The sequence below is a fragment of the Pedobacter hartonius genome (genome assembly GCF_900107535.1).
Taxonomy (GTDB): domain Bacteria; phylum Bacteroidota; class Bacteroidia; order Sphingobacteriales; family Sphingobacteriaceae; genus Pedobacter; species Pedobacter hartonius.
In genome coordinates this window covers 57,308-287,993 of the sequence record NZ_FNRA01000002.1, presented here as the reverse complement: position 1 = coordinate 287,993, position 230,686 = coordinate 57,308, and the positions used below count along the sequence as shown (strand labels likewise).

Genomic DNA, 230,686 nt, shown 5'->3' with positions numbered 1-230,686 from the left:
TTTGGAAGGATCTACTTTGGCATTGTCATATAACGGAACTTCAAGCCCGCCGGCTATCTCCTTAAGATAATCTGTTGTCCACTTCTCCCTGGCAGGCCAGTTTTTTGTTAAACCTTTAATTATAAGTGGTTTCCTTGGGTCTAAATATTTTTTTTTAAAATCAGCGGGACTGATGCTCTCAACGGTATCTACTGGCTTAAGAATGAAGCTCATAATAGGAAAAGGTCTTGTTTGAGAACAAAAGTGTAAATTAAATTCTATTTATTTAAATAAAAAGCCGTGACAACGGCGATTATTGAGGAAGATGACCTTCCAGTGCTTTATTTGCTCTTTTGACGGCCAGACGCTCTTTCCATGCCATATATTTGTCTCTGAAATTACCTTTCATAAAGTTGTCGAACTTGCGCTGTATGGTCAGGTTATACAGGCTTTGTGCTTTTACTGCCCATGATTTGTCCCAGGCCCTGAGGCTGATAGAGAAGGAGCCATCCAGGTATTTCATCCAGTGCCAGTAACCTGTCGGCATAAAAAGGGTGTCGCCATGATCAAGGTAAGCTTCGATGCCCCTGACGCCTTTTAAAGCAGGGAATTTATTGAAATCCGGGTTCTCCACATCATAATCTTCCAGGGCGTAGGTAGCATACGGAATTCTATACAGGCGTTCCTTCCATTTATTTTCGAACAGAATTACGTGTTTCCTGCCATTGAAATGGGTATGGAAGATATGGGCCATGTCAATATCATAATGCAGAAAGGTTACGGAACCTTTTCCTCCGAAGAACATATTTGGGTAGCTGTCCAGGAAGCCGCCCATCAGATTTTTTGGGGCGATATAGTCCTTCAGTAATTTCGGCGCTTCTTTAATCGGGTCAAAAAGAAAAATGCGCAGATCTGTAGGTTTACTTTTAATCAGGTCTATATAGTCACCAAACTTCATTTTTGCGGCGGAGGCATTGAGTGGTTTGGAGGGGTCTGCCTTGGAACTGTCATAGAGTGGAACAAGCTTATCGCCAACAACGGTCTTCATGTAATCCATTGACCATTTTTCGTACGCAGGCCAGGTTTTCGCCATGCTCTTAATGACAAGCGGCCTGCGTGCATTCAGATAATTCTTCTCAAAATCCTCTTTAGAAATATCATCAACGCAATCAATCTGGGATAAGTCAAACTTCATGTTAATATAATGTTAATTCATGTAAAATTATATAAAAATAGCTATTGCAATCAACCGGTATGTTTATAAATTAAAAATTCTGACAATAAAAAAACACAGCATAATGGCTGTGTTTTTTTATTAAATAAAGGGATTTTAGCGCGTTAGTTTGGCATTAAAACGGTGTCTATTACATGGATAACACCATTTTTTTGCATTACGTTTGCGATTGTTACGGTAGACATTCCACCTTTTTCATCTGTCAGCACCAGTTTGTCTCCCTGCATAGCTGCCCATAACTTTCCGCCGGCTACTGTGGTCAGTTCTGCTTTTCCGTTACCTGCCTTGATTGCTTTAGCAATTGTTTTGGCATCCATTCTTCCGGCAACAACGTGATACGTAAGAATTTTAGTCAGCATTGCTTTGTTTTCTGGTTTTACCAGTGTTTCCACTGTTCCTGCAGGCAATTTGTCAAATGCTTCGTTGGTTGGGGCGAAAACCGTAAAAGGTCCTTTGCTTTTCAAAGTATTTACCAGTCCGGCCGCCTTAACTGCAGCAACCAGTGTAGTATGATCTTTAGAATTTACAGCGTTGTCCACAATATCTTTTGTAGGGTACATTTCTGCACCTCCTACCATTGGGTTTTTCTGGGCATGAACTGCGGAAGAGAATGTCATAGCTACTACGACAAATAAAGGCAAGATTAATCTTTTCATATTTTTGGTTTTATGCGAACAGATACGTTGAATAATTACTCTTGGTTTTTGGATGGTTCAGCAGCGTTATCGCTCAGGATGTTCGTCGATCAGGAATAACTCTGAAGCGATATAATCGGCAAACAATTTCCCGTCCTGTGTGAGGACCAGCGTATCCTCTTTATGCTGCAGCCAGTCTCTTTGTATAAAAGATTTGCTGTTCTTCAGCGTATCGGCGAGGAAGGCCCTGCCAAAGTCGTTCTCAATCTTATGCAGGTCGGTTCCCCACATGGTACGCAGGGAAGTCATCACATATTCATTGAACCTGTCATAAATATCCAGTTCCTCGATTGTTTCTGCCAGCTGACCAGAGGCGATCTGTGTCATATATTTTGCGTTATTCGCAATGTTGAGGTACCTGATGTTACCATTAAAGCCATGCGCTGAAGGGCCTATGCCCAGGTAGGGAACACCGCGCCAGTAATTGGTATTATGCACTGCATGGCGGCCCGGGAAACTGAAATTGGAGATCTCATAATGGTCAAAACCGGCAATGCCGGTCTTTTCTATCAGCGAAATGAACTGAGCGGCACTTTGCTCATCATTAACAGGCAGCTGCCTGCCTTTTTTTATGGCGGCTGCCAGTGCCGTCTTCGGTTCAACAGTTAGTGAGTAGGCAGACAGGTGCGGGACCTGTAAATCGATTGCTTTGCTGATATTACTATGCCATTTTTCATCCGTTAGTAAGGGATAGCCGTAAATGAGGTCAATACTAAGGTTCTCGAACCCTGCATCCTGGCTGCGCCTGATACAGGTATCAGCCTCGGTAGCGTTGTGCGCCCTGTTCATCCAGAGGAGGTCTTCGTTAAAGAATGATTGTACGCCGATGCTGAAACGGTTAACGGGCAGCTGGCGTAATTGTGCAATTTTCTTTGCATCCAGATCGTCGGGATTAGTTTCAATTGTGATCTCTGCGTCTGAGGCAATGGAGAAGTGAGTGGTGAGCGTGTTGAATATTTTTTCAAAGGACTGCTGAGGCAGAAGGGATGGGGTGCCGCCTCCAAAATAAATGCTGCCCACCTGATCTGTGATCCTGTCTTTTTTCATGATAATCTCCCTGCAGATCGCATCGGTCATTTCATCAATAAACTGAAGTGAAGTGCTGAAGTGGAAATCACAATAATTGCAGGCCTGTTTACAGAAGGGGATGTGGATATAAATTCCTGCCATTTTTATATAATGAACATATTTTGCCAAAGGTAGCTACAAAAAAACAGAGATGCCCGATACCATATCTTTTATTGTAATTTCGTAAGATGAAGAAAAGCGTTATAATCCTATGTTTTCTATTTGCCGGCCTGACTTCCATGATGCCGGCAAGTGCCCAGTCTAAACTTAAGATTGTGATCATCCGGCATGGCGAAAAGCAGGAAAAATATGAAAACCTGAATTGTATGGGGCTTAACAGGTCTCTGAAACTGGTGAACGTGCTCCATAAAAAAATTGGTGTTCCGGATTATATCTATGTGCCTTCTGTAGGTAATGGCGCTACGACTACCCACTCCAGAATGTTTCAGACCATCACGCCTTTTGCAGTAACTTACAATCTGAGTATCAACAGCCGTTTTGGCAGTGCTGACCTGGAAAAAATTGCAGCAGATCTTAAGGATAAAAAAGGTGTGGTGCTATTTGTGTGGAACCATGAGAATATTGTTGCCCTGGCAAAGGCGCTTGGTGTTAAAGTAAAGGGGCTGAAGTGGAGTAACAGTGACTTTGATTCCATGTGGACCATTACCGGGAAAGGCAAAAACAGAACGCTGGAGGCTGATAGGGAGGGGATAGTTCCCGGGCAGAACTGCGGGTCTTATTAACCAGTTTTTATCTGTAAGATGGGAATGTAAATAATAATAGCTTAAATTTGCGCCAAGCAATTCATGTTACTTCTATCGGCTCCATGTATAAATACCTTCTTGTAACTTTTTTCCTGGTATGCGGGCTGGGTTCTGGACAGGCACAGCATGTGGTCTCTGCCGGAGATTCTGCAATAATACAAAAAATTTACAGACCGCGTGTGATCAGAGATTCTGCATTCCTGGCCAGACAAAAATTTGTCACAGATTCTATCATGACGCATACCTGGATCTTACCGGATTCCCTGATTAATCGTCATATATTGATAGATAGTATCATCAAAGCCAATGTTTTTGAGAAACTGGACCTGGAGGCCTGGTTTAAAAAATATGGGAAATTCAAAAAAGAGAACAAATTCAGAACGGGTAATCCGCTCTCCAAAGGGAAAACCTGGGTACTTGGTTTTATATTTTTACTGCTGGTCGTTTTTGCGGTATTAAGGATCTCTTTTTCCAAACAGCTGCAAAATATTATGCAGTCATTTTACAGTAATAGGGGGTTAAACAACCTGAATAAGGAGGATAATGCGTTTAGTTCCTGGCCATTTTTATTTCTGTTTATACAATTTGGCTTTACTATAGGAATGTTTTTTTACCTGGTTGCACAGTACTATCAGCTGGCTTATGTCCATCAGGGATTCCGTTTCTTTGTGAGTGTTTCTGTGCTGATCGTTTTTTTATACGCCCTGAAAATTGTGTTGCTCCGCTTACTCGGACACGTGTTTAATATCCAGAAAGCAGTAAATGAATATGTTTCCATATTATATTTAAGTTATTTTAATATCTCATTAATTTTCATCCCTCTGGTGGTTGCTTTTGCCTTGTCGCCATTGAAATACGGTATCTATTACATAGTTATCTCGTTCATTTTACTGGCCATTATATTCACCTTTCAATTTATTAGAGCGGGTGTAAATATTTTATCTCATTATCGGTTTTCAAAATTCTATTTATTTATGTACTTTTGTGCCCTCGAAATATGCCCTATTTTGATATTAATCAAGGCAATAGGATTACAGCTGTAACTAGTTAAAATGCAAGAAATGACAGAAGATAGGTTGCGTAAAGTTAAAAGTATACTGATAACTTTGCCAAAACCCGAAACAGAAAAATCGCCTTATTTTGATTTGGCAAAGAAATACAACTTAAAAGTTGATTTCAGATCCTTTATTCACGTGGAAGGAATTCCTGCACGCGATTTCAGAAAAGATAAGATTACACTGAGTGAATATACTGCGGTAGTTTTTACGAGCAGGAATGCGGTAGATCATTTTTTCAGGATTTGCGAGGAAATGCGGTACGAAGTGCCTGCAGACCTGAAATATTTTTGTATTTCGGAATCTACTGCATTGTATCTGCAGAAGTACATTCAGTACCGTAAGCGGAAGATATTTTTCGGTAAGCAGACTGCTGCGGATCTGGCGGAAGTACTCAAGAAACATTCAGGAGAGAAATTCCTTTATCCATGTTCTGATGTTGCTACTGAAGATACCATGAACTTCCTGTTAAAGAACGGATATGATCTGACCCCGGCAGTTTTGTTTAAAACCGTGGTAAGTGACCTTTCGGATCTTGCTGACGTGACCTATGATGTGATTGCATTTTTCAGTCCTTCCAGTATCCAGTCTCTTTATATCAACTTTCCTGATTTCCAACAGAATAACACGCGGCTTGCTGCTTTTGGAGTGAATACGCACAAGGCTGTCAGGGACAAAGATTTAATTGTAGATATTGCTGCGCCCTCTCCGGAATCTCCTTCGATGATTATGGCTATTGAAAACTATATTAAAAAATCTAACAAGTAGAACGAGTGTAGCTTCATTTCCCCACTGTGGGGAATGAAAAATATTTGCGTTTCCTATAATAATTCTGATAAGCATGTTGTTAACATTCCCTTAACGACTTGCTTATTTTGCCTTTAAGATAGATTTTTATGTTTAAATAGTTGTTTATATCAATCATATTCGATAAAATTGTGTAAAATTGCTCAACGGCTTATGAGGAAAATTTACACGCTAGGTTTTATAATGATTGCAATACTCGTTTCCAGCTGCGGAAAAGGTGGGCAAGGAGAACTTGTTGGCGTATATAACAGAAAATTCAACAATAAAAAGATGCCACGCGGGATGGTCTATATTCCCCAGGGTAAAACGCTGATAGGGATGTCTGATGAAGATATCAACAATTCTCAGAGTGCTCCGAGTAAAATGACGTCGTTTAGTGCGTTTTACATGGATGAAACAGAGATTACCAATGCAGAATACCGGCAATTTGTAAACTGGGTGAGAGATTCGGTAGCACTGACCACACTGGGCCCCGGTGCAGCAGCGGCATATTTTATCAATGCCAAAACTACACCAGGCGGTGCAAGCCTTTCTTCGCAAAAAAATATAAACTGGCAAAAAGTAGGTAACGGTTCCGGTTTATGGAGCAGTAAGAGCGGAGGTTTGAGTACCAAACTGCGGGATATGTACTACAGCGGCGACGATGCCTTGCCCGGGCGTAACGAACTTGATGTAAGAAAGTTCAGATACGCTTACAGTTTCGTTAATCTTGATCTTGCGGAGGCGGGAAGAAAAGACCCCACAAAAAAAAGGAAGGACTTCATAGAAAGTTATGTTGATTCTCCTGATCCCAATAACCCGAACCAGTTTCCATCGGTAAGTGTTTATCCTGACACTATGGTTTGGAAAGTCGATTATTCATATTCCCAGAATGATCCGATGGTAAAATCCTATTTCAATCATCCATCTTATGATAATTATCCTGTAGTTGGTGTATCATGGGAACAGGCCAGTGCTTTCTGCGTTTGGCGTACGCGCCTTTATGAGCCGGTTGCTGCGGCAAGAAAACTTCCGATCAGTTCCCGCCCTGAATACAGGCTGCCTACGGATGCTGAATTTGAGTATGCCGCAAGAGGAGGTAATTCAAAAACTAAATACCCCTGGGGTGGCCCGTATGTGAGAAATACAAAAGGGTGTATGCAGGCCAATTTTAAAGTGGGAAGAGGAAATTATTCTGATGACGGTGGCTTGTATACGGTGAATGTCAGGTCTTATTTCCCCAATGATTATGGGCTGTACAATATGGCCGGTAACGTTTCTGAATGGACTGTGACAGCCTATAATAATTCGGCCTCTCCGCTGCTGCTGGATTTCAACCCTAACTTTACCTATGTAGCTAAAGGAACAGACAGCAAATACCTGAAGCGTAAGGTAGTCAGAGGAGGTTCATGGAAAGATATAGGTTTCTTTCTTCAGAATTCTGTTGGTACCTATGAGTACCAGGACCAGGCAAGATCATACATAGGTTTCAGATGTGTTTCATCATTTGCCGGGACGGATATCAATTTTAAAAACTAATTGATTAACATCATCATAAAAAAAACATCAACATTTATCTTATCTAACACATGGCAGCAAAAAAGAAGTTTGACTGGTTACACGTAGCCATATCATGGGGTGCAAGTATTGTAATTATAGGAGCATTATTTAAAATCCTTCACCTTGGAGGAATATGGGGTAATTATATGATCGGTATAGGATTAGGTGTAGAGGCTTTTCTATTCTTCTTGACAGGATTTTTTCCGCCTGCACCAGATCCGGCATGGGACAGAGTTTACCCTGAGCTAAGTGATGATTTTACAGGTGAATTGCCTAAGGTATCTGCAAGACCTGTAGCAGCACCTTCAACCGGATTTTCATCAACTGCAGCATTGGATAAAATGCTTGGAGACGCTAAGATCGGCCCTGAATTAATTGAAAGTCTGGGTAATGGCCTACGTACTTTCGGAGATAAAGTAGCGGCAATAGCTAACGTTGCTGATGCTTCTGCTGCCACAAGTGAATTTGCCGGAAAGGTTAAAACGGCTTCAGCCAGTTTCGACAGCCTGAACGGTGCTTTCAGTAAAGCTACTGCCCAGTTAGTTGAAATGGGTGAAACCAGTGCAGATTCAAAAGCTTATCATGAACAGGTAACAAACCTGGCAAAGAACCTGTCTTCTTTAAATGCAGTATATGAGCTTGAACTACAGGATTCCAGTGCGCATTTGAAATCGATGAACAAGTTCTATCAGAACCTGTCCCTTACTATGAACAATTTTAACGAGTCTATGGAAGATTCAAAACAGTTCAAGGAAGAGGTTGGTAAACTGGCAAAAAATCTATCTTCACTAAATGCTGTTTATGGTAATATGTTAACGGCGATGAACCAGCCGCGTACGTAGTCAGATAACTAAATTATTTACTTAACCAGAGAGACCTAATATAATGGCCGGAGGAAAAGAAACAGCGAGGCAGAAGATGATCAATATCATGTATTTGGTATTGTTAGCTATGCTTGCGCTAAACGTATCTGATACAATATTGAATGCATTTAAGAACATTAATGATAGTCTTGAATCATCAAGGACGAATGTAAATACCAGCATTGACCAACTCTTTACAGCTTTCCAGAATACAAAACTGAAAGAAGAGCCGGCAAGGGCTCAGCCTATCTGGGAAAAAGCCAATCAGGCGAAGAAATATTCTGATGAACTGAATGCCTACATACAGCAGTTAAAACAACAGTTCAACACCGCTGGTGGCGGACTGAGCGAAGAAACAGGGGATTTGGTTGAAAGAGGTAACCTTGACATCGCACAAGGCATCATGATCAATCAGAAAGAAGGCGAGAAGTTAAAGGCAAAGATCAATGAGACCAGGGAAAAGCTGATCGCCCTGCTCAACCCTGAAGACCACAGAAGTGTTTCCTTTTCACTGGAAGCAAAGGATGCAGATAAAAGCATTTCCGGTAAAAAACTGTGGGAAGACATCAACTTTGGTGAAGGCACACCTTTAACGGCAGCGAATACCGTGCTGACCAAAATCCAGGCCGATACAAAAAATGCTGAAGCTGAGGTTGTAAAAAAATTATTCGGTAATATGGATAAATCGCTGGTTAACCTGGACCAGTTTGCTGCTGTTGCCGTGGCACCAAGTTCCTATGTGATCCAGGGCCAGCCTTATGCTGCCCAGGTATTTCTGACAGCGAGCGATTCTAAATCAAGTCCTGAAATTACTGTTGGTGGCAGCAAACTTGCCATTAAAGATGGCAAAGGTACCTATACCGGTGGCACAGGGTCCGTAGGGGTTTTCAAGTGGTTCGGAGTGATCCGCGTGAAACAAACTGATGGCCAGGTAAAAGAGTACAAAACACCGGAACAGACTTACCAGGTAGCTAAACCATCCGCTACTGTTTCACCGGATAAGATGAATGTGATCTATGCGGGAATACCGAATCCTTTTTCAGTATCTGCTGCCGGTTTCCCTTTGGAAAGTGTAAAAGCGAGTATGCCGGGGGGATCAATCAGTGGTGCAAACGGTAAGTTTATGGTAAAAGTAGGAAGTGACCAGGTTGGAAAAACATTGAACATTACTGTGTCTGCAAATAATGCCGGCAAAACACTTAATCTGGGCTCGCAGGCATTCAGGGTAAAAGCTTTGCCTACGCCTAAGGCCTTTATTAAAGGTAAATCCGGTGGTAGTGTAGATATGGAATGGCTGGCAAGATCAAACATGATAGAAACCCAGCTGGATGATTTTGTATTTGATATTACTTACAAAGTGATCAGGTTCAATACTACATTTATTAACCCGAGATCTGATGCGGTTACGATGCCAAATAGCGGAGGCTCGTTTGGCGGACAAATAAAAGGGGCCTTGAATTCCATTAAACCAGGTGCAACGGTTATCTTTAAGGATATCGTTGTGGAAGGTCCTGATGGAAGACAAAAGAGCCTGGATGCAATAACATTTATAGCTAAATAGATTGAAGATGAAGAAAATTCTGTATACTATTATCCTGCTGTTATTTGGAACAGCGTCTTTTGCTCAGACGCCTGTCGCTCCTGTGAGTGGTACACCTGTTCTGAAGAAAACGAAGATAAAGACACCTCCCAAAGATGGTTTTTATGCCAGAAAAGATGTGGATAGTAGTGTAATGGTACCTTATCCTGATGTGAGAGAAGAAGATGTTTTCTATTCAAAACGGGTATGGCGCGAAATTGACCTTCGGGACACGATTAACTCGGTGTTGAAATCAGAAACTTCCAAGCTGATCGATATCCTGATGGATGCGGTTGCGAATGAAGAACTAACGGTTTATTCAACCAAAGATACGGCTTCGGGCAAATTACTCGAAGACAATGATTCCTTCAAAATCGCTTTAACTACTGAAGAAGCGTTAAGGAGTGCAAGAGGCACCTCCGAAGGCGATCCGGATTCAAGTGGTAAAGTAGGGGCGCCGGTATTGAAAAGACTCAGGTCCGATGAATTCCTGAAATACAGGATAAAGGAAGACTGGATCCTGGATGTTAAAAGGTCTGTTTTTGAACCGCGTATCGTTGGTATTGCGCCGATGAAACTGGTTGAGGACCACTGGCAACCGGTATTCTGGGTCTATTATGATGAAGCAAGGCCTATTTTGAGCAAATCAAAACTGGTAAATCCAAGTAATGATGCATCGGTTCTTACTTACGATGATTTTTTTGTAAGGCGTTTATTCTCCAGCAACATCGTGAAGGAGACCAACCCGGCAAACAAAACGATCATTGAAAGCCTGAACCTGACAGATCCGAAAGATCCGAGGAAATTATACGAATCCGAGCGTATTAAAAAAGGTATGGCAGATTACGAACAGAGTTTGTGGGAGTACTAATATAAATTATACGAAGCCCCGGCACCATTGGTACCGGGGCTTTTGCTTTTTACTGGTCTTTGGCGCTGAAAAAGGCCAGCAGTGTTTTTACCTGAGTTTTATTTAATACCAGTTCCAGTTCGGCAGTGGTGGCTTCTTTAATCTTCTTTACCGACTTAAACTGGCGGAGCAGTTTATCCGCAGTAGTTTTTCCAATTCCGGGAATAGCTTCCAGCTCTGTTTTCAGCGTACCCTGGTCCCTTTTCTTTCTGTGGAACGTGATCCCAAAGCGGTGCGCCTCGTCACGGAGCTGCTGAATGACTTTTAAGGTTTCAGACTTTTTATCCAGGTGCAGCGGGTAGCTGTCTCCCGGGTAGTACAACTCTTCCAGACGTTTGGCAATTCCGATCACAGTGACCTTTGTATCGATTCCAAGCTTTTTCAGACTGCTCACCGCCGATGACAGCTGCCCTTTACCGCCGTCAATGATAATTAGCTGAGGCAAACTCTCTTCTTCCTCCAGCATGCGTTTATATCGCCTGTAAACGGCTTCTTCCATCGTTGCAAAGTCATTGGGACCTTCCACTGTTTTAACGTTGAAGTGCCTGTAGTCTTTTTTTGAGGGTTTGGCATCTTTGAAGACAACAATCGCCGAGACGGGATATGCCCCTTGAAAGTTGGAGTTATCGAAACATTCTATATGTACGGGCAGCTGCGTAAGCATCAGGTCTTTCTGCATTTGTGTCAGGATGCGTTCAGAACGGAGATCCGGATTCAGCTTTTCATACTGATTGAGTTTCTCGCGTCTGAAGAACAGCACGTTCTTATGTGAAAGTTCCAGCAGGTTCTTCTTTTCCCCGAGTTTAGGAACAGTAAATTTTAAATTTTCATCAGACAGGGTAATATCAAAAGGAACGATGACTTCTTTTGAAGTACTGTTGAATTTTGTTCTGAATTCCGTGATGGCGATGGTCAGCAGTTCCTCATCAGATTCATCCAGACGTTTTTTGATCTCTATTGTCTGGGTCTGAATGATACTTCCATTCATGATTTTCAGGTAATTGACAAAGGCGTATCTTTCATCAGAGGCTATGCTCACCACATCAACATTGGTGATAGAGCTGTTCACCACAGTAGATTTACTCTGATACTTTTCAAGTACCAGCAATTTCTTCTGGTATTGATGGGCATATTCAAAATTCAGCTCGGTCACTGCATTTTTGATGATCTGTTTCACGTCCCTGATCACATTACCGATCTTTCCGTTTAGGATATCCTTAATTTCTTCTATATTCTGATCATAGTCAGGGTGCGACTGATAAGCCTGACAAGGACCTTTACAGTTGCCAATCTGGTATTCCAGGCACACCTTAAATTTTCCGCTGTTGATGTTATCTTCTGTTAGCGGCAGATTACAGGTGCGCAGGGGATAAGTCTCCTTGATCAGGTCAAGAATGGTATGCATCATTCCTACTGAGGCATAGGGACCAAAATAGGTTGATCCGTCTTTGACCATCTTCCTGGTCCAGTAAATACGCGGAAAAGGTTCCTTCTTGATGATGATCCAGGGATAGGTCTTATCATCCTTCAGCATGATATTATACCTTGGCTGATGTTTTTTGATCAGGCTGTTTTCCAGCAGCCAGGCATCAATTTCCGTATCTACAATCGTGAATGTAATCTTCCGGATCTTGGAAACCAGCACTCTGGTTTTACCATTCATCTGGTTGTCCTGGTTGAAATAGGAGCCTACCCTGTTCCTCAGATCTTTGGCCTTACCGATGTAGATCAGTGTATCCTCCTGGTCCCAGTACTGGTACACACCAGGTTTATGAGGAATATCGGCCAATGCCTTTTTATAATCAAAACTGCTCATCTAAAACCCTAACTTCTGGTCCAGTGCGGTGGTGTCTGTTTGCTGCTGCTGATACTGATTACAATCATAAGTAATAGATACCCCGTTTTTCGGCATCTCAAAATCCCCTTTGCTTATTTTTAACTTGGAGTTTGCATATACGCGTTTAAAAAAGCCGCCAAATACAGGCATTGCAGTTTTTGCACCTTCACCCTGGTTGGTATTGATAAAATGGAATGCACGGTCTTCGCAACCGGTCCAGACCCCTGCAACAAGATCGGGAGTGATACCAACAAACCACCCGTCGGAGTTGTTTTGCGTAGTACCCGTTTTACCGCCTACAGGGGTAGTGATACCGAATTTGCTGATCAGCGGATAGCCGAAACCTGTTTTAACTACTCCGATGAGCATACGTGTCATGACGTAAGCTACTTCTTCATTCATTGCCGGGTGTTTTTGTGGCGTTTGTGAGAATAAAACCACCCCGTTTTTGTCTTCAATCCTCAGGATATAAGTTGGCTGCGTCCATACGCCTTTGTTAGCGAAAACGCTATAGGCACCTACCATGTCAAAAACCGACGCATCAAAAGTACCGAGTGCAATGGAAGGATAGGCCGGCACATTTGAAGTGATGCCCATCTTTTTTGCCAGGGTGGCAACCGCGGTTGGGCCTACCTGTTTCATTAAATAAGCGGCTACAAAATTTTGGGAGTATGCCAGTGCTTTTTGCAAAGTCAGATAGCCTGGTAAAGTACCTCCCGATTTCGGAGTCCAGGGCGCACTGCCCGGAACCTCGATCGTCACGGGCTCATTCAGGACCTGGTAACACGGTGAGTACCCGTTCTCGATAGCTACCGAATAGGTGAATGGTTTAGCTGTTGAGCCTACTTGCCTGGTCCCCATTTTTACCTGGTCATATTTAAAATGCTCATAATTGATACCGCCAACCCATGCTTTTACATAACCGGTTTTTGGGTCCATCGCCATCATGGCGTTCCTGAGCAGTAGTTTATAGTATTTGACCGAATCAATAGGTTTCATCAGCGTGTCAATATCACCTTTCCAGGTGAAGATGCTCATTTCGGTTGGGGTATTGAAATCAGTCTTAATATCTTCGTCAGACTTTCCTTCCAGCTGAAGGGACTTGTAACGGTCAGACCGTTTTACGCCCTGTTCAATCTGCAGTTCCTTATCTTTAAAAGGGTCTTTACCCTTCCAGCTTTTAAGAAACTGTGCCTGCAGTAGTTTCATGGCCTCTTTCTGGGCAGCTTCGGCATATACCTGCATCTCATAATTGATCGTAGTGATGATCCTCAGGCCATCCCTGTCCAGATCATATGGTGTACCATCTGCCTTTGAAATGGAGCGTTCCTGGAAAATCCTTTTGATATCGTTTTTCAGCACAGCCCTGAAATACGGTGCAATACCGTCATTGACCGTAGCAGCGCTGAAATGAAGCCCCAGAGGTTTCTCTTTTTCCTCATCGAACTCCTGCTGGGTAAGCATCTCTTCTTTCACCATGTTGGCCATTACGGTGTTCCGGCGGGCGAGTGATCTTTCCGGATTCCGGGTAGGGGAATAACGGGTAATACCTTTTTGCAGTCCTACCAGCGTAGCCGCCTGGCTGACGGTAAGCTGATCCGGGGTAGTATTGAAGTATACCCTAGAGGCTGATTTGATCCCATAGGCCTGGTTGCCAAAATCTACCGTGTTCAGGTACATGGTGATGATCTCCTCCTTGGTATAATTGCGTTCAAGTTTTACGGCCACGATCCATTCCTGGAATTTTTGCATCAGGCGCTTGAAGAAATTACGCTGGCGCCCCTCTTCAGAGAAGAGGTTTAAGGCCAGTTGCTGTGTAATGGTACTTGCCCCTTGTTTTTTACCGATGATATTGTAGAATATAATGGTGAAAGTACGTTTGAAATCTATTCCTGAATGTTCTTTAAAACGGGTGTCTTCAGTAGAGATCAGGGCATTGATCACGTTTGGTGAGATCTGGGAATAATTTACATTGGAACGGTTTTGTACAAAATAGGTACCCAATACCCTTTTGTCCTCCGTCAGTATTTCAGTTGCCTGGTTACTTTTGGGGTGCTCAATATCCCTGAAAGATGGCAGCGTTCCAAATAAACCGAATCCAATTGCAACAATAAATAAAGAAAATATGACAAGTGCACCGATCAATAACTTCCAGAGGGTAAGGTTATATGTCTTTATCTCTGCAGCTGAAATATTCTTATTCATTTTTAATAGTTGTTTTGGTAGAAATCTAAGTATTTAGTTACAAGATCTTTACTCTGAAGCTTTTCGAAGTTTTCCTTACTGATAATGAAGCTGGAATATATTCCGGCCGGCACTTTCATGATCTGCTTCAATTGCGGAGTTATTCCATCAGCGTAACTTTTTGCTTCTGCAAAACTACTAAAGTTCCCAACATATATCAGTTGGTCATTGTCAAATTCTGTTAATTGATGTTTGAGGCCCACGCCGGCATAATTTCCGCGGTTAAACTGGCCGATGCCGAAACGTGAAGAACTTAAGGTCAGACTGGCATCTGCCACGTCAATTACAAAATAATATATTTTTGATACCTCAGTGCTGAAGATCTGAGTTGCAGCGACAGGAACTGCGGGTTTTTGAACGTTAGTTTCCGGGGTTTTGTTTGCGATGACCGGCTCTGGAGCTTTAACCTCAGCTGGTGCCGGAACACCGGGGTTCTGAACAGCTTTTTCCGGGAGCGGTTCTGACGGTAATGGCTGTGAAGCAAAGAAATGAGGCTCATTGGCATCAAAATCCGGCAATGCAATCCTTCGTTTACTGAATTCATCTTTGTGTGAAGCAATATAAGCCAGGTGATCTTTTACCAATGGCACGATGAGTTTATCATCAGGATATGCTGTAGTAATTGCTGTAAAGGCAGCAACCAGGCTATCAATAGGTTGTGTTCTGCCAATTGAAATGGCCCTCAGGTAATTGAGCTGAGGATTGACCATGTTGCCGGGATACTGTACAATAGTGCTGTTAACGGCGGTAATTACCTGAGGAAAGGCTTTTCTTTCATACTGATCAAATATTTGATTGTATACAGCGAGTACCCTGGCTTCCAATTCTGATTGTTTCACCGAATACTGGGGGTCAAGAATTGTTTTGGCATAAGCGCTGGATGGAAAAAGATCCAGTACCAGCTTCTTGTATTTCTCTGCGCTGGCGGCATTGGTATCTTTATAGCCCAGGTATAAGCTATAATAAATTGATGCCAGGCGGTTGTTCTCAGGAAAACGGCTTAGTATGATCTGGTAAATTCTAAGCGCTTCCGCCTGATCCTGCAGTTCCTGCTGATAGAAATTAGCCATCTCATAATAGGCATCAATGATCTGCTGATTGGATGCGGTCAGTTGTACAGTATTCAATGGAATGGCGGATAAATATCTGTTCACGAGAATATCACTGTCATTCGCTGAAGGATCTTGTGGTTGTGGAGAAGGATGGCCGGCATTCTCTACTTTGGCTATACTTTCGGTAGTTGCCTGCGATGAGGATTTGAGGCTCTGGCGCCAGTCGTCCTCCAGCTTTCTGTTGCCCCATCTGGTCGTAAAATCTGCACTTCCTCTGCTCATTGCAGCGGTATTGCTAAAATAGAAGGTACCTGGTCCGTTCCCGGCGGGGCTGGCCTGGTTGGCGCCGGCAAAAGGATCTTCTTTAAAGCTGCCGTTATCAGCAACCGTTGTTTTTGCCGGAAGTGTGATCTGTATGATCCTTGCGAGCCGTTCGCCTTCGGGTAATTTAGCAAGAAGTTGTAAAGTATCCTGGTAGGCGATCAATTCGTACCGTTTGCTGATATATTCCAGGTTTTCGCTTTTTTTCAGGATCAGGTCATAACCGGGATAGTTCTTTGGCAGCGTAGTTACCGTACTGTCGTAACATGATTTTGCTTTCAGGAAGTTTCTGAACTCCTTGAAATTCAAATCGGCCAGTCTGAGATAGGACAGGCCTTTCTGGTAACTGTTTTTGCTGCTGTTGCGGATAGAGAGGTTATAGTATTTTTCTGCGCCGGTAAAATCACTGTCTCCGGCATAAGTTTCGGCAATCTGGTAATATACCTGGTCTATATATTCAAGGTTTTTATCATCCCTGAGCAATGCCAGCAGTTGTTTCTTTCTGTTCAGGTGTTCCCCGTTCAGCAGGCCTGTCAGTTTAATCCGGTTCAGGTTCGCATTGAAGTATAATTCAAAACCTGCGTTGCTTTTCTGAACCTTAAGATAATGGGATAAAGCTTTCCGGTAATCTTTTTGCTGTTCATAGAGCTGGGCAAGGATGTACGTCCAGCGGATGCGGTTACGTTTGAGGCGGGTGGTTTTTACAGCATTACTTAACAGCAGAATCGCATCTGTATAGCGCTGCTGGTAAATATACATCTGCGCGATGGTTGCCAGGGGGCCGTCCTTATGCTCTTTAATTTCGGGAAGGCTCAAGTAGACCGTATCAAGGATCAGGGCTGCGTCATTCAGATTATCCAGCTGTATCAGGCTCCTGGCTTTCCAGTTCAGGGCATTCAGCCGCACATTAGGATTGGCTGCGTACGTTTTTGCGGTATAATCGAAATATTCTTCAGCAACAAAGTAATTGGTCTTGTAATACTGTGCCCGGCCCATCAGGATATAGGATTCATCAATATAATTGCTGAAGGCTTTGTCGGCAATGACGGCCTGTGCCTTGGTGATGATCTTATCCAGGTCTTTTTCATTTACCGGGGTACTGGCTGTGGTACTGAAATTAAATTTCTCCGGAACTGTATATAAGGGCAGGATTTCGTTATAATTGTCCTTGTAAGTTTCATAGAGCTGCTCCTCGTAATTGTCAAGGATGAGATTGGAATTGTAGATATAATTATATCGTGCGGTTAAATTTTGCATTCCCCTGCTCATTGCAGTATCTTTAGGCGTACCGCAGGCAGCTAAGAGACAGGCCCCTAAAAAAGAAGATATTAATCTGATGCGGAGATAGCCCTGGGTCTTCAATAGATAAGTGATTTCAATACAGTTTTTGGTCAATACAAATGTAACAGAATATGAATATGGCAAAAGTATTTCAATCGCCAGTATTTTCTAAGTAAATTAATTTAAATTTTATGTTTGGTTAATGTATGAGTGATAACCGGAAAGGAAAAAACACAACAAATTTTATAAAATATACGGGGATGGGCTTCCAGATGCTGGCTATCATAGGTTTATTTGCGTTCGCCGGGTATAAAATAGATGGCTACCGGCATAGTGAGAAATTTATATTCATGGCGATTTTCGGACTGATTGGCGTACTTGTTTCACTTTACCAGGTTGTAAGACAATTGAATAGTAAAGACTAAGAGCTGGATTCCTCTGTTAATTTTTATACTTTTGTAAAAAAAGAAGCTTTGAGTTTAGCCAAATTTACCCTTTACTACCTGATTTATACGCTTATTCTTGCCGGAATTGCATATGCCCTGCCATTTTTATTTCCTGGTACACTACTGCTTGTTAAAAAATTCTGGCTGGTGTTCGGCTTCCTCGGAGGGCTTACCTACATTGCTTATATCACCGCTTTTCTGGGGATTAAAATGGATCCTCAGGCCGGAGTTATGGCTATAATGGGCTCGATTGTTTTGAAAATGATATTTTCTTTGGCTTTCGTGCTGATTTACAGCCTCAATAGTACGGAAAAGGGGATCGTATTTGCCCTCAACTTTTTTTCTTTATATTTATTGTTCAGCTTCTTTGAAATATACTCCCTGTTATGTAACTTGCGCCACCAAAATAAATAGTAAAAATCTGCCAGTAAATGGATTGTAGCCACGTTTTTGATTTTAAAGTTAGTAGGTTAATTGTTGTTTTCACGCTTTTTTTAGCGTTTTTCTTTGTAACACCCGTGTTATATGCGCAGGAGGACACATTGAAGACAACAACGGCCGCTCATGCCGAGCCAGAGGCAGAGAAAAAGTTTAATCTGGGTAAGTTCGCTTTGCACCACGTAGCTGATTCGCATAGCTGGCATGTATTCGGCGACTACACGATCGGCCTGCCTGTCATCTTGTATACCCCAACAGGATTGGCCACGTTTAATGCCAGTGATTTTCACGGGGATGATGAGGCGAAAGTTGTAGTTGAAAGAGCTGGTCAGCGTTTTGTATCGGTGCATGATAAAATCTACTATGCATCAGAAACAGCAAATGAACATGGCGCTTACGCAGAACATGATGCTGCAGGCAAAGTGAAGAATGCACGTCCTCTGGATTTCTCTATCACCAAAAATGTTTGTACACTATTACTTTCTGTAGTGCTTCTTCTTGCAGTATTCCTGAAAGTAGCCAATGGATATAAAATCAGAAGCGGTAAATCTCCGAAAGGACTGCAGTCATGGTTCGAGCCGATCATTATGTTCGTTCGTGACGATATCGCCAAACCTAACCTGGGTCATAAATATGAACGTTTTATGCCCTACCTGCTTACGGTATTCTTCTTTATCTGGTTTAACAATATGCTCGGTCTGATCCCTTTCCTTCCGGGAGGCGCCAATCTAACAGGGAATATCTCTATTACAGTAGTACTGGCAACCATTACTTTTCTGCTGGTAAACTTCAATGGCAATAAATATTACTGGAAGCACATCTTTACTCCTGATGTACCATGGTGGTTATATATTGTGCTTGTACCGGTGGAGATCATCGGTATATTTACCAAGCCTATCGCACTTGCCATACGTTTATTTGCAAACATCACGGCAGGCCACATTCTGGTACTGGCGCTGATCGGGCTGATCTTCGTATTCAACTCCGTTTTTGTTTCGTTTGTATCCGTTCCGTTTGCGCTGTTCATTTACGGAATTGAGTTGCTGGTTGCATTTATACAGGCTTTTATATTTACAATACTATCAGCACTGTTCATTGGAATGGCGATAGAAGAACACCATTAATTAGAATTTTTAACAACAATTAATATATAGAATCATGATTACAGGAAGTATTGCTGCAATTGGTGCTGGATTAGCCGCTATCGGCGCTGGTATGGGTATCGGAAAAATCGGTAGTTCAGCTATGGAAGGTATTGCCCGTCAACCGGAAGCAGCCTCTAAAATTCAAACTGCGATGTTGATCGCTGCTGCATTCGTTGAAGCAGTTGCGCTTTTCGCGGTAGTAGTTGCATTAGTGTAACTAAAAACGGTATTGTACTTTGTAGGATTGCTACAAAGTACAATCTATTGTTTAAGAAATAAAGATTTACATATATATACTTAGATGGAATTATTATTACCGGAAATTGGTTTAGTTGTTTTTCAGACAATAGCATTTCTATTGTTGATGTTTGTTTTAGCCAAATTTGCTTGGAAGCCAATTTTAGCAGCGATCAATGAACGCGAGCATACAATTGATGATGCTTTAAACCAGGCTGAACTTGCAAAACAAGAAATGGTACGCTTAGCGGCGCAGAATGAGGAGACGATGAAAGAAGCGCGTGCTGAAAGAGACCTGATCCTGAAGGAAGCAAAAACGTTAAAAGATTCTATTATTAACGAGGCGAAACATCAGGCTCATACTGAAGGTGCTAAATTAATTGAAAAGGCGAGGATCGAAATCGAAAATCAAAAGAAAGCTGCTTTGGCTGAATTGAAAAATCAAGTTTCAACATTGTCAATTGAGATCGCTGAGCGTGTATTGCGTGGTCAGTTATCTGATAAAGCTAAGCAACAGGATTTAGTTGCTGATCTGTTGAAAGATGTTGAATTGAATTAATTCTTGCCACTCTAATAAAATATAACATGTCAGAAAACAAAGCAGCATCAAGATACGCCAAATCATTAATTGACCTTTCCACAGAGCAAAAAGCTTTTGAAGAGATCAGGAATGATATGGTTCTGATTGAGCAGGTTATTGACCAAAACAGTGAGCTTGAGGCTATTCTTCATAATCCGGTTATTCCTTTGGATAAAAAGTATTCAATTTTAGCGGGGATCTTCGGCAAAAATGTTCATGCATTAACAAACGCATATCTGAAACTGCTTGTCAGTAAAGGCCGTTCTGCTATTTTATTTGATACCACAAAGGCATTCATCAGACAATACAATGTGATTAAAGGAATTGTAACCGCTGAGGTTACTTCTGCAATTGCGCTGACTGCAGCCAATAAAGAGGAGATCGTTGCCGTAGTGAAGAGGGAGATTGGTGCAAATGAGGTCATCATTAAAGAAAAGGTAAACGAAAAGCTGATTGGTGGTTTTATTCTGAAAGTTGGCGACAGACAATTTGATGCCAGTATTTCTGGTAGCTTAAATAAACTAAAAAAGGAATTATCCCACGGTGTGGTTTAGATCCGATAATCATTTACAGAATTACAAAAGAAATAATATAAAATTATGGTAGAGGTAAGACCAGACGAAGTATCGGCAATTATCAGACAACAATTGTCGGGCTTTAAATCAGAAGCCGAACTTGAAGAAGTTGGTACCGTATTACAAGTGGGTGATGGTATTGCCCGTGTTTATGGTTTAACTAAAGTTCAATCAGGTGAGCTCGTTGAATTTGAAAATGGCCTGCAAGGTATTGTTTTGAACCTTGAAGAAGATAATGTTGGTGTGGTTCTATTAGGCCCCTCAGCAGAGATCAAAGAAGGTGACACCATCAAACGTACTAAGAAAATTGCCTCTATTCAGGTTGGTGAAGGTATGTTGGGACGTGTAGTGAACACACTTGGTGAGCCTATCGATGGTAAAGGCCCGATCATTGGTCAGACCTATGAGATGCCGATCGAGCGTAAAGCTCCTGGGGTAATCTACCGTCAGCCGGTTGCTGAACCTCTTCAGACAGGTATCAAGGCTATCGATGCAATGATTCCGATTGGCCGTGGCCAGCGTGAGCTGGTTATTGGTGACCGTCAGACAGGTAAAAGTGCTGTTTGTATCGATACCATTATCAATCAAAAAGAATTTTACGAAGCAGGCAAACCTGTTTTATGTATATATGTAGCTTGCGGCCAGAAAGCAAGTACTGTGGCAAACGTTGTGCGTACTTTAGAAGAGAACGGTGCAATGGCTTACACGGTAGTGGTTTCAGCATCGGCTGCAGATCCTGCTCCATTGCAGTTTTATGCTCCTTTCTCTGGGGCTGCAATCGGTGAATACTTCCGTGATACAGGTCGCCCTGCACTGATCGTTTATGATGATCTTTCTAAACAGGCTGTGGCTTACCGTGAGGTTTCATTGTTACTACGTCGCCCACCGGGCCGTGAAGCTTATCCTGGCGATGTTTTTTATCTGCATAGCCGTTTACTGGAACGTGCTGCCAAGATCAATGCGAATGACGAGATTGCAAGACAAATGAATGATTTGCCTGAGTCTCTGAAAGGTATCGTAAAAGGTGGTGGTTCATTAACAGCCCTGCCGATCATTGAAACACAAGCGGGTGACGTTTCTGCTTATATCCCTACTAACGTAATCTCTATTACTGACGGACAGATATTCTTAGAGTCTAACTTATTCAACGCTGGTGTGCGTCCGGCTATTAACGTGGGTATCTCTGTATCCCGTGTAGGTGGTAATGCACAGATCAAGTCGATGAAAAAGGTTGCTGGTACGTTAAAACTTGATCAGGCACAATACCGTGAGTTAGAGGCTTTCTCTAAATTCGGATCTGACCTGGATGCGGCTACTAAATCTGTACTGGACAAAGGTTCAAGAAATGTGGAGATCCTGAAACAGGGACAATTCTCTCCAATGGCTGTAGAAAAACAAGTGGCGATCATTTATATTGGTACAAAAAACCTGATGCGTTCAGTTCCTGTAAATAAAGTAAGGGCATTCGAAGCTGAATATTTACAACAGCTTGAATTACGTCATCCTCAGACACTGGCTGCATTGAAAGCTGGTAAACTGGACGATGAGATTACATCAGTATTGGAAACTGTAGCTAAAGAACTGGCAGGAAAATACTAACTAACAGGAAGAAGATTAAAAAAGAATGGCAAATTTAAAAGAAGTAAGAATTCGTATATCATCGGTGCAATCCACGCAGCAGATTACCAAAGCCATGAAAATGGTTTCGGCAGCTAAGCTGAAGCGGGCAACGAATGCTATTATACAGTTACGTCCGTATGCTACGAAGCTAAAAGAGATCTTAGGGAATCTTTCTGCCAACCTCGAAGGATCTTCATCCCCTTTTACTGAGGAACGCGAACCCAATAAAGTTTTAATTGTAGTCGTATCTTCCAACCGTGGTCTTGCCGGTGCATTTAACATGAATGTGATTAAAGCAACGAATAACCTGATTGCGGAAAAGTACAGTACCCAATATAAAAACGGTAATGTCAGTATTGTCTCTATCGGTAAAAAGTCTCAGGATTTTTACGAAAAGAGGGATTACAAAGTAATTGGGAACAATAACGATGTCTATACCGCATTGACTTTTGAAAACGTTACCAAGATCACAGATGCGATCATGACCGGGTTTAAAAATGGCGACTTTGATAAAGTTGAACTGGTTTATAACCAGTTTAAGAATGCTGCTGTACAAATTGTAACTACCGAACAGTTATTGCCTTTACCTAAGACTGAAGTCAAGACAGAAAAGACAAGCAAACAACAGATAGACTATATCCTGGAGCCTTCAAAAAAGGAGATCGTAAAAGAATTAATTCCCAAATCGATCAAGATACAGTTGTATAAAGCTGTGTTGGACTCTCATGCTTCAGAACATGGTGCAAGGATGACTTCAATGGATAAAGCTACTGAGAACGCCGGAGATCTGCTGAAAGCACTTAAACTTTCATACAACCAGGCCCGTCAGGCTGCAATTACTACTGAGCTGACAGAGATCGTTAGTGGTGCGGCGGCACTGAACGGTTAATCCCCATACTTTAAAAGAATATTCTATGTGTAATATGCTTTTTTTGTTGAAATAATATTAATTTTGCACAGGAATTTAAAAATAATAAAATGGAGCAACAGCCAAAACGCAGTACTAAAAGCATCGTAAATGCAAATGAAACAGCAATATACAAATTGTTGGTTGTAGGTATCTTGGTAAGCATCGTTGGAGTTTATTTGCGTTTCGCAGGTGATTCTATGACCTTATCTATTGTATCCTGGGCAATATTGTTCATTGGTGCATTTATCTGCTGTAAAGCAGTATTTAAGATACTGGGCTCTTAAACTAAAGATATCATAAGGAACAGCCTTCATAGCATCAAGCTATTGAAGGCTTTTTTTATTTGAGCCTTTTCTGGTTATCCTTTACAAAGGAGTCCCATCCGGAATAGGATTTTCCCGTCCCGCTTGTGGATACCCGTTGAAAAGAGTGGCAGACTGCCACTGCCAGCCCGTCTGTGGCATCCAGGAATTCCGGCGTTTCCTTGAAATTCAACAGGCGCTGTAACATGGCGGCCACCTGCTCTTTTCCCGCACTTCCGTTACCGGTAATGGATTGTTTGATCTTTCTCGGTGCATACTCTGTGATGGGGATATCCCTTGATAAGGCAGCGGCCATTGCAATTCCCTGGGCACGTCCCAATTTGAGCATAACCTGTATGTTTTTTCCGTAGAATGGTGCCTCAAGGGCTACTACATCCGGCTTATATTCATCTATCAGCGCTACGGTTTTGGCGAAAATCCTCTGTAGTTTTAAGAAGTGATCATCCAGATGGTCCATTTTCACAATTCCCATGCTAATCAGCTCTATTTTACTGCCCCGCTCCAATATTACTCCATAACCCATAATAGCTGTGCCCGGGTCTATACCCATGATCACCCTTTCCTTTTTTCCAACCAACATAGAACAATATTAAGCATATTTGCATGAAATAAAAGAAACGATAAATTGATACCCAAATATAAAGGTATATTTTCCAATGTTCTAAAAGTGGCGATAGTTGTCTTTGCATTCTGGTTTATATACAATAAGCTTTCTACCAATAATAATCTAAAGGATTTCAAAAATATTCTGGCCCGTATCCCGGCACCGGAGATCACTGCAGTTCTTTCATTTGTGGTATCGCTGATGTTTTTAAACTGGGGACTGGAAGCGTTAAAGTGGAGGCGGTTGTTAAGACATATTGAGCAGATCAGTCTGTGGAGATCGGTCGAATCTGTCTTTTGCGGATTAACCTGGGCAGTGTTTACGCCGAACAGGATCGGAGAATATGGCGGAAGGGTGTTTTTTCTATCTCCAAAGCGAAGGATCATCGGTGTTGTGGCTATGGCAGTAGGCAACATCGGGCAGATGGTACTCACCAATATCTTCGGGGCAATATCCCTGTGTATATTTATCTATCGTTTCATTGACCTGGATTACAGGCTGGATTATGCATTAATGGCGCTTTCGGTCATGTTCTGTATTTTCTTCCTCGTATTCTTTTTCAATATCCGCTGGCTGAACGGACTACTGCTGTCTATGCGTTTTACCAGGAAATACAAAAAATTCTATAGTATACTCGGTAGATACCAGAAAAAGGAACTGCTCAATATCTTATTGTTTTGCCTGGCGAGGTATGTTGTATTCAGTACGCAGTATTTTATCATGTTTTACTGGCTGATACCCGATATACATTATCTTGATATATTGATGATGGTCTGTATCCTCTTTTTTGTGCAGTCTACATTGCCTTCCCTTGATTTGTTTGATATTGGGGTAAGAAGTGTAACTGCCTCCTATTTTTTTGGCTTTGTCACCACACAAGATGTAGCTGTTATTGCATGTACTGCAAGTATATGGCTGATAAATATTATTATTCCTGCTATATTAGGCTCATATTTCGTTTTTAAATTAAATTTTTTTGGAAGTCTTAACCGTCGTTAGTTACCTGTCATCATTTTTAACGTTAATTTACCTGCTCGTTGTTTTCGGGTTTATAAGAGGCTGGCATCGGTTAGTGCCATTTAAGTATAAACAAACAATGGGTAAAACCAGCGTATCCATCATTATTGCGGCACGCAATGAGGCCGGTAATATCCACCGTACAATTGAGGCATTGCTGGCGCAGGATTACAATAAAGAACTTACCGAGATCATTTTCATCGATGACCACTCTACCGATAATACAGCGGAGATCATTCTTTCCTATGCGCAGGCAGGTGTAAAGCTGATCTCCCTGAAGGAAGACCAGGCGCTGAACTCTTATAAGAAAAAGGCGATCCAGACGGCCATAGGACAGGCCAAAGGCCGTCTGATCATCACCACTGATGCGGATTGCAGAATGGGCGTTCATTGGCTGAAAACCATTGTGGCGTTTTATGAAGAGAAGGGTTACAAGATGATCTCCTCTCCGGTTGCCTATGACGAGGAAAAAAGCTTCTTTGAACGGTCGCAATCGCTGGAGTTTCTTTATCTCATCGGATTGGGCGCTTCCACTATAGGAAATAACATGCCTTCCACGTGTAATGGCGCTAACCTCGCATATGAGCGGGAAGCCTTTTATGAGGTCGGCGGGTTCCAGGGCATAGATGACCTCGCTTCGGGGGATGACGAGCTGCTGCTCCATAAGATCGCCGCACGATACGATAAACAGATCGGCTTTTTAAGAAACCGGGATGCTATAGTGTATACCCATGCGAAACCTAATCTGGGCGAATTTTTGCAGCAACGCAAGCGATGGGCCTCAAAAAGTACCCGTTATAAGAACAAATCGATCATTGTTCTGGGCGTATTTATCTGGTTTTTCAACCTCAGTATTTTGCTGAACCTGCTTGCGGGAGTTTTCTTTATAGGCTTTCTCAAAATCGCCCTACTGCAGCTGGTACTGAAAATTGCCATAGAGCTGTTGTTTCTGATAGACGTGACCAAATTTGCCAGAAGAAGAAGTTTGCTGGTGTTATTACCCGTTTTGAACGTACTTCATGTACTATATATTATTTATATTGGTGTGGCCGGAAATTCGGGCAAATACAATTGGAAAGGCAGAATGGTTAAATAATGGAAAGAAGCGATAGTCCTGCAAAGAGAATATGGATAAGATTTAAAAGGAACAAGCCGGCTCTTGGGGGACTGGTTTTTATTGCCCTGATGCTGCTGATGGGTATCCTTGGATACCTGGTCACACCTGATCAGAGCCCGATGGCCAATACCATGCATTTACAGCTCAGTAATAAAAAACCCGGCCGTAAATTTCAGTTCCTTGTGATCAGCAATAAGGAACACATAGCAGAGGTTAATTTCTTTACAAAGATGCTTTACGGACAGGAATTGGGCATTAAAAGCATCCCGATCACGGATTACAGGATATCAGGAAACAGGTTGCTGGTAAAGGAATATATCGGGGACGATGAAAAAGCTGCAGAAAGCAGTTATATGATCAGTGGTAACCACGATAAGTTTCTTCGCGATCATCTGTATCAGCAAACATTCTGGCTGGGAACAGACGGTTACGGACGGGATTTGCTCAGCCGCCTGATGTTGGGCGTGCGCGTGTCACTTTCTGTAGGTTTACTTGCTGTGATCATTTCCATGAGTATAGGGCTTAGTTTAGGTGCGCTGGCAGGTTATTTTGGCGGGATGACCGATTCGGCCATCAGCTGGTTAATGAATGTGATCTGGTCGTTGCCGTCTTTACTCCTCGTTATTGCAATCTCCTTTGCCCTGGGCAAAGGTTTCTGGCAGATATTTATTGCGGTGGGCTTATCTACCTGGGTTGATGTATCACGTTTGGTGCGCGGGCAGGTGATGGCGATCAAGGAGGCTGAATTTGTAGAGGCGGCCAGGGCACTTGGTTTCCCTACGCACCGGATCCTGCTTAAACATATTCTCCCGAATATTGCCGGGCCTGTCCTGGTGATCGCTTCGGCAAATTTTGCTTCAGCTATTCTGCTGGAAACCGGGCTGAGCTTTCTTGGTTTTGGTGCGCAGCCCCCGATGCCAAGCTGGGGAAGCATGATCCAGGAAAATTATGGGTACATTGTGATGGATGCAGCCTATCTCGCTATTTTACCGGGAATGGCAATTATGCTTACCGTTTACGCCTTCAACCTGATGGCTATCGGGCTGCGGGATGCTTTCGATATCAAATCTCAAAACATAACGGTATAAACGAATTCCTGATTTTTTTTTAAATTAGCCGGATGTTATTGAACTGTTTTCAACTGGAATTTTTAGAAGCCGGCTGTGATGAAGCGGGCAGGGGCTGCCTTGCCGGACCTGTGTATGCTGCAGCGGTGATCCTGCCTCCTGATTTTATTGCCGGGGAGCTGAATGACTCGAAAAAGCTGACACATAACCAGCGTGCAGCATTAAGGCTGATCATAGAAAAAGAAGCTGTTGCATGGTCGGTTGCTTCAGTTGACAACCATGAGATCGATGAAATTAATATCCTGAATGCTTCCTTTCTGGCAATGCACAGGGCAATAGAAAAACTGAGCATCCAGCCCCGCTATTTGAGTATTGACGGAAACCGCTTCAATGCCTATCCGGATATTCCGCATAGCTGTATTGTCAAAGGGGATGGTAAATACCTGAATATAGCTGCTGCTTCTATCCTGGCGAAAACCCACCGCGACGAATTTATGGATAATCTTTCTGATGAATTTCCTCTTTACGAATGGAAGCAGAACAAAGGGTATCCCACAAAAGTCCATCGTTCAGCAGCTTTATTACACGGGCTATCACCATATCACCGTAAAACTTTTAACATTAGTGATCCCGATGTTTTTTTGCTTGCAGATAATGAGGTATAATTTGTATTTTCACCTTATTGAAAACGTTAATACTCAGCAACCGGGTTCCTTTTCCACCCAATAGTGGCTATCCTATTGTAGTTTATAATACTATAAAAGGTTTGCTCAATGTGGGGGTGGATATTACTTTGTTCAGTATCAATACCAATAAACACAGGGTTGATGTAGATGATATCTATGATCCGGTGTTTGATCAAATTAAATTTCATTCCTTTGACCTGGATACTGAGGTAAACCTCTGGGGTGCGTTTTTCAATATCTTCTCCAATGAATCCTACAATGTATCACGTTTTTATGATGAAGATGCAGCAAAACTCCTGGAAAACATCCTTCGTGAAAACGAGTTTGATGTGATTCAGTTTGAGGGGCTGTTCGTAGTCCCCTATATCGATGTAGTGAAACATAACAGCAAGGCCAAGCTCATCTACCGGGCACACAATATCGTTTTTGATGTATGGGAACGGCTGGCCAGTTCGGAACGGTTCAGGCCGAGGCGAAAATATCTCCAGTTCCTGGCACGAAGGCTGCGGGAATATGAAACAGAACAGATCAACCGCTTTCACCAGATCTTTGCCATCAGTGAACCTGACCGGCAGAGTATCCTTCATTTTGGCTGTGAAACCTGCCTTGATGTTTTCCCTGTGGCACTGGATTTTGATAAGTATGTGGTAGATCCAAAAAAGACAAGCTTCCCTACACTGTTCCATTTAGGGGCAATGGATTACAGGCCCAATAAAGAAGGACTGGAATGGTTTATCGAAGAGATCTGGCCTGACATAGAAAAACTCAACAGTGAGCTTCGTTTTTATATCGCAGGGAAGAGCATGCAGCAGCATTTCTATGATTACGATTCAGACAACCTGGTGGTGGAAGGAGAAATTTTTGACGCCATCGAATTCATGAACTCCAAAGCGATCATGATCGTGCCCCTGCTTTCCGGCAGTGGGATGCGGGTAAAGATCATTGAGGGAATGGCAATGAAAAAGTGTGTGATCGCCACCAGCTATGCAGCGGAGGGGCTGAACTATGAAGATGGTAAAGATATCCTGATCGCCAATACCGCAGATGAGTTTTACCGCTGTATCCTTCAGTGTGTTACCCATCCCAACCGCTGGCGTGAAATAGGGGAGAATGCGCGTAAAACTGCGGAGCGTGACCACAATCTTTTAACCATTTCCCAAAGGATGCTGAATGTATACGAGCGGTTAGTAAATGGATAAAATTTATGTACTTTTGCCCAAAATCTAACCAATAACGCATGAACAATACCGCATTAACAGACAAACACATTTCTTTGGGCGCTAAAATGGTACCATTTGCTGGGTACAATATGCCGGTTCAATATGAAGGCATCAATGCAGAACATGCTACAGTGAGAAAGGCAGTAGGGGTTTTTGATGTAAGCCATATGGGCGAATTTATTCTTAAAGGCGAAAGCGCACTGGACCTGATTCAGCGTGTGATCAGTAATGATGCTTCGAAATTATACAATGGTAAAGTTCAGTATGCATATCTTCCGAATGAAGATGGCGGGATCGTAGATGACCTGCTGATCTACAGGATTGATGAAAAGACATATATGCTGGTAGTGAACGCTTCCAATATTGAGAAGGACTGGAACTGGATCACAAAATTCAATTCCAAAGGTGTTGAAATGCACAATATTTCAGATCAAACTTCTTTACTAGCTATTCAGGGCCCAAAAGCTGCTGAAGCATTGCAAAGTTTAACAGAGATAGACCTGGCTTCGATGGAATACTATACTTTTACCAAAGGCGTATTTGCAGGCGTAGAAAATGTAGTCGTATCTGCAACCGGTTACACCGGCGCAGGAGGGTTTGAGATCTATTGTGACAATGCGCATGCAGAGCAAATCTGGGATGCCGTTTTTGAAGCTGGCGCCGCTTTTAATATGAAGCCTATCGGCCTGGGGGCACGCGATACGTTACGTTTAGAAATGGGTTTCTGCCTGTATGGAAATGATATCGATGATACCACTTCTCCAATTGAAGCTGGTTTAGGATGGGTGACGAAATTTAGCAAAGCCTTTACAAATTCTGATGCATTGCTGGCAGAGAAAGAGGCCGGCGTTAAGCGCAGGCTGATCGGCTTTGAGATGATAGACCGTGGTATTCCGCGTCATGATTATGAGATCGTTGATGAAGCCGGAAATATCATCGGAAAAGTGACCTCAGGTACGCAGTCGCCTTCCTTACAGAAAGCAATAGGAATGGGTTATATAACCAAAGAAAATGCAAAAGAAGGATCTGAGATCTATATCAGCATCCGTAACAATAAAATTAAAGCCAAAGTAGTAAAATTTCCTTTTTATAAATAGTCCGATACTTTAATAGCACCGATTCCCGCCCTGATATGCAGAGAAAAATAGAAGTTTGTCTTACCCCAGCCCTGATTGATTTATACGCAATAGAGAACAGCATCGTAGTTGTCATCGATATCCTGAGGGCCACATCTTCCATCGTCTATGGAATAGACAACGGGGCTGCGGCCATTATTCCGGTTGCTCAGGTAGAAGACTGTCTGAACTATGCAGATAAGGGCTATTTACTGGCGGCAGAACGGAACGGGGAGGTAGTGGAGGGATATAACTTCGGTAATTCCCCTTTTTCTTATACTACTGATAAAGTGGCAGGCAAAACCGTTGTGCTGACTACCACTAACGGTACCAGGGCACTCCATCTGGCAAGGAGCCGGGCGAGCCAGGTTGTGATTGGCGCCTTTCTGAACCTGCAGGCGCTGTGCGACTGGCTAAAAATGCAGGACAAAGACGTATTGCTGCTTTGCGCCGGCTGGAAGGACCAGTTTAACCTTGAAGATACCATCTTTGCAGGCGCAGTTGTGCAGGAACTGCGGTCGTCATTTACACATTATGACGATGCCAGTGTTGCTGCTGAAGATCTGTATGTCATGGCTAAAGATAACCTGAGGGCTTATGTAGGCAAGTCTGCACATAGCAACCGAATGCTGGCGCTGAATATTGAAGATGATATCAACTTTTGTCTTCAGTTAAACATTTGCCAGGCTATACCGGTGTTGGTAGGAGACGACCTGGTCGCTTTAGAACAGGAATTTAAGCTGTAATTTCTTTGAGCAGTGCCTGAAACTGCTCATTGTTTTTCATTGTCCTGAGGGTTTCCTCATAGGCCAGCCAGTAGATGGTCTCGGCTTTTTTCATATCAAAAGTACTGATCTCTCCCATGCCTTTTGGTTCAATCAGAAGGTTACAGAAAGCTGCCTTTTGTTCCATATCCTTATTGATGGTCATTAAGCCTGCCCGGCCCATTAATCCGGTGATATTGGTAATGCTGCTAACCGGTTTTAAATGGTTACAGGACGAGCCTATAATGAAATCGCAGTTGTTCAGTAATGGTTCTACAGGGAAATTGTTCAGGATACCACCGTCCACATACATCTGCCCGTCAATCATAATGGGCCTGAATATTCCCGGGAGACAGCAGGAGGCCTGTATTGCCCTGATCAGCGGTCCTTTGGTAAAATACACCAGTTTCCCCTCACTGAAGTTTGTTGCGGCTATCGTCAGCGGGATGTTGAGGTTCTCTATTTTATCGTCAGGAAAGAAGGTTTTCAGCAGGTTGGAAGTATGTTCGATCCCGATCAGTCCCAGAGAGCCTACCGCCGGACGTATAAAGCGTAGTAACTTTGTCTTCATAAAGATCTGCAGGCCCTCCTCAGGATCTATTCCAGCAGCATAAAAAGCACCCACGATAGAACCGGCACTGGTGCCGCTGATATGGCTGAACGTTATTCCGGCATTAATCAGTGCCTTTAATACACCTAAGTGCGCAATACCCCTTATTCCTCCGCCGGAGAGTACAATTCCTACTTTCTTCATTTGAGCATTACATTTTTGGTTTATACTTTGCCGCAGTTAATATTTTTTGTGCATCCTGGTCTGCCATCAGCTCCTGTAAAGTAACCTTTGGGTTTTCCCCCATGTACTTCCTCACCATCTGCCATCCTATCCATACCCCAAGTTTGGGTGCTGATTCATTCTTTTCGCCCAGGCCAGGCGTGAAAGGTGCTTCGCTCAGGTACATCTGTATCTTCTGGAAATCTGTCTCAAAGAGCAGGTTGTTCTCCATCAGATAAGCCCAGATACTGCCTTCATAGGTTTTGCACCAGGTTAGTTGTTTTTCGGTATACCCTATTTTAACGGCATCGGGTGTCTGCCCGTCAAGCACCTGGTCCATGAAATAAAGTATCTTCCCGTTTTCAACCATTTTAGCCAGCAGGGAATGGTTCTCGTCGCGCTGCGGGAACAGTTCTTCCCTGGCATAGGTTTCTGCGATGCGGGGTACAATATACTCCGGCCTAAACCTTGCAGAAAGGTATAGGGGCACGCTTTTTACGATGGCCCTGTAAAACTTGCTGTTCTTACCCAGAAACATATCCAGGCCTATTCCCATATAGTCATCCCCGATAGGCGTTTGTACCGCGAAACCGGAGATGAATGCAATAAACCTGGGGACCCTGATTTTGGGATAGTAGTACTTGATATATTTAAAGGTCTCGGTAAGGGCTTTTTCCTGTGGCTCCATCTGCTTAAATACGCTGTCTGCCTCATGGTTCAGATCCGCATAGGCCTGGTCTTTATACAGTGTTGACAAAATAGCTGCGTTGCTATAGGTCTGATCGCCTACCATCCGGTGCGTATAGTCATCATAAAATGCAGTGTACTTTTTCTGCAGAAAGGCGTCCGTCTGCGGTATACCCTTTTGCTTTCCCGCAAAGAGGTCTTTATCAAATCTTTCTATCTTAATATCCAGCCTGATATTACTGACATCAGGTTTGTTCCCCTGTTTGCAGGAAAAAAATGTGAGTACACACAAAAAAATTAGATAAATTTGGGGATGTTTTACGTTATCAGTCATTGGTAACAAATATAAACAGATCGGGGATGAAACTACCAGGGCTGATGGCATAAAAATGAGGGGCATTTGGCTGGCCGCTTCATCGTCAAACTTCATCAATTAAAAACGAAAATTATAATGAAAAAAATACTTACTGCATTTCTACTGTTATTTGTTACTGGTGCTGCATTCGCACAAAATGGACCTGAACCATATTATGGGTTCAGACTGGGTTTAGCTGCTTATCCTACTATCGGATGGGCAAAACCGGAAACAGGCAAAAGTAATGGCGTCAACCTGGGCTTTTCCTATGGGTTGCTGGCCGACTTTAATTTCGCTGAAAACTACAGTTTTTCTACTGGCCTGACGATTACTTCTATTAACGGAAAAACAACGGAGATCAATCCAAGCCCCTATTATGACCCTATTGCCCACCCTAACCCTACGGCATACGACCTGAAATATATGCTGCAGTATGTAGAGATCCCCTTAACCCTGAAGCTAAAAACAGAAAAGATAGGGCTGGTGCGCTGGTACGGACAGTTCGGCCTGTCCAATGATTTTAACATCGGTGCAAAGCAGAATGTATCTGTTGACGGCAGGACTATAGTGGATGGCGAGCATATCAAAAAGGATATCAATTTCTACCGTGCCGGACTGATCATTGGCGGAGGGCTGGAGTACGATGTGGCCAGAAGCACAAGTGTGACTACCGGATTAACTTATAATAACGGATTTACCGATATTTCAGACGATAAAAGCAGAAGCGTGAAAAACCACTTCGTAAGTATAAATTTTGGAGTCTTTTTTTAACAAACCATGAAGATAGCATTAGCGCAACTCAACTACCACATCGGTAATTTTGAATACAATACCAATAAGATAATTGAGCATATTGCATTGGCGAAAGCTGATGGTGCCGACCTCGTTGTGTTTGCAGAACTTGCAGTCTGCGGGTACCCCCCGCGTGACTTTCTGGAATTTGAGGAGTTCATCTCCCTTTGTGAAGATGCAGCAAATCAGATTGCAGCGCATTGTAAGGGCATTGCCTGTATTATTGGCCTGCCGGTAAAAAACGAAGCTGAGGCAGGTAAGGATCTTTACAACGCAGCCTATTTTATTGAAGAAGGTGTGGTAAAAGCAGTAGTTAAAAAGGCACTGCTGCCTAATTACGATGTTTTTGATGAATACCGCTATTTTGAGCCCGCTGTTGAGTTTGAATGTATAGAATTTAAAGGCACAAAGATCGCGTTGACAATCTGCGAGGATCTTTGGAATATCAACAATAACCCCTTATATATATCCAATCCGATGGATGTGCTGATCACGCAGGAACCCGATGTGATGATCAATATTGCAGCTTCGCCCTTCTCTTATCAGCATGATGACGAGCGCAGGGCAGTGTTGTGTGATAATGCAAGAAAATATCACCTGCCCCTGCTGTATGTAAACCAGGTAGGTGCCCAAACGGAGATCATTTTTGACGGGGGTTCCATGGTGTTGGACAATCAGGGAAACCTGCTGGATGAGATGCCTTATTTTAAAGAACATTTAAGGTCATATATGCTTACTGATGGCGTAATTGAAGGATATACCATCGCTGAACACCAACTGGTGTCTGACATCGCCCAGATTCATGATGCGCTGGTACTTGGAATCAGGGACTACTTCAGTAAGTCTGGATTTTCAAAAGCGGTACTGGGCTTATCGGGCGGAATAGATTCTGCCATTGTATGTGCACTTGCCTGCCGTGCCCTGGGGGCAGAAAATGTAATGGCAGTGCTCATGCCTTCAAAGTATTCATCAGATCATTCCATTCAGGACGCCCTGGATCTGGTAGAGAACTTTGGATGTAAACACGAGATCATTGCCATTAAAGAAGCTGCAGACGCATTTGACAGTATGCTTGCTCATGCTTTTGAAGGACTGTCCTTTAATCTTACGGAAGAGAACATCCAGGCGCGCAGCAGGGGAATTGTGGTGATGGCGATGTCCAATAAATTCGGGTACATTCTCCTGAATACTTCCAATAAAAGCGAGTGTGCGGTAGGATATGGCACTTTATACGGAGATATGTGTGGTGCAATAGGTGTAATAGGTGATGTGTACAAAACACAGATCTATGAACTTGCCCATTATATCAATAAGGACGGGGAGCTGATCCCGGAGAATACGATCGTTAAACCGCCTTCTGCTGAACTCAGGCCTGGTCAGAAGGATTCCGATTCTCTTCCTGATTATGATACGCTGGATGCGATTCTCTACCAGTTCATTGAGATGAAGAAAAGCTCTGAGGCGATCATTGCCCTGGGATATGAAGAAGCATTGGTCAGGCGAATTATAAAAATGGTGAATTCTGCAGAATTTAAAAGATACCAGACACCGCCGATTCTCCGTGTTTCCCCGAAAGCCTTCGGAATGGGACGCAGAATGCCTATTGTAGGGAAGTACCTGGCATAGAACTTTTAAGCCTGCTTCTTCTTTTTAAAGAACGTATGATACGGAATAAACAGCGCTAAGATAATTCCCACTATACTTAAGATCTGTGCGATGATATCTCCGCTCTTCACATAGGGTGTGAGCTGGTCGTTGAGGTTGATATCCATTTTAAGGGCATCACGTGTCCACCATTTGGACTGTTTAACTACATCACCACGCTGGTTGATGAATCCTGAAATCCCCGTATTTGCAGAACGTACTACCCAGCGGCGGGTTTCAATCGCCCGTAATTTGGCATATAGAAAATGCTGGTCTTTGCCATAGGTATCCCCCCACCATCCGTCATTGGTAATGATTGCGATGAACTGTGCTCCGTTTTTAACTGCCCCGCTGATCCAGCCGCCCCAAAGGGATTCATAACAGATCACCGGAGCAACACCTACACCGCTTTGTGAATAAAATACTCCCGGCGTATCCTGCCATCCCCAGCCTGAAACGGTTCCTCCCAGACCTGAAAATACGGGTGCAAGGAAAGATAAGGTCTCCGGAAAAGGCATTTTTTCTACACCGGGCACCAATTTGGATTTATGATAGAATTGTACGTTTGTGGAATTCTCCACCTGCATGGCAGTATTAAAGTTGTCAAAATACTGACGGCTATTGGCGTCATATTTAGCTGACACCGTTTTTTTGTCATTATAGATCTTTATGCTTTCAATACCGGTGAGCAGCGTCCCGTTTTTGTACCTGTTCAAAAAGCGCTGCATATTGATAAAGTCTGTATTACTGCGGATCCTGTCTTCGTCGGCAAAATTTGGAATAGCAGTTTCCGGCCAGATGAAATACTCAGTATTCACCTGTGCAACGGAATCTGACAGCTTACAGAGTGTTTTTAGCTGGTCGGCCGGGGAGATACCCCCTGATTTTTCATAGGGATCGATATTCGGTTGTACAGTTACTACATTGATGGGCAGGGATTTCTCTGTATAGCCATAATACCTGGTTAATGAGATGGCTGCCGGAATGATCATGAAGATCATCCATGCCATCGCAGGCCTCCACCTGAGGTAACCCGTTTGATTGCGGTAACTTTTATATGCTTCAAAAGCAAGGATATTGCTGATGATGATCCATATTGATCCTCCGTATACGCCGGTGGACTCATACCATTGTGCCAGCTGATGCATTCCCGCCAGCCCATTTCCCAGAGTCATCCATGGAAAGGCGAGGTCCCAGGTGGCATGCAGATACTCCATGCCAATCCAGAAACACAGTAAGGCCAGATAGGCAATGCTTTTTTTGCTGACCGTTTTCCTGAACCTGTACCAGAGCCAGAAGGCAAAGGTCATCAGCAAAGCCCCAAGTCCGTAGGGGATCAGGGAGATCAGTAAAGCCACTACAGGGCTATTGTAGGCGCTGATGGCGTTATACACCCAGTAGATACAGGCCGTATTCCATAGGAGGAAAGTCAGCCCCGCAGTAAGAAACACCTTTTTTCCTGTTTTCTTTTCATTTTTTGAAATGATCTGATCCAAAGCGATCAGCAGGGGAACCAGGCCAATGAACAGCAGGGGGGCGGCAAAGGTATGCGGCGGCCAGGCCAGCCATAATAAAAATGCACTTAATAAGGCAAGCAGCAGTGGATGTTTTGGTTTCATTTATTAGGTTCTGGGAACTAAAAGCTATCTAAAATATCGGCTTTTTTTGCCTCATATTCTTCCTGCGTGATGAGTTGTTTATCGTATAAGGTTTTCAGTTTCCTCAGCTTCAGCGTAGTTTCGTCCTCCTGTTCTTCAACAACAGCTGCAGGTGGAACAAATGCTGCTGCAGGTAACTCCTCAGGGATGATTTCCTGAACCGGAATTTCTATGGCAGCAACAGGCTGCTGTGCCCTTCGTTCTTCCTGCTCTGCCAACAGCTGCTGCTCTTTATATCCTTCAAGCTGTTCATAGGCCGCCTGGTACAATTTGCGGGCCTGCACCTTGGGGATATATTCTGTAATGATATTCTCTCCATGCTGCGGCACACAGATAAATTTGGAGCCAAACAGTTCTTCTTTAAAAGAGACCTCTTTAATGCTTTTCCAGGATATATCCTTAAAATTCATGGTGATACCGAAATTTGCCGGTTCGCAGTAAAAGATGCGTTTGTTACTCAGGGCAATGCAATCCGGAAGAAGGTTCACCGCCGGTTTTTTCTGAACGGCCAGGTAGATCAGCTCCTCATTGGTGGTCAGCATATCATTTAGCTTTCCTAAAACTTTTTCTACTGCTTTAGGGTCTTGTTCATCGCTTAAAAATCTGTCTATTAAAATCATGTTCTTTTATTTAAGGTTCCCCCGACGGGTGTTTAATCTTTTTCGTAGGAGCGTTTCTCCTTTTTTGTTTCCTCTTTACCGGCAACACAAATTACGAATTCACCTTTTAATATATTGTTTTCAAAATGTGATTTTATCGATGTCAGGGTGCCTCTCACCGTTTCCTCATAGAGTTTGGTCAGTTCCCTGCTTACTGAGGCTTGTCTTTCTTCGCCAAAGAACTGTGCGAATTCTTCCAGGGTCTTCAGCAGGCGGTGCGGACTTTCATAAAGGATGATTGTCCTTTCTTCGTCGGCCAGTTTTTTCAGACGGGTTTGCCTTCCTTTTTTTACCGGCAGAAAACCTTCGAACACAAACGCATCTGTGGGCAGGCCCGAATTGACCAGGGCAGGAACAAAAGCCGTGGCACCCGGCAAACATTCCACAGGTAAATCATTCTTTAACACTTCCCTTACCAGGAAGAAACCCGGGTCAGAGATCGCAGGTGTTCCTGCATCTGATATCAGTGCTACGTTTTTTCCTTCCTTTAAAAACCGGATGATCTCTGAGGTGGCTTTGTGTTCATTGTGCTGATGGTGTGAATATGCCTTTTTGTCAATGCCGAAATGCTTTAATAAAGGCGCACTTGTACGGGTATCTTCTGCCAGGATGATATCTGCTTCCTTCAATATCCGGACAGCCCTGAAGGTCATATCTTCCAGGTTTCCGATAGGTGTAGGCACCAGAAATAGTTTACCGCCCATATTATTCTCCAAACTCTTGTTATATTTGTTAAAAAAAATTAATAATGCTGCAAGTTAACTATATCCGTGAAAATAGAGAGAAAGTTTTAGAACGCTTAAGTATCCGTAATTTCAAACAGCCAGAACTGGTAGACGAAGTTATCAAATTTGATGAAGAACGCAGACAGACTCAAACTTCGCTGGATAATTTATCTGCTATCGCCAATGCCAGTGCTAAACAGGTTGGTGAACTGATGCGGAATGGAAAGAAAGAAGAAGCGGAGGTGATTAAAGCCCAGACTACATCAAACAAAGAGCAGATGAAGCAACTGGCAGACCAGTTGGCTGTGGCAGAACTGCATTTGTACAATGCTTTGGTACAGCTGCCCAATTTACCGGGAGAACTGGTACCTGTGGGCGCTACACCTGAGGAAAATGAAGTTACTTATTTATATGGTGAACCTGTGCAGCTACATGCAAAGGCGTTGCCTCACTGGGAGCTGACGGCTAAATACGATATTATAGATTTTGAGCTTGGGACTAAAATTACAGGTGCGGGATTTCCTGTCTATAAAGGAAAGGGAGCCCGTTTACAGCGTGCACTGATTAACTTCTTCCTGGACCGTGCTACAGCAGCCGGATACAGGGAAATGCAGGTGCCGCTGATGGTCAATGAAGCTTCGGGCTTCGGAACCGGGCAACTGCCGGATAAAGAAGGACAGATGTACCATTCTACCGTTGATAACCTGTACCTGATTCCTACAGCTGAAGTGCCGGTAACTAATCTTTACCGTGATGTTATCCTGAAGGAAGAAGAGCTACCTATTAAAAATACTGCTTATACACCTTGTTTTCGCCGCGAGGCCGGTTCATATGGTGCACACGTACGCGGACTGAACAGGCTGCACCAGTTTGACAAGGTGGAACTGGTACAGGTGGTACATCCGGATACCTCATATGCTGTACTGGAAGAAATGAGTACCTATGTTCAGTCGCTGTTACAGGATTTGGGTTTACATTACCGCGTGCTTCGTCTTTGTGGCGGAGATATGGGTTTTGTTTCTGCAATGACATACGACATGGAAGTATGGAGTGCAGCACAGCAGCGCTGGCTGGAAGTTTCATCTGTATCTAATTTTGAAGCTTATCAGACCAACCGTTTGAAATTGAGATATAAAGGTGCAACGGGCAAAACACAACTGGCACACACCCTGAACGGAAGTGCGCTGGCACTGCCGCGTATCGTGGCAGCTATCCTGGAAAACTACCAGACAGAGGACGGGGTGATGATCCCTGAAGTGCTGATCCCTTATACCGGTTTCGACCGGATAGATTAGAGTTTGTTTTCAGGCCTGAAATAAAAAAAGCTTCCTCTGCATAAGAGGAAGCTTTTTTTATTTAGATGATCTTTAAATTACAAGATCAGGATTAGTAATAAGATGATGATAATGATAGCACCAACAGAAAGATAGATACCTCCACCCATTGCGCGGGCTTCTTTTTTCATTTCTTTCAATTCTTTGCGCAATTCTTTTCTCTCAGCTCTTGACAAATTAGATTTGTCCATTGCTTTAATTTCTTCAACACGGTTAGTAATTTTTTCTAACTGAGCTTTTTGCTCAACAGTCATTTCAACTTTGTCTTTAGTTGTTGCCGCAGATACAGTGTTCATGCTGATACCCAACATGAAGATTAAGGCGAAAGAGTAAATTAGTTTTTTCATAACTTTTTGATTTTGATTTTTAAAAGGTCTTGTGATACTTATCCAAATAACAAAAAACCTACCAAAAGGATTGGCAGGCTTTTTTTGACCGATTAATGTACCGTTTGGAGACAAAAACGGGCTATATTATCTTTTTGTAATAATAAATGTCTCCTGAAGATGTCTACTCTAGTGGTCGCTATTTGATTTCAAACACTGTATTCATGACGTAACTCAGTTTTATTTGTTTGAAATCAATCTCCGCTGAAGGCGCAGCTGTATCAGCAGCGGCACTTCTTACCATCATCATGTTGGTACGGTAAACAGGCTGCGGGAAAGTCTCATTATTGATTTCCTGGATGTCTATTACACTGCCCAGCTGGTTACCGAGTGCTTCAACCAGGTAAGTTGCCTTTGCTTTGGCAGCCTGCAGGGCTTTGATCTTGAGTTCCTTTTTTAAGGTCTCGATCTTTGAATAGTCATAACTGTCGATATTGGTATAGGCTACACCTTTAGCATCAACGGCACCTATGATAGCGTTCCATTTATTCAGGTCAGTAACTTTCAGGCGGTACTGTTTACTCACCAGGAAATCCGGGTTCTTCTTTTTTTCAGTTGCGGTGTTATAGCCTGACAGGTTGCTGATCGTTAAGTTTTCCTTAGAAATTCCTGCGCTTTGTATAGCATTGTACAATTGTGTTTCCAGTTCATTGATCTCAACTTTCTTCTTACTGTTGCCATCTTTCAGGTATTCCTTTAATGAAATGCTGATATAGATAATATCAGGTGTCACTTCTGTTTCTGCGGTTCCGCTAACGCTGATCTTTTTACGCAGGTCTGCTTGTTGGGCCATGGCACTTATACTAAATAAGGCAACGAAGGCGAGGGCTAATAAATTTTTCATAAATAAATTTTTATTTGTGTGTATTACAGAATAGATGTAAAAACCATACCGTTTCCATATTAAGGCGAAAATAAATACATAAATAAAAAAAAACGCCTGCAAAAAATGCAGGCGCTTAATTTCTTTGGAGTGCTGTTAATCTTCTACCATTTCATTATTTGGGCCAATCTCCTCTTTAACGTCTTCTTTAAAGTAGCTTTTCTGGAAGATCAGGATGGCGATCACGCCTACAGATATGGCAGCATCTGCAACATTAAACACAGGCCTGAAGAAGACGTAATCCTCTCCGCCCCATATCGGCACCCAGTTTGGGAAAATACCTTCTAACAGCGGGAAATAAAACATATCCACCACTCTTCCATGAAACAGGGGAGCATAGTCATATATTTTTCCATAGATCACTGAATCGATGATATTACCTAAGGCACCTGAAAAGATCAGTGCCACATTAAGTATGAGCCCCCGGTGGTATTTGTGCCTGATCAGGTAATACAGGCCGTAACCGATCCCGGCTACTGCTCCGATCCTGAATAGTGACAGGGCAAGTTTTCCAAACTCCCCTCCAAACTCCATCCCGAAAGCCATTCCATTATTTTCAGTGAAATGTATAATGAACCAGTTGCCAATGATCTTAAATTCCTGGCCAACGTACATGTTGGTTTTGATCCATGTTTTCAGCGCCTGATCTGCAAGCAGTACAAGGAATATCACCAGCAATGGTTTAGTATAACCTTTCATTATGCCTGCTTCAGTTTTGCTTCCATACTTAAAGTAGCGTGGGGAACTGCACGAAGACGTTCTTTCTGGATCAGTTTACCTGTTTCACGGCAAATACCATAAGTTTTATTTTCGATGCGTACCAATGCAGCTTCTAAGTTGTCAATAAATTTCTTCTGGCGGGCAGCAAGTTGATTCAATTGCTCCTTTTCCATTGTCGCAGAACCGTCTTCCAGTGTTTTATATGTTCCTGAAGTATCTTCGGTTCCATTTGAATTTGGACTGCTTAATGAATTTGTTAAATCAAGAAATTCCTCTCTGGCCATACGAAGCTTGTCCTGGATCAGCACTTTAAATTCTTGAAGCTCGTTATCTGAATAACGTGTTTTTGTGGGGTTTTCCATAATTTATTGTTGTTTTGCAATCAAAATTTGTAGTTCAACATCATCAATCACTATTTTGTTTCCTAATTCCAAACCGTCTACAAGGGTAAGATCATCAGCCAAAATTTCTGCGCAAATGTAGGCTTTATTATTTTCTACTGCAGCCCTGATCAGGTTATCGTTTTGTAAATTAACCGCTATACGGTCAGTTACCTCAAAGTTTAATTCCTTCCTCAGGTTCTGGATCCTGTTGATCAGTTCCCTTGAGAGGCCTTCCTCTTTCAGTTCGGCGGTGATAGTGACGTCAAGGGCAACGGTGAGGTTGCCGAGGCTTGTTACCTGCCATCCGGGAATATCTTCAGCCATGATGTCAACATCTTCGAGCAGGATCGTGTATGCAGTACCGGGTACCGGGTAATTGCCCTCGGTTTCGAATCTGCTCAGGTCTTCCTGGCTCATTCCACTGATCAGTTCTGCAACGGCCTTCATGTCTTTACCAACCTTTGGCCCGAGTGCTTTAAAGTTAGGTTTTATCTTTTTTGTGATAAACCCTGCAGTGTCTGTAATATACTCAATATTCCTGATGTTGGTTTCAGAGAGAATAATTTCTTTAACTAATTCCACTCTTCCTTTAAAAGATTTATCCAGTACCGGGATCAGTATCTTCGCCAGCGGCTGGCGGACATTAATGCCCGATTTTTTTCTCAGTGACAGCACCATGGAGGAGATATCCTGGGCAAGGTGCATACGTTCATTCAGCTCAGTATCTATCAGCGAGGTATCGCCCTCGTTCCATAGCGTTAAATGTATCGATTGTTCAGCCTTTGCGGGTTTGTTTACCGTCAGGTTCTGGTACAGCCAGTCTGCAAAAAATGGTGCTATCGGAGACATCAGCTGTGATACGCTGATCAGACAGGTATACAAAGTTTCATAGGCTGATCTTTTATCAGCTGTCATTTCACCTTTCCAGAAACGACGGCGGGATAAGCGGATATACCAGTTGCTTAGATGCTCGTCTACAAAAGACTGAATCGCTCTCGCCGCTTTGGTCGGTTCATAGGTATTGTAACTTTCATCCACCTCATTGATCAGGGTTTGCAGCAGGGACAGTATCCATCGGTCAAGCTCGGTACGCTCAGTAACCGGCGTTTCGTTATTCTCGTCGATCTCAAACTTATCGATATTTGCATACAGGGCAAAAAAAGCATACGTATTGTACAGCGTCCCAAAAAACTTTCGTCTTACCTCGTCCAGGCCGTCCATGTTAAATTTAAGGTTATCCCATGGTGAAGCATTGCTGATCATATACCATCTTGTGGCATCAGCACTGTAAGTATCTATGGTATGGAAAGGGTCAACACCATTGCCTAAACGCTTAGACATCTTGTTGCCGTTTTTGTCCAGCACCAGTCCGTTGGACACCACATTTTTATAAGCGATTCCTTTATTGCCTACGCGTTCATTGATAGCTTTGATCTCGTCGCTGGTTTCGCTCAGCATTACAGCTATTGCGTGTAAAGTGAAGAACCATCCGCGGGTCTGATCCACACCTTCTGCAATAAAATCTGCGGGATACGCATTTTCAAATTCTTCTTTATTTTCAAAAGGGAAGTGCCATTGTGCATAAGGCATCGCGCCGCTGTCAAACCAAACGTCAATCATATCTGCCTCACGGATCATTCTTTCCCCGTTTGAAGAAGTTAAGATCACATCATCCACATAGGGGCGGTGCATATCTTTCAGTTCAAAAGAAGCTTCCATAAAACCGGCCTCAACAGATTTTTTGATCTCTGCATTCAGTTCAGCGATGGAGCCGATACATTTTTCTTCAGTACCATCTGCGGTTCTCCAGATCGGTAATGGTGTGCCCCAGTAGCGGGAACGGGATAAGTTCCAGTCCACCAGGTTTTCCAGCCAGTTTCCAAAACGGCCGGTTCCTGTAGCTTCAGGTTTCCAGTTGATGGTCTTGTTCAGCTCCACCATTTTTTCTTTAACGGCTGTTGTTTTGATGAACCAGCTGTCCAGAGGGTAGTACAATACGGGTTTGTCAGTTCTCCAGCAGTGCGGATAACTGTGTTCATATTTCTTTACATCGAATGCCTTGTTGTCTTCTTTCAGCTTTATGGCTATCAGTACGTCAGTAGGTCTGAAGTCGGCAGCTTTGCGTTCCTCATCACTGTAATATTCTTCTTTCACGTAGCGGCCGGCGAAATCTGTCACTTCATCCACAAATTTCCCCTGTTTATTGACAAGAGGAAGATCGTTGCCCTGGTCATCTTTCACCATTACGGCCGGTACCCCGCTTTCTTTTGATACCCGGAAATCGTCTGCTCCGAAAACTGCAGCGATGTGTACGATTCCTGTTCCGTCTTCAGTGGTGACATAGTCGGCCGGAATTACACGAAAAGCCTTTTCTGCCAGTTCTTCATTCGTTACGTATGGCATTAACTGCTGGTAACGCAGGCCTACCAGGTCTTTACCTGTAAACTCAGCGGCAACGGCCCATGGAATCAGTTTGTCGGTATCTTTAAAATCTTCAAAAGAAAGGTTTTCAGCTTCCTTTTTAAAATGTTTAGCGATCAGGTCCTTTGCCAGTACCACACTTACGGGTAAAAAGGTGTAAGGGTTAAAGGTCTTCACCTTTACATAACTAATTTTTTCGCCTACTGCCAGTGCACCGTTTGAAGGCAAAGTCCATGGAGTGGTAGTCCAGGCAATGATCGCTGTTTCTTCCGTGTCATTTTCAAAAAGCACTGGCATCAGGGGGTGCTGCTGATCTTTTTTCAGGAAGAACTGTGCAGTAATAGAGGTATCCTTCAGCATCTTATAAGTACCGGGCTGGTTCAGCTCATGGGAGCTCAGACCGGTTCCTGCGGCAGGAGAGTAGGGCTGTACGGTATATCCTTTGTATAAAAGGCCCTTATCGTAGAAAGTTTTTAAGATCCACCAAAGAGATTCAATATATTCGTTTTCGTAAGTAATGTAGGGTTTTTCAAGGTCAACCCAATAGCCCATTTTTTCTGTAAGGTCATTCCAGATATCGGTATAACGCATCACTTCCTCGCGGCATGCGGCATTATAGTCTTCCACAGAGATCTTAACCCCGATGTCTATTTTAGTGATACCCAGTTTTTTTTCAACAGCGAGCTCAATAGGCAGGCCGTGTGTATCCCATCCTCCCTTGCGTTTTACCTGAAAACCTTTAAGCGTTTTGTACCTGCAAAAAATATCTTTTATTGCCCGGGCCATTACGTGGTGAATACCAGGCATTCCATTAGCAGAAGGCGGGCCTTCGTAAAAAGTAAATGGGTTAGATTTTGGCCTGGTAGAAATACTTTTTTCAAATATATTCTCTGCCTTCCAAAACTCCAGTATCTCTTTACCTATTTTAGGTAGCTCTAATTGTTTAAATTCCCTATACATCAATCCAGTATCTTAAAAAAATAAGGACGCAAAGTTACGGAATTAGAATGAAAAATAGTAGAAGTGTAAGGAAATACATTGATCTTCAAAAACTTAAATTGGTTTGGTTTTTGTTGATTATATTTACAGAAGAAAAAATAACTGTTGTAATCTTAAGATCATGATAAAAGCAATGAAACTCCAAAAAGCAGTGATCGCCATAATTCTTGGTATTCTTGCCCTGATTGCCTATTTGATCATGGATGCAAATGATATTAGCTGGAGTAAGTACATTCTTGAAGCATCCGGATTATTCCTGATGCTGGGTGCGTTCTTATTTCTATACCCGATTTTATTTGCAAGAAAGGACAAAGAAGGCTGTGTAGAGCTGGATCCCGAGGCTCCCCTTGCCAAGGCTCCGGAAACTGCTGAAGAATAAAAAATATATGATTTGAGCGGGGGATGTACTGAACAGTGCATCCCCCTTTTTTTTGTCTGCAAATCTGATCAGTGTACAGGCTATCTGTTGTGAATGTATCTTTCGGGATATTTATACATCAGGATAATAAACGTCATATTGATAATTAACTTGATCTTTGTTATACTTTTTTGTATGTTTAGTAGATGAAGGTATTGCCGTTTACCATACCAGTCTCTCATGACAGAACGATCATCGTTCAAACTGAGGAGATGCCATATTTCTATACCTACCTGCACCGCCATAAGGAAATACAGCTGACCTGGATTCAGGAAGGTGAAGGCACATTGGTTGCCGGAATGAATATGCATCTTTTCCGTGCCGGTGACATCTACCTTTTTGGTGCCAACATGCCTCATGTTTTTAAAAGCGATGCCGACTATTTCAATGCTGACAGTCAAAAGAGGATCCGTACGATTACGGTATTTTTTAATCCCTACGACAAACTATCGGCATTATTCGATCTGCCTGAAATGAAAATTATCCGGGCTTTCCTGCAGGATTATGAGGGTGGCTTTAAAGTTCCGAAGCAGCTTATCCCCGACATTTCGGACAGGCTGCAGGGTTTGCTGAATGCAGAGGGCATAGACCAGCTGATGCAGTTCCTTCACCTGCTCAAAACACTAAGCAGTGTTAAAGATCTGGAATCGTTAACACTCAATTCCTTTCCCCGCGCCATCAATGATAATGAAGGGATGCGTGTGGCGTCGATCTACAATTATATTATCCAGAACTACAATAAGCCCATTACGCTTGAAGAAGTGGCAGGGCAGGCCTATATGACCCCGCATGCCTTCTGCAGGTATTTCAAAAAACATACCCGTTATACGCTGGTTAGCTTTTTAAACAAAGTACGGATCAATGAAGCCTGTAAATTACTGATGAGCGGATCTCACAATGGTATTGCTGCAGTGGCCTATAGTTGTGGTTTTAACAGTATCACGAACTTTAACAGGGTTTTTAAGTCTATCACCGGCAAATGCCCAAGAAGTTACAAAGAGCAATATTGATCCGTTTTAAAATAATTATTATCTTATTGATAATATTTTCGCGATGTGTTTTCTTTCGAAAGAAATTATATTAACTTGTGCCTGTGTCAATTATTTAACATTACCTTTTCTAACCAAATTAAAAAGTTCATAAGCCTGTAGGCAAAGGCCGCCTTTTATCGACTGGCCTTTGCCTCTCTGTTGCAGGTTATGTTGGTTAAAAATTTAAAAATTTATTATCTGCTGACTATTAACTACCAGAACTTCACATACAGCGCAGTGATGATCAGCAGTGTTAGAATGATCAGTGCCATTGTTGAAGGCTTCACATTAAACATGCTTTTATCCAGTTCAAAAGCTTTAGGGTTGACTTTAGGACCAGCTAAACTCATCGCAATCATAATGACCATGGTAAAGCCAAACGAAAGGCCCATACAGATGTGGAACGGAATTTCATAACCTCCGCTGCCATTTGGAAAGGCGGTATAAAGAAGGGTATCATGTCCCATGACAGCAGGGGCAAATTCATTAAAGAAAACAGAGAACAGGAATCCGGCCAGTACGCCTGCAATAGCGGCTGCGCCGGTAGTCCTTTTCCAGAACATCCCTAAGAAAAACATAGCGAATACGCCCGGGCTGATAAAACCGGTATATTTCTGGATGTAGGTGAAACCTCCCACTCCGCCGATGCCCAGCAGGTCATTCCAGGTAAACAGCACGGCAAGGATCAATCCGATCACCACCGTTACCCTGCCTACAAACACAAGGCTTTGCTGATCTGAATCTTTTTTGAAGTATTTGGAATATACATCCAGCGTGAAGATTGTGGAGATACTGTTTACCTTACCCGCCAGTGAGGCTACGATTGCAGCGGTAAGCGCCGCCACAGATAAACCTTTTAACCCGGTTGGGAGGAAGGTAAGTACGGCAGAATATGCCCCGTCTTTTCCTCCGATCAGCTGCGGCAGGTATCCTCCGGTGTATAGCACATATGCAGCGATACCCGGCAGCATCACAATCAGTGGCATCATTAATTTTAACAGTCCGGCAAACAGGATACCTGTTCTTGCTGTATGCAGATCGGCACCCAAAGCCCTTTGTGTGATATACTGGTTACAGCCCCAGTAATTGAGGTTGATGATCCAGATCCCGGCAACATACGATGCCAGACCGGGAAAGGTGAGGTATTTGCTGATCTCATTCTGTGTAGAGGCAGCCGTAGGTTTAGGGATGATCATCTTGAAATGTTCGGGAGCCTGGTCCATCAGCACTTTAAAACCAGCAATTGCATTGCTGCCCACACCAAACTTCTCGCCCACAACGGTCAGTGCGATATAAGTGGTTACCAGTCCTCCAAAGATCAGTACCGCCACCTGTATCACGTCGGTATAAGCCACTACCTTCATCCCGCCCAGGGAAATGAAGAGGGCGAAAACAGCAAGGCCGATCATGATCGCATGCAGGTATTCTCCGCCTGTCAAACCGTTAATTGCCACCGCACCCAGATAAAGGATGGAAGTAAGGTTCACAAAAACATAGAGAAATAACCAGAAGATTGCCATAATCAGGGCTACCGACTCATTGTACCTGGTTTTCAGGAACTGGGGCATGGTGTAGATCTTATTCTTCAGGTATACCGGAATAAACCACACGGCCACAATGATCAGTGCGATGGCTGCGATCCATTCATATGCAGCTACGGCAACTCCGAGAAAGAAGCCTTCCCCGCTCATACCGATAAACTGTTCTGCAGAGATATTGGATGCAATGAGGGATGCGCCGATGGCCCACCATGTTAAGGTGCCTTCCGCAAGGAAGAATGCTTTTGCATCGTGTTCATTTCTCTGTCGCTTATGGTATATGGAGTATCCATACAGGGAAACAACCAGAAAGTAAATGATGAATACTACATAATCGATAGTCGATAAGCTATTGGTCATAATTTTATTTGGTTAGAAATTTTTATGAGGTTAATGTTTATTTAACTGATAATATACCTCATTCCACTTTAGCTCATTACGCAATTGGTTTAGTGTAGTATTATTATCGATGCCAACATACTCAATCCCCGCGATATCTGCAAAATCTATCAGATGTTCTGCTGTTAAATTTTGGCTATAGCAGGTATGATGGGCTCCGCCTGCATAAATCCATGCTGCACAACCTGTTTTCATATCCGGCTGTGGTTTCCACAATATGCGTGCAACAGGTAGTTTAGGCAGTTCATGCTTTTCTTCAACACCATCCACCAAATTCACCAGCATACGGAACCTGTTGCCCATATCTATGATCGAAGCGTTTAAGGCCGGTCCGTTCGCTGCATCAAAGATCAGCCTGACAGGATCTGCTTTACCGCCGATTCCAAGAGGGTGTATTTCGCATTTGACAGGCCCTTTAGCCAGTGCTGCATCAACTTCCAGCATATGTGAACCCAGAACAAATGAGTTTTTAGGTTCAAAATGGTAGGTATAATCTTCCATAAAGGCATTGGCACCTTCAAGGCCGCTGCCCATCACTTTCATTGTCCTCACCAGGACAGCCGTTTTCCAGTCGCCCTCACCTGCAAAACCATAACCATCACTCATTAACCGCTGTATTGCAATACCAGGAAGCTGGCTTATGCCATGCAGGTCTTCAAAAGTATCTGAAAAACCTTTGAAATTACCGTCTTCCAGGAAGTTGCGAAGACCAATCTCAATCCTGGCTGCTTCTCTTAACGAGGCGTGCTGCGTGCCGCCTTTAAGTAAAGTTTCTGCCATCACATAACTGTCTGCATATTCTTTTACCAGCTGATCGATATCGGCATCTGCCGTTTGGTTGATCACCGCTACGAGGTCTCCCACACCGTAGGTGTTTACAGAAAAGCCGAATTTTATTTCTGCTTCAACCTTATCTCCCTCAGTTACGGCAACGTAGCGCATATTGTCTCCAAAACGGGCATATTTGGCGCCCTGCATGTCGAACCAGCCGGCTGCGGCCCTCAGCCATGTGTTGACGCTTTCACGTACTTCTGGATCTTCCCAGTGCCCGGCAACAACTTTACGGTTGATGCGCATTCTTGAAACGATGAAGCCAAACTCACGGTCGCCATGTGCACTTTGGTTCAGGTTCATGAAATCCATATCCATGGTAGTCCATGGAATATCACGGTTGAATTGCGTATGTAAATGGAGTAATGGTTTTTGCAGGATCTTTAATCCGCCGATCCACATTTTTGCCGGAGAAAAAGTGTGCATCCAGGCAATAATACCTATGCAGTTTTCCGCATTGTTTGCTTCCTGGCAGACCGCGTAGATCTCTTCGGGTGTTTTCACCGTAGGTTTAAAAACGATTTTTACGGGAATCTGAGGGGAGTCATTCAGTGATCTTGCAATCTGCTGCGAATGTTCTGCTACCTGTCTTAATGTTTCCTCGCCGTATAAATGCTGGCTTCCGGTAATGAACCAGGTTTCTAATTGTTTTAGGTTGGTTATCATAGTTCTTATTTATTGACCGTAATAGGAATCCACACCGTGTTTCCTCTCGTAATGTTTCTGAATTAAGGCATCTTTCATCGGGCGTACGTCAGCCCTGATCTGTTCTGTCAGGAATGCCATTTTTGCCAGCTCTTCTACCACAGCACTATTGTAAACGGCTTTTTCCGCAGTTTTACCCCAGGTAAAGGGGGCATGGTTACCTACAAGGATCATCTCTACATCGGTATAACTTAATCCCTGTTCTTTCAGGTGGTCAATGATCTGAAATCCGGTTTCATACTCATAGTTACCTTTGATCTTGTCGTCGCTCATGGGAGGGGCGCAGGGGATGGCTGCCGTGGTGTGATCTGCGTGTGTGGTTCCGTAAACAGGAACCGGCCGGAGTGATTGTGCCCATGCTGTTCCGTAGGTTGAATGTGTATGTACTATACCGCCTATGTTTTCCCAGTGTTTGTAAAGCACGGCATGTGTTTTAGTGTCTGATGAAGGCCTGAGGTCACCTTCCACAGTATTGCCATCGAAATCTACGATGACCATGTTTTCGGCTGAGAGGGCTTCATAAGGGACCCCGCTTGGTTTAATCGCAAAAACCTTCTTTTCCCGGTCGGCCGCACTTGCATTTCCAAATGTAAAAAGCACAAGGCCCAGTTTAGGGAGCTGCATGTTTGCGGCGTATGCTTTTTCCCGGATCTCCTGATAGTTTGTCATCTTTGATTATGGTTATTCGTGATTTGGACTTTGTTCAATATAGTTCCCCAGGGATTTGTAGTGCGGATAACGGCTGGCATAATAAGCCACGTTTTTTTCATCGGGGAAATACTCCGAATCGAATCCGCTGCCCATTCTTTTCATGGCCTCTTCCACTGTCGGGTAAATCCCTCCAACTACAGCGGCGAACATGGCTGCACCTAAAGCGCAGGTATGTTCAAACTGGTGTATGCGGATGGGCATATTCAGTACATCGGCCATCATTTGCATGATATAGGGAGATTTTTTTGCCACACCACCTATACCGATGATCCCTTTTACAGGAATGCCTTCTGAGATAAAGCGGTCTACTATATTCTTGGCGCCAAAACAGGTCGCTTCGGCCAGTGCCCTGAACAGGCGGGGTGCATCTGTACCCAGGTCAAGGTTGCTGAGGGCGCCCTTTAGTTCCTGGTTGGCATCAGGTGTTCTCCGGCCGTTAAACCAGTCGATCCCAAGTTCATCGTCGTCATTTTTTGGTAACAGGGCTGCCTGTCTGCTCAGTTCAGGGATGATCTTGTCCAGCATCTCTTCCAGCAGGGCATCTGCTGTGGCTTCATCAATTACGGCAGATTGATGAAGCAGGTTTTTGAGCGGCCAGCCGAGGATGTTTTTAAACCAGGCATAGGTATCGCCGAAGGCGGACTGTCCTGCTTCGAGGCCCATCATTCCGGGAATCACAGATCCGTTTACCTGTCCGCATATCCCTTTAATGAGCTTACCTTCCATGTCTGCACTTGGAGCAACCAGGATATCACAGGTAGATGTTCCCATCACTTTACTCAGGTGATAAGGTTCAATTTGTCCGCCAACCGCTCCCATATGCGCATCAAATGCGCCCACACCAACCACCACTGAAGTCCTTAGTCCCAGTTTGTCTGCCCACTCCTTGTTTAAGAAACCTGCAGGTTCATCAGAAGTATAAGTTTCTTTGAATAAGCGGGAAGTATAACCATCCAGGAGCGGGTCTAATTCAGTAAAGAATTCATTAGGAGGAAGGCCGTTAAATTCTTCTGCCCACAATGCCTTATGTCCGGCAGCGCAGCGGCTCCTTTTCATTTCTTTAATATCACTACCACCGGTGAGCAGGAAGGGGATCCAATCGCAATGCTCTACCCAGGAGTAACATGCGTTTCTTACCTTTTCATCTGTTCTTAACGTGCGCAGCAGTTTTGCCCAAAACCATTCTGAGGAATAGATACCGCCTTCATAATCGAGGTAGTTGATCTCATATTTCAGTGCATGTTCATTGATCTGTGCCGCTTCTTTTACTGCGGTATGATCCTTCCAGAGCACAAACATCGCATGCGGGTTCTCTTCAAATCCAGGGGTTAAAGCCAATGGTACTCCGGCTTCATTCACCGCAACAGGGGTTGAACCTGTGGTGTCTACTGCAATTGCCTTCACTGCATCGGCAGCTATTTTTCCGCCTGCTTTTATTAAACAGTCCTTAATCGTATGTTCCAGCCCTTCAGTATAATCGAGCGGATGCTGCCTGAACTGATTAATCGCAGGATCACAAAATAACCCCTTCTGCCATCTTGGGTAATTAAAGACCGAAGAGGAGATCTCTTCACCATTTTCGGCGTTCACAAGTACGGAACGAACTGAGTCTGAACCGTAATCTACTCCAATAACGTATATATTTGGTTTCATAAAATAAATAAATGTCTAATTAACGTTTATTTATTTACTAAATGAAATTTTTTAGAAAATTTAATACGGACAGCGTTAATTCATGCTGTTAAATTAACAGGTATTTGATCTGGTTTAATGAAATTTTCCGGGCGGAGACTGTTATTTCATTATAGGATATATACACTATAATGAAATCGGGATACTTTAAAACTGTGCCTTTTAAAGATATATCTTATGTTTTATTACTTCTGATATAGATAATATTTTGTGAGATAAGGTTCCTGAAAAGTTATATAAAAGATAAATTTAAAAAGATTACATAAGGTTTTCATTGTATATAAAATGAGTTTAATACAAAATTATCCCGGGTTTCAAACGGGTATGGAACGGCAAATTGTCGTTCCATACCCGTTTGAAACTCGAATCAAAGTCGTTCCAAACCCGAGGAAAATATCATTTAAACATGTGGTAAATACACTTCAAACCAGGCCAGAGGTAAGATGCAGCCTGTTCATTGTCTGGCTGTAAAACTGAGCTCTTCTGAAAAAGTCAAAAAGTTTTCCGGCTCCGGGGCCGTTTAGAAAAAAATGCTTAACGGCGGCAAGCCTGCATCAGCTGATCAGATTTTCCGGGTTAGGAATAAAATTCAGGAAAGCCTGGAATTTGGCCTTATATTTTTTCTTGTCCAGCTTAAAATAAAATGCTCCTTTTTTAGAGTTCGATTTATCTTTTTCTTCAAGTTTGATCAGCAGCCCTGTTGAGGTGAGCTTCCTGATAAAATTCCGGTTATCAATTTTAGTGTTGTAAACGCCTTCATAGAGGCTTTGCAGCTGCGGAATAGTAAATTTTCTTGGCAGGAGCTCAAATAAGAGCGGATGTAATGCAGCTTTATATCTTATCTTTTGTTTTGCAATTTCCACCATTTGCCCGTGGTCAAATACAAGGCCGGGCATTTCGTTCACCAGAAACCATTCCGCGTGGTACCTGTCGCTCAGCTGGGTTTCATATTTATGAATATCTATCAGCGCGAAATAAGCAACAGAAACGATACGTTCATCAGGATCTCTTGCCGGATCACCAAAAGCATACAGCTGCTCAAGATATACGCCATTCAGACCAGTCAGCTGAAGAAGGATCTTGTTCGCAGCTTCATCAAGACTTTCATTGGCTTTAATAAAACCACCCATCAGGCTCCACTTGTCTTTTTCGGGCTCAAAGCCCCTTTTGATCAGTAGAATCTTTAAGTTTTCTCCATCAAATCCAAAAATAATACAATCCACCGCAAGCAGCATTTTTGTTTCTGTTGTATTGTTCGTCATTAAACGTATTTTAGATAAGATATTGGCTAATATTGAATAAAAGATTTATAACTACAAACTTAAAAAAAATTATATTAATTGTTGTTTTGACAGTTAATATAATTTACCTATTTTGCCATAAACTATATATAAACCATAAAAAAAGAGATGAAAACGAATCAAAATTTACTTTTTGCATTACTCCTGATTTCGGGAGGATTGGCAAGCTGCAATTCTTCTTCAACAAAAAACACTGCTGCTGCAGATTCAGTAGGAACGAGTACCGCCGGTCTCAAAATCCCCGATTCTGCAGCCTTTGAAGGTCAGGTGGACAATAAGAAGGTGCATTTATACACATTGAAAAATCAAAGTGGAGATCAGGCCTCCATCACCAATTTTGGCGCGAGGTTAGTTTCATTGCTGGTTAAAGACAATAAAGATCAGCCCGTAGATGTGATCCTGGGACATGACAGTTTGAAACCATACCAGGGAAAAAGTGAAAATTACTTTGGTGCAGTAGTTGGCCGTTACGGGAACAGAATTGCAAAGGGCAAATTTTCAGTGGATGGTAAATCGTATCAGCTGGAAATAAATAATGGTCAGAACACATTGCATGGCGGGTTCAATGGCTTCTACAAGAAAGTATGGGACGCTAAGCAGATTGACGACCATACCCTGGAACTCAGCTATCTTGCCAAAGATGCTGAAGCAGGTTATCCGGGAAACTTAAATGTAAAGGTGACATATTCTTTGGAAGACGATCATTCCCTGAAAATCAGCTATAGTGCAACAACAGATAAAACTACAGTGGTTAACTTAACCAACCATGCTTATTTCAACCTGAATGGTGCCGGCGACAAAACCATTACAGACCATATGCTTACACTGGAAGCTGATGGATATACACCGGTAGATACCACGCTGATCCCAACCGGGAAAATTGAAAAAGTAGCGGGCACACCATTTGATTTCACAAAGGCCAAACTGATTGGTGCCAATATCAATGATGAAAATGCGCAGTTGAAAAACGGAAAAGGATATGACCATAACTGGGTATTGAGAAAGGGCACAGGCCTGCGTAAAGCTGCTACTGTGAGCAGCAGTAAAACAGGTATTGTGATGGAAGTACTTACCGAGGAGCCGGGAATACAGTTTTATAGCGGTAACTTCTTAACCAACGACATCAACAATGGTAAAGCCGGCGCAACATATGGTTACCGTTCCGCTTTCTGTCTGGAGACACAACACTTCCCTGATTCTCCTAATCAACCCTCCTTTCCATCCACAGTATTGAAACCCGGAGCTACGTATCACACGATTACTGTTTATAAATTTTCTGTCAAAAAATAGAATTTATCAAACAAATCCTGCCCGGTAGTATTATTTAAGTACAATAAATATTTTAAAATGGATTCAACTCATAACATTGAAGAATTAGCAATAAATACGGTAAGGACCTTATCAATTGACGCTGTACAAAAGGCAAATTCCGGGCACCCCGGAATGCCGATGGGCGCGGCCCCTATGGGACATGTGCTGTATTCTCATTATATGAAATTTAACCCTAAAAACCCTCAATGGGCAAACAGGGACAGGTTTATCTTATCTGCCGGACATGGCTGTATGTTACAGTACAGCTTATTGCATTTAACGGGATTTAATGTAACCATAGATGATCTGAAAAATTTCCGTCAGCTAAACAGTAAAACTGCAGGCCACCCTGAGTATGGACTGATTGATGGGGTAGACGTAACTACGGGCCCTCTTGGACAGGGTTTTGCCAATGGGGTAGGTTTTGCTATTGCGCAAAAACACCTGGCAGCAAGATATAACAAACCTGGATTCGACCTCTTTGACTATAAGATCTATGCCATCTGCAGTGACGGTGATATGATGGAAGGCGTAACTTCTGAGGCGGCTTCTTTAGCCGGTCACCTTGAACTGGGTAACCTCATCTATCTGTATGACGATAACCATATCTCGATTGAAGGCAGCACAGATATCGCCTTTAATGAAGATGTAGCCAAACGCTTTGAAGCTTACAACTGGCATGTTCAGGTGGTAAACGATGGGAATGACCTGAATGCGATCATTAACGCGGTACGTAACGCAAAAGCAGAAACCCAGAAGCCTTCACTGATCAAAGTGCGTACGCAGATTGCTTATGGCAGTCCGAACAAGGTAAACACAGCAGGGTCACACGGTTCGCCATTGGGTGCTGATGAGATTAAACTGGTGAAGGAATTTTTTGGCTTCGATCCTGAAAAATCTTTCTATGTGCCTGCTGAAGTTGATGAGTATTACCAGGCTGCGGGTAAAAAAGGAACAGAAGCAAACCAGAAATGGGATGAGCTTTATGCGCAGTATAAAGAGAAGTTCCCTGAACTTGCGGCCGAATATGATAGGGCACAAAGCGGCGAATTGCCGGAAAACTGGAAAGATTCACTGCCTGTTTTTGCAGCTTCAAAAGATAAAATGGCTACCCGTCAGGCATCAGGAAAAGTTTTAAATGCAATTGCTGCAGGTATACCGGCACTGATCGGCGGTGCTGCGGATCTTGCACCATCTACAGAAACAAACTTAAAGGAGTATGATTCATTTACATCTGAAAACAGGGCTGGACGTAATTTCCACTTTGGTATCCGTGAACATGCGATGGGTGCTGCACTGGTAGGAATGGCTTTAACTAAGGGTGTTATTCCGTTTGGCGCAACATTCCTGATGTTCTCTGAATATATGCGCCCACCAATCAGACTTGCTGCCATTATGAAGATCCGGCCTATTTTTGTGTACACACATGATAGTATAGGCCTGGGCGAAGATGGAACAACTCACCAGCCGGTAGAACAGCTGATATCGCTTCGTTCGATACCTAATATCACAGTGATCCGCCCTGCAGATGCCAATGAAACTGCACAGGCATGGCGCGTTGCACTGGAACACCAGGACGGGCCGGTAGTGCTTGTATTTACCAGACAAGGTTTGCCGGTGCTCGACCAGGATAAATATGGTAAAGCAGAAGGACTGGAGAAAGGTGCCTATATCCTGTCTGACGCTGAAGGACAGCCCGACCTGATCCTGATCGCCACTGGTTCTGAAGTAGCCCTGATCATGGATGCACAGGCTAAACTGAAAGAAGAAGGAATAGCTGCACGTGTGGTGAGTATGCCTTCATGGGAGCTTTTTGAAAAACAGGATGCTGCGTATAAAGAGCAGGTATTTCCGAAAGCCATTAAAAAACGTCTGGCAGTGGAAACAGGCTCTCCGCTCGGATGGCATAAATATGTTACTGATGAGGGCGACATTATTGCCATGACTACTTTTGGCGAATCTGCTCCTGCAGAAGAACTGTATAAAGTTTTCGGGTTTACCATCGAAAACGTAGTTGGGAAAGCCAAAGCCCTGCTGGGCAACTAATAAACAAAGGGACCTCTCTTTCGATACCTTCTGGCGCGCTTTAGCGGTAGGCAGCATCGAAAGAAAGGTTCCTTTTATTGAGCTTATCTGATAAAGGGTGCTTTACACTCCTAATTTACATCAAACCATAGTTTAGTTGTCAGGGCATCTGCTCCCTGGTGTGTTACGGCCGCTTTATAACCATCAGGGTTCAGGGATTGCTCCGTTCCCGGGTAGATGAACCTTACCGGAATCTGTCTGTTCAGTGCACCGGCAACAGCAGGTGCAAGTACCGGATAATCGAGCCTTCTCCATTCGGTAAAGGCTTCGAGTCCCTGACCAAAAAGGGCGATCCATTTTTGGTTACCTATGGATTTCTTAAAGTTTGCGGCATCGTACTGAACTGCTGGTGTAGCCTTATAAGCTGCAATATCGGAAGTCGATATGCCATACTGTAACAGAGAGGCTTCTACTGCCTGATTGTAAAGTGCAGCGGGATCTTCTCCTGTAAAGCCTCTTGCTGCGGCCTCCGCCCGGTCAAATAATACTTCCGCATAGCTGATGATCACTGCAGGGGCAGTTGGTGCAATAAAGTAACTTCCTATTTTAGACACCTGGTCTTTGCCGGGAAGGTTTGCACTTAATCCGTTTGGTGCACCTACATAAAGCTGCGTGGCAACTGATTTCTGCGCGTATACAGCTAAACGCGGATCATTTAATGCAGTAAGCTGGTCGATAATGGTTTTGCTCACACGGTATTCGTCAGGCCGGGTATCAAACAGGTTGCTGATCGGGTTTTGATTGGGCGAAGCTTTATAGTTCAGCTGTGCCGTTTCGCTATTGGCACTGATATAGGAGCCGCCTTCGGTTTGTATGGCTGCAATGGTCTGCCTGGCCAGTTCCGGTTCACGGTCAGCAATGCGCAGGGCAATCCTCAAACGCAGGGAATTGGCAAACTTTTTCCATAAGGCGATCGAATTGCCGTAAAGAATATCGCCGGCAATTGCTTTTCCGTTCGGGTCCAGTGCATCCTGTGCAGTTTTCAGATCTGTGAGTATGCCGAGGTATACATCGCGTTGGTTATCATATTTTGGCAGCAGGTACTGATCAATGTTCCCCGCCTGTGAGTAGGGGATATCTCCATAAACGTCTGTTAGTTGCGTGAAGAGCCAGGACCGTAAAACCAATGCTACACCTTTATAATTTGGGGTAGAGGCGGCATCTGCCTGTTTGATGATCTGGTTCAGGTTAATTATGCCTTTGGCATAATCAATGGACCAGAGCTCCTGGAAACTCGCATTGGTAAAGATATACCGGTCGGGATCTGTGTATTGTATTTTTGCCCAGTGCTGTACAAACAGGAGGCTTGAGCCCAGGTTGTTTGTAGTGCCCCAGTAGGTGTCTGATGTTGCTTTTATGGCTGCAGTCAGAAGGTAGTCTGTCTGCGCGGTTTCGGACGCATTCGGGTTGACGTTGCTCTCATCCAGTGCTTTCTTGCAGGAAACAGCGGTCAGTAATAGTGCTCCTGCTATCAATATGTTTATATATCTGATCTTCATGATGATTAAAATTTAAGATTAAGGTTGAACCCGATGTTGCGTACTCCCGGAAGGGTAAGATCTTCCAGTCCCTGGCCGTTACCAGCATTAAAGGCCGTTTCAGGGTCTATATTGGGAACCTCTTTATGGATGATCAGCAGGTTACGCCCTACAACGGAGATTGTTGCACTTTGCAGCCCGATAGATTTTATCCACTGCTGCGGTAAAGTGTAGCCCAGTTTTACTTCTCTTAATTTCACATATGTAGCACTGTATACGGCTGTCTCGTCGGCATTTGTTGTCGCTTTATAATATTGCATAGCAGGGATAATGGTTGAGTTTGCTGTGCCGTCCGCCAGTACTCCTTTAAATACCAGCCCATCATCATAAACCGTTGCACCGCCTGGTGCCGCACTGCCCGCTGTGATCTGTACAGCTTTTCCGGTGTTGTCATTTCCGGGGTAATAATAGCTCAGTCCCCCGTTCTCCGTACCGCGGCCGAGAAGTGTTGAGGCCAGTACACCGGTATAGGTTCCTGTGGCATTGGTGCCCGAATAGATCTTGCCGCCTACATGTGCATCTACCAGTACACTTAAGTTGATCCTTTTATAGATAAAGCTGTTGGTAATGCCGCCCAACCAATCTGGTGTGTACTTGCCCAGGATTTTCTTTGAAGCGCTGATGGCAGGCGTTCCGTCGGCATTCACAATAATATCGCCGGCGGCGTTCCTTTCGTATGCCGTTCCGAAGATTGAACCGTAGGGCTGCCCGATGGCGGCCAGGATCTGTACTGTGCCATCTGTGCCAAGCACATAACTCTGTATGTCTCCGTACAGGGATTTCACCCTGCTCTTGTTTGAGGAGAAGTTCGTGTTGATATCCCAACTGAAGTTTTTGGTCTTAATTGGTGTTAAGCCAAGTTGCAGTTCCACTCCTTTGTTGTTGATGGTACCCCCATTTACCAGTTTCTGGCTGAATCCTGTGGAGGTACTTACGTCCAGGCTTAAGATCTGGTTGATACTATTGGTATTGTAAACACTGGCGTCAAACCTGATCCTGTTCTGAAGAAAGCCCAGTTCAAAACCTGCCTCTGTAGATTTGGTGGTCTCTGGTTTCAGGTCCGGGTTCAGGTCTATCGCATTGGCGTACTGCTGCGGGTTGCCGTCAAAAGGCGCAAGAAAACCGTTGGTATTGATCAGCTGGTATGGAGAAGCGTCTTTACCTACCTTAGACCAGCCTCCGCGAAGTTTTGCATAGGTCAGCACATCGCTTTTAATATCAAATGCTTCGGTAAGGATAAAACTTCCGTTCAGGGAAGGATAGAAATAAGAGCGGTTTTCTACCGGCAGGGTAGAGGACCAGTCATTTCTGGCCGTAAGGTTTAAGTACGCATAATTTCTGAAGCCCAGTTGTGCCGAACTGAAAGCACTGTATACTTTTTGTTTGGTATAGTAATTATAAGAGATCAGCGGGTCTCTGGAATTGCTGAGCGTGTACAGACCGGCTACCGCAAGTTTGGAAGCCAGCTGGTCATTGTTTTCCAGGGTTGAAGTACGTATGTTTCCGCCGAGCAATACATCGAGACTAAAATCCTTGCTTAGTTTCTTTGTGTAATCCAGTCTTGCTTCAGTATTATTTTCATTGAAAGTATAGGCGTCTTCCTCATAAGAGCCAAAAGGAGTTCCGTTGGTTCCATAGGCGATCTTTGTCTTTCTGCGGTCGGTATAGTTATCGTTGCCCGTCCTGAAGTTGGCCGAAAGGCCGTCAATGATCTTATAGTTTAATTCCACATTCCCGATCAGGCGGTTGCGGACCTGGCCTACGGTGTTTTCATAAGCTATAAAATAGGGGTTACTGTAATAGCTGTTGTTCCAGTTGATGTTGTTTCCATTGGCATCTTTGTAGTTTTTCAGCTGTTCTACGTCTACCTGGCGGCCGAACCACGTAAATTGCAGCATGGTACTGGTAGCCCTTTTACCTCCTGAGCCCGGCAAATTATCAGCACTGCTGTTCACATAATTTGCATAGGTGTTTAAAGTTAATTTAGGAGTGATCTTATAACTGGAGTTGAAAAGGAAGGAGTTTTTTGATTGTGAGGAATTAGGAATGACACCGGTCTGATCGAAATTATTGTAAGAAAGGCGGTAGTCAAACTTCTCTCCTGTGCCTGAGAAGGAGATCCCGTTGTTCAGTGTGCGGCCGGTGTTAAAAAAACTGCGCACATTGTCAGGATGTGCAATAAAAGGAACCGCTACGCCATTTGAGTTAAACTGCGGGATGAGCCTTCCATCGAGGCGTGGTCCCCAGCTTTCATCAACCCCGTCATTTAAACCGCCGCCTGCACCATCTTTATAGCTGAACTGTCCGTTGGCTCCCTGTCCGTATGAATTCTGATAATCCGGCAGGACCAGCAGGCTGGAAAAAGAGGTGTTTGAATTGATGCTGATGCCCAGGCCTTTTGAGCCCTTACCTTTTTTGGTGGTGACCAGTACCACACCCGCTGCGGCGCGTGAACCATACAATGCTGCGGCATTTGGCCCTTTCAATACACTAATGGATTCAATGTCTTCGGAGTTGATATCAGAAATAGGGTTGGCATAATCCCTTGAACCGGCAGTAGCCGATATTGCCGTGTTGCCCAAAGTCTGTGTATTATCTACAGGAACACCGTCAATGACAAACAGTGGCTGGTTGTTTCCGGAGATGGAAGTCTCACCGCGGATGATGATCCTTGAAGATCCCATATCTCCCTGGCTGTTGGTTACCTGTACACCGGCGATCTTACCGGCGAAGGCATTCACCAGATTTGCCTCCTTAGCCTCAGAAATATCTTTTGATTTCAGCTCCTGGACGGCATATCCGAGAGATTTCTTTTCCTTGGGGATATTGAGTGCCGTCACAACTACCTCGCTGAGTGCATTCTGGGATTCTTCCAGTACAATATTGAGGACCGGGTTTTCACTGCTGACCGGAAACTCACGGCTGGTATATCCGATAGAGGCCACACTGAGTATGTCGCCGGGTTTTGCGTTGAGGCTGAACTTACCGTCGGAATTACTTTGCGTACCGTTGCCGCTGCCTTTAACGGAAACGCTTACCCCCGGAACGGGTTGCCCGGAGGCTTTGTCGGTAATTACACCGGATATTTTCACAGACTGCGCAGTTGCGGACTGTAGCGTAAATAAGGATATAATTATCCCTATTACAAGCTTGTAAAGTTTGAACATATGATCAAATGGTATAATCCTGTCGCCTGATTTCGGGGTGATATTGCAGAGATAAACCTTGCCGTATAGCACTGAGACCGGAGCTGACCGGATGAGGATGAAAAATTTGTTAATTTATCGTTTCAGAGGTCGCGCTAGTCACAACACATATACATGGAATAGCGCTGGTAATGACAGGGGGCTGCTGGAAATGAAGAATTGCCCGTTCTCAATTTAGTAATTTTTGTTTTCATTTTGATTTTGTTGTCTTTTGTCTTCAGGCTGCTTTCGGCAGTTTCATTTAAATTTAATTCTATTTGCTGTACAAATAATCAATCATTTTGTTCATGATACTTTTTTTAAAAAGCTTATGCAGAAGTTTAAGGGAAGGGATAAAATGAAATTGCTGTTATTAAGCAATGAACAACTTATCTTCTCCATCATATGGAAAGGAATTAGCACCTTTTACCTTCAGGTTGTATAGGTTGCCAAGACTTCACAGGGCCTTTCCCTCAGTCTTTCTGGATAAGTCAAAAAATCAATGAACGGATTAAGTATGGCGCAAATATATAAATAATCTACTAGATCTATAGTATTTATAATTTCATTACTTTTTGATGATTATTGCCATACTATTGAATCCATACCATGGGGAAGGGAGCTCTTCAATAAAAATAGCTTAAGATAAACCGGCTCCGGATTCCCGGGCAATAAGCGTATGTAAATGCAAATCTTTAAAAATTATCGTTGAAATTGACTAGAGATTTCAGTTATAACTTTAATTTTTTAGGGTATTTGGGTATAAAAATTGAAATTTTGTAATTAATCAATGATAAAAATCTGTTTTTTTATTTTTTTTACAAAAAATCATTTTTTAGAGGTGTAAGGCCGTTTTTTTTATTGACGATCGCTTTATTCATTTGGTTATTTGTGCAAATGATATAAAATATTAAAAAGTATTAGCGCAATGTTTGAAAATCATTTATATTGCGGGACTATTAATGATTATTAAACCTAAATTCATGACAAAACAACTACTAATTTGTTTTGTCTTCCTGCTTTTTGCCATAGGAGCAAATGCACAAGACAAAACCGTTACTGGTACAGTGACTTCAAAGGCCGATGGGCTTCCGCTACCAGGTGTTACAATACGCGTTAGAGGCGTAAAACAAGGGACTATTACCAATGCAAGCGGAAAGTTTTCCCTGAGTGTTCCACAAGGAAGCGCTACTGTTGAAATATCTTTTATCGGATATCTGATGCAGGCAGTAACTATTCCAGCTTCAAATGTGATCAACGCAACACTTTCTGAAGATTCACAACAGCTAGAGCAGGTTGTGGTAACTGCATTGGGAATTACAAGAAAAAAGAATGAGCTGCCATTTGCTGCCCAGGAGTTAAAAGCTGAAGAGATTACCAGAACAAGAGATATCAACCTGGTTAACTCTTTAGGAGGTAAAGTTGCCGGTTTGGATATCAAACGCAGCAATGCGATGGGGGGATCTACAAACGTAGTGATCCGTGGTTCAAAATCTATTACCCAGGGTAACCAGGCGCTGTTTGTGATTGACGGGGTTCCTGTCAGCAATGCATCTGCCAATACAGAAAACCAGGGTACAGGACGTGCAGGTTATGATTACGGTAATGCCGCGTCAGACATCAACCCTGATGACGTAGCTTCAATGACAGTCCTTAAAGGTGCTGCCGCTACTGCATTATACGGTTCAAGAGCTGCCAACGGTGTGATCATCATCACCACAAAAAAAGGAAGTAAAAATTCTACAAACATCACGGTAAACAGCGGTGTAACCTTTGGCAAAATCGATAAATCTACATTTCCTACTTATCAGAAAGAATACGGACAGGGATATAACTCTCCTGCTACTGATGGTGTAGGCAATACTGTTCCAACTGCCGGATTCTGGTACAGGGACGTTTTCGGAACCGGAAAGGTAATGACTCCGCAGTTCAGTTCGGATGCTTCATACGGACCAAAATTTGATCCGAACCTGTTGGTTTACCAATGGTCAGCTTTAGACCCTTTCTCTCCGAATTATCAGAAAGCTACCCCATGGGTTGCCGCGGCAAACGGACCTGAAACGTTTTATGAAACTGCTGTAACTTCTAACCAAAGTATCAGCATTGATGGCGGTGGTGAAAAAAGTACTTTCAAAATCGGTTACACACGTAACGATGAAAAAGGTGTACTGCCAAACAGTAAGATCACTAAAAACCTGTTCAACTTTGGCGGTTCATATGAAATGGCTAAAAACCTGACGGTTTCTGCTTCTGCAAACTACTCCAAAATTGACGGTTTAGGCCGTTACGGTACAGGATACAGCGGATTGAACCCTAACCAGGGCTTCCGCCAGTGGTGGAACGTTGGTGCTGATATCAAAGAACTTGAAGAAGCTTACAACAGAAACGGCAAAAACGTAAGCTGGAACTGGGGTGATGCAACAGGTACTAAACCTATCTATGCTGATAACCCTTATTTTAACCGCTACCAGAATGTGGCAAATGATACCAGGGACCACTTCTTCGGTAACACAGCCTTAAATTATAAAGTTAACGACTGGTTTAATGTCATCGGACGTGTATCTTATGACGGTACTTCAGATCTTCAGGAAGAACATATTGCAATAGGCTCTACTGCACTTCCTTTATATGCCCGTACCAACGGAACATTCTCAGAAACCAACTTTGACCTTTTGCTGAACTTCAATAAGAACATTACTGAAGACATCTCTTTCAAAGGATTGTTAGGCTCCAACTTACGCCGCAGCAGGTTAACCAATATCAGTGCTAAAACTAACGGCGGACTTACCGTTCCGGGATTATATTCATTATCTAACTCTGTAAGCCCGATCGAGGCTCCGGTAGAGAGATATGAAAGAAAAGCAGTTGATGGTTATTTTGCCAGTACTACATTTGGTTACAAAGACCTCGTATTTATTGATGCAACAGTGAGAAGGGATCAGTCAACTACCCTTCCTACAAATAACAATGTGTTCTGGTACCCTTCAGTTGCGGGAAGTTTTGTATTCTCGAATGTGCTGAAAGACCTGACATGGTTATCTTATGGTAAAGTAAGATTGAACTACGCTGAAGTTGGTAATGATGCACCAAACTTAAGTGTATATGATACTTATACCAAACCAACAGCTTTTGGTTCTATCCCGATGTTCTCTGTTTCTGATACAAAAAACAACGGTGCATTGAAGCCTGAGCGTACTAAAAGTATAGAGGCAGGTGTAGAAACTGCGTTCCTGAACAGCCGTTTCGGTTTTGATGTAACGCTTTACAAAACAAACACTGTTGATCAGATTACCCCGGTTTCTGTAACTACAGCTACAGGTTTCCTGAAGTTATATGTTAACGCCGGTGAAGTTCAGAACAAAGGTATAGAGGTTTCGGCCTTCCTGGTTCCAGTGAAAAACAAAAACTTCTCATGGACACTGAACGTAAACTGGTCTAAAAACAAAAGTGAAGTGCTTTCACTTTATGAAAACGTACAAAACATTGAGCTGAATACATTGTCTTTATCAGGTGCGGTTACATACAACGCAGCTATTGGTCAGCCATACGGTGTGATCAAAGGAACAAATTATGTATACAACAACGGCCAGAAGGTGGTGAATGCTAACGGTTACTATGCAGCAACTGCTAGTTCTGCAGAAGTGATCGGTGATCCGAATGCCGACTGGATGGGTGGTATCGGAAACACATTCAAGTATAAAAACCTTTCCCTGAATTTCCTTGTTGACATCCGTAAAGGCGGTGATCTTTGGTCACTTGATCAATGGTATGGTCAGGGAACCGGTTTATATCCAAACACTGCCGGTACGAACGACCTGGGCAATCCTGTAAGAAGTTCACTGGCTACAGGTGGTGGTATCATCTTACCGGGCGTACTGGCTGATGGTACTCCAAATACCAAACGTATCGATGTTTCTAACTCCGGAGCTTCTGCTTACGGATATCCAAACAACCCTCCGCGTGCTTCAACTATCTATGATGCCGGTTATGTAAAACTGAGAGAGGTGGCCCTGGGTTATTCATTGCCACAAAAATTTGTCAGCAAACTGCGTGCATTTAAAGGAATTGATGTTTCACTGGTTGGACGTAACCTTTGGATCATTCACAAAAATGTTCCGTTTGCAGATCCTGAAGACGGACTGGGTTCTGGTAACGTGCAGGGATACCAAAGTGGATCTTATCCTGCTGTAAGAACTGTAGGGTTCAATGTTAAATTTAGATTATAAGCAACAACCATGAGAAAAATATATACCGTTTTAATCGCAGCCGTGCTTTTCAGCTCTTGTGCGAAAAACCTGGAAGAATATAACATAGACCAGAAGAAGGCAACTGTTGTACCTGCTGCTACGCTGTTCACAGCTGCACAAAAAAGTTTTGCAGACGTGCTGACCAGCCCTAGTGTAAATACTAACGTATTCCGTTTTTATGTACAGCAATGGACAACTACAGAATATCTTGATGAACCAAGATATAACTTAACAGCAAGACCATTGCCACAGGCATTCTGGTCTGCTATTTACAAAGACGTACTGAGCGATCTGAACGAATCTAAAAGGATCATCAATGCTGATGCTTTACTGAACGCAGATATAAAAGCAAATGAGCTTGCACAGATTGGCGTGATGGAAGTACTGGCCTGGTCTACTTTAGTGAACACATTCGGAAATATTCCGTATTCAGAATCTCTGCAGATTTCTAATGTTCAGCCAAAATATGATGATGCCGCTACCATCTACAGCGACCTTCTTGTACGTTTGGATGCTGCCCTGGCAGGATTTAAACCTGCAGCTACAGGTTTTGGAACAGCAGATCTGTTGTACAGCTCAAAAGCTGCTCCTATTGCAAGCTGGATTAAATTTGGAAATGCCCTGAAATTAAGATTAGGATTGATCATTGCAGATAAAGATGCTGCAAAGGCTAAAACTGTGATCGAAGCTGCGGCAGCAAATGTATTTACTGATGCTACAGATAATGCACGTTTCCCTTACACGCTTTCTACACCAAACAATAACCCTATTTCAACAAATGCAAATAAGGCCTTAACCACCAGAACGGATTATATCGCTTCTCAGTTTATTGTGGATAAGATGAATGCATTGGCTGATCCGCGCCGTGCAGGTTTCTTTACTCAGGTTGGCGGAGCTTATGTAGGCGGATACTATGGATTCTCCAATTCATACGCTAACTTCTCTACAATGGCGCCAAGGATTGCTGCTTTTGATTTTGAAGCACTGCTGATGGATTACCCGGAAACTGAATTCGGACTGGCTGAAGCCGGCAGAAGAGGTTTTACTGTTCCCGGCACTCCGGAGCAGCATTACAACAATGCGGTTACTGCGTCTATCGTATACTGGGGCGGTACTGCTGCCCAGGCTGCGGTTTATCTTGCCCGTCCTGATGTAGCTTTCACTACTGCATCTGCAAACTACAAAGAGACAATTGGTGTGCAGAAATGGCTTGCTTTATATAACCGCGGTTATGAAAGCTGGACTGAATGGAGACGCTTAGACTTCCCTGTACTTTCGCCTCCAAGTGCTGCAAATGCACCGGCAGGACAGAGTGTGCCGGCTGGTCTGTCGATCCCTGTACGTTTGATCTATCCGATCAATGAGCAAACATTAAACGGTACCCAAAGAGCTGCAGCTGCGTCTGCTATCGGAGGTGACCTTGTGACAACCAAACTTTTCTGGGATGTCAACTAATATCAGGTAATCATTGCCGGCAAAGGTCTTTAGAGATCTGAACCTGCATGTAGAAAGTCCCGGGAACTCGTTCTCCGGGACTTTTTTTGCGTTAAGGAGTTTCATAAATATCCGGATTTTTCTTCCGGTACAGGCAACCATTTACCGTATTTGCCCGTGATGACAGCATGAACCCGGCATGAGCAAATAATGAAATAAACAGATGAAATTAAACATAGCAATATTAGGTACCCGGGGAATTCCGAATTACTATGGAGGATTTGAACATATCTCGGAATATGTTTCTGCCGGGTTGGTCAGGCGAGGACATGAAGTCACCGTATATAATTCGCATAATCACCCCTATACGATGAGCAGCTGGAATGATGTGGAGATCAGGCACTGTTACGATCCGGAGTACCTGATCGGGACGGCAGGCCAGTTCGTGTATGACCTGAATTGCCTGCTGGATGCCCGGAAAAGAAAATATGATGTGATCATGCTGATGGGGTATATGAGCAGCTCGGTTTGGAGCAGCCTGTATCCGCGAAAAAGTGCCATCGTTACCAATATGGACGACCTGGAATGGAAAAAATCTACATATTCAAAACCTGTACAGGCCTTTATGAAGTACGCCGAAAAACTTGCCGTAAAACACAGTCAGTATTACGTGGCCGATTCGATGGTCATCCAGACCTATTTAAAGGATAAATATAAAATTGAAAGTAAATATATCCCTTATGGTGCCGATCTGTTTTATGAGCGGGAGCGGGAGCAGTTCAACCGCTCCGAAATGTTAAAGGAAGATTATTTCCTGCTGATGGCCAGAATGGAACCTGAAAATAATATTGAGAACATTCTGGAAGGCTTTAGCCATGCCAAAGTGCGTTCCCTTCAGCATAACTCCTATCTTTATTTTCATGGGCACAGCGTTGGTGGTGCCCATCTATCGCTCTTGGAGGCAATGGATAGCGAAGCATTAATTGCGGCACATCACAACCCTTTTAACAAGCCGGTTTTGCATACAGACACATTTTTTTCCAATGCAGATGAAGTGAGGAATATCGTTGAAACGCTGCGGCGCATGGAAATTGAAAAAACGATGGTCAGCAATAATCTTCATAAGATCAAGAATCAGTTCAACTGGGAAACAATAATTGACCAGTATGAAGAATTTCTACTGGATTGTTATTATAACTACAACTATGGCAGGGCTATTTATTATTAAGGATACATTGCCAGCAAAATCAATGTCCGCTACACAGCATTTCGCATTGATCCGTCAGCAGGAATGTAATGCGCTGATCAAAAAAAATCCGTTTTTCAATAAGAAAAACGGATTTTTATCTGTGGGAGATACTGGGTTCGAACCAGTGACCCCCTGCTTGTAAGGCAGGTGCTCTGAACCAGCTGAGCTAATCTCCCCTTGGTTCATTTACATCGATTAGACTGCTTTAAGGCAGGTTTCGTCGATGTTGGGAGTGCAAATCTACAGCTTTATTTCAATTATGCAAATGTTTTTTGATGTTTGCTCAAACTATACTCAAACAAGTAGCCTTGTTTGTTATTTTGATGGTTTATATAGGACGGTGATACAATCTATTACTTTGCCTTTAGTTTCATTTTTCACAAACGCTGTGAGTGTAATAATTGTAGCGCCTTTATTTACATCAGCCATTAAAGAATAAGAAAGACCATTTGTATCTACGATATCAGATACATAAACTGCATTCTTGCGATTCCAAGTTAGCTTGTTTACATAGTTTTTGAAAATGTTATCTGTTAGCTTAGTGACGTTTATAATATTGCCATTATCCGCAATTTTTAGAATAGAGTTTTTAAAAATAGGAATGCTTGTAGCAAAACCTTCTTTTTGGCTTTTTACATCTGACTTGTAAGCGATATATGAGACTTTGTATTCTTGCCCTTTCCCAGTTATACTAAAGGCGAAGATTAGACTTAACCATAAAATTGTTGTTTTCATTTACTGATTGTACTTTTAAGTTGTTGTGTTTAGTACCTCTCCTTATAGAGAGAAAGAATTAATAATGCTTTTGTTTATGTTAGCCTGCTACAGCTTTTAATATCATAATAGCTACTATGCCGATAATAACGTTTCCTGTAATTGAACTAAGGCCGATTTTATAATTGTCTTTTACTAGAAGCCCTCTAACGATTGCTCCAATTATAAACGCCACAAATAATAGGAAAGGAATAATAAGGACTACTGTAATTCCATCTAGTTTCTCCATCATATTTTATTAGGTGCTTCTTCGATGGTGTTAAAATTGATTGATTCTTTTGTGCTGTTTTTAGGACTTGTCTTTATCATTCCTAGAATGATTGAAAAGACGATTGCGGTAATTTTCATGTGGTTAATTGATTAGTTAGGAAATGTAAATATAGATAAAATACCCAATGTATTGGGTAGACAGGAAATGCTATTAGGCTCACCTTAGCTGTGTGATAAACAACAGGGATGAAGACCTACTAAAGAGATTTGGGGAGCACTTAAGAGGGCTTAGGGAAAAAGCAGGTTTATCTCAACAAGAATTGGCCTTAAAAGCAGGTATTTCCAAAAATCAAATCGGCAATATAGAAAGGGCAGAAGTTAATATTACACTTGTAACAGCCAACAGTATTTGCCAAGTCCTAGAAATTTCGCTATCCGAATTATTTGATATTTAGAGTTTTCCTTATGGGGGGTGTGTTACAATCTCAATATTAGAGGGATGGTGTTTAGTATGTAGTACCCATGTGCGTATCTTTGTGGATTTTTCTGAAAAATTTATTTCAAAATATATGGTTTCATGGTCTGTCAGAAGGGTAAATGGCTATATTCAAGGTTGTGATATAAGTAGTCATTTTGCTATTCCAATTTCTATAATATCGGTGTTTCATCCTGATACCTGCTCATAGATTTAGGATTTAGAGTCTAACATAAAAGGATGTGTATGTTATTTAGAATAGATGATACCCTATTAGTGTCTCTTTACTAAATCCTAAATCTGCATTGTCTGGTTTGTTAAGATATTAATAGTTTTCCCTTTTTGAATGTGAATGAAATGCCTTTACAGCTTAGGTAGGCTTTTATGTTATCTGATAGCAAGCGTTGACTGTAATTGTCATCTACGGTTCCATCTGTTCTTAAATCTTCAAGTAGTTCTTTCATAACATATTCCTGCCCATCTTCAATTTCTAAGCCTTCAAAATAGCCAAAGAGTTGTTTTCCGATTTTCTGAACTAACCAATTCTTTTTCATGTTTAATTCCTGCTGTTTGATTAGTCCATTTCGTAAATAGTATTGTATGGTTTTTAGTATAAACGTATAAAAGCCATTCCATTCTGTACTAGTCCATTCTTCACTAAAGAATCTTTTTCCATGCTCTGCGATAATTGGTTGGTTTACTCCATGCTGTTGATTATTAGAATAATAGTTGGAAAGTTCAACAATATACTGTCGTCGTGTTCTTGTAGTGCCGTCAAAGGGCAGTATTATATTTGAAGTAATTAGGAACCTTGGCATATTAGTTTTATTAATGTGAATAGGTTTTCTGAATTTTTCCTCAATAGATATACCTTCTGTTAGCATGGAGTTCAGCATATCGACATCAAATCTTTTACTTACATCATCTATAAAAATGATTCGTGTATCTTCTTTGATTCTTTGAAAAAGAAAGGGAGAATCAAGGTTTAGTTTTTTACCGTCCAATTGTACAAATCCCCTTCGTACTTTTGATAATGCTTGTCCAATTATCCCTTTTCCTGTTCCTCCTTTTGGGGTATTAATATCAGTTAATTCCTCATCATAAAGAATCACAGCCTGTGAAATTGCAGGGTCATTATATCCATGTAATAAATACCCTATTGCAGAACTTAGTACATTCTTTCTGTTTGTGTCATTGTTACAAATATTTTGTATGAAGATTGGGAACGGGGTATTTCTCCAATCTTCTTCAAAGTCAAAATCTACGTCGATTATTTGTGATTCAAAAATAAGTACATCCTCTAACTCATCGTATCTGGTTTTTGTAAAGCCGTCTCTTGTGATTGTAATGACTATATTCTTAAATAGAAGATGACTTTCAGTAGGGGTGTCTTTTAACACCTGCCTATTGTCTAATTCCAGAAGTACTAAAAAGCTATCATTAATTAGCAAATGGTATTGCTTTAGAAAAAGGTTTATGAACTGTGCAATCTCTATTAATTTAAAGCTATCTTCCTTATTTTTAGAGTGGTAAACTCTATATGCTCCATTTTCATTCTCTATGTAATCTCTGAGATGATTAATGATGTCATCTTTATTTACATATCTAATAACTCCATTTTTAATATGTACTGTTTCAAATGAACCATTAGGAGTTTTTCGTCGGTAGAAGCCATGCTGTTTCAGCAATTCTAAAAATCCTTTTCTGTTGATACCTGTTAGATTTAGGTCTTTAGAAAATTCCCAAATTCTGAATGCCTTTGCTTTTGAACTAACCTTGATTAAGGTGTCATAGTAGATGACCTTGCCATCTGCACTATTTGAATTGTTTGTCATAGTGCAAATGGAAATAAACTTAAAGGGAGACAACGAAATGTCGTTAAATGTCGTTATTAATGCCGAAGTAAATTATCAAGTATGGTCTTGACATCTGCTTTTGTGCGAAGGTAATTTTTACTTTCTCTATGCGCTTTTGGTGCTTCTCCTTGACCTTTTACATAAATCCAGAATATTGAGATACATTGTTCTTGCGTCAAAATATTAATCCAGTTTCTCTCTTTTAATACATCTATAAGCCCCCATAATACGGCGGCCTTACGTGGTGACAAAATACATTCTCTATATTCATTCGTAATATTTAGGACTATAAATGATTGTCTTACCATTTCAGTATTTCTTAAGATGGTATCCATGTCTCCAATGAATAAGGCATTAAATGCTTTCTCATTGTCAGAGAAGGTATTTAAATATGCAATACTCTTATATGCACTTGATATGAAGCCGTTATAGTAATATTCATTGATATCAATACCTGCCATGCTATCTGCTTTTTTAAGAACGAAGTTATTATGAGTTGTTCTGCTATTAGTGACTGTGAATTTTTTTTCAAGGTCTTTTAGAGTTTGTTTTATATTTATATAATCCCCCTCAAAATACATGCACTCACTTATAGGGCTTTTGATATAATATTCTATTATAATTGACAATGACCTTAGTTTCACTTGGAACAACTCTACTTGTAATATTCCGTAGCCATTATATGAAGAGTTCTCCAAAAATTCTTTTTGTCCATCCACCTGTACCTCCTGAGTTTCAAAGTAGGCATCAGCTTGCTCTATGAGAGATTTGTATTCCTTAAATACGCTTGTAAACATAATTGGATAGCCCTGTTGGTTACAACAAAACTATCCAATTTTATAACACCTTAACTAATACAGGTAACTTTTTTGTGCATTTCGTCTATTGCCTCCTGGTCGAACTTGTCTAAGTAAATGTTAGTAGTAGAATTGCCATACTCATGCCCCATTGCTTCAGCTATCATTTCATTTGAGTAGCCTAGTTTCTTTGCTGCGGTTCCCCAAGTATGTCTGCTTACGTAGCTTGTAATTTTGCAGTCTAATCCATTATCATTAGAAATCTTGTTTAGATATTTGTTCGTTGTCTTAATCCACTGCTTTATAATCCTCTTTGATTGTAGACTATCCTCTAATACTGTGCTTGATAGTACTGGTACGATGTAGCGGGATGTACTCTCATACTTTTTTATTAGTTCCAGAGCACTATCTGTTAAAAGAATATCATAGACTTTGCCCGTCTTCCGTCTTTTATAAACCAATCTGCCAGAGTGCAGATTTTCCTTTTTGAGATAGGCTAAATCAGTGAATGACATTCCAATAAAGTAGAAGGAGAGCAAGAACATATCTCTTGCTTTGTCTACAGAATGACCGATAGGAGCAGTTACAGATTTAATAACCGACATTATATCATTACTAATTGCTCTTTTAGCAGTTTTTTCCTGCTTAATCTTGAAATCGCCAAAAGGGTAATGTTGTCTGTCAATTACTTTGGCCTTAATAGCTCTATTGTAAATTGCTCTTAACGTTCTCAGGTAATTTGATATACCGTTAGTGCTTACACCCTGTTCTATCAAAAATGTATTGTAATTCTCTATAAACGTTAAATCAATATCAATGAATTTTAAAGACTGATTTGATTTGAAGGAGAACAGCCTGTTAATTGCTGTCTGATATATTAGCGCATTCCCAATCTTCTTTTGCGATTTCAATTGCTCTATCAGTTCTTTTGAAAACTCTTTTACTGATGTGGCCGTTCTCTTTGGTGCTAATAGCCTGTTCTTTACTCCTTCAATTGAGTATTTTCCTTCGTCTTCTAATTGAATGATGATTTTCTGTATCTCGGAATACCTCTTGCTAATAGAGTTATTAATAAACTGAGCATTAGGATGTTTTTTGATAACGGTTCTTTCTTTTTCATTCCAGTGTTCTTCCTGTACTGAGAATCCGGTAGAGATGTAAGAAGCTTTTCTCTGTTCTGTTATCCGATAGTAAATAGGGCATGTTCCATCTGCCTTCTCTTTGCGATTGTCTAAAATCACTTTTATTTGTACCATAAATGTGGGATTTATGGCTACCTGTTGAATATTGTTTACTCAAACATTGGTCAAACAAACACGCTGCACGCTCTTGATTCAATCTATCTTCCTATAAGGATAAAATCCCTATAAATGAAAAAGCCTCTCAGTAATACTGAAAGGCTTCTTTTGGTGGGAGATACTGGGTTCGAACCAGTGACCCCCTGCTTGTAAGGCAGGTGCTCTGAACCAGCTGAGCTAATCTCCCCTTGGTTCTACTCTTTATGCCTTTCAGCTGGCTGAGTAAGCCGTTCCCTGTTGTTGGGAGTGCAAATATACACCTCTAAATTAAAACTCCAAAACTTTTTGCATATTTTTATGATAACACCTCTTCCAGCACCTGGTGGGATTTTATTTCTCCGAAAGATGCGGTGTGTAAGGTGTAGTAAATCAGTATTTTATCAAGTATTACCCGCCGGGTAACGTTATCTATTTTTATTTCTGCCAATCTCTCAAATGGGGTGCTAAACAGTGCAATAAACAATGCCGCAGATGTTTTCTCAATAAAATAGGGATGGACGGGGGGCAGGGATTTGAATTCACCTTCCTGCAGATCGAAGTAACTCTGGTCGCTCTTTGTTTGTGTACTCGGGGCGAAGCCCAGAAATCGGGACAGCTTTAACAGGAACGCCAGATGGAAGTTGGCACTTGCAGTTTCAGTTTCGTCAAACCAGGAGACGGCATTGAAGATATAATCGAAGATATTTTCATCTGCATTTTGCTGGCGGATACTTTTATAGAGTACCTCATTTAAAAAGATAACTATTGTACTTTTTATAATATCATATGGAATCGTGCGGAACACAGGTGAAGGCCGGAGTTCAGAAATCCGCTGGATGCTGGAATTAGTTTTATGGTAAACCACCATATCTACCAGGTGCAGCGGCTGCAGCATATTCATCCTGATCTTCGCTTTAGGCCTTTTCACGCCGTTCACCAGGTAAGATTGTATGCCGAATTTTGCGGTAAAGATCTGGACCACCACACTGCTCTCACTATACAGGGTGGTTTTTAAAACGATACCGCGGGTTTTGTGAAGCATATCAGATGAATTTTGGAACAAAAATGATCAGCCCCGTAACCACAGAAATACCTGCTGCCACCAGGACGGCCCCTGCTGCAATATCTTTGACCCTGCCTGCCTGAACATCAAAGCCCGGAGACACCAGGTCTACCAGGAGCTCAATAGCTGTATTTAACAGCTCAGCTACCAGCACCAGGCCGATCGTTAACACGATCCATACCCATTCAGCTGCTGACAGCCTGAAATACCATCCTGCTATTCCTACCAGAAGAATAATTGCAAGGTGAATCCTGAAGTTCATTTGTGTTTTTACAGTATAAGTAATCCCGGATAATGCATATCCAAAACTTTTTACTAATCTTCGCATATCATTTTATGAGTACTTCCAAACGTATAAATTAAAACTAATATTTGATGTAATGCCCCGTATTCTCAATTTTTTACCTAACCAACACAATTATTCCTTTACTAAACAGTTTATTTGTGTATTGTGTACACTTACTTGCTCATCACCGATAATCATATATAAACCAGATACATTAATTAAACATGGAAATCAGTACTCCCGTTAAAAAAAACAGTTCTATTATTCCCCTTATTACAATGACACTTCTTTTCTTCATGTGGGGCTTTATTACCTGCATGAACGATATCTTAATTCCGCATTTAAAAGTGCTGTTCAGCTTAACCTTTCTGCAATCCATGCTCGTGCAATTTGCATTTTTCGGAGCTTACTTTATCGGGTCTTTAATTTATTTCCTGGTCTCCTATTATAAAGGTGACCCGATCAACAAAGTTGGGTATAAAAAAGGAATTATTTCAGGAGTTATACTTTCTGCCGTCGGCTGCTGCCTGTTTTATCCTGCGGCAAGTCTTTCTGTTTATGGTGTTTTCCTTGCCGCATTATTCGTTTTAGGCTTAGGTTTCACCATTCTGCAAATCACGGCCAATGCTTACGTTACTTTACTGGGCCCCGAAGAAAGTGCTTCCAGCCGGTTAAATTTAACACAGGCATTTAACTCCTTTGGAACAACCATTGCCCCGGTTCTTGGCGGTCACCTGATCTATACTCTGTTTCTGGTAGACGGAAAGGTTACTGCAGATTCTACCCGTATCCCTTACCTGATCTTTGCAGGGATACTGATTGCCCTGGCAATCATCATCAGCCGGGTGAAGCTTCCTTCTTTCAGTTCTGAAGAGTCTGAAGAAAGAGGATTGGGCGCACTGAAATTCCCGCAGTTAAAAATGGGGATCTTTGGAATTTTCTGTTATGTGGGTGCTGAGGTAGGTATCGGAAGTTTGCTGATCAGCTTTATGGCCCAGGAAGATATCATGAACCTGCCGGAAGTGCTGAGCAAGAATTACCTGGCGCTTTACTGGGGCGGTGCAATGATCGGAAGGTTCCTCGGGGCTATTTCCCTGAGCGGCCTGGCACAAGGCAGGAAACTGATCTATATGATCCTTGCTGCTGCTGCGGTTTATCTGCTGGTGTTTAGTATTGTTGATCTTACTTTTGCTCAAACCAGCTTTTTTATCATATTCATTGTGCTGAACATTGTGGCCTTTGTGATCGGAAAATCTGCTCCGGCACGTACGCTGGTGCTGTTCGCAGGCGTAAATATCGTACTGCTGCTGCTCTCTGTATTTAGTAAAGGAAGTATGGCATTGTATCCGATCCTGGGAATAGGACTATTCAATTCCATTATGTTCTCCAATATCTATACCCTTGCCATCTCAGGTTTAGGAAAATATGTGAGCCAGGGATCTTCGTTATTGGTAATGGCTATTCTGGGTGGTGCACTGGTGCCGCTGATCCAGGGTGGCCTGGCCGATTCAGTAGGTATCCAGAACTCTTTCTTTTTACCGGCTGCCTGTTATGCCTATATTTTAATCTTTGGTCTGTATTGTATGAAAAGGATACAGGTATCACTTGATAAACCGGTGAGGGTTAACCACTAAATCTGTCAGGCGTATTTTACGGACTGCAGTCTATTTATGCAGCTGACGGAGGGCTTCTTGCGCAGTAATCAGTTATACAAATGCGGCTTTACCGCTGAAATATATCAATTAACGCTTACCTTTGAGGTAAGCGTTAAATTATGTCCGTTGAAAAACAAGAGCTCCATCCCAGAAATCTGCACCGTTCCAGGTACGATTTTCCAGAATTAATCTGCAGTTATCCGCAACTGGAGAAGTTCGTATTCGTTAATCCCTACGGAGATCAATCTGTTGATTTTTCCAACCCCGATGCAGTGAAGACGCTTAACGCGGCGCTGTTAAGCCACTTTTACGGGATAACACACTGGGACATTCCTGAAAATTATCTTTGTCCGCCAATACCGGGAAGGGCTGATTATATACACTACCTGGCCGATTTGCTGGCCGCTGTAAATGGCAATGTGATCCCTAAGGGGAATAGGGTTAAAGTCCTTGATATTGGTGTCGGCGCCAATTGTATCTATCCTATCATCGGGCACCAGGCGTATGGCTGGGAGTTTGTGGGTTCAGATGTTGACAAAAGGGCCATTGATTCAGCTACAAATATCGCTGCGATTAACCCTTCGCTAAAGGGACATCTGGCTTTCAGGCTGCAGCATTCAGCCGCCCATATCTTCACAGGAATCGTAAAACCCGGAGAACTGTTTGATCTCACGATGTGTAACCCTCCCTTTCATGCCTCGGCTGAGGAAGCACGCAGCGGGTCACAGCGCAAAGTAAGAAATCTGGGTAAGCAGAAGGGCCGGGAAACCGTATTAAATTTCGGAGGGCAGCATTCCGAACTCTGGTGTAAGGGCGGAGAGGTTGAGTTTATCCGGAATATGATAGGGGAGAGTTCCGCAATAGGTTCACAGTGCTGCTGGTTTACCACCCTGGTCTCTAAAAGCGCCCATCTTTCCCTGGTTTATGATGCGCTTGAAAGGGCAGGTGTAAGTGCATGGGAGACCATCGAAATGTCGCAGGGGCAGAAACAAAGCCGTTTTGTTGCCTGGACTTTTTTGTCGGCCGCAGAGATGGAAGATTGGCCTGAAAAGCTTAACTTTAAACCATGATCTATAATCCTACTTACCGGGCGGCGCACACTGTTGCTGCAGAAGTTGAAGCTATTTTTGCCGGTTATCTTAATTCTGCCCGGGAAAGTGGAGAAGAAGATCTTGCTCCTTTGCCATCATCGATCATCATCGAAACGATTATTGATGCGGCTTTTTGGGCGAGCATCCGTAAGGAAGAGGGGCATTCCCCAAAAATATCACTGGCTTTTTTGCCTCCGGTACAAGCCGGTAACCCCTTGTTATTCAGGCAGCGTCTTCCGCTGAGCCCGAATGCCCTGGTTAAGATTGCACCGGGAATAGAACGTGCGGGAATTCACCTTGGCATCTGGCAGGAAGAGGATGAGCTTTATATTTGGGGCACAACAACCAGCATTCCGAATTTTTGTTTTGTTGTAGATGTTTCGGAGCCTGCATTGCTGGTCATTAAACACCGGCGTATCTATGGATTTGGGAAATTCACGAATATAGCGGTGCTGAAAGGCGATCAGATCAAGATTGTTGAAGGGAACATCACCAAACTGCCCGACTGTCCGCCGATACTGCTTTCCTTACTGGACCTTACCGCTCCTTCTTACTGGAACGACACGGTCAATGTAATGATCCAGCTGGCGGTCTCTATGCGTTCCCACCAGCGTGGCGGAACCCTGCTTGTGGTGCCAAACGGCTCCGGGAACTGGTTACAGTCGATCATTAAGCCCGTCCAGTATGGTATTCAGCCTTCATTTTGCGGGCTGTCAAACTTATTAAGGCAGGAACGTAAAGAAGCCAGTCAGATCTTCTGGCAGACGGCACTGAGGAGGGAAGTGGAGCACCTTGCCGGGTTAACTGCGGTAGATGGTGCTACAGTTATTACTGATGAGTTTGAGTTGCTTGCATTTGGTGCTAAAATAGGCCGGGCTAAAGGCAAGGACCTGATTGAAGATATCTCCTTTGTTGAACCTATTGCAGGCGGGGGGGCAGTATCTATGCATGCCGCAAAGGTAGGCGGAACACGGCACCTTTCTGCCGCGCAGTTTGTGCACGACCAGAATGATGCAATGGCGATGGTGGCCTCGCAGGATGGTCACTTTACGATTTACTCCTGGGCAGCATCGCAGCAGCGTGTACAGGCACACCGCATTGACACGTTGTTACTTTAATTCGGGCGTTTCATGCCAAAAAAGGTAAAAAAAAGCGGCCTGCAAATTCAAATCATGGACTCATTTTGCTGATAGCTTTTTTTAAGATTGAATTATCTTTATATATTTTCAATACCTGATATAGCTTTGCTAAAACTATATGCTCACGTTAATATTATTTATTAACTTTAAGATATATTGTTTGCAGATAATACTATGATCTCAATCGGAAGTTATAAAGTCAAAATTGTATTGGCCGTATTGTCAATCCTCGTCCTGTCCATCGCTTTTTTATGTTTATACCCCCGAACAAGTAAGTTACGCTTATCAGGACCATTCATTGGAAATTGGATAAATAAGGAGAATAACAACTGGCAATTCGGCTTTTTTGAGGAGTTTGCCATTTACCATAATAATTTCTGGACGTATAAAGAAGTAAAAACGCAGGCAAAGGGAGCTGTAGATCTCGTATTGATCAGGGAAGAAAAGATTATAAAGTTGCATCTGGAAAAGGAAGTTGAAAACGAGCTTGCTATAACACAAGAGGACGGGGCCAAATTCCATTATGTTTTGATGCCAGATCGTTATCCGGACTATACGACTGCAGATCATACGCCTTTTAATGAACCCAGATTTAGTCTTGATTCCGTAACTGTCATTGGTTACTACAGAAACTTAGATCAGGGTATCAAAGGGTTTGTGGAACGGTTTTTCCGTTCTCCATTTGAAGTTTCCATAGCAGACTTTATAACCGGAGAGGAAGTAAAATACTATGCTGATATGAATGACCGGGGTACCTTTAAGTTGACGTTTCCAGTAATGAATACTCAGGAACTGTATGTAGATTGGAAGAGAACCAGGATTCGTGCTGTAGTAGCGCCGGGGGATACACTTTTTGTATTTGTGGACATTGCAGATTATATGCCAAACGCCAGAGACAAGAAAAATTACCGCAGCTATGTTGACCGCCCGAAAGAAGTACTTTTTATGGGGAATAATGCGCGTCTGAATAATGAACTCAGGCAATATACAGATCCACCTATTGCCATAGATAAAGCGGGAATGACTGGTCTGGATGATATGCAATATCTCCGTCAATGTGAAGAAGTTTATCAACGCCGGCTTGCCAACCTCAGTCAGCATATTAGTCAGTATCCCCGGATTTCAGACAAGTTTGTAAAATATAAACAAACAGAAGAAAAATATGACTTCGCATTCAATCTGATGCAGCATCGTTTCGATTTATCCGGACGCACGGTGCAAAGATTTCAGGAAGCATATTTTAACTACGTAAAAGTTAAGTTCCCTCTGGATGATCCATCAGACTATACGATGACGAGATATTTTGGAAGATTTATAAGTGATTATCTGGGTTATCTCAGTGAAAATAATGCTGCCGAAAATGTATTGTTTAGCGAAATTGGAGAGCGGCTGCAGGATGATGGGAAATTGACCGGCAGTTTGGCAACACAAATCGCAGTGATCGATACGCTTGCGAAGAAGCTCAAGTTCGCTGGTGATCAATCGAAAGTAAAAGCCGAAATCAGTAATCGGGCAGACCGATTGAATAATGATCCGTTGGTAAGGCATACGGCTGAAATCTTACAGGCTGAAAAAAACTTTATTGACATGCGCCTTGCAGATTCGGTGTTACATAATCAAAACTTAAGGGAGTTATGGTGGGGCAACAGATATAACTACTGGTTTGAGGTGCTTCGCAAGCCACTGGCCAGTCAAAAACTAACTTCGTTTCGGAGAAGTGTAAATAACCCGTATATAATCAACCATATTGAGCAAATGCAGGCACATTATAAGGTTATTGCAAATGAGGGTAAAAGCTATCAGGCAGGACTGAAGAATAGTGATCAGTTAAAAGACAGTAAAGACGCCAGGAGACTTGTAGAAGCTTTACTAAAACCGTATAAAGGGAAGGTCATTTATATTGATTTTTGGGGAACCTGGTGCAGTCCCTGCAGACGGGACCTCAAAATGGTTCACGCTTTAAAACAAAAACTAGCCTCAAATGATGTGATCTTTATGTACTTTGCTAATCGTTCTCCTGAAGATACCTGGAGAAACATGATATATGATCTACAGCTCAGCGGTACTCATGTTATTCACTACCGGCTTCCTGATGAGCAGCAGGGCATGCTTGAACGTCAACTGGGTGTAACTACTTTTCCCACCTATATGTTGGTGGATAAGGAGGGAAATATTGTAGACAAAAATGCAGGCTCGCCAACCAATACGGATTATACGGCCTCAGCTATAAAGAAATTGTTATAACTGATTGAATCTTTCCAGTATTACATGCGCCTGTAAATTATCTTTTTATAAGCGATTAATAAAAACAAAAAAAGGCTGTATCATGATTTATGATACAGCCCTAAAAAATTAATCTATTATTTAAGATCTTATGTTGATCAGGAGAAAATTATCGCTCCTGCAATTACTCCGGCAAATAACAATACCATTACAATCCTATCTACATTAATCCATTGTTTATGGCTTAATGCTTTTGGTTGTCTCACGCGCTCCTGCCTTGCAAAAGCTGGGAAAAGAAGATTCATTTTAGCTAGCATAGATAGATGATTTTAATAGATATCAGACGTACAAATGCTATTACAAACCTTACGCCAAAAAAAATCCCATTGTTAAAATGTTAAGAATTCTTTCTTTGTGTTGACAAAGCTTTTCTTGTTTTGTTAATATGCTTGATATTTAAGATGTTGTCACGCATTTGTTGCCTCAGGACTGTACTATTTATGCAACGATTTTCTCAGTACACTGTTCTTTTTTCCATAACAAAAGTAGATCACCAGGCCTAGTGCCAGCCATACCACCAGCCTTAGCCAGGTTTCCCATGGCATGAAGACCATCATGCCCAAACAGGTCAGTATGCCAAGGATAGGAATGAGGGGTACTAGGGGAACTTTAAAAGGGCGCTCTGCTGCGGGATCGGTCTTCCTCAGGATCAATATTCCGATACAAACCATCAGAAATGCCAGTAAGGTTCCTATGCTGGTCATTTCGCCCACAACGGTAATGGGTACAAAGGCTGCAAATAATGCAATGAATGCACAGAGCAGGATATTTGATTTGTAGGGGGTCTTGTACTTCGGGTGTACTTCTGAAAACACTTTCGGCAGCAGCCCGTCACGGCTGATCGAGTAGAACATCCTTGATTGTGCCATCAGGTCGATCAGGATCACTGAGGTATAACCAATCAGAATGGCCAGAATAATGGCCTGGCTTAACCAGGCAAATGGTGTTTTCTCTATAGCGATTGCAACGGGGGCGCCGCTGTTGGCAAATTCCTTATAGTTTGCCAGGCCGGTCATGACATGGCCGAATAATCCAAAAAGTACTGTACATACCAGCAGCGAGCCGAGGATGCCTATGGGCAGGTCTCTGGATGGTTTCTTTGTTTCCTGTGCAGAGGCGGCCACTGCATCAAAACCGATAAATACAAAGAACACCAGTGCAGCACCGCGCAGCACACCACTCCAGCCAAAATGACCGAATTCCCCGGTATTCTGCGGAATGTAAGGCTTATAGTTCGCCGGGTCAATATATTGCCAGCCCAGAGCAATAAATACCAGCACTACGCCTACCTTCAGGAATACAATTACCCCGTTTACAATGGCAGAACCTTTTGTTCCGCGGATCACAACAAGCGTCATGAGGATGACAATCAGCGCCCCGGGTATATTGATCCAGCCGTGGACAATAGTTCCGTCACTCAATTTTGCGGTTTCAAACGGGGAAAGGGTAAGCTGGGCAGGCAGGTAGATATGGAATGACGAGAGGAAGCGGGTGAGGTATTGCGACCAGCTGATCGCCACCGTGGCGCATCCCACAGAATATTCAAGCACAAGGTCCCAGCCAATGATCCAGGCAAAAAATTCGCCCATTGTAGCGTAGGAGTAGGTATAGGCACTGCCTGCCACGGGGATCATAGAGGCGAACTCTGCATAACACAAGGCCGCAAAACCGCAGCCCAGTGCTGCAATGATGAAAGAAAGGGTAACTGCCGGCCCGGCATAATTTGCGGCAGCCAGACCGGTAATAGAGAAAAGGCCGGCGCCGAGGGTTAAACCCACGCCGATTAAGACCAGGTTTAAAGGACCTAATGTTCTTTTCAGTGAGTTATCTGATTGTTCAGCAGCTTCAAGTTTAATGAGATCAATAGATTTCTTTAACATAAAATCTTATTCTTTATTGAGCTGCAAAAGTAGAATATTGTTTTCAAGATACACCATTATTACTGTGCTCATAAAATAATATTTTGGCAGGTATATCTACAAAATTGTAGGAAACGCGGATGAATATCATCTTTATTGTTGTTGGCTGTAAAAATAAATGCATTGGTAATCAGATTGTTATATGTATTTTGTATTCCATACAGTACTATGTATTGCATATTACTATATGAAACACATAACTTTGTTTTATGATAGCAGAAAATACACAGACACAAATGCGAAAGGGCATACTCGAATATTGTGTGCTCCTGATTATATCCCGGGGGGAAATTTATGCCTCTGATATTATCGCAGAACTGAAGTCGGCAAAATTATTGGTTGTAGAGGGCACGCTTTATCCCTTGCTGACCAGGTTAAAGAACAACGGGCTACTGAGTTATAACTGGGTGGAGTCTACTTCCGGGCCCCCGCGCAAATATTATACGTTAACGCCTGACGGGGTTTCGATCCTGTCGCAGCTCGATGGAACCTGGCAGGAATTATCCTTTGCTATTACACAGTCAAAAGCATCAAAAAATAATTAAGCTCATGAAACCATCATCAGCATTCAGCTTACAAACTGCAACCATACTGATGACCGCTCCATAACCGATAAACCATATAAACTTATGAAAAAGACCCTGAATATAAATATTGGCAATTCTATCATTCACATTGAAGAAGATGCCTGCGAACTGCTCAATAGCTATCTGATAGAAGTTAAACAGCATTTTGGTAAAAGTGCCGATGATTTTGAAATTGTAAGCGATATAGAAAACAGAATCGCTGAGATGTTCACCGAGATGTTGCACACGCAACAGAAACAGGTAATTGAACTGGCCGATGTTCAGGTGGTGATTGAATTGATGGGTTCTGTGAAGGACTTTGAAGAGGAATCTGATGATGAACCTTCCGCAGGTTACACCAATGCCGGTTATGCCGGATTTGGGGAGAGAAAGATTTACAGGGACACTGAAGAAGCTATGGTTGCCGGTGTTTGTTCAGGTCTTAGCCATTACCTGAGAATGGATGTGAGCATATTGAGGGTGCTGGCGGTGCTGAGTGTTTTGCTTGGCGGCTCCGGACTGATCGCCTATTTAATTTTATGGGTATCCATTCCTAAAGCCTATACGAGATCTGAAAGAATGGCCATGAAGGGCGAGGCTGTCAACCTGCAGGGGTTTAAGAGGAACTTTGAAGAGGAGCTGTCCAACCTGAAAGAGAATTTCAGGAGTGCGGGCGACCAGATGCGCCCTTTTGTGAAACACTCGGGAAGTTTTATTGCAGAATTTATAGAGGTACTGGGAGCTTTTATGCAGGGCGCCGGAAAGACTATCTTTAAGTTCATTGCCATTATCATTATGATCAGCGGATCGTTAATGATGGTTTCCGCTCTGATTGTCCTCGCTGCATTACTGGGGCTTTGGGATTCGGGGACAAGCGGGATCTTTCCCCTGAACATCGTTGATGAAGCTTACTTTACCACATTTGTGATCGCTGTGTTTATTGTTGTGGCTATTCCGTTGCTTTCACTTATTCTGCTGTCTGTCCGTGTTGCATTTAACAGCCGGAGTGTCAACCGGATGTTTTCTTATGCTCTGCTATTGATCTGGCTTTGCGGGCTTGCTGTTGGTATTTTTTATGTAGCAAAGATCACGACGGAATTTAAAGAAGATGCTGAGTTTACACAGAATATACCTATCAAGTCGTTCCCGGTGTATACGTTATCCCTTGACAGGTCCCGTTTTTTCAGCAAAGATGATAGTTTGCGTTACCAGTTAAACTCTGCAGAATATACCGGAAAGATCATCCAGACTGATGACCGCGGCCCCTTTAATCAGCCAAGGAATGTGACGGTCAGGATTGAAAAGAGCGATGACAGTTCCCCTTCGCTCACTGAAAGTTATAGTGCCAAAGGAATAAACTTCGAAACGGCTTTATACCATGCAAAGAATATCCATTATGATTTCATGCAACAAGATTCCCTGCTGAAATTCGGCCCTGAGTTACACCTGATGAAAAATGTAAACTGGCGTGACCAGCAAATAGAACTGGTACTGAAAGTTCCGGTAGGAGCGGTATTAAAGATAGACAGGGATCTTGACCGCTATCTCCAGGGTTATTCTTTGTGGGATTGCGGAGATGATCATTCAGGGGATGCGCCATATGAAGGAGTAATGACTGAGGAAGGGCTCAAATGTAAGTTTGATCAGTAGTTTGCCTTGTGATCGTGAAGACCTGTAGTTTCTGTACCCGGATTCGTATGCTCAGGATTATCTTCTGAATAAAATTATACGCGCTTAATTGGATTTATAATCTCAGGATTGCCTTCTGCTGAATAAAAGTTATACGATATTCCGGCTGCATTAATTTGCTGCGCAAAAGAACGCTGAGGCCGTCATATCGTATATACTTTTATTTTTAGGATCATCAAAGGGATCTTCTAACTGGTGCGCTAACCTATCGCCGGATTAAACAATTCCGTCAGACAGTCTGATCCCTGCCATATGAACCACGCAGGGCCATCATGCAGGGCCACCATGCAGGGCCACCATGCAGGGCCACCATGCAGGGCACACCATGCAGGGCCACCATGCAGGGCCACCATGCAGGGCCACCATGCAGGGCCATCATGCAGGGCCATCATGCAGGGCCACCATGCAGGGCCACCATGCTACAGGATAAACTTAAAAAAAGTGATGACCTCTTTCGATGCCTTCGGCTGCGCTTCAGCAGCAGTCAGCATCGAAAGAGGTCATCACTTTTTTCAGCGAAGCCGGAAGATCTCCGCTAATCTAAGGAGAGCACTAATCCCGGTTTAGAAAACCCAAAGCAGAATCTACTTCACGGTATAGCGGTAGACAAACCGCCCAACGTTACCATTTGCATCTACTCCTTCAATAACTGCCCGGTAAGTTCCTTTACCATCGGCATTGTAAAACTCAACCGCAGTATCTCCGGCTGCATTGGTAATGACTTTAGGGTTCCAGTAGATTGTTGTCCGCAGGTCATTGCCTGTATATGAACTTGTTTGCGTTACGTATTTAGGAGAATAAAAATCCCTTGCTTTTGTATATCCTTTAGGAGTGAATTTGAGCATGTTGCTTTGCGGCATCATCTTTTTCAGGTCAGCAAGGCTGATGTTTGACTTCTCTACCTTTTTGGTGTTAATGACGATCACACCATTACACTGGTATTGTTTAAAGACGATTCCCAGCTGATCCTGTGTGAAGATCTCTACCGATTCAACATCATTAGGCATTACACTGCTTACGGATACTGCATCCACGGCATTTCCATTGATAAAGATCTGTACCGGTGTCCTGTCTCCCTGGTTGTAGCTGCGGCTTACATAGAATTTATCGATATCAAAGGTCATCCCTACGGCCAGCGTTTTAAGGCAGGTAATCAGGTCATTGCAGTCCTTAAAGCGTTCGCCGTCAATTGTATGATCGGCCATCATGCTCAGTCCGGTTAATGCAATATAATCCTGGTGACTTGGTTTTTTAACCGTTGCACCGGTAATCTTTACTTCCTTCAGCGTACGCAGGTTACTGTATTGTTTTTTGCTATTATCGAGATATGAAGACAATGTGCTGTCAATATTTACGATTTCAGTTGCTGACGATGGATTTTTTGTCACCTCCGGAAAGGGGGGATTGTCCAGCATGATCATCATATTGCTTCCTGCGGCATTGTACTTGGCATTGATCAGTAATTCCATACCGTCTTCAAAAACGAGGTTTGGAAAAGTGAAGAGGCCCATATTTGAAGTGAGTGCTTCCGAAGAAAGTGTTCTGCCGGGGCTTGTTAAGCGCAGGGCACCTCTTTTTACAGGCATCCCTGTCCGGTCTCTCAGCGTACCTGTCACTGTAATACCCTGTTCAGGCATGTAGGTGGTCACAGGGAATCTGTTTGCCAGGATCTCTTTATAGGAGAAACGGCGGTATCCCTGTGTGAGCATGAGGATGTCCAGTTCCTGACGCTTTTTCTCATCCGTTTTAATAAAATAATAATTGGGGCGTTCCACAAATCCTTTCAGATCTGAGCTGAGCAGGACTGAGCTCAGAATGGTGGTTTCTGTATTTTCGTCAACCGGAACTTTTTGCAGATCGGTAACGCTGATAGAGAAATCACCTACCAGTCGTTGTGTAGAATCTTTGGCTGAAACCGTCATTCTTACCTTCTGACGTGGTTTGTACGCAGGGAGATCAGTTTTTAAGGTCAGGTTCATCGCATTTTTATGCAGTACAAAAACAAGCCTTTCACTTATGGGCTGGCCATCGGCAGCAAAAAGCGACATTTGTATAATTCCTGAAGGAAACTTATCCGCAGGGATCTTTGCGGCGGTAACCTGTGTCTGCAATTTTGATTGTGCCGCATAATATATCCGGCCTCCGTTTTGCGCAACGATATAGATACTCTTTCCCTGGTTTTGCTGGAAATAGGTATCATTTGCAACGATCTTAAAATTAATCAATTCCGGATTACTTGCCGTAGCCTGTATCGAGATTCCGGATTCTATGGCCTTTGGAAGGTCAAAGCTCTTTTTTGAGCCATCCTTAAAGGTAATGTTTGCCTTGTAAGTTTTGGCACCTTCGGCATTCAGATAAAAAGAGCCCATTCCCAGATGTGAAGAAGTAAATGTGGTGATCTGGTTGCCGTCGTTATCTGTAAGGGTACCGGTCAGGTCAACACCCAGTCCTTTCTGGTTAATCGCTTTAAAGGCTACTTGTGTGGGAACTCCTTTAATGAGCTCGCCACCTTCGGGGAAGAATTGAATGTCATTTTTACCCACTACAGGTTTCAGTACAAATGAGGCCGTTACCGGAGGCTCCTGGTTGCCCATGTTGACCTCCGTTACCAGATTCCCGGTAGTAATGAATTCGTTTTTACGGGGAACAATACTGATTTTTAATATTCCGTTCTGATCGGTTAGGCCCCTGCCCTTGCTGACGACCTCATAATTCGAGGTCACGTTCCAGTTGACGGACTTGCCTGCCACCGGTATTTTATCTAAATTCTTAAACTGGATCTGTGCATCGATGACCTGGCTTTTGTCGGTCTGCGTATTGTTATAACTGATGTGGGTAATCAGCTTTTTATCGATCGCCTCACCAATGGGAATGGTTTTCGTGAAAAAATAATCAGGATCTGAGTTGAACATCCAAACGGTATAGGCCCTTACATGATAATTGCCCTGTTTAAAATTGATCATGTCCAGCTCCAGGCTTCCATAGGCCACACTATTGGTTACCGGCAGCTTGAGTGACTTCACGATGGAATCCTGGCTGTTGATCAGGTCTACGTATACCACCTTGCTCAGGGCTGAAGGGACGTTCTGCTCATAAGTAAGATAGGCCTTGAAAAACATCGTATCCGCTACACTGTAATAAGGCTTATCAAAATGGAGATAAACTTTTTCGGCAGGATAGCGTTCGGCAATGATCTTTGATTTATTGAGAATGTTGCTTAAAATGGCAGTGTCCTGTTGAGCTGATGCACTGAGATTTATAGAAAAACAAAGTATAAAAAATGCAAATGATAATTTTAAGTAATTCATGAATATCTGATAATGCGAGATTAATGTGCTAATATATTGATTTAACCAGGAGCTTCCATATGTTGGCAGGAGCTTTAACACTTTTTGACATTTATAATGAACATTAAATCTTCCGGTAACAACAAAGGGACCCAGATTGCGCTGCGTCCCTTTATGTATCCGGTACAGAATTCTTAATTGAAATGTATCAGGAACTGATCAGCGGGGGTACGTACCTTTTTAAGGTTGACCAGCCAGTCACCGCTTTCAGCCCTCTGGCCCAATGCCAGGATGGTTACACTGCGTAAACCTCTTTCTTTAAGCCCCAGCAGCTCATCGAGCTGTGCGTTATTAAAACCTTCCATCGGAGTAGCATCAACATTTAGCAAGGCCGCCTGGGCGATGGCCATACCGAAGCCGATATAGGCCTGTCTGGTAGCATGGGCAAAGTTTTCTTCCGCAGTTTTTGAAAGCAAACCGCCCGTTAGCTGAACTTCGTAATCAGAAGGGGCAACGTCCGGCATTCCGCGTTCCGTATTGGCATGCGAGAATACAGATCTGATCCTCTCCTCTGTGTACTTATCCCATGCGGCAAAAATTAAGAGCTGAGATGCATCTGTGATTTGTGTCTGACCATAGGCAATGGGTTTGATTTTCTCTTTCAGTTCGGGATTGCTTACCACAATGACCCTGAAAGGCTGAAGACCAGATGAAGTAGGTGCCAGGCGCGCTGCTTCAGTAATTTGATCAATTTTTTCCTGTGGAACCGCTGCCCCACTCATTTTTTTTGTTGCGTATCGCCAGTTCAGCGCTTCTAATAAATTCATAAATTCAATTTTTAAGATGGGTAAAAACCTTTTAAACCATTATTTGTTTAAACATCGTTTGCAAATATATTGATGTTATGAGATGAATATGGATTGTTAAACCGTTTTTACCTTTAGATGATAAGATTTTATTTAGTGCATAAATATTTTTTGATTTTTTTCTTGAAATAGATCTTTTTATTCACTAAACTCGTATATTGTTATGCGTGCATAGGAATATTACAGCAATGCGATTTTGAGGAAATTGTTGTTGTTGACCAGCAAAGCATACTAATAGCATCAAATACAACTAACCGAATATTATGAAAAAGAGTTTATTAATTTTCTTACTGGGCTTGCCTTTTCTTGGCTATTCCCAATCCTTTCAGGTCAATCTTCAGGGGCAAAAGCAAATAGCGATGGGTGGCGCAGGAACGGGAGCCGCATTGGACGAGGCCTCAGTATTTTTTAACCCCGGCGCAGTCTCGTTCCTGAAACAAAACGGCGTACAGGCGGGGGTAAGCCCAATATTCCTAAAAACCTCTTTCAGGGAAACTGGCTCTAACATTACCGAGCATAATAAAGATAAGATTGCTACTCCCGTAATGGGTTATGCGGTTTTTGGTTCCCCGGCCAGCCGTTTGCGGTTTGGGCTCGGTATTTATACGCCATTTGGAGGTGCGTTGCACTGGGAGGAGAACTGGACCGGGAAATATACAGTGACATCGCTGGACCTCAGGGCTATATTCATCCAGCCTACATTGAGTTACAAGATTACCGACCATATTGGTGTGGGTGCCGGGCTGGTTTATTCTTTGGGTCATGTTGATTTAAGGAGGGCTGTTCCCTTAACCCTGAATAATGGTGAAACAGGTACGGCAAAACTGGAGGGTACCTCGAAAGATTTTGGCTGGAATGCGGGTATCTACGTAGAGACCATCTCTGGTGTCTCGATCGGCGTTACGCACCGTTCGCAGGTAAATGCGGCTATAAAAAACGGGGATGCAACCTTCAATGTGCCCGATGCGCTGATCAGCTCATTCCCCACCAAATTCAATGCTACACTTCCTTTGCCTGCCACATCAACCATAGGTTTTGGAATTTATCCGTCTGAAAAAACAACGTTGCTTTTTGATGTAAACTGGGTACACTGGAGTAAATACAAAAACCTTTCGTTCGACTACGATAATAATTCCAGAATTGCTGATACGCGGTCGCCCCGGAATTACCATGATGCCGCTGCGCTGCGCCTGGGCGTACAGAACCAGGCTACAACAAAACTGGTTTTACGTGCGGGAATAGGATATGCCTTTACTCCGGTGGGAAAAGGATATGTAACGCCGGAGGTGCCCGATGCTGACCGGTTGCTGCTGAGTGCCGGAGTTGGGTATAAAGCCTCTGAGAATTTTAGTGTTGATCTTTCCTTCCTGTATGAAAATGTTAAAACCAGGAGCGAGACTAATATTGAAACCAACTTAAGCGGGGCGTTTAAAACGCTTGCCTACATCCCCGGTATTGCGCTGACATACAAATGGTAGTTAACCTTAAAGACAAACATAATGAAACCTAAATTTATATATAACAGTATTTTTGTAGTTGCGCTTGCTGCAATGGCCTCCTGCAAGCCAGAATTTAAGGATGTTACCCCTTCAAAAGGAACGGCAGACTTTACACGATATATTGCCGTTGGGAATTCCCTGACCTCGGGTTTTGCAGATGGTGGTTTATACCTGGAAGGGCAGCAGAACTCCTTTCCGGAAATGATTGCTACACAAATGAAAACTGTAGGCGGCGGCGCTTTTTATTCTTCCTTTTTCAACACCAGTCAGGCTAATGGCTCCGGGTACCTGAGGATCAAAAGTTTCAGCGCCAGCGGACTCCCCGTTACGGAAAATGTAACGGATAACCTCGCTGTCCGTGGTCAGATCGCTGTTCCCGGATTTGGAAATGTAACCCTTTATACAAAATTCAGCGGCGATTTAAACAACTATGGTGTACCCGGTATTAAACTTGCAAATATTACCTACGCTCCCTATGGAAATTTAAATGGATACTTTGAGCGCCTGCTGCCGGGAGCATCACCCACAAATACGACCACTTACCTTTCATTTATTACCGCAAAACCGTGGACGTTTTTCAGTATGTGGCTTGGAAACAATGATATTCTGGGGTATGCAACCTCAGGCGGCGCCGGTGATGTGCCGACAGATAAGGCGGTTTTTACAAGTTTATACAATACCGCGGCCACAGAGCTGACCAAGACTGGCGCCAGGGGTGTGGTAGCTACCATACCGGATGTACTGGGCACTCCATATTTTAACACGGTTACTTTAGCTACATTGCTAGCTGCTGTTAAGGTATCTGCCCCTACGGTAACGGCGTTGTATATCCAGACCGGTACAGGTACCGTAAGGGCGGCTACGGCACAGGATTATTTTGTGCTTACCCTGGGTTCTGCCAATGTGATCGGCGTGCCCAACAGCGGCGGATTTCCTTATGGCCTGCATCCCGGAAACCCTATTGAGAGTAAGTATGTACTGGACCAGGCTGAAGCCCTGGTGGTAAACGATTATGTGAATGCCTATAACACGACGATTAAGTCTGTTGCGGCCGCTAAGGGGCTGGCAGTTATGGATGCTTACGCCTTATTAAGAGAATACGGCGCTGGAAAAGTGGTAAATGGTGCGAACGTAAGTGCTGCGTACATCACCGGTAATCTCTTCTCGCTTGATGGCATCCATCTAACCCCTATGGGATACGCCATTGTAGCCAATGCATTTATCAAAGCGATCAATACGCAATACGGATCAAGTATTCCTATAGTAGATATTACAAAATACAGGGGAGTTAAGTTTCCGTAAACTAAACAGAAATGAAAAAGGCCGACCTGTTTATGCAGGTCGGCCTTCTGTATGGATATAAAAATTTAACGGATAGTGCTGGTAGATCCGGAAGAGCTGAGCTCCCTTCTTGCGATCATCTCTTCATTCTGTACCTTTTTGGTAACCAACGCAATAAAATGTTTGGAATTTAACGTTGAGCCGTCTTGAGTTTGCAAGATATGCTCTTTAGCAGTGCCTGATAACGCTAATTTTGAATGACCATCCGTCACGGTGTATAAACTCTGAGTGTCCGTTTTTATCCATGCCATTGCAGTGTCCCTCAAAAGTATTTGCAGGTTATTTGCTTTTAACTTTCCGTTTGATAAAACAGTTGATGTATTGTAGGCATCAACACGATAGATGTTTTTAAAATAAACGGTGACGATGACCGGATCTTTTTCGTCCGAACTGATGACCAGGGTATTTCCAAATTGCTTAACGGAGACATTTTTTGGATCTCCTTCATCTATCGTTACCTGTTCTTTTTGGCTTTGAACAAGATAAACAACTGTGTTTCCTTTTACTGTAATCTTTTTAATGTCGGGAACGGTGTCGGCTGATTCAGCTTTAAAGCGTTCTTTTGCAGTACCTGCTACTGATAGCATGGTCGATAAAATTATTGCTGTTACTAATGCTTTCATTTGATTAAGTTTTTGTCTGCATGTTACCTGTTGAATAACTATTCAATCAGTATGTAATTTTTATGAGACAAAGGACGGACTTCTATATTAAGTCAAGCTTTACTGTATGTTAATTCTTTTAATATTATTTTAGCTGTTTATGAAAATTATTATCACTACAATGTAAAAAAGCGTTTTATGATGGTGCTTAAACGGCTTTATGATGAGTTGAATAAAATTTATGTCTATAAAAGAAAACAGGTTGTATTGTATTTACGACACACCTGTTTTCTAATTGATGCAGTTTAAGGTTTAAAAGCTTCATCTGCTGTTCTGGCAATTATCCCATCCTGCTGATTCTGACGGATGATTTGGGCTGTGAAGTTTTTAACATCCAGCGTTGCCCTTTCTTCAATTTTTGAGATATGCTGTACTGTTGTGCCCAGCAATTCCAGTTTCGCCCCGTCATCCACAACTGTATATAAACTTTGTGTATTGGTTTTGATCCGGGCCTTTGCGTCGTTCCTGAGCAGTACTTGCAGATTTTCAAGGTTTATTTTTCCGGCGGAACGTACAGTTACCTTGTCAGAGGCATCAATACGGTAGATGTTTTTAAAGTAAACCGTTACAATGGCCGGTGTTTTCTGATCGGAAAAGATAGTTAGTTTATGTCCTTCTTGTTTAATAGATACTGTTGCAGGATCGCCTTCGTCTATGGTTACCTGGTCCTTTCGGGCCTGAACAAAATAAACGATAGTATTTCCGCATACCATAATTTTCTTAAAATCGGTGTTTGTAGTGTCGGACAAACTGTTGAAGGGGATGCTTCTTTCTGTTGCACTGGCGATGATGACTGATGACCATAAAATAATGGCTGTTACTAATTTTTTCATGTCTGTAAATTATTGGCAGTTTTTAAAATGACGTAAAAGGCCGGTGGTATTTTTGTTTTCCCCATTCCATTCCGTCGTGTTTTCATTTAATTGAAAGCGTTAACTGCTTAATTATTAAGACAAAGTAAATTACTTTTAAGATATTATAAAATCCCCTAATAGGGGGTTTTATAACTGTAGGTGTTCCCAGGTCTGGGGATACAGATGAAATAAATTTCTGAATCAGAGCGAAATGTCTGAATTTTTTTCAGGAAAGGTAGAAATATCTTCTATTGTACACAAGATTTAAACCTGCGCTATCTGCTGTAAGCCGGTATAGCTTAGTGTTTGAGCCTGCTTTTAAAAACCTTCTCCAGTTTTTCCACTTCAGGAAGGATCACCAGTCTGCAGTAGGGCTGGTTAGAGTTTTTAGCAAAGTAATCCTGATGATAGCTTTCGGCTACGTAAAATGGCTCAGCTTTGGCAATTTCTGTCACTACCGGTTTTCCCAGAGCATTTGTTTTATTCAGTTCAGCTTTATAGTGTTCTGCCTCCGTTTTTTGCTCGGGTGTATGATAAAACACTACTGAACGGTATTGAGTACCAAAATCTGCACCCTGACGGTTTAATGTAGTAGGGTCATGGCTCTTCCAGAATACTTCCAGTAATTCATCGTACGATATTTTGGCCGGGTTATAAGTTACTTCGATCACTTCAGCATGTCCTGTAGTGCCGGTGCTTACATCTTCATACGATGGGTTGGGGATCTGGCCGCCTTCATAGCCGGACCTTACGGCTGTAACTCCTTCCAGACGGTTAAATATTGCCTCTGAACACCAAAAACATCCCATTCCGAAAGTTGCCTTTTGTTTCTTCTGCTGTGCATCGGCACTACCTGCAGATAAAAGGACTAAAATCATCATTGCCAGATATTTCATTTGATTAATTTTAATATATAATGATATATTTTTTATCAAGTATTTCAAATGTATTATAACAAATTTAATGTTTTAATAATAAGTATACGCAGCGGGAGAAGCTGTGGATTTTTATACAGGGATGTTCCGTCCTAAATTGACAGTGGGGTGATAAACGCCATTCCGGACTTTAAGATGTTAATAACTTAAAATATTGTAAATTAGTAAAATGGCAAATGTTAATTTTCAATTGATGACTTTATTAACAATTGTTTTATAATTTCGGTTATATAAACTTTAAGCAAAACACGATGTCTACACCTTATATTCCAACCCTGGATCTTGGTTCTTATATTGATGGAACCGAGCAGCAGCGCAAAAAGTTCTCCGATGAATTGGGAAGGGCTTTCAATGATTCAGGATTTGTGACGATTACAAATCACGGACTGAGCCAGGAGCTGATTGATAAACTATATCAAAATATCCGGGCGGTATTCAGTTTGCCGGCTGACCAGAAAGCAAAGTATGAAAAACCTGAACTTGCCGGACAGCGGGGTTATACCAGTCCGGGAAAAGAGACGGCAAAGGGGGCTAAAACTGCTGACCTGAAAGAATTCTGGCAGATCGGACAGACAGTGACTGACGGAGATCCTGTTAAATTTCTGTATCCTGACAATGAATTTCTGGAAGAGATTCCTGAGTTCAATGAAATCACCAACGAGGTATACCAAAAACTGGAAAGTAACGGCAAACACCTGCTAAGGGCTATCGCGACTTACCTGGAACTGCCAATTGATTATTTTGATGCACATGTGCACAACGGGAATTCCATTTTGAGGGGCATCCACTATTTTCCCATCGAAGACCCTGATGCCCTGCCTGATGATGCTGTTCGTGCCGGAGCGCATGAGGATATCAACCTGATCACCCTGCTGATCGGAGCCAGTGCCGATGGACTGGAAGTGCTGACAAGGAGTGACGACTGGCTGCCCATTAAAGCACACCACTCTGATATTGTTGTGAATGTTGGTGATATGTTGCAACGGTTAACCAACAATAAACTGCGCTCTACCACGCATAGGGTAGTTAACCCAGCAAGGGAACTAATGAAAACTTCGCGTTTTTCTGTTCCGTTCTTTCTTCATCCGCGCGCCGGTATGGACCTGACAAGCCTGGATTCCTGTATCGATGAAGAACATCCGAAATTATATGCTGATATGACCGCCGGCGAGTACCTGGATGAACGCCTCAGGGAAATAGGATTAAAAAAGTAAGACAGACCTGATCAGAAAGGTATTAATATAGTATTACACGTTATACAGCACGCTGTATAGAGTCTTTTGGTGTACCTGATGTGCTCTTATCAGGCATACCTCAACGATAGTCCGCTCTTTGCCGATGTATGTTACAGGTATGGTCGGGCTAAGGCCGGACGGAACAGATTACCTGCAGAATAAGTGTTCAAACAGCCTGCTGTACGAGCACTTATACCGTGGCGATACTATTGTTATGGGAGTGTTGTGAAATTAAAAAGCCGTCAGTGTAGAGTTACACTGAACGGCCTTTTGCTTATTTACCTGAGCCTTCTATCGGGATCGAACCAATGACCTACTGATTACAAGTCAGTTGCTCTACCAGCTGAGCTAAGAAGGCTTTAAAGCCGGTTAATTGCTTAACCGGCTGCAATTATAAAAGAATTGATCCTGAATACAAAATGTTTTTTTGAAATATTTATCTCCCGGTTGATATCCTGCTGTATGAGAGGGATAAAGCTTATAATCCTTTGTCGATGGCTTTATTGATCACCTCCTGGATCCGCGAGCGGATCCCCAGTTTTACCAGTTTGTCGGTTACTCCCGGATTGACGCGGTTGGATAAAAACACGTAAACCAATCCTCTCGACGGATCTACCCATACCGCTGTGCCGGTATAGCCGGTGTGCCCAAAGGTTTGCGGAGAAGCTGTTTCTGATGGATATTTCTTAGCCAGGTCAGGATCCCAGCGGTCGAAGCCCAGTCCTCTTCTGCTGACGTTTGACTGTTTTGAAGTAAAGGCAGACACGGTTTCAGGTTTGAAATATTGCTGTCCGCCGTAAGTTCCTTTGTTCAGTAACATCTGGTACATGATCGCCATATCATTTGAGCTGGCAAATAAACCGGCATGTCCTGAAACCCCTCCTGCCAGGGCAGCACCCTGGTCATGCACAAAACCTACCAGTAATGTTTTTCTGAAATAGGTATCCATTTCCGTAGGAATGATCTGGTCTTTGTTAAACCTGTTTCTTGGCAGAAAACCTGCGGTCTGCATTCCCAGTGGTGCGTAGAAATTCTCTTCGGTATAGTCGTTCAGTTTTTCCCCGCTGACATGCTCCACAATCTCGCGCATTACATACATGCTGATATCGCTGTACACATATTTGCCCCTGGTTCTGATAGGTGCGTTGAGCATCCGAGGCCACATCACATCTTTGAAATAATCCTTCCTGATAAAATAGCCGTCAGCTACTTTAGTAGGATAGGCAGCAGATGAATCGGTGCTGTGGTCGGTGACCTTCAGGCCTTCATGAAAGGGGATATAGGGAATAAATCCTGCCTGGTGCAGCATTACCTCCCTCACCTGGATATTGTTCATTGGCGTATTCCTCGCCATGGCAATATACGCACCGATGCTGGTGTCCAGCCTGAGCTTGTCCTCTTCTGCCAGCCGCATCACCATTGGGGTGGTGGCGGTAATTTTTGTTACCGAAGCAAGATCGAATATATCGGTGATCTTATCGGCCGGACCGCCATAGGTATGGTTGCCGTAGGCTTTATTGAAAATCACTTTACCGTCTTTTGCTACCAGAACCACCATTCCCGGCGCAGCGTGCGCATTGATGGCTTCAGCAGTGATGTTGTCAATTTCACCCAGGTTGTCAGAATTTACGCCCGCATCTTCGGGCAGGGTATATTTTAAACGGCTCGCCACTGTGGTAAATCCCGATCCTGAAGGATACTTTCCTGAAACGGCAGCGGTTAACTTATTACTTATCCCGATGCCGCCAAAAATAACCTGCGGAATCAGCGCGGCAGCTTCGGCGCTCTTCTGCTGGCACCAGATCAGTGGTGAATTGATGGCATCAAATGCGATCAGGCTTCTCTGTTCGCCATAGAGGGCAATAATGACACTTTTACTTTTCGAAACCGAACTGATGAAATTGATATATTTGGCATTGGTAGTTTCCTGGTCTGAAATAGAAATGATAATGGTATTGAAATACTTGAGGTCGTCTTCCAGTTTGTACAGATCGGCAGACGGCTCATAACCGGCAGAACTAAAGGGAGTGACTTTGGTGTATTTGCTGAGCAGACTGTCCGAGATATTCTGGAAGCCGAAACCCAGGCTGACAGAGGCAACGTTTTTCTTGTCGAGCGCCGTCAGGGGAACTGCAGCGGATTGGTTATTCAGTAAAATTGTACGCTGAAGGATAGTAGCATTGGTCTTTAGCAGGTCTTCATTTTTCTGATGGTCCTGGGCGCAGGCGTTCAGACTGAAAACTGCAATGATGCAAATTGTAAGGCTTTGCACGAGGTTATTTTTTATCATAAATTAGTTTAGTTCATTCAAAACGTTAAAGATATAAAAAGCTTATGCCGGCTTCGTCACGAAATGGTATTTATAATCAAAAGATTTATGTATAAGGCTTATTTTCGTTAAATTAGCGACCTTTACGAAGGAGATAAATGTCAGATATAATACAACTTTTACCCGAGAGTGTTGCCAATCAAATAGCTGCCGGAGAGGTAGTTCAGCGGCCAGCATCGGCAGTAAAAGAGTTAATGGAGAATGCGATAGATGCGGGGGCAAATAAGATACAACTGATCCTTAAGGATGCAGGTAAAGCATTAATTCAGGTGATTGATAACGGATGTGGAATGAGTGTGACGGATGCACGCATGTGTTTCGAGCGCCATGCCACGTCAAAGGTGCGCAAAGCGGAAGACCTTTTTGCTATCCGTACCATGGGTTTTCGCGGTGAGGCAATGGCTTCAATCGCGGCAATAGCCCAGGTTGAAATGAAAACCCGCAGGCATGAAGATGAACTGGGGACATTAATTGAAATTGAGGGGGCTACGGTGACCAAGCAGGAGCCTGTGGCTACGCCTGAAGGAACGAGCATCTGTATAAAAAACCTTTTTTTTAACACACCCGCCAGACGGAACTTCCTGAAAAGCAATCCTGCGGAAATGAGGCATGTGATCGATGAATTTCAACGGATATCGCTGGCTAATCCCGCGATTGCCTTTAGCCTTCATCATGATGGCCTGGAAATTTTCAGGTTGCCTTCTTCGGCATTGAAACAGCGGATCGTTCATTTGTTTGGTAACAACTATAATGAAAGACTGATCCCCGTGGAAGAAGAAACAACGATCATCAACCTGAAAGGCTTTATTGGTAAACCGCAGTTTGCTAAAAAAACAAGGGGAGAGCAGTTCTTTTTTGTGAACAACCGTTTTATTAAGGACGCTTACCTGAACCATGCCGTGAATAAGGCTTACGAGGAGCTGCTGGCAGAGGATAACTTTCCTTTGTACGTGCTTTTCATAGATATTGACCCGGCTAAGATTGACGTGAATGTGCATCCGACTAAAACGGAGATCAAATACCTGGATGAAAAGTCTATTTATGCCATTATCCACTCAGCGGTAAAGCGCTCTCTGGGACGGTTTAACATCAGTCCGACTATAGATTTTGACCAGGAAACGGCTTTCAGCGGTATGATCAGTCCTAAATCCCTTGATGAGATTGTGCCTCCGAGTATCAGTTTTAATCCTGACTTTAATCCGTTCAGTGAAGAGAAGTCGCCCGAGCGGGCTGAGCGCGGTTTTACCGCTTTCAGGAGTGGCGAAAACAGGGAGCAGAGCACCAAAAACTGGGGATCACTTTATGAGATCGCCAATCACAACCCTGTTGAGCAGGTAGCGATGGAATTGCCCGGAAACGGGCCAGATGATAAATATGCACCGGTACAGAAACAGCTGATGCAGCTGCATAACAAGTATATCATCTCGCAGATCAAATCGGGCCTGATGCTGATTGATCAGCAGGCGGCACACGAGAGAATTCTTTATGAGCGTTTTAGTCTGCATTTGGAAGACAGGAAGGGAGCTTCCCAACAGAGTCTTTTCCCGCAAACCGTTACGCTGAGCCCAAATGATTATGAGCTGGCCAAAAGCCTGCTTGATGATATCAAGAGCCTTGGTTTCGAAGTCCGCGAGTTTGGAAAAAATACGCTGGTGATTGAAGGGATACCTGTTGACCTGGGCAGTAACCAGATCAATGAGACCCAGCTTTTTGAACACCTGATAGAGGGGTTTAAAAACTCCCAGCAGGAACTGAGACTTGACAAAAGGGATGCACTGGCCAGAAGCATGGCCAGGAACAGCGCTATAAAAAGTGGGGTGGTGCTGGGGCAGGAAGAAATGAATATGCTCATTGAGCAATTGTTTGCCTGTAAAGCACCAAATTTTAGTATTAGTGGTAAACCGGTCATCCAGACGATGTCGCTGACAGAACTGGATAAGAAATTTGATAAATAAAAAAATGAATACTATTCACATACCTCCGGTTGTTAAAAACCTGCTCATCATTAACGGGCTGTTCTTTGCCGCTACTTTAATCATGGAAAGTAAGGGAATTGAACTTGCAGAGTATCTTGGTGCCTTTTATGTAGACTCTCCCTATTTCAGGGTTTGGCAACCTGTTACTTATATGTTTATGCACGGGGGCTGGTCGCACATCATCTTTAATATGTTTGCGCTTTATACATTTGGCTCTGTACTGGAAGCGCATTGGGGCGCCAAACGTTTTATAAACTTTTATCTGATTACAGGTCTGGGAGCGCTGGCATTACAATGGGCCGTACAGGCATTTGAGATCTATCAGATTGCAGGGACACCTCTTGCCCATAGTGTCCTTTCTTTAGAATCTCTGGAACAAAGGCTTTATAATACCGCACAGTTTTCGCCTGCCCAGGCTTCAACTTTATATGGTATTTATTTCGGGCCTATGATCGGTGCATCCGGTGCGATATTCGGATTGCTCGTTGCCTTTGGAATGCTTTATCCAAATGCGGAACTGTTTATCATGTTCATCCCCGTGCCGGTAAAAGCTAAGTACATTATCCCCGTATATATTTTGATAGAACTGAGTTTGGGCGTAGCCAGTGTGGCGGGAGACTCCGTAGCGCATTATGCACACCTCGGAGGAGCACTGCTGGGCTTCATTTTAGTGAAAATTTGGAAAGATAAAAATACATTTTACGACTATTATGACTAAGAATAATCTTTTAGCAGATCTAAAATATAAAGTTTTCCGTTCAGGGAACCCGGTGTTTTTCTATATAGGGATCAATACCATTGTTTTTGTAGCTGTTGCACTTTTTGGTGTCACCTATTTTCTTGCCGGTAATACAAATATCAGGTTTCTTGACTATGCCAAGGAGTATTTCGCCTTTCCCGCGGCTTTACCAAAACTTCCTTTTCGTTTTTATACGGTACTGACCTACCAGTTCCTCCATGAGGATATTTTCCATATCCTGTTTAATATGTTGTGGCTATTCTGGATGGGAAATATATTCATAGATTTCCTTAAACCAAGGCAGTTCCACTTTGTATATCTTGCGGGTGGTGTAATGGGGGCTGTATTTTTTGCCCTGGCTTACAATATATTTCCTCCTTTTTCAGCAACTATTTATGCGGCTAAGATCATCGGCTCTTCAGCTTCAGTGATGGCAATTGCCGTTGCTGTGACCACACTTCTGCCGGATTATACGATAGGACTGATGTTTATCGGTACCGTAAAGCTGCGTTATGTGGTGCTCGTGTATTTGCTGATTGACCTGATTGGAATAGGGTATGCTAATCCCGGCGGAAGTTTTGCACACCTGGGAGGCGCATTTATGGGCTTTCTTTATATTAAGCTGTTACAAAACGGGAACGACTGGAGTAATATCTTTAAGAAAAAGCCGAAACTGAAAGTGGTAAAAAATGAGAAACCGGGAACAGGGGCGAAGAACAATATCAACAATAAGGTCAACCAGAAAGAAGTGGATTTGATCCTCGATAAGATTTCTAAATCAGGGTACGATAAATTGAGTAAAGAGGAAAAGGAAACCTTATTTAAGGCGAGTAAAAGTTAATGAAGAAACGCAGAACCACATTTTTTACCAGGATATACGTGCTCATCGCAGTGGTGTTGGCCTTTGCACTGGTACTGGGAATGGTAGCAGGTAAATTTGATCCTCGTGAACATGCTGTGATCGCATTTTTTGGCCTGGCTTACCCCTTTATCCTGTTGCTGAATGTCCTGATGATCATCTTCTGGCTTTTACAGAGAAGACTGATCTTCGCACTGCTTACTGCAGGGATCATTGCATCCGGCTGGCATGCACTCATTGCTACCATAGGTTTCCTGGGCGAAGACGGTGTTGGCCCTAAAGCCAGTCCTGATCTGCTGAGAATGATGACTTATAATGTGCATAGCTTTAAACCTTATGGAGAGGATAACAATGAGTCTGTTAAACAGCAGATGCTGGCCGTAGTAAAAAATGAAGATCCGGACATTATCTGCTTTCAGGAATATTACTCGCGGCGCAAAGGCCCTTTTGATATTACCGACAGCCTGAAGCATATGCTGAAGAGCCCTAATTATTATTTCATTCCCAGCTCAGAGAATAATTATGAAGCCATGGGGCTGGCCATCTTTTCCAGGTATCCTATAGTAGACAAGGGAACGATCATATTCAGCGCCAACCACGGTGGCAATGCCAGTATCTATGTTGACATTATGGTGAAGGATAAAAAGATACGTGTCTATAATGTTCACCTGCAATCGATATCATTTGACAAACAGGATTATACCTACCTTGATAAAGTGAAAACGGAAATGGATGCGAAGATTACACCGTCCAAAAGGATCCTGAGAATGCTGAAAGCAGCTTTCGTGAAGAGAAGCGGGCAGGTGGATATCATGAAGGCACATATGAAAACATGTACTACGCCTTTCCTGATTGCGGGGGATTTCAACGATACTCCGGCCTCTTACGCAGTGACTCAGCTGACCAAATCACTGAATAATTCTTTTGTTGAAGAAGGCATCGGGCTGGGCCGCACCTATAACGGAAAATTTCCTAATTTCCAGATAGATTATATCTCGGCAACCAAGCCTATAAAAATAGTTAACCACAGGATCATTCAGGCCAGATTATCAGACCATTTTCCTGTAAGAAGTGACATAAGGATCAATTAATATATCGGCAAATTTTTACCTTTGCCAGCTGGGATATGTACAATTTCCCATAATAAAATGAACGACAAATCATATATACGAATGGAACACGGCTTACAGCTATATAATACCCTTACCCGCAAGAAGGAAAATTTTGAACCCCTGAATGGTACTCATGTAGGGATGTATGTTTGCGGGCCGACTGTTTACAGTGATGTGCATTTGGGTAACTGCCGTACGTTCATTTCTTTTGATTTGATTTTCAGGTACCTGAAATATCTGGGATTTAAGGTGCGCTATGTGCGTAATATTACCGATGCCGGGCACCTTGAGGGCGACCGCGACGAGGGCGACGATAAATTTGCCAAACGCGCAAAGCTGGAACAGCTGGAGCCTATGGAGATTGTTCAGAAGTATACCCTGGGCTTCCATGATGTACTCAGGATGTTCAATACGCTTCCGCCAAGCATCGAACCAACTGCTACAGGACATATTATTGAGCAGATCGAAATGATCACCCAGATCATTGATAATGGTTATGCTTATGAAACAAATGGCACAGTGTATTTTGACGTTGAAAAATATAGCCAGAATTATAATTATACGGTGCTGACGAACCGCAACCTGGATGATATGATGGCCAATACCAGGGAGCTTGACGGGCAGGATGAGAAACGCGGAAGGCTTGATTTCGCACTGTGGATAAAAGCCAAACCTGAAACCCTGATGCGCTGGCCTTCCCCCTGGGGAGTAGGGTTCCCGGGCTGGCATATTGAATGCTCTGCCATGAGCGAAAAATATCTTGGTGCTGAGTTCGATATCCACGGCGGCGGAATGGACCTTGCTGCTACCCACCATACCAATGAAATTGCACAGTCTGAGGCTTGTTACCATAAACATCCCGCAAAGTACTGGATGCACACGAATATGCTGACGGTTAACGGATCGCGGATGTCCAAGACTGCCGGCAACGGTTTTATGCCACTGCAGCTTTTTAGCGGTGAACATGCCTTACTGAAAAAGGGATACAGCCCGATGACGGTTAAGTTTTTTATGCTTCAGGCACATTACCGCAGTACGCTTGATTTTTCAAATGATGCACTGGATGCTTCAGAAAAAGGGTTCAGAAGACTGATGAACTCACTCAGCCTGCTGGATAAACTCGTTCCTGCCGATACCAGCGATTTTGATATAGAAACGATCAGGCTGAATTGCGTAAAAGCAATGAACGATGATTTTAACAGTCCGGTAGTGATTGCCGAATTGTTTGAAGCAGCCCGGATCATTAACACGGTGTATGACAGCAAAGGACGTATCTCGTCCGCAGAACTGGAGGTCCTTAAACAGCTGATGCAGGATTTTGTATATGATATTTTTGGTCTTAAGGATGAGGATACCTCAAATACTGAATTGAATGATGTGCTGAATATGGTGATCGACATCCGCAAAAGCGCGAAAGAGAATAAGGACTATGTGACTTCAGATAAGATCCGTATAGGACTTCAGGACATTGGTATTCAGCTAAAAGACAGTAAAGAAGGCACTACCTGGAATAAAATCTAACGAAACCCTAAATAAATACGATAACATCACATGATCAATAAATTTATCTGCACCCTGTTGGCTGCAACGATTACCCTCGGCGCTTACGCGCAGCGTACGGATGGCACTACAAAATCATTGTTAAAGGCAGAGCAGGAATTTGCCGAATCTGCAACCAAAAATGGTATAAGATCCGCCTTTAACTCTTTTAGTGCCGGTAATGCACTTGTTTTCAGACCGAACCCGGTAAACGCAAGAAATTATTATGCTGCTCAGCCGAACGACAAAAATTTAAGCTGGACTCCTGATTATGCACAGGTTTCACGTAGTGCAGACTGGGGTTTCACCAGTGGCAGCTATGTAGTAGATGGTACCCAAAAGGTTTATGGACAATATCTTTCTGTCTGGAAAGCCATCAATGGCAAATGGGAGCTGGTACTTGACCTTGGAACTACGCACAATAAGCCGCTGCACCCGGTAGTGAATAAGTTTGTAGATCCTAAGGATTATTTCAAACCACAATTTAACGGGCCTAAACAAATTGCTGCCGGAAAGGAAATTATCCTGACTACAGAGAAAACACTGAGTGCGATGTTGAAATCACACGGTATTGGTGCTTTTGGCGGCTTCTTAAACTCTGATGCACGTGTTCTTTTTCCGGGATACGAGCCGATCATTGGTAAAGATAAAATTGTAGCATTTTACAATAGCGTGGTGGATAAGATCAGTTTTAAAACTACACAGGCAGATAAAGCGAATGGCGGTGACCTGGCTTATACCTATGGCATGGCGACGGTAGATTACAGAACTGATCTTAGAGAGATCTTTAACTATGTTTTTATTTATGAACGTCAGCCTGATCACAACTGGAACTTAATTGAGCAGATTTATACGCCGACTGAACGTTAATACTATACCAGTTTAATTTTTAGTCAGAAGAGTGTTTTCTGGCTTCGCGAAAAAAATCGCCATGTGTTTCAAGGCTGTCTACCGCTGAAGTGCGCTGGAAGGCCTTGAAACACATGGCGATTTTTTTTAAGGTTATCCTGTAGCAGGGTGGCTGTTTAAATTTACTAACCTATTTGAATGATGATGAAGACCAAAATACTATTGCTGCTGGTTACCCTAACAGGTTCTGTTGTCCATGCACAGACTTTTGACAAACAGGGCGACAGGGGTGCCCGTGGATTAATGCCCGAAAATACCATTGCCGGAATGCTCAGGGCACTGGATCTGGGTGCAACTACACTGGGAATGAATGTGGTGATCTCTAAAGACAACCAGGTAGTGCTTTCTCATGAGCCATATTTTAACAATGAAATCAGTCTGACTCCTGCCGGGAAACCTATTCCGTTAAAGCAGGAACAGAGTTATAATATGTATAAGATGGATTATACGGAGATCAAGAAATTTGATGTGGGGAGTAAGGTGCACAAAAGGTTTCCGGGGCAGCAAAAGTTTAAAGCGTATAAGCCCTTGCTTTCTGAGGTGATCGATTCTGTAGAGGCTTATGTTAAGCTGCATAAATTAACGAAGCCTGATTATGGGATTGAGATCAAAACAGTGCGTAAGGGAGACCTGGTGTTTCATCCCGAACCGGCAGAATTCTCACAGTTGGTGATGGATGTTGTAGAGGCAAAAAAAATGAGCAGGAGAACCATTATTCAGGCATTTGATATCAGGAGCCTTCAGTATGTGCATGAAAAATACCCGAAGATAAGAACAGCGCTGATGATTGATGAAAAGGAAGATTTTGAAAATAACATCAGAGATCTTGGGTTTAATCCTACAGTGTACAGCCCGTATTCGGTACTGGTGGGTAAGGGGTTGGTGGACCGCTGTCATGCGGCAGGGATTAAGATCATTCCATGGACGGTAAACAGCCTGAAGGATATGGAATATATGGTTGGCCTGGGTGTGGACGGGATCATTACCGATTATCCTAATTTATTTATGCGCCTGGAGTTGCCAAAGAAAAAGTAGATATTATAGATACATTCCTGTTCATGTCATAAGGGTTAAATTGAGAGAGTTACAGTTAAAGCAGGTTCTTAACGATCTTCTCGATCGTAATACCTTCGGCTTCGGCACGGTAGTTCCTGACGATCCTGTGGCGTAATATAGCTTCTGCCACGGCCTGTACATCTTCGATGTCAGGTGAGTATTTTCCGGATATCGCCGCGTGGCATTTAGCACCCAGGATCAGGAATTGCGATGCCCTCGGGCCTGCACCCCAGTTTACATACTGCTTTACTTCAGGTGTTGCCAGCGGGCTTCCGGGGCGTGTTTTCCCGGTAAGTTTCACTGCATATTCCAATACGTTATCGGTTACAGGGATCGTTCTGATCAGCTGCTGAAAGAACTGGATCTGATCGGCATTGATCAGTTTTCTCAGCGTCATACTATCGCCGCCGGTAGAGTTTCTGACAATGGTGAGCTCATCGGCAAAGCTGGGATAGGTAAGCTGGATATTGAACATGAAACGGTCAAGCTGTGCCTCCGGAAGGGGATAGGTGCCTTCCTGTTCAATTGGGTTCTGAGTAGCAAGAACAAAGAATGGTTTTGGCAGGATATGCCTATATCCGGCTGCGGTAACAGCCTTTTCCTGCATGGCTTCCAGTAAAGCTGCCTGTGTTTTGGGAGGGGTTCTGTTGATTTCATCCGCCAGTACTATATTAGAGAAGACAGGGCCTTTAATAAATTTAAAGTTCCTGTCTTCTCCTAAGATCTCTGCCCCGATGATATCTCCCGGCATGAGGTCTGGCGTAAACTGTATACGGTTAAAGTTCAGGTCAAGCACATCTGCAACGGTTTGAACCAGGAGCGTTTTAGCCAATCCCGGAACGCCAACCAATAAACAGTGGCCATTGCTGAAAATAGAGATGAGTACAGCTTTTACAGCTTCATCCTGACCAATAACGACTTTACTTATCTCATTTTTTATATCAATATAAGACTGGTGTAGGGCATCAACTGCCGCTATGTCGTTATGGTATGTTGTCATCTATTTTGCTTCTGTCGTTTCAGGCTTGGTCCAGATCTTCAGTTCACTGCATTCCTGATAGTCTTTATCAATCCTAATGTAAGTGTTCTTTCTTCTTTTTTCAAACCATTCACTCATGATACGGTCACTTTTCTGTTGTTGTGCTTTATCCTTGAATTTCGTATAATCCTGGTCGAGATTTCCTTTATGAGCAGGGACATTGGATTTCAGCAATACAATTTTGTAACCTTCTTTGCCATCCTGTCCTGTAAAAGGCACCGGTTTTGAGATCTCGCCCACTTTCATGGTATCAATCACCTGGTAAACCTTAGGGTCTAACTTATCGGCAGGGATGAATGTTGTTCTTGCAGTCACATTATCAGAAAACAGGATCATTCCACCATTGTATTTCGATTCCTTATCAGCAGAATACAGCGAAGCAGCGGTAGAGAAACTGAGTTTATTGGCCTGAATGTTCGTGTAAATACTATCAGCATGCAATTTCGCGCGCTCTAAACTCTGAGGGGTAGTTTGAGGACGGATCAGAATATGGCGGGCATGAACCTGTTCTCCCCTTCTTTCAATCACCTGCAGGATGTGGAAACCGAAATCAGTTTCAAACACCGGGGAAAGTTCACCTGGTTTAAGTTTGAAGGCCCAGGCTGTAAATTCTTTGGCCATCATGGTACGGTCAAAGAAACCAAGGTCGCCACCCTCAGCGGCAGATCCCGGATCTTCGGAATAGGTTTTTGCTAAGAAGCCAAAGTCTTCACCGCTTTTTACACGCAGCCTGATCGCATCCAGTTTATCCAGGAACCTCTGTTTCTCCAGTTTAGTCAGCTCGGGATTCAGTGTAATCTCTCCCACTTCGTATTCTGCAGGGATATCCGGTAAGCTGTCTTTTTTATAGGACTCAAAATATTTTGTAACTTCCGAAGGAGTTATACTTACTTTCTCGGTAATTGTTCCCTGCATTTTATTGGCCTGCAGCTGATCTTTAACATCTGGTCTCAGTTCATCTTTATACTGCAGCACAGATTTATTGAGGAATTCTTCCAGTTTGTCCTGGCCACCGGCACGCTGGATCTGGTAACGCATTCTCCGGTCAAGCTCATCATCCACCTGTTTGTCGTCCACCATCACAGAGTCAATGTCTGCCTGTTGTTTTAACAGGTGCTGAACAAGCATTTGCTGTAAGATATAACATTTCACTTTCTCGTCAACAGGGTTACCTGAATTCAGGTACATTACATATTGCTGGTTGAGTTCAGACAGTAAGATTACGTCACTTCCAAGTACGGCTATAACTTTATCCACGCTCTTTGTTTGCGCCTGTACATTCATCATAAACAAGAAGAGCAACCCGCTTGCCATCAATAAAACTTTTTTCATTATACTTTCTTCAATTATATTTTATTTGCAAATTTACTATTATTCAACCATTTGTATACAGTATTATCTGCTCAGCTTGCGCAGCAGTTCCTGATCCATGGTTATTTTGTATTTATTCCTCAGTGAGATCACCCAGTCGCACTCTATTTTCTTCTGATAATCTGCGGCTACCTCAGTTTGTATATCGTCAAAAGGTTTTGACGAATACTGTTCTTTATGGGTATTGTAATATTCGCGTATGGTATCCTCATCTTCACCTATCCTGTCCCATATCTTTATTTGTGAGATGTTGAAAAGCAGAAGTGCTTCCTTATACTCGTTGATGACCAGGGAATAATCCGCATTTCTGGCTTCAGGCGGCATAGCGGCCATTAAAGCAGCTACATAGTTACCGGTCTCTGTCAGATAGGTGCTGTCTTTGTCCAGCCCTGCTGCCCTTGCATCCTCTACCTTAAGTTTAAAATCAATGTATATATTCAAAAATGAGATGAGGTCAGTAATTGTCGGTTTGGCATTTCCGGGACGGTGTTTTTTATAGACCCATACAAATTCCTTCTGGCTGATCGGATTGCCGTTTACAACAGCAACGCTTTGTGCAACAGTACCGAAATAGAAAAAACAGAGAACAATGATACAGCAGGTTTTTCTCACAAAAGATTTACTATGGTATTTTTAAGCTATAAAAGTAATAAATTAAGGCGCTATAATAGGATATTTAACTAATTTTAACACAAAAATATTCCCAAAAAATATGCACCATTCATGGCTGAACAATTGACTACAAGCGCTGAAGCACTCCGTTTATTTTTTACTGATGATATTTACCTTGTAAAAAACGAAGAGGCTACAGCTTTTAGTACTGCTGCTAAACAGGAATCAGAGCGCATGACTGTACCGGAGTCAGCACAAAAATCTGTTCTTCCTGCTCCGGAACCGTTAGCCGCTCCGGCAGCTGTATTTAAATATCTGGGTAAAAACCAGAAGAATATTTTGATCCTGGTAAATGATGGTGAACATGACGTAAGCTCGGAAAGTGGAAGAGAGCTGTTAAGAAATCTCGTGAAAGCCATGCAGCTTACGGCAAACGATTTTGCACTGTTAAATTATTTTGATTATCAACAGTCAAAATTTGAGGATCTGATCAAATTCTTTAGTAGCAGACTTGTGCTTGGATTTGGGGTGAGCCCTGTACAGCTTGGATTAAACGAACAGCCCCAGCACGCTATCGGCAGGCATGGAGATATACAGCTTGTTTTTTCGGGCAGGCTGGATCTGCTCACGGCAGACCAGGAAGGGAAAAAGAAATTATGGGGCAGCCTTAAACAACTTACATTTTAATGAGACAATTAGTATTTGCTACAAATAACCAGCATAAAACAAACGAAGTAAGGAACCTGCTTTCCGGTCAATATGAAATACTCAACCTGGGCGATATTGGCTGTACTACTGATATCCCTGAAACGGCAGATAGCTTTGCTGGAAATGCCGAGCTAAAAAGCAGTTTCGTGGCGGAGAACTTTAAGCTCAACTGTTTCGCTGATGACAGCGGGCTGGAGGTGAAAGCATTAAACAACGAACCCGGAATATATTCTGCGCGTTATGCAGGACAGCGGGGTGATGAAGCGAACCTCAATCTGGTGCTGCAAAAAATGCAAGGTATCACAAACAGGAAGGCGAGGTTCAGAACCGTGGTTTCACTGATCCAAAATGGACAACGGTTCCTGTTTGAAGGCGCTATTGAGGGAACGATACGGGAAAGCGCAACCGGTGGCAACGGATTTGGCTATGACCCTATTTTCCAGCCGGACGGTTATGACCGTACCTTTGCCGAAATGGATATGGTAGAAAAAAACCTGATCAGTCACCGCGGAATTGCGATGGGCAAGCTTATTGCTTTTTTAAAAGCACAGGCTGTTTAGATAAGGAATCTGCTTTTTTCATTAAACCAGGTAAGGCTTTTTTCAGGGTATCGGTCAGTGGGGCAGGGATCTTACTTTTTAAAGAATCTGCGGCGCTTTTGAGCTGACTGATGTTCCCCGGCTGCAGGATGTTTCCCAACTGTTTGGTACTTCCGGATTGCCCGATATTCCCGAGTTGCTTGATCGTGCCGGATGGAATGAGGCCTCCCGCCTGTTGCAATGCCTCCATTGCAGAAGAGGGGCCTTTCGGCGCGGCTTTTAAATTTTCTGCTGCTTTCTTTGCTTTTTCTGAACCTTTAGCAGGGGTTTTTGCAAGGACTGTCTTTTTGGGTTTAGCGATGGCTTTCGGGTTGGTCACATCTCTCTTGGAGCGTGGCCTCAACTCTGGTTTCCATACAAACCCGGTTAAGATCACCTCCTGTTTAATGTCGGCCACAGGTGTCGTTGCACCTTCTACATTTTTTATGGGTACCACATCGCCGATCTCAGCATTTCTGAACAGGATCTTAATCCTGCTGCTAACGGTCTGGTTCATCTTTTCGTATTTCTTTCCATCATCGGTTTTGGTAAAATAAACGCTTTCCGAGTTGCCGTCTACATACATGCTGTTCAGCTTTCCGTCCTTGAAAAATCCTGTGATCAGCTTGCCCTTGATCTGGTTGAATTTTGTGGTATCTATAGGGTCTACGTTTACCGCAAAGGCATTTTGTATCACCTGGATAGAATTTATTTTTTTGTTTCTGAGCTGCAAATAAATGGTATCGCCGGTCTGCTGTGAACCCTGTGCCCATATGATCGGATTTCTATACCATCGTAAGGTAGAATCTGCACTGGTGTAAAAAAGTGAGTCTGCTTTTGCCTGCATATTGGATTTATACACATTCACATGCCTGTACGCCTTTATGCTCCGCGTACGCAGGGTATCGAGCGGACTGACCGGCAGGCTGTCTTTTTTGACGACGGCTTTTTTCATTCCGGGTGGCAATTTATCCTTTACATCCGGAATGGCTTTCTTCATTCCAGGCGGCAGTTTCAGGCTATCGGTTTTCAGTGAATCTTTTTTATTAACTGGTACGGAAAGCGCCGCAACCGCATCTTTTTTTATACCGGGGACGGGCGTTTTTAGAGCAGAATCTGCCTTTGCAACAATCGGAGCCGTTCCTTTAAGCAGGGAATCTGCCTTTTTTGCCGGCACCTTCTCCTTTAATAAACTGTCATTCTTCAAACTGTCCTTGGCTCCTGGCAGGAGAGGTTTTGCTCCCGCAGGTGGTTTTTTCTTGTCATCAGGCTTTTGTCCGGGTTTATTTCCGCCAGGGCCGGCAACGCCCGGTTTCCTAGCAGGTTCGGCAGATTTTTTACTGACGCCGTTCATCTTGCTTTCACGATCTTCTTCACCCAGTTCATTGTCTTTTTTAATTGCGGGGCCTTTGATCAGTTTCAGCGATTTCTGAAGCACCATTTGTGTTTCAAGGGTGTCAGCACCAAGCCACAGACTGTCAGGCTGTTTTATATCTTTCACCATGATGGAATCATTCGTTCCCATACCTGCATAGGCATTTTTGGTAACCACCGTGCGCTGATCGCTCTTATAATAATAACCAAGCTGACCCCTCATCAGCATTTTATCTACCGTATCCCTGAAGGTAATGTTCCTTACAGCCCTGCCGTAACCAGCAATACCATCATAATAGAGGCTGTCCCCTTTCATCGATCTGCTGCCGGAGGTGTATAGATTGTTTTTTCCGAAATAGGCATACCTGGTTTTGGTATTGTAAGCGCCGTTTTCTGTGTAGAGGTTACCGCCGTCTTTTTCTTTGATGTTGGTAGGCCCGTAGAAATAAGCCCAGTTGGTTAGCGTATTGTATCTCAGCGTATCAGACTTAATGGTACTTTGTTCCGTCACGACAAGCACATTATAACGGAAATAGGCATCCCTGCTGTTTGCGAAATAATAGCCGTTCTTACTGGTGATGGTTGCATCTTTATTGACGATTTTACCGCCTTCTACGTAAGTACCTACCTTTGGCACCATACTGTAGTCCAGTATATTTGTTGTCAATACTGAGCTTTTGTCCACCAGGCGCACGTTGCTTGTTAAATGCGCAAGTTTGGCATTTCCATCGTATGTAAGAAAATCTGAATAAATATTAATCGTATCTGCCTGGTTAATATGTACATTTTTATAGGCCTCAAAGTAATTTTTTGCGGTGTAAAAAACAGCGCTGTCACAGGTAAGGATGGCATTGTCCTGTTTGAATACAGGTTTCCTTAAATAGGTGATGTCTGTTTTGGTGATGATACGGCTTCTTTCTGAACTTTGCAGAATGATCCTGGTTTTCTGTTGGGCAGAAAGACAGAACGGAAATAAAAAAAGCAGGACGAAACCTGCAAGCGTTTTTCCTGTGATGGCATATAGTGGATTCATGAAAGCGCCATGAATGTTAAAAACGTGAATTTTCTGCACTTTACAAAGTTAGTTTTTTGCTTCCCAATATTCATATAGTTAATAATTGTTTTTTAGTAGCTTTGAAGATGTTACCCCTTCAAAGCTTCACTGAGTACGTACGTCAACATGCGCTGTTTGGTCCTGACCATAAAATTTTACTTGCTGTAAGCGGGGGGAAAGATTCTGTGCTGATGGTTCATTTTTTTAAGCAGGCCGGTTTTAATTTTGCAATCGCACACTGTAACTTCGGGTTGAGAGGTGTGGAATCGCAAAGGGATGAAGACTTTGTACGCTTAGTTGCCGCTACGATGGAGGCTCCGTTGTATATAACGCATTTTGATACCAAAGCTTATGCTGCTGAACATAAAATATCAACACAGATGGCTGCGAGGGACTTGCGCTATAACTGGTTTGAAGAACTAAGGAGGACACAACAGTTCGACTGTATTGCCGTAGCACATCATCAGGATGACGCCATAGAAACCATTTTATTAAACCTGGTGCGTGGAACCGGTATTGCAGGGCTGCATGGTATCTTACCAAAGCGCAATTACCTGGTGAGGCCCCTGCTTTTCCTTTCAAGGAAGGAAATTGACAAACTGATCAGTGCAAATGAAATCCGGTTTGTGGAGGACAGTTCCAATCTGAGTGCCGGTTATGCGAGAAATAAACTCCGGCTGGATGTAGTTCCCAGGCTTAAGGAAATTAATCCCAACCTCGAACAGACCTTTGCGCGGAATATTGAGCGGTTCGCTGATACCGAAATCATCCTGCAGCAACGGATAGCAGCGGTCAGACTGGAAATTTGTGAAGAAAGGGCAGATGGCATTTACCTCTCCCTGGAAAAGATTTCAGCATTATACCCCAGGCGGCTGTTGCTGGTCGAGATCTTAAAGGACTACGGTTTTACGGAAATAGTTACAGAACAACTCCTCGCTTCTTTAAATAAACTAAGTGGTACCTCATTTTACAGTAGTACCCACCGGATCACGGTTGACAGAACGGCACTGATCATCAGCCGTATCACTGAAGAGGTATATGCCCATCAGATGATCCACCCGGCAGACAGTGTGGTTAAACTGGGCAGACAACTGATCGGGATCACTTTTACGGAAGATGTGACTTTCGAAAGCAACTCCGATAAGGCATTTGTAGATCATGATAAACTGATCTTTCCGCTGGTGCTTAGAAACTGGCAGAGGGGCGACCGCTTTATGCCGCTGGGCATGAAGAATTTAAAAAAAGTAAGCGATTTTTTTATCCATCAAAAAGTACCTCAGCCCCAAAAGGAGAATATTCCGATTTTAATAAACGGAAATGGCGATATTGTATGGGTGGCGGGTCTGCGGCAGGATGACCGATATAAAGTGACGTCAACCACAAAAAAAGTCGCTATATTCGAACAGAAATTTAATTAAATGAGCAATAAGTACGCTTTTCTTGAGAAACAATACATTGGCCGCGATTATATCAGGATTTGTATCCGTTTATTAATGGCAGCTTTCTGTTTTGGTGCCTATGTCTATGAAAGGGACCGCGATAATACACAGGACCTTTTTCTTGTGGTAGGTTTCGGGATCATCGGTATCTCGATCATCCTGCTGTTTATGATCCAGTACAAGATCATCATCCATAACAAAAGTATCATCATAGACGGGCTGTGGACGGCAAAGAAGGTAAAGATAGATTTGAACAGTATCGTGAGTGTAAGAAAGGATACCTATAGCAATTACTTATTTAACAATCCTGTTTACAATTTACACCGTAAAGGAAGTATCCGTTTTTATTCTTCAGGGAAGGATGCTATTGTATTAACAGACCGGGATGGGCTGATGTATTATATTGGAACACAGCGGCCTAACGAAATGTTGTTGGTGATTCAGGACGAAATGAGCAGATAATTCTGCTGCGAACGAAATAATTGCAATTATTTAACATAAAGCTCAGGTTTAGTGCTGTAATTTGCATTCGCAAAACAGTTAAATTGTGACTGTATAAGAATATTATTAATGAAGATAGGTATTGTTTGTTACCCCACATTTGGTGGTAGCGGTGTTGTTGCTACGGAATTAGGAAAGGCACTGGCCGATGAAGGGCACCAGGTTCATTTTATTACCTACAGCCAGCCTGCCAGGCTGGACTTTTTCTCAGCTAATCTCTATTACCACGAGGTTTCCGTAAGAGATTATCCCCTGTTTGACTATGCTCCCTATGAATCTGCCCTGGCCAGTAAACTGGTAGATGTGGTAAGGTTCGAAAAGCTGGATATCCTGCATGTTCATTATGCTATTCCACATGCTTCAGCTGCATTTATGGCGAAGCAGATCCTGGAAACCTACGGTATCCATATCCCATTTGTAACCACGCTTCATGGTACTGATATTACACTTGTTGGGAAAGATCCGACATACAAGCCTGTAGTGACCTTCTCCATCAACAAGTCTGACGGGGTAACCACAGTTTCTGCCGATTTAAAAGAGGATACGAAGAAACATTTCGATATTACCAACGAGATTGAGGTAATCCCAAATTTTATAGATTTCAGCAGGTTTAGCTTAAAGGCGAAGGACCATTTTAAAAAGGCAATTGCACCTAATAATGAAAGGATACTTATCCATACCTCTAACTTCCGTAAGGTGAAAAGAACCTCGGATGTAATTAAGATGTTTAAGCTGATCCATGATAAGATCCCTTCCCGTTTACTGATGGTAGGGGATGGCCCAGACCGTGCCAATAACGAACAGTTATGCAGGGATCTCGGTATTTGCGACCAGGTTCGCTTCCTGGGGAAACAGGATGCTATTGAAGAGATACTTTCTGTATCAGACTTATTCCTGATGCCTTCTGAAACGGAAAGTTTTGGATTGGCAGCACTGGAGGCTATGGCCTGCAAAGTGCCTATCATCACATCTAATGCCGGTGGTTTGCCGGAACTGAATGTTGATGGGTTCTGCGGTTATATGAGTAATGTAGGTGATGTGGAGGATATGGCTGCTAAAGCAATTTCTATTCTTGAAGATGACGAGGTGCTGAACAGGTTCAAGGAAAATGCATTTACAAGAGCTCAGGACTTTGACCTGAAAAAGATATTGCCGTTTTATATTGAACTTTATAATAAGATCATTGCGAAGAGCCCGGCACATGTGATGGCACCGCAGATTGATATGTAAATCATTATATCATCTCTTTTAGAGTAATTTTTAGATGGAGCGGTGTCAATAGGTTGATGCCGCTCTTTTTGCATAAGAGGGAATTATCTGGCTTCGCTGAAAAAAGAGGAGTCCTGTTTCGGTGCTGCCGGCTACTGAAGGGCAGCCGAGAAGGCATCGAAACAGGACTTCCCTTTTTTTTGAGGTCATCTGATGCAGGCTGGCCGTTGAAATGGCTTAACTATTCCTGACTCCTGCGTAGATTCTTATTTTGTTGGTACGAACAGGAAACATACAGGAGCACCGATATCGATCTTCTTGCCGCTGTCTTTAAGTTCACCTGTCACTTTATTGCGCTTAAAGATGGTAATGTCGTTGGTTTTCTGGTGGCCCACAAGCAGCCAGTTGCCGCTGGGATCAATTGCAAAGGCCCTGGGGCCATTTCCGGTGGTACTTACCTGGCCTTTTTTAGTCAGTTTACCATCTTTGCCGACTGCAAAAGTGGTAATGGTGTTGGCTGTTCCCCTGTTGCTCACATACAGGAATTTTCCATCTGCGGAAAGCTGGATATCTGATCCACCGCTTTCGCCCTTGAAATCGCTGTTAATGACACTGGTTTCCTGAATCTTTTTCAGGGTACCATCATGATAACTGAAGGCGGTTACATCACCGTGCAGCTCCTGGATGAGATAGGCATATTTACCGTTATTGCTGAAGATGATATGTCTTGGCCCGCTGCCAGGTTTTACGCTGATGGTATCCTTCAGGACCAGTACATCATCGTCAGCATCCTTATGGTAAGTATAAAGGTATACCTTGTCCTCACCGAGGTCGTTGGAAACTACATATTTGTGGTCGGGCGTAAAGCGCACCATATGTACGTGTGCGCTTTCCTGCCTGTTTTTGTCTATACCTGATCCGGTGTGCTGAATGACCTGTTTTGCAGGGGTTAATGCCCCGCTTTGATCTCTTCCGAATACAGCAATGCTGCCGCCGCTATAATTGGCGATCAGTACATTTCTGTCATCGGCGATGAGATAACAGGGATCGGCACCTTCGGACTTTTGTTTATTTAGAAAATCTAATTTACCTGTTGCTGCATCGTAGCTGAAAGCGCTTACCATACTTTTATCGCCGTCTTCATTCACCGCATAGATAAATTTCCTGTCTGGTGTTACCGCCAGGAAACTTGGGTTGATGACATTCTTCTTTACGCTTACACGTGTAAACGCAGCAGTAGAAGGATTGAAATCGTAGACGTAGATCCCTTCACTTTTTCCGGGAGCCGTATAGGTTCCTATGACAAGGTGATCATCTACTTTTTGCGCTTTTACGGATAAAGTACACATTGCTGCAGCCAACAGATAAAATAATTTCTTCATTTTCTAATATTACGTTACCGGATATTAATTATTGGATCAGATGTTTGATCTGAATCAGTTCATGTTCTTCCAGGTGACGCCATCTTCCGCGGGGAAGATCTTTTTTAGTCAGGTTACCATATACTACACGGTCCAGTTTAACTACTTCGTAGCCCAAATGCTCAAATATTCTGCGGACAATCCTGTTTTTACCACTGTGGATCTGGATGCCTACTTCACGTTTTGAACCGCCGGCAACGTAAGATACCGAGTCTGGTTTGATAATACCATCCTCAAGTTCCAGACCGAACTGAATTTTATTCAGGTCACCCTGACTCAGACTTTTACTCAGTTCAACATGGTAGATCTTGGTAATGCCATTCTTGGGATGTGACAATTTATCTGCCAGATCACCATCATTGGTCATCAATAATAAACCTGTGGTGTTACGGTCTAAACGCCCAACAGGATAGATACGCTCCCTGCTTGCTTTTTCTACCAGTGACATTACCGTACGGCGTTCCTGAGGATCGTCAGTAGTGGTGATATAATCTTTGGGTTTATTTAATACAACGTAAACTTTCTTTTCACGTTTCAGCAGTTCACCATTGTAACGTACTTCGTCTTTTGCAGGATCTACCTTATGTCCCAGCTCGGACACCGGAACGCCATTCACTGAAACAACACCGGCGGCAATCAGCTCATCGGCCTTCCGGCGTGAACAAATGCCTGAATTGGCGATGTAGCGGTTTAAACGGATCTTGCCATCATCAACACTGTTGCTTTCTTTCCTGCTGCGCATTACCGGCGCTGCCGCAGGACGGTCTTTGGAGAAAGGTTTTCCACCTGATAACAGGGGGCCTCCTTCTTCTCTTTTTCTGAACGGCCTGCTGTCAGTACTTCTTGAAGTGCTGCTTTTTTTATCGAATGTTCTGAATGGTCTTTCACCATCTGAACTGAAATTATCTTTCTTTACATAACTGCGGCTTTCATTTCTCGGCATTTCTTTGGAACTGCCTTCTTTGAATGCCCGTGGTTTGAAACTTGACGGACCTCCTGAGCTTCTTGGACTCTTAGGCCTGAAGGTACTGCTCTCTCCATCCCTGCCTTCTCGCGGTCTGAAATTACCGCTGTCACCTTCTCTTGGTTTGTAGCTGCTTCTTTCACCGTCTCTTGACGGCCTGCCTTTGAAATCTTTGGCATCTCCGCCTCTTCCTGCTCCTGGTCTGAAATTACTGCTGTCACCTTCTCTTGGTTTAAAGCTGCTTCTTTCGCCATCTCTTGGTGGCCGGCCTTTGAAATCTTTGGCATCCCCCTCTCTTCCTGCTCTTGGCCTGAAGCTGCTTCTTTCACCATCTCTTGGCGGCCTGCTGTTGAAATCCTTAGCATCCCCGTCTTTTGCCGCTCTTGGCCTGTAATTGTCCTTTGCTGCTCCAGATTTACTCTTATCGTTCCCGTCTTTCCCCTCAAACTTGCTTTTACCTTTGTAAGAACTATCTGTTCCACTCTGGCTTCTACCTGTTGTGCTTCGGTTTCCCGGTTTGGACTTGTCATCCCGACTGTTCCTGTTGTTATTTTTTATCATGATACGCTGTTAACCACATACTTAATGCGGGGTGCAAATTTAATAAAAATAGCTCAATTCACCTCCTATATTTTTCATCCTGATGTTAAATTTAAAATCGTGCTCTACAGGCATTTAAACCGGCCTTTTGACCCTAAATCGCGTAATAGCTTGATAATTAGCTTTATATATTGTATGTTTGCAGGCGTTTTATAATTGTTAACCAAAAAAAGGAGGAAAATGATAAAGAAACACATAATAACATGTTCAGTAATTTTAGGATTACTGGTTATGGCAAAAGTGTTTGCTTACTACATGCCCCAAGCAGCAAAAAGTCAAAAAAAAGAAGTCAATACCACTGTTAAAAACACTATAATACCCACAATACCCACCATAAAAAAAGAGCCGGCATCTTTAATGGCTCAGTTGAATTTCGCGGAAGAATCCCTGCCTCTCGGAGACAGGAAAGTAGAGCGGAAAATGAAGAAAGTTCTCGCTGCACATAATTACAGCAGTCTTCAAACCAATCGTTTACATCATTTAGCTGCTGAATGGTTCCCGGTTATTGAACCGATCCTGGCAGCTTATGGTATTCCTGACGATTTTAAATATGTTCCCCTGGTTGAATCGGGTATTCAGGGAGGGACATCACCTAAAGGAGCGAACGGGTTCTGGCAGTTCATGCCTGGCACGGCCAGGAGTTACGGACTAAAGGTAAATTCGAAAATTGACGAACGCAAGAACCTGCGGAAATCTACCATCGCCGCCTGCAAATACATCAAGGAACTTTATGGGATTTTCGATAGCTGGACATTAGTAGCCGCTGCATATAATGTAGGGGATAACCACATGAAAAAGCAGATCCACAGGCAAAGTCAGGATAACTATTTCAAAATGAAGCTGAACCGTGAAACAGGCGGTTATGTGTATAAACTCATTTCGATGAAACAGATCCTGAGAGATCCTGCACGTTATGGTTTCCATGCACCTAAAAGAGTGCTGGCAATGAATACGAACAGGGAATAATAATATTGACATGCAATTGGGGAAGCCGGCACATGATGCCGGCTTTTTGCGTTGAAAACTTTTCTTTTAATGTCCTGATGTCAAAAGCCTCAAAAGGCTTTTTTGATGATAAAATTTTTAGCATTTTTGTGGCTGCAAATTTGCTGTCTTAATTTCAAAGATTTCAATAGCGTTTATAAATATATATGAGCAAAAATACCATTGACCTGGGCGAGCAAAAGGATGTTGAAGTATATGGTGCCAGGGTCCACAACCTTAAAAATATAGATATATCTTTTCCGCGTAACCAGTTGGTGGTGATCACCGGATTAAGCGGCAGCGGAAAGTCTTCCCTGGCTTTTGATACGATATACGCCGAAGGACAACGCCGTTATATGGAAACCTTCAGTGCCTATTCCCGTCAGTTTATGGGCGGAATGGAAAGGCCTGATGTAGATAAAGTATCCGGACTGAGCCCGGTAATTGCCATTGAGCAGAAAACTACCAGCAAAAATCCAAGGTCTACCGTAGGAACTATCACTGAGATTTATGATTTCATGCGTTTGCTGTATGCCCGTACGGCCGATGCTTTCTCCTATAACACAGGAGAGAAGATGGAACGTATGAGCGAAGACCAGATCCTCAATAATATTTATACAAAATATGACGGACTGGCAGTGAACATCCTTGCACCGGTTGTAAAAGGACGCAAGGGACATTACCGCGAATTATTTGAACAGATCCGTAAACAAGGATATGTAAAAGTAAGGATTGACGGAGAGATCCAGGATATGACTGCCAAAATGCAGGTGGACAGGTACAAGATCCATGATATAGAAATTGTGGTAGACCGGCTGCTGGTGGACCGTAAGGACCATAAACGACTGATCGATTCTGTACAAACCGCAATGCGCCTGGGTAAAGGGATTATCAAGATCAGTGATAAAGAAAATAATGTTTCTCACTTCAGCCGGTTTCTGATGTGCCCCACAACAGGGATCTCCTATGATGAGCCTCAGCCAAACAGTTTTTCTTTCAACTCACCCTATGGTGCATGTGAGCGCTGTGACGGGCTGGGCTATATTTTTGTGGTAGACAGGGAGTCTGTGATGCCCAACCCAAAATTGAGTATCATCAACGGAGGCCTGGCCCCGCTGGGTGAATACCGCGATATCTGGTTGTTCCAGGTGATCAAGGCAGTGGCTAAAAAATACAATTTTTCCCTTTCTACCCCGATAGAGAAATTAACAGAGGAACATATAGATATCATTCTCAATGGTACTCCTGAACTACTTTCGGTAGCTGTGGAATACAATAAATGGAATGTACAGAATTATCAGATCACCTTTGACGGAATCATCAAATTACTGGAAGAGCAAAATGAGAAGAAGGGTGAAGGTGCGGTTGATGATATGGAAAATTTCCGCAAGCTTAAAACATGCCCGGTATGTGAAGGCGCAAGACTGAAAAAGGAAAGCCTGCATTTTAAGGTGGACGGAAAGAATATATTTGAACTGGCAGAAATGGATATCAACAGCCTGAAGAGCTGGTTCGTTGATGTGGAGAGCCGTTTAACTGAACGTCAGAATACCATTGCAAAGGAGATCCTGAAAGAGATCCGCATCCGGTTGGGTTTCCTGTCTGATGTAGGGCTGAATTATCTTTCCCTTGACCGTACTGCAAGAACGCTTTCGGGTGGTGAGGCACAGCGGATACGTCTGGCCACACAAATAGGTTCACAACTGATGAACGTCATGTATATCCTGGATGAGCCCAGTATCGGACTTCACCAGCGCGACAACGAAAGGCTGATCGGCGCTTTGAAGAACCTCCGTGATCTTGGAAATACAGTCCTTGTAGTAGAGCATGATAAGGAGATGATCCTGGAAGCCGATTATGTGATTGACGTTGGTCCTGCTGCAGGTTTACACGGAGGGCAGATCGTTGCACAGGGAACTCCTGCGCAGATCCTGAAATCGAGTACGCTCACTGCCGCCTATCTCAACGGAGAAAAGGAGATAGCGGTGCCTAAGAAAAGAAGAAAAGGAAACGGACATAAGCTGTCCATCCTTAAAGCCAGCGGACATAACCTGAAGAATGTTTCGGTAGACTTTCCCCTTGGTAAATTCATTGCGGTAACCGGTGTTTCGGGCAGTGGAAAGTCGAGCCTGATCACAGAGACATTATACCCCATTCTGAACCATCATTTTTTCAGGGCCAAGAAACATCCCCTGGCATATGAAAAGATCAACGGACTGAAGGAAATAGATAAGGTAATTGAAATTGACCAGGCCCCGATAGGGAGGACGCCAAGGTCAAACCCTTCCACCTATACTGGTGTTTTCTCGGATATCAGGAATTTATATGTACAGCTTCCTGAAGCCAAGATCAGAGGGTACAAACCCGGACGTTTTTCTTTTAACGTTAAAGGAGGAAGGTGCGAAACCTGTCAGGGCGCAGGAATGAAGGTGATAGAGATGAATTTTCTGCCGGATGTACACGTACCTTGTGAAGAATGCGGAGGCAGAAGATATAACAGGGAGACACTTGAAGTTCGCTATCGTAGTAAATCCATCAGTGATGTACTGGACATGAGTATCGAAGATGCCTGCGACTTCTTTGAGAATATGCCTGTTATTTACAGGAAAATTAAGACACTTAAAGATGTGGGTCTGGGATATATCACCCTTGGCCAGTCGTCAACTACCCTGTCCGGCGGAGAAGCCCAAAGGGTTAAACTGGCTACGGAACTTTCTAAAAAAGATACGGGAAGAACATTTTATATCCTGGATGAACCCACTACAGGGCTTCACTTCGAAGATATCAGTGTCTTGTTGGGCGTACTCAATGAGCTGGTTGATAAAGGAAATACGGTGCTTGTAATTGAGCACAACCTGGATGTCGTTAAGGTGGCCGACTGGGTAATTGACCTCGGTGAAGAAGGTGGTGCCGGTGGTGGAAGGATCATTTTCGAAGGAACACCTGAAGGACTGATCCAGAACCCGATCAGCCTTACCGGAAAATTTTTGAAGAAAGAAATGAATATCAGATCTTAACTGATTTACCATCAGGATTGCTGAGTGAATCAGTTAAGATATTGTATCTTTAAATGAAAATATAACCTTTAACTGCCAAAGGCATCCTGGTGCTGACACCAATATGATAGCTTCATAACCGATAAAAACAAATATTTACTGATGAAAAACCTGCTGAATCAGAAACAGATGCGTTCCGCAGACGCATTTACGATCAAGAACAAGGAGATATTATCCGTAGACCTGATGGAATCCGCATCCCGGGCTTTTGTAAAAGCATTCCTGCAGGAAGTACCTGAAAAAGCTACCTCAATAGCTATTTTATGCGGGAAGGGCAATAACGGGGGTGATGGACTGGCTATTGCGAGGATATTGAAAGACAGCGGGTATTCCGGAGTTTCTGTTTACCTCGTTAACTTCTCTGCAAAAGAAACTGAAGAATATACAATTAATCTGAAACGGCTGGAAGACCTGTGGTTCCCTTTAACCGCGGTAAATACAGCTGCAGATTTACCTGATCTGAAAGAAAAGGTAATCATAGATGCTATTCTGGGGTCAGGTTTAAATGCTGTGCTGGAAGGTCCCTATCTCCAGCTGGTAGAATCTGTTAATGCCCTGAACAGGCAGGTGATTGCAGTAGATGTACCTACAGGATTTCCTGCTGAAGGCCCCTTGAAAAAAGAAGGTGTTTACCTGAAGGCTGATCTTGTGATCTGTTTTCAGCGGCCCAAGATTAACTTTTTCTTTCCGGAGTCTGTGCAGGCCCTGAAACGTTTTACGGTTGTTCCGATAGGGCTGGATGAAGAATTTATACAAAACTGTGATTCTCCTTACCGGCTGATAGAGGGGCCGGATCTTACAGGCCTGGTAAAACCGAGAGCGCCATTTAGTCACAAAGGCACCTATGGGCATGCACTGATCGTTGCCGGGCAGCAGCAAACTATGGGAGCTGCATTGCTCTCTGCCCATGCCTGTCTGCATGCAGGCGCTGGCCTAACTACTTTATCCATTCCTGAAAGTGGACTCACTGCCCTGAATACAAGATTACCGGAGGTGATGTACCTTGACAGGGCAGATTTGATCCCTGAGAAGACGAACAAGTTTAGCGCAATTGCCGCAGGACCGGGATTGGGGACAGCCGAAGGAAGTATTGCGATTTTACAGGGCCTTCTTAAGCTGAAGGTTCCCCTGATTCTTGATGCAGATGCCTTAAATATGATGGGCGACAAGCCGGAGCTGCTTAAACAGTTGTCTTCAGGATCTGTACTGACGCCCCATATGAAAGAATTTGACCACCTGTTTGGCGATCATGATTCCTGGTGGGAACGTTTAGAGACCGCAAGGGAAAAAGCTTTGGAACTGGGCTGTGTGATCGTCCTCAAGAACCAGTATACCTTTATCATTGATCTGACCGGAAAGGTTACGGTTAATACGACAGGAAATGCTGGTATGGCACAAGGAGGAATGGGTGATGTACTTACGGGTTTGATAGCTTCATTTGCAGCCCAGGGGTATACTGCTAATGAGGCAGCATGTATTGCTTGTTACCTGCACGGGAAAGCTGGTGATGAACTGGCTGAAACACAGGTAAGCATTTCCGCTTCTGATTTAACGGGCCGCGTTTCCAAAACGCTAAAAGGATTAATTAAATAGACACGGCGCCAAGAGCTACCATCTTTTCCATAGTAGGGTTTACACTTCCGCCGCGTTTTTCAAGCGTAACGGCAAAAGCTTGTGCATTACCCACTTCCTTCATGGCAAGCAGCAATTTCTTAGGTTGTGTCTGGGCGTCAAATACGCCGAGATCTACTGGTTTGCCATCCACCATAGCCCATAACTGGTACTGATGTGAGGCATCATTTTCGGGGAGTGCCATTTTGGTATTATCTACCATGACGTGCTGCCCTTTTTTATGCCAGTACACCATCATGTTGGCCTGTGGAGAAATTTTAGTTCCGGCAAGCTTAACAGGTATCCATGTAGGATCGGATGAAATTGCAGCGATTTCCTGCAGATCTTTGTTCTCGTCTTTTATATAACTTACTGTAGCAGCAAATTTTTCTTTGTCAGTACTTAAAGAAGCAATTTGCTGGTTGGCGAGGTTTAGTTTATTATGCGCAGAATAAAGCGCTGCAACACTGATCAGCAGCAGGGCAACGCAGGCTACGAGTGCAAATCTTAATGTTCTGATTGCGGAGGAGGAATTGTCTGGATGCAGGGGAACTATTTTGCCTGCAGTTGCAGCTGGAAGCTGTTCAGCAGGCGTAGCACCAATCTCGTCAAAGATTTGTTTCTCTAAACTGGCCGTGGGCTTTATTGAATGGCTTACGGCATATTTCTCCATAGCAATCTCTATGGCATTAATCTCCTTACTGATTTCAGGGTATTTAACCGACATATCCTCAACCTCCAGTTGTTCCTGGGCGTTTAACTGCCCTAACACGTAAAGTTCGAGTATGCCTGTTTCGATGTATGCCTTTGATTCTTCCACTTAATTAAAATGCTTTCTTAATTCCATAATAGCCATTCTGATTCTGGTTTTCACCGTACCTAATGGTAAATTCAGTTCTTCTGCTGCCTCAACATGTGTATATCCCTTAAAATATACCATATTTAATACATCATTGAATTCTGGTTTAAGTGCAGTAACCATATCTCTTAAACCAAGTGTATCAGCATTGAAAGTGATCTTTTTTTGCGAGTCAATAAAATCTACGTTATTTTCTATGTCTTGGTTTTTGTTGGCATTTCGAAAATCTTTCGAGCGAAGTTTATCTATGGCCATGTTACGGGCAACGTTGATCATCCAGGTGAACAAACGGCCTTTGGAGCTATCGTAGCTGTCGGCTGAGTTCCATATTTTTATAAATGTTTCCTGTAATAAATCTTCAGCGACTTCTGGTTGCTGTACGATTCTTGAAATTACGCCTAATAATGCACCAGAATACATATCGTACAGTGCTTGTATCGCAATAGTTTCGTGACCTCTGAGTGCTCGCACCAGGTCTACTTCTGTGAGGGATATTTTTTTAGTCGCTGCCAATGTTGCTAATATACAGAAAGTCTAACAAGTTCAGACATGTTTTGTTTGAACTTGGAGCCCTTTTAAAAATCAAAAAGATGTTTTTCAGCATGATACGATGACCTTACCAAAGGGCCGCTTTCCACATATCTTAACCCTTTGGCCAGGCCAATTTCTTTGTATTTTGCGAACTGATCCGGATGGATCCAGTCCAGTACCGGATGATGGTTACGGGTAGGTTGTAAATACTGTCCGAGTGTAAGGATGTGTACGCCGTTTGCTACCAGATCATCCATTGCTTCCAGTACATCATCTTCGGTTTCGCCTAAGCCCAGCATAATACCAGTTTTGGTTCTGAGTCCGAAGTCAGAAATTCTTTTCAGACATTCCAGGCTTCTGTCATATTTTGCCTGTACGCGAACCTGTTTGGTTAACCTGCGTACAGTTTCGATATTGTGTGACATTACTTCAGGGCGTTCTTCCAATACACGGTACAGGTTATCCCAAATACCTCTGAAATCAGGAATCAATGTCTCCAGCGTAGTTTCAGGACTTTCCCTTCTGATAGCCTGTAAAGTCTCTGCCCAGATGATTGAACCACCATCTTTAAGGTCATCCCGGTCTACAGAAGTAATTACACAGTGTTTTACCTGCATGAGTTTTACCGAGTTTGCCACGCGGTTAGGTTCATCAGTATCCACAGCCTTCGGCCTGCCTGTCGCCACTGCGCAGAAAGAGCAGGAACGGGTACAGATATTACCAAGGATCATAAAGGTTGCTGTACCAGCTCCCCAGCACTCACCCATATTAGGGCAATTGCCGCTTTCACAAATGGTATGTAACTTATGGGTATCTACAAGGCTGCGTACTTGTGCATACTCTTTCCCTACAGGTAGCTTAACTCTAAGCCAGTCTGGTTTACGTTGTACTGTGTTTGCTGAAACAACCGGAAGTTCGATCATACAGCAAAGTTAAGCAATAGGTTTGAATTGTTATAAAGATGAAATGTCATGTTACCATTAAAAAAAGATATTTCTAATTCTTGATCACTTCAGCCACTTCGTCGGCCGAAATGTCGCTGTGTGAGGCATCCAGTATGCAGTCACCATCCTTAATCAGCAGGATCTGCGGAGATTCATGGAGAACCTGGAATGTTTCAGCTATCTTCGCTGAGATTGCACGATGGCTGATTAAATCAAGAAAATACAGCTTTGTTTCTTCGGGAATAATTTCCCAATCCAATTCAAAACGCCTTTTGGCCATTGAACTCACTGAACAGCGGGTGCTGTGTTTAAAGATCAAACTATATCCCGTACTCGATTTAATATCGCTGATCTGGTTCAGATCAGTAATGTTCTTCCACTCCATCTTCTTCGTTAATTTTTAAAAGCTTACTTTCTCCGGCTGCCTTTTGGATAGGACTGATACGCAGGGCAGATCCGCGATCCGCATGACTCTAAGACTGTTATTGCAAAAAATGCGCCAAGTAATACGATCGCTACCTTTTTCATATGATTCTGTTTGTTGTTCAGCGGCCATGAAGCTATCATGATCATGATGGTTTCATCTAACTGGCTTAAATTTGTTTTTCTTTTTGCTAAGCTACGCTATTTAAGAAAAAAAACAAAGCTGATATTATACAGTTGCCAGTAAATGAGCCATTTTAATAGCGGTGATTGCTGCTTCGTCTCCTTTATTTCCGTGTTTGCCTCCGGATCTGTCCAATGCCTGCTGCAGATCGTTTGTGGTCAGCACCCCAAAAATAACGGGTTTACTGTATTTGATTCCAACCTGTGTTACACCATTTGCTACGGCATCACAGATAAAATCAAAATGTTTGGTATCTCCCTGGATTACACAGCCTAAACAGATTACGGCATCAAGTTCAGCATGTTTATTCAGCAGAATTTCAGCTGCACCGGTTAGTTCGAAACTTCCGGGAACAGGTACAGAAAGGATGTTTTCTTCTTTCACACCATGTTTCAGAAGGGTTTCAAATGCTCCTTTGTACAGACTCCCTGTTACATCTGCATTCCATTCAGCCACAGCTATAGCTATTTTGTAAGCACTTCCGTCAGGAACAGTTGTATGCGAGAAATCAGAGAGGTTCTTTAAATTTGTTGCCATAGCACAAATGTAAGTATTAGTATAAAAAAAGGCCCGCATAAAATGCAGGCCTTTGTCAAAATATTTTATTTTATTTTCCCTTAGCTGCAGCAGCACGGGCAATATATTCATCGATCATTGTAGCTTCCTGGCTGGCCGGGAATTCTGTTTTGATCTTGGTATACGATTTTTCAGCATTATCAAAATCTTTCTGAGCTTCATAAACCAAACCTAATTTTTTAAGGAACATAGGAGAAGTAAACTTGTTGCTCGATTTGTCAGCCGCTTTTTTATAATAGGTAATCGCCTGGCTGTAATCTTTCAGCTCGCTGTAAGCATCGCCCAGCATTCCCAATGCTAATGGATCTGCAACGGGGCTTCCTGTTTCAGCATATTTGCCCAATACATCAGCTGCCTTTTTGTATTCACCTTTACGTAAATAGATTCCGCCAAGGTAAAGGTTCGCTAAATTTGCCGATTTTGTATTGTTATATTCTTCAGCGATCTTTTCAAATCCCGGATAACCTGAATCTCCGTTAACCGCTTTATTAGCCAGTGAGTCTACGCCAACATATTGTTCTGCTTTGTACATTTTTGCAGAAGCTTCCTGAGCCCTGTCCTTTAAATATACATTCTGATACCAAAAGTATATGATCACTAATAAGATTACCGCAGCGGCAATGAATAAAAGGCTTTTAGAGTTTTCTTCTAAAAATGAACCTTTTCTAACATTATGATTTACTTCTTTTTCTGTTGTGGACATTTTATTTAAAAAAATTAAGGATTGCAAAAATACATTTTTCGATTAAAGTATCAACCCCTTTTTTAGTATTTCAGTAAAATTTTAGCGGAAGCCCGAAGTTTAGAACTTCCTGAATCTGATAGGGATAGCATCCGGAGGGAAACAAATCTGCAGATCAGGTTATTTTAACAAAGCTAAACGGTAACTTTGACTGCTCATACTATGTGGTTAAAAAATATTACTCTGCTCAATTTCAAAAATTATTCTGATGCTGATCTGCGGTTTTCCAAAACCGTAAATGCGTTTGTTGGGAATAATGGCGCCGGTAAAACCAATCTTCTGGATGCGATCCACTACCTGTGCCTTTGTAAGAGTTATTTCAATCCTATTGATAGTCAGCAGATCAAAACAGCAGAAGAGCTTTTCCTGATTCAGGGAGATTTTGACCGCCAGGAGAAGAACGAAAAGATCACCTGCGGCGTAAAGAAAAACCAGAAGAAACAATTCAAAAGGAATAAAAAGGAATACGATAAACTGGCAAGACATATCGGGCTTTTTCCGCTGGTAATGATCTCTCCCTATGACGTGACGATCATTATGGACGGCAGTGAAGAACGGCGCCGGTTTATGGACAATGTGATTTCCCAGACAGATGCGCAGTACCTGGATGAGCTGATCACCTATAACCGCCACTTGCTGAACAGGAATGCTTTACTGAAGCAAATTGCTGTTACAAGACGTTATGATCCGACGCTGCTGGAGATATTTGACGAGCAGCTGGTGAGCTCCGGGCAGAAAATTTTTGAAAAACGCAAGCAGTTTATGCAGGACTATATCCTGTTATTCAATAAATATTATCAGTACCTTACTACAGCTGCTGAAAAGGTAAGCCTTGTTTATCAGTCGCAGTTAAATGATACCGCCTTTGAAACTTTACTCCGGCAGTCGGTAGAAAAAGATAAAATCCTGGAACGGACGACCACGGGGATACACAAAGACGACCTGATCTTTAGTATTGCGGATATGCCGCTGAAAAAATTTGGTTCACAGGGGCAACAGAAGTCTTTTCTTATTGCGCTGAAACTGGCACAGTATGCCTATGTGGAAAAATATAAAGGTTTTAAACCCTTATTGCTGCTGGATGATATTTTCGATAAGCTTGACGACCACAGGATGCACAAGCTGATGGAAATGGTTTCACATCACGATTTCGGGCAGATCTTTATTACAGATACAGGGAAAGAAAGAGTATTAAATATTTTCAATCAGATCAAAGTTCCCGTAACTTTGTTTGAGGTCGTTAACGGATCTATACAGCATGCGTAAACCAAATGATATGACCCTGAAAGATGCCATTACAAAGATGTTGTCTGTATACAGGTTAAGAGGGAAATTTGATGAAACAGGGGTTGTGGCCATGTGGCCTGAGATCATGGGCACTGCTATTGGCAACAGGACCACGCAGATCTATATTGCACACAGGAAGCTGTTTGTACGGATTGAATCATCAGTAATTAAAAATGAACTGCTGATGGTGAGAACCGGCATCATCCAGAAATTGAATGAGCGCGCCGGTTCTGAAGTCATCAATGAAATTATATTTTTGTAGGACTAGCTTTTGCCGCCGCCAAAGATCTTGCTGATCACCCAGATAATCAGGGCAAGCACTACCACGACTACGATTATACCAGACCATACGCCTGCTTTAAATATGCCTTCTACCAACGAACAGCTGGAAAGGGTTGTAACCAATAAAGCAATTAATGCCAGGGGGGTGTGTTTTTTGATGTTCATGATAGTTTGATTTAATTTATGTGATCACAACAAACTAATCATGGAATGGTTTGGGACAAATGTTACTTACCCTTTACCTTAAGCAGTTCAATTTCGAAGATCAGTGTGCTGTAGGGAGGAATATCCGGACCTGCGCCACGTTCGCCGTAAGCCAGCTGATATGGAATAAAGAACCTGAACTTCGAACCTGCAGACATCAGCTGCATTCCTTCTGTCCATCCCGGTATCACCCTGTCCAGTGTCAATGTGATGGGCTCGCCGCGGTCATATGAACTGTCAAACTGCTTTCCGTTCAGTAAGGTGCCTTTGTAATGTACCAGTACAGAATCAGTTTCCTTTGGTTTAGTGCCAGTACCCGGTGTGAGTACCATATACTGTAATCCGCTTGCCGTAGTTTGTACACCGGAGTTCTTTTTGTTGTTCTCCAGGAATGTTTTTCCTTCGGCAATATTGGCTGAGAATTTAGCCTGGCTTACGGTTTTGAAGGTGTTTTCAATTGCTTTTTGTGCAGATTGTTGGGTTAAAAGGGTCTTCTGGCCGGCAAATTCATCCTTCAGCCCCTTCATCAGAAACTCATAGTTCAGCGTTTTGAGTCCGCCGTTCTTCAGGCTTGAAGCCATTGACATCCCGAATGCATAACTTGCTGAATCCAGCGTGCCCGCAAATTTTACCGGTGCCACTGCTGTCCTGGTGGTTTTCTTTGCTGCAGGTTTTTTGGTTTGTGCATTCACTGCAAGGCTGCAGCAGGGAACCAATAGCGTAATCAATAATTTCTTCATGGATTTAATTTCGGTTGGTAAGGTTTAAAAAAAATAAGCACCTTTTAAGGGGTGCTTAAGTAATCTTATTTTGAGATCATGAACAGGGATTAGAAACGTTCAGCAGCTGTAAAGAAGAAATCTCCTTCAATTGCAGCATTCTCATCTGAGTCAGATCCGTGTACAGCATTTGCTTCAATAGATTCTGCATATTTTTTGCGGATAGTTCCGTCTTCAGCCTGTGCCGGGTTTGTTGCACCGATCAGTTTTCTAAAATCTTCGATTGCATTGTCTTTTTCAAGAATAGCAGCTACGATAGGTCCTGAAGACATAAAAGTAACCAGGTTTCCGTAAAACGGACGGTCTTTATGCACTTCATAAAATTTACCAGCAGTTTCTGCCGTCAGTTTTGTGTATTTTAAAGCAATGATCCTGAAACCAGCAGCCGTAATGTCATTAATAATCGCACCGATATGTCCGTTTGCTACTGCATCCGGCTTAATCATTGTAAATGTTCTGTTTGTACTCATCTTAGTTTTATTTGTTCTGCAAAACTACATTTTCTGCTGTTAATATTAAACATCAAATATAAAGGAATCATTTAATCATTAAATTATTAGCTTTGCAGCGAATATGCTATCCCTTTCTGAACTAAAATCATTGCTGGCAACGCCGCAGAAAATTGTAATTACGACACATCATAAGCCTGATGGTGATGCGATGGGCTCGTCTTTGGGCTTATACGCTTACCTGATCCAAAGAGGACATCATGTAAAAGTAATTACCCCTACTGATTATCCTTATTTTTTGCACTGGCTGCCAAATAATGCTGATGTGATCATCTATACTGAAGAAAAAGAGAAATCTGAACAATATGTTGCTGAGGCGGCACTTGTTTTTTGTCTCGATTTCAACACGCTCAGCCGTATCAATGAGCTGGGTGAAGTGATCCGTAATTCATCAGCGTATAAGGTCATGATAGACCATCACCTGGATCCTGAAGATTTTGATGATTACAGACACTGGAGTATCAATGCCTGCGCTGCAGCACAGCTGGTGTATGATTTTATCGTCAATGAACTGGAAGAAGGAGAAATGATGAATAAAGATATCGCTACCTGTTTATATACGGGTATCATGACCGATTCAGGTTCTTTCAGGTTTGCTTCGGCCACTTCTGAGGTATACCGTATTGGTGCTGACCTCATCGATGCAGGTGCTGAACACTGGCGTATTCATCAGCTGGTATACGATAATGCCACTGAAAACCGTTTACGTTTTCTGGGGAACTGCCTGACCAATAAACTGGAGATCATCAGGGAACTGAACACGGCCATTATCTCTGTCACTGCAGAAGAACTGAAACGTTTTGAGATCGTAACAGGTGATACTGAGGGAATCGTGAATTATGCGCTTTCCATTAACGGGATTAAACTGGCGGCCTTTATTATTGAAAGAACTGATAAAGTTAAATTATCTTTGCGCTCCACGGGAGATTTTCCTGCGAATGAGATTTGTAAGAAATATTTTAACGGCGGAGGGCACAGGAATGCTGCCGGCGGATATTCGGAAAAGAACCTGGAAGATACGATCAGTTATTTTAAATCTATATTGCCGGAGTATAAAACGCAATTATTACAATAAAATATAAATAAGCCTGCACCAGGTTATAAACAACAAACAATTAAACAAAAGATGAAAAAAACATTAGTAATTCTTTTTGCAGCTACGCTTGGTTTAGCAGCTTGTAACAACTACAAAAAAGGGCCGGGAGGCTTAATGTACCAGATTCACAAAACTGACGGAAAAGATAAAATCGTTGAAGGCGATATCATCAAGATCAATGCGATCCAAAAAACTGAGAAAGATTCAGTAACCAGCAGTACGTATGATATTCAGCAGCCTGCTGTATTCCCTGTTTCTAAAAAACAATGGGCAGGTGATATCTCTGATGCCCTGATGTTATTGGCTGAAGGTGACAGTGCTACTTTCAAAATTGATCTGGATTCAATGGCAAAATATTCTAACCAGCCAAAACCAGCTACACAAAAAGATAAATACATGGTTTTTACTGTGAAGATTGAAAAAGTAATGCACAAAGCTGCTGGTGAAGCTGACTCAACTTTCCAGAAGAAAGCTACTGAATTCTTCCAGGCTGATTTCAAAGCTACTGTTGCAAAACATAAAGCTGCTGAAGCAGGAAAGATCAAAAACTTTATTGATGACAACAAACTGAAAGTACAGACTACTGCTTCCGGACTGCAGTATGTGATCACTGCTCCTGGAGATGCACAAAGAGCAACACCATCTGATACTTTGATGGTAAATTACACGGGTAAATTGCTGACAAAAAAATCTGACGGTAAAGAAAACATATTTGATACAAGTGTAGAGAAAGTAGCTAAAGACAATGGTAAATTCAGTCCGATGGCACAATACGGCCCACGTCCTTTTACCTTGGGAAGAGCAATTCCGGGATTTGATGAAGGTCTTAAATTAATCGGTAAAGGTGGAAAGATTACCTTGATCATTCCTTCCAGCCTGGGTTATGGTGAAGGTGGAATGCCACAAGGTGGTATCACTCCATTCTCTCCGTTGTGTTTTGAAGTAGAGATCACAGACATTAAAAAAGCTACAGGAGCACCTGTTGCTGCAGCGCCTGTAATGGCTCCGGCTGCTCAACGATAATCTGATTTAATCATCATGATCAACCCTGTCCGATTTCGGACGGGGTTTTTTTATTAACTTTGTTTTATGCTTTTAACAGATACACACACGCATTTGTACTATGAAACAGATGAGGAAAAACAGGCATTACTTTTTCAGCGCTGCTTTGAAAGCCAGGTAAACCGTTTGTTTTTGCCAAACGTTGATATTTCTTCAATTGCTAAAATTGACGATCTGGTAAAAAAATATCCGGACAATTGTTTCGGTATGCTGGGATTACACCCCTGCGATGTAAAAGAGGGTTATGAAGAGGTTCTGGCGGAAATCCTTCAAAGTATGGAGGGCAGGAAGATCTATGCCGTAGGTGAGACCGGTATAGATCTTTACTGGGATAAAAGCACTTTAGGTATGCAGCAGGCTGCTTTCAGGGAACAGATCAAATGGGCAAAGGAAAGGAAGCTCCCTATTGTTATCCACTGCCGCGAAGCGTTTGATGAGGTCTTTGAAATCCTTGAAGAGGAAAAAGGAGATGACCTGAGAGGCATCATGCATTGTTTTACGGGTAACCTGGAGCAGGCAGAGCGGACAATAGCACTGGGCTTTTACCTGGGCATTGGGGGTGTGGTGACATACAAAAAGGCCGGTCTGGACGCAGTGCTGATGCAGGTTCCCCTGGCACATATTGTACTGGAAACGGATTCTCCATACCTGGCACCTGTGCCATACAGGGGCAAACCCAATGAGAGTAGTTATCTTGTACATATTGCCCAAAGAGTGGCAGATATTTATAACATCTCTATCGGAGAAGTGGCTGAAGTGACGACAGCCAACTCTGTCAAAATATTTAACGTCTAAAACTGCATGACTAAAATTCTTATCATCTACACAGGGGGTACCATTGGTATGGTGAACGACCCGCTGACCGGTGCACTGATCCCTTTTGATTTCAAACAAATTCAGCAGAATGTACCCGAACTTGCCCGCCTGAACTATCAGCTGGATGTTCATTCTTTTGATCCCATACTTGATTCTTCCAATATGGATCCGGTCATCTGGGCGGAACTGGCGGATATTATTGAGCGCAGGTATCATGATTATGATGGTTTTGTAGTGTTGCACGGTTCTGATACCATGGCCTACACTGCCTCAGCACTGAGCTTTATGCTGAAAAACCTGAGCAAACCTGTGGTGCTGACGGGATCACAGCTGCCAATCGGGGAGATCAGAACGGATGCAAAGGAGAATCTGATCACGGCACTGGAGATTGTAGCCACGAAGAACAGGGGGCTGGCGATGGTGCCGGAGGTATGCATCTATTTTGACTATCAGCTTTTCCGGGGTAACCGGGCGATCAAGTATAATTCTGAGAAATTCGAGGCGTTTCAGTCGCCCAATTACCATATCCTGGCAGAGGCAGGTGTGAACTTGTCATTTTACTCCAACTATATCAATGACCATCCGCAGGAAGAACTTCGGGTACGGTCTAATTTCAATGCCAATATCGGTGTCCTGAAATTATACCCGGGCATCACTGTTCAGGCTGTACAGGCCATCACCAGATCTTCGGTTGACGCCATTGTGCTGGAAACTTTTGGCTCCGGCAATACCAGCACTGCCCGGTGGTTTATTGACAGTCTGCAGGAGGCGCTGGACCGGCAGAAACTCATTGTGGATATTTCACAATGCCAGGGAGGTTCTGTAGAACTGGGTAAATATGAGACCAGCAAAAAATTGCAGCAGATGGGGATCATCAGTGGATTCGATATGACTTTCGAGGCCACGGTAACTAAACTCATGTACCTGATGGGACAGGATCTCACACATACCCAGATCGCATTTCTGATGGAACAGTCGTTACGGGGAGAGCTGAGCGCTTAAGTAAAATTTCTGTAAGAAGGAAAGTTAAAACATGAGTTAAGAAATAATTAACTTATTTTTGTTGTAATGCCTACTGCCGGAAAAACCTGCAGGCAGGTTCCTGTAAAAACGAATATTAATCATGAAGATAGAGCAAATTTATACAGGTTGTCTTGCTGAAGCAGCTTATTATATCGAGAGTAATGGTGAGGCAGCGATCATAGATCCGCTGCGTGAAGTTCAGCCCTATTTAAGAAAAGCAAAACTGGCTGGTGCCAGCATCAAATATATCTTCGAGACGCATTTCCATGCTGACTTTGTATCGGGCCATGTAGACCTTGCAAAGCAATCCGGTGCAAAGATCATTTACGGGCCAACTGCCGTAACCCATTTCGATTCACATATTGCCACAGATGGCGAAGTTTTCAAGGTGGGGGAGCTGAGCATTACGGCGCTGCATACACCTGGCCACACACCAGAATCCACTACTTACCTGCTGAGTGACGGTGATGGCAGGCCCTATTGTATCTTTACCGGTGATACCCTGTTCATTGGAGATGTAGGCAGGCCTGACCTGGTACAACAAGGCGCGATGACGGAGGAAGAGATGGCGGGTACACTGTATGATTCCCTTCATCACAAGATCCTGACATTGGCGGATGATATTCTGGTTTATCCTGCACATGGAGCAGGATCTTCCTGCGGTAAGAACATGAGCAAAGAAACTTTTGATACCCTGGGTAATCAGAAGGCGGTTAATTATGCGCTGAAGGCAGCCAGCAGGGAAGAATTCATTGAGCAGGTGACAGATGGGATACTGCCTCCGCCACAATATTTTGCTAAAAACGCAGCAATCAATAAATATGGTTATTCCAGCTTTGCTGAAGTACAGAAGAAAGGATTGGTCCCGCTTCTTCCTGAAGATTTTGAGGCCACGGCGAATCATAGCGGGGCATTGCTGTTAGACACCAGGGATCCGCAGCAATTTGCTGCAGGATTTATCCCCCATTCTATTAACATAGGGCTTGGCGGGCAGTTTGCTCCCTGGGTAGGCGCATTGATCACAGATCTGAAACAACCTATATTACTCATTGTGGAAGAAGGCATGGCCGAAGAGGCGATTACACGACTGGCAAGAGTAGGCTACGACTATACCATTGGTTACCTGGAAGGCGGAATTGCCGCATGGAAGGATGCCGGCAAAGAATTGGATACGATTTCCTCGGTCTCTGTGGCCGAATTTGAGGCAGAGGTACATCAACGTCCGGATATGCACGTACTGGATGTCCGCAAGCCTGGCGAATATGAAACCGGCCACCTGGAGTGCGCCTCCAGCCGTCCGCTGGATTATATCAATGAATGGACAAATGAGATCAATACTGCTGAAACTTATTACCTGCATTGTGCGGGAGGTTACAGATCGATGATCGCTGCCTCCATTCTAAAAGCCAGGGGTGCAGCGCATGTGATTGATATTGCCGGCGGTTATGCCGCCCTCAGGGCGACGCAATTAAAAAGAACAGATAATGTATTACCACAAGAATTGAGGAGCTAATTGCCTGATGGAAGAATATGATGTACTGATCGTAGGTGCTGGTCCGATTGGACTGGGGTGTGGTATAGAGGCAGCAAAGGCCGGGCTGACATATGTAATTGTAGACAAAGGTGCTTTAGTAAACAGCCTGTATAATTATCCGGTTTTCATGACCTTCTTTTCCACTTCACAGAAACTGGAGATAGGCGGCGTTCCTTTTGTCAGCATTAATCCCAAGCCCAATAGAAATGAGGCAATAGAATATTATCGCCGGGTGGCAGAAAAATTTGATTTAAAACTGCGTCTTTTTGAAGAAGTGAGAACGATCGGGAAAACCCCTGCAGGGGTTTTCGAAGTGCTGACTACAAAGAATGCCTATAAGGCTAAAAATATAGTGATTTCCACGGGTTTTTATGATGTGCCCGTATTGATGAACATTCCCGGCGAGGAACTGCCGAAAGTTACCCACTATTATAAAGACCCTCACTTGTATGCCTTCCAGAATGTAGTTGTAGTTGGTGCAAATAATTCCGGCGTTGATGCCGCACTGGAAACTTACCGCAAAGGCGCGAACGTTACGCTGGTAATCCGCGGTCCGGAACTGGGTCCTCACGTAAAATATTGGGTACGCCCGGATATTGAAAACAGAATCAAAGAAGGATCGGTTAAAGCCTGGTTCAATTCTGAGGTCACTGCTATCGAAGAAGGGAGCGTAACGATAAAAACGCCGGAAGGCGAGCTGAAAGTTGAGAATGATTTTGTAATCGCAATGACAGGGTATAAACCCGATTTTGAGATGCTGAAAAAACTGGGCGTGCAGGTGGCAGACGAGCAATCCAATGTACCTGTTTATGATCCTGAATCGATGGAAACAAACCTGACTGGCCTGTACCTTGCCGGAGTAGTTTGCGGTGGGATGGACACGCATAAATGGTTCATTGAAAACTCCAGAATACATGCAGAACAGATCTTCAAACATATTGGAGCAAAAATACAGCGCCCTGCTGTAACGGCATCACCTATCATTTAAATTTTTCATTAAGGCAGGCTTTTACCTGAATTTAATTAAGTTTGCACACAAATTTTAATACCTGAATGCCAGGAATAGATCAGATTAAGAAACCCATAGCCGCAGATATAGAAGTTTTTGAAGAAAAATTCAAAGCCTCAATGCACAGTGATGCACCTTTACTGGACCGTATCACGCACTATATTGTAAAAAGAAAAGGCAAGCAAATAAGACCTATGTTCGTTTTTTTTGCCGCGAAACTTTGCGGGGGAATCATTGAATCTACCCACCGTGGCGCCGCGCTCGTAGAATTGCTGCATACCGCTACCCTCGTTCATGATGATGTGGTAGACAACGCTTATGAGCGCCGGGGTTTCTTCTCTATCAATGCCTTGTGGAAGAATAAGATTGCGGTACTGGTGGGTGATTACCTGCTGGCCAAAGGTTTGCTCCTCTCTGTAAATAACAATGAATTCCGGCTGTTGCAGATCGTTTCTGAAGCGGTGAAGCAGATGAGCGAGGGTGAATTGCTGCAGATAGAGAAAGTAAGAAGAATGGATATCGGCGAAGATCTGTATTTCGATGTCATTCGTCAGAAAACGGCTTCCCTGATCGCTTCCTGCTGTGCATGTGGTGCAGCTTCGGCAGGTGCTGATGAAGAAACTATCGAAAAAATGCGTTTGTTTGGTGAAAAGGTGGGCATAGCCTTCCAGATTAAGGATGATACTTTTGATTTCGGTACCGATGATGTGGGTAAACCACTCGGCATAGATATTAAGGAGAAAAAAGTAACCCTTCCCCTGATTTACGCATTGAACCGTACCGATAAAGCAGAAAAGAAAAGAATCATTAACCTGGTCAAAAATCATAATGATGAACCTGCCAAAATTCAGGAGATCATCGATTTCGTGAATAAGAACGATGGTGTGCATTATGCCCGGGAGAAGATGGCACAGTATCAGCAGGAAGCCTTTGATATCTTATATACTTTTGAGGAAAGTGAAGCAAGGACAGGGCTGGAGCAGCTGGTCCGTTATACTACCGAACGAAAAAAATAGCTTTTTATTAGTAAAAGTGTTTTTTATTGTAAAATAATTTCTTTGGTTTTATTATTAAGCTTAATTTGATCAAAAAAAATATAAATGAAGCTTTCTTTATCTTTGTTGTTTACCGGGCTGGCTTTTTCAGCTTATGCCCAGGATGATTTTAATTCCGATTTTAAAAAAATAAACACTGAAGTTCAGGTAAATTCTAAAGCGTATGAAACGCTGAAGTTTGCTACTGAAACTATTGGACACCGTTTAACAGGATCATCCAATGGTGCTAAAGCAGAAGAATATGTTTTCCAGCTGTTAAAATCATATGGATACGCAGTGCATTATCAGCCCTTCGAAGTAGAAAGCTGGAGCCGGCTGACAAATGAAACGAAAATTGGCGATTCTCCATCCGGTCTGAACACCTTGAAGTCAGTTACGCTGGCGCATTCTCCCGTAAAGGCGTCGGTTACTGCGGAACTTGCAGATATGGGAAACGGTCTGGAAGAAGATTATCTGAAAGAGAAGGACAAGGTGAAAGGTAAGATCGCCCTGGTTTACCTGGGTGTATTGCCGGGATCTCCTGCTGGCACACCAACGCTGCACCGTTCTGAAAAAACGGCTGTCGCTACTAAATACGGAGCTGTAGGAGTGATCATCATCAATGGTGTGAAAGGTGGGGTTTTACTCACCGGTACCGCTTCTGTTACCGGTAAATTAATTCCTGTTCCTGCAGTATGTATCGGACTGGAAGACGGCATGAAGCTCAGGGAGCAGCTGCAGTTGAAACCACAGTTTGCCAGTTTAAACATGACCAATTTCTCGGGTATGATTAAAGCGAGGAATGTAGTTGCTACCCTGAAAGGAAGTATCTTTCCTAAAGAAAAAATTGTTGTAGGCGGTCATTTGGACAGCTGGGACCTTGCAACGGGGGCTATAGACAATGGTATCGGCTCTTTTGCCGTTGTAGATATGGCAAGGACATTCAAATCTTTAAATTTGAAGCCAAAGCGAACTGTAGAATTTGTATTGTTCATGGGTGAAGAGCAGGGGTTGCTTGGATCGAAGGCCTATATCAAATCTGCAAGGGAAAAGAATGAACTTGATCAGTTGCAATTTATGCTGAACTATGATATGACAAACGATCCTAAAGGTTTTGCCACAAGCCGTAAGGAGATGAAAAACCTTTTTACAGGCTGGGGAAGCCAGATCGCGCAGATCGATACAGGGTTTAAGAATGTTTTTCGCGCAGGTGCAGGACTGCATAGCGATCATCAGCCATTTATGCTGGAGGGAATTCCTACCGGCGGTGGTGCAGGAGGTGAATTGCCTAAGCAGTCGGGACAGTTCTATCATTCTGACGGAGATCAGTTTAGCCTGGTAGACGAACAGCAGCTAAAGAACACGGTCCGTTACAGCAGTATGCTGATCGATGCACTGGCCAATACGGGCAGCATTCCTGTGGGCAGGCAATCTGAAGAAATCCTCAAAGCCTTCCTGATAGAGAATAAACTGGAAACGCCCCTGAAGATAGCGGGAGAATGGCGCTGGAAGGATTAACAAATTAGTTAGGGCTGCATTAACAATAATTAAGGCTGTGTATGAGTAATATCAATATCAAGGAACTGGCTAAAGTGCTGAACTTATCAACTTCGACTGTCTCGAGAGCGTTCCGGGACAATAGTGATATTAGCAAAGAAACCAAGGATAAGATACTGGCTGCCGCAAAGGAGCATAATTATCAGCCCAACCACTATGCCAGTAACCTGAGGGAACAACGCAGTAAAACTATCGCTGTGATCGTGCCTGAACTGGGAAATAACTTCTTTTCACAGGCCATCCACGGGATTGAACGTATAGCCAGGGGAAAAGGGTACCATATCCTCATCTATGCGACTGATGATGATTATGAAAAAGAGGTGTCTTTTATCAGGCATTTGCACAATGGACGGGCAGATGGTATCATTATGTCCGTATCGGGGGAGGCGAATGATCATACCTACCTGAACGAACTCAATCAGCAGCGGTTGCCACTGGTATTTTTCGACAGGGTATACGAAGATATTATTACCCCCCGTGTGATCACTAATGATTACGACAGCAGTTTCGCCGCTGCACGGCACCTGATTAAACAAGGGTGCAAGCGGATTGCCTACCTGGTGATCAATAAAAACCTTTCTATCGGAAAGACCAGAATGCAGGGGTACCTGGATGCACTGGAAAAATATAATATTCCGTTCGACGATCATCTGATCGTGGATTGTACCAACAGCTACAAGAGAAATAATGCGATCCTGAAGGAGATGTTCAGAAAACTAAAACCTGACGGTGTATTCACCTCTGTAGAGCGTTTGGCATTTGCTACCTATTACGCCTGTTATGATATGAACATATCCATACCTCGGGATGTGAAAGTGGTGGGGTTCTCCAGTTTGGTGATCGCGCCACTGCTAAACCCTTCCCTGACTACCGTTACGCAGCCGGCCACACAGATAGGGATTGAGGCAGCCTCACTTTTATTTAAAATGCTGGAGTTTCCTGAGCAGGTAAATATCAATGAAAAGATCATCCTGGATTCGAAACTGATCAAGCGAAATTCCACTGCGAAAGGTCAATAAAAATGAGCCTCTTCCAGGCTTGAAAACCATACTGGAAAACACTCCTGCTTGCAACGGAAATCCACCGGTATTTGCAAGGGAAAATCAATCTTTTTTTGAAAATAAAATCACGGTCTGAACGAAAATACGCAGAATCTGGGGGTTTATTTCTGACAGATTCTATAAAATAGTCAGTAATACCGGGAACGTTCCCGGTATCGTTCCCGTAGAATGTGGTATATTTTGCTTAGTGTACATTTAACACTTTAATTGAGGTGAAAATAGATGTATATATCTGTATATGAATATTTTAATATTGATTTAATTTCGACAACAAAAATGTGACACACAAATTTATTGATAGATTTGCGTCGATTTCACATATAAAATATTGTGTTAAATTTTATTTTGATATAAAATTTTGAAATATCAACCTTGAATGTAAATTTACCAGGAGTGTAATACACACTAAGATATTATCCAAATATATAACCCAAAAAGAGCAATAAATATGAGAGTATTTTACGTGATGAGGCAAGTTTTGATGCTGGTTTTTACCTTCACCGCACTTGCCGTACAGGCACAAACCGGTTCCATAACCGGCAAAATTGTTGACGAAACCGGGCAGGGCCTTCCGGGCGTTTCCGTCCAGGTGAAAGGTCTGTCTAAAACTTCAAGTACAGATGTAAAAGGTAACTTCAGGATAACAGGCGTAGCAAACGGATCTGCTACCTTAACAGCAAGTTATATCGGTTACCGCTCTGTTGATATGGATATAGTGGTAAACGGTAATACCGTAGCCAACTTCTCCCTGAAACCCGATTCACAGAATTTAAATGAAGTAGTGGTGATCGGTTATGGTACTGCACAGAAAAAAGACCTTACCGGTTCTATCACTACGGTTGGTGCAAAAGAATTTCAGACGGGTAATATCACGTCTCCGGAACAGCTGATCGCTGGTAAAGTTGCCGGTGTGTCCATTACTTCGAACGGTGGTGCGCCAGGTTCAGGAAGCACGATCCGTGTAAGGGGAGGCGCTTCACTGAATGCCAGTAACGATCCTCTGATCGTGGTGGATGGTGTCCCTTTCAGCAGTAACCTGTTACCCGGTGCAATCAGCAGTAATGTGATTGCAGGCGTAGGTAACCCCCTGAGTCTGATCAATCCTAACGATATTGAAACTTTTACCATATTGAAAGATGCAAATGCCACTGCAATCTATGGTTCCAGAGCATCAAACGGCGTCATCCTGATCACCACCAAAAAAGGTAAGTCAGGCGCTCCTGTTATTAACTTCAGCACCGTTAACTCTTATGCAACAGTGGCAAAGAAGGTAAATGTTTTATCGGCCGGTCAGATACGCTCCTACGTAAACGCAAATGGTAATGCCGATCAGAAAGCTTTGCTGGGAACGGCAAATACGGACTGGCAGGACGTGATCTATAACAGTGCATTCAGTACAGATAATAACCTGAGCATTGCCGGAACTTTCAAGAAAGTACCCTACCGTTTCTCTGCAGGTTACCTCGATCAGAATGGCCTGTTGCGTACAGATAACCTGACACGTTCTTCTGCCGCGCTGACCTTAAACCCAACATTTTTTGATAACCATTTAAAGGTAGACCTGAACTTAAAAGGTACACTGAGCGAATCGCGTTTTGCAAACCAGGATGCGGTAAAAGCAGCGATACAGTTTGACCCAACACAACCTGTCTATGCCAATAACCAGTATGGAGGGTATTTCGAATGGATCGGCTCTACCGGTCAGCTGAATCCGAATGCCCCGAGAAACCCGCTCGGACTGATCGAACAGAAAACTGATCTTGGAAAAGCGGATAGAAGTTTTGGTAACTTAAGACTGGATTACTCCTTCCATTTCCTTCCTGAACTGCACCTGAATGCGAATGCAGGTTATGATGTATCTAAGGGATACGGCAGTGTCAATATCCCTGCCTATGCAGCACAAAGTTTTTCTACAAATGGTTCGGCAACTCATTATGATGCTGTTCAGCACAACAAATTGGCGGAGGTCTATTTCAATTATGCCAAAGACCTGAAAGGTATCAACAGTAATATCAACGCTACCGCAGGTTATGGTTATTACGACAATGCCACTACCACCTATAATTTCACCAGCTATAATGCTTTAGGCTCGGTGATCAGTAACCCTGTATTTCCTTTTGACAAGCAGCAGAACAGGTTGCTTTCTTATTACGGACGTGTAGTGTATACACTGGCCGATAAATATATCCTGTCAGGTACCATGCGCGCCGATGGTTCTTCAAAATTCAGTGAAGATAACAGATGGGGTTATTTCCCTTCAGCAGGTTTTACCTGGAAAGCCATCAATGAGTCTTTCTTAAAAGAGAGCAAAGTGTTCTCAGATCTGAAACTGCGTTTGAGCTACGGTATCACCGGTCAGCAGGACGGGATTGCCAACTACAGTTATCTATCTAACTATTACAACAGTACAAACGAGCAGCAATATTATATTGGTGGTCAATACTATCATTTTTATACTCCCCTTGCGTATGACAGAAACCTGAAATGGGAAACCTCTACCACCTATAATGCCGGTATTGATTATGGTTTGTTCAAAGGCAGGGTTTTCGGTAGCGTAGATGTCTACTATAAAAAAACCAAAGACCTGCTGAGCACAGTGCCGATTCCGGTGGGAACGAACTTCAGTAACTTGTTGCTGACCAACGTTGGTAACATGGAGAACAAAGGTATTGAGGCAAGCGTCAACATAGGGCTCATTAAAAGTGATGATGTAAACTGGGATATGGGTTTCAACGTCACCTATAATAAAAATAAAGTGACCAACTTATCCCTGAACCCTGATCCCAACTATAAGATCGGAGCCGGCGATATCACCGGTGCTACCGGTACCACACTGAAATGGAATGCTGCGGGTTATAACCCTGGCTCTTTCTATGTATACAAACAGACGTATAATGCAAATGGTGCGCCACTGGAAGGTGTATATGAAGACCTGAACAATGACGGGGTAGTAAATGATCAGGACAGATATTTCTATAAATCGCCGCAGCCTAAAGTTATTTTGGGTTTCACTACGTCATTTAACTATAAAAAATGGACCTTAAGTACCGTACTTCGCGGAAACCTTGGCAATTATATCTACGATAATGTCTCTTCAAACTTAGGGGTCAGCAGAAATGTACTGAGTCCAGCCGGACTGATCAATAATGCCGCTACCTCATTGCTGACTACCAATTTTGTTGCCAACCAGTTCCTGAGTGATTATTACGTCCGCAAAGCCTCCTTCCTGAAAATGGATAATGCCGGCCTCGCTTATGATTTCGGAAGGATCTCTCCAAACCGGGCAACAACACTGCGTTTTAGCGCAAACGTTCAGAATGTATTTGTGATCTCCAGCTATAAAGGGATAGACCCGGAGAATGCTTTAGGTATAGATTATAACCTGTACCCAAGGCCAAGAACATATAGCCTTGGTGTCAATGTTGGATTTTAATATTTATAATTTAAGAAGATGAACATATCTAAAATATTTACGGCAACAGCCATTTTACTGGCTACCCTCTCGTCTTGTAAAAAAGACCTGAACTTAACGCCTACAAATGACCTTACCTCTGACGTGGTTTATGCTACTCCGGCGGGATATAAACAAGTGTTGGCAAAGGTATATGCCAGTTTTGCAACAACCAGCGGACTGGGGTCCGACAAGAGCGACCTGGGTGGTATAGACGCAGGGACGTCCGATTTTATCCGCCTCTACTGGAATGCCCAGGAGCTGCCAACAGATGAAGGCCTTTGCGTTTGGAACGACCCGGGTGTATATGACCTGAATTATCTTACTTTTAGCGCTGATAACATTATTCTGAGAGGATTATACACCAGAAGCCTGTACCAGATCACCGTAGCGAATGAATTTCTTCGTGAAAGTACACCAGAAAAACTGGCCTCACGTAATATTACAGGATCTGATGCCACTAACATCGCTGCCTACAGAGCAGAAGCAAGATTTCTGCGCGCCTACCAGTACTGGGTGCTGATGGACTTGTTCGGTAACCCGCCAATCCTGACTGAAGAAAATACCATCGGGATCGTTTCTCCTCAACAGATCAAACGTGCAGACCTTTTCAAATACGTGGAGTCTGAATTACTGGCAATTGAGCCTGAGTTACTGACTTTGCCCGAATACGGAAGAGCGTCTAAAGGTGCTGCCGATATGCTGTTATCCCGTTTGTATCTCAATGCAGCAGTATATACAGGTACTGCTAAATACACGGAGGCCATTACTTATGCAAGTAAAGTGATTGCCGGAAGTTATTTCCTCCATACAGCATACAAAAACTTGTTCCTTGCTGATAATGACCTGAATAATCATGAAACTATCTTTGCCATCAACTACGATGGAAATAATACGCAGAACTATGGCGGAACAACGTTCATCATCAATGCTTCGATCAATGGCGATATGAACCCTTCATCTTTTGGTGTTCCAAATGGAGGATGGGGTGGTATCCACGCCAGTTCTACCCTGCCTGCCATGTTTGGTACGCTACCTACCAAAGACCAGCGTTATATGTTTACGGGTAATAAAGCAGCGAACGACGATATAGGTGTATTTACCGATGGCCTTCGCATCACGAAATTTAAAAATATCAACCAGGCCGGTGTGACGGCGTCTTCAACAAACGGCACGTTTACTTCAGTGGATTTCCCCCTGTTCCGTTTGCCTGAAGCATATCTGAATTATGCAGAAGCTGTGCTTCGTGGCGGTACCGGTGGTACAATCAATGATGCGGTTACTTATGTGAACCGTTTGCGCCACCGCGCCTATGGTGATGATTCGGGAAATGTAACTGCGCTGAGCTTAGATGATGTATTAGCGGAAAAAGCAAAAGAATTCTACTGGGAAGGGTACAGGCGTACTGACCTGATCCGCTTTGGTAAGTTTACTGATGCTTCTTATTTATGGCCCTTCAAAGGGGGTATAAAAGCCGGCCGTGCCGTAGATGCCACACGCAGCATTTTCCCTTTGCCAACGGCTGATATCATCGCCAATACAAATCTGACCCAAAACCCGGGATATTAAAACAATACTATAACTCAAACACACCCGGGCATCCTGATCCCCTGATCAGGGTGCCTTTTTTTAGCCGATACCTTTTTAAAATATTTAAGATGAAAAAGATATACATTATATTATTTGTTCTGCTCTCTGCAAATGCCTGGGCACAATCAAAGTTTGATCATGTAGAACCAATGTTCTGGTGGACAGGAATGAAAAACCCTAAACTGCAGCTGCTGGTCCATGGAAAAAATATTGCAGGCTATACGGCAAAACTGGACTATCCGGGGGTAAAACTGCTGGAACTGCATAAAGTTGAAAACCCCAATTACCTGTTCCTCGACCTGGAAATATCTGCCGACGCAAAAGCAGGTAAATTCCCGATCATCTTTCTGGAAAACGGCAAAAAGAAATTCGATTACAGCTATGAGCTGAAAACCAGGGATACATCCCCATCCCGTATCCAGGGAGTAACCAGCAAAGACCTGATCTACCTGCTGATGCCGGACCGCTTTGCCAATGGCGACAGTAAGAACGATAAAGTAAAGGGACTTGCTGAACAGACCTTAAACCGTGACTCCATGTATTACCGCCATGGCGGGGATATTCAGGGGGTGATGAACCATCTCGATTATTTCAAAGACCTGGGCGTAACTACGCTCTGGATGACTCCCGAGATTGAAAATGATATGCCTAAGGCTTCCTATCATGGTTATGCAGTAACTGACCACTACAAGATAGATCCCCGCTTCGGTACCAATGAACTGTATAAATCTTATGTTGAAAAAGCACATGCAAACGGCTTAAAGATTATTAAGGATATCGTACATAACCATATGGGAACAGGACACTGGATCTTTAAGGATATGCCAATGAAAGACTGGGTAAACGAATGGCCAGTATATACGCAGAGCAGCTACCGCGATGAACCAGTGATGGACCCCCATGCCGCAGAAGCCGACAAAAAGAAAATGCTGGACGGATGGTTTGTGCCGAGCATGCCGGATATGAATGAGCGGAACCCTTATGTACAGAACTACCTTACGCAAAACCACATCTGGTGGATCGAATATGCAGGAATAGATGGCCTGAGATTAGATACCTATCCTTACAATGATCCTGCGTATATGGCCGACTGGGCGGCGAAGCTGAAGGCCGAATTCCCAACGCTCTCTATCTTTGGAGAAACCCTGGTGAACTCTGTGGCCTCGCAGGCCTATTTTACACAGGGCAATACCGTAAACAGGGGCTTTGATACACAATTGCCGGGAGTAACCGATAATATGATGAAAAATACCATCTATGAGGCCCTGAACGGTAAAGCCGGATGGACAGATGGTGTATTCAGGTTATACAATATCGTGTCCCAGGATTTTCTTTACCAGGACGCTACACGGAACGTAATCTTCTGGGATAACCATGACATGAGCCGTTTTTATTCGATGATCAATGAGGATATAGACAAATACAAATCAGGAATAGCCCTGCTGATGACCATGCGTGGTGTTCCTCAGTTGTATTATGGTACCGAGATACTGATGAAAAACTATTCTAATCCTGACGGGCTGGTACGTTCAGACTTCCCCGGTGGATGGACTGGAGATAAAATGAGTAAGTTTACTTCTGCAGGCCGTACGTCACAGGAGAATGAAGCTTTTAACTTTGTCAGCAGGCTGGCACATTACAGAAAGAAAAGTGCCGCCCTGCAAGAGGGAAAGCTGATCCAGTATGTCCCTGAAGACGGTATGTATGTTTACTTCAGGTTGGCCGCGGGGACAAACGGAAATAAGGATGTGATGGTGATCCTGAATCCTGAGGATAAGGCTAAAATGCTGAACACGGCAAGGTTTGCCGCCCAGATGAAAAATACGAACAGCCTGATCAATGTGATCAGCGGAGAAAAGCTGAATACAATTAAAGATATCACTGTGCCGGCCAAAACTACACTGGTACTAGAACTGAATTAATATGAAGGATACAACGATAGCATGCATTTTTGACCTTGATGGGGTATTGGTAGACACCGCAGTATATCATTATCAGGCATGGAAAAAACTCGCAAACTCTCTGGGATTTGATTTTAGCCATGCCCAAAACGAACAGCTGAAGGGTGTGAACCGCATGCGTTCTTTAGATAAGATCCTGGACTGGGGCGGCATTGTAAAGAGCCAGGAGGAAAAAGAAGAACTGGCAGCATTGAAAAACACCTGGTATGTGGATATGATCAGCAGGATGTCGGCCTCTGAAGTACTGCCGGGCTCACTGGAGTTGTTACAGGACCTGCATGATCGGGATATTAAGATCGCCCTTGGTTCTGCCAGCAAGAACTCAGGACTAATCCTGGAAAGAACCAACCTTACACATTTCTTCGATGCAATTGTGGACGGTAATGCGGTGACTACCTCAAAACCGGATCCCGAAGTTTTTGTTAAGGGAGCAGAGCTGTTAAACGCTGCGGCTGAAGATTGCATTGTCTTTGAAGATGCCTCGGCAGGTATAGAAGCGGCGATAGCTGCACATATGGCTGTTGTTGGTGTTGGAGAAGCGGCAAACCTGCCGGGAGCGGATCTGTTTATTAAAGATTTGACCGGTGTAACCGTGCAGCAACTGATTGATCTGGTCGCAAAAAAGAAAGGTTAAGAATTTTGAAATAACGCGGACATGAAGAACTATATACAAGCAGAAGAGTGGAACATCATAGAGGAAGGTTTTGATCCTCATCTAAATAAAATATCGGAAAGTTTGTTCAGCCTCGGTAACGGACGCATGGGGCAGCGCGCAAATTTTGAAGAAAGCTATTCAGGAGATACCCTGCAGGGAAATTATGTTGCAGGCGTATATTATCCTGACAAGACACGTGTAGGCTGGTGGAAAAATGGCTACCCGGAATATTTTGCCAAAGTACTGAATGCAGCAAACTGGATGGGCCTCAGCATAAAACTTGATAACGAAGAGCTGGACCTGAACCTGTGTAAGGTTACAGATTTCAGGCGGCAACTGAATATGAAGGAGGGTTATCTGGAACGCAGTTTTACAGCAGAGCTGAAATCCGGCAAACAAGTAATGGTAACCGCAAAACGTTTCTTCAGCATTGCCAATGATGAGGTTGCGGCTTTACATTACCAGTTTAAAACACTCAATTGCTCCGGGAAGCTTTCCGTCTCATCATTCATTGACGGGGATGTGAAAAACCAGGATTCCAACTACGATGAGAAGTTCTGGGATGAGGTCAGCAGAACACAAAATGAAAGTGGTTCTTACCTGACCATGCGCACCAAAAAAACAGAATTTGAGGTAATTACAGGAGTAAAGACCTTAGTTTTTAAAAACAATGACCAGCTTCAGGTTACAGCAGATCCTGCTGTGAAGGATAAATACCTGGCCGAACTGGTTTCAGTGGATATCGCTGAAGGGGAACTGATTGATATTTACAAGATCGCCACTAACCTGTCTTCACAGAACCTTGCCCCGGCAGAGCTGACGGAAAAGGCTGCTGAGATATTGAATGCCGCGATACTAAAAGGTTTTTCCGCGTTGCTGGAAGAACAGACTGCTGCATGGGCTACAAAATGGGAGGAGGGAGATATTATCATTGAAGGAGACATTGCCGCACAGCAGGCTATCCGCTTTAATATTTTCCAGTTGAACCAGACCTATACCGGTAAAGATGCCCGCTTAAATATAGGGCCAAAAGGTTTTACAGGTGAGAAATACGGCGGTTCCACCTATTGGGATACAGAAGCTTACTGCATCCCCTTTTATTTGTCTACCGCCCCGCAGGAAGTTTCAAGAAATCTGTTGATCTACCGGTACAAACACCTGGAAAAGGCGATTGAAAATGCGCAAAAGTTAGGTTTTGACAAAGGCGCCGCCTTATACCCGATGGTGACGATGAATGGCGAAGAATGCCATAATGAATGGGAGATCACCTTCGAAGAAATCCACAGGAACGGAGCTATCGCCTTTGCGATATTCAACTACGTCCGTTACACCGGCGACCAGGTTTATCTGCAGGAATATGGGCTGGAAGTACTGATCGGAATTGCCCGCTTCTGGAAACAGCGCGTAAACTGGAGTGACGCCCGGCAGCAGTATGTGATGCTCGGAGTGACCGGGCCGAATGAATATGAAAATAACGTAAACAACAATTGGTATACCAATACCCTTGCGGCTTGGTGTTTAAGGTATGCTGCGGAGGCTGCAGCCATCGTGAAGAAAGAAGATCCTGCAAGATATGCTGAGATTGTCAAAAAAACTTCTTTACAGGAAGAGGAAGAGTTTGGCGCATGGAAATCCGTTGCAGAAAATATTTACCTTCCCTATGATGAGGAAAAAGGAATTTTCCTTCAGCAGGACGGATTCCTGGATAAGGAGCAGACCCTGGTGAGCGAATTGCCGGTTTCACAGCGGCCAATCAATCAAAAATGGAGCTGGGACAGGATACTGAGATCTTGCTTTATTAAACAGGCAGATGTGCTGCAGGGCATGTACTTCTTTGAAGATAATTATGACCTGGAATCCCTGCGCAGGAATTTTGATTTCTATGAATCCCGCACCGTGCATGAAAGCTCATTGTCGCCCTGTGTGCACAGCATCCTTGCCGCAAAACTGAACGACGGTGAGAAAGCCTATGAATTTTATCTGCGTACCGCACGTTTAGACCTGGACGACTATAACAATGATACTGAAGACGGACTGCATATCACATCGATGGCAGGTACCTGGATGAGCATCGTGGAAGGGTTTGCAGGAATGAGGGTACGTAACGGCAAGTTGTCATTCACACCTTTTCTGCCCGAAGAATGGAATTCTTTTTCTTTTAATATAGGCTTCCGTGGAGTGCAGTTAAAGGTAAAGGTGAAAAAGGAGGAGATCACTATCGTTAATCCTGCAAAAGAGTTGATGGACATTAATATCTTTAGCCAATTGTACAATATTCCGGAAGGGGAAACGGTAATTGCCTATAAGGGATTAACCGTATGAAAAACCAATGCCGCACTATTGTCTTAATTATTTCACTGGTTTCAGGAATTATGGATACAGGTATGGCTCAGAATACTAACGAACACACGAATAAAAAGATAATGATCTACCAGCTTTTGCCAAGGTTATTTGGCAATAAGCAGCAAAACAATGTTCCCTATGGAACAATTGAACAGAATGGAAGCGGCAAGTTCGCCGATATAAACGATAAGGCGCTGGACGGGATAAAGGAACTGGGGACTACACATGTGTGGTTCACAGGGGTAATCTCCCATGGTACGCTGACTGACTATAGTGCTGAAGGGCTCCCGGCAAATAATGCGAATGTGATAAAAGGAAGGGCTGGATCGCCCTATGCGGTGAGGGACTATTACGACGTAGATCCTGATCTGGCCAGGGATGTAAAAAGCAGGATGGCCGAATTTGAGGCGCTGGTAAAAAGGACACACAACAAGGGCATGAAGGTGATTATCGACTTTGTACCTAACCATGTGGCCCGGGAATATCATTCCACCATGAAACCTGCCGGCGTTAAGGATTTTGGCGAAGACGATGATGTGCACGTAGGCTTCAGCCCGGGAAACGACTATTATTATGTTCCCGGAAAGGACTTTGTGGTGCCCGCACCGAAATCGGACAGACAAACCCCTTTAACTGCATTGCAGCAAAAACAATATACAGAATCTCCCGCGAAGGCAACCGGTAACAATGTTTTCTCTGAGCAACCCTCTGCAGACGACTGGTACGAGACCGTGAAGCTGAATTACGGGGTGGATTACCTGGACCATGATAAGCAGTACTTTGATCCCGTCCCGGCAGTGTGGACAAAAATGAGGGACATCCTGACCTTCTGGACAAATAAAGGAGTTGACGGTTTCCGCTGTGATATGGCTGAAATGGTTCCCCTGGCTTTCTGGAGCTGGATGATCCCCGAGCTGAAAAAGGTAAATCCCGACCTGATATTTATTGGTGAAGCCTATGACCCCTCTAAATATAAGTCATTCCTTACCACCGGTAAGTTTGATTATTTGTATGATAAAGTAGGGCTGTATGACGGGTTGAAAAGACTGATCAGGAGCGAAGACCATGCTGATGTGAATGATATCCGCAAAGTATGGCAGGTGGAAAGCGCCGGTTTTGGCGATCATATGCTGCGCTTCCTGGAAAACCATGATGAAGAACGTATTGCCTCTGCCGGATTCGCCGGAAGGGCAGAACTTGCACTGCCGGCAATGGTCGTGTCGGCCACTTTATCAGGAGGCCCGGTGATGACCTATTTTGGTCAGGAAGTAGGTGAGCCCGCCAGGGGATCGGAAGGATTTGGGGGTGAGGATAACCGCACGTCGATCTTTGATTACTGGGGAACACCCGAACATCAGAAATGGATGAACGAGGGTGCTTTTGACGGAGGCCGTTTAAGTACGGAACAGAAAGCACTGCGGGATTACTATGTAAAGTTACTCCGGCTGGCAGGCACATCAGAAGCTGTTGCCAGAGGGGAGTTCTGGGAAATACCCGTAGCGGGCAACATGAATGTTAAAATGTACGGTTATGTACGTTATACTGCAAATCAGCGCTTGCTGATTCTCGTGAATTTCGACCGCCATTACAGGATGGAAAGCCAGGTACAGGTTCCTGAGGTTGTCCTGCAGGGCAATCCCGTAAAGGATGTCAGGGACCAGCTATCGGATTTAAAAATAAATGATATTAATGAAAATACGATACCTGTATGGGTATTGCCAATGACTGCCCAGATCCTGGTCTTTTAACATCTATCAAACCAATATATCCCGTTATGGAACCAAACAAAGTTGTTGCTGTTAAACCGAAACTATCAAACCTCCAGATCTTTAACATGAGTGCCGGCTTTTTCGGGATACAGTTTGGTTTTGCCTTACAGAACGGTAATGCTTCAAGGATCCTGCAAACCTTCGGGGCCGATGTAGAACACCTGTCCCTGTTCTGGCTCGCAGCTCCGTTAACCGGGATGATCGTACAGCCGATCATCGGCTATTACAGCGACCGTACCTGGAACCGTTTTGGCAGAAGACGGCCATATTTCCTGGTTGGTGCAATCTTAACGGCGATCGCGCTTATACTGATGCCCAATGCAGGAGCCATGGCCAGCTTCCTGCCGCCCATCATTATCGGGGCAGGAATGCTGATGATCATGGATGCTTCAATCAATGTGGCAATGGAGCCTTTCAGGGCTTTGGTGGGCGATAAACTGCCTGAAAGCCAGAGAAGTTTCGGCTTCTCCATGCAAACTTTCCTGATTGGCGCAGGGGCGATATCGGGATCATGGCTGCCCTATATATTTTCAGCATACCTGGGTGCTTCCAAAGTGGCTGCGGCAGGACAGGTGCCCAATAACGTGATCTACTCTTTTTATGCCGGGGCAGCTATTTTGCTGGGCACTATTTTGTGGACAGTACTGAATACGAAGGAATATCCGCCGGAAGAAATGGCTTTATACCATGCTGCTGAAGCGGAAACAGAAGAACAGAAAGGCGTACTTTCTATCCTTACGGATTTCTCCAATATGCCTTTAACCATGAAACAACTGGGACTGGTACAGTTTTTCTCCTGGTTTTCGCTGTTCTCGATGTGGGTGTTTACCACTCCCGCCATCGCACAGCATATCTATAAAGTGCTTCCCGGAGATACTTCCTCTGTGAAATTTGCCGATGCAGGCAACTGGGTAGGCATCTTATTTGGGGTATATAATGGCGTCTCTGCGCTATATGCACTGGTACTGCCGTCAATTGCAAGGGCTACAAGCCGGAAAATTGCACATGCTTTTTCACTGCTGGCCGGTGGTGCAGGTCTGCTGTCCATCTATTTTATCAGCAACCCGGATCACCTGATCTATTCCATGATCGGTATCGGCCTTGCCTGGGGAAGTATCCTCTCTATGCCCTATGCGATCCTGTCCAGCGCTATCCCTGCGCGTAAAATGGGTGTTTATATGGGGATATTTAACTTCTTTATTACCATGCCCCAGATCGTAAATGGCCTGTTTGGTGGACTGATTGTAAAGAAATTTTATCATGGTGAAGCGATCTATGCGATTGTACTTGCCGGTATATTTATGATCCTCGGTGCAATATCTGTTCTTTATATCCGGAATGCTAAAGAGAAATAGGGAAATTTTAAATAATTTAGCTACTTTTACCGCCCACTTATGGAACAGATAAAAACGTCATTTGATTTTGAAAAACCTATTGCTGAATTGATGCAGCAAATTGAAAAGGTTAAACAGGTTGCTGATAAAACAAAAGTAGATATGTCTGCTACACTAATAGAGCTGGAAGATAAATTATCCAAAACTCAGAACGCCCTGTATACCAACCTCACAGGATGGCAGGAAGTTCAATTGTCACGCCACCCTGAAAGACCGCAGACCCTGGATTATATCAGTATGATCTGCGATGACTTCATCGAACTGCACGGTGACCGTACCGTAAAAGACGATAAAGCAATTATCGGTGGTTTTGCTACTATTGACGGGCAAACAGTAATGATCATAGGGCACCAGAAAGGTAAAAATACAAAGGAACGCCAGTACCGCAACTTCGGAATGGCAAACCCTGAAGGTTACCGCAAAGCTTTGAGATTAATGCGCCTTGCTGAAAAGTTCAATAAACCTGTGATCTCTTTTATCGATACGATGGGTGCTTATCCCGGAATAGAAGCTGAAGAACGCGGACAGGGTGAAGCCATTGCAAGAAACCTGCTCGAAATGTCAATACTGAAAGTGCCGATCGTTTGCTTCATCGTTGGTGAAGGTGCATCCGGCGGCGCATTGGGTATCGGTATCGGTGATAAAGTATATATGCTTGAACATACCTGGTATTCGGTGATCTCACCTGAATCCTGCTCATCTATCCTATGGCGCAGCTGGGATTACAAGGAAAGAGCAGCGGAATGTTTAAAGCTGACGTCAAATGATATGTACCGGAACCAGCTGATTGACGGTATCATCAAAGAACCGCTTGGCGGAGCACACCAGAATCCGGTAGTAATGGGGGAGACCTTAAAAGCCCAGATCCTGAAAGACCTGAAAGAACTTGGTAAAGAGAAAACAGATAAAATGATCGCTACGCGGATTGACAAGTTTTGTTCAATGGGGGTGGTGAATGAATAAGGATAAATAAAGGCAATGTGGTTTTGATGCTGCCTGCTGCTGAAGCGCAGCAGGGAAGGCAGCAAAACCACATTGCCTTTATTTATCTCTAAGGGGGGAGATCCGGGGGATAATCTAACTGGGAGTATAAATAGCAAGATCCCAAATAACCAAAATCCCGATCAAATCTAAAGCTCAAGAAAAATCCCGATCACAGTCTAAAGCTCAAGCAAAATCCCGATTAAATATCAAGTAAAATCCCGATCACAGTCTAAAGCAAAATCCCGAAAATATATCTATAAAAAAGCGGCCTGCAAATTCAAATTTGCAGGCCGCTTTTTTATGCCGTATGTTCTACTACTGCTGCGGTGCCTGGGAGAAGTAAACCGAGAACCGGGCTTCAAGGCCCTGGAACCGCTGGGTTAACTGCTGTGCCAGCTTAGTCTGTTTTTGCTCGGTGGCAGTTTTGACCATCTGGTTGAGGAATTGCAGGCCGAGTTGTACGTTCTGCCCGCCGATAAAGCGGTTTCTGCTTTTGGATACATCTGCAAGGTAAGTGAGTTCTTTCTGGATGTAGTCTGCAGATTTTTCCATCAGCGCATTTGCACGCTGTGTATCACCGAGGGTGTACAGGTTTTCGGCAAGGAAGTAGGTACCCATCATTGAACGCATGCCGTAGAATTTATCAGGCATTACTTCGAAATAGCGGGCAACTACTTTCTTGGCATCGGCGATCTTTCCTTCTTTGATCAGGCCGGAGATCGTGGTGTTGAATACGTTGTTGAAGATAGAGATGTCATCTGAGGACTGAGGGTCCAGATATTTGGATTCCTTTACGTTACCCCATTTGAATTTGTTATACATGTTACGGTACAGGATGTCAATATTGACGAGCTCATTCCTTCCTGCGGCTGTATCAATTTTAAGAGGCAGCAGGCGCATAGCCAGGCCTTCGGTATACAAATAGTTGTCCAGACCGTTAAACTGGTCTGAGGGTACTGTACTTGCAAAATAGATAGGTCTCTTCCAGTTGTTGTTAGCCAGAATGTCCAGCATTGCCAGCGTACCTTTGGTTACATATCCTTTATTGAAAGTCCACTGCATTACAGGGGTGATCTTGGCAGAGTCTGCTGCACTTACCGTTCCTGTTTTCACTACCTCTTCAGGGTTGATGGTCATTTTGAAGTTTTTAGTAGGAATGAAGTTTTCCTTTGTTCCGTTCTGCAAAGGAATTTTGTCATCATCATCATCGGACAGCAATACGGCCAGGATGTTTTTCAATTCAACAGCACCTGCAATTTTATAATCCTGGTAATACATGACGTCTCTTACACCCTGTACATATTGTGAGGGTTTCATGCTGATCGGAAGCGGTTCAGATTCATTCTGCCTGCGTTTCATCCCATCAATGTACCAATCGGTGTCAAATAAGCTCAGGTTCACTAAACGAACATCCGGTCTTACGTTTTCCACTTCCTGTATATACCAGAGCGGATAGGTGTCATTATCACCATAGGTGAACAGGATTGCATTCGGTGCGCAGGATTCAAGGTAATCAACGGCAATATCGTGTGCAACCAGTTTGGATGAACGGTCATGGTCATCCCATCCCTGGGCACCCATAATTACTGGTGCCCCCAGTAAACAAACTACAGTTGCAATGACAGCCGCATTTTGTGCGCTTACTTTTTTAAATACCCAGTCTTTGATAGCAAATACGCCAAAGCCTATCCAGATGGCAAAAGCATAGAAAGATCCTGCATAGGCATAATCCCTTTCTCTTGGTTCCAGTGGTTTCTGGTTCAGGTAAAGCACGATGGCCAGACCGGTAAAGAAGAACAGGAGGCCTACAATACCCGCATCCTTCTGGTTGCGTTTGAAGTGCCATACTGCACCAAGCAATCCAATGATCAGCGGAAGGAAGAAAAAGCGGTTATAGGCGCTGCTTTCTACAATAGAGGGAGGAAGGTGTGACTGATCTCCCAGCATGATCGCATCGATAGGTTTTACTCCGCTGAGGAACTGCCCCTGGTAAATGCCTGCACCCTGATCGTCATTCTGGCGGCCTACAAAGTTCCACATGAAATAACGCATGTACATATTTCCGATCTGGTACTTGAACAGGTAATTGATGTTATCAAACAGACCAGGAAAATGACTGTCGTCAAAACCCATCAGGCTTTTATATTCTTCTACGTGTCTTGGCTCATCGCTATACATCCTTGGAAATACAGTAGTCCTGTCATATTCGTAATCGGTTTTTTTGCCGGCCACTTCATATTTGGTATCGCCTTTCCTATAGATGTTTTTGCCTTCCTTAAGGCTTACTTTCTCGGAATTGTAATTCGGGCCGAATAATAAAGGCCTGTCTCCGTATTGTTCCCTGTTCAGGTAACTCAGGAATGAAAAAGCATTATCCGGGTTACTGTTGTTCAGGTTTGGATTTGCTTTAGCCCTGATAATGATCATTGCAAAGGAACAATAGCCAAAAATGATCAGTACAGTGGACAGCAGTGCCAGGTTTAAAACCTTTTTCTGCGTTTTGATAGAGTAACGGATACCCCAGGTAAAACCAACGATCAGCAGGATAGCGAAAAAGATCACTCCCGTTCCGAAGCCCATACCTAAAGTATTGACGAAGAACAGATCGAAATATGCCCCGAAGGAAACTACATACTGGATAATGCCGTACTGAACAAATGCAAGGATCAGGATACCTACGGCGAAAGTTTTGAATATTCCCAAATTTGTGGGGTTGCGTTCTTTCTTGAAATAGTAAACAAAGGCAATGGCAGGAATAGTCAGTAAGTTCAGCAGGTGAATACCGATGGATAGCCCCATGATATAGGCAATGAACAGCAACCATCTGTCGGCACGCGGCTCATCAGCATGCGACTCCCATTTTAAAATACCCCAGAATACGATTGCCGTGAACAGTGAGGAAAGGGCGTATACCTCGGATTCTACAGCAGAGAACCAGAAACTGTCAGAATAAGTATAAGCAAGAGCTCCTACTACACCGGCACCCATGATCGTAATCAGGTCTCCTGTGGTCAGGTCTTCATTGCGTTTCAGGATCATTTTCTTGGCGAGGGCCGTAATGGTCCAGAACAGGAATAATATGGTTGCCGCACTTGCCAGGGCAGAGCCTACATTCATAAAGTAAGCGATTTTATGGATGTCGCCCATAGCAAATATGGAGAAAAAGCGTTGTATCATTAAGAACAATGGGGCTCCGGGCTGATGCACTACCTGCATCTTAAAGGCCGAAGCTATAAACTCTCCGCAATCCCAGAAACTAACTGAGGGCTCTAAAGTGAGTATATAGGTAACTGTGGCAACGAAAAAACACAGCCATCCTGTAATGTTATTAATTTTTGAATAATTCATTTTGATCTTGATATATAAATTGGCTATAAAAATGCAGCCGAAAATAATCAATAAGATTGACATAAGTACATACATCATTATAGTTTAACAAAAATTAACCCGCCAAATGGCCTTCAAACGCGTTTTTAGAATTATTTTCAAATTTTTTACCGGAGGATTTGCAATTATCAAAAATCTGCGTAGATTTGCATTCCATTTCAAAGCAACCCTTTGTTGATTTGTAGGAAGATTGCCCGATAGTATAAAGGTAGTACAACGGTTTTTGGTACCGTTTGTCTAGGTTCGAATCCTGGTCGGGCAACTAAATATATTCGGATTGTGAGTTGAAATACGCAATCCGATTTTTTTTAACCCAGCATTGATACCCGTCTAATCATGCCATTGCAATTCAACCCCGTTAAACTTTTTGCCGGTACCGGTACAAAAGCATTAGCCCTCAAGATTGCCGAAAGTTACGGCAGGCCCCTTGGTAGTGTTTCCTTAAGCAGGTTTAGCGATGGTGAATTTCAGCCAGCATATGATGAATCTGTAAGAGGATGTGACGTATTTCTCATCCAGTCCACCTACCAGCCTTCAGACAATTTAATGGAATTACTCCTGATGATTGATGCGGCAAAAAGAGCTTCAGCACATTACATTACTGCTATTGTTCCTTATTATGGTCTGGCCAGACAGGACAGGAAAGACAGGCCCCGGCAGGCGATAGGTGCAAAACTTGTAGCCAATCTGCTGAAGTCTGCAGGTATCCACCGGATCATGACCATGGATCTCCATGCGGCACAGATACAGGGATTCTTTGATATTCCCGTAGATCACCTTGATGGTTCAATCATCTTTGTTCCTTATATCAAGAGCCTGAAGCTGGACAACCTGACCATTGCATCTCCGGATATGGGCGGTTCTTACAGGGCACGTACCTTCGCAAAGTTCTTTAATGCAGAGGTTGTAATCTGTGATAAACGACGTAAACGCGCCAATGAGATCGAATCGATGTCGATCATCGGGGACGTGACAGATATGGATATCGTGCTGATCGATGATATTTGTGATACTGCAGGCACATTGGCCAAAGCAGCAGCACTGATCATGGAAAAAGGGGCAAAAAGTGTCAGAGCGGTTTGTACGCATCCTGTTTTATCAGGTAAAGCATATGAAACGATTGAAAACTCGGTGCTGACGGAACTGATCGTAACTGATTCTATTCCACTGAAACAGGAAAGTTCGAAGATCAGGGTACTGAGTACTGCAGAGCTGTTTGCAAAGGCTATAGCCAATGTAAATGAGCACGGGTCAATTAGCGATCTTTTTAAAATAGAATAGGGAACGAGAGCCGGCGCAGGCCTTGTATCGTTCTGATAAAGATAATAATAACAATTAAAAAACAAATAGAAAACAAATGAAAACAATCGCAATTAGCGGTTCTCCAAGAGAGAACGTAGGGAAACGCGATGCTAAAGAGCTTCGCTATGAAGGTAAAGTTCCTGCAGTATTGTATGGTGGTAAAGAACAAGCACATTTTGCTGTAGTAATAACTGAATTAAAGGATGCTATCTATACTCCTGAAGCCAACTTTTTAGAAATTGATATTAATGGTACAAAAACCAAAGCAATCATAAAAGAGTTACAATTTCACCCCTTAACAGACGTATTATTACACGTAGATTTTCTTCAGTTATTTGACGACAAAGAAATCGTTATGGAGATCCCTATCAAATTAACCGGTACTTCTCCAGGTGTTAAAATGGGTGGTAAACTTGTTCAGAAACTACGTAAACTGCGTGTTAGATCTTTCCCGAAAGATATGCCACAGGTAGTTGAGGTAAGCATTGCTAAACTTGAAGTAGGTAACCTGTTCCGTGTACGTGATCTTGGAGAAGGTGTTTACACAGTTACAAACACTCCTGAAGATACAATCGTTTCTGTAGGTATGTCAAGAGCATTGAAACAAGCCGAACAACAAGGCGGTAAAAAATAAGCTGATCTTTGTCAGCAATTCAGGAACAGCACTGGTCATTCAGTGCTGTTTTTTTATGCGTGTTCTTTTCGGCAGAGAGAGTTTTGGCAGAAACCATTATCTTTGGAGCGGCAGTATACTACGCTTCAATGTTCTGCTGTAATCATAAGTAATAGGAGATGAAATATTTAATAGTTGGCCTGGGAAATATAGGACCGGAATACGCCAATACAAGACATAATATTGGTTTTAATATCACAGACGAACTGGTGAGACAACTGGACGGATCATTCTCCAATCTGCGGCTGGCCTATTATTCAGAAGTTTCCTTTAAAGGGAGAAAGCTCCATGTGATCAAACCTACAACCTTCATGAACCTGAGCGGCAAGGCCGTAAATTACTGGATGCATGACCTGAATATCCCATTAGAAAACGTACTAGTCATTGTAGATGACCTGGCCCTCCCGCTGGGTAAACTGCGCCTCAAATTGCAGGGCAGCAGTGCAGGGCATAACGGGCTCAAAAGCATTGAGGCCATCTGCGGCGGGCAAGCCTACCCGCGTCTGCGCTTCGGTATCAGTGACAACTTTGCCAAAGGCCGTCAGGCTGATTATGTGCTTGACAGGTTCGGTAAAGAAGAACAACCGGAATTACCGGCATTGATTGACCGGAGCGTGGAGCTGATTAAAAGTTTTGTTACGATAGGGCCGGCACAAACCATGACGGCCTTTAATAAATGATCCTGACTTAGCCTCCTATCGGTTTTTTTCCTGTATACTGCTGGATCTTCTCATGTAAGACCCCCAGTTCAAATGGCTTGCTCAGTACGTCATCCGCTCCTGCCTCCTTAGCTGCTTTTTTATCATTGTCCATAACGGCAGCAGAGAAGGTGATTACGGGGATATCTTTTTTACCTTCGATATGACCTTCTCTGATCAGTTTCGTGGCCTCCAGGCCATTCATTACGGGCATAAACGTGTCCATGAGCACAATGTCATAGTCGTTTTCCGCGAGTTTATCGAGTGCTTCTTTCCCGTTCTCTACCACGTCGGCCTCAATGTTCCAGCCTTTTAAAACTTTGACAATTAAAAATTTATTGATAGGATTGTCTTCGGCCACCAGGATTTTTACATTCTCGAATGCAGCCAGCTTTTCGGGCGCCCTTTTCTGATTTTCGGGAAGATTCTCCAGTACTTCATACCAGTTGCTAAAGCAGAATTCGCTTCCTTTATTTTCCTCGCTGCTTACAGTCAGTTCGCCGCCTTTTAACTGCGCCAGGTTCTTCACGATCGACAGACCAAGACCGGTGCCCCCGAAATTTAGTGTGGTATTGTCATCAGCCTGCTCAAAGGTTTCAAATATTCTGTTGATCTTAGACTTGGGAATACCAATGCCTGTATCAGTCACAGAAAATTTCAGCTGTACCTGTTTGTCCCTTCTGCCGGCTATTTCTACTTTCAGCGTTACGCTGCCGGTGCTGGTAAATTTGATGGCATTGCCAATCAGGTTCATCAGGATCTGATTCAGCCGCAGGGAATCTGCAAGGATCGTTTTAGGCAGATCTTCATCATATGCAGTGATGAGTTCAAGGTTTTTTTCTTTTGCCCTTATCCGGAGCAGGTTGATCACCGCATGGCAGGTCATTACTAAATCTGTGGCAGCCCTGTTGATCCTGAACTTCCCTGCTTCGATTTTCGACAGGTCCAGGATATCGTTGATCACCCCGAGCAGCGAGTTTGAGGAGATCTCCAATAATTCTATCATCTCCCGCTGGTCAGCAGTTAAGTCTGTTTTCTCCAGTAAATTGGTAATCCCGATAATACCGTTAATGGGTGTGCGGATCTCATGGCTCATATTTGCCAGGAAGTTCTCTTTTATTTTCCGTCCCTGTTCGGCCTGGTCCTTTGCTTTGATCAGTTCTTTCTGATACGATTCAAGTTCCTTGTTCTTCTTTACGATGTCGCGCTGCGTGCGAACGAACTGTATAAAGGAATCTACCTTGGCAGAGGTCACATATGGGTTCAGCGGTTTATACAGGTAATCCACTGCACCGGCATTCAGGCCCTTTACGGCATATTTTGCATCGGTGGAAATCGCGGTAACAAATATCACCAGGATATTTTTTGTCCTGGGGTTGCTTTTTAAGATCTCTACCAGTTCAAAGCCGTCCATTTCGGGCATTTGAACGTCAACCAGGGCGATGGCAATATCCATTTCCCATGCCAGGCGAAGGGCCTCGTTGGGCAGGGTAGTGGAGATTAGGTTTACATCGGCCCGTTCCAATAAAGCCTCCAGTGCGATAATATTTTCGGGTCTGTCATCTACAATGAGAATATTGATCTTTTCCATAGTTCTTTGTGGGCTTCCTAATCGGGTAAGTCTTATGCTATTTTTTGATATATGTTATTTTTTTGATCGATGATCCTGAAGCGCCCGATCTCGGAGCTTCTAAGCGTTTCTTTAGAACCCAGGCAAAGGAAGCCGAAGTTTGCCAGGCTGTTATAAAAAAGGTCTATGACCCTCTCCTGTAAGGCAGTGTTAAAATAGATCAACACATTACGGCAGGAAATCAGCTGAAACTCATTGAACACGCCATCCGACGCCAGGTTATGGGCTGAAAACAGGATGTTCTTTTTTAAAGAATGATTCATTGATGCAGCACCATAACGTGCCGAGTAATAATCAGATAAGGTATGAAGTGCACCAGTTTGCTGGTAATTCTCAGAATATTGCTTCATTTTCTGCAAATCGTAAATACCATTTTTGGAAAATTCCAAAACATCGGCATTGATGTCCGTACCGTAAAAAAAGCTCCTGTTATATAATCCTTCTTCGGCAAAAAGTATTGCAAATGAATAGAGTTCCTCGCCGGTTGAGCATCCCGCATTCCAAACCTTTATCCGCTGGTAAGATTGCAGATAGGGAATAATATTGGTGATCAAAGACTTGTAAAACAGCGGGTCCCTGAACATCTCAGTCACATTTACTGTCACTTCCATCAAAAATGATTCAAAGTACTCCAGGTCATTTGTGAGCAGGGTGCGTAAATCAAACAGGCTCAGTTTTTGCAATTGCATAATCCTGGTGACCCTTCTTTTGAGGGAAGCTGCAGAATAATCGCTGAAATCGAAGCCATGCACATTTCTGATGAAAGCTGTTAAGCTTTTCAGTTGTTCATAGCTAAGCAGCTCCTGTGTATTTTGATCTGATATTTTGTTGCCCATACTAACTTAGCCAAACCCTTAACATGGAGAGCAGCTGGTCGATGTCTACCGGTTTAGCGATATAATCGTTTGCACCCGCCTCGATGCACTTTTCACGGTCATTCTTCATCGCCTTGGCTGTTAAGGCGATAATTGGTAATTTTTTATATTCCTTTTGCTGGCGGATCAGCTTCATCGCTTCATAACCATCCATCTCCGGCATCATGATATCCATCAGCACAAGGTCTATATCTTTCCTTTCTTCCAGTTTGTCCAGCGCCTGCCTGCCATTATTGGCAATCACGATATTGATGTCATAAACCTGCAGTGCACTTGATAATGCGAAAATATTTCTCATGTCATCATCAGTAATCATGATGGTTTTATCTTTTAAAACTTTCTCAATCGTAGAGACTGTTTTGGGCTTTGAATTTCCTGCAGCGACGTTCTTAAAGGGGTCCTGTTTTTTCAGTTTATTCATAAACAGGCTCACTTCATCGATCAGCCTGTCGTTCGACTTGTTCGATTTCAGTACCATAGCTTCAGAATACTTCATGATATGGGCAATCTTATCCTGATCAAGTTCCATAGCAGTATTGATGATTACAGGTACATGTACGAATTTTTCCTGTGTCTTGATCTTGTCCAGCAGGTCAAAGCCCGAAATATCAGGCAGATTTAAATCCAGGATGATACAGTCGAAAGTACGTTCACTGAGCAGGTCCAGTGCTTCCTGCCCTGTAAAGGCCTGTGCCACTTCAATCCCTTTTCCCGCCAGCTGCTCTTTTACTGCCAGGCTCTGCAGCTCGTGGTCTTCCACTACCAGTACTGTTTGAAAGTCATAGGCAATGTTGCCGGAGTTGAGTATAGCAAATGCCTGATCAAGCTCGTCCTTTTCGACAGGTTTTCTCAGGAAACCTATAGCACCTTCTTTCAGCGCGCGTTCACCTTTTATTTCACCGGCAGACATCATATGAACCGGTATATGTTTGGTTTGCGGGTTTGCCTTGAGGCGTTTCAGAATGCTCCATCCATCCATAACGGGCAGCATAATATCAAGAATGATCGCATCAGGCAATTTATCGGCAGCCATTTGCAGTCCTATATCACCGCTATGGGCAAGAATCGGGCTGAACCCTTTTTCTATGGCATAGTCTTTCAGTACATCGGCAAATGTAAGGTCATCTTCTACGATCAGCAGCGTCTGCTTTCCGTTTTTGTTCAGGGGAATAAGAAGAGGTTCGGGGATCAGCGGTACAACTATTGGTTCCGGATGGATATTTGCCGCCTGTTCCTGGGTTAAACTGCCTTCAATATTCGTTACAGGAAGGTAAAGCGTAAAACAGCTGCCCTGTTCAGGTTCACTTTCCACCTGGATCTCTCCACCCAGTATGTTGGCAAGTTCTTTACTGATAGACAGACCCAGGCCTGTACCTCCGTATTTTCTGCTGGTTGTACCATCGGCCTGTTTGAAGGCTTCAAATATCAGCTTCTGCTTATCTGCCGGTATCCCGATCCCGGAATCTTTCACACTGAAGAAAAGTATCTGCTGGCTGCTGTTCCTCAGCTGGTCTGAGTAATATTGAATATCCGGTGCAGCGCTGCCGATCTCCAGGCTGATCTCCCCGAACTCAGGAGTGAATTTAAAGGCGTTGGACAACAAGTTTTTCACGATCTGTTCTGCTTTAGGCAGATCGGTCATCATTTTTTCCGGTACATCGGTACCTAAAGTAGTTTTAAAGCTTATCTTCCTGCTTTTCGCAATTTCTGTAAACAGCGACTCCATGTTTTGGCGGATCTCCTGAGGCCTGACCGGCTCAATATCAAGGTCTATTTTACCGGATTCAATTTTCGACAGGTCCAGGATATCGTTAATTAAGGTAAGCAGGTCATTTCCTGCATTGTGGATCACCCCGGCATATTTCAGCTGTTCTTCATTCAGGTTCTCGGGTCTGTTTTCCTTTAAGATCCTGGCCAGGATCAGTATACTATTGAGCGGTGTACGTAACTCGTGGCTCATATTTGCCAGGAACTCCGACTTATACTTACTGGATACCTCCAGTTCTTTGGCCTTTAAGCTCATCGCTTCCCGGGCTTCGTTTACCAGGATATTGCGTTCTTCCAGCTGGCCGGCTTTTTCTTCCAGTTCTGCATTGGTCTCGCGCAGCTCCTCCTGCTGTACTCTCAGCTCTTCTTCTGAAGCCTGCAGCTCCTCTGATTTATGGATCAGCTCTTCATTAGTGGTGCGCAATTCCTCCTGCTGGCTTTCCAGTTCTTCAGCCTGCTGCTGGGTCTGAAGGAAGAGATCGCGCAGTTTCTCCCTCTCCTGGGTACGGTTTATGGCTATGCCGATGTTCGTGGTGATCCTCTCAAAGAAGTTTACCTGAAGCGGGGTAGGAGCTACCGGAAGCGCCATCTCGATCACAGCGATAATGTCATCCTCAAACTGTACAGGCATGACAATTAATGATTTCGGGACGGTATTGCCCAGGCCGGAAGCTACTTTGATATAATCGTCTGGCAGGTTATGCAACTGCTTGATGCGTTTTTCAACGGCAACCTGGCCTACAAGACCTTCAGAAAGAGAAATATCCGTGTCTTTGCCTTTTTTTATTTCAAATGCATATGCACCTTTCAGCTCCAGTTTTTTTGTTTTCGGATTGAAGAGGTACATGGCTCCCAGAGGTGCTTTTACATAATTACACATATCTGTAATTACATGGGTGCAAAGCTCATCCAGTTCCTGTTCTCCCCGCAGTGATTCATTCACTACAGAGGCGCCGGAAAGCATCCAGTTCTTCTGCTCGTTTTCGTCAGAAATTTTTACCAGCTGCTCATTGTTCTCCCTGATCCGTATTTCTGTTGATTTCAGCTGATTGAAAGTTCTTTTGATAAAGCTGGAAAGATATAGGATCAGGCCTAAAATAATCAGTGAACTGGTTACCACAATGATAGTGGATCTCAACCCGCTTTCAATTCTTTTCTCTTTCCTTATCGCCAGCAGTTTGTTTTCCGCTTTTATGACCTGGTTGTTTACCCTGAGCATATTGTCTTTGTAAAGCTTTCCTTTATCTGTCAGGGTCTTTTTAACGGACGCCTCCTGTCCGGCGGTAGCATTCGCCCGGAGGATTTCCTGCATATCCCGGAGTTTCTGTGTGGAATAGAACTCTAGCGAGTCCAGTCTTTCCTGCTGTTCCGGGTTGTCCGTTGTGAGCCGCTGAAGATCCCTGATCAGGGGTTGTATTTTATTGACATTTTTATTGTAGGGCTCCAGGTATTCCGGGCGCTGTGTTAAAATATATCCCCTCAGACCGGTTTCAGTGTTCAGTAATTTCACCTCCAGATTCTGGGCATGGTCAATTACTTCGTAAGTATGGCTTTCCCAAGAAGAATCAGCATTCATCGACTGGATGCTGATATAGGAGGTGATGGCAGAGATGAGGACGAACAACAGCGAAAGCGTAAATCCTGTTAATACCTGTTGTCTAAATGTAAATCTCCACATATGTCGATAATATTGCCTGTTAAGTAAAAACCGTATGTTTTAACCGAGGTTAGAAACATATGACAATAATACTCATAAAATAGTTCGTGCTACATATATTAACGGGTTATTTTTCCGGAACAAAATATTTTTTAGAGCTTGAGGGAATAATAATATCGATTTTTCTTGTTGTTAAAAGTATTTAACTTCTGATAAACGCAGTTAAAATTGGTTATTTTTTATGTTGGGGGAAGGATGGGTATAGTTATAGGTAATATTTGGTTTATAGTTCCTGTAAACAGTGTGCATATGCTGGCCCTACGGGAATTACTTTATCACCGATCCAGATCTGGTTCCTGTCAAATTTAGTCACAGCACTTTTAGAAATCATAAATGCCCGGTGTGTTCTAACAAACTTTTTTGCAGGAAGCAACATTTGCATATCACCGATTGGCATCCTCGTGCTCAATGAAGTGTTGTTATTCAGGTGGATCAGCGTGTAATTGCCTGCAGCTTCAATATAGAGGATATGATCCACAATTACTTTAATCTGCTCATAACCATCTTTGATAAATAAATGTGCGGGCTGTGCCGGATGATCCGTTTTCCTGCGCAGACTATACAATTCTTCTGCTTTGTTACATGCTTTGAGAAATCTGGACAGGGAGAACGGTTTGAGGAGGTAATCCAGTGCATTCAGCTCAAATCCTTTTACAGCGTGTTCGGCATAGGCTGTAGTAAAAATAACAAGGGGCGGATTGCTGAGGCTGCTCAAGAAGTCAATCCCGCTGATATCCGGCATCTGAATATCCAGAAAGATCAGGTCCACCTGGTTCTTCTGTAAGAATGCAATTGCTTCGAATGCATTGGTAAATACAGCTTCCAGGGTTATAAACGGAACTTTGGAGGCATGGGATTTCACTATATCCAAAGCTATGGGCTCATCATCTATCGCAATAGCAATCATTTGTTAATCTAAGTTCAGCGTTAAATGTACGAAAAACTCTTTTGCACTTTCCCTGATAATGAGTTCATGTTTCTTAGGATACAGTAACTCCAGACGTTGCCTTACGTTCTGCAGCCCTATACCGCTTTGAAGTTTCTCAGGGTCACCATCAGCTTTGAGATGAATACTATTGTTTACGTCAAAGTAAAGGGTCTTTCCCTTGGTTTGCAGGGTAACTTTGATATGTGAGGGCGACTGTAAGCTGATGCCATGTTTAAAGGCGTTTTCTACAAAAGGGATCAGCAGCATTGGTGCAATCTGCAGCGTGGTAAACTGTTCTTCGATCTCGGTGCTGATCAGGATGTCTACCGATACTGACGTCCTTAGCTTTTGCAAAGCGATGTAATTATTCAGGTAATCAATATCCCTGCTAAGGGAGATTTTGTCCTGCATATTCTCCTGGAGCATGAAGCGCATCATATCTCCAAGCTTTTGTATGCCCTCGCCTGTACGTTCGGCATTTTCCTGCAGGGCTGTTCCATAGAGTGTATTCAATGCATTAAAAAGAAAATGGGGGTTGATCTGTGATTTCAGAAAACCCAGCGAAGCATCCGATTTGCGAAGTTCCTTTTTAAGCGTGAATATCTGCTGTTCGGTTTCGTTTCTCTGTTTGTAGATATACCAGGCCAGGGGGGCACTGATTACCAGTTGGGCTGTAATATGAAAAAGATTTACAATAATGAAGAACTCTCCCTTTCCGCTGATCAGGGCCCCGACCAATCCGATGGGTATAGCGATCAGGAATGTCAGTAAAGTAATTTTTCCGTAAAAGGTACGGGATGGATTGATCTGTGTGCCTAAGGAAGGGATGAGATAATAGATGGAATAGATTGTTAAAAATATGCAGGCCATGATCACCAGTGTCCAGCAGAGGATCACATCAAAGTCCACCCCCGCTGCCAGCCAAAGCAGGACGCCTACGAACCAAAAGGCCAGTCCGAAAACGATCTCAAGTTTCATCTGGTTCCGGATATCGTTATCTTTGTTGTCGGTAAGGTAGATCAGCAATTTTTTCAACGCCACATAGATACAGATGAGCAGTACCAGCCAGGCAGAATAAGTGAAACCTTTAAAAAAGATCTGAATATAGGCATCGTCTATATCCGCGTACTGCACCAGTATATAGGCCTTGCTGTAGGTGTGGGTAATGCTGATCACCAGTCCGGACACCAGGTACATGACCAGCACAATAGCCCCGTTAAACCCAATATTTATCTTATTGTACAGCGGGGGCAGGCAGCAAAAATTGAGCATCAGGAAACAGAAGTAAAGGATAGAATACCGGAACAGCTCAGGAAGGAAGTAATTAGATAAATAGCTGAAACCTATCTTTGCCTCGCTAAACTGGAAGGGCTTGTGCGTATAGGCATCGGAACCATTTGAAATGAGCATAAGTATAGCACAGCCATAAATTGAACTTGCTGCCCAGAACTCTATTTTATTTAAATCTTTTATATTCATCTACTTGTTCTATTTGCTTTCAATTGTTAGATGGAGCCTTTGATGATTAAATAATTATTAAGTACGCGGGGCAATAATTATTTTAATCATGTCGGGTTCGTCGGTACAATACTACGGCGGATTTTCGTCCCTCTGCATAAAATGTGATGAAGATCTAAAAAAATGTGACGAATACGGAAATATGGCTAGCTTTGCGCCTTTATTTCATCATATATGATCGTATACGGGATTCCGAATTGTAATACAGTTAAAAAAGTAAGAGCATGGTTAACGGCTAACGACCTGGGATATGAATTCCATGATTTTAAGAAACAGGGGATCACAGCGGAGAAACTCGGGGAGTGGTTTGCCGTTTTCGGCTGGGAAAAGGTGTTGAATAAAAAAGGGACCACCTGGAAAAAGCTATCTCCGGAGCAGCAGGAGCAGGTAAAGGATGAGACAACGGCGATAGCGGTGCTGCTGGAAAATCCAAGTGCCATTAAACGCCCAGTAGTGGAAAAAGACGGAAAGGCTGTGCTGATCAGTTTTGATGAAGAACAATACAGGGATTTGTTGAATAGTTAAACTATTACATGTTAATAATTGTTAAAATGTAATACAAAGTGCGAAACTAAATTATATTTGGAACCTGCATCTTCATGCAAGCTTCATCAGGATAAGACAAGATAATAAAAAAATGAAAATGCTTAAGAGGTTAATTATCGTATTGTTATTGACGATACCAGTATATACGTTCGCTCAAACCGGGATCAGCGGCGGAGTATTTGATTATGAGAACAAGAGTTTTCCTCTTCAAAAAGTAACAGTAAAAAATCTGAACAACCAGAAGGTTGTAGTAACCGGGGCCGCCGGGCAATTTACAATTACGGCCAACAAAGGAGACTTGCTGGAATTCTCCCTGCCGGGATACCATACCGATACGCTTTACCTGACCAATCTGCAGGCCAAAACGATCTATCTTCCGTCCCAGTCCACTAACCTTAAGCAGGTTGAGGTCAGGGGAGCAAAACTATCGAACGACCTCCAGCTGAAAGATCCCAATGCGCCTGGATTTAACCGCGTATCAGGTATTCCGCCAACCACCAATACCAGCCGCGCGGGAGGTGTGGGCTTAGCCTTTGGTTCAGGAAAGGATAAACGTGAAAGGGCCAAAGTAAAAAGACTGGAAGAGACCTCTGCCTACGAAACAGAGATCAATCAATATTTTAATGAAGAACATGTGGGCGAACTGATCAAACTTCAGGGGCAGGAACTCAAAGATTTTATCAATTTGTACAGGCCATCTGTTGCGAGGGTGAAAAGCGACCATCCTTTTAATTACGATTTCTATATTGCCCAGGCTTACCAGACCTGGTTGAAATTGCCGCCTGAAGGAAGAAGACTGCCGCCTGTTCCGACAACAAAAAAGAACTAATTTCCTTAACATATAAAACCTGAATTAATGAATAACCCGTTTGTTCAAAGAACACTTCTTTATGTAGTGTTTTTTGCATTTAGTATCAGTGCCCAGGCACAGCAAGCCCCTGCAGCGCCGGGCAATTATGATCCGCATGCCGCTTTTAGTCCGCTTTTTTACACCCAGAACGGCAATGAATTCCGTTCAGCAAGTGGATATCCAGGACCTAAATATTGGCAAAACCGTGCAGATTACGCTGTTACGGCCAATCTGGATGATCAGACGAACACGGTAAACGGAACAGTTACCATCACTTATAAAAACAATAGTCCTGATCAACTGCCCTATATCTGGTTACAGCTTGATCAGAATCTTTTTGAGAAAAACTCAAGGGGTAACGGACTGATCAAATTAGGGAGCCGTTACGGTGCACGCGGTGAAAAAGTAAACGGAGGATACCAGATCAGCGGCCTTACGGTCTCTAAAAAGGCGGGCCCTGTTAAATTCACATCCATCACCGAGGATACTCGCATGCAGATCCGTTTGGATCAGCCATTGGGAGCTGAAGGAGATGTGGTTACTATAAAAATGAACTTCTCTTTTGTGATCCCGATCAACGGATCGGACAGAATGGGGCACCTGAGCACCCAAAACGGAGAGATATATACGATTGCACAGTGGTTCCCAAGATTGTGTGTATATGACGATGTGCTGGGCTGGAATACCCTGCCTTACTGGGGAGCCGGTGAATTTTACTGTGAATACGGAGATGTTACTTATAGCGTTACTGCACCGGGCAACCAGATACTTATGGGCTCCGGAGAATTGTTGAATCCGCAGGAAGTATTCACTGCCGAGCAGCTGAAGCGCTGGAATGCGGCGAAACTAAGCGATAAAACTGTTGTCATCCGTTCTGCTGAGGAAGTGCTTGACCCTAAATCGCGCCCCGCAAAAGATAAGCTTACCTGGAAGTTTAAGATGACCAATACCAGGGATGTGGCATGGTCATCATCCAAAGCCTTTGTGCTGGATGCCGCAAAGATCAACCTGCCCAGCGGAAAAAAATCATTAGCTGTTTCTGCCCATCCGGTAGAGAGCAGCGGGGCTGACAGTTATGGAAGGGGAGTAGAATACGTGAAGGCCTCTATTGAGCACTATTCAAACAAGTGGTTCGAATACCCTTACCCCATGGCAGTGAACATCGCATCCAATGTTAGCGGTATGGAGTATCCCGGAATCGTTTTCTGCGGCTGGAAGGCCAAAAATGCACAGGCATACGGAGTGATAGACCACGAGTTCGGGCATACCTGGTTCCCGATGATCGTTGGCAGTAATGAGCGTAAATACGGCTGGATGGATGAAGGCTTCAATACGTTCATCAATGGCTTGTCTTCAGACGCCTTCAATAACGGTGAGTATAAAGCTGCCCCGGACGATCTGCATAAGGCCGCAAAATATATGGCGCAGCCAAACAGGGAATACATCATGTTAAGCCCCGATGCGATGATTGAGCAGAATATCGGTGTCAATCTCTACAGTAAACCAAGCTGGGGGTTAAACATCCTGCGTGACCATGTGCTGGGTGCTGACCGTTTTGACTATGCCTTTAAGAATTATATTAAACAGTGGTCTTTCAAACATCCAACACCGTCCGACTTTTTCCGGTCAATGGAAAACGGGGCCGGTGAAGACCTGTCCTGGTTCTGGAGAGGCTGGTTCTTAGAGAACTGGAAAATGGACCAGGCCCTTACTTCAGTAACACCTTCAAAAAAAGGAGACCAGCTGGAAGGCTACAGCATCGTCATTGCCAATTTAGACAAAATGCCTATGCCGGTGATCCTGCAGGTGAAAACCGCCAGCGGTAAAACTGATATGATCAAAATACCGGTTGATGTATGGATGAGGAATAAAACCTGGACAGTGAATTATGCCACTACTGAAGAAGTGGTGTCCGTAGTGCTTGATCCTGATCATCAGCTGCCGGATTCAGATGAATCAAACAATACCTGGACAAAATAACCGGCGGATGCGTTAAGCATCATGCTGTGGATAACCTAAAAAAAGACGAATCCTGCTTTCCATGCTTTCGGCTGCCCTTCAGCAGCAGTCAGCATGGAAAGCAGGATTCGTCTTTTTTGCGAAGCCCGAAGATCTCCTTTGCGCTTTGTGTTTTTACGCTTTGCAATGAGAAATACCCAGCCTATCTCTATTTGAAGCTATCCTTTAATTTCTGCATATCGATCTGCGGTTCCGGTTCATCCAGCCTGATCAGCCAGCCTTTTTGTTTCAGCAGGGCGATCTCCACTTTAGACACCGAGAGGTCTTTTCCTTTGATGCTTTCATTATACACCAGCGGAGCAGGAGGTTCAACATTCGCAGAGGTAGAGAACAGCACCTCGATGTTGAACTTTGGCCATAACTGGATATCGCCCATATTGGCAGAATAGATTTTCTTTGCACTGCCAGCCGGAATAAGCGCGGCAAATTCACCTTTATAGGTTCCCCCTTTTTCAGTAGTCATACTGGCCAGCAGCTGGAAGGAGGTTTCGTTCAGCAGGTGGAAGTGCGCCACTGCAGCACTGTGCTGATCAGCTACCAGGGCCAGATAAACCCCTTCTTTTTTAAATTCTGCTATAGGAGTGACCACACTTTGCCTGTTGGAAACAACAGCGTTATCTTCCGGGATCTCACCATGTACCAGTGTTACTTTAGAGGCCAGTACAGGTATCTCAAAATCATTGGCATCAGTTACACCGATCGTATCCTTATCAATGATGCGGGTAATGGTACCCTCTATATTCTCGTCCACGAAACGGACGAAGTCGCCTAAATTCAAATTCATAATTTTTCCTTAAGAGTATGCAACGCTGTGTTTAAGGCAAAAATAAGCAAATAATATGCGATTATCAGCCAAAGACTGGTTTATTCAGGGTTAATGGCTTCCGGAACGATGGTTACGTAAAAATTTTCTCAGTGTATAAACTCATATTGAACTCATATTGAACTTATACTGAACTTGCATCTTATATAGGGTTGGTCTGGGGGTGATCTGGGGTTGCGCTGAGGTTCCGTGCCTATACCCAGATCAACCCCAGGCCAACCCCAGTACGACTGCACGGAAAATGCAGGTTTTATATGAGTTCTATGCTTGTTCAGTATCAGTTTATACTGGGCAAAGAAGGCCGGAAACCGGGCAGAAAGCAAAATTGAAATGCACGTATACCTTATCTTATTATTACCTTTGCAGCATTCCGATAGATATGGCAGAAGAAAAACAAGCGAACAATCCTTTACACGGGAAGACCCTGGAGTTTATTCTTAAACAACTGGTGTGGCATTATGGTTGGCCTGAATTGGGCAAAATGATAAAGATTGCCTGTTTTAATAATGATCCCAGTTTGAAATCCAGCCTCACATTTTTAAGAAAGACAGACTGGGCGAGGAAAAAGGTGGAGAAACTTTATTTAAATACTTTTCATTAAATCTCTGTTAACCCCTTGATTTATAAAATGTATTGTCTTACCTTTGCAGTCCCTTATTGAGGGGTAAAGTTTTTAATAACAATAAAAAAAACAAATAACAATGCCAACCATTCAACAATTAGTTAGAAAAGGTAGAGTAGCACTGGAGTTCAAGAGTAAGTCTCCGGCGTTGGACAGTTGTCCACAGCGAAGAGGTGTATGTACACGTGTATATACCACTACCCCTAAAAAACCAAACTCAGCAATGCGTAAAGTAGCGCGTGTACGTTTGACCAATGGAAAAGAAGTTAACGCTTATATTCCTGGAGAAGGTCACAATTTACAGGAACACTCTATCGTATTGATCCGTGGTGGTCGTGTTAAGGATTTACCAGGAGTACGTTATCACATCATCCGTGGAGCATTAGATACTTCAGGTGTTGCTGGTCGTAACCAACGTCGTTCAAAATATGGTACCAAACGTCCTAAACCAGGACAAGTAGCTGCCGCACCAACAAAAGGTAAAAAGAAATAATTAGGAGGAACAACAAATGAGAAAGTCAAAACCAAAAAAGAGAATAATCCTTCCTGATCCAAAATTTAACGATGTTCAGGTGACGAGATTTGTAAACAATATGATGTATGATGGAAAAAAATCCATCGCTTACTCTATTTTTTACGATGCAGTAGAATTAGCTGAGAAAAAAGCTGGTGAGAATGGTTTAGAAGTATGGAAACGTGCTTTAACTAATGTAATGCCTGCAGTAGAGGTGAAGTCACGCCGTGTTGGTGGTGCTAACTTCCAGGTTCCTACAGAAGTTCGTCCTGACCGCAAGATTGCTTTAGGCATGAAATGGTTAATTTCTTATGCACGAAGACGCGGTGAAAAAACCATGAAGGAAAAATTGGCAGGAGAGATCGTTTCAGCTGCTAAAGGTGAAGGTGCTGCTGTTAAAAAGAAAGAAGATACGCATAAAATGGCTGAAGCCAACAAAGCGTTCTCACATTTCCGTTTTTAATTATTGAAATCATAAGATGTCAAGAGACTTAAGATATACAAGAAACATCGGTATTGCTGCGCATATTGATGCTGGTAAGACTACAACAACAGAGCGTATCCTTTATTATGCAGGTGTTAGTCACAAAATTGGTGAAGTGCACGAAGGTGCGGCTACCATGGACTGGATGGCACAAGAGCAGGAACGTGGTATTACCATTACTTCTGCTGCTACTACTGTAGGCTGGAAATACAGGGGACAAGATTACCATATTAACATCATTGATACACCGGGCCACGTGGATTTTACCGTTGAGGTAAACCGCTCACTGCGTGTATTGGATGGTTTGGTATTCTTATTTTCTGCAGTTGACGGTGTTGAGCCTCAATCTGAAACTAACTGGCGTCTGGCTAACAACTACAATGTTGCCCGTATCGGCTTCGTGAATAAAATGGACCGTTCCGGTGCAGATTTCCTGAAAGTTGTTGGACAGGTTAAAAGTATGTTAGGTAGTAATGCAGTTCCATTGCAGTTGCCAATCGGTGCTGAAGATAACTTTACAGGTGTTGTTGATTTAATTAACAACCGTGGTATCGTTTGGAATGAGCATGATAAAGGAATGACCTTTACTGAAGTGCCTATTCCGGAAGATATGATCGATGAGGTTGCTGAATGGAGAGAGAAATTACTGGAATCTGTTGCTGATTATGATGAATCTTTGATGGAGAAATTCTTCGAAGATCCAAATTCAATTACAGAACGTGAAATCCTTGATGCATTGCGTAAAGCAGTACTTGACGCTACCATTGTACCAATGGTTTGTGGTTCATCTTTCAAAAACAAAGGTGTTCAGACCATGCTTGACTATGTGATGGAATTATTGCCTTCACCAATGGATCAGGAAGGTATCACTGGTATCAACCCTGATACAGGCGAAGAAGTATTACGTAAACCTGATGAAAAAGAGCCTTTTGCAGCTTTGGCATTTAAAATTGCAACAGATCCTTTCGTAGGCCGTCTTTGCTTTATCCGTGTATATTCAGGTAATCTGGAAGCAGGTTCTTATGTTTATAATGCACGTTCTGAAAACAAAGAACGTATCTCCCGTATCTTCCAGATGCATGCAAACAAGCAAAATCCTATTCCTAACGTTGGAGCTGGTGATATTGCTGCGGTTGTAGGTTTCAAAGATATCAAAACAGGTGATACGCTTTGCGAAGAGAAAAACCCGATCATCCTTGAGTCAATGAACTTCCCTGAGCCGGTTATCGGTTTGGCAATTGAGCCAAAAACTCAGGCTGATATTGATAAACTGGGTATGGGATTATCTAAACTGGCTGAAGAAGATCCTACCTTCAGGGTTCAAACTGACGAGGAAACTGGTCAGACTGTAATCTCTGGTATGGGTGAGCTTCACTTAGACATCCTGATCGACCGTTTAAAACGTGAGTTTAAAGTTGAGGTAAATCAGGGTGCTCCGCAGGTAGCTTATAAAGAAGCCATCAACGGAACAGTTCAACACCGTGAGACGTATAAAAAACAATCTGGTGGTCGTGGTAAGTTCGCAGACATCCAGGTGATCATATCTCCAATTGATGCCGACTGGGAAAAAGGCGGTTTACAGTTTGTAAACGAGATCACAGGTGGTTCAATCCCACGTGAGTTTATCCCTTCAGTTGAAAAAGGATTTGCAGCATCTATGACTAACGGAGTATTGGCAGGATATCCGCTTCCGGACATGAAAGTACGTTTAATTGATGGTTCATTCCACGCAGTCGATTCAGATGCTTTGTCATTCGAACTGGCAGCTAAAATGGCTTACCGTGAAGCGTTACCAAAATGTAACCCGGTATTGATGGAGCCTATCATGAAAATCGAGATCCTTACTCCTGAAGAAAACATGGGTGATGTAATCGGTGATATGAACCGTCGTCGTGGTCAGCTTTTAGGAATGGATACACGTAACGGATCACAAGTGATCAAAGCTACAGTGCCTCTTTCTGAAATGTTTGGTTATGTAACTCAGTTGCGTACCATTACTTCAGGCCGTGCAACTTCTACCATGGAATTTGATCATTATGATCCGGCTCCAAGAAACGTACAGGATGAAGTAATTGCCAAATCAAAAGGCAGAGTAAAATCTATAGATTAGTATTAAACCGGCCGCCTGTTATTAATAGCTCTAACAGGCAGCCTTAACAATCATAACATGAGCCAAAGAATCAGAATCAAATTAAAATCATACGATTACAACCTGGTAGATAAATCTGCTGAGAAAATCGTTAAAACTGTAAAACCTACGGGTGCAGTGGTTAGCGGACCAATTCCGTTGCCAACAGAAAAGAAAATCTTTACTGTTTTGCGTTCACCACACGTGAACAAAAAAGCACGTGAGCAGTTTCAATTATGTGCATACAAACGTTTGTTAGATATTTATAGCTCTAACTCTAAAACTGTTGATGCTTTGATGAAACTTGAATTACCTAGCGGTGTTGAAGTGGAAATTAAAGTTTAATGCATTTTTTCGGGTAAACAGAAAAGGCCTCCGGATTTCCGGAGGCCTTTTCTGTTTTAAGATGACCGTTTCAGGATCAGTCTCTTTCGCCGGATGGAGAGGGGGGGCTGCCTGCAATTGTTAAAAATACTTGTTGCCAAATTATATATTTTATCAAATAAAATATATATTTACCTTAAGGTTTATTTATTCATAAAAATAGCGCAATGAGACAACAATTTATCTTTACAATTTTTGCAATGCTGCTTGTGGGAACGCTAAGCGGAGAAACCCGGGATGCGTCGTTAAAAGCACAAACACCCGCAGATACGATCAGAAAAGAAGGATATGCCCTGATCTTTAACAGCAATGATCCAAATTTGGTTCCTGCAGTGAAGCAGAAACTGATCGATACCTATTTTCAGGTATACCCTGTCCTGGTGAAAACGTTCAATAAAAAGGCAACGAAAAATGTGGTCTTTATTGTGGATACTGCTTATAAGTATGTTGCTGAATCAAGCGGGGGCGAGGTGAAGTTCAGCGCCGGTTACCTGAAAGCACATCCTTATGATACAGATGTGGTGACACATGAAACCATGCATATCGTGCAGGGATATGGTGACAGCACGGGACCAGGCTGGCTGACCGAAGGAATAGCCGATTATGTACGTTATGCCTATGGTATAGATAATGCAGGCTCCAAATGGGCTTTGCCCGACTATAATGCAAAACAGAATTATACCAACAGTTACCGTATCACAGGCAGGTTCCTCCTATGGATTGAACAGCATGTCAAAAAAGGAACAGTTAAGATGATGGATGCAAGCCTTCGTACACATACTTATAATGACGGTACCTGGAAGGAGCTTACGGGCAAAACACTGGATGAACTCTGGGCCGTTTATGCCAGCAGTCCTGCGGTTACGGTCTGAGAATGAGTCCCTGAAATTACAATCACCCGGCATCTTTTGGATGATGCCGGGTTCATTGATCTGTTATGACAGCCCTTTGTTTTTATAATCCTCAAGTTTATTACGCTCATCCTGTAATTCCCTTGCAAGTTTTTTTTCTTTTTCATTAGACTTGGTCTTGTAGGTCTGGTATTCTTTGGAGACCTCTTCATAAAGTTCTGTCCGGTATTTTGCCTCATGGATATTTTTTGCTGAACGGCTGATTACGAATACAAGGCCTAAAGCAAGTACAATGATGATAGACCATACGATAGTGTTATAAGCCGATTTGCTGAATGATATCCCCAGAAAGGTAATGTCATCCAACTTTTGATTTGATGAAGCCAGGGCGCCCTCATTGGTTTTGATGAGGCTGTTTAGGGTATCTATGGTTTTGGCTTGTTCCCTGATCCTGCCCTGACTGGCTTTGCTGCCTGCACGTTCCTTTCTGATTGAATCGGTAACGCTTTTATAAAAAGCGGACAGACGGCCCGGGTTGACCAGCTTGAAGCCGTAATATGTTTTCGATTTGGAAAGCAGTGACTGGTACTGACCCCTGAGGCTGAAGTCAGTGTTCGCGATGGTCCGGCTTGAATCTGCGGCAGCGGTGTCCGGAGCTTTAACCTGAGAGGCAACAGAAAGACTGATCAGTAAAAAGGTAAGAACGGGTAAGATAATTTTATTCATAAATATTAGTTTATACGAATTTAGTAATGATATTTTAATTTTTCGCTTTTGTTAATACAGATAATATAGTTGCCCTAATGTCGGTAATACTATTTACAATTACTGTCTTAGAGCGGTTTTTTAACAATCTGCGCCGGTTCAGCGGTACTGCTTCGTGATCTTATCTGAATAGATAGGTACCGGTATGGCAGCCCGGAACAGCAACTGCAGGGAGCTTCCGGAATCTGCTGTTCCTGCATGTTCGTTATCTTTCAGATTCCGAATACTTTAGCCCTGAAAGACCGGCATCCGGGCAGGGAAACTGTTGTGCATATTTACTCCTCTGCTCCGTGCCGGATTTCCGGTTTCGGGCTTTATGATCGGGCGGGATCAGCGGTATATTCCGGCCGGGACATTTGCAATCTCTAAAATATTGATCAGTTTGAGTAACAAGCGAATAGGCCAAAACTGGCTTTAACCGCACTTTATCCGATTTGTGCAAAAATAATAGCATTTATTTGAAAAAATAATACGCTAACTGTTTGAAAATTAAGATTTCTTTCCTATTTTTGCCGTCCCTTAACGGGAAAGTATATCCACCTTGAACGAAGCCCTACTGCTTCGATGGGTGTTAAATTAAAAAAAGAAAATGTCAGGTATTATTGGAAAAAAAGTAGGAATGACCAGCATTTTCGACGCCGATGGAAGAAACATTCCATGTACGGTGATCGAAGCTGGGCCTTGTGTAGTTACACAGGTTAAGACCGAAGAGAAAGACGGTTACGTTTCAGTACAGTTAAGCTTCGATGAAGCTAAAGCGAAGAACACAACCCAGCCTCTTAAAGGCCATTTTGCGAAAGCAAACACAACTCCAAAACGTAAGTTGGTAGAATTTGAACCGTTTGAAGAATCGTTAAGTTTAGGCGATACTGTAACGGTCAACATTTTTGCTGAAGGCGATTTTGTGGATGTGGTAGGTACTTCAAAAGGTAAAGGTTTCCAGGGTGTTGTGAAACGCCACGGATTTGGTGGTGTTGGTGGTCAAACTCACGGTCAGCATAACAGAATGCGTGCGCCGGGTTCATTGGGTGCTGCTTCGTATCCTGCACGTGTATTTAAAGGTATGCGTATGGCAGGAAGAATGGGTGGAGATAGAGTGAAAGTTCAGAACTTACAGGTTTTGAAAGTTTATGCTGATCAAAATCTTGTTGTAGTTAGTGGTTCCATTCCAGGAGCTAAAGGTTCTTACGTAATCTTAGACAAGTAAGCAGATGGAAGTTAATGTAGTAAACATTTCAGGAAAAGAGACAGGTGCCAAGGTGCAACTTCCTGAGTCGGTATTTGGTGTAACACCTAGCGATCACGCAATTTATTTAGATGTGAAACAGTATTTGGCTAACCAACGTCAGGGAACTCACAAATCTAAGCAACGTAACGAAATTGCTGGTTCAACACGCAAGTTATACAAACAAAAAGGAACCGGTGGTGCCCGTGCGGGTAGTATTAAATCTCCTTTGTTTAATGGTGGTGGTCGTGTATTCGGTCCTCAGCCACGTGATTACAGTTTCAAACTGAACAAAAAATTAAAATCATTGGCACGTAAATCTGCGTTGTCATATAAAGCTCAGGATAACAATATCCTTGTTTTGGAAGATTTTAGCTTTGATTCGGTTAAAACTAAAAATTATGTGAACCTGGTTAATGCGCTGAGCTTAACTGGTCAGAAAACATTATTGGTTTTACCTGTACAGGATAACAATATCTATTTATCAAGCAGAAACATTCAGAAAGTGAAAGTGATTACCGCTGACCAGTTGAATACATATGATGTATTGAACTGTGGTAAACTTTTGTTAACTGCAAATACTGTTAAAACATTGGAGGAGGCATTTGCCAAGTAATATGGAATTTTTAAAGAAACCAATATTAACCGAAAAAGCTTCTGCTCTTACAGAGAAGTCAAGCCGCTTTACTTTCAAAGTAGAACATAAAGCAAACAAACTGCAGATCAAACAGGCTATCGAAAAAATGTATGGTGTTAATATTCTGGCGATCAACACAATGATTGTGAACGGAAAATTAAAATCAAGAAATACAAAAGGTGGTTTAGTTACGGGACGTAGCCCGAAATATAAAAAGGCGATTGTAACTCTGGCAGCAGGCGAAACAATTGATTATTACGCGAATATTTAATAAGAATTGAATTATTTATAACTATGGGCTTAAGAAAATTTAAACCAGTCACTCCGGGTACCCGCTTTAGAGTTGGGGCTGATTTCTCGGAGATTACAGCAACCAAGCCCGAAAAATCATTGGTTGTTTCTTCTAAGAAATCCGGTGGACGTAACAATACAGGAAAGATGACTATGCGCTACATGGGTGGTGGTCACAAAAAATCTTACCGTTTAATTGATTTTAAACGTGATAAGTTTGATATTCCTGCAACAGTAGCTACTGTTGAATACGATCCGAACCGTACAGCACGCATCGCATTATTACATTATGCAGATGGTGAGAAGCGTTATATCATTGCACCGGAAGGATTGCAGGTAGGGCAAAAAGTAGTATCGGGAGATACAGCAACTCCAGAAGTTGGAAATACTTTAAAATTAGCTAACATTCCGTTAGGATCAATTGTACACAACATTGAAATTCAACCAGGTCGTGGAGCACAATTAGCACGTAGTGCTGGTGCTTATGCTCAGTTAGCAGCACGTGACGGTAAATATGCAACTGTGAAAATGCCTTCAGGTGAGGTTAGATCTATTTTAACTACTTGTTTAGCAACAATAGGAGCAGTTTCCAATTCGGATCATGCAAATGAAGTATTAGGTAAAGCAGGTCGTAAACGCTGGTTAGGACGTCGTCCTAGAACACGTCCGGTAGCGATGAACCCAGTCGATCACCCTATGGGTGGTGGTGAGGGCCGCTCATCAGGAGGTCAGCCACGCTCAAGGAATGGTATGTATTCTAAAGGCTTCAAGACCCGTACACTTAAAAAATACTCAAATCGTTTCATCATAGAGAAAAGGAAGAAATAATGGCTCGTTCGATTAAAAAAGGACCTTATATTGACCATAACGTAGAGAAGAAAGTAGTCTCTATGAATGATTCAGGCAAAAAGTCTGTCATTAAAACTTGGTCACGCAGATCGATGATCTCACCAGATTTTGTGGGTCATACATTTGCAGTGCATAACGGTAATAAATTTATACCGGTATACGTAACAGAAAACATGGTTGGTCACAAGCTGGGAGAGTTTGCTCCAACCAGAACATTTAGGGGTCACTCTGAAAAGAAAAAATAATTAAGAGATGGAAGCAGTAGCGAAATTAAACAATTGTCCAACCTCACCACGTAAGATGCGTTTGGTTGTAGATCTTATCAGAGGTGAGCGTGTAGAGAAAGCATTACATATTTTAAAATTTACCAATAAAGATGCAGCAATCAGAGTTGAAAAACTTTTGTTGTCAGCCATCAAAAACTGGGAAACTAAAAATGAAGGCTCTCGCCCTGAAGAAAACCAATTATATGTGAAAACAATAATGGTTGGTGGTGGCCGCCAGTTGAAAAGATTGAGACCGGCACCTCAAGGCCGTGGTTATAGAATACGTAAACGTTCTAATCACGTAACTTTGATAGTAGATAGTAAAAACGTTGAAACTCAAACTAATTAGTAGAAATGGGACAAAAAGCACATCCAATAGGAAACAGGTTAGGAATCATCAGAGGTTGGGATTCTAACTGGTTCGGTGGCAACAACTATGCTGACAAATTAGTTGAGGACGAAAAAATAAGAAAATACCTTTCTGTGCGTATCGCAAAAGGAGGAGTAGCTAAAGTAGTTATCGAGCGTACGTTAAAACGTATCACTGTAACTATCCACACTGCCCGTCCGGGAATCGTTATCGGAAAAGCAGGAGCTGAAGTTGACAAGATCAAAGAAGAGTTAAAGAAACTTACAAAAAAAGAGATTCAGATTAACATTTTTGAGATCAAACGTCCTGAGCTTGATGCACAACTGGTAGCAGAAGGTGTAGCAAAACAATTAGAGGCAAGGATTTCATTCCGTAGAGCCATGAAGTCAACTATCGCATCAACAATGCGTATGGGAGCTGAAGGGATCAAAATAATGACCTCAGGTCGTTTGGGCGGAGCAGAGATGGCTCGTAACGAGCAGTACAAAGAAGGAAGAATTCCTTTGCATACTTTCCGTGCTGATATTGACTATGCATTAGCTGAGGCATTGACTACTTATGGTAAGATCGGTGTTAAAGTATGGATCTGTAAAGGTGAGGTTTACGGTAAACGTGATCTTTCTCCGAACATTGGTGCAACAAGTAATGCTCCTGGTAAAGGTGGCAGACCTGAAGGTGCCTTTGGTGCAGGTGGCGGCAGAGACAGAGATAACCGTGGCGGTGGCGACAGAAGAAACGACAACAAAGGCGGTGCCGGTCGTGGCGGAAGAGGTCCTGGTCAGGGTGGTCCGGGTCAGGGCGGTCCAGGTAGAGATAACAGAGGCGGAAACACTCCTAACAGAGGTCCTCGTAAATAATTAGTCAACAGATCGTTTAACGATAATATTAAAATAAGATGTTACAGCCAAAAAGAACGAAGTTCAGAAAGATGCAAAAAGGCAGAATGAAAGGTTTAGCAACACGTGGTGCTGAATTGTCATTCGGGTCTTTCGGGATTAAATCTTTAGAGGCGACATGGATTACCAGTCGTCAGATAGAGGCAGCCCGTATTGCGGTAACTCGTTTCATGAAACGTGAAGGCCAGGTGTGGATTAGAATTTTCCCGGACAAACCGGTAACTAAGAAACCAGCCGAAGTACGTATGGGTAAAGGTAAAGGTGCGCCGGAATACTGGGTTGCAGTTGTAAGACCAGGACGTATCATTTTTGAAGCTGAAGGTGTATCTTTAGAAATTGCTAAAGAAGCAATGCGTTTAGCTGCTCAGAAATTACCTATCCAAACAAAATTTGTAGTACGTAGAGATTACGTAGAGGCATAAAGAAGTTTTGGGGTCAATGTTGTAAGTAACTTGTTATTATAACCGCTAGACCCAGAACATAAAAATTAATAAAATGAAGAACTCAGAAATCACAGGGCTTTCACAAGAAGAACTAGCAGTCAGGATTGCAGAAGAGAAAGAAAACTTAGTAAAGTTAAAATTTGCACATACAATTTCGGCTATAGAGAATCCTACCCGTATCAATAAGGTAAGAAAAGACATCGCCCGATTAAATACTGAAATGACAAAGCGTAAGGCAGCGTCAGCTAGTGAAACTAAATAACTTTAGAGTCGAAATGGAAAGACAATTAAGAAAAACAAGAACCGGGTTGGTGGTAAGCAATAAAATGGATAAATCTGTTGTTGTTGCGGTAGAACGTAAAGTGAAACACCCGATCTATGGTAAGTTTGTTAAGAAAACTACCAAATTTATGGCTCATGACGAGAAAAACGATTGCGGTATTGGTGATACAGTACTGATCATGGAGACTCGTCCGCTGAGTAAAAACAAGAACTGGAGATTAGTGGAAATTTTAGAGAGGGCTAAATAACATGGTACAACAGGAATCAAGATTAAACGTAGCCGACAATAGCGGCGCAAAACAAGTACTGGTTATCCGTGTACTTGGTGGAACCGGCAAACGGTACGCGTCAATTGGTGACAAAATCGTTGTTACCGTGAAAAGCGCACTTCCTTCTGGAAACATTAAAAAAGGAACAGTTTCTAAAGCAGTTGTGGTAAGGACAAAAAAAGAGATCAGACGTAAAGATGGTTCTTACATTCGTTTCGACGATAATGCAGCAGTATTATTAAATGCACAAGATGAGCCACGTGGTACACGTATTTTTGGCCCGGTAGCGAGAGAACTGCGTGAAAAACAATTCATGAAAATTGTATCATTAGCACCGGAGGTATTATAAAATGAAAAATAAAGTAACTGTTCAACCAAAGATAAAGATCCGTAAAGGAGATTTAGTAAAGGTTATCGCTGGTGATTCAAAAGGCCAGGAAGGTAAAGTACTTTCAGTATTGATTACTAAAAGTAGAATTCTGGTAGAAGGTGTAAACCTTGTATCTAAACATACAAAACCAAATGCTGCTACTCCAAACGGTGGTATCATTAAAAAAGAGGCTGCTCTTCATATTTCTAACGTTGCGTTGATTGATCCGAAAACCGGAAAAACTACGCGTGTTGGCAGAAAGCTTAATGCTGATGGGAAATTAGTTAGGGTATCTAAAAAATCAGGAGAGGAGATCAAATAATGACTTACATACCAAGATTAAAGACTAAATACAAAGAGGAAATTGTAACTGCACTTAAAGACAAGTTCAATTACAAAAGCGTAATGCAGGTTCCTAAGCTTGAGAAGATTGCAATCAACCAGGGTGTTGGCCGTTTCTCTGTAACTGATAAAAAGATCATGGACAGCTCTATTTTAGAGATGAGCACGATCTCAGGTCAGCAGGCAGTAGGTGCAAAATCTAAAAAAGATATCTCAAACTTCAAATTACGTAAAGGTATGCCGGTTGGTGTACGTGTAACTTTACGTGATAACAACATGTTTGAGTTTTTAGATCGTTTAATTTCCGTAGCTTTGCCGCGTATCCGTGATTTCAAAGGTATTAATGATAAAGGTTTTGATGGAAAAGGTAATTACACTTTAGGTATTACTGAACAAATCATCTTCCCTGAGATCAACATCGATAAAATCTCTAAGATTTTAGGAATGGATATCACTTTTGTGACTACTGCAACAACTGATGTTGAAGCATTGGAATTGTTAAAACAATTCGGATTACCGTTTAAAAATCAAACCCCTAATACAGAGCAATAATGGCAAAAGAAGGAGTAAAAGCTCGCGAAGTTAAGCGCCAGAAATTGGTTGCTAAATATGCAGACAAACGTGCGGAACTTAAAGCTGCAGGTGACTTTGAAGGATTAGACAAGTTACCAAAAAACTCGTCACCGGTACGTTTACACAACCGTTGTAAACTGACTGGCCGTCCACGTGGTTATATGCGTACTTTTGGTATATCAAGGGTTACATTCCGCGATATGGCTTTAGCAGGAAAAATTCCTGGAGTTACCAAAGCAAGCTGGTAAAAAAATCGTTTTACGTTAGTTGCTGCGCTACCATGCGCAAGCTGCTAACGTTATACGTTTAACAAGAAAATTAACCGATGGAAGGTCGCTCCGAATAGTTCGGAAAGGAAACCACTATCACAAATCAATAAAAATGAATACAGATCCAATAGCAGATTATCTTACAAGAGTAAGAAATGCCATCAAGGCAAATCACAGAATTGTAGAAATTCCTGCATCAAATCTTAAAAAGGAAATTACTAAAGTACTTTTTGACAAAGGTTACATTGCCAACTACAAGTTTGAGGAAACTACTGTACAGGGAACGATTAAAATCGCTCTAAAGTACAACCCTATAACTAAAATACCTGCTATCCGCACATTGGCGCGTATCAGTAAACCAGGTTTAAGGCAGTATGCAGGCGTTGATAATATGCCAAGAGTATTGAACGGTTTAGGTATTGCTATCTTGTCTACTTCAAAAGGAGTAATGACTGATAAAGAAGCAGCCAGACTAAACATTGGTGGCGAAGTTTTGTGTCACGTTTATTAATTAAAGGAGGATAACAAAATGTCAAGAATAGGAAAAGCCCCAATTAGTATCCCTGCAGGAGTAACCATTACAGTAGATGAGTCAAATCTGGTAACTGTTAAAGGTCCTAAAGGTCAGTTACAACAAGCAGTAGATGCAGAAATCACTGTTAGTCAGGAAGACGGTATCTTAAACGTACAACGTCCTACTGAACAAAAAAGACACAAAGCATTGCACGGTTTATACCGTTCATTGATTAACAATATGGTTATTGGTGTTACAGAAGGTTATAAAATTCAACAGGAGTTAGTTGGTGTGGGTTACCGCGCAACAAACACAGGAAATACCCTGGATCTTGTTTTAGGTTATTCCCACCATTATGTATTCCAGTTGCCGGAAGAGATTAAAGTAACTACGACTTCAGAAAAAGGTCAGACTCCTAAAATCATTTTAGAGAGTATCGACAAACAACTGATCGGTCAGGTTGCAGCGAAAATCCGCTCGTTACGTGCACCGGAACCATACAAAGGTAAAGGTATCAAGTTTGTAGGAGAAGTGTTAAGAAGAAAAGCAGGTAAATCGGCTTCTAAAAAATAATCATCATGGCAGGGAAAAAATTATCTCGTAGAGATCGTATAAAAAAAGGAATCAGAAAAAGATTGACCGGTTCTGAAAGCCGTCCACGTTTATCAGTTTATAGAAGCAATAAAGGAATTTATGCGCAGATCATTAACGACGTAACTGGAAGCACATTGGTATCAGCGTCTTCATTATCAAAAGATTTTTCTGGTAATGGCAATAAATCAGAGCAATCTGTAGCTGTAGGTAAATTAGTAGCTGAAAAAGCAATCGCAGCTGGCATTAAAGAAGTTGTTTTCGATAGAAATGGCTATTTGTACCACGGACGCGTAAAGTCGTTGGCAGAAGGTGCCCGCGAAGCTGGTTTAGTATTTTAATCTGAAAATAGGAGAAGAATGTCAACTATCAATATAAAAAGAGTTAAGACTAGCGAGGTCGAATTAAAAGACCGTTTAGTTAGTATACAACGTGTTGCCAAAGTGACCAAAGGTGGTCGTACTTTCAGTTTCTCAGCTATCGTAGTTGTTGGAGATGAAAACGGAATCGTAGGTTACGGATTAGGTAAAGCAAAAGAGGTTACTGAAGCAATTGCCAAAGGGATCGATGATGCTAAAAAGAACCTGGTAAAGGTTCCTTTGTTAAACGGTACTGTTCCTCACGAACAAATCGGTAAATTCTCAGGTGGTTTTGTATTGATCAAACCAGCTGCAGTAGGTACAGGTGTAATCGCTGGTGGTGCAATGCGTGCCGTATTGGAAAGTGCTGGTGTACACAACGTATTAGCAAAATCAAAAGGTTCATCAAATCCTCACAACGTGGTAAAGGCAACTGTTGATGCTTTAACAAAAATGCGTGATGCTTATACAGTAGCACAGCAGCGTGGTGTTGATTTAAACAAAGTTTTTAACGGATAAGAACATGGCTAAGATCAGAATAACCCAGGTAAAAAGTATCATTGACAGAAGCGAACGTCAAAAAAGAACAATGCAGGCATTAGGTTTGAAAAAAATGAACCAGTCTGTAGAAGTTGAGGCTAACGCAGCTATCATTGGAATGGTAAGAAAAGTTAACCACTTGGTTGCCATCGAAAGTATATAATTCGCAAAGGTTGTAAAAGTAGTTTATATGATTACATTTGCAACCTTTGTATATGTTTAACCGTTGTCCCTGATTAGTGAAAGCGAAGGGCAGCACAATAAGTTTCAAGAATGAACTTAAGTAATTTAAAACCTGCATCAGGTTCTACTAAAAATAGTAAAAGAATTGGTCGTGGTACCGGTTCTGGTCGTGGTGGAACTTCCACCCGTGGTCATAAAGGTGCCGGATCACGTTCTGGTCACAAAACCAAAATCGGTTTTGAAGGTGGTCAGATGCCATTACAACGCCGTGTGCCTAAGGTAGGTTTCAAGCCAATTAACCGTACTGAATATGTAGGTGTCAACCTGGATGTTTTACAAGGTTTAGCTGAGAAATTTAACCTTACTTCTATTGATTTTGCTACATTGCAGGAACATGGATTAGCACATAAAAACGACCTGGTTAAAATCCTTGGACGTGGTGAGGTAAAATCTAAAGTTGAAGTTAAAGCACATGCTTTCTCTGCAACTGCACAAAAAGCAATTGAAGCTGCTGGAGGCTCAATAGAAAAATTGTAATTAATGAAGAAGCTGTTTACTACTTTAAGTAATATTTGGAAAATTCAGGAATTAAGAGAGCGTATCGTATTTACGCTCGTAATTCTTTTGGTCTATAGGTTCGTTTCTCACGTTGTTTTACCAGGCGTTGATGCAACAGCCCTAGGCGATAATCAGAAATCTGGAATCTTAGGTCTGCTGGATATGTTTGCCGGGGGATCATTTTCCCGTGTATCGATCCTTGCACTGGGGGTTATGCCATATATTTCTGCATCAATTGTAGTTCAGTTATTAGGTATCGCTGTACCTTCCTTCCAGAAAATGCAGAAAGAAGGGGAGAGCGGCAGGAATAAACTCAATCAGATCACAAGGTATTTAACAGTAGTGATCACAGCTGTTCAGGCTGTAGGTTATGTGAAGACCCAGGTTCCAAAAGAAGCTATCCTGATTGATCCTACCTTATTCTTCGTTCTTTCGACATTCGTTTTGTCGGCAGGTACGCTGTTTGTAATGTGGCTGGGTGAGAAAATTACCGATAAAGGTATAGGAAACGGTGTATCACTGATCATTATGGTTGGTATCATCGCCCGTCTTCCAATGGCTTTATACCAGGAGATCACTTCAAGGGTTATCGTAGACGGAGGCTTAATTGCCCTTGTGCTGGAGATCGTTGCTTTGTTCGCTGTGGTCATGTTTACGATCCTGATCGTTCAGGGTGTCCGCAAGGTTCCTGTACAATATGCGAAACGTATCGTTGGTAACAGACAGTTTGGTGGAGTGAGACAATACATTCCATTAAAAGTGAATGCTGCTGGTGTAATGCCTATCATCTTTGCCCAGGCACTGATGTTCATTCCAACAACACTTACACAGTTTTTCCCGACTTTGCAAAATACATGGTTAATTCAGTTCAGTGATCCTACATCACTGGCCTATAGTTTAACCTTTGCATTTTTAATCATTGCCTTTACATTCTTCTATACAGCGATTACTGTTAATCCGGTACAGATGTCTGATGACATGAAGAAAAATGGCGGTTTCATTCCCGGTATTAAACCAGGTCTGTCTACCTCTTCATTTATTGACGATGTAATTTCTAAGATCACCTTTCCAGGTTCTGTATTCTTAGCGATCATCGCCATCCTTCCGTCTCTGGCTGTTAAATTCGGTATCAAATCAGAGTTTGCCCATTTTTATGGAGGTACTTCCCTGCTGATCCTGGTTGGTGTGGTACTGGATACTTTGCAACAGGTTGAAAGTTATTTATTGATGCGTCATTACGATGGATTAATGAAAACAGGAAGAGTTACAGGCCGTACTGGTGTTCCCGCTGCAAATACAAGCGGCAGCAGTGCAGTAATTTAGTATTAAATGTCTAAGATCTATTATAAGTCTCCGGAGGAGGTTGAGCTGATTAGGATCAGTTCCATGCTGGTATCTGAAACACTTGCAGAAGTGGCAAAGATCATTGGCCCGGGAGTGACTACAATGCAGTTAAACAAGCTTGCGGAGACTTACATACAAGATAACGGAGCGATACCGGCATTTCTAAACTACAACGGGTTTCCATACTCACTTTGTATTTCGCCTAATGAACAGGTTGTTCATGGCTTTCCGGGTGATTATGTGATTCAGGAAGGAGATCTGATCTCTGTGGATTGTGGTGTGATCAAGAACAATTTCTTTGGTGATTCGGCTTATACTTTCTCTATCGGAGAGATTAGCCCTGACCGTCAGAAATTGGTTGATGTTACCCAGGAGTGTTTGAAGCGTGCTATTGATAAAGCTGTTGTAGGCTCCCGCCTCGGTGATGTGGGCTATGCAGTGCAGTCTTTAGCTGAGCAGAATGGTTTCGGCGTGGTGAGAGAGCTCGTTGGTCATGGTGTGGGCGTTCAGCTGCACGAGAAGCCTGAGGTTCCGAACTACGGAAGACGTGGTACAGGTATGAAGTTAGAGGAGGGGATGGTAATTGCCATTGAACCGATGATTAATGCCGGTACAGCTAATGTAGAGTTTTGGTCTGATGGTTGGACAGTAACAAGCAGGGACAATCAACCGTCGGCACATTTTGAGCACACTGTTGCAATAAAAAAGGGCAAGGCAGATGTTTTATCGACCTTTTCTCTGATTGAAGAAGTTTTAAAAGAAAAAAGGTAAATAATTAAATATTTTTCTTTAATTTTGCAACCCTGTTTAATAGCAGCTAATTAAGTAAAAATCAATATTATATGGCTAAACAAGCCTCGATTGAACAAGACGGTGTAATAAGAGAAGCATTATCCAATGCCATGTTCAGAGTTGAACTCGAGAACGGACATGAAATTATCGCTCATATCTCAGGTAAAATGAGGATGCATTACATTAAGATATTACCTGGGGACAAAGTTAAATTAGAGATGTCGCCTTACGATTTATCAAAGGGCAGGATTACTTATAGATATAAATAAAATGAAAGTTAGGTCATCAATTAAAAAACGCAGTGCTGATTGCAAGATTATTCGTCGTAAAGGCAAACTTTACGTTATTAACAAGAAAAATCCGAAGTACAAGCAGCGTCAGGGATAATAAATTATTGAAGTATGATTAGATTGAATGTACAGGTTACTCAATCTGTCGTCAAATAATCAACATTTAGTACAAATATGGCAAGGATATCAGGTATAGATTTACCAAGAAACAAAAGAGGCGAAATTGGACTAACTTACATCTTCGGTGTAGGCAGATCAACTGCTCAGCGTATATTAACTGAGGCAGGTATCGATTTTAGCAAAAAAGTACAGGATTGGTCTGATGATGAGTTATCAGCAATTCGTACCATCATTAACGACGGCGTAAAAGTAGAAGGTGCTTTACGTTCTGAGGTTCAGTTAAACATCAAACGTTTAATGGACATCGGTTGTTACCGTGGTTTACGTCACAGAAAAGGTTTACCGGTTCGTGGACAACGCACCAAGAACAATTCTCGTACACGTAAAGGCAAGAGAAAAACAGTTGCTAACAAGAAAAAAGCTACTAAATAAAATTAGTAACGAATAATAATTATGGCTAAGAGTAAAAAAGTAACCAAAAAGCGTATTGTTGTTATTGAACCAGTTGGTCAGGCACATATCAATGCGACTTTTAATAATATCATTGTTACCTTAACAAATAACAATGGTCAAACTATTTCATGGTCTTCAGCAGGTAAAATGGGTTTCAAGGGTTCTAAAAAGAACACTCCATATGCTGCAGGTCAGGCTGCAAGTGATTGCGGTAAAGTAGCATTTGACTTAGGTCTGCGTAAAGTAGAAGTATTTGTTAAAGGTCCTGGATCAGGTCGTGAGTCTGCTATCAGAACATTACAGATCTCCGGAATCCAAGTAACTTCGATCAAGGATATTACACCGCTTCCGCACAACGGATGTCGTCCTCCTAAGAAGAGAAGAGTTTAATTTATTAATTTTTAAAGCTAAGAGTCTGCAGCTTCAGGTTGCATGATACTTTAAAACAAAAAGCAATGGCAAGATATACAGGACCAAAGTCCAAAATCGCGCGTAAGTTCAGAGAGCCAATTTTCGGCCCTGATAAAGTACTAGACAGAAAAAACTATCCCCCTGGACAGCACGGTGCGTCTAAAAGAAGAGGTAAACAATCTGAGTATTCAGTACAGTTAATGGAAAAACAAAAAGTTAAATACACTTATGGTGTATTGGAACGTCAATTCCGTAACCTGTTTACAAAAGCATCTTCACGTCAGGGTATCACAGGTGATAACTTATTGCAATTATTAGAAGCCCGTTTAGATAATACAGTTTACAGATTAGGTATCGCAACTACACGTTCAGCTGCCCGTCAGTTAGTTAGCCATAAACACGTAACAGTGAACGGTGAAGTAGTAAATATCCCTTCTTATCAATTGAAAGCTGGTGATGTTGTTGCAGTTCGTGAGAAATCTAAAACTCTGGAAAGCATCACTAATTCAGTAGCAGGAAGAGTAATCAATAAATTCAATTGGTTAGACTGGAATGCATCTGAGTTAACAGGAAAGTTCTTAGCTTATCCAAACCGTGACGAGATTCCGGAAAATATCAAAGAAAACTTGATTATCGAGTTATACTCTAAGTAATAATATATTTAATTAGCTGCCTTTGCGGGCAGCTAAATTTTTTGCGTTACAAAATATTAATAACGATCTAAAAACATTATAAATGGCAATTTTAGCATTTCAGAAACCCGATAAGGTCATCATGCAGAAATCAACTGATTTCGATGGTATCTTTGAATTTCGTCCCTTAGAACCCGGTTTCGGTGTAACAATTGGTAATGCCTTAAGAAGAATTCTTCTTTCTTCATTGGAAGGTTATGCCATTACAAGTATTCGTTTTTCTGGTGTATCACATGAGTTTTCTACAATGAAAGGTGTTGTAGAAGATTTAACTGAAATTATCCTGAATTTGAAACAAGTTCGTTTCAAAAAAGCTGGTGATTCAGGTGAATCTGAAAAAGTTTTTATTGTGGTTAATGGCCAGGATCAATTTCTTGCAGGTGACATAACAAAATTCTCTAACAATTTCGAAGTCCTTAATCCTGACTTCGTGATCTGTAATATGGAGAAATCAGTGACTTTAGAGGTAGAATTAACTATCAATAAAGGACGTGGTTATGTTCCGGCTGAAGAAAATAAAATTAATGATGCTGTTGTTGGTGTAATTGCTATCGATTCGATCTTTACTCCAATGAAAAATGTAAAATACACGATTGAAAATTATCGTGTTGAACAAAAAACAGATTATGAAAAATTAATTTTGGAAATTGCTACAGACGGATCTATACATCCTGAAGAAGCTTTAAAAGAAGCAGCCAAAATTTTGATTCAGCATTTCATGTTGTTCTCTGATGAGAACCTGGTTCTTGAATCTCAGGCTAAAGAAGAAACCAAAGAAGTTGACGAGGAAATCCTGCATATGCGTAAGATCCTTAAAACTGAACTGGTTGACCTTGATCTTTCTGTCCGTGCATTGAACTGTTTAAAAGCAGCTGATATCCGCACGCTGGCTGATCTTGTTTCTTATGACGTAGCTGACATGTTAAAATTCAGAAACTTCGGTAAGAAATCATTAACTGAAATCCAGGAACTTGTAAAATCTAAAAGCTTATCATTCGGTATGAATTTAGGTAAATACAAACTTGAAGAAGAATAATCAAGACAAATAACAAATTGTTAATAGTGCATAATTCCCTCTTTACTATAGAAGAGACGGTATGCACTGAATAAAAAAAAAATGAGACACGGTAAAAAAAACAACCACTTAGGCAGAACTGACTCCCATCGTAAAGCGATGTTGGCTAACATGGCCTCATCACTGATCAAACACAAAAGGATCTCCACTACTTTAGCAAAAGCAAAAGCTTTGCGTATGTATGTAGAGCCCCTGATCACTAAATCTAAATTAGATACTACACATTCACGTCGTATCGTATTTAGTTACTTACAGGATAAAGATTCAGTTACTGAATTATTCCGTGACGTTGCTGCTAAAGTAGCTAACCGTCCGGGTGGTTATACCAGGATTATCAAGTTAAACAACCGTTTAGGTGATAACGCTGAGATGGCTTTAATTGAACTGGTAGATTACAATGAAGTTTACGGTGTGGATACTGAAGCTGCTGAAAAGAAAACTACACGTCGTGGTAGAACTAAAGCAAAAAAAGCTGACGCACCTGCTGCTAAAACTGAAGTGGCTTCTGAAGAAGCTGAAGTTACTGAAGATGCACCGGCTGCAGAAGAAGCAAACCCGGAAGCTCCGGCTGCTGAAGAAGCAAAAGAAGATAAAGGAGAATAATTTTAAATTCTCTGAATTAAAGATGCCTTTCTGTAAAACGGAAAGGCATTTTTTTATGCATAATTTGTTAAGCTTAATTTTGATACGATGTCAGATCCCGAAAAACTTGAACAGTTCAAAAGCCTGGTAACAGAAAGTGTTGCCAAAGACACATTCATTAAGATCACACTTGGGAATTACCAGGGTTCTGAGGCAGACCTGAAGAACATCTATGTGCGTAAAGTTCTTATCAAAAGGGAAAACCGGCTGGCCTTTACCTACCGTTATAAAACAAAGGACATAGTGAAGAACTATGGGAATGACGAAGGACTGGCACTGATCTTCTCCTGCCTGGAGACAGGGTTTCAGAATTGTACCTGTTTCACTGTTACGAATGATATTGTCCTGTTATATCACAAGACAAAAGGATATTCACTGAATAAGAATAAACCGAGCCTTGACGGGCCCCTTCCGGTAAGCCATGATAAAGAAAAAAACCGGCTGATCACAGCAGCCGAACAGCCTTATCTGACCGCGCTCAGGATCACTGACAAGGACGGAGTAGTATTTAAGAATGCGCAGGACAAGTATAAACAGATCAACCAGTATGTGGCTCTGCTTGACCCGCTGATCAGGGCCTTGCCCACTGATAAGTTAAAGAAAGTAGTTGATATGGGCTCGGGTAAAGGATACCTGACTTTTGCCCTGTATGATTACCTGGTCAATGTACTGAAACAGGAAGTGGCTGTTACCGGAGTTGAATACCGGCAGGACCTGGTAGAGCTGTGTAACCGCATCGCATCGGATTCTGATTTTACAGGATTGAACTTTGTGCAGGGTACGATAGAGGACTATCAGGAAAGGGATATTGATCTGCTGATTGCACTGCACGCCTGTGATACGGCTACTGATGATGCCATATTTAAGGGAATTACTGCCGGTGCCGAACTGATCGTGGTGGCGCCCTGCTGCCATAAGCAGATCCGCAGGGAAATGGAGAAAGGAAAGGCGGGTAATGAGCTGGACTTTTTAACAAAATACGGGATCTTCATGGAACGGCAGGCAGTCATGGTCACTGACGGTATCCGCGCGCTGATACTGGAATACTTCGGATATAAGACAAAGGTTTTTGAATTTATTCCGGAGGCCAATACGCCAAAAAATGTTTTAATTGTTGGGTCCAGAATTAAGGGACAGGCAGCAGATCAGTCTGAAATATTGGACAAAATCAGGAAAACGAAAGATTATTTTGGTATTGGTTATCATCATCTTGAAAAATTATTCGGTTTATAAGACGTTTATTGCCAAAGCAAAAGCATATTTATGACAACCTGTCAGAAATGTAAATGAAAATCATTTACATTTTAACATAAATTAAAAATAGAATGTCTGTTTACCTGCCAAATGCCAATTGGCACATTGCTTGTTAAATAGATTTTGGAAAAAAGAATTCATCACATAAACAAAGATAAATAGCATGTCAAAAATTATTGGTATAGACTTAGGAACAACAAACTCTTGCGTAGCCGTAATGGAAGGTAACGAACCTGTAGTTATAGCCAACAGTGAGGGTAAACGTACAACGCCATCCATTGTTGCTTTTGCAGAAAATGGTGAGCGTAAAGTAGGTGATTCTGCAAAACGCCAGGCAATCACTAACCCAACAAAAACAATTTATTCAATTAAGCGCTTTATGGGCAGCAGCTTTGCTGAGGTTTCTAAAGAAGCTGGCCGTGTGCCTTACAAGGTTGTTAAAGGCGACAATAACACACCGAGAGTTGAAATCGACGACCGTAAATATACTCCACAGGAAATTTCTGCAATGATCTTGCAAAAAATGAAAAAAACTGCGGAAGACTTTTTAGGTCAGGAAGTTACTGAAGCAGTGATCACTGTTCCGGCTTATTTCAATGATGCACAGCGTCAGGCTACCAAAGAAGCTGGCGAGATCGCTGGTTTAACGGTTAAACGTATTATCAACGAGCCTACTGCGGCTGCTTTAGCTTACGGTCTTGATAAAGCACACAAAGACATGAAAATTGTTGTGTTTGACTGTGGTGGTGGTACACATGACGTTTCTGTACTGGAATTGGGTGATGGCGTATTTGAAGTAAAATCTACTGACGGTGATACACACCTTGGTGGTGATGACTTTGACCACATTATCATTGACTGGTTAGCTGCTGAATTCAAAAATGAAAATGGAATGGACCTTGCACAGGATCCAATGGCATTGCAACGTTTGAAAGAAGCTGCTGAGAAAGCAAAAATTGAATTATCAAGCACAACTTCAACTGAAGTTAACTTACCATATATTACAGCTGATGCAAGTGGCCCGAAACACTTGGTTAGAACTTTAAGCCGTGCTAAATTTGAGCAACTGGCTGCTGACCTGATCAAACGTACTATTGAGCCTTGTAAATCTGCATTGAAAAATGCTGGTTTGAAAACATCAGATATTGACGAGATCATTTTAGTAGGTGGTTCTACACGTATCCCTGCTATCCAGGATGCTGTTAAAGCTTTCTTTGGTAAAGATCCTTCTAAAGGTGTAAATCCTGATGAGGTGGTAGCAATTGGTGCTGCAATCCAGGGTGGTGTATTAACAGGTGAAGTTAAAGATGTATTGTTATTAGATGTTACCCCTCTTTCATTAGGTATCGAGACTATGGGTGGTGTAATGACTAAACTGATTGAAGCAAATACTACTATCCCATCCAAAAAAGCTGAAACTTTCTCTACAGCTGCTGATAACCAGCCTTCAGTTGAGATCCACATTTTACAGGGAGAGCGCCCGATGGCTGCTCAGAACCGTACAATTGGCCGTTTCATCCTGGATGGTATTCCACCGGCACCACGTGGTGTTCCACAGGTAGAAGTTGCATTTGATATTGATGCAAATGGTATCCTGCATGTAAGTGCTAAAGATAAAGCTACTGGCAAAGAGCAAAAAATTCGTATTGAGGCTTCATCTGGTTTAACTGATGAAGAGATCAAAAGAATGAAAGAAGAAGCTGAGCAAAATGCTGATGCTGATAAAGTGGCTAAAGAAGAAGCTGATAAAATCAACAGTGCTGATGCTTTGATCTTCTCTACTGAGAAACAATTGAAAGAATTTGGCGATAAGATCTCTGCAGATAAAAAAGCACCGATCGAAGCCGGACTGGTAAAATTACAAGCTGCTCATGCTGCGAGAAACTTTGCTGACATCGATGCTGCTCAGGAAGAATTACAAGCTGCATGGAATGCTGCATCAGAAGAAATGTACAAAGCAGGACAAGACGGAGCCCCTGAGGGAGCTGCTGGTCAGCCAGCTGGTGATTCTGCTCCACAAGGCGGAGACAACGTTACTGATGTAGACTTCGAAGAAGTAAAAGACGAAACTAAATAAGTTTCTGAATCAGACCAATAAAAAAGGGTGTCCAATACGGACACCCTTTTTTATTGGTCATTTTTTGGGATTACCAGCCCGGATTTTGAGCGAGTTTTTTGTTGTTTTTAATCTCCCTGCTAGGGATACCAAAGAGCAGATACTTATCGGTTAACACCGGTCCGGATGGAAAGGCGTGCCCCACGAAATTATCAAATACCCCAGTGACAGGATTGTAAACCAGTCTGGTACGTACCATGTCAAACCATGCTTTATTCTCATAGGCAAGCTCATGGTATTTCTCTTTCCATATTGCTTCGCGGAAAGCGGTTTGTGACAGGCCTGCAAGATTTGGCAATTGTGCCCTTGTCCGGATCAGGTTCAGTGCGTCATACGCTGCCTGTACGGGGCCACCAGCTTCATTGGAAGCTTCAGCATAGATCAGCAGTACTTCAGGGTAACGGATGAAGGTCCAGTTCAGATCACTCTGGGCAGTGGTCGCGGCTTCAGTATCAAAGAATTTGAAGATATACTGACTGCCAAAGTTTACCGTCTGGCCGGTGAGCACACTCACATAACTGGAATAGTAATATTGCTGTTCCTTTGTCCTGAGATCGCCTGCTTCATAAGAATTATAAAACTCGGCAGATGGTGTTACTGAACCTATCTCATCAGAAAATTTCGTGATCTTTCGTGATCTTGGAAGGAAACCCTGATCTACACTACTTGTGTTGATACCTACCTGATATTGATTTTGAAGAATAAATTCACCTAAGTTTTTATTCGCTTTGTTACGAAGATCTGCGTATGCAGGGAACAGACGGTAAGTGCCGGAAGTAATAACTTCGCTGGCCTTATCTGCCGCCTTCTGATAGTTTTCTTTTTTCTGCAACGGATATCCTGCCATAGTGAGGTAAACACTGGCCAGGAGCGATTTTACTGCGCCTATGTTTAGCTTACCGCTCACGTCACTGACAGGCAGACCAGCTGCTTCAGCCGTAAGCAGGTCGGCCACAATTGCATCATAAACGCTGGCCTGTGACGCCCGCTCAGGGTACAGTTCCGGAGAACTGGCATTGATGGACTTGAGGATGAGAGGCACATCACCATACATCCTTACCAGGTGGAAGTAATAAAAGGCCCTGAAGAAAGCTGCTTCGCCCAGCATACGTTTTTTAGCCACGTCATCCATCGCAATTGCAGGTATACGTTCTATCGCAAGGTTGGCATTGGCAATGGCATTGTATGAATTTGCCCACCATACATAAAAATAGTTATTGTCTGCATTTGCAGTCAGCGTACGCAGCGTATTGTTATACTGACTTTGCCCTACTTCGGTATTGGCCATTCCTGTTGGGAATTCCAGCATCATAAAAGGGCTTTCCCCATAGGTACCTGTTCCATCAGTAATTTTACGAAGGCTCGCGTAAAGGTTATTGATAGCAGCCTGTGCCTGGTCGGCCGACTGAAAGTAATTTTCCTGTGTATAGTTCGAACGGTTATCCTCATCAAGATACTTTTTACATCCGGTTATGACTCCCGTAAACAGGAAGAGGGTAATGATGAATGGTACTGTATATTTAGATTTATATCTCATGTCTGTAAAATTTAAGGGAACAATTATAAGGATACATTAACACCTAATAAAAACACTCTTGGTTTTGGATAATCGAAAAAGGTGATTCCCTGAGAGAAGTTATTTGCATAGGTAGTTACCTCAGGATCATATCCGGTGTATTTGGTGATCAGGAAGAAGTTTTGTACCGAAGCATAGACCCTCAGGTTATTCAGTTTCAGTTTTTTGGTTACTGCACTGGGAAAGTTATAACCTAAGAGTAAGTTCCTTCCGCGGATATAAGATCCGTCTTCCACCATGTGGCTGTCTACCGTAGTAGTGTATCCTGCCAGGGATGGCCTGTTTTCAGCAATCATTGTATTCTGATTTTCAGGTGTCCATCCGTTCAGCACTGTAGCATAACTGTTGGCCTGTCCGGTACGGTCTTCAGCAGAGTGACGTGACAGGTTCAGGATGTCGTTACCATAAGAATACTGAATGTCGACAGTCAGGTCCAGGTTTTTGTACTTAAAGGTATTGGAGAAGGTACCGTAACCTGTAGGTGTACCTTTACCTAAGATTACACGATCGGCATCATTGATCTGTCCGTCACCATTCACATCTTTGTGCCTGATGTCTCCCGGTTTGGCATTGAACCTGGCTGCTTCAGCGGTTTCTGCTGTTCCCCAGGTGCCTTCGCGGATCAATCCGTAGAAAGAGCCTACAGATTCACCTACGCGAATAATATTGGTGTTGGACAGGAAGTAAGGGTCCGGGAAGATATCGTCGTTTGCATCTCCGAGTGCGAGTATTTTACTGTTATTAATGGCAATGTTAAAGGTAGTGCTCCAGTCGAAATTTTTTGATTTGATATTGGCTGAAGTGATGGAGAATTCAAATCCTTTATTGGACAAACTTCCGATGTTTTTATAAATGCTGGTATAACCACTGGATGTAGGTACCGGTGCATCCAGCAGCATATTGGTTGTTTTCTTATAATAGATATCACTCTCGATGGAGATGCGGTTCTGAAAAAGTCCCAATTCAAATCCTGCATCAAACTGGCCTGTTTTCTCCCATTTCAGATCGGGGTTGGCCAGGGAGTTGATGCCTACGCCGGAAGCACGCGTTCCGCCAAAGATGGCAGTACTATTTTCTAAGCTGGATAAGGAGCGGTATTGTCCGATCTCTGAGTTACCCGTTAAACCGTAACTGGTACGTAATTTCAGGTTAGAGATTACCTTACTGTTCTTCATGAAATCTTCTTCCGATACGCGCCATGCAAATACTCCGGAAGGGAAGTTCCCGTACTTAAAGTCATTACCAAAACGTGATGAACCATCGTAGCGGTCAGTCACCGTAAACATATACCTGTCTTTGATTGTATAGTTTACGCGGCCAAAGTAAGAGTTAAAGGTGTATTTCTCATAACCGGAAGTTGGTGCCAGCGGTACTGCGCCTACACCCAGGTTGTAGTACTGGTAGAAATCGTCAGTGAATCCCTGGGCGCCGGATTTGTTTGTGTTCCTGTCACTGTGCTGCCAGCTGATACCCACTACGGCTTCTAACCGGTGGTTATCATTGATCTTTTTGTTATAGGTGAAATAGTTTTCCGACTGCCAGTAGTTGGTACGTGTATCGGTAATATCTGCCTCACCCTGCACATCTGCACTTTGTTGTCTGAGGAACCTTCCCGAGTAAAAATTTTCTGTCTGGTTGACCACATTTATACCCAATGTACTTTTGAACTGCAGGTCTTTCAGGATCTTGATATCTGCGTATACGTTACCAATATTGCTCTGTGTCTTAAACAGATCCTTACGGTTAAGCTGCAGATTCACCGGGTTTTCACCACCTTCCATATCCGGATAGGCCGCGTTGGTACCGAAACTTCCGTCAGGATATCTTAATGGCACGATAGGAAGGGTCTCTATGAGCATCCTTGTGACGTTTAATCCGCCCTGGCCATTATCAACCCTGTTCTCTTCCACGTTGTTAAAGGTCAGTGATCCACCTACTTTCATCCATGGTTTGATCTGGCTGTCGAATACAAAACGTCCGGAATATCTTTTCAGGAACGATTCCCTAAGGATACCCTGCTCATTGGCATAATTCATAAATACACCATAGGTAGTTTCTGCATTTCCTCCTGTGAATGCCAGATTCTGATTCTGGCTGAATGCCTCCCGGGTAGCTTCTTTCTGCCAGTCGGTATCATAGATAGCCTTTCCGTTTGCATCATATAAACTTGGAAGGCTCTTTCTGATGGCTGCAGGGTCTCTGTATTTTCCACTGGCAAAACCTGCAGGATCATATTTCGCCGCATTGCGGTAAGAAGCGTCCTGAACGGCATCAAATTCTGCCGAATTCAGCACATCCAGTTTCCGCGCCATTTTGCTGATACTTGCATAACTGCTGTAACTGATCTGCCCGCCGGACTGACCACGTTTAGTGGTGATCAGGATTACCCCGTTGGCACCGCGTGCACCATATATCGCCGTGGCAGAAGCGTCTTTCAGTACGTTCATGGATTCGATATCGTTTGGGTTAAGGTAACTGATGGGGCTTACATCAGTAACGCCATTACTTAAGACCACACCATCCACTACATACAAAGGATTGTTACTGGAATTAATGGAGTTGGCACCCCGGATAACGATATTGGTATTTCCACCAGGCCTTCCTGAGTTGGTGGAAACATTCACACCCGATACTTTACCGGATAGCTGCTGCTCTACGTTGGTGGCCGGGCGTTGTGCCAGGGCTTCAGCTTTAACGGCAACGACTGACCCTGTCAGGTCGGACTTACGGGTAGAACCGTAGCCGACAACGACAACAGAACTGAGCGTTTTAGATTCCGTCTTCAGATCTACATTCAGCGTAGTTTTACCCGCCAGAGGGACTTCCTGTGTGGTAAAACCGATGCTGCTGAACACCAGTGTAATATTCAGGTCTGGTACCGAAAGGGCAAATTTACCCGCAGCATCAGTAGTTGTTCCGCCCTGGGCGTTTTTGATCTTGATACTGACACCCGGTAAAGACTGCCCGGTATCATCATTCACCTGGCCTTTCACCTGCTGCTGCTGTGGAAGTTTCTCTGCTTTTGCCGGGTCTTTTTTGATCACGATAGTGCTGCTGAAGATCCGGTAAGAAAGGGGCTGGTTTTTAAAACACTGATTGAGAACTTCCTCAACGGAACCATCGTTCAGATCAATTGTCACATTCCCGGCTTTCTGGATATCCAGTTTGTCATACAGCACGTGATAGTTGCTCTGTTTTTCGATCAGTCTGAAGATGTTTTCCAGGGATGTATTTTTTTCATGGAGGGTCATCTGCTGCAGGTAGGTACTGGCCTGCACCTGCATTACGGCAGTGGCTATAAAGAGGAAGGTCAGGCCTACGACTCTCCGCATTTTAGAGCTTTTAAAGCATCCCATGTGAATGCTGTGGTAGCGGTCATTCATAATTGACATGTTAAGTAAATTATTTTAGTTAATTGATATAGTTGATTTTAGTATAGTCTGTGTTTACTGTTCTACAAGAATTTGTTTGCCGCGGATACTGAACTTTACGCCGGTGTACCTGAGCATTTCCAGGATTTCGGTGATGGGTACCTTCCTTGAAATGGTACCTGTAAATTGCCTGAGCGGAAGGGGGTGGTCAGATATGACTATGCTCACATCATACCAGCGGGATACCTGCTGCATGACATCCTCAATAGTAGCATTGTTAAATTGAAATAATCCGTTTTTCCAGGCAATGCTTTGCTGCACATCGGCCTCCCTTACATTAATTGCGCCCTGATTGCTGACGGCCTCAAAACCGGGCTTTAACGACGTTATTTTGCCTCCCGAGCATATATTTACACTGCCTTCCAGCAAAGAAGTCCTGATCAAATTCTCATCGCTGTAAGCTGTAACATTAAAATGTGTGCCCAGTACCTTTACGTCCTGGCCGGAGGTATGCACGATGAAAGGGGCGGAAGGGTTTTTATGTACTTCGAAATAAGCTTCGCCCTCGAGCTCTACCCATCGTTCGTTACCACTAAACTGTGCGGGAAATTTTAGTACTGACGCTGCATTGAGCCATACTTTTGTCCCGTCGGCCAGGATCAGCTGGTATTGGCCGCCACGGGGGGTGGTGATGACGTTCATCTCCGTTGCAACTGCTGATTGATGCACCTGGGGTTTATACACGAGAATGCCATCTTCTGCTTTGGTCACCTGTACACCTGACTGCATGGTCAGTTTCCCGTTTTTTGCGTCATTAAGTACGATGCTGAAGCCATTTGCCAGTGTAAGCAAAGCCTTATTTCCACCAGGACTGATTACTGCAGGCTGCTGTCGGGACTTTGCTTTGGTGATCAGCTGAGGTGGTTTATGCGGGCGGACAAATAGCCAAAGGGCAGGGCCGGAAAGAAATAATACTGCGGCAGCTTTGATCCAGATATGATTATTGTTTTTTTTTAAGTGTTTACCGGGGAGGCGGCTTTTCCGCAGTCTTTCCCAGATACGGGCATACACTTCCTCCTCGTTATGGTCATCATCTTCCCATACATCATCAGATAACATCAGCTCATCCCTGTAGGATTCCAGGAGTGCTTTTTCTGCTTCAGAACATGGCTCTGATAAGCATTTTTCGTACAGATCGAGAAATTCTTCCCTGGTCATCATGAAGGTCTACATTTGGTTATACAGGTTAAGTGTAGAAAACAGAGCTGCACACACATAAATAATTTCATTATTTATATTTTATCTCATCCTGAATTTATTATTGTTCAAAAATTGATGCTGTATAGTTGAGTTTCCCTGCGGATAAAAAAAATATATTTGAATGAAAACTATTGGCGGTCTCAAACGTTTAATAGAATACTATAAGCAAATATGTTTCAAACTCAGACAAGTGATCTTCAGCTATGGGCATCTATCCGTCAGGACGATGAATCCGCCTTTAACGAACTTTTTAAGAGATATTGGATACGATTATATAAGACTGCCTATCAATATCTTAAGGACAAGGAGGCCAGTGAAGAAGTTGTTCACGATGTATTCCTGAATATCTGGGACCGGCGCGGCGAACTGGAGATTCTCACCTTTTCAAGCTATATGCTTACTGCCATCCGCTACCAGATTTATAACCGGATGAGGGCTGCAAAATCCCCGCTGATCTATGGTGATGACCAGATACCGATGAATAATTTCCCGGATTATAATAGCGCTGAAAATAAAATTGAAGAGCAGGAGCTTCACCAGGAAGTGTATAGTTATCTGCAAAGCCTGCCAAAAAGATGCCAGGAAATATTTTGTATGAGCAGGATAGACCAGCTGTCAAATGACGAGATTGCACTGAGACTGGGAATTTCAAAAAGGTCGGTAGAAAATCAAATTACCATAGCCCTTAAACATTTGCGGATTTGCTTAAAGCATTTAGCAGCCATTATGCTCATGTTTTTGTGAATATATTTGTACGGCTGAACAAAACCCTGATATCAAAAGAGGTGCTCAGCTTGCAGATGACCACCTCTTTTGATACTTAATAAATATGGGTTAGCCCCAGAGGTTCTCAGGGTAAATTCCTTCTTTGATCAGCTCATCTATACTTGCCTGTACGATAGGCTTATCTTCTTTATATGTTACTCCAAACCATTTACTATCCGTAGGTACCACTTTGAAATCTGCTTTTTCTGAATTTAAAAGTGTTTCTACGATAATCGGGATAAAAAATTCTGATTTGGGATCGTCCTGATGCGACAGGGCAAATTCTTTGAACAGTTCTTCAGACAGTTTAAATACTTCAGGTGTGAAACCCCAGAAATTCATGGAAACGCGTGTATCCAGGTCTAAAGGATATTGTTTCGCATCTTCTTCATAAACAACAGCCTCTCCGTCACGAAGCACTTTTGTTCTTTCGATGATCTCTTCCAGGTAACCATCATGGCTAACTTTACACACCCCACGGGATACAGATCCGAAATCAGACAGGGTTTTGGCAATCTCGTAACCGATCATGGAATAGTTGCTGCCGGTAACTTCTTCTGTAAGGAATTTAACCATTTTCTCGAAAGAATCCAGGCCGTAAAAATCATCGGCATTGATTACGCAGAAGGGCTCTTTGATGGCATGTCTTGCTGCAAGGATTGCATGCCCGGTTCCCCATGGTTTGGTTCTTTCTATTTCAATATCTATCCCGTATTGTTTGAGATCAAAGTTTTGAAATACGTAGTCTGTTTCAATCTTTCCATTCAGCTTACGTTCAAATATAGCTTTGAAGTTGTCTACAAAATCTTCTTTTATGATAAATACAACCTTTCCGAAACCAGCTTTAATGGCATCGTAGATAGAGTAGTCGATGATTGTTTCCTCGTTTGGTCCGAAGCCATCAATTTGTTTCATACTGCCATAGCGACTTGCCATACCGGCTGCGAGAATTAATAAAGTAGGTTTCATTTTTATTTGGTTAATTTATGGCCCCTGGCCATGTTAGTATAAAACGCCATAAAAAAGCGTGCCTGAAAGAAAGGCACGCTTTTTTATTTCTGCGAAGATAAGATGTTATTTGTTGTATTTAAAATCGTGGTCTTTTTTAATGTTCAGCAGTGAATGATAGATGAGGCTGATCACATTGTCCACATCTTCTTTATGGATCATTTCTACCGTGGTATGCATATAACGTAATGGCAGGGAGATCAGTGCTGAAGGGACACCGCCATTGGAGTAGGCGAAAGCATCGGTGTCTGTTCCTGTGGAACGTGACGAAGCCTGGCGCTGGAATGGGATGTTATTTTTTTCAGCAGTTTCGATCAGTAATTTATTGAGGTTTGTTTGTACCGCAGGAGCGTAGGATACTACCGGGCCGCGGCCGCAGGCCAGATCACCCTGGGTAATCTTGTTGATCATGGGCGTAGAGGTGTCATGCGTAACATCGGTAATGATTGCGACATCAGGTTTGATCCTGTAAGCGATCATCTCGGCACCTCTCAAACCGATCTCCTCCTGTACGGAGTTTACAATGTACAGTCCGAATGGTAACTTTTGTTTGTTCTCTTTTAACAAACGTGCTACCTCAGCGATCATAAATCCTCCGGCACGGTTATCCAGTGCACGGCCAACATAATAGCGGTCGTTTAGCACCATGAATTCATCTTCGTAGGTGATCACACAGCCTACATGTACACCCAGGGCTTCCACTTCCTCTTTGGTAGTACAGCCGCAATCCAGAAAGATGTTTTTTAAGGCAGGAGCTTCTTCTTTTTCTCCGGCGCCACGGGTATGAATAGCAGGCCATCCGAAAACGGCCTTTACCATTCCTTTATCAGTATGGATATTTACTCTTTTGGAAGGTGCGATCTGGTGATCTGAACCACCGTTCCTGATGACATAGATCAGGCCGTCACTGGTGATATAGTTCACAAACCAGGATATCTCATCGGCATGTGCTTCGATCACTACTTTATAGGTTGCCTTCGGATTGATTACACCTACCGCTGTACCGTAGTTATCGATAAAGCTTTCGTCGATATAAGGTTTCAGGTAGTCCAGCCAAAGTTTCTGGCCGGGGTATTCAAATCCTGTTGGGGATGGGTTGTTGATATATTCTTCAAAAAATTCAAGTGATTTCTTATTTACGACAGATACATGTTTCTGCTGGTCGTCTTTCTTTTTAGCCATCTTTATATATTTATGATAAACAAATATATAAAGATGACTTTAAGCATCACAACAAGTTCGCTTTATTTACAAAGGAATGTTTCCGTGTTTCTTTCTTGGGTTGTTCACCACCTTATTCTCCAGCATTTTAAACGCTTTGATTAGTTTTATGCGTGTTACGGCAGGTTCTATGACTTCGTCCACAAATCCGCGCTCTGCTGCGCGATATGGGTTGGCGAAGATACCGGCGTACATCTGTTCTTTTTCGAGCAGCTTCTGTTGCGGATCAGCGGCAGAGCTGATCTCTTTTTTAAAGATGATTTCTGCAGCACCCCTGGCACCCATTACTGCAATTTCTGCAGTAGGCCAGGCATAATTCATATCTGCACCGATGTGTTTGGAGTTCATTACATCATAGGCACCGCCATAGGCTTTCCTGATGATCACTGTAATTCTTGGAACGGTAGCTTCACTGAACGCGTACAACAGCTTTGCACCATTGGTAATGATGGCATTCCACTCCTGGTCTGTTCCGGGAAGAAAGCCGGGAACATCTTCCAGCACCAGCAGGGGAATATTAAAGCAATCGCAAAACCTCACAAAGCGGGCAGCTTTCACTGAGGCGTTATTATCCAGAACACCTGCAAGGTATGCCGGCTGATTGGCAATAATGCCTATGCTTCTTCCGGCAAGGCGACTAAAGCCGATTACAATATTCTCTGCAAAATCTTTATGTACTTCCAGGAAGCTGTCCTGATCTGCCAATTGCTCAATTACGCTTCTTACATCGTAGGGCTGATTTGCATTTTCCGGTATGATCTGATTCAGCAAAGGCCTGCCCTCATCCTGGTTTTGGCTATAGGCCAGCGGGGATGGGACCTCCTCACAATTCTGCGGCATATAGCTCAACAGTCGTTTGAGATGATTAATGGCTTCCAGTTCATTCGCGCACGCAAAATGGGTTACGCCGGATTTTGTAGCATGTGTATAAGCACCACCGAGTTCTTCCGAGCTTACCTCCTCGTGGGTAACTGTTTTCACCACGCTGGGGCCGGTAACGAACATATATGAAGTGTGCTCCACCATCAGAATGAAATCTGTGATTGCAGGAGAATATACTGCTCCGCCTGCACAGGGGCCCATAATAGCTGACAGTTGCGGGATAACGCCGGAAGCCTGCACATTCCTGTAAAAGATATCTGCATATCCGCCTAAAGAGACCACGCCCTCCTGGATGCGGGCACCGCCGCTGTCATTCAGTCCGATCAGCGGAGCACCGTTCTGCAGGGCCAGTTCCATGATCTTACAGATCTTCTCGGCATGGGTCTCGGAAAGGGAACCACCGAAAACAGTAAAGTCCTGCGAGAACACATACACCAGCCGGCCATTGATGTTTCCGTAGCCGGTAACCACGCCATCCCCGGGATATTTTTCCGCTTCCATCCCAAAGTCGGTACTCCTGTGGGTAACAAGCATGCCGATCTCTTCGAAGGAACCTTCATCGAGCAGGAAATGTAGTCTTTCTCTGGCGGTCAGTTTGCCTTTTTGATGCTGGCTTTCTATCCTTGCGGGGCCACCGCCAAGCCCGGCTTCTTTTATTTTGTCTTTTAGTGCTGCTATTTTATTATCCATTGGAATAATTTGTATAAATGTAGAAATTACCAGCGATATTGTAAACGCAATGTAAATACATCATCCCTGATATCATCCATATAGTTTTGCAGTTGCGTGGAAGAGTTGATCACCCTTTCATTATATGCGGTCAGTTTTACTCTGGGATTCACCCGGTAGGTCAATCCATATCCCAGTGTACGGAATTTGATGTCCCCGGCGGTGGTATTGGCGGCAAGGCCAATCTGCTCTTCAGTAACCTTAGTATTAGGGTCGTACACGTCGTAAGCGGCAAGCAGATTGAACCTGGTTTCAGCGATCTGCTGGCTAAACCAGATGTAGTAGCCGCTGAAATCCCTGAGGTAAAGATCCGTGGCAGGCTGAACGGTGAAGCTCTGACTTGCTACAGGTCCGGTGATGTTATCCGAAGCCGCGACGCCTGGCTGAGTGCCCGCCACATATTCTGCCTTCAGCGTTGTTGCTCCGAAAGGGTTATTGTACTGAAGCTGAAGATTACCGCCAAAATAGTTTCTTTTGAAGTTGGCACCTTGGTAATCCGGGCTTGTGTTTTTTGTGAATCCGGCAGCATTACCTGAATAGTAGCTTTCGGTATCATTGCGTACTGACCCTTTATAGAAGGAAGCCCCGAAGCCAATCTGCAGTTTACGGTCAGCCAGGCTATCAAATTTGAAAGATAAATTACCGATGATATCCTTCTTAGAATCGTAATCCCTTGCATAGAGCCCGCTTCCATTTACGATGGCCAGATCTGCGTTCAGGAACTTCAGGGGCTGATAGCTGAGCATTGCACCAATGTCACGCTCGCGCGGCATGAGGGTTTGAAATATTCTTGCCCGTTCAGGAAAATCCCTGTAACCGGAAGAGTATACGATGGAATATCCGAATGGCCGGTTGAAAAGCCCGGCGGTTAAACGCAATTCATTGTGATCGGGCTGCTGTAACTGGATAAATGCATCCATCAGGTTGATGCCATTTTGGGTAGCATCGAGCTGGAAGACAATACTGGAATACTTATCCACACGGTCAATTTTGAGCCGCCCCCTGCGGATGATAAAGCGGTTGTCGGAATTTTCGGCGAAGTCGCCCCCGGAGAAGGAGGAGATACCTGAAGACTGCGCCTGCTGGAATTGTGTTTGCAGGTAACCCGTGATTTTTATGTCGTGCGGGTCGTAGGAGGAAGGCGCGTTATTATTTTGGCAGAAGGATAAAAGAGGAGCGAATACTAAAAATAGTGGTATACCGTATTTCATAGGCTGATTTAGAATTTGCGAAAATACAGTTATTGTCAGATTATTGTTACATCATATTCAGAAAATTGTAAGGGTATCTTGGCACTAAGTCATAAAAGCCCTGAATATATTTTTTTTTAATATTTTTTCGTGATTAAAGAATCTTTGATGTTACATTTGAATTATAAATAGCTGAAAACCGGAGAATGCAATTGTATAAATATCCTTTATATATCTTCATCTTTTTTATGAGCGTTTTCACATTGAAAATGGTAGTTTCTGCCGTGCCTGTTTTTACCTGCATGGATAAATGCAATGCAAACTCCATGCTGCTCGATCTGGAGCAGGAACATAGTTCGGAAGGAGATTCAAAAGACCTGCTGAAATATATAGATTATAAGTCTGCCGATATACATTACAGTTACATTTATGTCCCTTTGCTGCAGGAATCGGGTATCAAAAACTGCTATATAGACCATTTTAAACGGTATGTTAACCCTTACCATCCCTCGGTGCCCACTCCACCTCCAAACTCCGCCATCATTTAGACAAACCCGATCTGGTCCTGAAGGGGATTCATTATTATTATTGGTTAAGGAGTAATTCATCATGTTATGGAGAATGGAAACTCAGTCTTTTATAGATTGGATATTAAGAAATATATCCTGAAAAAGAATTTAAAGCGCGATCTGCCAGCCAGCCTGGTTGTTTTTTTTGTTGCGCTGCCTTTGTGCCTGGGCATTGCCCTGGCTTCAGGAGCCCCGCTTTTTGCGGGAGTGCTGACGGGAGTGATCGGCGGGATCATTACAGGCAGTATCAGTGGTTCACAGCTCAGTGTCAGCGGCCCTGCTGCAGGATTAACAGTAATTGTACTGGGAGCGATCACAGAACTTGGAAATTATCAGGTATTCCTTCTGGCAATAGTGCTGGCCGGAGGGTTCCAGATTATTCTAAGTATAATCAAAGCGGGTACCATAGGCAACTATTTTCCTTCAAGTGTAATAGAGGGAATGCTTGCCGCTATCGGGCTGATACTGATTCTTAAACAGGTTCCCCATGCACTGGGTATAGATATGGATTTTCTGGATGAAAGTGTTTTCAGAAATGACCATAACGGTGCTTACGCAGCGATAGGCAGGGCCATGACGCAGTTTAATCCGGCGGCGCTGATCATCAGCGCGGTTTCCATCGCCACGCTGCTCTATTGTACAAAGGAAAGAATGCCAAAGGGTGTACCGGCGCCGCTGATCGTAGTGGTCCTGGGTGTTGCATTGGGTTTAGCTTTTAAGCAGACCGCATATGCTTTACGGCCCGACCAGATGGTAACGATCCCGACAGTAAAAGGCTGGGAAGAATTTACTTCCCTGTTCACTCATCCTGACTTTAATGCAATCGGCAACAAGAAGATGTGGACTGTTGCGGTAACCATCGCTATCGTTGCAAGTTTGGAAACACTGCTGAGTCTTGAAGCGATAGACAAGATCGACCCAATAAAAAGAGTGTCGCCCACCAACAGGGAACTCCTTGCCCAGGGGATTGGAAATATCTGCAGCGGAATGCTCGGCGGATTGCCCATGACCTCGGTCATTGTACGGAGTTCTGCGAATGTAAATGCGGGAGCAAGAACAAAAATGTCGGCCATTTTTCACGGCTGCTGGTTGCTTGCTGCCCTGCTGGTCATTCCGGTGCTGATCAATATGATCCCACTGGCCTGCCTTGCGGCCATCCTGCTGTTAACAGGTTATAAACTGACCAGGATAAGTTTATTTAAAGAAATGTATGCCAGGGGCTGGGACCAGTTTGTACCATTTGTAGTTACCCTGATCGCCATTCTGCTGACAGATCTTTTAAAAGGAGTTGCCATAGGAATGATTTTAGCCATTTTCTATCTTTTGAGAATAAATATGCGCAATTCTTTCTTCTACAAAATCCAGGAGGAGGGGAACAAAAAGAATCTCAGGATTAAACTGGCAGAGGAGGTTTCATTTCTTAATAAGGCTGCTATTCAGGTGATGCTCAACAATATTCCTAAAGAAACCAATGTCATCATTGATGGCAATAACTCCAGGTATATTGATCCGGACGTGCTCGAGACTATCTTTAACTTCCAGCATCATGCCTATACGAAAGGCATTTTGGTTACACTGGAGAATATCAAAAAACATTACAGCGTTCCAAAATTAACAGACGAGATTATTCAAGATATCAATAAATAAATATTATGTGCTCAAAATTATCAGATCGTAACCACGAAATTACATACGAAGGACTACTGCAGGGTAACAAAGACTGGGTCGCGGCTACTTTAGCTGAAGACCCTACCTATTTCGACCGGCTGTCGGCAGGACAAAAGCCTCCCATCTTATGGATCGGCTGTTCAGACAGCAGGGTTCCTGCCAATCAGATTACCAATACCAATCCAGGAGATATCTTTGTTCACCGCAATATCGCAAATGTTGTTGTACACACCGATATGAACATATTGAGCGTACTCGATTATGCAGTCAATGTGCTGGAAGTAGAACATATCATTGTTTGCGGCCATTACGGATGCGGAGGTGTAGAGGCTGCACTTGGAAATAAACAGTATGGTATCATTGACAACTGGTTAAGAAATATAAAAGATACCTACAGGCTGCATTACCATGAGCTGGACCTGATCTCAAACGATAAAAAGAGGTTTGACAGACTGGTTGAACTGAATGTGATTGAAGGTGTTTTTAACCTGACCAAGACATCGATCATTCAGAACAGATGGACCAATGGAAAAAAACTGGGCATACACGGCTGGGTGTACAGCCTTGAAACCGGACTGATCAGGGATCTGGAAGTTACGACAGAGTCAAATGATCATATTTCTTCTGTGTTCAAAATGAATGTGAAAGAAGATTAGAAACAGTAAAACGAAAGGAGGTCGTATTTAAACAGCCGCCTTTCATTTTATATAGACATTCTTTACCCGTCTGGTTATCCCAGGAAAGGATAGCGGTAGTCTTTTGGCGGATCGAATGATTCTTTAATCGTACGCGGAGACACCCAGCGAAGCAAGTTGATCATTGAGCCTGCTTTATCATTGGTACCAGAACCTCTGGCGCCGCCGAAAGGCTGCTGGCCAACAACAGCGCCGGTACATTTATCGTTGATATAGAAGTTACCGGCTGCATTACGCAGGGCGACGGTAGCCTGTTCTATCGCATACCGGTCCTGTGCGATCACCGCACCGGTAAGCGCGTAGACAGAAGTAGTATCGATTACTTCCAAAATGCGGTCGAACTCAATGTCGTCATAAACAAATACCGTCAACACCGGTCCGAACAGCTCCTCACACATGGTGGTGTATTTTGGATCTTCAACCACCAGTACTGTAGGTTCTATGAAATAACCTTTAGATTTATCATAGTTTCCGCCGGCAATGATCTCTACCCCTGATTCAGCTTTTGCCTGGTCAATATATTTTGACAGCTTATTGAAGGAGCGTTCATCGATCACTGCATTGATGAAATTGCTGAAATCTTCTGTACCACCCATTTTGAAGGTTGCAAGATCGCGCAACATCAGTTCTTTGATCTTAGGCCAAATGCTTTTTGCAATATATACCCTTGAAGCCGCAGAACATTTCTGTCCCTGGTATTCGAAAGCGCCACGCAGAATTGCAGTGCTTGAAACCTCAGCATCTGCTGAGCCATGTATCAGGATAAAATCCTTACCACCGGTTTCGCCAACGATACGGGGATAGGTTTTATATTTATGAATGTTTGTACCTATTGTTTTCCAGATATTCTGGAAAACTGCAGTAGAGCCGGTAAAATGTATACCCGCAAAATCAGGACTGTTGAAGATCACTTCACCCACTTCAGGACCGTCGGCATAGATCAGGTTGATCACACCATCAGGCAGGCCTGCTTCGATGAAGATCTCCATGAGCAGATTGGCTGCGTAAATTTGTGTATCCGCAGGTTTCCATACCACTACGTTTCCCATCAATGCTGCTGATGTAGGCAGATTGGCTGCTATAGCCGTGAAATTGAATGGGGTTAAAGCAAAAACAAAGCCTTCAAGAGGGCGTTGCTCTACCCTGTTCCAAACACCTTTAGGCGAAACAGGGGGCTGCTGTTGATAAATTTCAGACATATAATTTACGTTGAAACGTAAAAAGTCTACCAGTTCGCAAACGGCATCAATTTCTGCCTGGTAAGCATTTTTAGACTGTCCCAGCATAGTCGCTGCATTTAGCTTGTAGCGGTATGGGCCTGAAATCAGGTCAGCGATCTTTAAGAAGATCGATGCACGCTGTTCCCATGCCAGGTTCTCCCATTTTGCTTTCGCTGCCAGTGCAGCATCAATTGCCTGCTGAACATGGGTTTTGTTACCTATACTGTACTGTGCTAGAATATGTTGGTGATCGTGCGGAGGAGTAACTTTTCCTTTTGTTTCGGTATGAACAGGCTTTCCTCCGATATACATGGGGATATTTCCTGTTTCTGAACGCGCTTCAGTTAAAGCGGCTTCCAGTAAATCCCGTTCTTTAGTTCCGGGTGCATAACCAAAGATTGGTTCATTCACCGGTGCTGGTACTTTAAAAAATCCTTTGAGCATTTTATAAAATTATTTTTTTGTGCAAAGATAGTTTTTTATTTTATTGCCGGATAATCCGCCCTTCTATATGACAATTTCCGTTTATTAAAGGGTAATTTTTGCATAGCATCACCGTTGCTTAAATAATTCTTATTTTTGAGGGTAAAGCATGATAAGATACCTTCGATTACTACTGCTGCCCTTCTCTTTGATTTATGGTATAGTGGTTATACTGAGAAACAAATTCTATGACTGGGGATTTTTAAGATCTACCCGGTTTGATATTCCTGTGATCTGTGTGGGCAATCTTGTAGTGGGAGGGTCTGGTAAAAGTCCGGTAACAGAATACCTGGTAGAATTGCTGTCCGGATATAGCATAGCGATTCTAAGCAGGGGATACGGGCGGGATACCAGGGGTTTTTTATATGCAGATGCGGCTGCCACGGCAAAAACAATAGGCGATGAGCCCCTTCAGTTCTATCACAAATTTCCCGGAATAACAGTAGCCGTATGTGAAGACCGTGTGTATGGTATTCAGCAGCTGAAGGATGACCATGACCTGATTATCCTTGACGATGCTTTTCAGCACAGAAGCGTAAAACCAGGCCTTAGCATATTGCTGTTTGAATTTCAAAAACTGCTGCAGCCGCAATTTATCCTGCCCGCCGGGAATATGAGAGAGCCTTTCGGGGGCTATCAGCGGGCAGACGTTGTGCTTGTAACGAAGGCCCCGGAAAACGTAACGGCCATGCAAAAGGACTTCTGCACCGGGAAATTTAATGCTGAGACAGCAGAAAAGCTTTTCTTTTCTACAATCCGGTATGGTGAACTCGCCGGACTGTTTACAAAGGAAATATCCCACCTTGAAATACTTAAAGGTAAAACTGTCTTTTTATTAACAGGTATTGCCAATCCTAAACCATTGCTGGGCGAGCTGAATAAACATACCTCAGCCATTTTTCATCATGATTATCCTGATCATCATTCCTTCAGCCTGCAAAATTTAAGTAAATTGGTGGAGGCATTTCTGCAGCACCCTGCAAAAGAAAAAATCATTCTTACAACAGAAAAGGATGCGCAACGTTTATTTGATGTTACATTCAAAGAATTACTGTTAAATTTGCCCGTATTTTATTTACCTATCAAAATAGTTATCCAGACAGACCGTGCAGCGGCCTTTAATCAAACGATATTAAAATATGTTTCAGACACTCCACGAAACCGTTGAATATATAAAAAGAAAAAACGACAATTTCCAGCCGGAAATAGGGATAATACTTGGGACAGGATTGGGCGGACTGGTAAATGAAATTGATGTGGAATTTAGCATGATGTATTCCAATATTCCTAATTTTCCTATTTCAACGCTTGAGTTTCATTCCGGAAAATTAATTTTTGGAACATTGAAAGGTAAGAGGGTGGTAGCGATGCAGGGAAGGCTTCATTATTATGAAGGTTATTCTATGCAACAAATTACTTTTCCTGTACGGGTGATGAAAGCGCTGGGAATTCAATATTTATTTGTATCCAATGCAGCAGGTTCGTTAAATTCGGATTTTAAAAAGGGTGACCTGATGGTGATCAGTGACCATATCAACCTGCAGCCGGAAAGCCCGCTTCGTGGTATCAATGACGCGGACCTGGGGCCCCGGTTTCCTGATATGAGCCAGCCCTATCATAAAGGACTGATCGGAAAAGCGATTCAGATTGCAGCTCACGAGGGGATTTCCTGTCACCAGGGAGTATACGTGTCTGTAACAGGGCCAAACCTGGAAACAAAGGCTGAATATAGATACTTGCGTATCATTGGCGGAGATGCCGTTGGCATGAGCACTGTACCTGAAGTGATTGTGGCAAACCATATGAGTATCCCCGTCTTTGCAATCTCGGTTTTAACCGATGAAGGTTTCCCGGAGGTACTTTTCCCGGTTAGTTTAGAAGAAATACTGGCCACAGCAAGAATGGCTGAACCCAAGATGACAAAAATTTTAAGCCAGTTAATTGCTCAATTATAATGTATAAAACAATTGTTTTATTTCTCCTTATCTGCATCTCATTCGGAGTACAGCAGGCTATTGCTCAGGATCTGAAGACGACAGTGAACGAAAATAAAGAATTGGACTCACTGAGAAATAAACTGGAAAACAGTAAAGACTCTGTGGTATTCACATCGAGATTTGTACGTTATACAACGCTCAGACTAACTAAAGACAGCATTCAGACCCTGCCACTGGATACCAGTTTACGGGGCTTTCAGAATTTCAGTCCTATCGTTCAACCCCGGAGGCCTACCATCAATACCGGGAATATTGGGTTGGCAGCCCAGGCCTTGTTTTATGAGCCCTCCAAAAGAATTGGTTTTGACGCCGGGTTCCACTCTCTGGATTGGTATGCTATGGGGCATGATGATATCATCTATTACCAGGCGCGTACTCCTTTCACCAACCTGTATTATGCAGGCCAATACAGCGGCGATGCAGAGCAGCTCTTCAGGGTTACGCATTCGCAGAATATCAAAAAAAACTGGAACATCGGCGCAAGTTATAACAGGATAGGGGCAAATGGTATGTATACACGGCAGCGGGGCGATGTGCTGAACGGAACACTTTTTACCTGGTATACGTCTCCCAGTAAGCGCTACACGTTATTTGTCAATGCTATTTTTAATACCCTGAAGGCCTATGAAAACGGGTCAATCACCAATGATACAATTTTCAACTCCAGCACTGTTATTGACCGGTCTGCCCAGGGAGTAAGGTTAACAAATTCGAGACAGATCTATAGAAAAAACACGTTTTTGGTAAAACAGACCTATTTTGTGGGCCGTATCGATACACTTGATCAGGAGATATCAAAAAAGGTGCTGCCAACCAATAAGGTCACGTATAGTATAAGATATGATAAAGACTCTTATGCTTTTCAGAAAAACGAGGGTGATGACCATACTGTATTGCCGGCAGGCATAAATGATCTGGTGTTTACCAATGACAGTACCTCTGTTCAGCATATACAAAATGAATTTATCTACAGTTTCTTCTTAAGGGGCAAATCGAGCTCTGTCATCAAGAATGAGCTAAAGCTTGATGCAGGGATCAGGCATGACTTTTATAATTATGCACAGGTAGTGGGGCGTTCAGACAAAACAAATTATTATGAACATACCAAGGCATTTCAAAATGTTACACTGCTGGGCTCTGCCGGATATCGTTTCAGTAACCGGGTAGACTTAAATCTTGATGTGCAGCAGATCTTTCAGGGAGAGCAGGCGGGAGACTTTATCTACGAAGCTAAGAGTAATGTGCTCGTGAGCAAAAATATAGGAAGGATCATCTTAGGGGCTTATATTCAAAACCAAACGCCTGCAGAGATCTATAACAATTATTACGGTAATCATTATAACTGGCTGAACAACTTTGACCGTACTAAAACCGTTAATTTTTCTTTTAAATATGTCAACGATAAACTAAGGCTGGATGCTGGTGCGGAATATTACCGCATCAGTGGTTATCTGTATTTTAAACAGGTTAATCCAGATGTGGATTCTACCTCCATCACGCCGATGCAGGAAAGTGGTTCCATCAATTTACTGAAGATCACTGTTGGAAAAAAACTGAGTTACGGTAAATTTAACCTGGATAGTTATATTGTTTATCAGAAGACCAGTAACCAGTCGGTCATGCCCACACCGGAGTTCTACACCTTCAATAGCTTTTATGTTGACCAGACCGTTTTTAAAGTGCTTAAAACCAACATTGGCGTAGATGTCCGTTACAACACCAAATATGCCAATTATGCTTATAATCCGGCAGTAAGCCAATTTTATATTGGCCGGGGGGTGAAATTTTCTACCACGCCTATCGTAGACTTCTGGATCAGGGCCAGCCTGAGGAAAGCCAACATCTTTTTAAAGTATGAATATGCCAACCAGGGTTTAGGGTCTCAGGGTTATTATACGGTGTACAAATATCCAATGCCTGATAAGCTGTTTAAGATTGGTGTAAGCTGGAATTTTTACGATTAACTAGGTCAGGTTTTCTGTGGCTTTTTCTTTGCTGCGGGAAACAATACATTGTTGAGGATCAGCCGGTATCCGGCAGAGTTGGGATGAAGGTTTAAATCTGTAGGAGGATCGCCCACGGCATGCTGGTAATCTTCGGGGTCGTGCCCGCCGTAAAAGGTGAACTGCCCTTTGCCGATCTCCCCATGCAGGTAACGCACTTCTGATGCCCCTTTGTTTTCTCCCAGAACTGTAATGCCTGGTTTGAGCAGGCGTTTTCTGAATGCGGTGGTTTGCCCCATAAAACCTTTAATCACGCGGGTATGATTTTGAGTGAGCATGGTAGGAACAAGGTCGGATTTGGCAGAGAATTCGAACAGGGTAAAATAGTCATTCTGCTGTGTTAACGTCCTGGTTTGTGTGACATCAATATCTGAAAACTCATAGCTGCCGGGATTCTGATCGAGTTTAAAATCTTTAAAGGCAAAGGTTTGATCGAAGTTCAGCTTCGATTGTGCATTCGGATCTTCAGCATCACCATCATACATGCTTGCACAGATATCAACCCCTTCGGCACTTAAGGCAATGTCAAAGCTGTCAGTTGCAGAGCACATGGCAAAAAGAAATCCCCCGCCAACACAGAACCTGCTCATTTTTTTTGCCACGGCAAGTTTCATTGCGGCAACCTTTGTAAAACCATTTCTTTTTGCTGTTGCCTCCTGCGTTTTTACGTCTTCACGGTACCAGGTGGCATTTCTAAAGTTGCTCCAGAAGCGGCCATACTGGCCTGTAAAGTCCTCATGATGTAAATGGAGCCAGTCGTACCCACTCAGTTTGTCCTTTAGTACTTCGTCATCATAAACGATATCGTAAGGTATTTCTGCATAGGTAAGCACCATGGTCACTGCATCGTCCCAGGGTAGCTTGCTTTTTGGCGAATATACGGCGATGCGGGGCGCTTTCTCCAGCTTTACCATCTCCATATTTACTTCAGGGTCATTGATCTCATTTAAAATGGAGGTAACTTTTCCGTCTGCCAGTACGGTATAGGATACACCGCGGGCTTTACATTCATCTTCTACTGCTTTGTTATATTTGATGAGGAAGCTGCCGCCCCGGTAGTTCAGGAGCCAGTTCACTTCAGCATGCTGTTTGATGCTCCAGTAGGCAATTCCATAGGCTTTAAGATGGTTTTTTTGATCTTCATCCATATTGATCAGGATAGAAGAGGCTTTTACTGCCAGGCTGAATAGTGCGAATACGATGATCAGGAAGCTTTGTCTCATTTGGGCGATAAAATCATAATGGGCATAGAATTACGAATTTAGTTCATCTAGTCGTTACAATTTACTAAATTTGTCAGTTAGAAAAAAAAGAACATGAGTAAAGCGATAATAAAAACTGAAAAAGGCGACATGACTGTCGAGTTTTATGACAATGATGCCCCTAATACTGTTGCAAATTTTAAAAAATTAGCTGGTGAAGGGTTCTATGATGGCATTTCTTTTCACCGTGTGATTCCGAATTTCATGATCCAGGGTGGATGTCCAAATTCTAAAGATCCTGCTAAAGCGCATCTGGCTGGCACAGGAGGCCCCGGATATAAAATTGACTGCGAGCTGACCGGTGAGAACCAATACCATGACCGCGGTGTATTATCGATGGCTCACGCCGGAAGAAATACTGGAGGATCGCAATTCTTTATTTGCCATAGCAGAACAAATACCGCACATTTGGATAGAAATCATACTGTATTTGGCAAAGTGATTGAAAATGTTGACGTTGTTGATGATATCAAACAAGGCGACAAAATTTTAAGTATTGAAGTGTTAGCAGATTAATTATATGAATTTAAGAGGAATTGTAGCCGTATCCGGCAGACCAGGTTTATTTAAACTTGTAGGACAAAATAAGGCAGGTTATGTACTGGAGGGCTTAGATGCTCAAAAAGTTAAAATCGTAGCTAATATTTCTAACACTAAACTGGCTTCATTGGAAGATATTACCATTTATGGTGAGGATGAAGACCTGAAACTGATAGATGTTTTAGCGAACCTTGCTGCCGTTAAAGGTGATGTTCCAGACGCTAAAGCCGATGCTGCAGTGTTGAAAAAATTGTTCCTTGAGGTTGCCCCTTCTCATGACCAGGAAAAAGTTTATGCTTCAGATATGAAGAAAATCGTTACCTGGTACCATTTGTTAAAGGACCTTCCTTTGTTTACTGAGGAGGCACCCGGTGCGGAAGTTGCTGCCGATGGCGGAAAAGTAGAGGAGAAAACAGAGAAAAAAGTTAAGGCAACACCTAAACCTTCTAATGCCAAAGCACCGAGCAAAACTGCTCAGCCCGCTAAAAAGGCAAGTATGACAAGTAAAAAAGGTGTTTAACCTTTAGATTTAATAAAAAAACCGGATGTCGATGAGCCATCCGGTTTTTTTTTGCGCTGTGTCTGAGCTTACAGATAGAACCAGATCAGTAAAAATGCAATGATGGAGATGAGAATAGCAATGGTAAAGCTCCATCGGTCTCCCTTTCTTTTACTTCTGAATTTATATTCGCGTTTTTTTAATCCTGGTGTTTGCATATATGTCCTTTCTTAATATAAGATGCATAAAATAAAATATTCCATAAACCGGCCTGTTACTGATGGTGATACGGCTCTCCCTTTAAAATACTGAAAGCCCGGTACAGTTGTTCAACAAAAAACAAACGTACCATCTGGTGGGAGAAGGTCATGTCTGATAAAGATATGCTTCCGTTTGCTCTCTTGTAAACGCTTTCATCAAAGCCATACGGCCCGCCAATAATAAACGTTATCTGCTGAACACTTCCGATCATCTGTTTGTTTAGATAGTCGGAAAATTGCACTGATGTATATTTCTTCCCCTTCTCATCCATCAAGATCACCATATCCAGGTTGCTCAGCTGTTTCAGGATCAGCTCCGCTTCCTTCGATTTCTGTTGGGCTTCGGTGAGGTTTTTGGTGTTCTTTACATCGGGGATAACCAGCAGGTTGAAACCAATATAATGTTTTAGCCGGCTGAGATATTTTTCAATGCCTTCAATCAGGTATTTGTCTTCAGTTTTTCCGACTACGAGCAGCGTGATCTTCATTGGTGCTTTTATTGTTTATTCAGCAGTATTATTGTCTCTGTGCGTTACGTGTATTGATGCTATCCAAATCCCTTTTCATTGCTGTTTTGCTCATGATGGTTTGATTTGTATATCTTTGCTTTACAGGTAATCTAACAGTCAATTGCCTGTATCATTTTAAGAGAACATTTTCAAAGATATGGTAAAATCGAAAGATAGCATTTTAAAGGGTTATCAAAATAACGTAGAAATTCAAAAATCACAGATAGCACAGTTCAGGAAAACGCTCAATAACATATCTTATACCCGTCTTGGTTTATTTTTAACCGAGGTGATCTTCGTGGCCATTATCATTAATTTTGGCTATTACTGGCCGATAGGCATTTTAATGTGTTTGCCCGTTCTGTTTTTTATGATCGTGTTAAAACGTGGCGTTGCCATTCAGAATGAGCTCAATTATGCTGAAAAACTCTTTTTTGTTTTTCAGAATGAAGTAGATCTGATCATGACCGGTCAGCAGCACTATGATAACGGAGAGATTTTCGAAGACGAGCGGCATCCATACGCTTCGGATCTTGACATCTATGGGAGTTCTTCCTTGTATGCGATGATCAATCGTTCCAATACTGTGATGGGAATGAAGTTACTGGCTGACAGCCTGGGTAAACCGGGAGATCTCAATGATTTGCCTGGCCGTCAGCAAGCAATAACAGAACTTAAAGATCACATTGACCAGACTTTCCATTTCAGGGCAGGACTGCAAAATCATCAGCCTGAACAACTACAGGTAATTGAGGATAAGCTTGCTCATGAGCTGCCGGGGCAGCTGAAATTCAGCCGTAACAAGGCGCTGAAGTTCTACACTACTATAGCACCTTTGTTCTCTGTCGGCCTGTTTATTCTTGGCAGTATCTATGGAGGGGCAATCTGGTCATTTTTGGGTTTATGCGTGCTGGTGAATTTTTCCGTTGTCTTCTTCCATGGAAAAAACGTCAGCGCCGTGTATCTGGGATTCAGTGGCAGTTCAGGCTTACTCACCGCCATATCAGGCACCGTTAAATGGACTGAAGAGCTAAAGTGGCAGAGCAGTTATATTCAGCGGTTCTTTAGCGTCCATGCGGCCGGAATTCCGCTCAGCAGGCAGATAAACGAGCTTTCGTCTATTATTGACTCCTTCGACATCAGGTTGAATATCCTCCTCGGGCCTATTTTTAACGGATTTTTGCTATGGGATATCAGATGTGTGATGAGGATTGATAAATGGTACGCCAGTTCTTCAGCCCGACTGATTGAAGGCTTGCATACGATCAGCCGGTTCGAAGAGCTGATCTCTTTTGCCACCCTCGCCTATAATGAGCCCAACTGGAATTACCCCCTGGTAACTGGTACATTTCATTTTGAAGCTACAGGATTAGGACATCCGTTGATCAGGGAGGGTAAAAGGGTGATCAATAATTATCAGTTTGAAGGGAGACCTACCGTAGATATTGTTACCGGCTCCAATATGGCGGGTAAGAGCACTTTTTTGCGTACGGTTGGTATCAATATGGTACTGGCATTTTCTGGTGCGCCTGTCTGCGCTGTTTCCATGACATCCTCCGTTTTCGAGATTCTTACCTATATGCGTATCAAAGATTCGCTAAACGACCAGACTTCTACTTTCAAAGCCGAGCTGAACCGTTTAAAAATGATCCTTGAGGGGGTGCGTATATTGGAGCATCCGCTGGTATTGATAGATGAAATGTTAAGGGGAACAAACAGCAAGGACAAGTACCTGGGTTCAAAAGTTTTTATACAGCAGGTGATCAAAGAGCAAACGCCTACTTTGTTTGCTACGCATGACCTCCAGCTGTCTGAAATGGTAGATAGTTATTCCAAAGAGCTGAGAAATTATCATTTTGACATACAGCTGGCCGAAGGGGAAATGAATTTCGATTACAAACTTAAATATGGCGCCTGTAAAACATTTAATGCCGCTTTGTTATTAAAAGAAATCGGTCTGAGTTTTAATCCCGAAGAACTTAATGATTAATCCCGGTTTCTTTAACAGGAAGTTAACACTAAATTCTCATATTGGCATCTACATCATCAACATATGATCAAAGCATCCGATTTCGGTAATGATTTTTCCTGGGGGCTGGCCACCGCTGCGGCTCAAATAGAAGGGGCAGCAGATATGTATGGAAAAGGTGCTTCTGTATGGGATACCTTTTCCAAACGGTCGGGTAAGATCAAGAAAGGCCACAACCCTGCTATGGCCTGTGATTTTTACCATAGGTACAACGAAGATATTGCATTGGTAAAGCTGCTTGGCTTTTCTGTTTTCAGATTTTCCATCTCCTGGCCCAGGATTCTGCCTGATGGCGAGGGGCTTGTCAATGAGGAAGGTATCAGGTTTTATCACAATGTGATAGATGAATGCCTCGAACAGGGGCTTGTTCCGTACGTTACCCTGTATCACTGGGATCTGCCCGAAGCACTGGAAGAGGAGGGCGGCTGGACGGCCTTTGGCATCAATACCGCCTTTAATGCTTTTGTATCTCTTTGTGCAAAAACCTATGGAGATAAAGTAAAAAACTGGATGGTACTCAATGAGCCTTTTGGATTTACTTCGCTAGGATATATGCTGGGCATACATGCTCCTGGTAAAACAGGTCTCACCAACTTTTTCTCAGCGGTACACCATACCGCGATTGCGCAGGCGGACGGGGGTCGGATTTTACGCGCCGAAGTATCAAATGCAAATATTGGTACTACGTATTCCTGCGCTGAGATTATCCCTTATACGCAGAGCGAAAGTGATATCCTGGCTGCGTCGCGGGTGGATTGCCTGATGAACAGGCTATTTATCGAGCCGGCTCTCGGAATGGGATATCCGGGCGAGGAATGGGAAGTAATGGAGAAATTTGCTATTTCACATTCTACATGGAGGCATACGGAGCGCTTAACATTTGATTTCGATTTTATAGGTATACAGAACTACTTCCCGCTTACGATTAAATACAACGCATTTATACCAACACTGCAGGCCTGGGAGGTAAAGGCCAAGAGCAGGAAGAAGCCCCATACTGCAATGGGCTGGGAAGTCAATGCAGACAGTTTTTATAACATCATTAAGCAGTTTGCTTCCTATCCTAAAGTCAGGAGCCTGATGATTACCGAAAACGGGGCTGCTTACCATGATAAGCTGATTGATGGAATAGTGGATGACCAGGAACGGATCGAGTACTTTAAACTTTACCTTGCCGCAGTGCTGAGGGCTAAGGAAGACGGAATGAATATAACCGGATATATGGCATGGACCCTGATGGATAACTTCGAATGGGCAGAGGGTTATAATGCCAGATTTGGACTGGTGTATAATGATTTCAAGACACAGCAGAGGACGATCAAGTCATCCGGTCACTGGTGGCAGGAGTTCCTGAAAAAATAGCGAAAAAAAAAGTCCCCGTCTAAAACGGGGACTTCATCACATATTAATTTTTATTATGCAATAACTTGTCTGCGGATGATGTTCAGCGCACCACCGGCTTTAAACCACTCAATCTGTTGTGTGTTATAGCTATGGTTTACATGGAATTCCTCTTTAGAACCGTCAGTATGGTTTAACACGATAGTTAATGGTACATCAGGGCTGAAAGTAGTTAATCCAACAATATCAATTGCATCATCCTCGCGGATCTTATCGTAATCATCCTTGTTGCTGAACGTTAATCCAAGCATTCCCTGTTTCTTCAGGTTTGTTTCGTGGATACGTGCAAAAGATTTTACCAGTACTGCGCGGACACCTAAGTGACGTGGCTCCATTGCGGCATGTTCACGTGAAGAACCTTCACCGTAATTTTCATCTCCTACAACGATTGTTCCTATGTCTGCGGCCTTGTACGCACGCTGAGTTGCAGGAACAGGTCCGTACTCTTCAGTCAGCAGGTTTTTAACGTCATCAGTTTTGTCATTGAAATAATTGACAGCTCCGATCAGCATATTGTTTGAAATGTTGTCAAGGTGACCACGGAATTTCAACCATGGGCCTGCCATAGAGATATGGTCAGTAGTACATTTACCTTTAGCTTTGATCAGCAATCTCAATCCTTTAAGGTCTGTGCCTTCCCATGGGGTAAAAGGATCAAGTAACTGCAGCCTGTGTGAAGTTGGAGATACCAGAACCTGTACACCACTTCCATCTTCAGCCGGTTCCTGATAACCTGCGTCATCAACAGCGAAGCCTTGTGTGGGCAGTTCATATCCTGTAGGCTCGTCAAGCATCACCTGCTCGCCGTTTGCATTGGTCAGCGTATCTGTCAGCGGATTAAAGCCCAGGTCGCCGGCAATAGCTAAAGCAGTTACCAGTTCAGGTGAACCTACGAAAGCGAAAGTATTTGGGTTACCGTCAGCACGTTTGGCAAAGTTACGGTTGAAAGAGTGAACGATTGTGTTTTTCTCTTGTTTTTCCGAACCAACCCTGTCCCACATACCGATACATGGTCCGCAGGCATTAGTGAATACTTTTGCACCAATCTGTTTAAATACTTCCAGGAATCCGTCACGCGCGATCGTAAAACGAATTTGCTCAGATCCGGGATTGATACAATATTCAGCTTTTGCAGTTAATCCTTTTGCGGCAACCTGTTTAGCGATACTTACTGCTCTTGAGATATCTTCGTAAGAAGAGTTGGTGCAGGAGCCGATCAGTCCAACCTCAATTTTCATTGGCCATCCGTTTGCTGCTGCAACTTCTTTCATTTTAGAAATAGGCGTAGCCAGATCCGGAGTAAACGGGCCGTTCAAATAAGGCTCAAGTGTTGACAGATCAATTTCAATTAACTGGTCAAAGAATTTATCAGGTTCAGCGTATACTTCAGCATCACCGGTCAGGTGTTCTTTAATTTCATTTGCAGCATCTGCTACATCAGCCCTGTTGGTTGCACGTAAATAGCGTTCCATGCTTTCATCATAACCGAAGGTAGATGTAGTTGCACCGATTTCAGCACCCATATTACAGATGGTACCTTTACCGGTACAGCTCATGCTGGTTGCGCCTTCACCAAAATATTCAACAATAGCTCCGGTACCGCCTTTTACAGTCAGGATACCTGCTACTTTTAAGATCACATCTTTAGGAGAAGCCCAGCCGTTTAATTTTCCGGTTAGTTTTACTCCAATTAATTTAGGGAATTTAAGCTCCCATGGCAAACCTGCCATTACATCGCAGGCATCAGCACCACCAACACCAATTGCTACCATTCCTAAACCACCGGCATTGACGGTGTGGGAATCTGTACCAATCATCATTCCGCCGGGGAATGCATAGTTTTCCAATACAACCTGGTGAATGATACCTGCTCCTGGTTTCCAAAAGCCAATACCGTATTTGTTGGATACCGAAGCAAGAAAGTCGAATACTTCTTTACTTTCAGTATTTGCAGCTGGTAAATCTACTTCTGCGCCAAATTTTGCAGTAATCAGGTGATCACAGTGTACAGTTGAAGGTACGGCAACTTTAGGTCTTCCAGCCTGCATGAACTGCAACAAAGCCATTTGAGCTGTTGCATCCTGCATTGCTACACGGTCAGGAGCAAAATCTACATAGTCAGTACCTCTAACATAAGAAGTATTCGTGTTTTCGTCCCAAAGGTGGGTATATAAGATTTTTTCTGAGAGTGTTAAAGGTCTGCCTACTAGTTTACGTGCCGCCTCAACGCGGGGGCCAAAGTTTGCATACACCTTTTTGATCATTTCAATATCAAAAGCCATTGATAATATGTGTTAAAAGGTAATATATTAGATTTAAATTGTAGCGAATTTACAAAAAAAAACAGGCTAAGGCTATCATATCGATATCATTATATTATTTATACATGTTCTAAATAAAACATCTGCT

General features: G+C 43.0%; 206 protein-coding genes, 4 tRNA genes and 1 riboswitch (1 of these 211 only partly in view). Of the genes, 132 read left to right on the top strand and 78 right to left on the bottom strand.

Features of this window, described 5'->3' with window-relative positions; translation table 11 throughout:
• From BLW16_RS04770 to hemW, 4 genes are all read right to left on the bottom strand, one after another.
• Positions 1 to 213: the beginning of a cupin-like domain-containing protein gene (locus BLW16_RS04770; protein WP_090555424.1), read on the bottom strand. Its footprint begins 672 nt before the window's first position; only the first 213 of its 885 coding nucleotides appear in the window; its start codon is at positions 211 to 213; its stop codon lies off the left edge, out of view.
• Positions 214 to 292: 79 nt separating this feature from the next.
• Positions 293 to 1,174: a cupin-like domain-containing protein gene (locus BLW16_RS04765; protein WP_090555423.1), complete on the bottom strand. Its 882-nt coding sequence runs from the start codon at positions 1,172 to 1,174 to the stop codon at positions 293 to 295.
• A gap of 143 nt (positions 1,175 to 1,317) precedes the next feature.
• Positions 1,318 to 1,869, bottom strand: a complete 552-nt coding sequence (locus BLW16_RS04760; protein ID WP_090555422.1) for a fasciclin domain-containing protein — start codon at positions 1,867 to 1,869, stop codon at positions 1,318 to 1,320.
• A 66-nt stretch (positions 1,870 to 1,935) separates the two neighbouring features.
• Positions 1,936 to 3,078: a radical SAM family heme chaperone HemW gene (gene hemW, locus BLW16_RS04755; RefSeq protein WP_090555421.1), complete on the bottom strand. Its 1,143-nt coding sequence runs from the start codon at positions 3,076 to 3,078 to the stop codon at positions 1,936 to 1,938.
• Between the two features lie 86 nt (positions 3,079 to 3,164).
• On the opposite strand from hemW, the gene BLW16_RS04750 reads away from it, so the two are divergent.
• The 7 genes from BLW16_RS04750 to porN all read left to right on the top strand — a co-directional run bounded on the left by BLW16_RS04750 (position 3,165) and on the right by porN (position 10,454).
• Complete coding sequence (locus BLW16_RS04750) at positions 3,165 to 3,719, top strand: hypothetical protein (protein WP_090555420.1); 555 nt, start codon at positions 3,165 to 3,167, stop codon at positions 3,717 to 3,719.
• A gap of 47 nt (positions 3,720 to 3,766) precedes the next feature.
• Entirely contained in the window at positions 3,767 to 4,783 is a 1,017-nt protein-coding gene (locus BLW16_RS04745; protein WP_245735125.1) for a DUF4271 domain-containing protein, read from the top strand.
• Positions 4,784 to 4,792: 9 nt separating this feature from the next.
• Positions 4,793 to 5,563 carry a uroporphyrinogen-III synthase gene (locus tag BLW16_RS04740; RefSeq protein ID WP_090555418.1) on the top strand — a complete coding sequence of 257 codons (771 nt, stop codon included), beginning with the start codon at positions 4,793 to 4,795 and terminating at the stop codon, positions 5,561 to 5,563.
• Between the two features lie 192 nt (positions 5,564 to 5,755).
• The gene (gene porK, locus BLW16_RS04735; protein WP_090555417.1) at positions 5,756 to 7,120 is read left to right on the top strand and encodes a T9SS ring complex lipoprotein PorK/GldK; all 1,365 of its coding nucleotides are present in this window, start codon (positions 5,756 to 5,758) and stop codon (positions 7,118 to 7,120) included.
• A 50-nt stretch (positions 7,121 to 7,170) separates the two neighbouring features.
• Complete coding sequence (porL, locus tag BLW16_RS04730) at positions 7,171 to 7,983, top strand: type IX secretion system motor protein PorL/GldL (protein ID WP_090555416.1); 813 nt, start codon at positions 7,171 to 7,173, stop codon at positions 7,981 to 7,983.
• Between the two features lie 43 nt (positions 7,984 to 8,026).
• A complete protein-coding gene (gene porM / locus BLW16_RS04725; protein WP_090555415.1) occupies positions 8,027 to 9,565 on the top strand; it encodes a type IX secretion system motor protein PorM/GldM in 1,539 nt (512 codons plus the stop codon).
• A gap of 7 nt (positions 9,566 to 9,572) precedes the next feature.
• Complete coding sequence (gene porN, locus BLW16_RS04720; protein ID WP_090555414.1) at positions 9,573 to 10,454, top strand: type IX secretion system ring subunit PorN/GldN; 882 nt, start codon at positions 9,573 to 9,575, stop codon at positions 10,452 to 10,454.
• Positions 10,455 to 10,503: 49 nt separating this feature from the next.
• Here porN and uvrC read toward each other — a convergent pair whose 3' ends face one another.
• From uvrC to porW, 3 genes are read right to left on the bottom strand one after another with little or no spacing between them, the layout of a single operon-like run.
• Positions 10,504 to 12,309: an excinuclease ABC subunit UvrC gene (gene uvrC, locus BLW16_RS04715; protein ID WP_090555413.1), complete on the bottom strand. Its 1,806-nt coding sequence runs from the start codon at positions 12,307 to 12,309 to the stop codon at positions 10,504 to 10,506.
• Positions 12,310 to 14,535 carry a transglycosylase domain-containing protein gene (locus BLW16_RS04710; protein WP_090555412.1) on the bottom strand — a complete coding sequence of 742 codons (2,226 nt, stop codon included), beginning with the start codon at positions 14,533 to 14,535 and terminating at the stop codon, positions 12,310 to 12,312.
• Between the two features lie 2 nt (positions 14,536 to 14,537).
• Positions 14,538 to 17,342: a type IX secretion system periplasmic lipoprotein PorW/SprE gene (porW, locus tag BLW16_RS04705; protein ID WP_245735124.1), complete on the bottom strand. Its 2,805-nt coding sequence runs from the start codon at positions 17,340 to 17,342 to the stop codon at positions 14,538 to 14,540.
• A 92-nt stretch (positions 17,343 to 17,434) separates the two neighbouring features.
• On the opposite strand from porW, the gene BLW16_RS04700 reads away from it, so the two are divergent.
• The 9 genes from BLW16_RS04700 (at position 17,435) to BLW16_RS04660 (ending at position 23,463) form a co-directional block, all read left to right on the top strand.
• Positions 17,435 to 17,653 (top strand): AtpZ/AtpI family protein, encoded by a 219-nt coding sequence (locus BLW16_RS04700; protein ID WP_090555411.1) that lies wholly within the window; start codon positions 17,435 to 17,437, stop codon positions 17,651 to 17,653.
• A 48-nt stretch (positions 17,654 to 17,701) separates the two neighbouring features.
• A complete protein-coding gene (locus BLW16_RS04695) occupies positions 17,702 to 18,088 on the top strand; it encodes a hypothetical protein (RefSeq protein ID WP_090555410.1) in 387 nt (128 codons plus the stop codon).
• 17 nt (positions 18,089 to 18,105) lie between these two features.
• On the top strand, positions 18,106 to 19,236 hold the full coding sequence (gene atpB / locus BLW16_RS04690; RefSeq protein WP_090555409.1) for a F0F1 ATP synthase subunit A: 1,131 nt from the start codon (positions 18,106 to 18,108) through the stop codon (positions 19,234 to 19,236).
• Positions 19,237 to 19,273: 37 nt separating this feature from the next.
• Positions 19,274 to 19,474: an ATP synthase F0 subunit C gene (gene atpE, locus BLW16_RS04685; protein ID WP_090555667.1), complete on the top strand. Its 201-nt coding sequence runs from the start codon at positions 19,274 to 19,276 to the stop codon at positions 19,472 to 19,474.
• 84 nt (positions 19,475 to 19,558) lie between these two features.
• On the top strand, positions 19,559 to 20,053 hold the full coding sequence (locus tag BLW16_RS04680) for a F0F1 ATP synthase subunit B (protein WP_090555408.1): 495 nt from the start codon (positions 19,559 to 19,561) through the stop codon (positions 20,051 to 20,053).
• A 26-nt stretch (positions 20,054 to 20,079) separates the two neighbouring features.
• Entirely contained in the window at positions 20,080 to 20,628 is a 549-nt protein-coding gene (gene atpH / locus BLW16_RS04675; protein WP_090555407.1) for an ATP synthase F1 subunit delta, read from the top strand.
• 45 nt (positions 20,629 to 20,673) lie between these two features.
• Positions 20,674 to 22,248: a F0F1 ATP synthase subunit alpha gene (gene atpA, locus BLW16_RS04670; RefSeq protein ID WP_090555406.1), complete on the top strand. Its 1,575-nt coding sequence runs from the start codon at positions 20,674 to 20,676 to the stop codon at positions 22,246 to 22,248.
• 25 nt (positions 22,249 to 22,273) lie between these two features.
• Complete coding sequence (atpG, locus tag BLW16_RS04665; protein ID WP_090555405.1) at positions 22,274 to 23,158, top strand: ATP synthase F1 subunit gamma; 885 nt, start codon at positions 22,274 to 22,276, stop codon at positions 23,156 to 23,158.
• Positions 23,159 to 23,247: 89 nt separating this feature from the next.
• A complete protein-coding gene (locus tag BLW16_RS04660; RefSeq protein WP_090555404.1) occupies positions 23,248 to 23,463 on the top strand; it encodes a hypothetical protein in 216 nt (71 codons plus the stop codon).
• A gap of 55 nt (positions 23,464 to 23,518) precedes the next feature.
• Here BLW16_RS04660 and ruvC read toward each other — a convergent pair whose 3' ends face one another.
• The gene (ruvC, locus tag BLW16_RS04655) at positions 23,519 to 24,082 is read right to left on the bottom strand and encodes a crossover junction endodeoxyribonuclease RuvC (RefSeq protein WP_090555403.1); all 564 of its coding nucleotides are present in this window, start codon (positions 24,080 to 24,082) and stop codon (positions 23,519 to 23,521) included.
• A gap of 45 nt (positions 24,083 to 24,127) precedes the next feature.
• On the opposite strand from ruvC, the gene BLW16_RS04650 reads away from it, so the two are divergent.
• The 7 genes from BLW16_RS04650 to BLW16_RS04620 are packed head-to-tail and all read left to right on the top strand — an operon-like array spanning position 24,128 to position 31,074.
• On the top strand, positions 24,128 to 25,105 hold the full coding sequence (locus BLW16_RS04650; RefSeq protein ID WP_090555402.1) for a lysylphosphatidylglycerol synthase domain-containing protein: 978 nt from the start codon (positions 24,128 to 24,130) through the stop codon (positions 25,103 to 25,105).
• The gene (locus BLW16_RS04645) at positions 25,083 to 26,219 is read left to right on the top strand and encodes a glycosyltransferase family 2 protein (RefSeq protein ID WP_090555401.1); all 1,137 of its coding nucleotides are present in this window, start codon (positions 25,083 to 25,085) and stop codon (positions 26,217 to 26,219) included. The genes BLW16_RS04650 and BLW16_RS04645 overlap by 23 nt, the downstream gene beginning before the upstream one ends.
• Entirely contained in the window at positions 26,219 to 27,328 is a 1,110-nt protein-coding gene (locus tag BLW16_RS04640) for an ABC transporter permease (RefSeq protein WP_090555400.1), read from the top strand. Before BLW16_RS04645 ends, BLW16_RS04640 begins: the two co-directional genes overlap by 1 nt.
• A 32-nt stretch (positions 27,329 to 27,360) precedes the next feature.
• Positions 27,361 to 27,972: a ribonuclease HII gene (locus tag BLW16_RS04635; RefSeq protein WP_090555399.1), complete on the top strand. Its 612-nt coding sequence runs from the start codon at positions 27,361 to 27,363 to the stop codon at positions 27,970 to 27,972.
• A gap of 17 nt (positions 27,973 to 27,989) precedes the next feature.
• On the top strand, positions 27,990 to 29,192 hold the full coding sequence (locus BLW16_RS04630; RefSeq protein WP_090555398.1) for a glycosyltransferase family 4 protein: 1,203 nt from the start codon (positions 27,990 to 27,992) through the stop codon (positions 29,190 to 29,192).
• Between the two features lie 38 nt (positions 29,193 to 29,230).
• Positions 29,231 to 30,310, top strand: coding sequence for a glycine cleavage system aminomethyltransferase GcvT (gcvT, locus tag BLW16_RS04625; protein ID WP_090555397.1), 1,080 nt, complete (start codon positions 29,231 to 29,233; stop codon positions 30,308 to 30,310).
• Positions 30,311 to 30,345: 35 nt separating this feature from the next.
• Entirely contained in the window at positions 30,346 to 31,074 is a 729-nt protein-coding gene (locus tag BLW16_RS04620; protein ID WP_090555396.1) for a 2-phosphosulfolactate phosphatase, read from the top strand.
• Here the strand turns inward: BLW16_RS04620 and BLW16_RS04615 are convergent.
• Positions 31,064 to 31,846, bottom strand: a complete 783-nt coding sequence (locus tag BLW16_RS04615) for a patatin-like phospholipase family protein (RefSeq protein WP_090555395.1) — start codon at positions 31,844 to 31,846, stop codon at positions 31,064 to 31,066. The two genes, BLW16_RS04620 and BLW16_RS04615, sit on opposite strands and share 11 nt — an antisense overlap.
• 7 nt (positions 31,847 to 31,853) lie before the next feature.
• On the bottom strand, positions 31,854 to 32,885 hold the full coding sequence (gene gldB, locus BLW16_RS04610; protein ID WP_090555666.1) for a gliding motility lipoprotein GldB: 1,032 nt from the start codon (positions 32,883 to 32,885) through the stop codon (positions 31,854 to 31,856).
• Between the two features lie 117 nt (positions 32,886 to 33,002).
• Between gldB and BLW16_RS04605 the strand changes: the two genes are divergently transcribed.
• Positions 33,003 to 33,677, top strand: a complete 675-nt coding sequence (locus BLW16_RS04605; RefSeq protein WP_090555394.1) for a porin family protein — start codon at positions 33,003 to 33,005, stop codon at positions 33,675 to 33,677.
• A gap of 6 nt (positions 33,678 to 33,683) precedes the next feature.
• Positions 33,684 to 35,324 (top strand): NAD+ synthase, encoded by a 1,641-nt coding sequence (locus BLW16_RS04600; RefSeq protein ID WP_090555393.1) that lies wholly within the window; start codon positions 33,684 to 33,686, stop codon positions 35,322 to 35,324.
• A 5-nt stretch (positions 35,325 to 35,329) separates the two neighbouring features.
• Here BLW16_RS04600 and lnt read toward each other — a convergent pair whose 3' ends face one another.
• Genes lnt through rsmI form a run of 3 tightly spaced genes read right to left on the bottom strand, consistent with a single transcriptional unit; the run spans position 35,330 to position 38,363 of the window.
• Positions 35,330 to 36,961, bottom strand: a complete 1,632-nt coding sequence (gene lnt / locus BLW16_RS04595; RefSeq protein WP_090555392.1) for an apolipoprotein N-acyltransferase — start codon at positions 36,959 to 36,961, stop codon at positions 35,330 to 35,332.
• A 17-nt stretch (positions 36,962 to 36,978) separates the two neighbouring features.
• Positions 36,979 to 37,620 (bottom strand): PH domain-containing protein, encoded by a 642-nt coding sequence (locus tag BLW16_RS04590; protein WP_090555391.1) that lies wholly within the window; start codon positions 37,618 to 37,620, stop codon positions 36,979 to 36,981.
• Between the two features lie 32 nt (positions 37,621 to 37,652).
• Entirely contained in the window at positions 37,653 to 38,363 is a 711-nt protein-coding gene (gene rsmI, locus BLW16_RS04585) for a 16S rRNA (cytidine(1402)-2'-O)-methyltransferase (RefSeq protein WP_090555390.1), read from the bottom strand.
• Between the two features lie 44 nt (positions 38,364 to 38,407).
• Here rsmI and serS point away from each other — a divergent pair, with 44 nt between their 5' ends.
• Positions 38,408 to 39,679 (top strand): serine--tRNA ligase, encoded by a 1,272-nt coding sequence (serS, locus tag BLW16_RS04580; RefSeq protein WP_090555389.1) that lies wholly within the window; start codon positions 38,408 to 38,410, stop codon positions 39,677 to 39,679.
• 77 nt (positions 39,680 to 39,756) lie between these two features.
• Here the strand turns inward: serS and BLW16_RS04575 are convergent, their stop codons facing one another.
• From BLW16_RS04575 to ileS, 5 genes are all read right to left on the bottom strand, one after another.
• Positions 39,757 to 40,179 carry an OmpH/Skp family outer membrane protein gene (locus BLW16_RS04575; protein WP_245735123.1) on the bottom strand — a complete coding sequence of 141 codons (423 nt, stop codon included), beginning with the start codon at positions 40,177 to 40,179 and terminating at the stop codon, positions 39,757 to 39,759.
• Positions 40,180 to 40,243: 64 nt separating this feature from the next.
• Positions 40,244 to 40,948 (bottom strand): SIMPL domain-containing protein, encoded by a 705-nt coding sequence (locus BLW16_RS04570; protein ID WP_090555664.1) that lies wholly within the window; start codon positions 40,946 to 40,948, stop codon positions 40,244 to 40,246.
• A gap of 135 nt (positions 40,949 to 41,083) precedes the next feature.
• Positions 41,084 to 41,686 carry a lipoprotein signal peptidase gene (locus BLW16_RS04565; protein WP_090555388.1) on the bottom strand — a complete coding sequence of 201 codons (603 nt, stop codon included), beginning with the start codon at positions 41,684 to 41,686 and terminating at the stop codon, positions 41,084 to 41,086.
• Positions 41,686 to 42,069 carry a TraR/DksA family transcriptional regulator gene (locus BLW16_RS04560; RefSeq protein ID WP_175470477.1) on the bottom strand — a complete coding sequence of 128 codons (384 nt, stop codon included), beginning with the start codon at positions 42,067 to 42,069 and terminating at the stop codon, positions 41,686 to 41,688. Before BLW16_RS04560 ends, BLW16_RS04565 begins: the two co-directional genes overlap by 1 nt.
• 3 nt (positions 42,070 to 42,072) lie before the next feature.
• Entirely contained in the window at positions 42,073 to 45,471 is a 3,399-nt protein-coding gene (ileS, locus tag BLW16_RS04555; RefSeq protein ID WP_090555386.1) for an isoleucine--tRNA ligase, read from the bottom strand.
• 172 nt (positions 45,472 to 45,643) lie between these two features.
• Here ileS and BLW16_RS04550 point away from each other — a divergent pair, with 172 nt between their 5' ends.
• Both BLW16_RS04550 and BLW16_RS04545 read left to right on the top strand, forming a co-directional pair.
• The gene (locus BLW16_RS04550) at positions 45,644 to 45,889 is read left to right on the top strand and encodes an isoleucyl-tRNA synthetase (protein WP_245735122.1); all 246 of its coding nucleotides are present in this window, start codon (positions 45,644 to 45,646) and stop codon (positions 45,887 to 45,889) included.
• A gap of 185 nt (positions 45,890 to 46,074) precedes the next feature.
• On the top strand, positions 46,075 to 46,938 hold the full coding sequence (locus tag BLW16_RS04545; RefSeq protein WP_090555384.1) for an AraC family transcriptional regulator: 864 nt from the start codon (positions 46,075 to 46,077) through the stop codon (positions 46,936 to 46,938).
• 233 nt (positions 46,939 to 47,171) lie between these two features.
• Here BLW16_RS04545 and BLW16_RS04540 read toward each other — a convergent pair whose 3' ends face one another.
• From BLW16_RS04540 to BLW16_RS04520, 5 genes are all read right to left on the bottom strand, one after another.
• Entirely contained in the window at positions 47,172 to 48,857 is a 1,686-nt protein-coding gene (locus BLW16_RS04540) for a sodium:solute symporter family transporter (protein WP_090555383.1), read from the bottom strand.
• A gap of 30 nt (positions 48,858 to 48,887) precedes the next feature.
• Positions 48,888 to 50,393 (bottom strand): L-arabinose isomerase, encoded by a 1,506-nt coding sequence (gene araA, locus BLW16_RS04535; RefSeq protein WP_317039934.1) that lies wholly within the window; start codon positions 50,391 to 50,393, stop codon positions 48,888 to 48,890.
• A 9-nt stretch (positions 50,394 to 50,402) separates the two neighbouring features.
• Entirely contained in the window at positions 50,403 to 51,101 is a 699-nt protein-coding gene (locus BLW16_RS04530; protein ID WP_090555382.1) for an L-ribulose-5-phosphate 4-epimerase, read from the bottom strand.
• 12 nt (positions 51,102 to 51,113) lie between these two features.
• On the bottom strand, positions 51,114 to 52,796 hold the full coding sequence (locus BLW16_RS04525; RefSeq protein WP_090555381.1) for a ribulokinase: 1,683 nt from the start codon (positions 52,794 to 52,796) through the stop codon (positions 51,114 to 51,116).
• A 593-nt stretch (positions 52,797 to 53,389) separates the two neighbouring features.
• Positions 53,390 to 54,097, bottom strand: a complete 708-nt coding sequence (locus BLW16_RS04520; RefSeq protein ID WP_090555380.1) for an NUDIX hydrolase — start codon at positions 54,095 to 54,097, stop codon at positions 53,390 to 53,392.
• A 147-nt stretch (positions 54,098 to 54,244) separates the two neighbouring features.
• Between BLW16_RS04520 and BLW16_RS04515 the strand changes: the two genes are divergently transcribed.
• Positions 54,245 to 55,426 (top strand): aldose epimerase family protein, encoded by a 1,182-nt coding sequence (locus BLW16_RS04515; RefSeq protein WP_090555379.1) that lies wholly within the window; start codon positions 54,245 to 54,247, stop codon positions 55,424 to 55,426.
• Positions 55,427 to 55,483: 57 nt separating this feature from the next.
• Positions 55,484 to 57,493, top strand: coding sequence for a transketolase (gene tkt, locus BLW16_RS04510; RefSeq protein ID WP_090555378.1), 2,010 nt, complete (start codon positions 55,484 to 55,486; stop codon positions 57,491 to 57,493).
• A gap of 110 nt (positions 57,494 to 57,603) precedes the next feature.
• On the opposite strand, the gene BLW16_RS04505 is transcribed toward tkt, so the two are convergent.
• Together BLW16_RS04505 and BLW16_RS04500 are read right to left on the bottom strand one after the other, a co-directional pair.
• On the bottom strand, positions 57,604 to 59,031 hold the full coding sequence (locus tag BLW16_RS04505) for a SusD/RagB family nutrient-binding outer membrane lipoprotein (RefSeq protein ID WP_090555377.1): 1,428 nt from the start codon (positions 59,029 to 59,031) through the stop codon (positions 57,604 to 57,606).
• 5 nt (positions 59,032 to 59,036) lie between these two features.
• Entirely contained in the window at positions 59,037 to 62,237 is a 3,201-nt protein-coding gene (locus BLW16_RS04500) for a SusC/RagA family TonB-linked outer membrane protein (RefSeq protein WP_090555376.1), read from the bottom strand.
• A 404-nt stretch (positions 62,238 to 62,641) separates the two neighbouring features.
• A riboswitch (SAM riboswitch) is annotated at positions 62,642 to 62,748 on the bottom strand.
• Between the two features lie 490 nt (positions 62,749 to 63,238).
• Here BLW16_RS04500 and BLW16_RS04495 point away from each other — a divergent pair.
• The 3 genes from BLW16_RS04495 (at position 63,239) to BLW16_RS04485 (ending at position 69,164) form a co-directional block, all read left to right on the top strand.
• The gene (locus BLW16_RS04495; protein WP_090555662.1) at positions 63,239 to 66,481 is read left to right on the top strand and encodes a SusC/RagA family TonB-linked outer membrane protein; all 3,243 of its coding nucleotides are present in this window, start codon (positions 63,239 to 63,241) and stop codon (positions 66,479 to 66,481) included.
• 9 nt (positions 66,482 to 66,490) lie between these two features.
• A complete protein-coding gene (locus tag BLW16_RS04490; RefSeq protein WP_090555375.1) occupies positions 66,491 to 67,957 on the top strand; it encodes a SusD/RagB family nutrient-binding outer membrane lipoprotein in 1,467 nt (488 codons plus the stop codon).
• Between the two features lie 202 nt (positions 67,958 to 68,159).
• Positions 68,160 to 69,164, top strand: coding sequence for a DUF1972 domain-containing protein (locus tag BLW16_RS04485; protein WP_090555374.1), 1,005 nt, complete (start codon positions 68,160 to 68,162; stop codon positions 69,162 to 69,164).
• A gap of 122 nt (positions 69,165 to 69,286) precedes the next feature.
• Here BLW16_RS04485 and BLW16_RS04480 read toward each other — a convergent pair.
• The 3 genes from BLW16_RS04480 to BLW16_RS04470 form a co-directional block, all read right to left on the bottom strand.
• A tRNA-Val gene (locus BLW16_RS04480) sits at positions 69,287 to 69,361 on the bottom strand.
• A 139-nt stretch (positions 69,362 to 69,500) separates the two neighbouring features.
• Entirely contained in the window at positions 69,501 to 69,920 is a 420-nt protein-coding gene (locus BLW16_RS04475) for a hypothetical protein (RefSeq protein WP_090555373.1), read from the bottom strand.
• A gap of 79 nt (positions 69,921 to 69,999) precedes the next feature.
• Positions 70,000 to 70,191, bottom strand: a complete 192-nt coding sequence (locus BLW16_RS04470) for a hypothetical protein (protein WP_090555372.1) — start codon at positions 70,189 to 70,191, stop codon at positions 70,000 to 70,002.
• A gap of 208 nt (positions 70,192 to 70,399) precedes the next feature.
• Here BLW16_RS04470 and BLW16_RS04465 point away from each other — a divergent pair, with 208 nt between their 5' ends.
• On the top strand, positions 70,400 to 70,624 hold the full coding sequence (locus tag BLW16_RS04465) for a helix-turn-helix domain-containing protein (protein WP_217631510.1): 225 nt from the start codon (positions 70,400 to 70,402) through the stop codon (positions 70,622 to 70,624).
• 337 nt (positions 70,625 to 70,961) lie between these two features.
• Here BLW16_RS04465 and BLW16_RS04460 read toward each other — a convergent pair whose 3' ends face one another.
• The 6 genes from BLW16_RS04460 to BLW16_RS04435 all read right to left on the bottom strand — a co-directional run bounded on the left by BLW16_RS04460 (position 70,962) and on the right by BLW16_RS04435 (position 75,965).
• Positions 70,962 to 72,479, bottom strand: coding sequence for a primase-helicase family protein (locus BLW16_RS04460; RefSeq protein ID WP_090555371.1), 1,518 nt, complete (start codon positions 72,477 to 72,479; stop codon positions 70,962 to 70,964).
• Positions 72,480 to 72,535: 56 nt separating this feature from the next.
• Positions 72,536 to 73,297, bottom strand: a complete 762-nt coding sequence (locus BLW16_RS04455; protein ID WP_090555370.1) for a hypothetical protein — start codon at positions 73,295 to 73,297, stop codon at positions 72,536 to 72,538.
• A 50-nt stretch (positions 73,298 to 73,347) separates the two neighbouring features.
• Positions 73,348 to 74,553, bottom strand: coding sequence for a site-specific integrase (locus BLW16_RS04450; protein ID WP_090555369.1), 1,206 nt, complete (start codon positions 74,551 to 74,553; stop codon positions 73,348 to 73,350).
• A gap of 151 nt (positions 74,554 to 74,704) precedes the next feature.
• Positions 74,705 to 74,782 (bottom strand) — tRNA-Val (locus BLW16_RS04445).
• Between the two features lie 108 nt (positions 74,783 to 74,890).
• Positions 74,891 to 75,616: a DNA repair protein RecO gene (gene recO, locus BLW16_RS04440; RefSeq protein ID WP_090555368.1), complete on the bottom strand. Its 726-nt coding sequence runs from the start codon at positions 75,614 to 75,616 to the stop codon at positions 74,891 to 74,893.
• 1 nt (position 75,617) lies between these two features.
• On the bottom strand, positions 75,618 to 75,965 hold the full coding sequence (locus tag BLW16_RS04435) for a diacylglycerol kinase family protein (RefSeq protein WP_090555367.1): 348 nt from the start codon (positions 75,963 to 75,965) through the stop codon (positions 75,618 to 75,620).
• A 182-nt stretch (positions 75,966 to 76,147) separates the two neighbouring features.
• On the opposite strand from BLW16_RS04435, the gene BLW16_RS04430 reads away from it, so the two are divergent.
• The 4 genes from BLW16_RS04430 to BLW16_RS04415 all read left to right on the top strand — a co-directional run bounded on the left by BLW16_RS04430 (position 76,148) and on the right by BLW16_RS04415 (position 82,052).
• The gene (locus BLW16_RS04430; protein ID WP_090555366.1) at positions 76,148 to 77,557 is read left to right on the top strand and encodes a sugar MFS transporter; all 1,410 of its coding nucleotides are present in this window, start codon (positions 76,148 to 76,150) and stop codon (positions 77,555 to 77,557) included.
• A gap of 140 nt (positions 77,558 to 77,697) precedes the next feature.
• Positions 77,698 to 78,648: a 23S rRNA (adenine(1618)-N(6))-methyltransferase RlmF gene (gene rlmF / locus BLW16_RS04425; RefSeq protein WP_090555365.1), complete on the top strand. Its 951-nt coding sequence runs from the start codon at positions 77,698 to 77,700 to the stop codon at positions 78,646 to 78,648.
• Positions 78,645 to 79,787: a putative sensor domain DACNV-containing protein gene (locus tag BLW16_RS04420; RefSeq protein WP_090555364.1), complete on the top strand. Its 1,143-nt coding sequence runs from the start codon at positions 78,645 to 78,647 to the stop codon at positions 79,785 to 79,787. The genes rlmF and BLW16_RS04420 overlap by 4 nt, the downstream gene beginning before the upstream one ends.
• Positions 79,788 to 79,982: 195 nt before the next feature.
• Entirely contained in the window at positions 79,983 to 82,052 is a 2,070-nt protein-coding gene (locus tag BLW16_RS04415) for a TlpA family protein disulfide reductase (protein ID WP_090555363.1), read from the top strand.
• Positions 82,053 to 82,525: 473 nt separating this feature from the next.
• Here BLW16_RS04415 and BLW16_RS04410 read toward each other — a convergent pair whose 3' ends face one another.
• On the bottom strand, positions 82,526 to 83,971 hold the full coding sequence (locus tag BLW16_RS04410; protein ID WP_090555362.1) for an amino acid permease: 1,446 nt from the start codon (positions 83,969 to 83,971) through the stop codon (positions 82,526 to 82,528).
• A 248-nt stretch (positions 83,972 to 84,219) separates the two neighbouring features.
• Between BLW16_RS04410 and BLW16_RS04405 the strand changes: the two genes are divergently transcribed.
• Together BLW16_RS04405 and BLW16_RS04400 are read left to right on the top strand one after the other, a co-directional pair.
• Complete coding sequence (locus BLW16_RS04405; RefSeq protein ID WP_090555361.1) at positions 84,220 to 84,555, top strand: PadR family transcriptional regulator; 336 nt, start codon at positions 84,220 to 84,222, stop codon at positions 84,553 to 84,555.
• A gap of 84 nt (positions 84,556 to 84,639) precedes the next feature.
• The gene (locus BLW16_RS04400; RefSeq protein WP_090555360.1) at positions 84,640 to 86,226 is read left to right on the top strand and encodes a PspC domain-containing protein; all 1,587 of its coding nucleotides are present in this window, start codon (positions 84,640 to 84,642) and stop codon (positions 86,224 to 86,226) included.
• 239 nt (positions 86,227 to 86,465) lie between these two features.
• Here the strand turns inward: BLW16_RS04400 and BLW16_RS04395 are convergent, their stop codons facing one another.
• The 3 genes from BLW16_RS04395 to BLW16_RS04385 form a co-directional block, all read right to left on the bottom strand.
• Positions 86,466 to 86,657, bottom strand: coding sequence for a hypothetical protein (locus BLW16_RS04395; protein WP_090555359.1), 192 nt, complete (start codon positions 86,655 to 86,657; stop codon positions 86,466 to 86,468).
• Positions 86,658 to 86,849: 192 nt separating this feature from the next.
• Positions 86,850 to 89,573, bottom strand: a complete 2,724-nt coding sequence (locus BLW16_RS04390) for a hypothetical protein (protein ID WP_090555358.1) — start codon at positions 89,571 to 89,573, stop codon at positions 86,850 to 86,852.
• Positions 89,574 to 89,746: 173 nt separating this feature from the next.
• On the bottom strand, positions 89,747 to 90,379 hold the full coding sequence (locus BLW16_RS04385; RefSeq protein WP_090555357.1) for an NAD(P)H-dependent oxidoreductase: 633 nt from the start codon (positions 90,377 to 90,379) through the stop codon (positions 89,747 to 89,749).
• Between the two features lie 302 nt (positions 90,380 to 90,681).
• On the opposite strand from BLW16_RS04385, the gene BLW16_RS04380 reads away from it, so the two are divergent.
• The gene (locus tag BLW16_RS04380; RefSeq protein ID WP_090555356.1) at positions 90,682 to 91,896 is read left to right on the top strand and encodes an OmpP1/FadL family transporter; all 1,215 of its coding nucleotides are present in this window, start codon (positions 90,682 to 90,684) and stop codon (positions 91,894 to 91,896) included.
• Positions 91,897 to 91,917: 21 nt separating this feature from the next.
• Complete coding sequence (locus tag BLW16_RS04375) at positions 91,918 to 93,219, top strand: SGNH/GDSL hydrolase family protein (RefSeq protein ID WP_090555355.1); 1,302 nt, start codon at positions 91,918 to 91,920, stop codon at positions 93,217 to 93,219.
• 65 nt (positions 93,220 to 93,284) lie between these two features.
• Here BLW16_RS04375 and BLW16_RS04370 read toward each other — a convergent pair whose 3' ends face one another.
• From BLW16_RS04370 to msrA, 3 genes are all read right to left on the bottom strand, one after another.
• The gene (locus tag BLW16_RS04370) at positions 93,285 to 93,881 is read right to left on the bottom strand and encodes a GIN domain-containing protein (protein WP_139298256.1); all 597 of its coding nucleotides are present in this window, start codon (positions 93,879 to 93,881) and stop codon (positions 93,285 to 93,287) included.
• A 284-nt stretch (positions 93,882 to 94,165) separates the two neighbouring features.
• Positions 94,166 to 94,753, bottom strand: coding sequence for a GIN domain-containing protein (locus tag BLW16_RS04365; RefSeq protein ID WP_090555353.1), 588 nt, complete (start codon positions 94,751 to 94,753; stop codon positions 94,166 to 94,168).
• Between the two features lie 320 nt (positions 94,754 to 95,073).
• Positions 95,074 to 95,670 carry a peptide-methionine (S)-S-oxide reductase MsrA gene (msrA, locus tag BLW16_RS04360; RefSeq protein WP_090555352.1) on the bottom strand — a complete coding sequence of 199 codons (597 nt, stop codon included), beginning with the start codon at positions 95,668 to 95,670 and terminating at the stop codon, positions 95,074 to 95,076.
• 290 nt (positions 95,671 to 95,960) lie between these two features.
• On the opposite strand from msrA, the gene BLW16_RS04355 reads away from it, so the two are divergent.
• Positions 95,961 to 96,923 (top strand): isopenicillin N synthase family dioxygenase, encoded by a 963-nt coding sequence (locus tag BLW16_RS04355; RefSeq protein ID WP_090555351.1) that lies wholly within the window; start codon positions 95,961 to 95,963, stop codon positions 96,921 to 96,923.
• Positions 96,924 to 97,229: 306 nt separating this feature from the next.
• Here the strand turns inward: BLW16_RS04355 and BLW16_RS04350 are convergent.
• Both BLW16_RS04350 and BLW16_RS04345 read right to left on the bottom strand, forming a co-directional pair.
• Positions 97,230 to 97,302, bottom strand: a tRNA-Thr gene (locus BLW16_RS04350).
• Between the two features lie 120 nt (positions 97,303 to 97,422).
• Positions 97,423 to 99,234, bottom strand: a complete 1,812-nt coding sequence (locus tag BLW16_RS04345) for a serine hydrolase domain-containing protein (protein ID WP_090555350.1) — start codon at positions 99,232 to 99,234, stop codon at positions 97,423 to 97,425.
• A 137-nt stretch (positions 99,235 to 99,371) separates the two neighbouring features.
• Here BLW16_RS04345 and mutL point away from each other — a divergent pair, with 137 nt between their 5' ends.
• From mutL to BLW16_RS04310, 7 genes are all read left to right on the top strand, one after another.
• Positions 99,372 to 101,228, top strand: coding sequence for a DNA mismatch repair endonuclease MutL (mutL, locus tag BLW16_RS04340; protein WP_090555349.1), 1,857 nt, complete (start codon positions 99,372 to 99,374; stop codon positions 101,226 to 101,228).
• Between the two features lie 4 nt (positions 101,229 to 101,232).
• Positions 101,233 to 101,967 carry a rhomboid family intramembrane serine protease gene (locus tag BLW16_RS04335; protein ID WP_090555348.1) on the top strand — a complete coding sequence of 245 codons (735 nt, stop codon included), beginning with the start codon at positions 101,233 to 101,235 and terminating at the stop codon, positions 101,965 to 101,967.
• On the top strand, positions 101,960 to 102,829 hold the full coding sequence (locus tag BLW16_RS04330; RefSeq protein ID WP_090555347.1) for a rhomboid family intramembrane serine protease: 870 nt from the start codon (positions 101,960 to 101,962) through the stop codon (positions 102,827 to 102,829). Before BLW16_RS04335 ends, BLW16_RS04330 begins: the two co-directional genes overlap by 8 nt.
• Positions 102,829 to 103,938 carry an endonuclease/exonuclease/phosphatase family protein gene (locus BLW16_RS04325; protein WP_090555346.1) on the top strand — a complete coding sequence of 370 codons (1,110 nt, stop codon included), beginning with the start codon at positions 102,829 to 102,831 and terminating at the stop codon, positions 103,936 to 103,938. Before BLW16_RS04330 ends, BLW16_RS04325 begins: the two co-directional genes overlap by 1 nt.
• An 81-nt stretch (positions 103,939 to 104,019) precedes the next feature.
• Complete coding sequence (gene cysS, locus BLW16_RS04320) at positions 104,020 to 105,480, top strand: cysteine--tRNA ligase (protein WP_090555660.1); 1,461 nt, start codon at positions 104,020 to 104,022, stop codon at positions 105,478 to 105,480.
• 30 nt (positions 105,481 to 105,510) lie between these two features.
• A complete protein-coding gene (locus BLW16_RS04315; protein WP_090555345.1) occupies positions 105,511 to 106,368 on the top strand; it encodes a DUF4440 domain-containing protein in 858 nt (285 codons plus the stop codon).
• A 177-nt stretch (positions 106,369 to 106,545) separates the two neighbouring features.
• Complete coding sequence (locus tag BLW16_RS04310) at positions 106,546 to 107,442, top strand: glycerophosphodiester phosphodiesterase family protein (protein WP_090555344.1); 897 nt, start codon at positions 106,546 to 106,548, stop codon at positions 107,440 to 107,442.
• A gap of 55 nt (positions 107,443 to 107,497) precedes the next feature.
• Here the strand turns inward: BLW16_RS04310 and BLW16_RS04305 are convergent, their stop codons facing one another.
• The 3 genes from BLW16_RS04305 to BLW16_RS04295 all read right to left on the bottom strand — a co-directional run bounded on the left by BLW16_RS04305 (position 107,498) and on the right by BLW16_RS04295 (position 110,485).
• Positions 107,498 to 108,463 carry an AAA family ATPase gene (locus tag BLW16_RS04305; protein WP_090555343.1) on the bottom strand — a complete coding sequence of 322 codons (966 nt, stop codon included), beginning with the start codon at positions 108,461 to 108,463 and terminating at the stop codon, positions 107,498 to 107,500.
• The gene (locus BLW16_RS04300) at positions 108,464 to 109,834 is read right to left on the bottom strand and encodes a peptidylprolyl isomerase (RefSeq protein WP_090555342.1); all 1,371 of its coding nucleotides are present in this window, start codon (positions 109,832 to 109,834) and stop codon (positions 108,464 to 108,466) included.
• A gap of 63 nt (positions 109,835 to 109,897) precedes the next feature.
• Positions 109,898 to 110,485, bottom strand: coding sequence for a hypothetical protein (locus BLW16_RS04295; RefSeq protein WP_090555341.1), 588 nt, complete (start codon positions 110,483 to 110,485; stop codon positions 109,898 to 109,900).
• Positions 110,486 to 110,596: 111 nt separating this feature from the next.
• Here BLW16_RS04295 and BLW16_RS04290 point away from each other — a divergent pair, with 111 nt between their 5' ends.
• Both BLW16_RS04290 and rdgB read left to right on the top strand, forming a co-directional pair.
• Entirely contained in the window at positions 110,597 to 111,172 is a 576-nt protein-coding gene (locus BLW16_RS04290; RefSeq protein WP_090555340.1) for a hypothetical protein, read from the top strand.
• Positions 111,172 to 111,753 carry an RdgB/HAM1 family non-canonical purine NTP pyrophosphatase gene (gene rdgB / locus BLW16_RS04285; RefSeq protein ID WP_090555339.1) on the top strand — a complete coding sequence of 194 codons (582 nt, stop codon included), beginning with the start codon at positions 111,172 to 111,174 and terminating at the stop codon, positions 111,751 to 111,753. The genes BLW16_RS04290 and rdgB overlap by 1 nt, the downstream gene beginning before the upstream one ends.
• Here rdgB and BLW16_RS04280 read toward each other — a convergent pair.
• Entirely contained in the window at positions 111,722 to 114,178 is a 2,457-nt protein-coding gene (locus BLW16_RS04280; protein ID WP_090555338.1) for an OstA-like protein, read from the bottom strand. The two genes, rdgB and BLW16_RS04280, sit on opposite strands and share 32 nt — an antisense overlap.
• A gap of 107 nt (positions 114,179 to 114,285) precedes the next feature.
• On the opposite strand from BLW16_RS04280, the gene tilS reads away from it, so the two are divergent.
• The 3 genes from tilS to bshA all read left to right on the top strand — a co-directional run bounded on the left by tilS (position 114,286) and on the right by bshA (position 117,369).
• Complete coding sequence (tilS, locus tag BLW16_RS04275; RefSeq protein WP_090555337.1) at positions 114,286 to 115,617, top strand: tRNA lysidine(34) synthetase TilS; 1,332 nt, start codon at positions 114,286 to 114,288, stop codon at positions 115,615 to 115,617.
• Positions 115,618 to 116,100 carry a hypothetical protein gene (locus BLW16_RS04270; protein WP_090555336.1) on the top strand — a complete coding sequence of 161 codons (483 nt, stop codon included), beginning with the start codon at positions 115,618 to 115,620 and terminating at the stop codon, positions 116,098 to 116,100.
• Between the two features lie 108 nt (positions 116,101 to 116,208).
• The gene (gene bshA, locus BLW16_RS04265; RefSeq protein ID WP_090555335.1) at positions 116,209 to 117,369 is read left to right on the top strand and encodes an N-acetyl-alpha-D-glucosaminyl L-malate synthase BshA; all 1,161 of its coding nucleotides are present in this window, start codon (positions 116,209 to 116,211) and stop codon (positions 117,367 to 117,369) included.
• A 245-nt stretch (positions 117,370 to 117,614) separates the two neighbouring features.
• On the opposite strand, the gene BLW16_RS04260 is transcribed toward bshA, so the two are convergent.
• Together BLW16_RS04260 and BLW16_RS04255 are read right to left on the bottom strand one after the other, a co-directional pair.
• Positions 117,615 to 118,730 (bottom strand): lactonase family protein, encoded by a 1,116-nt coding sequence (locus tag BLW16_RS04260; protein WP_090555334.1) that lies wholly within the window; start codon positions 118,728 to 118,730, stop codon positions 117,615 to 117,617.
• 28 nt (positions 118,731 to 118,758) lie between these two features.
• The gene (locus tag BLW16_RS04255; RefSeq protein WP_090555333.1) at positions 118,759 to 120,294 is read right to left on the bottom strand and encodes a pseudouridine synthase; all 1,536 of its coding nucleotides are present in this window, start codon (positions 120,292 to 120,294) and stop codon (positions 118,759 to 118,761) included.
• Between the two features lie 396 nt (positions 120,295 to 120,690).
• Here BLW16_RS04255 and BLW16_RS04250 point away from each other — a divergent pair, with 396 nt between their 5' ends.
• The 3 genes from BLW16_RS04250 (at position 120,691) to BLW16_RS04240 (ending at position 125,966) form a co-directional block, all read left to right on the top strand.
• The gene (locus BLW16_RS04250) at positions 120,691 to 121,299 is read left to right on the top strand and encodes a lytic transglycosylase domain-containing protein (RefSeq protein ID WP_245735120.1); all 609 of its coding nucleotides are present in this window, start codon (positions 120,691 to 120,693) and stop codon (positions 121,297 to 121,299) included.
• Positions 121,300 to 121,484: 185 nt separating this feature from the next.
• Positions 121,485 to 124,334, top strand: coding sequence for an excinuclease ABC subunit UvrA (gene uvrA, locus BLW16_RS04245; RefSeq protein ID WP_090555332.1), 2,850 nt, complete (start codon positions 121,485 to 121,487; stop codon positions 124,332 to 124,334).
• A gap of 141 nt (positions 124,335 to 124,475) precedes the next feature.
• Complete coding sequence (locus tag BLW16_RS04240; protein ID WP_245735119.1) at positions 124,476 to 125,966, top strand: NAD(P)H-hydrate dehydratase; 1,491 nt, start codon at positions 124,476 to 124,478, stop codon at positions 125,964 to 125,966.
• Here the strand turns inward: BLW16_RS04240 and BLW16_RS04235 are convergent.
• The 6 genes from BLW16_RS04235 to BLW16_RS04210 form a co-directional block, all read right to left on the bottom strand.
• Positions 125,959 to 126,804 carry an anti-sigma factor gene (locus tag BLW16_RS04235; protein ID WP_090555331.1) on the bottom strand — a complete coding sequence of 282 codons (846 nt, stop codon included), beginning with the start codon at positions 126,802 to 126,804 and terminating at the stop codon, positions 125,959 to 125,961. The two genes, BLW16_RS04240 and BLW16_RS04235, sit on opposite strands and share 8 nt — an antisense overlap.
• Positions 126,805 to 127,356, bottom strand: coding sequence for an RNA polymerase sigma factor (locus tag BLW16_RS04230; protein ID WP_090555330.1), 552 nt, complete (start codon positions 127,354 to 127,356; stop codon positions 126,805 to 126,807).
• 62 nt (positions 127,357 to 127,418) lie between these two features.
• Positions 127,419 to 128,297 carry a lipoyl synthase gene (gene lipA / locus BLW16_RS04225; protein ID WP_090555329.1) on the bottom strand — a complete coding sequence of 293 codons (879 nt, stop codon included), beginning with the start codon at positions 128,295 to 128,297 and terminating at the stop codon, positions 127,419 to 127,421.
• A gap of 73 nt (positions 128,298 to 128,370) precedes the next feature.
• Positions 128,371 to 128,703 carry a bacillithiol system redox-active protein YtxJ gene (gene ytxJ, locus BLW16_RS04220; protein WP_090555328.1) on the bottom strand — a complete coding sequence of 111 codons (333 nt, stop codon included), beginning with the start codon at positions 128,701 to 128,703 and terminating at the stop codon, positions 128,371 to 128,373.
• A gap of 267 nt (positions 128,704 to 128,970) precedes the next feature.
• The gene (gene ribH, locus BLW16_RS04215) at positions 128,971 to 129,462 is read right to left on the bottom strand and encodes a 6,7-dimethyl-8-ribityllumazine synthase (protein WP_090555658.1); all 492 of its coding nucleotides are present in this window, start codon (positions 129,460 to 129,462) and stop codon (positions 128,971 to 128,973) included.
• A 70-nt stretch (positions 129,463 to 129,532) separates the two neighbouring features.
• Positions 129,533 to 130,204, bottom strand: a complete 672-nt coding sequence (locus BLW16_RS04210; protein WP_090555327.1) for a tetratricopeptide repeat protein — start codon at positions 130,202 to 130,204, stop codon at positions 129,533 to 129,535.
• 201 nt (positions 130,205 to 130,405) lie between these two features.
• Between BLW16_RS04210 and recF the strand changes: the two genes are divergently transcribed.
• A complete protein-coding gene (gene recF / locus BLW16_RS04205) occupies positions 130,406 to 131,509 on the top strand; it encodes a DNA replication/repair protein RecF (protein WP_090555326.1) in 1,104 nt (367 codons plus the stop codon).
• Positions 131,502 to 131,792 carry a DciA family protein gene (locus tag BLW16_RS04200; protein ID WP_090555325.1) on the top strand — a complete coding sequence of 97 codons (291 nt, stop codon included), beginning with the start codon at positions 131,502 to 131,504 and terminating at the stop codon, positions 131,790 to 131,792. The genes recF and BLW16_RS04200 overlap by 8 nt, the downstream gene beginning before the upstream one ends.
• A 2-nt stretch (positions 131,793 to 131,794) precedes the next feature.
• Here BLW16_RS04200 and BLW16_RS04195 read toward each other — a convergent pair whose 3' ends face one another.
• From BLW16_RS04195 to BLW16_RS04185, 3 genes are all read right to left on the bottom strand, one after another.
• Positions 131,795 to 131,977, bottom strand: coding sequence for a hypothetical protein (locus BLW16_RS04195; protein ID WP_090555324.1), 183 nt, complete (start codon positions 131,975 to 131,977; stop codon positions 131,795 to 131,797).
• Positions 131,978 to 132,039: 62 nt separating this feature from the next.
• Positions 132,040 to 132,756: a BamJ family beta-barrel-assembly machinery protein gene (locus tag BLW16_RS04190; RefSeq protein WP_090555323.1), complete on the bottom strand. Its 717-nt coding sequence runs from the start codon at positions 132,754 to 132,756 to the stop codon at positions 132,040 to 132,042.
• Between the two features lie 89 nt (positions 132,757 to 132,845).
• The gene (locus BLW16_RS04185) at positions 132,846 to 133,265 is read right to left on the bottom strand and encodes a nucleoside-diphosphate kinase (RefSeq protein WP_090555322.1); all 420 of its coding nucleotides are present in this window, start codon (positions 133,263 to 133,265) and stop codon (positions 132,846 to 132,848) included.
• A gap of 103 nt (positions 133,266 to 133,368) precedes the next feature.
• Here BLW16_RS04185 and BLW16_RS04180 point away from each other — a divergent pair, with 103 nt between their 5' ends.
• The 17 genes from BLW16_RS04180 (at position 133,369) to BLW16_RS04100 (ending at position 157,622) form a co-directional block, all read left to right on the top strand.
• Entirely contained in the window at positions 133,369 to 134,379 is a 1,011-nt protein-coding gene (locus BLW16_RS04180) for a DHH family phosphoesterase (protein WP_090555321.1), read from the top strand.
• Positions 134,380 to 134,430: 51 nt separating this feature from the next.
• Positions 134,431 to 135,423 (top strand): FKBP-type peptidyl-prolyl cis-trans isomerase, encoded by a 993-nt coding sequence (locus BLW16_RS04175; protein ID WP_090555320.1) that lies wholly within the window; start codon positions 134,431 to 134,433, stop codon positions 135,421 to 135,423.
• A gap of 66 nt (positions 135,424 to 135,489) precedes the next feature.
• Positions 135,490 to 136,257, top strand: a complete 768-nt coding sequence (locus tag BLW16_RS04170) for a TatD family hydrolase (protein ID WP_090555319.1) — start codon at positions 135,490 to 135,492, stop codon at positions 136,255 to 136,257.
• 6 nt (positions 136,258 to 136,263) lie between these two features.
• The gene (locus BLW16_RS04165; RefSeq protein ID WP_090555318.1) at positions 136,264 to 137,280 is read left to right on the top strand and encodes an asparaginase; all 1,017 of its coding nucleotides are present in this window, start codon (positions 136,264 to 136,266) and stop codon (positions 137,278 to 137,280) included.
• A 121-nt stretch (positions 137,281 to 137,401) separates the two neighbouring features.
• A complete protein-coding gene (locus BLW16_RS04160; RefSeq protein ID WP_090555317.1) occupies positions 137,402 to 138,814 on the top strand; it encodes an MBL fold metallo-hydrolase in 1,413 nt (470 codons plus the stop codon).
• Between the two features lie 7 nt (positions 138,815 to 138,821).
• Entirely contained in the window at positions 138,822 to 139,823 is a 1,002-nt protein-coding gene (locus BLW16_RS04155; RefSeq protein ID WP_090555316.1) for a YpdA family putative bacillithiol disulfide reductase, read from the top strand.
• A gap of 65 nt (positions 139,824 to 139,888) precedes the next feature.
• Entirely contained in the window at positions 139,889 to 140,860 is a 972-nt protein-coding gene (locus BLW16_RS04150) for a polyprenyl synthetase family protein (protein WP_090555315.1), read from the top strand.
• Between the two features lie 84 nt (positions 140,861 to 140,944).
• Positions 140,945 to 142,396, top strand: a complete 1,452-nt coding sequence (locus tag BLW16_RS04145) for a M20/M25/M40 family metallo-hydrolase (RefSeq protein WP_090555314.1) — start codon at positions 140,945 to 140,947, stop codon at positions 142,394 to 142,396.
• A 41-nt stretch (positions 142,397 to 142,437) separates the two neighbouring features.
• The gene (locus tag BLW16_RS04140) at positions 142,438 to 143,454 is read left to right on the top strand and encodes a LacI family DNA-binding transcriptional regulator (RefSeq protein ID WP_090555313.1); all 1,017 of its coding nucleotides are present in this window, start codon (positions 142,438 to 142,440) and stop codon (positions 143,452 to 143,454) included.
• Between the two features lie 490 nt (positions 143,455 to 143,944).
• Positions 143,945 to 146,929: a SusC/RagA family TonB-linked outer membrane protein gene (locus tag BLW16_RS04135; protein WP_090555312.1), complete on the top strand. Its 2,985-nt coding sequence runs from the start codon at positions 143,945 to 143,947 to the stop codon at positions 146,927 to 146,929.
• Between the two features lie 18 nt (positions 146,930 to 146,947).
• Positions 146,948 to 148,516, top strand: a complete 1,569-nt coding sequence (locus BLW16_RS04130) for a RagB/SusD family nutrient uptake outer membrane protein (protein WP_090555311.1) — start codon at positions 146,948 to 146,950, stop codon at positions 148,514 to 148,516.
• A gap of 89 nt (positions 148,517 to 148,605) precedes the next feature.
• On the top strand, positions 148,606 to 150,459 hold the full coding sequence (locus BLW16_RS04125; RefSeq protein ID WP_090555310.1) for a glycoside hydrolase family 13 protein: 1,854 nt from the start codon (positions 148,606 to 148,608) through the stop codon (positions 150,457 to 150,459).
• Position 150,460: 1 nt separating this feature from the next.
• On the top strand, positions 150,461 to 151,132 hold the full coding sequence (gene pgmB / locus BLW16_RS04120) for a beta-phosphoglucomutase (RefSeq protein ID WP_090555309.1): 672 nt from the start codon (positions 150,461 to 150,463) through the stop codon (positions 151,130 to 151,132).
• Positions 151,133 to 151,153: 21 nt separating this feature from the next.
• On the top strand, positions 151,154 to 153,475 hold the full coding sequence (locus BLW16_RS04115) for a glycoside hydrolase family 65 protein (protein WP_090555308.1): 2,322 nt from the start codon (positions 151,154 to 151,156) through the stop codon (positions 153,473 to 153,475).
• The gene (locus BLW16_RS04110; protein WP_090555307.1) at positions 153,472 to 155,244 is read left to right on the top strand and encodes an alpha-amylase family protein; all 1,773 of its coding nucleotides are present in this window, start codon (positions 153,472 to 153,474) and stop codon (positions 155,242 to 155,244) included. The genes BLW16_RS04115 and BLW16_RS04110 overlap by 4 nt, the downstream gene beginning before the upstream one ends.
• Positions 155,245 to 155,270: 26 nt before the next feature.
• On the top strand, positions 155,271 to 156,620 hold the full coding sequence (locus BLW16_RS04105; protein ID WP_090555306.1) for an MFS transporter: 1,350 nt from the start codon (positions 155,271 to 155,273) through the stop codon (positions 156,618 to 156,620).
• Between the two features lie 39 nt (positions 156,621 to 156,659).
• Positions 156,660 to 157,622, top strand: coding sequence for an acetyl-CoA carboxylase carboxyltransferase subunit alpha (locus BLW16_RS04100; protein WP_090555305.1), 963 nt, complete (start codon positions 156,660 to 156,662; stop codon positions 157,620 to 157,622).
• Positions 157,623 to 157,958: 336 nt separating this feature from the next.
• On the opposite strand, the gene BLW16_RS04095 is transcribed toward BLW16_RS04100, so the two are convergent.
• On the bottom strand, positions 157,959 to 160,991 hold the full coding sequence (locus BLW16_RS04095; protein WP_090555657.1) for a DUF2723 domain-containing protein: 3,033 nt from the start codon (positions 160,989 to 160,991) through the stop codon (positions 157,959 to 157,961).
• 230 nt (positions 160,992 to 161,221) lie between these two features.
• Between BLW16_RS04095 and BLW16_RS04090 the strand changes: the two genes are divergently transcribed.
• From BLW16_RS04090 to pth, 4 genes are all read left to right on the top strand, one after another.
• A tRNA-Gln gene (locus BLW16_RS04090) sits at positions 161,222 to 161,292 on the top strand.
• Positions 161,293 to 161,366: 74 nt separating this feature from the next.
• Positions 161,367 to 162,311: a ribose-phosphate pyrophosphokinase gene (locus tag BLW16_RS04085; RefSeq protein ID WP_090555304.1), complete on the top strand. Its 945-nt coding sequence runs from the start codon at positions 161,367 to 161,369 to the stop codon at positions 162,309 to 162,311.
• A 76-nt stretch (positions 162,312 to 162,387) separates the two neighbouring features.
• Entirely contained in the window at positions 162,388 to 162,966 is a 579-nt protein-coding gene (locus tag BLW16_RS04080; protein WP_090555303.1) for a 50S ribosomal protein L25/general stress protein Ctc, read from the top strand.
• 158 nt (positions 162,967 to 163,124) lie between these two features.
• Positions 163,125 to 163,685, top strand: coding sequence for an aminoacyl-tRNA hydrolase (gene pth / locus BLW16_RS04075; protein ID WP_090555302.1), 561 nt, complete (start codon positions 163,125 to 163,127; stop codon positions 163,683 to 163,685).
• Positions 163,686 to 163,692: 7 nt separating this feature from the next.
• On the opposite strand, the gene BLW16_RS04070 is transcribed toward pth, so the two are convergent.
• The 5 genes from BLW16_RS04070 to BLW16_RS04050 all read right to left on the bottom strand — a co-directional run bounded on the left by BLW16_RS04070 (position 163,693) and on the right by BLW16_RS04050 (position 172,099).
• Entirely contained in the window at positions 163,693 to 165,294 is a 1,602-nt protein-coding gene (locus BLW16_RS04070) for a response regulator (RefSeq protein WP_090555301.1), read from the bottom strand.
• A 32-nt stretch (positions 165,295 to 165,326) separates the two neighbouring features.
• Positions 165,327 to 166,169, bottom strand: coding sequence for a CheR family methyltransferase (locus BLW16_RS04065; RefSeq protein ID WP_175470475.1), 843 nt, complete (start codon positions 166,167 to 166,169; stop codon positions 165,327 to 165,329).
• 1 nt (position 166,170) lies between these two features.
• On the bottom strand, positions 166,171 to 169,653 hold the full coding sequence (locus BLW16_RS04060; protein ID WP_090555300.1) for a response regulator: 3,483 nt from the start codon (positions 169,651 to 169,653) through the stop codon (positions 166,171 to 166,173).
• A gap of 262 nt (positions 169,654 to 169,915) precedes the next feature.
• On the bottom strand, positions 169,916 to 170,599 hold the full coding sequence (locus BLW16_RS04055; RefSeq protein WP_090555299.1) for a LytR/AlgR family response regulator transcription factor: 684 nt from the start codon (positions 170,597 to 170,599) through the stop codon (positions 169,916 to 169,918).
• A gap of 3 nt (positions 170,600 to 170,602) precedes the next feature.
• Positions 170,603 to 172,099: a sensor histidine kinase gene (locus tag BLW16_RS04050; RefSeq protein WP_217631509.1), complete on the bottom strand. Its 1,497-nt coding sequence runs from the start codon at positions 172,097 to 172,099 to the stop codon at positions 170,603 to 170,605.
• 213 nt (positions 172,100 to 172,312) lie between these two features.
• Between BLW16_RS04050 and BLW16_RS04045 the strand changes: the two genes are divergently transcribed.
• From BLW16_RS04045 to BLW16_RS04035, 3 genes are all read left to right on the top strand, one after another.
• The gene (locus BLW16_RS04045; RefSeq protein WP_090555298.1) at positions 172,313 to 172,663 is read left to right on the top strand and encodes an ArsC family reductase; all 351 of its coding nucleotides are present in this window, start codon (positions 172,313 to 172,315) and stop codon (positions 172,661 to 172,663) included.
• A gap of 118 nt (positions 172,664 to 172,781) precedes the next feature.
• On the top strand, positions 172,782 to 173,513 hold the full coding sequence (locus tag BLW16_RS04040) for a carboxypeptidase-like regulatory domain-containing protein (protein ID WP_139298255.1): 732 nt from the start codon (positions 172,782 to 172,784) through the stop codon (positions 173,511 to 173,513).
• 27 nt (positions 173,514 to 173,540) lie between these two features.
• On the top strand, positions 173,541 to 175,514 hold the full coding sequence (locus BLW16_RS04035) for a M1 family metallopeptidase (protein ID WP_175470474.1): 1,974 nt from the start codon (positions 173,541 to 173,543) through the stop codon (positions 175,512 to 175,514).
• Between the two features lie 187 nt (positions 175,515 to 175,701).
• On the opposite strand, the gene BLW16_RS04030 is transcribed toward BLW16_RS04035, so the two are convergent.
• Positions 175,702 to 176,337 carry a hypothetical protein gene (locus BLW16_RS04030; protein WP_090555296.1) on the bottom strand — a complete coding sequence of 212 codons (636 nt, stop codon included), beginning with the start codon at positions 176,335 to 176,337 and terminating at the stop codon, positions 175,702 to 175,704.
• A gap of 418 nt (positions 176,338 to 176,755) precedes the next feature.
• On the opposite strand from BLW16_RS04030, the gene BLW16_RS04025 reads away from it, so the two are divergent.
• The 6 genes from BLW16_RS04025 to BLW16_RS04000 all read left to right on the top strand — a co-directional run bounded on the left by BLW16_RS04025 (position 176,756) and on the right by BLW16_RS04000 (position 181,380).
• On the top strand, positions 176,756 to 176,977 hold the full coding sequence (locus BLW16_RS04025; RefSeq protein WP_090555653.1) for a VF530 family protein: 222 nt from the start codon (positions 176,756 to 176,758) through the stop codon (positions 176,975 to 176,977).
• Between the two features lie 100 nt (positions 176,978 to 177,077).
• Complete coding sequence (rpsL, locus tag BLW16_RS04020; protein ID WP_008244597.1) at positions 177,078 to 177,491, top strand: 30S ribosomal protein S12; 414 nt, start codon at positions 177,078 to 177,080, stop codon at positions 177,489 to 177,491.
• 16 nt (positions 177,492 to 177,507) lie between these two features.
• Positions 177,508 to 177,975, top strand: coding sequence for a 30S ribosomal protein S7 (gene rpsG / locus BLW16_RS04015; RefSeq protein ID WP_041878496.1), 468 nt, complete (start codon positions 177,508 to 177,510; stop codon positions 177,973 to 177,975).
• Positions 177,976 to 177,991: 16 nt separating this feature from the next.
• Entirely contained in the window at positions 177,992 to 180,106 is a 2,115-nt protein-coding gene (gene fusA, locus BLW16_RS04010) for an elongation factor G (RefSeq protein ID WP_090555295.1), read from the top strand.
• Positions 180,107 to 180,163: 57 nt separating this feature from the next.
• Complete coding sequence (gene rpsJ, locus BLW16_RS04005; RefSeq protein WP_008244591.1) at positions 180,164 to 180,469, top strand: 30S ribosomal protein S10; 306 nt, start codon at positions 180,164 to 180,166, stop codon at positions 180,467 to 180,469.
• A 206-nt stretch (positions 180,470 to 180,675) separates the two neighbouring features.
• The gene (locus tag BLW16_RS04000) at positions 180,676 to 181,380 is read left to right on the top strand and encodes a basic secretory protein-like protein (protein ID WP_090555294.1); all 705 of its coding nucleotides are present in this window, start codon (positions 180,676 to 180,678) and stop codon (positions 181,378 to 181,380) included.
• A 63-nt stretch (positions 181,381 to 181,443) separates the two neighbouring features.
• Here the strand turns inward: BLW16_RS04000 and BLW16_RS03995 are convergent, their stop codons facing one another.
• Positions 181,444 to 182,085 (bottom strand): hypothetical protein, encoded by a 642-nt coding sequence (locus BLW16_RS03995; protein ID WP_090555293.1) that lies wholly within the window; start codon positions 182,083 to 182,085, stop codon positions 181,444 to 181,446.
• A 628-nt stretch (positions 182,086 to 182,713) separates the two neighbouring features.
• On the opposite strand from BLW16_RS03995, the gene rplC reads away from it, so the two are divergent.
• The 31 genes from rplC (at position 182,714) to dnaK (ending at position 201,101) form a co-directional block, all read left to right on the top strand.
• On the top strand, positions 182,714 to 183,331 hold the full coding sequence (gene rplC / locus BLW16_RS03990) for a 50S ribosomal protein L3 (RefSeq protein WP_090555292.1): 618 nt from the start codon (positions 182,714 to 182,716) through the stop codon (positions 183,329 to 183,331).
• A gap of 4 nt (positions 183,332 to 183,335) precedes the next feature.
• Positions 183,336 to 183,965: a 50S ribosomal protein L4 gene (gene rplD / locus BLW16_RS03985; protein ID WP_090555291.1), complete on the top strand. Its 630-nt coding sequence runs from the start codon at positions 183,336 to 183,338 to the stop codon at positions 183,963 to 183,965.
• 1 nt (position 183,966) lies between these two features.
• Positions 183,967 to 184,257 carry a 50S ribosomal protein L23 gene (rplW, locus tag BLW16_RS03980; protein WP_037442609.1) on the top strand — a complete coding sequence of 97 codons (291 nt, stop codon included), beginning with the start codon at positions 183,967 to 183,969 and terminating at the stop codon, positions 184,255 to 184,257.
• A gap of 23 nt (positions 184,258 to 184,280) precedes the next feature.
• Complete coding sequence (gene rplB / locus BLW16_RS03975) at positions 184,281 to 185,105, top strand: 50S ribosomal protein L2 (protein ID WP_090555290.1); 825 nt, start codon at positions 184,281 to 184,283, stop codon at positions 185,103 to 185,105.
• Entirely contained in the window at positions 185,105 to 185,371 is a 267-nt protein-coding gene (gene rpsS, locus BLW16_RS03970; protein ID WP_008244581.1) for a 30S ribosomal protein S19, read from the top strand. The genes rplB and rpsS overlap by 1 nt, the downstream gene beginning before the upstream one ends.
• 7 nt (positions 185,372 to 185,378) lie before the next feature.
• Positions 185,379 to 185,741 (top strand): 50S ribosomal protein L22, encoded by a 363-nt coding sequence (gene rplV, locus BLW16_RS03965; RefSeq protein ID WP_012780780.1) that lies wholly within the window; start codon positions 185,379 to 185,381, stop codon positions 185,739 to 185,741.
• 5 nt (positions 185,742 to 185,746) lie between these two features.
• Entirely contained in the window at positions 185,747 to 186,619 is an 873-nt protein-coding gene (gene rpsC / locus BLW16_RS03960) for a 30S ribosomal protein S3 (protein WP_090555289.1), read from the top strand.
• Positions 186,620 to 186,657: 38 nt separating this feature from the next.
• Positions 186,658 to 187,080 carry a 50S ribosomal protein L16 gene (rplP, locus tag BLW16_RS03955; protein ID WP_037442599.1) on the top strand — a complete coding sequence of 141 codons (423 nt, stop codon included), beginning with the start codon at positions 186,658 to 186,660 and terminating at the stop codon, positions 187,078 to 187,080.
• A gap of 73 nt (positions 187,081 to 187,153) precedes the next feature.
• Complete coding sequence (gene rpmC, locus BLW16_RS03950) at positions 187,154 to 187,363, top strand: 50S ribosomal protein L29 (protein WP_090555288.1); 210 nt, start codon at positions 187,154 to 187,156, stop codon at positions 187,361 to 187,363.
• A gap of 13 nt (positions 187,364 to 187,376) precedes the next feature.
• The gene (rpsQ, locus tag BLW16_RS03945; RefSeq protein WP_037442595.1) at positions 187,377 to 187,631 is read left to right on the top strand and encodes a 30S ribosomal protein S17; all 255 of its coding nucleotides are present in this window, start codon (positions 187,377 to 187,379) and stop codon (positions 187,629 to 187,631) included.
• A gap of 1 nt (position 187,632) precedes the next feature.
• Positions 187,633 to 188,001 (top strand): 50S ribosomal protein L14, encoded by a 369-nt coding sequence (gene rplN / locus BLW16_RS03940; RefSeq protein ID WP_041878524.1) that lies wholly within the window; start codon positions 187,633 to 187,635, stop codon positions 187,999 to 188,001.
• Position 188,002: 1 nt separating this feature from the next.
• Positions 188,003 to 188,344: a 50S ribosomal protein L24 gene (gene rplX / locus BLW16_RS03935; protein WP_090555287.1), complete on the top strand. Its 342-nt coding sequence runs from the start codon at positions 188,003 to 188,005 to the stop codon at positions 188,342 to 188,344.
• Positions 188,344 to 188,916 carry a 50S ribosomal protein L5 gene (gene rplE, locus BLW16_RS03930; RefSeq protein ID WP_090555286.1) on the top strand — a complete coding sequence of 191 codons (573 nt, stop codon included), beginning with the start codon at positions 188,344 to 188,346 and terminating at the stop codon, positions 188,914 to 188,916. The genes rplX and rplE overlap by 1 nt, the downstream gene beginning before the upstream one ends.
• Positions 188,916 to 189,185 (top strand): 30S ribosomal protein S14, encoded by a 270-nt coding sequence (gene rpsN, locus BLW16_RS03925; RefSeq protein ID WP_090555285.1) that lies wholly within the window; start codon positions 188,916 to 188,918, stop codon positions 189,183 to 189,185. The genes rplE and rpsN overlap by 1 nt, the downstream gene beginning before the upstream one ends.
• Positions 189,186 to 189,318: 133 nt before the next feature.
• On the top strand, positions 189,319 to 189,717 hold the full coding sequence (gene rpsH, locus BLW16_RS03920; RefSeq protein ID WP_090555652.1) for a 30S ribosomal protein S8: 399 nt from the start codon (positions 189,319 to 189,321) through the stop codon (positions 189,715 to 189,717).
• An 18-nt stretch (positions 189,718 to 189,735) separates the two neighbouring features.
• Positions 189,736 to 190,293 carry a 50S ribosomal protein L6 gene (gene rplF / locus BLW16_RS03915; protein WP_090555284.1) on the top strand — a complete coding sequence of 186 codons (558 nt, stop codon included), beginning with the start codon at positions 189,736 to 189,738 and terminating at the stop codon, positions 190,291 to 190,293.
• 5 nt (positions 190,294 to 190,298) lie between these two features.
• Positions 190,299 to 190,652 (top strand): 50S ribosomal protein L18, encoded by a 354-nt coding sequence (rplR, locus tag BLW16_RS03910; protein ID WP_090555283.1) that lies wholly within the window; start codon positions 190,299 to 190,301, stop codon positions 190,650 to 190,652.
• An 18-nt stretch (positions 190,653 to 190,670) separates the two neighbouring features.
• Positions 190,671 to 191,189: a 30S ribosomal protein S5 gene (gene rpsE, locus BLW16_RS03905; protein WP_090555282.1), complete on the top strand. Its 519-nt coding sequence runs from the start codon at positions 190,671 to 190,673 to the stop codon at positions 191,187 to 191,189.
• A 4-nt stretch (positions 191,190 to 191,193) separates the two neighbouring features.
• Positions 191,194 to 191,373 carry a 50S ribosomal protein L30 gene (gene rpmD / locus BLW16_RS03900; protein ID WP_090555281.1) on the top strand — a complete coding sequence of 60 codons (180 nt, stop codon included), beginning with the start codon at positions 191,194 to 191,196 and terminating at the stop codon, positions 191,371 to 191,373.
• Positions 191,374 to 191,483: 110 nt separating this feature from the next.
• Positions 191,484 to 191,930 (top strand): 50S ribosomal protein L15, encoded by a 447-nt coding sequence (gene rplO / locus BLW16_RS03895; protein WP_090555280.1) that lies wholly within the window; start codon positions 191,484 to 191,486, stop codon positions 191,928 to 191,930.
• Positions 191,931 to 191,933: 3 nt separating this feature from the next.
• Positions 191,934 to 193,274: a preprotein translocase subunit SecY gene (secY, locus tag BLW16_RS03890; protein ID WP_090555279.1), complete on the top strand. Its 1,341-nt coding sequence runs from the start codon at positions 191,934 to 191,936 to the stop codon at positions 193,272 to 193,274.
• Positions 193,275 to 193,280: 6 nt separating this feature from the next.
• Positions 193,281 to 194,066: a type I methionyl aminopeptidase gene (gene map / locus BLW16_RS03885; protein WP_090555278.1), complete on the top strand. Its 786-nt coding sequence runs from the start codon at positions 193,281 to 193,283 to the stop codon at positions 194,064 to 194,066.
• A gap of 71 nt (positions 194,067 to 194,137) precedes the next feature.
• Positions 194,138 to 194,356, top strand: a complete 219-nt coding sequence (gene infA, locus BLW16_RS03880; protein WP_008244555.1) for a translation initiation factor IF-1 — start codon at positions 194,138 to 194,140, stop codon at positions 194,354 to 194,356.
• Between the two features lies 1 nt (position 194,357).
• Positions 194,358 to 194,474, top strand: coding sequence for a 50S ribosomal protein L36 (gene rpmJ, locus BLW16_RS03875; protein ID WP_010599887.1), 117 nt, complete (start codon positions 194,358 to 194,360; stop codon positions 194,472 to 194,474).
• A 77-nt stretch (positions 194,475 to 194,551) separates the two neighbouring features.
• Positions 194,552 to 194,929 carry a 30S ribosomal protein S13 gene (gene rpsM, locus BLW16_RS03870; protein WP_090555277.1) on the top strand — a complete coding sequence of 126 codons (378 nt, stop codon included), beginning with the start codon at positions 194,552 to 194,554 and terminating at the stop codon, positions 194,927 to 194,929.
• A gap of 21 nt (positions 194,930 to 194,950) precedes the next feature.
• Complete coding sequence (gene rpsK, locus BLW16_RS03865) at positions 194,951 to 195,340, top strand: 30S ribosomal protein S11 (protein WP_090555276.1); 390 nt, start codon at positions 194,951 to 194,953, stop codon at positions 195,338 to 195,340.
• A gap of 65 nt (positions 195,341 to 195,405) precedes the next feature.
• Positions 195,406 to 196,014 (top strand): 30S ribosomal protein S4, encoded by a 609-nt coding sequence (rpsD, locus tag BLW16_RS03860; protein ID WP_090555651.1) that lies wholly within the window; start codon positions 195,406 to 195,408, stop codon positions 196,012 to 196,014.
• 82 nt (positions 196,015 to 196,096) lie between these two features.
• Positions 196,097 to 197,089 (top strand): DNA-directed RNA polymerase subunit alpha, encoded by a 993-nt coding sequence (locus tag BLW16_RS03855; RefSeq protein WP_090555275.1) that lies wholly within the window; start codon positions 196,097 to 196,099, stop codon positions 197,087 to 197,089.
• Positions 197,090 to 197,170: 81 nt separating this feature from the next.
• Positions 197,171 to 197,731: a 50S ribosomal protein L17 gene (gene rplQ, locus BLW16_RS03850; protein WP_090555274.1), complete on the top strand. Its 561-nt coding sequence runs from the start codon at positions 197,171 to 197,173 to the stop codon at positions 197,729 to 197,731.
• An 87-nt stretch (positions 197,732 to 197,818) separates the two neighbouring features.
• Positions 197,819 to 199,003 (top strand): class I SAM-dependent methyltransferase, encoded by a 1,185-nt coding sequence (locus tag BLW16_RS03845; RefSeq protein ID WP_090555273.1) that lies wholly within the window; start codon positions 197,819 to 197,821, stop codon positions 199,001 to 199,003.
• 184 nt (positions 199,004 to 199,187) lie between these two features.
• On the top strand, positions 199,188 to 201,101 hold the full coding sequence (gene dnaK, locus BLW16_RS03840; protein WP_090555272.1) for a molecular chaperone DnaK: 1,914 nt from the start codon (positions 199,188 to 199,190) through the stop codon (positions 201,099 to 201,101).
• Positions 201,102 to 201,171: 70 nt separating this feature from the next.
• On the opposite strand, the gene BLW16_RS03835 is transcribed toward dnaK, so the two are convergent.
• From BLW16_RS03835 to BLW16_RS03825, 3 genes are all read right to left on the bottom strand, one after another.
• A complete protein-coding gene (locus tag BLW16_RS03835; RefSeq protein WP_090555271.1) occupies positions 201,172 to 202,677 on the bottom strand; it encodes a RagB/SusD family nutrient uptake outer membrane protein in 1,506 nt (501 codons plus the stop codon).
• Positions 202,678 to 202,700: 23 nt separating this feature from the next.
• Positions 202,701 to 206,048 carry a TonB-dependent receptor gene (locus tag BLW16_RS03830; RefSeq protein WP_217631508.1) on the bottom strand — a complete coding sequence of 1,116 codons (3,348 nt, stop codon included), beginning with the start codon at positions 206,046 to 206,048 and terminating at the stop codon, positions 202,701 to 202,703.
• A 114-nt stretch (positions 206,049 to 206,162) separates the two neighbouring features.
• Positions 206,163 to 207,308 carry a FecR family protein gene (locus BLW16_RS03825; RefSeq protein WP_090555270.1) on the bottom strand — a complete coding sequence of 382 codons (1,146 nt, stop codon included), beginning with the start codon at positions 207,306 to 207,308 and terminating at the stop codon, positions 206,163 to 206,165.
• A gap of 210 nt (positions 207,309 to 207,518) precedes the next feature.
• Here BLW16_RS03825 and BLW16_RS03820 point away from each other — a divergent pair, with 210 nt between their 5' ends.
• Positions 207,519 to 208,091: an RNA polymerase sigma factor gene (locus BLW16_RS03820; RefSeq protein WP_090555269.1), complete on the top strand. Its 573-nt coding sequence runs from the start codon at positions 207,519 to 207,521 to the stop codon at positions 208,089 to 208,091.
• Positions 208,092 to 208,181: 90 nt separating this feature from the next.
• On the opposite strand, the gene BLW16_RS03815 is transcribed toward BLW16_RS03820, so the two are convergent.
• From BLW16_RS03815 to BLW16_RS03800, 4 genes are all read right to left on the bottom strand, one after another.
• Complete coding sequence (locus BLW16_RS03815) at positions 208,182 to 209,081, bottom strand: nucleotidyltransferase family protein (RefSeq protein ID WP_090555268.1); 900 nt, start codon at positions 209,079 to 209,081, stop codon at positions 208,182 to 208,184.
• A 105-nt stretch (positions 209,082 to 209,186) separates the two neighbouring features.
• Entirely contained in the window at positions 209,187 to 210,302 is a 1,116-nt protein-coding gene (locus BLW16_RS03810; protein WP_090555267.1) for a M42 family metallopeptidase, read from the bottom strand.
• A gap of 66 nt (positions 210,303 to 210,368) precedes the next feature.
• Positions 210,369 to 211,913, bottom strand: coding sequence for an acyl-CoA carboxylase subunit beta (locus tag BLW16_RS03805; RefSeq protein WP_090555266.1), 1,545 nt, complete (start codon positions 211,911 to 211,913; stop codon positions 210,369 to 210,371).
• Positions 211,914 to 211,939: 26 nt separating this feature from the next.
• Positions 211,940 to 213,163: a porin family protein gene (locus BLW16_RS03800; RefSeq protein WP_090555265.1), complete on the bottom strand. Its 1,224-nt coding sequence runs from the start codon at positions 213,161 to 213,163 to the stop codon at positions 211,940 to 211,942.
• 227 nt (positions 213,164 to 213,390) lie between these two features.
• On the opposite strand from BLW16_RS03800, the gene BLW16_RS03795 reads away from it, so the two are divergent.
• From BLW16_RS03795 to can, 3 genes are all read left to right on the top strand, one after another.
• Positions 213,391 to 213,690: a hypothetical protein gene (locus BLW16_RS03795; RefSeq protein WP_245735118.1), complete on the top strand. Its 300-nt coding sequence runs from the start codon at positions 213,391 to 213,393 to the stop codon at positions 213,688 to 213,690.
• A 66-nt stretch (positions 213,691 to 213,756) separates the two neighbouring features.
• Entirely contained in the window at positions 213,757 to 215,358 is a 1,602-nt protein-coding gene (locus BLW16_RS03790; RefSeq protein ID WP_090555263.1) for a SulP family inorganic anion transporter, read from the top strand.
• A gap of 5 nt (positions 215,359 to 215,363) precedes the next feature.
• Positions 215,364 to 216,035, top strand: a complete 672-nt coding sequence (gene can, locus BLW16_RS03785; RefSeq protein WP_090555262.1) for a carbonate dehydratase — start codon at positions 215,364 to 215,366, stop codon at positions 216,033 to 216,035.
• 74 nt (positions 216,036 to 216,109) lie between these two features.
• Here the strand turns inward: can and pruA are convergent, their stop codons facing one another.
• Positions 216,110 to 217,738: an L-glutamate gamma-semialdehyde dehydrogenase gene (gene pruA, locus BLW16_RS03780; RefSeq protein ID WP_090555261.1), complete on the bottom strand. Its 1,629-nt coding sequence runs from the start codon at positions 217,736 to 217,738 to the stop codon at positions 216,110 to 216,112.
• 148 nt (positions 217,739 to 217,886) lie between these two features.
• Here pruA and lpxK point away from each other — a divergent pair, with 148 nt between their 5' ends.
• The 3 genes from lpxK to BLW16_RS03765 are packed head-to-tail and all read left to right on the top strand — an operon-like array spanning position 217,887 to position 221,738.
• A complete protein-coding gene (gene lpxK / locus BLW16_RS03775; protein ID WP_090555260.1) occupies positions 217,887 to 218,945 on the top strand; it encodes a tetraacyldisaccharide 4'-kinase in 1,059 nt (352 codons plus the stop codon).
• Positions 218,917 to 219,732 (top strand): purine-nucleoside phosphorylase, encoded by an 816-nt coding sequence (locus BLW16_RS03770; RefSeq protein WP_090555259.1) that lies wholly within the window; start codon positions 218,917 to 218,919, stop codon positions 219,730 to 219,732. The genes lpxK and BLW16_RS03770 overlap by 29 nt, the downstream gene beginning before the upstream one ends.
• Entirely contained in the window at positions 219,732 to 221,738 is a 2,007-nt protein-coding gene (locus BLW16_RS03765) for a putative porin (protein ID WP_090555258.1), read from the top strand. The genes BLW16_RS03770 and BLW16_RS03765 overlap by 1 nt, the downstream gene beginning before the upstream one ends.
• A 5-nt stretch (positions 221,739 to 221,743) precedes the next feature.
• On the opposite strand, the gene BLW16_RS03760 is transcribed toward BLW16_RS03765, so the two are convergent.
• Positions 221,744 to 222,925, bottom strand: a complete 1,182-nt coding sequence (locus BLW16_RS03760; RefSeq protein WP_217631513.1) for an asparagine synthetase B — start codon at positions 222,923 to 222,925, stop codon at positions 221,744 to 221,746.
• Positions 222,926 to 223,093: 168 nt separating this feature from the next.
• Between BLW16_RS03760 and BLW16_RS03755 the strand changes: the two genes are divergently transcribed.
• Positions 223,094 to 223,555, top strand: a complete 462-nt coding sequence (locus tag BLW16_RS03755; RefSeq protein WP_090555256.1) for a peptidylprolyl isomerase — start codon at positions 223,094 to 223,096, stop codon at positions 223,553 to 223,555.
• 4 nt (positions 223,556 to 223,559) lie between these two features.
• Entirely contained in the window at positions 223,560 to 224,099 is a 540-nt protein-coding gene (locus BLW16_RS03750; protein ID WP_090555255.1) for a DUF5606 family protein, read from the top strand.
• Between the two features lie 68 nt (positions 224,100 to 224,167).
• Here the strand turns inward: BLW16_RS03750 and BLW16_RS23835 are convergent, their stop codons facing one another.
• Positions 224,168 to 224,296: a hypothetical protein gene (locus BLW16_RS23835; protein WP_262497144.1), complete on the bottom strand. Its 129-nt coding sequence runs from the start codon at positions 224,294 to 224,296 to the stop codon at positions 224,168 to 224,170.
• A 56-nt stretch (positions 224,297 to 224,352) separates the two neighbouring features.
• Positions 224,353 to 224,826: a 23S rRNA (pseudouridine(1915)-N(3))-methyltransferase RlmH gene (rlmH, locus tag BLW16_RS03745; RefSeq protein ID WP_090555254.1), complete on the bottom strand. Its 474-nt coding sequence runs from the start codon at positions 224,824 to 224,826 to the stop codon at positions 224,353 to 224,355.
• Positions 224,827 to 225,004: 178 nt separating this feature from the next.
• Here rlmH and BLW16_RS03740 point away from each other — a divergent pair, with 178 nt between their 5' ends.
• Both BLW16_RS03740 and BLW16_RS03735 read left to right on the top strand, forming a co-directional pair.
• Positions 225,005 to 226,837: a MutS-related protein gene (locus tag BLW16_RS03740; RefSeq protein WP_090555253.1), complete on the top strand. Its 1,833-nt coding sequence runs from the start codon at positions 225,005 to 225,007 to the stop codon at positions 226,835 to 226,837.
• A gap of 63 nt (positions 226,838 to 226,900) precedes the next feature.
• Positions 226,901 to 228,238: a GH1 family beta-glucosidase gene (locus tag BLW16_RS03735; RefSeq protein ID WP_090555252.1), complete on the top strand. Its 1,338-nt coding sequence runs from the start codon at positions 226,901 to 226,903 to the stop codon at positions 228,236 to 228,238.
• 53 nt (positions 228,239 to 228,291) lie between these two features.
• On the opposite strand, the gene BLW16_RS03730 is transcribed toward BLW16_RS03735, so the two are convergent.
• Positions 228,292 to 230,559 (bottom strand): aconitate hydratase, encoded by a 2,268-nt coding sequence (locus tag BLW16_RS03730; protein WP_090555251.1) that lies wholly within the window; start codon positions 230,557 to 230,559, stop codon positions 228,292 to 228,294.
• Positions 230,560 to 230,686: the final 127 nt, after the last annotated feature.

Excerpts from the sequence above, each read along its gene's own strand:
- BLW16_RS04765 (WP_090555423.1), bottom strand. The coding sequence starts at position 1,174 with ATGAAGTTTGACTTATCCCAGATTGATTGCGTTGATGATATTTCTAAA.
- BLW16_RS04760 (WP_090555422.1), bottom strand. The coding sequence starts at position 1,869 with ATGAAAAGATTAATCTTGCCTTTATTTGTCGTAGTAGCTATGACATTC.
- hemW (WP_090555421.1), bottom strand. The coding sequence starts at position 3,078 with ATGGCAGGAATTTATATCCACATCCCCTTCTGTAAACAGGCCTGCAAT.
- BLW16_RS04750 (WP_090555420.1), top strand. The coding sequence starts at position 3,165 with ATGAAGAAAAGCGTTATAATCCTATGTTTTCTATTTGCCGGCCTGACT.
- BLW16_RS04740 (WP_090555418.1), top strand. The coding sequence starts at position 4,793 with ATGCAAGAAATGACAGAAGATAGGTTGCGTAAAGTTAAAAGTATACTG.
- porK (WP_090555417.1), top strand. The coding sequence starts at position 5,756 with ATGAGGAAAATTTACACGCTAGGTTTTATAATGATTGCAATACTCGTT.
- porL (WP_090555416.1), top strand. The coding sequence starts at position 7,171 with ATGGCAGCAAAAAAGAAGTTTGACTGGTTACACGTAGCCATATCATGG.
- porM (WP_090555415.1), top strand. The coding sequence starts at position 8,027 with ATGGCCGGAGGAAAAGAAACAGCGAGGCAGAAGATGATCAATATCATG.
- porN (WP_090555414.1), top strand. The coding sequence starts at position 9,573 with ATGAAGAAAATTCTGTATACTATTATCCTGCTGTTATTTGGAACAGCG.
- uvrC (WP_090555413.1), bottom strand. The coding sequence starts at position 12,309 with ATGAGCAGTTTTGATTATAAAAAGGCATTGGCCGATATTCCTCATAAA.
- BLW16_RS04710 (WP_090555412.1), bottom strand. The coding sequence starts at position 14,535 with ATGAATAAGAATATTTCAGCTGCAGAGATAAAGACATATAACCTTACC.
- BLW16_RS04700 (WP_090555411.1), top strand. The coding sequence starts at position 17,435 with ATGAGTGATAACCGGAAAGGAAAAAACACAACAAATTTTATAAAATAT.
- atpB (WP_090555409.1), top strand. The coding sequence starts at position 18,106 with ATGGATTGTAGCCACGTTTTTGATTTTAAAGTTAGTAGGTTAATTGTT.
- BLW16_RS04680 (WP_090555408.1), top strand. The coding sequence starts at position 19,559 with ATGGAATTATTATTACCGGAAATTGGTTTAGTTGTTTTTCAGACAATA.
- atpH (WP_090555407.1), top strand. The coding sequence starts at position 20,080 with ATGTCAGAAAACAAAGCAGCATCAAGATACGCCAAATCATTAATTGAC.
- atpA (WP_090555406.1), top strand. The coding sequence starts at position 20,674 with ATGGTAGAGGTAAGACCAGACGAAGTATCGGCAATTATCAGACAACAA.
- atpG (WP_090555405.1), top strand. The coding sequence starts at position 22,274 with ATGGCAAATTTAAAAGAAGTAAGAATTCGTATATCATCGGTGCAATCC.
- BLW16_RS04660 (WP_090555404.1), top strand. The coding sequence starts at position 23,248 with ATGGAGCAACAGCCAAAACGCAGTACTAAAAGCATCGTAAATGCAAAT.
- ruvC (WP_090555403.1), bottom strand. The coding sequence starts at position 24,082 with ATGTTGGTTGGAAAAAAGGAAAGGGTGATCATGGGTATAGACCCGGGC.
- BLW16_RS04640 (WP_090555400.1), top strand. The coding sequence starts at position 26,219 with ATGGAAAGAAGCGATAGTCCTGCAAAGAGAATATGGATAAGATTTAAA.
- BLW16_RS04635 (WP_090555399.1), top strand. The coding sequence starts at position 27,361 with ATGTTATTGAACTGTTTTCAACTGGAATTTTTAGAAGCCGGCTGTGAT.
- gcvT (WP_090555397.1), top strand. The coding sequence starts at position 29,231 with ATGAACAATACCGCATTAACAGACAAACACATTTCTTTGGGCGCTAAA.
- BLW16_RS04620 (WP_090555396.1), top strand. The coding sequence starts at position 30,346 with ATGCAGAGAAAAATAGAAGTTTGTCTTACCCCAGCCCTGATTGATTTA.
- BLW16_RS04615 (WP_090555395.1), bottom strand. The coding sequence starts at position 31,846 with ATGAAGAAAGTAGGAATTGTACTCTCCGGCGGAGGAATAAGGGGTATT.
- gldB (WP_090555666.1), bottom strand. The coding sequence starts at position 32,885 with ATGACTGATAACGTAAAACATCCCCAAATTTATCTAATTTTTTTGTGT.
- BLW16_RS04605 (WP_090555394.1), top strand. The coding sequence starts at position 33,003 with ATGAAAAAAATACTTACTGCATTTCTACTGTTATTTGTTACTGGTGCT.
- BLW16_RS04600 (WP_090555393.1), top strand. The coding sequence starts at position 33,684 with ATGAAGATAGCATTAGCGCAACTCAACTACCACATCGGTAATTTTGAA.
- lnt (WP_090555392.1), bottom strand. The coding sequence starts at position 36,961 with ATGAAACCAAAACATCCACTGCTGCTTGCCTTATTAAGTGCATTTTTA.
- BLW16_RS04590 (WP_090555391.1), bottom strand. The coding sequence starts at position 37,620 with ATGATTTTAATAGACAGATTTTTAAGCGATGAACAAGACCCTAAAGCA.
- rsmI (WP_090555390.1), bottom strand. The coding sequence starts at position 38,363 with ATGGGCGGTAAACTATTTCTGGTGCCTACACCTATCGGAAACCTGGAA.
- serS (WP_090555389.1), top strand. The coding sequence starts at position 38,408 with ATGCTGCAAGTTAACTATATCCGTGAAAATAGAGAGAAAGTTTTAGAA.
- BLW16_RS04570 (WP_090555664.1), bottom strand. The coding sequence starts at position 40,948 with ATGAAAAATTTATTAGCCCTCGCCTTCGTTGCCTTATTTAGTATAAGT.
- BLW16_RS04565 (WP_090555388.1), bottom strand. The coding sequence starts at position 41,686 with ATGAAAGGTTATACTAAACCATTGCTGGTGATATTCCTTGTACTGCTT.
- BLW16_RS04560 (WP_175470477.1), bottom strand. The coding sequence starts at position 42,069 with ATGGAAAACCCCACAAAAACACGTTATTCAGATAACGAGCTTCAAGAA.
- ileS (WP_090555386.1), bottom strand. The coding sequence starts at position 45,471 with ATGTATAGGGAATTTAAACAATTAGAGCTACCTAAAATAGGTAAAGAG.
- BLW16_RS04550 (WP_245735122.1), top strand. The coding sequence starts at position 45,644 with ATGAAACTCCAAAAAGCAGTGATCGCCATAATTCTTGGTATTCTTGCC.
- BLW16_RS04545 (WP_090555384.1), top strand. The coding sequence starts at position 46,075 with ATGAAGGTATTGCCGTTTACCATACCAGTCTCTCATGACAGAACGATC.
- BLW16_RS04540 (WP_090555383.1), bottom strand. The coding sequence starts at position 48,857 with ATGACCAATAGCTTATCGACTATCGATTATGTAGTATTCATCATTTAC.
- araA (WP_317039934.1), bottom strand. The coding sequence starts at position 50,393 with ATGATAACCAACCTAAAACAATTAGAAACCTGGTTCATTACCGGAAGC.
- BLW16_RS04530 (WP_090555382.1), bottom strand. The coding sequence starts at position 51,101 with ATGACAAACTATCAGGAGATCCGGGAAAAAGCATACGCCGCAAACATG.
- BLW16_RS04525 (WP_090555381.1), bottom strand. The coding sequence starts at position 52,796 with ATGAAACCAAATATATACGTTATTGGAGTAGATTACGGTTCAGACTCA.
- BLW16_RS04520 (WP_090555380.1), bottom strand. The coding sequence starts at position 54,097 with ATGACGAACAATACAACAGAAACAAAAATGCTGCTTGCGGTGGATTGT.
- BLW16_RS04515 (WP_090555379.1), top strand. The coding sequence starts at position 54,245 with ATGAAAACGAATCAAAATTTACTTTTTGCATTACTCCTGATTTCGGGA.
- tkt (WP_090555378.1), top strand. The coding sequence starts at position 55,484 with ATGGATTCAACTCATAACATTGAAGAATTAGCAATAAATACGGTAAGG.
- BLW16_RS04505 (WP_090555377.1), bottom strand. The coding sequence starts at position 59,031 with ATGAAGATCAGATATATAAACATATTGATAGCAGGAGCACTATTACTG.
- BLW16_RS04500 (WP_090555376.1), bottom strand. The coding sequence starts at position 62,237 with ATGTTCAAACTTTACAAGCTTGTAATAGGGATAATTATATCCTTATTT.
- BLW16_RS04495 (WP_090555662.1), top strand. The coding sequence starts at position 63,239 with ATGACAAAACAACTACTAATTTGTTTTGTCTTCCTGCTTTTTGCCATA.
- BLW16_RS04490 (WP_090555375.1), top strand. The coding sequence starts at position 66,491 with ATGAGAAAAATATATACCGTTTTAATCGCAGCCGTGCTTTTCAGCTCT.
- BLW16_RS04485 (WP_090555374.1), top strand. The coding sequence starts at position 68,160 with ATGAAATTAAACATAGCAATATTAGGTACCCGGGGAATTCCGAATTAC.
- BLW16_RS04475 (WP_090555373.1), bottom strand. The coding sequence starts at position 69,920 with ATGAAAACAACAATTTTATGGTTAAGTCTAATCTTCGCCTTTAGTATA.
- BLW16_RS04470 (WP_090555372.1), bottom strand. The coding sequence starts at position 70,191 with ATGATGGAGAAACTAGATGGAATTACAGTAGTCCTTATTATTCCTTTC.
- BLW16_RS04460 (WP_090555371.1), bottom strand. The coding sequence starts at position 72,479 with ATGACAAACAATTCAAATAGTGCAGATGGCAAGGTCATCTACTATGAC.
- BLW16_RS04455 (WP_090555370.1), bottom strand. The coding sequence starts at position 73,297 with ATGTTTACAAGCGTATTTAAGGAATACAAATCTCTCATAGAGCAAGCT.
- BLW16_RS04450 (WP_090555369.1), bottom strand. The coding sequence starts at position 74,553 with ATGGTACAAATAAAAGTGATTTTAGACAATCGCAAAGAGAAGGCAGAT.
- recO (WP_090555368.1), bottom strand. The coding sequence starts at position 75,616 with ATGCTTCACAAAACCCGCGGTATCGTTTTAAAAACCACCCTGTATAGT.
- BLW16_RS04435 (WP_090555367.1), bottom strand. The coding sequence starts at position 75,965 with ATGCGAAGATTAGTAAAAAGTTTTGGATATGCATTATCCGGGATTACT.
- BLW16_RS04430 (WP_090555366.1), top strand. The coding sequence starts at position 76,148 with ATGGAAATCAGTACTCCCGTTAAAAAAAACAGTTCTATTATTCCCCTT.
- rlmF (WP_090555365.1), top strand. The coding sequence starts at position 77,698 with ATGTCCGTTGAAAAACAAGAGCTCCATCCCAGAAATCTGCACCGTTCC.
- BLW16_RS04420 (WP_090555364.1), top strand. The coding sequence starts at position 78,645 with ATGATCTATAATCCTACTTACCGGGCGGCGCACACTGTTGCTGCAGAA.
- BLW16_RS04415 (WP_090555363.1), top strand. The coding sequence starts at position 79,983 with ATGATCTCAATCGGAAGTTATAAAGTCAAAATTGTATTGGCCGTATTG.
- BLW16_RS04410 (WP_090555362.1), bottom strand. The coding sequence starts at position 83,971 with ATGTTAAAGAAATCTATTGATCTCATTAAACTTGAAGCTGCTGAACAA.
- BLW16_RS04405 (WP_090555361.1), top strand. The coding sequence starts at position 84,220 with ATGATAGCAGAAAATACACAGACACAAATGCGAAAGGGCATACTCGAA.
- BLW16_RS04400 (WP_090555360.1), top strand. The coding sequence starts at position 84,640 with ATGAAAAAGACCCTGAATATAAATATTGGCAATTCTATCATTCACATT.
- BLW16_RS04395 (WP_090555359.1), bottom strand. The coding sequence starts at position 86,657 with ATGATGGCCCTGCATGATGGCCCTGCATGGTGGCCCTGCATGGTGGCC.
- BLW16_RS04390 (WP_090555358.1), bottom strand. The coding sequence starts at position 89,573 with ATGAATTACTTAAAATTATCATTTGCATTTTTTATACTTTGTTTTTCT.
- BLW16_RS04385 (WP_090555357.1), bottom strand. The coding sequence starts at position 90,379 with ATGAATTTATTAGAAGCGCTGAACTGGCGATACGCAACAAAAAAAATG.
- BLW16_RS04380 (WP_090555356.1), top strand. The coding sequence starts at position 90,682 with ATGAAAAAGAGTTTATTAATTTTCTTACTGGGCTTGCCTTTTCTTGGC.
- BLW16_RS04375 (WP_090555355.1), top strand. The coding sequence starts at position 91,918 with ATGAAACCTAAATTTATATATAACAGTATTTTTGTAGTTGCGCTTGCT.
- BLW16_RS04370 (WP_139298256.1), bottom strand. The coding sequence starts at position 93,881 with ATGAAAGCATTAGTAACAGCAATAATTTTATCGACCATGCTATCAGTA.
- BLW16_RS04365 (WP_090555353.1), bottom strand. The coding sequence starts at position 94,753 with ATGAAAAAATTAGTAACAGCCATTATTTTATGGTCATCAGTCATCATC.
- msrA (WP_090555352.1), bottom strand. The coding sequence starts at position 95,670 with ATGAAATATCTGGCAATGATGATTTTAGTCCTTTTATCTGCAGGTAGT.
- BLW16_RS04355 (WP_090555351.1), top strand. The coding sequence starts at position 95,961 with ATGTCTACACCTTATATTCCAACCCTGGATCTTGGTTCTTATATTGAT.
- BLW16_RS04345 (WP_090555350.1), bottom strand. The coding sequence starts at position 99,234 with ATGATAAAAAATAACCTCGTGCAAAGCCTTACAATTTGCATCATTGCA.
- mutL (WP_090555349.1), top strand. The coding sequence starts at position 99,372 with ATGTCAGATATAATACAACTTTTACCCGAGAGTGTTGCCAATCAAATA.
- BLW16_RS04335 (WP_090555348.1), top strand. The coding sequence starts at position 101,233 with ATGAATACTATTCACATACCTCCGGTTGTTAAAAACCTGCTCATCATT.
- BLW16_RS04330 (WP_090555347.1), top strand. The coding sequence starts at position 101,960 with ATGACTAAGAATAATCTTTTAGCAGATCTAAAATATAAAGTTTTCCGT.
- BLW16_RS04325 (WP_090555346.1), top strand. The coding sequence starts at position 102,829 with ATGAAGAAACGCAGAACCACATTTTTTACCAGGATATACGTGCTCATC.
- cysS (WP_090555660.1), top strand. The coding sequence starts at position 104,020 with ATGGAACACGGCTTACAGCTATATAATACCCTTACCCGCAAGAAGGAA.
- BLW16_RS04315 (WP_090555345.1), top strand. The coding sequence starts at position 105,511 with ATGATCAATAAATTTATCTGCACCCTGTTGGCTGCAACGATTACCCTC.
- BLW16_RS04310 (WP_090555344.1), top strand. The coding sequence starts at position 106,546 with ATGATGATGAAGACCAAAATACTATTGCTGCTGGTTACCCTAACAGGT.
- BLW16_RS04305 (WP_090555343.1), bottom strand. The coding sequence starts at position 108,463 with ATGACAACATACCATAACGACATAGCGGCAGTTGATGCCCTACACCAG.
- BLW16_RS04300 (WP_090555342.1), bottom strand. The coding sequence starts at position 109,834 with ATGAAAAAAGTTTTATTGATGGCAAGCGGGTTGCTCTTCTTGTTTATG.
- BLW16_RS04290 (WP_090555340.1), top strand. The coding sequence starts at position 110,597 with ATGGCTGAACAATTGACTACAAGCGCTGAAGCACTCCGTTTATTTTTT.
- rdgB (WP_090555339.1), top strand. The coding sequence starts at position 111,172 with ATGAGACAATTAGTATTTGCTACAAATAACCAGCATAAAACAAACGAA.
- BLW16_RS04280 (WP_090555338.1), bottom strand. The coding sequence starts at position 114,178 with ATGAATCCACTATATGCCATCACAGGAAAAACGCTTGCAGGTTTCGTC.
- tilS (WP_090555337.1), top strand. The coding sequence starts at position 114,286 with ATGTTACCCCTTCAAAGCTTCACTGAGTACGTACGTCAACATGCGCTG.
- BLW16_RS04270 (WP_090555336.1), top strand. The coding sequence starts at position 115,618 with ATGAGCAATAAGTACGCTTTTCTTGAGAAACAATACATTGGCCGCGAT.
- bshA (WP_090555335.1), top strand. The coding sequence starts at position 116,209 with ATGAAGATAGGTATTGTTTGTTACCCCACATTTGGTGGTAGCGGTGTT.
- BLW16_RS04260 (WP_090555334.1), bottom strand. The coding sequence starts at position 118,730 with ATGAAGAAATTATTTTATCTGTTGGCTGCAGCAATGTGTACTTTATCC.
- BLW16_RS04255 (WP_090555333.1), bottom strand. The coding sequence starts at position 120,294 with ATGATAAAAAATAACAACAGGAACAGTCGGGATGACAAGTCCAAACCG.
- BLW16_RS04250 (WP_245735120.1), top strand. The coding sequence starts at position 120,691 with ATGGCTCAGTTGAATTTCGCGGAAGAATCCCTGCCTCTCGGAGACAGG.
- uvrA (WP_090555332.1), top strand. The coding sequence starts at position 121,485 with ATGAGCAAAAATACCATTGACCTGGGCGAGCAAAAGGATGTTGAAGTA.
- BLW16_RS04240 (WP_245735119.1), top strand. The coding sequence starts at position 124,476 with ATGAAAAACCTGCTGAATCAGAAACAGATGCGTTCCGCAGACGCATTT.
- lipA (WP_090555329.1), bottom strand. The coding sequence starts at position 128,297 with ATGATCGAACTTCCGGTTGTTTCAGCAAACACAGTACAACGTAAACCA.
- ytxJ (WP_090555328.1), bottom strand. The coding sequence starts at position 128,703 with ATGGAGTGGAAGAACATTACTGATCTGAACCAGATCAGCGATATTAAA.
- ribH (WP_090555658.1), bottom strand. The coding sequence starts at position 129,462 with ATGGCAACAAATTTAAAGAACCTCTCTGATTTCTCGCATACAACTGTT.
- BLW16_RS04210 (WP_090555327.1), bottom strand. The coding sequence starts at position 130,204 with ATGTCCACAACAGAAAAAGAAGTAAATCATAATGTTAGAAAAGGTTCA.
- recF (WP_090555326.1), top strand. The coding sequence starts at position 130,406 with ATGTGGTTAAAAAATATTACTCTGCTCAATTTCAAAAATTATTCTGAT.
- BLW16_RS04200 (WP_090555325.1), top strand. The coding sequence starts at position 131,502 with ATGCGTAAACCAAATGATATGACCCTGAAAGATGCCATTACAAAGATG.
- BLW16_RS04195 (WP_090555324.1), bottom strand. The coding sequence starts at position 131,977 with ATGAACATCAAAAAACACACCCCCCTGGCATTAATTGCTTTATTGGTT.
- BLW16_RS04190 (WP_090555323.1), bottom strand. The coding sequence starts at position 132,756 with ATGAAGAAATTATTGATTACGCTATTGGTTCCCTGCTGCAGCCTTGCA.
- BLW16_RS04185 (WP_090555322.1), bottom strand. The coding sequence starts at position 133,265 with ATGAGTACAAACAGAACATTTACAATGATTAAGCCGGATGCAGTAGCA.
- BLW16_RS04180 (WP_090555321.1), top strand. The coding sequence starts at position 133,369 with ATGCTATCCCTTTCTGAACTAAAATCATTGCTGGCAACGCCGCAGAAA.
- BLW16_RS04175 (WP_090555320.1), top strand. The coding sequence starts at position 134,431 with ATGAAAAAAACATTAGTAATTCTTTTTGCAGCTACGCTTGGTTTAGCA.
- BLW16_RS04170 (WP_090555319.1), top strand. The coding sequence starts at position 135,490 with ATGCTTTTAACAGATACACACACGCATTTGTACTATGAAACAGATGAG.
- BLW16_RS04165 (WP_090555318.1), top strand. The coding sequence starts at position 136,264 with ATGACTAAAATTCTTATCATCTACACAGGGGGTACCATTGGTATGGTG.
- BLW16_RS04160 (WP_090555317.1), top strand. The coding sequence starts at position 137,402 with ATGAAGATAGAGCAAATTTATACAGGTTGTCTTGCTGAAGCAGCTTAT.
- BLW16_RS04155 (WP_090555316.1), top strand. The coding sequence starts at position 138,822 with ATGGAAGAATATGATGTACTGATCGTAGGTGCTGGTCCGATTGGACTG.
- BLW16_RS04150 (WP_090555315.1), top strand. The coding sequence starts at position 139,889 with ATGCCAGGAATAGATCAGATTAAGAAACCCATAGCCGCAGATATAGAA.
- BLW16_RS04145 (WP_090555314.1), top strand. The coding sequence starts at position 140,945 with ATGAAGCTTTCTTTATCTTTGTTGTTTACCGGGCTGGCTTTTTCAGCT.
- BLW16_RS04140 (WP_090555313.1), top strand. The coding sequence starts at position 142,438 with ATGAGTAATATCAATATCAAGGAACTGGCTAAAGTGCTGAACTTATCA.
- BLW16_RS04135 (WP_090555312.1), top strand. The coding sequence starts at position 143,945 with ATGAGAGTATTTTACGTGATGAGGCAAGTTTTGATGCTGGTTTTTACC.
- BLW16_RS04130 (WP_090555311.1), top strand. The coding sequence starts at position 146,948 with ATGAACATATCTAAAATATTTACGGCAACAGCCATTTTACTGGCTACC.
- BLW16_RS04125 (WP_090555310.1), top strand. The coding sequence starts at position 148,606 with ATGAAAAAGATATACATTATATTATTTGTTCTGCTCTCTGCAAATGCC.
- pgmB (WP_090555309.1), top strand. The coding sequence starts at position 150,461 with ATGAAGGATACAACGATAGCATGCATTTTTGACCTTGATGGGGTATTG.
- BLW16_RS04115 (WP_090555308.1), top strand. The coding sequence starts at position 151,154 with ATGAAGAACTATATACAAGCAGAAGAGTGGAACATCATAGAGGAAGGT.
- BLW16_RS04110 (WP_090555307.1), top strand. The coding sequence starts at position 153,472 with ATGAAAAACCAATGCCGCACTATTGTCTTAATTATTTCACTGGTTTCA.
- BLW16_RS04105 (WP_090555306.1), top strand. The coding sequence starts at position 155,271 with ATGGAACCAAACAAAGTTGTTGCTGTTAAACCGAAACTATCAAACCTC.
- BLW16_RS04100 (WP_090555305.1), top strand. The coding sequence starts at position 156,660 with ATGGAACAGATAAAAACGTCATTTGATTTTGAAAAACCTATTGCTGAA.
- BLW16_RS04095 (WP_090555657.1), bottom strand. The coding sequence starts at position 160,991 with ATGAATTATTCAAAAATTAATAACATTACAGGATGGCTGTGTTTTTTC.
- BLW16_RS04085 (WP_090555304.1), top strand. The coding sequence starts at position 161,367 with ATGCCATTGCAATTCAACCCCGTTAAACTTTTTGCCGGTACCGGTACA.
- BLW16_RS04080 (WP_090555303.1), top strand. The coding sequence starts at position 162,388 with ATGAAAACAATCGCAATTAGCGGTTCTCCAAGAGAGAACGTAGGGAAA.
- pth (WP_090555302.1), top strand. The coding sequence starts at position 163,125 with ATGAAATATTTAATAGTTGGCCTGGGAAATATAGGACCGGAATACGCC.
- BLW16_RS04070 (WP_090555301.1), bottom strand. The coding sequence starts at position 165,294 with ATGGAAAAGATCAATATTCTCATTGTAGATGACAGACCCGAAAATATT.
- BLW16_RS04065 (WP_175470475.1), bottom strand. The coding sequence starts at position 166,169 with ATGGGCAACAAAATATCAGATCAAAATACACAGGAGCTGCTTAGCTAT.
- BLW16_RS04060 (WP_090555300.1), bottom strand. The coding sequence starts at position 169,653 with ATGTGGAGATTTACATTTAGACAACAGGTATTAACAGGATTTACGCTT.
- BLW16_RS04055 (WP_090555299.1), bottom strand. The coding sequence starts at position 170,599 with ATGATTGCTATTGCGATAGATGATGAGCCCATAGCTTTGGATATAGTG.
- BLW16_RS04050 (WP_217631509.1), bottom strand. The coding sequence starts at position 172,099 with ATGAATATAAAAGATTTAAATAAAATAGAGTTCTGGGCAGCAAGTTCA.
- BLW16_RS04045 (WP_090555298.1), top strand. The coding sequence starts at position 172,313 with ATGATCGTATACGGGATTCCGAATTGTAATACAGTTAAAAAAGTAAGA.
- BLW16_RS04040 (WP_139298255.1), top strand. The coding sequence starts at position 172,782 with ATGCTTAAGAGGTTAATTATCGTATTGTTATTGACGATACCAGTATAT.
- BLW16_RS04035 (WP_175470474.1), top strand. The coding sequence starts at position 173,541 with ATGAATAACCCGTTTGTTCAAAGAACACTTCTTTATGTAGTGTTTTTT.
- BLW16_RS04030 (WP_090555296.1), bottom strand. The coding sequence starts at position 176,337 with ATGAATTTGAATTTAGGCGACTTCGTCCGTTTCGTGGACGAGAATATA.
- BLW16_RS04025 (WP_090555653.1), top strand. The coding sequence starts at position 176,756 with ATGGCAGAAGAAAAACAAGCGAACAATCCTTTACACGGGAAGACCCTG.
- rpsL (WP_008244597.1), top strand. The coding sequence starts at position 177,078 with ATGCCAACCATTCAACAATTAGTTAGAAAAGGTAGAGTAGCACTGGAG.
- rpsG (WP_041878496.1), top strand. The coding sequence starts at position 177,508 with ATGAGAAAGTCAAAACCAAAAAAGAGAATAATCCTTCCTGATCCAAAA.
- fusA (WP_090555295.1), top strand. The coding sequence starts at position 177,992 with ATGTCAAGAGACTTAAGATATACAAGAAACATCGGTATTGCTGCGCAT.
- rpsJ (WP_008244591.1), top strand. The coding sequence starts at position 180,164 with ATGAGCCAAAGAATCAGAATCAAATTAAAATCATACGATTACAACCTG.
- BLW16_RS04000 (WP_090555294.1), top strand. The coding sequence starts at position 180,676 with ATGAGACAACAATTTATCTTTACAATTTTTGCAATGCTGCTTGTGGGA.
- BLW16_RS03995 (WP_090555293.1), bottom strand. The coding sequence starts at position 182,085 with ATGAATAAAATTATCTTACCCGTTCTTACCTTTTTACTGATCAGTCTT.
- rplC (WP_090555292.1), top strand. The coding sequence starts at position 182,714 with ATGTCAGGTATTATTGGAAAAAAAGTAGGAATGACCAGCATTTTCGAC.
- rplD (WP_090555291.1), top strand. The coding sequence starts at position 183,336 with ATGGAAGTTAATGTAGTAAACATTTCAGGAAAAGAGACAGGTGCCAAG.
- rplW (WP_037442609.1), top strand. The coding sequence starts at position 183,967 with ATGGAATTTTTAAAGAAACCAATATTAACCGAAAAAGCTTCTGCTCTT.
- rplB (WP_090555290.1), top strand. The coding sequence starts at position 184,281 with ATGGGCTTAAGAAAATTTAAACCAGTCACTCCGGGTACCCGCTTTAGA.
- rpsS (WP_008244581.1), top strand. The coding sequence starts at position 185,105 with ATGGCTCGTTCGATTAAAAAAGGACCTTATATTGACCATAACGTAGAG.
- rplV (WP_012780780.1), top strand. The coding sequence starts at position 185,379 with ATGGAAGCAGTAGCGAAATTAAACAATTGTCCAACCTCACCACGTAAG.
- rpsC (WP_090555289.1), top strand. The coding sequence starts at position 185,747 with ATGGGACAAAAAGCACATCCAATAGGAAACAGGTTAGGAATCATCAGA.
- rplP (WP_037442599.1), top strand. The coding sequence starts at position 186,658 with ATGTTACAGCCAAAAAGAACGAAGTTCAGAAAGATGCAAAAAGGCAGA.
- rpmC (WP_090555288.1), top strand. The coding sequence starts at position 187,154 with ATGAAGAACTCAGAAATCACAGGGCTTTCACAAGAAGAACTAGCAGTC.
- rpsQ (WP_037442595.1), top strand. The coding sequence starts at position 187,377 with ATGGAAAGACAATTAAGAAAAACAAGAACCGGGTTGGTGGTAAGCAAT.
- rplN (WP_041878524.1), top strand. The coding sequence starts at position 187,633 with ATGGTACAACAGGAATCAAGATTAAACGTAGCCGACAATAGCGGCGCA.
- rplX (WP_090555287.1), top strand. The coding sequence starts at position 188,003 with ATGAAAAATAAAGTAACTGTTCAACCAAAGATAAAGATCCGTAAAGGA.
- rplE (WP_090555286.1), top strand. The coding sequence starts at position 188,344 with ATGACTTACATACCAAGATTAAAGACTAAATACAAAGAGGAAATTGTA.
- rpsN (WP_090555285.1), top strand. The coding sequence starts at position 188,916 with ATGGCAAAAGAAGGAGTAAAAGCTCGCGAAGTTAAGCGCCAGAAATTG.
- rpsH (WP_090555652.1), top strand. The coding sequence starts at position 189,319 with ATGAATACAGATCCAATAGCAGATTATCTTACAAGAGTAAGAAATGCC.
- rplF (WP_090555284.1), top strand. The coding sequence starts at position 189,736 with ATGTCAAGAATAGGAAAAGCCCCAATTAGTATCCCTGCAGGAGTAACC.
- rplR (WP_090555283.1), top strand. The coding sequence starts at position 190,299 with ATGGCAGGGAAAAAATTATCTCGTAGAGATCGTATAAAAAAAGGAATC.
- rpsE (WP_090555282.1), top strand. The coding sequence starts at position 190,671 with ATGTCAACTATCAATATAAAAAGAGTTAAGACTAGCGAGGTCGAATTA.
- rpmD (WP_090555281.1), top strand. The coding sequence starts at position 191,194 with ATGGCTAAGATCAGAATAACCCAGGTAAAAAGTATCATTGACAGAAGC.
- rplO (WP_090555280.1), top strand. The coding sequence starts at position 191,484 with ATGAACTTAAGTAATTTAAAACCTGCATCAGGTTCTACTAAAAATAGT.
- secY (WP_090555279.1), top strand. The coding sequence starts at position 191,934 with ATGAAGAAGCTGTTTACTACTTTAAGTAATATTTGGAAAATTCAGGAA.
- map (WP_090555278.1), top strand. The coding sequence starts at position 193,281 with ATGTCTAAGATCTATTATAAGTCTCCGGAGGAGGTTGAGCTGATTAGG.
- infA (WP_008244555.1), top strand. The coding sequence starts at position 194,138 with ATGGCTAAACAAGCCTCGATTGAACAAGACGGTGTAATAAGAGAAGCA.
- rpmJ (WP_010599887.1), top strand. The coding sequence starts at position 194,358 with ATGAAAGTTAGGTCATCAATTAAAAAACGCAGTGCTGATTGCAAGATT.
- rpsM (WP_090555277.1), top strand. The coding sequence starts at position 194,552 with ATGGCAAGGATATCAGGTATAGATTTACCAAGAAACAAAAGAGGCGAA.
- rpsK (WP_090555276.1), top strand. The coding sequence starts at position 194,951 with ATGGCTAAGAGTAAAAAAGTAACCAAAAAGCGTATTGTTGTTATTGAA.
- rpsD (WP_090555651.1), top strand. The coding sequence starts at position 195,406 with ATGGCAAGATATACAGGACCAAAGTCCAAAATCGCGCGTAAGTTCAGA.
- BLW16_RS03855 (WP_090555275.1), top strand. The coding sequence starts at position 196,097 with ATGGCAATTTTAGCATTTCAGAAACCCGATAAGGTCATCATGCAGAAA.
- rplQ (WP_090555274.1), top strand. The coding sequence starts at position 197,171 with ATGAGACACGGTAAAAAAAACAACCACTTAGGCAGAACTGACTCCCAT.
- BLW16_RS03845 (WP_090555273.1), top strand. The coding sequence starts at position 197,819 with ATGTCAGATCCCGAAAAACTTGAACAGTTCAAAAGCCTGGTAACAGAA.
- dnaK (WP_090555272.1), top strand. The coding sequence starts at position 199,188 with ATGTCAAAAATTATTGGTATAGACTTAGGAACAACAAACTCTTGCGTA.
- BLW16_RS03835 (WP_090555271.1), bottom strand. The coding sequence starts at position 202,677 with ATGAGATATAAATCTAAATATACAGTACCATTCATCATTACCCTCTTC.
- BLW16_RS03830 (WP_217631508.1), bottom strand. The coding sequence starts at position 206,048 with ATGCGGAGAGTCGTAGGCCTGACCTTCCTCTTTATAGCCACTGCCGTA.
- BLW16_RS03825 (WP_090555270.1), bottom strand. The coding sequence starts at position 207,308 with ATGATGACCAGGGAAGAATTTCTCGATCTGTACGAAAAATGCTTATCA.
- BLW16_RS03820 (WP_090555269.1), top strand. The coding sequence starts at position 207,519 with ATGTTTCAAACTCAGACAAGTGATCTTCAGCTATGGGCATCTATCCGT.
- BLW16_RS03815 (WP_090555268.1), bottom strand. The coding sequence starts at position 209,081 with ATGAAACCTACTTTATTAATTCTCGCAGCCGGTATGGCAAGTCGCTAT.
- BLW16_RS03810 (WP_090555267.1), bottom strand. The coding sequence starts at position 210,302 with ATGGCTAAAAAGAAAGACGACCAGCAGAAACATGTATCTGTCGTAAAT.
- BLW16_RS03805 (WP_090555266.1), bottom strand. The coding sequence starts at position 211,913 with ATGGATAATAAAATAGCAGCACTAAAAGACAAAATAAAAGAAGCCGGG.
- BLW16_RS03800 (WP_090555265.1), bottom strand. The coding sequence starts at position 213,163 with ATGAAATACGGTATACCACTATTTTTAGTATTCGCTCCTCTTTTATCC.
- BLW16_RS03795 (WP_245735118.1), top strand. The coding sequence starts at position 213,391 with ATGAGCGTTTTCACATTGAAAATGGTAGTTTCTGCCGTGCCTGTTTTT.
- BLW16_RS03790 (WP_090555263.1), top strand. The coding sequence starts at position 213,757 with ATGGAGAATGGAAACTCAGTCTTTTATAGATTGGATATTAAGAAATAT.
- can (WP_090555262.1), top strand. The coding sequence starts at position 215,364 with ATGTGCTCAAAATTATCAGATCGTAACCACGAAATTACATACGAAGGA.
- pruA (WP_090555261.1), bottom strand. The coding sequence starts at position 217,738 with ATGCTCAAAGGATTTTTTAAAGTACCAGCACCGGTGAATGAACCAATC.
- lpxK (WP_090555260.1), top strand. The coding sequence starts at position 217,887 with ATGATAAGATACCTTCGATTACTACTGCTGCCCTTCTCTTTGATTTAT.
- BLW16_RS03770 (WP_090555259.1), top strand. The coding sequence starts at position 218,917 with ATGTTTCAGACACTCCACGAAACCGTTGAATATATAAAAAGAAAAAAC.
- BLW16_RS03765 (WP_090555258.1), top strand. The coding sequence starts at position 219,732 with ATGTATAAAACAATTGTTTTATTTCTCCTTATCTGCATCTCATTCGGA.
- BLW16_RS03760 (WP_217631513.1), bottom strand. The coding sequence starts at position 222,925 with ATGGATGAAGATCAAAAAAACCATCTTAAAGCCTATGGAATTGCCTAC.
- BLW16_RS03755 (WP_090555256.1), top strand. The coding sequence starts at position 223,094 with ATGAGTAAAGCGATAATAAAAACTGAAAAAGGCGACATGACTGTCGAG.
- BLW16_RS03750 (WP_090555255.1), top strand. The coding sequence starts at position 223,560 with ATGAATTTAAGAGGAATTGTAGCCGTATCCGGCAGACCAGGTTTATTT.
- BLW16_RS23835 (WP_262497144.1), bottom strand. The coding sequence starts at position 224,296 with ATGCAAACACCAGGATTAAAAAAACGCGAATATAAATTCAGAAGTAAA.
- rlmH (WP_090555254.1), bottom strand. The coding sequence starts at position 224,826 with ATGAAGATCACGCTGCTCGTAGTCGGAAAAACTGAAGACAAATACCTG.
- BLW16_RS03740 (WP_090555253.1), top strand. The coding sequence starts at position 225,005 with ATGGTAAAATCGAAAGATAGCATTTTAAAGGGTTATCAAAATAACGTA.
- BLW16_RS03735 (WP_090555252.1), top strand. The coding sequence starts at position 226,901 with ATGATCAAAGCATCCGATTTCGGTAATGATTTTTCCTGGGGGCTGGCC.
- BLW16_RS03730 (WP_090555251.1), bottom strand. The coding sequence starts at position 230,559 with ATGGCTTTTGATATTGAAATGATCAAAAAGGTGTATGCAAACTTTGGC.